Annotated in this window: 188 protein-coding genes, 3 pseudogenes and 1 riboswitch (1 of these 192 cut by a window edge); of the genes and pseudogenes, 151 read left to right on the top strand and 40 right to left on the bottom strand. The window is 48.5% G+C overall.

The window, feature by feature from the left end; genetic code table 11:
* Positions 1-583: 583 nt before the first annotated feature.
* Complete coding sequence (gene gloA2, locus ACFSUF_RS03630; RefSeq protein WP_377600181.1) at positions 584-970, top strand: SMU1112c/YaeR family gloxylase I-like metalloprotein; 387 nt, start codon at positions 584-586, stop codon at positions 968-970.
* Between the two features lie 9 nt (positions 971-979).
* Here gloA2 and ACFSUF_RS03625 read toward each other — a convergent pair whose 3' ends face one another.
* Positions 980-1870, bottom strand: coding sequence for a TIGR01777 family oxidoreductase (locus ACFSUF_RS03625; protein ID WP_377600179.1), 891 nt, complete (start codon positions 1868-1870; stop codon positions 980-982).
* Between the two features lie 266 nt (positions 1871-2136).
* Positions 2137-2238, top strand: a riboswitch (purine riboswitch).
* Between the two features lie 104 nt (positions 2239-2342).
* Between ACFSUF_RS03625 and purE the strand changes: the two genes are divergently transcribed.
* The 12 genes from purE (at position 2343) to purD (ending at position 16318) form a co-directional block, all read left to right on the top strand.
* On the top strand, positions 2343-2843 hold the full coding sequence (purE, locus tag ACFSUF_RS03620) for a 5-(carboxyamino)imidazole ribonucleotide mutase (RefSeq protein ID WP_377600177.1): 501 nt from the start codon (positions 2343-2345) through the stop codon (positions 2841-2843).
* Complete coding sequence (purK, locus tag ACFSUF_RS03615) at positions 2840-4060, top strand: 5-(carboxyamino)imidazole ribonucleotide synthase (protein ID WP_377600176.1); 1221 nt, start codon at positions 2840-2842, stop codon at positions 4058-4060. The genes purE and purK overlap by 4 nt, the downstream gene beginning before the upstream one ends.
* Positions 4061-4063: 3 nt before the next feature.
* On the top strand, positions 4064-5359 hold the full coding sequence (gene purB / locus ACFSUF_RS03610) for an adenylosuccinate lyase (RefSeq protein ID WP_377600174.1): 1296 nt from the start codon (positions 4064-4066) through the stop codon (positions 5357-5359).
* Positions 5360-5417: 58 nt separating this feature from the next.
* Positions 5418-6305 (top strand): phosphoribosylaminoimidazolesuccinocarboxamide synthase, encoded by an 888-nt coding sequence (locus tag ACFSUF_RS03605; RefSeq protein ID WP_377600173.1) that lies wholly within the window; start codon positions 5418-5420, stop codon positions 6303-6305.
* Between the two features lie 74 nt (positions 6306-6379).
* Entirely contained in the window at positions 6380-6628 is a 249-nt protein-coding gene (gene purS, locus ACFSUF_RS03600; protein ID WP_377600171.1) for a phosphoribosylformylglycinamidine synthase subunit PurS, read from the top strand.
* A 67-nt stretch (positions 6629-6695) separates the two neighbouring features.
* Positions 6696-7388 carry a phosphoribosylformylglycinamidine synthase subunit PurQ gene (gene purQ, locus ACFSUF_RS03595; RefSeq protein ID WP_377600169.1) on the top strand — a complete coding sequence of 231 codons (693 nt, stop codon included), beginning with the start codon at positions 6696-6698 and terminating at the stop codon, positions 7386-7388.
* Complete coding sequence (purL, locus tag ACFSUF_RS03590) at positions 7366-9612, top strand: phosphoribosylformylglycinamidine synthase subunit PurL (protein ID WP_377600166.1); 2247 nt, start codon at positions 7366-7368, stop codon at positions 9610-9612. The genes purQ and purL overlap by 23 nt, the downstream gene beginning before the upstream one ends.
* Positions 9597-11087 carry an amidophosphoribosyltransferase gene (gene purF, locus ACFSUF_RS03585; RefSeq protein ID WP_377600165.1) on the top strand — a complete coding sequence of 497 codons (1491 nt, stop codon included), beginning with the start codon at positions 9597-9599 and terminating at the stop codon, positions 11085-11087. Before purL ends, purF begins: the two co-directional genes overlap by 16 nt.
* Before the next feature lie 234 nt (positions 11088-11321).
* A complete protein-coding gene (gene purM / locus ACFSUF_RS03580; RefSeq protein ID WP_377600163.1) occupies positions 11322-12365 on the top strand; it encodes a phosphoribosylformylglycinamidine cyclo-ligase in 1044 nt (347 codons plus the stop codon).
* The gene (purN, locus tag ACFSUF_RS03575) at positions 12365-13000 is read left to right on the top strand and encodes a phosphoribosylglycinamide formyltransferase (protein ID WP_377600252.1); all 636 of its coding nucleotides are present in this window, start codon (positions 12365-12367) and stop codon (positions 12998-13000) included. The genes purM and purN overlap by 1 nt, the downstream gene beginning before the upstream one ends.
* A 427-nt stretch (positions 13001-13427) precedes the next feature.
* Positions 13428-14978: a bifunctional phosphoribosylaminoimidazolecarboxamide formyltransferase/IMP cyclohydrolase gene (purH, locus tag ACFSUF_RS03570; protein ID WP_377600161.1), complete on the top strand. Its 1551-nt coding sequence runs from the start codon at positions 13428-13430 to the stop codon at positions 14976-14978.
* 68 nt (positions 14979-15046) lie between these two features.
* The gene (gene purD, locus ACFSUF_RS03565; protein WP_377600159.1) at positions 15047-16318 is read left to right on the top strand and encodes a phosphoribosylamine--glycine ligase; all 1272 of its coding nucleotides are present in this window, start codon (positions 15047-15049) and stop codon (positions 16316-16318) included.
* Between the two features lie 54 nt (positions 16319-16372).
* On the opposite strand, the gene ACFSUF_RS03560 is transcribed toward purD, so the two are convergent.
* Positions 16373-16495, bottom strand: coding sequence for a hypothetical protein (locus tag ACFSUF_RS03560; RefSeq protein ID WP_377600157.1), 123 nt, complete (start codon positions 16493-16495; stop codon positions 16373-16375).
* Between the two features lie 149 nt (positions 16496-16644).
* On the opposite strand from ACFSUF_RS03560, the gene ACFSUF_RS03555 reads away from it, so the two are divergent.
* The 4 genes from ACFSUF_RS03555 (at position 16645) to ACFSUF_RS03540 (ending at position 22392) form a co-directional block, all read left to right on the top strand.
* Entirely contained in the window at positions 16645-17319 is a 675-nt protein-coding gene (locus ACFSUF_RS03555) for a Bax inhibitor-1/YccA family protein (RefSeq protein ID WP_377600155.1), read from the top strand.
* Between the two features lie 102 nt (positions 17320-17421).
* Positions 17422-18852, top strand: coding sequence for a patatin-like phospholipase family protein (locus tag ACFSUF_RS03550; RefSeq protein WP_377600154.1), 1431 nt, complete (start codon positions 17422-17424; stop codon positions 18850-18852).
* A 79-nt stretch (positions 18853-18931) separates the two neighbouring features.
* Positions 18932-20593 carry a hypothetical protein gene (locus ACFSUF_RS03545; protein ID WP_377600152.1) on the top strand — a complete coding sequence of 554 codons (1662 nt, stop codon included), beginning with the start codon at positions 18932-18934 and terminating at the stop codon, positions 20591-20593.
* A gap of 320 nt (positions 20594-20913) precedes the next feature.
* Positions 20914-22392: an Lsa family ABC-F type ribosomal protection protein gene (locus ACFSUF_RS03540; protein WP_377600150.1), complete on the top strand. Its 1479-nt coding sequence runs from the start codon at positions 20914-20916 to the stop codon at positions 22390-22392.
* Positions 22393-22801: 409 nt separating this feature from the next.
* On the opposite strand, the gene ACFSUF_RS03535 is transcribed toward ACFSUF_RS03540, so the two are convergent.
* Complete coding sequence (locus ACFSUF_RS03535; RefSeq protein ID WP_377600149.1) at positions 22802-23971, bottom strand: S8 family peptidase; 1170 nt, start codon at positions 23969-23971, stop codon at positions 22802-22804.
* 369 nt (positions 23972-24340) lie between these two features.
* Between ACFSUF_RS03535 and ACFSUF_RS03530 the strand changes: the two genes are divergently transcribed.
* The 6 genes from ACFSUF_RS03530 (at position 24341) to ACFSUF_RS03505 (ending at position 29752) form a co-directional block, all read left to right on the top strand.
* Positions 24341-25843, top strand: coding sequence for a malate:quinone oxidoreductase (locus ACFSUF_RS03530; RefSeq protein WP_377600146.1), 1503 nt, complete (start codon positions 24341-24343; stop codon positions 25841-25843).
* Positions 25844-26019: 176 nt separating this feature from the next.
* A complete protein-coding gene (locus tag ACFSUF_RS03525; RefSeq protein ID WP_377600145.1) occupies positions 26020-26793 on the top strand; it encodes a TerC family protein in 774 nt (257 codons plus the stop codon).
* A gap of 144 nt (positions 26794-26937) precedes the next feature.
* Complete coding sequence (locus ACFSUF_RS03520) at positions 26938-27141, top strand: hypothetical protein (protein WP_377600143.1); 204 nt, start codon at positions 26938-26940, stop codon at positions 27139-27141.
* A gap of 73 nt (positions 27142-27214) precedes the next feature.
* Positions 27215-27721, top strand: a complete 507-nt coding sequence (locus tag ACFSUF_RS03515) for an HAD family hydrolase (RefSeq protein WP_377600141.1) — start codon at positions 27215-27217, stop codon at positions 27719-27721.
* Positions 27722-27821: 100 nt separating this feature from the next.
* Positions 27822-28268: a MarR family winged helix-turn-helix transcriptional regulator gene (locus tag ACFSUF_RS03510; protein ID WP_377600139.1), complete on the top strand. Its 447-nt coding sequence runs from the start codon at positions 27822-27824 to the stop codon at positions 28266-28268.
* A 65-nt stretch (positions 28269-28333) separates the two neighbouring features.
* The gene (locus tag ACFSUF_RS03505; RefSeq protein ID WP_377600137.1) at positions 28334-29752 is read left to right on the top strand and encodes an NAD(P)-binding domain-containing protein; all 1419 of its coding nucleotides are present in this window, start codon (positions 28334-28336) and stop codon (positions 29750-29752) included.
* 97 nt (positions 29753-29849) lie between these two features.
* On the opposite strand, the gene ACFSUF_RS03500 is transcribed toward ACFSUF_RS03505, so the two are convergent.
* Positions 29850-30977, bottom strand: a complete 1128-nt coding sequence (locus ACFSUF_RS03500; protein WP_377600135.1) for an ArsR family transcriptional regulator — start codon at positions 30975-30977, stop codon at positions 29850-29852.
* A gap of 267 nt (positions 30978-31244) precedes the next feature.
* Between ACFSUF_RS03500 and ACFSUF_RS03495 the strand changes: the two genes are divergently transcribed.
* The 3 genes from ACFSUF_RS03495 (at position 31245) to ACFSUF_RS03485 (ending at position 32934) form a co-directional block, all read left to right on the top strand.
* Positions 31245-31736, top strand: a complete 492-nt coding sequence (locus ACFSUF_RS03495; protein WP_377600133.1) for a cysteine hydrolase family protein — start codon at positions 31245-31247, stop codon at positions 31734-31736.
* Between the two features lie 30 nt (positions 31737-31766).
* Positions 31767-32282: a DinB family protein gene (locus ACFSUF_RS03490; RefSeq protein ID WP_377600130.1), complete on the top strand. Its 516-nt coding sequence runs from the start codon at positions 31767-31769 to the stop codon at positions 32280-32282.
* Positions 32283-32595: 313 nt separating this feature from the next.
* A complete protein-coding gene (locus ACFSUF_RS03485) occupies positions 32596-32934 on the top strand; it encodes a hypothetical protein (protein ID WP_377600128.1) in 339 nt (112 codons plus the stop codon).
* A 100-nt stretch (positions 32935-33034) separates the two neighbouring features.
* On the opposite strand, the gene ACFSUF_RS03480 is transcribed toward ACFSUF_RS03485, so the two are convergent.
* Entirely contained in the window at positions 33035-33883 is an 849-nt protein-coding gene (locus ACFSUF_RS03480; RefSeq protein ID WP_377600249.1) for a DUF421 domain-containing protein, read from the bottom strand.
* A 170-nt stretch (positions 33884-34053) separates the two neighbouring features.
* Between ACFSUF_RS03480 and ACFSUF_RS03475 the strand changes: the two genes are divergently transcribed.
* From ACFSUF_RS03475 to ACFSUF_RS03455, 5 genes are all read left to right on the top strand, one after another.
* Positions 34054-34704, top strand: a complete 651-nt coding sequence (locus tag ACFSUF_RS03475) for a hypothetical protein (RefSeq protein ID WP_377600126.1) — start codon at positions 34054-34056, stop codon at positions 34702-34704.
* 304 nt (positions 34705-35008) lie between these two features.
* Positions 35009-35380, top strand: a complete 372-nt coding sequence (locus ACFSUF_RS03470; RefSeq protein ID WP_377600123.1) for a hypothetical protein — start codon at positions 35009-35011, stop codon at positions 35378-35380.
* A 265-nt stretch (positions 35381-35645) separates the two neighbouring features.
* A complete protein-coding gene (locus ACFSUF_RS03465; protein ID WP_377600121.1) occupies positions 35646-36116 on the top strand; it encodes a DinB family protein in 471 nt (156 codons plus the stop codon).
* A gap of 80 nt (positions 36117-36196) precedes the next feature.
* On the top strand, positions 36197-36622 hold the full coding sequence (locus tag ACFSUF_RS03460; RefSeq protein ID WP_377600119.1) for a hypothetical protein: 426 nt from the start codon (positions 36197-36199) through the stop codon (positions 36620-36622).
* Between the two features lie 107 nt (positions 36623-36729).
* Positions 36730-36879: a hypothetical protein gene (locus ACFSUF_RS03455; protein ID WP_377600117.1), complete on the top strand. Its 150-nt coding sequence runs from the start codon at positions 36730-36732 to the stop codon at positions 36877-36879.
* Positions 36880-37036: 157 nt separating this feature from the next.
* Here the strand turns inward: ACFSUF_RS03455 and dapA are convergent.
* Positions 37037-37924 (bottom strand): annotated as a pseudogene (dapA, locus tag ACFSUF_RS03450) (4-hydroxy-tetrahydrodipicolinate synthase).
* 112 nt (positions 37925-38036) lie between these two features.
* Here dapA and ACFSUF_RS03445 point away from each other — a divergent pair.
* Positions 38037-38915 (top strand): LysR family transcriptional regulator, encoded by an 879-nt coding sequence (locus tag ACFSUF_RS03445; protein ID WP_377600115.1) that lies wholly within the window; start codon positions 38037-38039, stop codon positions 38913-38915.
* Positions 38916-39001: 86 nt separating this feature from the next.
* Entirely contained in the window at positions 39002-39571 is a 570-nt protein-coding gene (locus ACFSUF_RS03440) for a dihydrofolate reductase family protein (protein WP_377600113.1), read from the top strand.
* A 26-nt stretch (positions 39572-39597) separates the two neighbouring features.
* Here ACFSUF_RS03440 and ACFSUF_RS03435 read toward each other — a convergent pair whose 3' ends face one another.
* Positions 39598-40710, bottom strand: coding sequence for an NADH:flavin oxidoreductase (locus ACFSUF_RS03435; RefSeq protein ID WP_377600111.1), 1113 nt, complete (start codon positions 40708-40710; stop codon positions 39598-39600).
* Positions 40711-40925: 215 nt separating this feature from the next.
* The gene (locus tag ACFSUF_RS03430) at positions 40926-42071 is read right to left on the bottom strand and encodes a Gfo/Idh/MocA family protein (RefSeq protein WP_377600109.1); all 1146 of its coding nucleotides are present in this window, start codon (positions 42069-42071) and stop codon (positions 40926-40928) included.
* Between the two features lie 259 nt (positions 42072-42330).
* Between ACFSUF_RS03430 and ACFSUF_RS03425 the strand changes: the two genes are divergently transcribed.
* From ACFSUF_RS03425 to ACFSUF_RS03410, 4 genes are all read left to right on the top strand, one after another.
* Complete coding sequence (locus tag ACFSUF_RS03425; RefSeq protein ID WP_377600107.1) at positions 42331-43218, top strand: carbohydrate ABC transporter permease; 888 nt, start codon at positions 42331-42333, stop codon at positions 43216-43218.
* The gene (locus ACFSUF_RS03420; protein ID WP_377600105.1) at positions 43211-44056 is read left to right on the top strand and encodes a carbohydrate ABC transporter permease; all 846 of its coding nucleotides are present in this window, start codon (positions 43211-43213) and stop codon (positions 44054-44056) included. The genes ACFSUF_RS03425 and ACFSUF_RS03420 overlap by 8 nt, the downstream gene beginning before the upstream one ends.
* 24 nt (positions 44057-44080) lie before the next feature.
* Positions 44081-45403, top strand: coding sequence for an ABC transporter substrate-binding protein (locus ACFSUF_RS03415; RefSeq protein WP_377600103.1), 1323 nt, complete (start codon positions 44081-44083; stop codon positions 45401-45403).
* Between the two features lie 72 nt (positions 45404-45475).
* Positions 45476-46363 (top strand): helix-turn-helix domain-containing protein, encoded by an 888-nt coding sequence (locus ACFSUF_RS03410; RefSeq protein WP_377600102.1) that lies wholly within the window; start codon positions 45476-45478, stop codon positions 46361-46363.
* On the opposite strand, the gene ACFSUF_RS03405 is transcribed toward ACFSUF_RS03410, so the two are convergent.
* Positions 46348-47187 carry a helix-turn-helix domain-containing protein gene (locus tag ACFSUF_RS03405; RefSeq protein WP_377600101.1) on the bottom strand — a complete coding sequence of 280 codons (840 nt, stop codon included), beginning with the start codon at positions 47185-47187 and terminating at the stop codon, positions 46348-46350. The genes ACFSUF_RS03410 and ACFSUF_RS03405 overlap by 16 nt on opposite strands.
* Before the next feature lie 148 nt (positions 47188-47335).
* Between ACFSUF_RS03405 and ACFSUF_RS03400 the strand changes: the two genes are divergently transcribed.
* Positions 47336-48166: a phytanoyl-CoA dioxygenase family protein gene (locus tag ACFSUF_RS03400; protein WP_377600100.1), complete on the top strand. Its 831-nt coding sequence runs from the start codon at positions 47336-47338 to the stop codon at positions 48164-48166.
* Positions 48167-48292: 126 nt separating this feature from the next.
* Here the strand turns inward: ACFSUF_RS03400 and ACFSUF_RS03395 are convergent, their stop codons facing one another.
* Positions 48293-48625 carry an ArsR/SmtB family transcription factor gene (locus ACFSUF_RS03395; RefSeq protein WP_377600098.1) on the bottom strand — a complete coding sequence of 111 codons (333 nt, stop codon included), beginning with the start codon at positions 48623-48625 and terminating at the stop codon, positions 48293-48295.
* A 197-nt stretch (positions 48626-48822) separates the two neighbouring features.
* Between ACFSUF_RS03395 and ACFSUF_RS03390 the strand changes: the two genes are divergently transcribed.
* The 5 genes from ACFSUF_RS03390 (at position 48823) to rocF (ending at position 54920) form a co-directional block, all read left to right on the top strand.
* Positions 48823-49392, top strand: a complete 570-nt coding sequence (locus ACFSUF_RS03390) for a nucleotidyltransferase family protein (protein ID WP_377600096.1) — start codon at positions 48823-48825, stop codon at positions 49390-49392.
* Positions 49393-49680: 288 nt separating this feature from the next.
* Positions 49681-50745: a DUF3048 domain-containing protein gene (locus ACFSUF_RS03385; protein ID WP_377600094.1), complete on the top strand. Its 1065-nt coding sequence runs from the start codon at positions 49681-49683 to the stop codon at positions 50743-50745.
* 105 nt (positions 50746-50850) lie between these two features.
* A complete protein-coding gene (locus tag ACFSUF_RS03380) occupies positions 50851-52296 on the top strand; it encodes an NAD-dependent malic enzyme (RefSeq protein WP_377600092.1) in 1446 nt (481 codons plus the stop codon).
* 217 nt (positions 52297-52513) lie between these two features.
* A complete protein-coding gene (gene rpoN / locus ACFSUF_RS03375; protein ID WP_377600090.1) occupies positions 52514-53977 on the top strand; it encodes an RNA polymerase factor sigma-54 in 1464 nt (487 codons plus the stop codon).
* A 43-nt stretch (positions 53978-54020) separates the two neighbouring features.
* Positions 54021-54920, top strand: a complete 900-nt coding sequence (rocF, locus tag ACFSUF_RS03370; RefSeq protein ID WP_377600248.1) for an arginase — start codon at positions 54021-54023, stop codon at positions 54918-54920.
* A 59-nt stretch (positions 54921-54979) separates the two neighbouring features.
* Here rocF and ACFSUF_RS03365 read toward each other — a convergent pair whose 3' ends face one another.
* Positions 54980-55375, bottom strand: a complete 396-nt coding sequence (locus ACFSUF_RS03365) for a DUF1801 domain-containing protein (RefSeq protein WP_377600088.1) — start codon at positions 55373-55375, stop codon at positions 54980-54982.
* Position 55376: 1 nt separating this feature from the next.
* The gene (locus ACFSUF_RS03360; protein ID WP_377600087.1) at positions 55377-55613 is read right to left on the bottom strand and encodes a DNA-binding protein; all 237 of its coding nucleotides are present in this window, start codon (positions 55611-55613) and stop codon (positions 55377-55379) included.
* A 112-nt stretch (positions 55614-55725) separates the two neighbouring features.
* Between ACFSUF_RS03360 and ACFSUF_RS03355 the strand changes: the two genes are divergently transcribed.
* The 10 genes from ACFSUF_RS03355 (at position 55726) to ACFSUF_RS03310 (ending at position 65350) form a co-directional block, all read left to right on the top strand.
* Positions 55726-56556 (top strand): nucleotidyltransferase domain-containing protein, encoded by an 831-nt coding sequence (locus ACFSUF_RS03355; RefSeq protein WP_377600085.1) that lies wholly within the window; start codon positions 55726-55728, stop codon positions 56554-56556.
* 225 nt (positions 56557-56781) lie between these two features.
* The gene (locus ACFSUF_RS03350; protein ID WP_377600082.1) at positions 56782-57579 is read left to right on the top strand and encodes an IclR family transcriptional regulator; all 798 of its coding nucleotides are present in this window, start codon (positions 56782-56784) and stop codon (positions 57577-57579) included.
* Positions 57580-57795: 216 nt separating this feature from the next.
* The gene (locus ACFSUF_RS03345; RefSeq protein WP_377600080.1) at positions 57796-58893 is read left to right on the top strand and encodes a mandelate racemase/muconate lactonizing enzyme family protein; all 1098 of its coding nucleotides are present in this window, start codon (positions 57796-57798) and stop codon (positions 58891-58893) included.
* Positions 58894-58917: 24 nt separating this feature from the next.
* Entirely contained in the window at positions 58918-59934 is a 1017-nt protein-coding gene (locus tag ACFSUF_RS03340; RefSeq protein ID WP_377600079.1) for a zinc-dependent alcohol dehydrogenase, read from the top strand.
* Positions 59935-59986: 52 nt separating this feature from the next.
* The gene (locus ACFSUF_RS03335; RefSeq protein WP_377600077.1) at positions 59987-60757 is read left to right on the top strand and encodes an SDR family oxidoreductase; all 771 of its coding nucleotides are present in this window, start codon (positions 59987-59989) and stop codon (positions 60755-60757) included.
* Between the two features lie 72 nt (positions 60758-60829).
* Positions 60830-62110, top strand: a complete 1281-nt coding sequence (locus ACFSUF_RS03330) for an MFS transporter (protein WP_377600075.1) — start codon at positions 60830-60832, stop codon at positions 62108-62110.
* A gap of 192 nt (positions 62111-62302) precedes the next feature.
* Positions 62303-62986, top strand: a complete 684-nt coding sequence (locus ACFSUF_RS03325; protein WP_377600073.1) for a Type 1 glutamine amidotransferase-like domain-containing protein — start codon at positions 62303-62305, stop codon at positions 62984-62986.
* 202 nt (positions 62987-63188) lie between these two features.
* Positions 63189-63683, top strand: a complete 495-nt coding sequence (locus tag ACFSUF_RS03320) for a GNAT family N-acetyltransferase (RefSeq protein WP_377600071.1) — start codon at positions 63189-63191, stop codon at positions 63681-63683.
* A gap of 259 nt (positions 63684-63942) precedes the next feature.
* Entirely contained in the window at positions 63943-64311 is a 369-nt protein-coding gene (locus ACFSUF_RS03315) for a nuclear transport factor 2 family protein (RefSeq protein WP_377600069.1), read from the top strand.
* Between the two features lie 337 nt (positions 64312-64648).
* Complete coding sequence (locus ACFSUF_RS03310) at positions 64649-65350, top strand: pirin family protein (RefSeq protein WP_377600067.1); 702 nt, start codon at positions 64649-64651, stop codon at positions 65348-65350.
* 81 nt (positions 65351-65431) lie between these two features.
* Here the strand turns inward: ACFSUF_RS03310 and ACFSUF_RS03305 are convergent, their stop codons facing one another.
* From ACFSUF_RS03305 to ACFSUF_RS03295, 3 genes are read right to left on the bottom strand one after another with little or no spacing between them, the layout of a single operon-like run.
* Entirely contained in the window at positions 65432-66163 is a 732-nt protein-coding gene (locus tag ACFSUF_RS03305; protein WP_377600066.1) for a DUF4386 domain-containing protein, read from the bottom strand.
* 52 nt (positions 66164-66215) lie between these two features.
* Positions 66216-66440, bottom strand: coding sequence for a helix-turn-helix transcriptional regulator (locus tag ACFSUF_RS03300; RefSeq protein WP_377600064.1), 225 nt, complete (start codon positions 66438-66440; stop codon positions 66216-66218).
* A gap of 1 nt (position 66441) precedes the next feature.
* Positions 66442-66888 (bottom strand): hypothetical protein, encoded by a 447-nt coding sequence (locus ACFSUF_RS03295; protein WP_377600062.1) that lies wholly within the window; start codon positions 66886-66888, stop codon positions 66442-66444.
* A 342-nt stretch (positions 66889-67230) separates the two neighbouring features.
* Here ACFSUF_RS03295 and ACFSUF_RS03290 point away from each other — a divergent pair, with 342 nt between their 5' ends.
* Positions 67231-67752 carry a Crp/Fnr family transcriptional regulator gene (locus ACFSUF_RS03290; protein ID WP_377600060.1) on the top strand — a complete coding sequence of 174 codons (522 nt, stop codon included), beginning with the start codon at positions 67231-67233 and terminating at the stop codon, positions 67750-67752.
* Here ACFSUF_RS03290 and hmpA read toward each other — a convergent pair.
* From hmpA to ACFSUF_RS03275, 3 genes and pseudogenes are all read right to left on the bottom strand, one after another.
* Positions 67749-69007 (bottom strand): annotated as a pseudogene (hmpA, locus tag ACFSUF_RS03285) (NO-inducible flavohemoprotein). The gene ACFSUF_RS03290 and the pseudogene hmpA sit on opposite strands and share 4 nt — an antisense overlap.
* 267 nt (positions 69008-69274) lie before the next feature.
* The gene (locus tag ACFSUF_RS03280; RefSeq protein WP_377600058.1) at positions 69275-70216 is read right to left on the bottom strand and encodes a hypothetical protein; all 942 of its coding nucleotides are present in this window, start codon (positions 70214-70216) and stop codon (positions 69275-69277) included.
* 129 nt (positions 70217-70345) lie between these two features.
* Positions 70346-71134, bottom strand: a complete 789-nt coding sequence (locus tag ACFSUF_RS03275) for a class I SAM-dependent methyltransferase (protein ID WP_377600056.1) — start codon at positions 71132-71134, stop codon at positions 70346-70348.
* Between the two features lie 249 nt (positions 71135-71383).
* Here ACFSUF_RS03275 and ACFSUF_RS03270 point away from each other — a divergent pair, with 249 nt between their 5' ends.
* From ACFSUF_RS03270 to ACFSUF_RS03240, 7 genes are all read left to right on the top strand, one after another.
* Positions 71384-71887: a TetR/AcrR family transcriptional regulator gene (locus tag ACFSUF_RS03270; RefSeq protein ID WP_377600054.1), complete on the top strand. Its 504-nt coding sequence runs from the start codon at positions 71384-71386 to the stop codon at positions 71885-71887.
* Positions 71888-71967: 80 nt separating this feature from the next.
* The gene (locus ACFSUF_RS03265; RefSeq protein ID WP_377600052.1) at positions 71968-72474 is read left to right on the top strand and encodes a DUF4188 domain-containing protein; all 507 of its coding nucleotides are present in this window, start codon (positions 71968-71970) and stop codon (positions 72472-72474) included.
* A 255-nt stretch (positions 72475-72729) separates the two neighbouring features.
* Positions 72730-73770, top strand: coding sequence for a FecCD family ABC transporter permease (locus ACFSUF_RS03260; RefSeq protein WP_377600050.1), 1041 nt, complete (start codon positions 72730-72732; stop codon positions 73768-73770).
* Positions 73771-73784: 14 nt separating this feature from the next.
* Complete coding sequence (locus tag ACFSUF_RS03255) at positions 73785-74789, top strand: FecCD family ABC transporter permease (protein WP_377600246.1); 1005 nt, start codon at positions 73785-73787, stop codon at positions 74787-74789.
* Between the two features lie 15 nt (positions 74790-74804).
* Positions 74805-75650, top strand: coding sequence for an ABC transporter ATP-binding protein (locus tag ACFSUF_RS03250; RefSeq protein WP_377600048.1), 846 nt, complete (start codon positions 74805-74807; stop codon positions 75648-75650).
* A gap of 33 nt (positions 75651-75683) precedes the next feature.
* Positions 75684-76649, top strand: coding sequence for an ABC transporter substrate-binding protein (locus ACFSUF_RS03245; RefSeq protein WP_377600045.1), 966 nt, complete (start codon positions 75684-75686; stop codon positions 76647-76649).
* Positions 76650-76728: 79 nt separating this feature from the next.
* Entirely contained in the window at positions 76729-77544 is an 816-nt protein-coding gene (locus ACFSUF_RS03240; protein ID WP_377600042.1) for an MBL fold metallo-hydrolase, read from the top strand.
* A gap of 405 nt (positions 77545-77949) precedes the next feature.
* Here the strand turns inward: ACFSUF_RS03240 and ACFSUF_RS03235 are convergent, their stop codons facing one another.
* Positions 77950-79347 carry an amino acid permease gene (locus tag ACFSUF_RS03235; RefSeq protein ID WP_377600244.1) on the bottom strand — a complete coding sequence of 466 codons (1398 nt, stop codon included), beginning with the start codon at positions 79345-79347 and terminating at the stop codon, positions 77950-77952.
* A gap of 398 nt (positions 79348-79745) precedes the next feature.
* Here ACFSUF_RS03235 and ACFSUF_RS03230 point away from each other — a divergent pair, with 398 nt between their 5' ends.
* A complete protein-coding gene (locus ACFSUF_RS03230) occupies positions 79746-80591 on the top strand; it encodes a nucleotidyltransferase domain-containing protein (protein WP_377600040.1) in 846 nt (281 codons plus the stop codon).
* 1 nt (position 80592) lies between these two features.
* Positions 80593-80811 (top strand): hypothetical protein, encoded by a 219-nt coding sequence (locus ACFSUF_RS03225; RefSeq protein ID WP_377600038.1) that lies wholly within the window; start codon positions 80593-80595, stop codon positions 80809-80811.
* 261 nt (positions 80812-81072) lie between these two features.
* Here the strand turns inward: ACFSUF_RS03225 and ACFSUF_RS03220 are convergent, their stop codons facing one another.
* Entirely contained in the window at positions 81073-82581 is a 1509-nt protein-coding gene (locus ACFSUF_RS03220) for a sigma-54 interaction domain-containing protein (protein ID WP_377600036.1), read from the bottom strand.
* Between the two features lie 371 nt (positions 82582-82952).
* On the opposite strand from ACFSUF_RS03220, the gene ACFSUF_RS03215 reads away from it, so the two are divergent.
* Genes ACFSUF_RS03215 through pruA form a run of 3 tightly spaced genes read left to right on the top strand, consistent with a single transcriptional unit; the run spans position 82953 to position 87184 of the window.
* Positions 82953-84173: an ornithine--oxo-acid transaminase gene (locus tag ACFSUF_RS03215; RefSeq protein ID WP_377600034.1), complete on the top strand. Its 1221-nt coding sequence runs from the start codon at positions 82953-82955 to the stop codon at positions 84171-84173.
* A 36-nt stretch (positions 84174-84209) separates the two neighbouring features.
* On the top strand, positions 84210-85553 hold the full coding sequence (locus ACFSUF_RS03210) for a Glu/Leu/Phe/Val family dehydrogenase (RefSeq protein ID WP_377600032.1): 1344 nt from the start codon (positions 84210-84212) through the stop codon (positions 85551-85553).
* A gap of 59 nt (positions 85554-85612) precedes the next feature.
* Entirely contained in the window at positions 85613-87184 is a 1572-nt protein-coding gene (gene pruA, locus ACFSUF_RS03205) for an L-glutamate gamma-semialdehyde dehydrogenase (RefSeq protein ID WP_377600030.1), read from the top strand.
* 77 nt (positions 87185-87261) lie between these two features.
* Here the strand turns inward: pruA and ACFSUF_RS03200 are convergent, their stop codons facing one another.
* Positions 87262-87570, bottom strand: coding sequence for a winged helix-turn-helix transcriptional regulator (locus tag ACFSUF_RS03200; protein ID WP_377600028.1), 309 nt, complete (start codon positions 87568-87570; stop codon positions 87262-87264).
* Between the two features lie 133 nt (positions 87571-87703).
* Between ACFSUF_RS03200 and ACFSUF_RS03195 the strand changes: the two genes are divergently transcribed.
* A complete protein-coding gene (locus ACFSUF_RS03195; RefSeq protein ID WP_377600025.1) occupies positions 87704-88882 on the top strand; it encodes an MFS transporter in 1179 nt (392 codons plus the stop codon).
* Positions 88883-88894: 12 nt separating this feature from the next.
* Here the strand turns inward: ACFSUF_RS03195 and ACFSUF_RS03190 are convergent, their stop codons facing one another.
* Complete coding sequence (locus ACFSUF_RS03190) at positions 88895-89494, bottom strand: TetR/AcrR family transcriptional regulator (RefSeq protein WP_377600023.1); 600 nt, start codon at positions 89492-89494, stop codon at positions 88895-88897.
* A 17-nt stretch (positions 89495-89511) separates the two neighbouring features.
* A complete protein-coding gene (locus tag ACFSUF_RS03185; RefSeq protein ID WP_377600020.1) occupies positions 89512-90573 on the bottom strand; it encodes an alpha/beta fold hydrolase in 1062 nt (353 codons plus the stop codon).
* Between the two features lie 191 nt (positions 90574-90764).
* On the opposite strand from ACFSUF_RS03185, the gene ACFSUF_RS03180 reads away from it, so the two are divergent.
* Together ACFSUF_RS03180 and sigJ are read left to right on the top strand one after the other, a co-directional pair.
* Entirely contained in the window at positions 90765-92057 is a 1293-nt protein-coding gene (locus tag ACFSUF_RS03180) for a phytoene desaturase family protein (RefSeq protein WP_377600017.1), read from the top strand.
* Between the two features lie 13 nt (positions 92058-92070).
* On the top strand, positions 92071-92958 hold the full coding sequence (sigJ, locus tag ACFSUF_RS03175; protein ID WP_377600014.1) for an RNA polymerase sigma factor SigJ: 888 nt from the start codon (positions 92071-92073) through the stop codon (positions 92956-92958).
* Between the two features lie 78 nt (positions 92959-93036).
* Here sigJ and ACFSUF_RS03170 read toward each other — a convergent pair whose 3' ends face one another.
* Positions 93037-93669 carry an aminotransferase gene (locus ACFSUF_RS03170; protein WP_377600011.1) on the bottom strand — a complete coding sequence of 211 codons (633 nt, stop codon included), beginning with the start codon at positions 93667-93669 and terminating at the stop codon, positions 93037-93039.
* Between the two features lie 240 nt (positions 93670-93909).
* On the opposite strand from ACFSUF_RS03170, the gene ACFSUF_RS03165 reads away from it, so the two are divergent.
* The 11 genes from ACFSUF_RS03165 to rlmD all read left to right on the top strand — a co-directional run bounded on the left by ACFSUF_RS03165 (position 93910) and on the right by rlmD (position 107179).
* Positions 93910-94203, top strand: a complete 294-nt coding sequence (locus ACFSUF_RS03165) for a YerC/YecD family TrpR-related protein (protein WP_377600009.1) — start codon at positions 93910-93912, stop codon at positions 94201-94203.
* Positions 94204-94925: 722 nt separating this feature from the next.
* Positions 94926-95273 carry a DoxX family protein gene (locus tag ACFSUF_RS03160; RefSeq protein WP_377600007.1) on the top strand — a complete coding sequence of 116 codons (348 nt, stop codon included), beginning with the start codon at positions 94926-94928 and terminating at the stop codon, positions 95271-95273.
* 170 nt (positions 95274-95443) lie between these two features.
* Complete coding sequence (locus ACFSUF_RS03155; protein WP_377600005.1) at positions 95444-96400, top strand: sensor domain-containing diguanylate cyclase; 957 nt, start codon at positions 95444-95446, stop codon at positions 96398-96400.
* 277 nt (positions 96401-96677) lie between these two features.
* The gene (locus ACFSUF_RS03150) at positions 96678-97607 is read left to right on the top strand and encodes a carbohydrate ABC transporter permease (RefSeq protein ID WP_377600242.1); all 930 of its coding nucleotides are present in this window, start codon (positions 96678-96680) and stop codon (positions 97605-97607) included.
* Positions 97604-98443 carry a carbohydrate ABC transporter permease gene (locus ACFSUF_RS03145; RefSeq protein ID WP_377600003.1) on the top strand — a complete coding sequence of 280 codons (840 nt, stop codon included), beginning with the start codon at positions 97604-97606 and terminating at the stop codon, positions 98441-98443. Before ACFSUF_RS03150 ends, ACFSUF_RS03145 begins: the two co-directional genes overlap by 4 nt.
* A 59-nt stretch (positions 98444-98502) precedes the next feature.
* Positions 98503-100293 (top strand): cache domain-containing sensor histidine kinase, encoded by a 1791-nt coding sequence (locus ACFSUF_RS03140; protein ID WP_377600002.1) that lies wholly within the window; start codon positions 98503-98505, stop codon positions 100291-100293.
* Positions 100268-101869: a response regulator transcription factor gene (locus tag ACFSUF_RS03135; RefSeq protein ID WP_377600000.1), complete on the top strand. Its 1602-nt coding sequence runs from the start codon at positions 100268-100270 to the stop codon at positions 101867-101869. Before ACFSUF_RS03140 ends, ACFSUF_RS03135 begins: the two co-directional genes overlap by 26 nt.
* A 112-nt stretch (positions 101870-101981) precedes the next feature.
* Positions 101982-103304: an ABC transporter substrate-binding protein gene (locus tag ACFSUF_RS03130; RefSeq protein ID WP_377599999.1), complete on the top strand. Its 1323-nt coding sequence runs from the start codon at positions 101982-101984 to the stop codon at positions 103302-103304.
* Between the two features lie 263 nt (positions 103305-103567).
* Positions 103568-104479 carry a sirohydrochlorin chelatase gene (locus tag ACFSUF_RS03125; protein ID WP_377599998.1) on the top strand — a complete coding sequence of 304 codons (912 nt, stop codon included), beginning with the start codon at positions 103568-103570 and terminating at the stop codon, positions 104477-104479.
* Positions 104480-104515: 36 nt separating this feature from the next.
* A complete protein-coding gene (locus ACFSUF_RS03120; protein ID WP_377599996.1) occupies positions 104516-105430 on the top strand; it encodes a diacylglycerol kinase in 915 nt (304 codons plus the stop codon).
* A 195-nt stretch (positions 105431-105625) separates the two neighbouring features.
* Positions 105626-107179 (top strand): 23S rRNA (uracil(1939)-C(5))-methyltransferase RlmD, encoded by a 1554-nt coding sequence (gene rlmD / locus ACFSUF_RS03115; protein ID WP_377599994.1) that lies wholly within the window; start codon positions 105626-105628, stop codon positions 107177-107179.
* A gap of 184 nt (positions 107180-107363) precedes the next feature.
* On the opposite strand, the gene ACFSUF_RS03110 is transcribed toward rlmD, so the two are convergent.
* On the bottom strand, positions 107364-108134 hold the full coding sequence (locus ACFSUF_RS03110; protein WP_377599992.1) for a hypothetical protein: 771 nt from the start codon (positions 108132-108134) through the stop codon (positions 107364-107366).
* A gap of 11 nt (positions 108135-108145) precedes the next feature.
* Complete coding sequence (locus ACFSUF_RS03105; RefSeq protein ID WP_377599990.1) at positions 108146-109009, bottom strand: CBASS oligonucleotide cyclase; 864 nt, start codon at positions 109007-109009, stop codon at positions 108146-108148.
* 1122 nt (positions 109010-110131) lie between these two features.
* Between ACFSUF_RS03105 and ACFSUF_RS03100 the strand changes: the two genes are divergently transcribed.
* The 15 genes from ACFSUF_RS03100 to ACFSUF_RS03030 all read left to right on the top strand — a co-directional run bounded on the left by ACFSUF_RS03100 (position 110132) and on the right by ACFSUF_RS03030 (position 127536).
* Positions 110132-110275, top strand: a complete 144-nt coding sequence (locus ACFSUF_RS03100; RefSeq protein WP_377600240.1) for a DUF4368 domain-containing protein — start codon at positions 110132-110134, stop codon at positions 110273-110275.
* 490 nt (positions 110276-110765) lie between these two features.
* A complete protein-coding gene (locus ACFSUF_RS03095) occupies positions 110766-112412 on the top strand; it encodes a hypothetical protein (RefSeq protein ID WP_377599988.1) in 1647 nt (548 codons plus the stop codon).
* 46 nt (positions 112413-112458) lie between these two features.
* Entirely contained in the window at positions 112459-113700 is a 1242-nt protein-coding gene (locus ACFSUF_RS03090) for a hypothetical protein (RefSeq protein WP_377599987.1), read from the top strand.
* 265 nt (positions 113701-113965) lie between these two features.
* Positions 113966-115435, top strand: a complete 1470-nt coding sequence (locus ACFSUF_RS03085) for a type I restriction-modification system subunit M (RefSeq protein ID WP_377599985.1) — start codon at positions 113966-113968, stop codon at positions 115433-115435.
* A complete protein-coding gene (locus ACFSUF_RS03080; protein ID WP_377599984.1) occupies positions 115428-116615 on the top strand; it encodes a restriction endonuclease subunit S in 1188 nt (395 codons plus the stop codon). The genes ACFSUF_RS03085 and ACFSUF_RS03080 overlap by 8 nt, the downstream gene beginning before the upstream one ends.
* 32 nt (positions 116616-116647) lie before the next feature.
* Positions 116648-119995, top strand: a complete 3348-nt coding sequence (locus ACFSUF_RS03075) for a DEAD/DEAH box helicase family protein (protein WP_377599982.1) — start codon at positions 116648-116650, stop codon at positions 119993-119995.
* A 463-nt stretch (positions 119996-120458) separates the two neighbouring features.
* On the top strand, positions 120459-121016 hold the full coding sequence (locus ACFSUF_RS03070) for a hypothetical protein (protein ID WP_377599980.1): 558 nt from the start codon (positions 120459-120461) through the stop codon (positions 121014-121016).
* Complete coding sequence (locus ACFSUF_RS03065; RefSeq protein ID WP_377599977.1) at positions 120997-122985, top strand: hypothetical protein; 1989 nt, start codon at positions 120997-120999, stop codon at positions 122983-122985. The genes ACFSUF_RS03070 and ACFSUF_RS03065 overlap by 20 nt, the downstream gene beginning before the upstream one ends.
* A 65-nt stretch (positions 122986-123050) precedes the next feature.
* On the top strand, positions 123051-123404 hold the full coding sequence (locus tag ACFSUF_RS03060) for a hypothetical protein (RefSeq protein WP_377599975.1): 354 nt from the start codon (positions 123051-123053) through the stop codon (positions 123402-123404).
* A gap of 40 nt (positions 123405-123444) precedes the next feature.
* Positions 123445-123690, top strand: a complete 246-nt coding sequence (locus tag ACFSUF_RS03055) for a TIR domain-containing protein (RefSeq protein ID WP_377599973.1) — start codon at positions 123445-123447, stop codon at positions 123688-123690.
* 517 nt (positions 123691-124207) lie between these two features.
* Positions 124208-124390 carry a hypothetical protein gene (locus ACFSUF_RS03050; RefSeq protein ID WP_377599971.1) on the top strand — a complete coding sequence of 61 codons (183 nt, stop codon included), beginning with the start codon at positions 124208-124210 and terminating at the stop codon, positions 124388-124390.
* 19 nt (positions 124391-124409) lie between these two features.
* Positions 124410-125534 carry a slipin family protein gene (locus ACFSUF_RS03045; RefSeq protein WP_377599969.1) on the top strand — a complete coding sequence of 375 codons (1125 nt, stop codon included), beginning with the start codon at positions 124410-124412 and terminating at the stop codon, positions 125532-125534.
* Positions 125535-125697: 163 nt separating this feature from the next.
* Positions 125698-126366, top strand: coding sequence for a hypothetical protein (locus ACFSUF_RS03040; protein ID WP_377599967.1), 669 nt, complete (start codon positions 125698-125700; stop codon positions 126364-126366).
* 182 nt (positions 126367-126548) lie between these two features.
* Complete coding sequence (locus tag ACFSUF_RS03035) at positions 126549-127082, top strand: hypothetical protein (RefSeq protein WP_377599965.1); 534 nt, start codon at positions 126549-126551, stop codon at positions 127080-127082.
* Complete coding sequence (locus ACFSUF_RS03030; RefSeq protein WP_377599963.1) at positions 126973-127536, top strand: slipin family protein; 564 nt, start codon at positions 126973-126975, stop codon at positions 127534-127536. The genes ACFSUF_RS03035 and ACFSUF_RS03030 overlap by 110 nt, the downstream gene beginning before the upstream one ends.
* Here the strand turns inward: ACFSUF_RS03030 and ACFSUF_RS03025 are convergent.
* Positions 127435-127653 (bottom strand): annotated as a pseudogene (locus ACFSUF_RS03025) (ATP-binding cassette domain-containing protein); the annotation flags it as partial. The gene ACFSUF_RS03030 and the pseudogene ACFSUF_RS03025 overlap by 102 nt on opposite strands.
* A gap of 190 nt (positions 127654-127843) precedes the next feature.
* On the opposite strand from ACFSUF_RS03025, the gene iolD reads away from it, so the two are divergent.
* From iolD to ACFSUF_RS02990, 7 genes are all read left to right on the top strand, one after another.
* Positions 127844-129709 (top strand): 3D-(3,5/4)-trihydroxycyclohexane-1,2-dione acylhydrolase (decyclizing), encoded by a 1866-nt coding sequence (gene iolD, locus ACFSUF_RS03020; protein WP_377599961.1) that lies wholly within the window; start codon positions 127844-127846, stop codon positions 129707-129709.
* A gap of 18 nt (positions 129710-129727) precedes the next feature.
* Positions 129728-130645 carry a myo-inosose-2 dehydratase gene (gene iolE / locus ACFSUF_RS03015; protein WP_377600239.1) on the top strand — a complete coding sequence of 306 codons (918 nt, stop codon included), beginning with the start codon at positions 129728-129730 and terminating at the stop codon, positions 130643-130645.
* 2 nt (positions 130646-130647) lie between these two features.
* Positions 130648-131658, top strand: a complete 1011-nt coding sequence (gene iolC, locus ACFSUF_RS03010) for a 5-dehydro-2-deoxygluconokinase (protein WP_377599959.1) — start codon at positions 130648-130650, stop codon at positions 131656-131658.
* 27 nt (positions 131659-131685) lie between these two features.
* Positions 131686-133143, top strand: coding sequence for a CoA-acylating methylmalonate-semialdehyde dehydrogenase (locus tag ACFSUF_RS03005; protein WP_377599957.1), 1458 nt, complete (start codon positions 131686-131688; stop codon positions 133141-133143).
* Positions 133144-133185: 42 nt separating this feature from the next.
* Positions 133186-134211, top strand: a complete 1026-nt coding sequence (iolG, locus tag ACFSUF_RS03000) for an inositol 2-dehydrogenase (protein WP_377599954.1) — start codon at positions 133186-133188, stop codon at positions 134209-134211.
* A gap of 16 nt (positions 134212-134227) precedes the next feature.
* Positions 134228-135043 carry a 5-deoxy-glucuronate isomerase gene (iolB, locus tag ACFSUF_RS02995; RefSeq protein WP_377599950.1) on the top strand — a complete coding sequence of 272 codons (816 nt, stop codon included), beginning with the start codon at positions 134228-134230 and terminating at the stop codon, positions 135041-135043.
* 76 nt (positions 135044-135119) lie between these two features.
* Positions 135120-136124 (top strand): LacI family DNA-binding transcriptional regulator, encoded by a 1005-nt coding sequence (locus ACFSUF_RS02990; protein ID WP_377599948.1) that lies wholly within the window; start codon positions 135120-135122, stop codon positions 136122-136124.
* Positions 136125-136409: 285 nt separating this feature from the next.
* Here ACFSUF_RS02990 and ACFSUF_RS02985 read toward each other — a convergent pair whose 3' ends face one another.
* From ACFSUF_RS02985 to ACFSUF_RS02965, 5 genes are all read right to left on the bottom strand, one after another.
* Entirely contained in the window at positions 136410-137234 is an 825-nt protein-coding gene (locus ACFSUF_RS02985) for a carbohydrate ABC transporter permease (protein ID WP_377599946.1), read from the bottom strand.
* Positions 137231-138115, bottom strand: a complete 885-nt coding sequence (locus ACFSUF_RS02980) for a carbohydrate ABC transporter permease (RefSeq protein WP_377599944.1) — start codon at positions 138113-138115, stop codon at positions 137231-137233. The genes ACFSUF_RS02985 and ACFSUF_RS02980 overlap by 4 nt, the downstream gene beginning before the upstream one ends.
* An 89-nt stretch (positions 138116-138204) precedes the next feature.
* On the bottom strand, positions 138205-139521 hold the full coding sequence (locus tag ACFSUF_RS02975) for an ABC transporter substrate-binding protein (protein WP_377599942.1): 1317 nt from the start codon (positions 139519-139521) through the stop codon (positions 138205-138207).
* A gap of 123 nt (positions 139522-139644) precedes the next feature.
* Positions 139645-140709, bottom strand: coding sequence for a response regulator transcription factor (locus ACFSUF_RS02970; protein ID WP_377599940.1), 1065 nt, complete (start codon positions 140707-140709; stop codon positions 139645-139647).
* On the bottom strand, positions 140706-142427 hold the full coding sequence (locus tag ACFSUF_RS02965; protein WP_377599938.1) for a sensor histidine kinase: 1722 nt from the start codon (positions 142425-142427) through the stop codon (positions 140706-140708). The genes ACFSUF_RS02970 and ACFSUF_RS02965 overlap by 4 nt, the downstream gene beginning before the upstream one ends.
* 2132 nt (positions 142428-144559) lie before the next feature.
* Between ACFSUF_RS02965 and ACFSUF_RS02960 the strand changes: the two genes are divergently transcribed.
* From ACFSUF_RS02960 to ACFSUF_RS02900, 13 genes are all read left to right on the top strand, one after another.
* The gene (locus tag ACFSUF_RS02960; protein WP_377599935.1) at positions 144560-145756 is read left to right on the top strand and encodes a putative bifunctional diguanylate cyclase/phosphodiesterase; all 1197 of its coding nucleotides are present in this window, start codon (positions 144560-144562) and stop codon (positions 145754-145756) included.
* Positions 145757-145852: 96 nt separating this feature from the next.
* Positions 145853-148081 (top strand): ATP-binding protein, encoded by a 2229-nt coding sequence (locus ACFSUF_RS02955; RefSeq protein ID WP_377599933.1) that lies wholly within the window; start codon positions 145853-145855, stop codon positions 148079-148081.
* A gap of 5 nt (positions 148082-148086) precedes the next feature.
* Positions 148087-148752, top strand: coding sequence for a response regulator (locus ACFSUF_RS02950; protein ID WP_377599931.1), 666 nt, complete (start codon positions 148087-148089; stop codon positions 148750-148752).
* 324 nt (positions 148753-149076) lie between these two features.
* Positions 149077-151065 (top strand): chemotaxis protein CheW, encoded by a 1989-nt coding sequence (locus tag ACFSUF_RS02945; RefSeq protein WP_377599929.1) that lies wholly within the window; start codon positions 149077-149079, stop codon positions 151063-151065.
* Between the two features lie 15 nt (positions 151066-151080).
* Complete coding sequence (locus tag ACFSUF_RS02940) at positions 151081-151569, top strand: chemotaxis protein CheW (protein WP_377599927.1); 489 nt, start codon at positions 151081-151083, stop codon at positions 151567-151569.
* Positions 151570-151606: 37 nt separating this feature from the next.
* Positions 151607-153340 (top strand): methyl-accepting chemotaxis protein, encoded by a 1734-nt coding sequence (locus ACFSUF_RS02935; RefSeq protein ID WP_377599925.1) that lies wholly within the window; start codon positions 151607-151609, stop codon positions 153338-153340.
* A 23-nt stretch (positions 153341-153363) separates the two neighbouring features.
* Positions 153364-154173, top strand: a complete 810-nt coding sequence (locus tag ACFSUF_RS02930; protein ID WP_377599923.1) for a CheR family methyltransferase — start codon at positions 153364-153366, stop codon at positions 154171-154173.
* Between the two features lie 95 nt (positions 154174-154268).
* Complete coding sequence (gene cheB, locus ACFSUF_RS02925) at positions 154269-155408, top strand: chemotaxis-specific protein-glutamate methyltransferase CheB (protein ID WP_377599921.1); 1140 nt, start codon at positions 154269-154271, stop codon at positions 155406-155408.
* Positions 155409-156795: 1387 nt separating this feature from the next.
* Entirely contained in the window at positions 156796-157194 is a 399-nt protein-coding gene (locus ACFSUF_RS02920; protein WP_377599919.1) for a hypothetical protein, read from the top strand.
* Between the two features lie 57 nt (positions 157195-157251).
* The gene (locus ACFSUF_RS02915) at positions 157252-158265 is read left to right on the top strand and encodes a phosphotransferase enzyme family protein (protein WP_377599917.1); all 1014 of its coding nucleotides are present in this window, start codon (positions 157252-157254) and stop codon (positions 158263-158265) included.
* Positions 158266-158669: 404 nt separating this feature from the next.
* The gene (locus ACFSUF_RS02910; protein ID WP_377599915.1) at positions 158670-159197 is read left to right on the top strand and encodes a hypothetical protein; all 528 of its coding nucleotides are present in this window, start codon (positions 158670-158672) and stop codon (positions 159195-159197) included.
* A 382-nt stretch (positions 159198-159579) separates the two neighbouring features.
* Positions 159580-160791 carry a winged helix-turn-helix domain-containing protein gene (locus ACFSUF_RS02905; protein ID WP_377599913.1) on the top strand — a complete coding sequence of 404 codons (1212 nt, stop codon included), beginning with the start codon at positions 159580-159582 and terminating at the stop codon, positions 160789-160791.
* A 335-nt stretch (positions 160792-161126) separates the two neighbouring features.
* Complete coding sequence (locus ACFSUF_RS02900) at positions 161127-161687, top strand: SF0329 family protein (protein WP_377599912.1); 561 nt, start codon at positions 161127-161129, stop codon at positions 161685-161687.
* A 13-nt stretch (positions 161688-161700) separates the two neighbouring features.
* Here ACFSUF_RS02900 and ACFSUF_RS02895 read toward each other — a convergent pair whose 3' ends face one another.
* Positions 161701-162081 (bottom strand): endo-1,4-beta-xylanase, encoded by a 381-nt coding sequence (locus ACFSUF_RS02895; RefSeq protein ID WP_377600236.1) that lies wholly within the window; start codon positions 162079-162081, stop codon positions 161701-161703.
* Positions 162082-162313: 232 nt separating this feature from the next.
* On the opposite strand from ACFSUF_RS02895, the gene ACFSUF_RS02890 reads away from it, so the two are divergent.
* From ACFSUF_RS02890 to ACFSUF_RS02850, 9 genes are all read left to right on the top strand, one after another.
* The gene (locus ACFSUF_RS02890; protein ID WP_377599910.1) at positions 162314-163480 is read left to right on the top strand and encodes an epoxide hydrolase family protein; all 1167 of its coding nucleotides are present in this window, start codon (positions 162314-162316) and stop codon (positions 163478-163480) included.
* Positions 163481-163518: 38 nt separating this feature from the next.
* A complete protein-coding gene (locus ACFSUF_RS02885) occupies positions 163519-164703 on the top strand; it encodes a winged helix DNA-binding domain-containing protein (RefSeq protein ID WP_377599908.1) in 1185 nt (394 codons plus the stop codon).
* Between the two features lie 149 nt (positions 164704-164852).
* Positions 164853-165299, top strand: a complete 447-nt coding sequence (locus tag ACFSUF_RS02880) for an NUDIX domain-containing protein (RefSeq protein ID WP_377599906.1) — start codon at positions 164853-164855, stop codon at positions 165297-165299.
* A 243-nt stretch (positions 165300-165542) separates the two neighbouring features.
* Positions 165543-166064, top strand: a complete 522-nt coding sequence (locus tag ACFSUF_RS02875) for a GNAT family N-acetyltransferase (RefSeq protein ID WP_377599903.1) — start codon at positions 165543-165545, stop codon at positions 166062-166064.
* Positions 166065-166220: 156 nt separating this feature from the next.
* A complete protein-coding gene (locus tag ACFSUF_RS02870) occupies positions 166221-167036 on the top strand; it encodes a VanW family protein (protein ID WP_377599901.1) in 816 nt (271 codons plus the stop codon).
* Between the two features lie 192 nt (positions 167037-167228).
* Entirely contained in the window at positions 167229-168104 is an 876-nt protein-coding gene (locus ACFSUF_RS02865) for an AraC family transcriptional regulator (protein ID WP_377599899.1), read from the top strand.
* Positions 168105-168212: 108 nt separating this feature from the next.
* Positions 168213-170534, top strand: a complete 2322-nt coding sequence (locus ACFSUF_RS02860; protein ID WP_377599897.1) for a glycoside hydrolase family 2 protein — start codon at positions 168213-168215, stop codon at positions 170532-170534.
* Positions 170535-170869: 335 nt separating this feature from the next.
* Complete coding sequence (locus ACFSUF_RS02855) at positions 170870-171475, top strand: DUF2087 domain-containing protein (protein ID WP_377599895.1); 606 nt, start codon at positions 170870-170872, stop codon at positions 171473-171475.
* Positions 171476-171548: 73 nt separating this feature from the next.
* The gene (locus ACFSUF_RS02850) at positions 171549-172124 is read left to right on the top strand and encodes a DUF4256 domain-containing protein (RefSeq protein WP_377599893.1); all 576 of its coding nucleotides are present in this window, start codon (positions 171549-171551) and stop codon (positions 172122-172124) included.
* 228 nt (positions 172125-172352) lie between these two features.
* On the opposite strand, the gene ACFSUF_RS02845 is transcribed toward ACFSUF_RS02850, so the two are convergent.
* The 3 genes from ACFSUF_RS02845 to ACFSUF_RS02835 all read right to left on the bottom strand — a co-directional run bounded on the left by ACFSUF_RS02845 (position 172353) and on the right by ACFSUF_RS02835 (position 175546).
* Positions 172353-173762: an ABC transporter substrate-binding protein gene (locus ACFSUF_RS02845; protein WP_377599891.1), complete on the bottom strand. Its 1410-nt coding sequence runs from the start codon at positions 173760-173762 to the stop codon at positions 172353-172355.
* A 63-nt stretch (positions 173763-173825) separates the two neighbouring features.
* The gene (locus tag ACFSUF_RS02840) at positions 173826-174656 is read right to left on the bottom strand and encodes a carbohydrate ABC transporter permease (RefSeq protein WP_377599889.1); all 831 of its coding nucleotides are present in this window, start codon (positions 174654-174656) and stop codon (positions 173826-173828) included.
* Positions 174653-175546, bottom strand: a complete 894-nt coding sequence (locus tag ACFSUF_RS02835) for a carbohydrate ABC transporter permease (RefSeq protein ID WP_377600234.1) — start codon at positions 175544-175546, stop codon at positions 174653-174655. Before ACFSUF_RS02835 ends, ACFSUF_RS02840 begins: the two co-directional genes overlap by 4 nt.
* 296 nt (positions 175547-175842) lie before the next feature.
* Here ACFSUF_RS02835 and ACFSUF_RS02830 point away from each other — a divergent pair, with 296 nt between their 5' ends.
* The 4 genes from ACFSUF_RS02830 to ACFSUF_RS02815 all read left to right on the top strand — a co-directional run bounded on the left by ACFSUF_RS02830 (position 175843) and on the right by ACFSUF_RS02815 (position 181374).
* Entirely contained in the window at positions 175843-176634 is a 792-nt protein-coding gene (locus ACFSUF_RS02830) for a pirin family protein (protein ID WP_377599886.1), read from the top strand.
* 2 nt (positions 176635-176636) lie between these two features.
* Complete coding sequence (locus tag ACFSUF_RS02825) at positions 176637-177110, top strand: MarR family winged helix-turn-helix transcriptional regulator (protein WP_377599884.1); 474 nt, start codon at positions 176637-176639, stop codon at positions 177108-177110.
* A 13-nt stretch (positions 177111-177123) separates the two neighbouring features.
* Complete coding sequence (locus ACFSUF_RS02820) at positions 177124-178182, top strand: Atu2307/SP_0267 family LLM class monooxygenase (RefSeq protein ID WP_377599881.1); 1059 nt, start codon at positions 177124-177126, stop codon at positions 178180-178182.
* A gap of 192 nt (positions 178183-178374) precedes the next feature.
* On the top strand, positions 178375-181374 hold the full coding sequence (locus tag ACFSUF_RS02815) for a carbohydrate-binding protein (protein ID WP_377599879.1): 3000 nt from the start codon (positions 178375-178377) through the stop codon (positions 181372-181374).
* Between the two features lie 108 nt (positions 181375-181482).
* Here the strand turns inward: ACFSUF_RS02815 and ACFSUF_RS02810 are convergent, their stop codons facing one another.
* On the bottom strand, positions 181483-182376 hold the full coding sequence (locus tag ACFSUF_RS02810; protein ID WP_377599877.1) for a carbohydrate ABC transporter permease: 894 nt from the start codon (positions 182374-182376) through the stop codon (positions 181483-181485).
* A 15-nt stretch (positions 182377-182391) separates the two neighbouring features.
* Positions 182392-183360 carry an ABC transporter permease gene (locus ACFSUF_RS02805; protein WP_377599875.1) on the bottom strand — a complete coding sequence of 323 codons (969 nt, stop codon included), beginning with the start codon at positions 183358-183360 and terminating at the stop codon, positions 182392-182394.
* Between the two features lie 180 nt (positions 183361-183540).
* On the opposite strand from ACFSUF_RS02805, the gene ACFSUF_RS02800 reads away from it, so the two are divergent.
* From ACFSUF_RS02800 to srtB, 17 genes are all read left to right on the top strand, one after another.
* Positions 183541-185097 (top strand): response regulator, encoded by a 1557-nt coding sequence (locus tag ACFSUF_RS02800; RefSeq protein WP_377599873.1) that lies wholly within the window; start codon positions 183541-183543, stop codon positions 185095-185097.
* A complete protein-coding gene (locus ACFSUF_RS02795) occupies positions 185072-186793 on the top strand; it encodes a cache domain-containing sensor histidine kinase (RefSeq protein ID WP_377599871.1) in 1722 nt (573 codons plus the stop codon). Before ACFSUF_RS02800 ends, ACFSUF_RS02795 begins: the two co-directional genes overlap by 26 nt.
* 124 nt (positions 186794-186917) lie before the next feature.
* Entirely contained in the window at positions 186918-188588 is a 1671-nt protein-coding gene (locus ACFSUF_RS02790; RefSeq protein ID WP_377599868.1) for an ABC transporter substrate-binding protein, read from the top strand.
* Positions 188589-188700: 112 nt separating this feature from the next.
* Positions 188701-189075, top strand: coding sequence for a DUF4180 domain-containing protein (locus ACFSUF_RS02785; RefSeq protein ID WP_377599866.1), 375 nt, complete (start codon positions 188701-188703; stop codon positions 189073-189075).
* 267 nt (positions 189076-189342) lie between these two features.
* A complete protein-coding gene (locus ACFSUF_RS02780) occupies positions 189343-190176 on the top strand; it encodes a diaminopimelate epimerase (RefSeq protein WP_377599864.1) in 834 nt (277 codons plus the stop codon).
* A gap of 29 nt (positions 190177-190205) precedes the next feature.
* Entirely contained in the window at positions 190206-191006 is an 801-nt protein-coding gene (locus tag ACFSUF_RS02775) for a nicotianamine synthase family protein (RefSeq protein WP_377599862.1), read from the top strand.
* A 36-nt stretch (positions 191007-191042) separates the two neighbouring features.
* Positions 191043-192356 (top strand): opine metallophore biosynthesis dehydrogenase, encoded by a 1314-nt coding sequence (locus ACFSUF_RS02770; protein ID WP_377600232.1) that lies wholly within the window; start codon positions 191043-191045, stop codon positions 192354-192356.
* A gap of 1 nt (position 192357) precedes the next feature.
* Positions 192358-193965 carry a staphylopine-dependent metal ABC transporter substrate-binding lipoprotein gene (gene cntA, locus ACFSUF_RS02765; RefSeq protein WP_377599860.1) on the top strand — a complete coding sequence of 536 codons (1608 nt, stop codon included), beginning with the start codon at positions 192358-192360 and terminating at the stop codon, positions 193963-193965.
* A 2-nt stretch (positions 193966-193967) separates the two neighbouring features.
* Positions 193968-194900 carry a nickel/cobalt ABC transporter permease gene (opp1B, locus tag ACFSUF_RS02760; RefSeq protein WP_377599858.1) on the top strand — a complete coding sequence of 311 codons (933 nt, stop codon included), beginning with the start codon at positions 193968-193970 and terminating at the stop codon, positions 194898-194900.
* A complete protein-coding gene (gene cntC, locus ACFSUF_RS02755; protein WP_377600230.1) occupies positions 194900-195736 on the top strand; it encodes a staphylopine uptake ABC transporter permease subunit CntC in 837 nt (278 codons plus the stop codon). The genes opp1B and cntC overlap by 1 nt, the downstream gene beginning before the upstream one ends.
* Positions 195737-195742: 6 nt before the next feature.
* Positions 195743-196585, top strand: a complete 843-nt coding sequence (cntD, locus tag ACFSUF_RS02750; RefSeq protein WP_377599856.1) for a staphylopine uptake ABC transporter ATP-binding protein CntD — start codon at positions 195743-195745, stop codon at positions 196583-196585.
* A complete protein-coding gene (locus ACFSUF_RS02745) occupies positions 196551-197294 on the top strand; it encodes an ABC transporter ATP-binding protein (RefSeq protein WP_377599854.1) in 744 nt (247 codons plus the stop codon). Before cntD ends, ACFSUF_RS02745 begins: the two co-directional genes overlap by 35 nt.
* A gap of 17 nt (positions 197295-197311) precedes the next feature.
* A complete protein-coding gene (gene cntE, locus ACFSUF_RS02740) occupies positions 197312-198502 on the top strand; it encodes a staphylopine family metallophore export MFS transporter CntE (protein WP_377599853.1) in 1191 nt (396 codons plus the stop codon).
* A gap of 93 nt (positions 198503-198595) precedes the next feature.
* Positions 198596-199990 (top strand): beta-N-acetylhexosaminidase, encoded by a 1395-nt coding sequence (gene nagZ / locus ACFSUF_RS02735; RefSeq protein WP_377599851.1) that lies wholly within the window; start codon positions 198596-198598, stop codon positions 199988-199990.
* Between the two features lie 119 nt (positions 199991-200109).
* Entirely contained in the window at positions 200110-201360 is a 1251-nt protein-coding gene (locus ACFSUF_RS02730) for an ATP-binding protein (RefSeq protein ID WP_377599849.1), read from the top strand.
* 156 nt (positions 201361-201516) lie between these two features.
* Complete coding sequence (locus ACFSUF_RS02725) at positions 201517-202137, top strand: fasciclin domain-containing protein (RefSeq protein WP_377599847.1); 621 nt, start codon at positions 201517-201519, stop codon at positions 202135-202137.
* Positions 202138-202224: 87 nt separating this feature from the next.
* Positions 202225-203058: a class B sortase gene (srtB, locus tag ACFSUF_RS02720; RefSeq protein WP_377599845.1), complete on the top strand. Its 834-nt coding sequence runs from the start codon at positions 202225-202227 to the stop codon at positions 203056-203058.
* Between the two features lie 89 nt (positions 203059-203147).
* Here srtB and ACFSUF_RS02715 read toward each other — a convergent pair whose 3' ends face one another.
* Together ACFSUF_RS02715 and ACFSUF_RS02710 are read right to left on the bottom strand one after the other, a co-directional pair.
* Positions 203148-204806: a response regulator gene (locus ACFSUF_RS02715; protein ID WP_377599844.1), complete on the bottom strand. Its 1659-nt coding sequence runs from the start codon at positions 204804-204806 to the stop codon at positions 203148-203150.
* Between the two features lie 4 nt (positions 204807-204810).
* On the bottom strand, positions 204811-206559 hold the full coding sequence (locus tag ACFSUF_RS02710) for a sensor histidine kinase (RefSeq protein WP_377599841.1): 1749 nt from the start codon (positions 206557-206559) through the stop codon (positions 204811-204813).
* A 197-nt stretch (positions 206560-206756) separates the two neighbouring features.
* Between ACFSUF_RS02710 and ACFSUF_RS02705 the strand changes: the two genes are divergently transcribed.
* From ACFSUF_RS02705 to ACFSUF_RS02680, 6 genes are all read left to right on the top strand, one after another.
* Entirely contained in the window at positions 206757-207650 is an 894-nt protein-coding gene (locus ACFSUF_RS02705; protein ID WP_377599840.1) for an ABC transporter permease, read from the top strand.
* Positions 207651-207661: 11 nt separating this feature from the next.
* Positions 207662-208534, top strand: coding sequence for a carbohydrate ABC transporter permease (locus ACFSUF_RS02700; RefSeq protein ID WP_377599838.1), 873 nt, complete (start codon positions 207662-207664; stop codon positions 208532-208534).
* A gap of 104 nt (positions 208535-208638) precedes the next feature.
* A complete protein-coding gene (locus tag ACFSUF_RS02695; protein WP_377599836.1) occupies positions 208639-210333 on the top strand; it encodes an ABC transporter substrate-binding protein in 1695 nt (564 codons plus the stop codon).
* Between the two features lie 334 nt (positions 210334-210667).
* The gene (locus ACFSUF_RS02690; RefSeq protein ID WP_377600228.1) at positions 210668-211678 is read left to right on the top strand and encodes an ABC transporter substrate-binding protein; all 1011 of its coding nucleotides are present in this window, start codon (positions 210668-210670) and stop codon (positions 211676-211678) included.
* An 18-nt stretch (positions 211679-211696) separates the two neighbouring features.
* The gene (locus ACFSUF_RS02685) at positions 211697-212539 is read left to right on the top strand and encodes an ABC transporter ATP-binding protein (RefSeq protein ID WP_377599834.1); all 843 of its coding nucleotides are present in this window, start codon (positions 211697-211699) and stop codon (positions 212537-212539) included.
* Positions 212540-212566: 27 nt separating this feature from the next.
* Positions 212567-212758 carry the 5' end (the start) of an ABC transporter permease gene (locus ACFSUF_RS02680; RefSeq protein WP_377599832.1) on the top strand. Its footprint extends 663 nt past the window's final position, so only the first 192 of its 855 coding nucleotides appear in the window; the start codon lies at positions 212567-212569; the stop codon falls past the right edge of the window.

Raw genomic sequence — 212758 nt, 5'->3', positions numbered from 1 at the left:
TGGACCGCAGGGTCCTGGGAGAGTAGGACGTTGCCAAGCACAGCGAAGAGACCTTAGATTCTAGGGTCTCTTTTTTGTTATGCATAGGGATAAGATAAGGTTCGTGAAAGAGAGCAAAGTGTGATTAGCGCTAGTTATTGATATGTCATATCACAAAGCATGTAAGGAGTAACAATTAGTGATACCACATATTATTAAGTGGCCTGAATCGGTGGAAAGGTACCAACGTGAGGTGGATTTGGGAGGGTTAGTGATACGATGTATCACTAATCATGTCAACAAAAGCGGTTAGTGATATCAAATATCATTAAGTGACCTAAATTGGCGAGAATGCAACCAAAGTTCGTTAGGGGATGATTCGCTTAGCAGGGAAATAGTCACCTAAGGGCACAGTGAAGTCGAGGCTGTTCACGGTAGAACATTTTTATGGGCACGGAAGACACACTTAGTACGAAATGAACTGGTTACACGTTACGCATATCATCTATAATAGTTGCTGATTGTGTTCAAATGTGGAATGTTGAATACAAAGCTGAGATAGTTTGGATACATAGTATATCTTCTGAAAGGAGAGGACATCCGAGTGAAATTAAATAAAATTCATCATGTGGCGATTATTTGTTCGGATTATGAGGTGTCGAAGGCGTTTTATACAAAGGTTCTGGGGATGGAGGTTATTGAAGAGACCTATAGAGCGGATAGGAATTCCTATAAGTTGGATTTGGCCGTGGGGGGACAATATCAGATTGAGCTGTTTTCGTTTGATGGGGCGCCTGAGCGCGTGAATAATCCCGAAGCGAGAGGGCTTAGGCATCTTGCTTTTGAGGTGGAGGATGTAGCGCTGGCGGCGGAGGAGTTGAAGGAAAAGGGAGTCGAAGTGGAACCCGTCCGGATCGATCCGGTCACAGGGAAGAAGTATACGTTCTTTAAAGACCCGGACGGGCTGCCTTTAGAATTGTATGAGGCGTAAAAGCAAAACTTAACCAAGCAGATTCGTCAGTGCGGCCTTCAGTTTAGGATACTTGAAGTGAAAACCGCTTTGCTGTGCTTTGGCCGGGAGTACGCGCTGTCCTTCGAGAACGAGCATGGACATTTCTCCAAGCATCAGCTTTAAAGCGAAGGAAGGGACGGGAAGCCAATGCGGCTTACGCAAGATTTGGGCAACGGTGCGTCCAAATTCATCATTTGTAACAGGGGAAGGAGCTGTGGCATTAACAGGTCCCCGAAGATTATCATGGGTGATACAATAATCTAAGAGTGCAACCAGGTCGTCGATATGAATCCAGGAGTACCACTGCTTGCCGGATCCGATGCGACCGCCGGCGGCAAGGCGGTAAGGGAGCACTATTTTGCCTAGAGCACCGCCGTCTTTGCCTAGAACGAGTCCAAGCCGAAGCTTCACAAGCCGTTCACATGGAATCTGATCCGCAGCCTGCTCCCACTGTTGAACCACATCTGCAAGAAAATCAGTTACTCTTGTCGGACTGCTTTCTATATAAGTATCGCTCACCGATGTGCCGTAGGTAGCGATGGCAGAAGCGTTGATAACGACTTTAGGTACCTGTTCAAGCTCGGATAGTAAAGCGGCTAGCTGCGAGGTGGACTTTAGCCTAGATTGGAGGATTCGCTCTTTGCCTTGTTTGGACCAGCGCTGATTGATAGTTGCTCCTGCAAGGTTGATGACGGCATCAGTCCGTTCCATTAGGGGTTTCTGCTTACTTATTTTGTCCCATTCTACATATGTAATTCCTTTTTTCGCGTTATCCGGTGCCTTTCTGGTTATGATGATCACTTCATCTCCCCGGTTTACAAAAAACTCCGATACATGCCTGCCTATAAATCCCGTTCCGCCTGTCAGGACAATCTTCATCTTACATCACACCTCCGAAGGCCTTTCTGCATGACTTTATTGTAACATACCGGCTACCAATTTCCTTCATGTGGAAAATCGACAAGCACAGACGTTTAACGGTTAGAATTTTTCCGAACTATAATATTTCAAATGGTTGCCATTGTTCGCCTTTTGGTTGACATTATGACGGCAGGACTGGTAAACTAAACATGCTCGTTTTATTTTACCTGTTGAGGTATAATGGGAATGCAGAAGATCAGTATGATCGTTAAACACGAAATTTGTCACAAACAATCGAATAGACTCGTATATATTCGGGAATATGGCCCGGACGTTTCTACCCAAAGACCTTAAATTTTTGGACTACGAGATATGAAAAGATGCAGGAGATCCGCCTGTCATTTTTTTGTCTCTGGTCCAGTTAGCTTTTTATAGCGCTGGATTTTTTGTTTTATATAAGAGCATTTTAAGAGAGTGAGGATGGTTGCAAATGTCTGCACGAGTGGGAGTCATTATGGGAAGCCAGTCGGACTGGGAAACGATGAAGCATGCTTGCGAGATGCTGGAGGAGCTGGAGATTCCGTACGAGAAGAAGGTAGTCTCGGCGCATCGTACGCCGGACCTGATGTTCCAGTACGCGGAGACGGCTGTCGAGCGCGGACTTAAGGTCATTATCGCGGGCGCGGGCGGCGCAGCGCATCTGCCGGGCATGGTGGCGGCGAAGACGGAGCTGCCGGTCATCGGGGTACCCGTGAAATCGGCGAGTCTGAACGGGCTCGACTCGCTGCTCTCGATCGTGCAGATGCCGGGCGGAATCCCGGTAGCGACTGTGGCTATAGGCAAGGCGGGAGCTACGAACGCCGGCCTGCTGGCTGCGCAGATCCTTGGAGCTTTCGACAAGGATCTGCAGGAGCGCGTACGCGAACGCCGTGAGCGCACGCGGGATGCGGTGCTGGCGACAAGCGACCAATTGGGAGCGGATGGCGAATGAGCGGCGGAGCAGAGAAGCTGACGACGCAGGCACAAGCCAACAGGGGCGAAGCCGCTGCAGGTGATGCGAAAGGAAGGGTCATCCTTCCGGGCAGCACCATCGGTGTACTGGGCGGGGGCCAGCTGGGACGCATGCTGGCTTTAGCCGGAAGCGCGATGGGGTACCGCTTCATCGCGATGGACCCGACGCCGGATGCCCCGGCAGGGCAGGTGGCGGAGCAGATCGTCGCGGGCTACGGCGACGCAGAGGCGGCGAGGCAGCTCGCACGCCGGTCCGACGTCATCACGTACGAGTTCGAGAACGTGGACGCCGACGTGGCGGGGATGCTGACAGCCGAATCGTATGTTCCCCAGGGCAGCTCGCTTTTATACACGACGCAGCATCGGCTGCGGGAGAAAAGAGCAATTGAAGCTGCTGGGGTAAAGGTTGCACCGTACGCTGAAATCCGCAGTGTGGATGAACTCCACGAAGCAGTTGCCAAGTTCGGAACACCATGTGTGCTGAAAACGGCCATGGGCGGCTATGACGGCAAAGGGCAATGGGTCATCCGCAGCACAGAAGAGATTGCGAAAGCATTCGAAACGTTGAGCAAAGCTAAGACGGAGCTGGTGCTGGAGCAATTCATCGACTTTACGATGGAACTGTCCGTCATTGCGTCACGCAGCCCGCGGGGCGAAGTGAAGACGTTCCCGCCTGCGGAGAATGTCCATCTGGACAATATCCTGCACCTGTCCATCGTACCTGCCAGAGTACCTGCAGACATTGCAGCGAAAGCGGAAGAACTGGCCGTGCGCATTGCTTCCTCCATGGAAGCGGTCGGACTGCTGGCAGTAGAGATGTTCCTGACCCGAGACGGCGAGCTTTACGTCAACGAACTGGCGCCAAGGCCGCATAATTCAGGACATTATACGATGGAGGCCTGCACTACCTCGCAATTTGAGCAGCATGTACGTGCGGTATGCAATCTCCCTCTGGGATCGGCGGAACTGCTGACGCCGGTGGTCATGGTGAACGTGCTTGGAGAGCATGTGGCACCGTTATTGGATTACCTGGCTCAGAACGATACAATAGATACGGAACAGGTATCGGCCAAAATTCATCTGTACGGCAAAGCGGAAGCCAAAGAGAAACGCAAAATGGGCCATGTGAACGTACTGGCGAAAAGCACGGAAGATGCGCTGCATTGGATAGATCAAACGAATATTTGGAGGGCTTAACCCATGTTGGAAAGATACAGCCGGCCGGAAATGACGGCCATTTGGACGGAAGAGAACAAATTCAATGCTTGGCTTGAAGTTGAGCTTTGCGCTTGCGAAGCATGGTCGGAGCTGGGTGTTATCCCTAAGGAAGATGTAGAGGCTCTGCGCAGAAATGCCGGATTTAACATCGACCGCATTTATGAGATCGAACAGGAAACCCGCCATGACGTCATCGCTTTCACCCGTGCCGTATCCGAGACGCTGGGACCTGAGCGCAAATGGGTTCATTATGGACTGACTTCCACTGATGTAGTGGACACGGCTCTTGGTTACCTTTTGAAACAAGCAAACGGCATTTTGGAAAAGGACATTCTGAATTTCATCGAAATTCTTAAAAATAAAGCAATCGAACACAAAGATACAGCGATGATGGGACGTACGCACGGCGTGCACGCGGAACCTACAACATTCGGCCTCAAGCTGGCTCTATGGTACGAAGAAATGAAACGCAACCTGGAGCGCTTCCGCCATGCGGCGAACGGCGTCCAGTTCGGCAAAATGTCCGGCGCCGTAGGAACGTACGCCAACATTGAACCGGAAATCGAATCGATCGTCTGCCGCAAGCTGGGCACTACGCCAGCTCCAATCTCCACCCAAACGCTGCAGCGCGACCGTCATGCAGAATACATGGCAACACTCGCTCTAGTAGCGACATCACTAGACAAGTTTGCCACAGAAATCCGCGCACTCCAGAAGAGTGAGTTCCGCGAGGTGGAAGAAGCTTTTGCTAAAGGTCAAAAAGGCTCCTCCGCCATGCCGCACAAACGCAACCCGATCGGCTGCGAGAACATTTCCGGTCTTGCCCGCGTGATCCGCGGCCACATGATCTCCGCGTACGAGAACGTGACGCTGTGGCATGAGAGGGATATTTCACATTCCTCCGTGGAACGCGTCATTTTGCCGGATGCTACGATTCTGCTGAACTACATGCTGAACCGCCTGGGCAACATCATCAAGAACCTGACCGTGTTCCCTGAGAACATGAAGCGTAACATGCAGAGCACGTACGGCGTACCGTTCTCCGGACGCGTTATGACGAAGCTGATCGACAAAGGCCTGAGCCGCGAGCAAGCTTACGACACCGTACAACCGCAGGCGATGAAAGCTTGGGAAGAACAGCGTTCGTTCCGCGAGATCATCGAGCAAAATGAAACGATCCGCGAGCACTTGTCGCCGGATGAGATTGCAGATGCTTTTAACCCGGCTTGGCACTTGAAGCATGTGGATACCATTTTTAAACGGCTGGAACTGATCTAAACAGGCAACGGAGCGCGGGAGAGGCGAACCGGACTTTAACCTAAGGGGATATCTGAACATGAACGCAACTGCGATCGATACAGCACAACCGTACGTCAAAGCACCTTTGCTATACAAAGGGAAGGTACGCGAGCTTTATGACCTGGGAGAGCATTTTCTGATCGTCGTAACGGACCGCATTTCGGCTTTTGACTACGTGTTGAAGCCTGCTGTGCCGGATAAAGGCAATGTCCTGAATCTGTTGAGCAAATTTTGGTTCGAACAGACAGCTGACCTCATTCCTAATCACGTCGTTCATACGGATGTGGACAAGCTTGGGGACCAGGTGACTGCGGAAGGCAGAGAGATACTGAAGGACCGGATCATGGTAACCCGTAAAGCAGAGCGGATCGACATCGAGTGCGTGGTGCGCGGCTACATTACAGGCGGGGGCTGGAGACAGTACCAGGAAACCGGCGAGATCAACGGCATTCCGCTTGCAGCCGGCATGAGAAAGAACCAGCGGTTCGAGCGTCCGATTTTCACACCTGCGGCCAAAAATGATGTGGGGCATGACGAGGATATTTCGGTGGACCGGATGAAAGAACTCGTTGGCGTGGCGCTGACCGAGCAGCTAGAAGAAAAGAGTTTGGCGCTGTACGAGTTTGCTAGAGATTATTGCGAGAAACGCGGTATCATTTTGGCGGACTGCAAGTTCGAATTCGGCCTCGTTGACGGGGAACTGATCCTGATCGACGAAATATTCACACCTGATGCTTCGCGCTTTTGGGCCAAAGAGAATTACGTTCTTGATATCGAGATCGACTCCATGGACAAAGAACCGGTACGCACGTATCTCGCAGGTTCCGGATGGGACAAGAACAGCGAGCCCGCGCCGCTTCCGGCTTTGGTGGTAGAGGAAACTTCCCGTCGCTATAAGGATATTTTGGCACGGTTAACGGTATAAACGATTTACTGGGTGAAGGAACTGGAAAGCAGCAAAAAGCGCTGTAGCGCATAACTATGGGGAGGTCTTCTACTATGTTAAAAGCAACGGTTTACGTAACAATCAAGCAAAATGTTCTGGACGTACAAGGCAGTGCAGTGCAGGGCGCGCTTCACTCGATGGGTTTTGACGAAGTAGGCAGCGTGCGTATTGGGAAATACCTGGAGCTTCAATTGAATACGGCAGACCGCTCCGAAGCGGAAGCTCGTGTAAAAGCAATGTGCGAGAAGCTGCTGGCTAACACGGTCATTGAAGATTACAAGTACGAACTGCAAGCGGTATAGTATCCAAAACTTACGGACGGCCACTTGAACGATGTTTCAGCCAAAATTTTGTTAGGAGGGCTATATCATGCATTTTGCAGTAATTGTGTTCCCAGGCTCGAACTGTGATATCGACTGCTACAAAGCGGTCAAGGAAACGCTGGGTGAGAACGTAGACTACGTATGGCATACAGAAACGGACCTTTCCAAGTATGACGCGATTATTATTCCGGGAGGATTCTCCTACGGCGATTACCTGCGCTGCGGGGCTATTGCGAGATTTGCTCCAGTCATGAATGAAGTGGTAAAAGCGGCTGAGGCCGGCAAACCGGTTCTGGGCATCTGCAACGGATTTCAAATTCTGCTCGAATCCGGCTTACTGCCAGGCGCAATGCGCCGCAACACCTCTCTGAAGTTCCTCTGCCATGCGGTCGACTTGAGAGTGGAGAACACTTCGACGCCATTTACTTCCCAATATGCTGCCGGCGACATCATCAACATTCCGATCGCACACGGCGAAGGCAACTACTATTGTGACGAAGAGACGCTTGCTAGTCTTCAGGCTAACGGCCAAATCGTGTTCCGTTATGCGGGCGTAAATCCGAACGGCTCCGTGGATGACATTGCGGGCATTTGCAACGAGCGCGGAAACGTCCTTGGCATGATGCCGCATCCGGAGCGTGCAATGAACCAACTGCTCGGATCCGAAGACGGTGTAAAATTATTTAAATCGATTCTGAACACATGGAGGGAACAACATGGCGCAGCAGTTAACAGCTAAGGAACCAACGGCGGAACAGATCGCCGATCAGCAGATTTACAAGCAAATGGGTGTAACTGACGATGAGTATGCAAAAATCTGCGGTTTCCTGGGACGCAAGCCGAATTATACCGAAATCGGTGTATTCAGCGTAATGTGGTCCGAGCACTGCTCCTATAAGAACTCCAAGCCGGTTCTGCGCAAATTCCCGGTAACAGGTCCGCGTGTCCTGATGGGACCGGGCGAAGGCGCGGGGATCGTCGATATCGGCGACAACCAGGCGGTTGTGTTTAAGATCGAAAGCCATAACCACCCATCGGCCATCGAGCCTTACCAAGGCGCGGCAACGGGTGTAGGCGGGATCATCCGGGATATTTTCTCGATGGGCGCGCGTCCTGTGGCGCTGCTGAACTCCCTGCGTTTCGGGAAGCCGGAAAGCGAGCGTGTGAAGTATCTGTTCGAACACGTAGTGTCCGGCATCGCTGGTTACGGAAACTGTATCGGGATTCCAACCGTCGGCGGCGAGATTACGTTTGATGAAAGCTATGAAGGAAATCCTCTAGTCAACGCGATGTGCGTAGGCTTGATCGATCATAAAGATATTCAGCGCGGCGTAGCTAAAGGCGTCGGCAACCCAGTGTTTTACGTGGGTCCGGCTACAGGCCGGGACGGCATCCATGGAGCCACGTTCGCTTCCGAAGAGCTTACGGCGGAATCCGAAGCGAAGCGTCCTGCGGTGCAAGTAGGCGATCCGTTCATGGAGAAGCTCGTTATGGAAGCGTGCCTGGAGCTGATCGCGTCCGGCATCGTACTGGGCATACAGGACATGGGCGCAGCAGGATTGACTTGTTCCTCCGCGGAGATGGCTTCCAAAGCGGGTAACGGCATGGAGCTGTACCTGGATGAAGTGCCTCAGCGCGAAACAGGCATGACTGCTTACGAAATGATGCTGTCCGAGTCCCAGGAGCGCATGCTGTTCGTTGTAGAGCCGAAGGATGAGGCGCAGGCTAGAGAAATTTTTGAACGTTGGGGCCTGATCTGTGCGAAAGTCGGTAAAGTAACGGATGACGGCAGATTGAAAATTTTCCACAAAGGTGAAGTGGCGGCTGACATGCCGGTGTACGCGCTGGTGGATGAATGCCCAGTCTATAACAAACCTTCAGCGGTGCCTGCTTATTATGAGGCGAATGCTTCTGTCGACACAAACCGCTATGAGGAAGTTACGGATCTGACAGGCGCGTTGAAGCGCGTACTGGCTTCTCCGACAGTGGCTTCGAAAGAGTGGGTTTACAACCAATACGATTACATGGTCCGTACTTCTACGGCGGTTCAGCCGGGTTCGGACGCTGCGGTCGTGCTGGTACCGGGAACGCGCAAGGCGCTTGCGATGACAACGGACTGCAACAGCAAGTTCGTGTACCTGGATCCTGAGGTAGGCGGAGCGATTGCTTTGGCCGAGGCTGCACGTAACGTGGTATGTTCCGGTGCGGAGCCGCTGGCGATTACGGATAACCTGAACTTCGGATCTCCGGAGAAGCCGGAAATCTTCTGGCAGCTGGAAAAAGCGGTTGACGGCATGGCCGAAGCTTGCCGCAAGCTGGATACGCCGGTTATCGGCGGAAATGTATCGCTGTACAACGAAAATGCTAAGGGTGCCATTTACCCGACGCCGGTTGTCGGTATGGTCGGCCTGATTCACGATACGGATCACATTACGACACAGGGCTTCAAGCGCGAAGGCGACATCATCGTGCTGTTGGGTGAAACTCGCGCAGAGCTTGGCGGTTCGGAATTCCAATATGCCGTTCACGGCGTAACGGAAGGCCGTCCTCCAGCGATCGATCTGGATGTGGAGAAGAAGCTGTTGGACGCGGTATTGTCGGCGATTCAAGGCGGTCTGGTCGCTTCGGCACATGACTTGTCCGAGGGCGGACTTGCTGCAGCCTTGGCTGAGTCTTGTATCAGCGGACGCTTGGGCGCGGCAGTTGAATTCGCTGCAGAAGGCCTGCGCAGCGATATCGCATTATTCAGCGAGAGCCAATCGCGTATTCTGCTGTCGGCTTCCACGGAGAAGGCGGAAGCGCTGCAGGCATTGTTGGCGGATGCCGGCGTTCCTTACCAGGTAATCGGTACAGTGGGCGGAACGGATTTGAACATTAGCGTTAACGGTACAGCTGCTGTTTCCTCTCCGGTAGAGCAGCTACAACAAGTCTGGAAGGACGCGATCCCATGTCTGATGAACTAAAGCAGACGGCGACGGACAAACATCCGGGCTGGACGGGGGCCTACTACAACGAGGGCTCCGGTCCGGACGGGATTTTCGATAAGTTAAAAGAAGAATGCGGCGTTTTCGGAGTGTACGGCCACTCCGAGGCGGCCGCTTTATCCTATTACGGGCTGCATGCGCTGCAGCACCGCGGAGAAGAGAGCGCCGGGATCTGCGCTTCGGACGGCGGCTCGGCCTTTAATTATCACCGCGGGATGGGCCTGGTGAAAGAGGTCTTCACGAACGACATTATGGAGACGCTGAAGGGCTCGATCACGATCGGCCATGTGCGGTATTCAACAGCGGGCGAAAGCAAGCTGGCGAATGCGCAGCCGCTGGTGTTCAAGTACCGCGGCGGAGACTTGGCAATCGCCACGAACGGGAACATTACCAACGCGCCGGAAATTCGGGCGGAGTTGGAGGCGCTGGGGTCGATATTCCAGACCACCAGCGATACGGAAGTCATAGCGCATCTGATTGCGCGCTCGGACGAGACCGATGTGGTTCAGGCGTTGAAAAACGCCCTGAACCGGCTGGTCGGCGGGTTCGTCTTCCTGATCATGACGAACGACCGCATGTTTGTAGCAGCCGATCCGCACGGGCTGCGTCCGTTGGTGATAGGCAAGCTGGGCGATGCCTATGTGTTCGCCAGCGAGACGTGCGCGTTCGAGACGGTCGGTGCGCAGTACGTCCGCGACATCGAGCCGGGCGAGCTGCTGGTGCTGGATGCGAACGGTCTCCGTGAGGACCGGTACATCGAGAAGAAACGCCGGGCGATCTGCTCGATGGAGTATATCTACTTCGCTCGTCCGGACAGCGACATTAACAGCGTGAACCTGCACTCCTCGCGTAAGCGGATGGGGCAGCAGCTGGCGCTGGAGTCGTTCGTTGATGCGGATATCGTGACGGGCGTGCCGGATTCGTCGATCTCCGCGGCCATCGGCTTTGCTGAGCAGACGGGCATCCCTTATGAGCTTGGGCTGATCAAGAACAAGTACACGGGACGCACGTTCATCCAGCCTTCCCAGGAACTTCGGGAAAAAGGCGTGAAGATGAAGCTGAGCGCAGTCCGCAAAGTCGTGGAAGGCAAGCGCGTCGTGATGATTGACGACTCGATCGTGCGGGGAACTACTTCGCTGCGTATCGTGAATCTGCTGCGCGAAGCGGGAGCTACGGAAGTGCATGTGCGCATTTCGTCACCTCCGTTTAAGAACCCTTGTTTCTACGGTATCGATACGCCGGACCGCAAAGAGCTGATCGCTTCAGCCAAAACGGTGGAAGAAATCCGGCAGGCGATTAATGCGGATTCGCTGTACTTTTTGACCCAGGAAGGCTTGATGGAAGCAGTAGGCGGAAATGAGGACGAGAAGAACCGGGGCATGTGTTTTGCCTGCTTCGATAACGATTACCCGACCGTGCTGCCTGAGGATGCGAAGCTGGGCTGCGGTTGTTAAGGTGATACCAGGTACGTGATCTCATTTATGTGACCGCCGGGAAGTTGGGGGATTTCGCCGGCGGAGCATAACTTGGGCAATTGTGCTTTATTGCATGAATTTGTCATTATAGTGATTATTGCGCGGGAAATTTTTGTCTTTTTGCTGGAAAATGATGATTTCTGTGAGAAACTCGGCAGGATGGACGAATGGCCGGCTACAGATTTTTCTAGAAAACCTAAGGGAGTGGAATTTGTGTCTGACGCATACAAACAAGCGGGAGTCGACATCGCCGCGGGCAATGAAGCCGTAGAACGCATGAAGAAGCATGTAAAGCGCACGATGCGTCCGGAAGTAATGACGGACCTGGGCGGTTTTGGCGGATTGTTTGGACTGAACAAGGATAAGTATGAAGAGCCGGTGCTCGTTTCCGGAACGGACGGAGTGGGAACGAAGCTGAAAATTGCTTTTGCCATGGATAAGCATGACACGATCGGGATCGACGCTGTCGCCATGTGTGTGAACGACATTGTCGTGCAAGGCGCGGAACCGCTGTTTTTCCTTGATTATCTGGCTTGCGATAAAGTTGTGCCAGAGAAAATCGAGGCCATCGTAAAGGGAATTTCCGACGGCTGCGTTCAGTCGGGCTGTGCTTTGATCGGCGGGGAAACCGCTGAAATGCCGGGTATGTATGCCGAGGGTGAATATGACATTGCCGGGTTTACCGTGGGTGTGGTAGACCGCAAAAAGATGATCGACGGCTCCACCATTGCAGCGGGAGATGCTGTCATTGGGCTGGCGTCGAGCGGCGTGCACAGCAATGGATTCTCGCTTGTTCGTAAATTGCTGCTGGAGCAGCACGGGTACTCGCTGCAAGACGAAGTAGAAGAGCTTGGCGGCGCTAAGCTGGGCCACGTGCTGCTGGAGCCGACTAAGTTATATGTGAAGTCCGTGTTGGAGTGGATTTCGAAGGTGGAAGTGAAGGGCCTTGCGCACATTACGGGGGGCGGCTTCATTGAGAACATCCCGCGGGTGCTTCCTGCCGGAGTGAATGTGGATATTGAATACGGCAGCTGGCCGATTCTTCCTATATTTGAGTTGATGCAGCGTAAGGGCGAAATCAGCAACCGCGATATGTTCCGCACGTTTAACATGGGCATCGGCATGGTGGCCGTAGTGCCGGCCGAGCAGGCGGAAGAGGCGCTTCGTATCGCGCGTGGATTGGGCGAGGATGCGTACCTGATCGGACGCGTCACGCCGGGCGACGGGATCGTCACCTTTACCGGAGCGGAAGTATGATGACGAAAGGAAAGCTGCGCCTTGCCGTGTTCGCCTCCGGCAGCGGCAGCAACTTTCAGGCGATCGCGGATGCGATTGCCGCTGAGAAGCTCGATGCGACCATCGAGCTTCTCGTCTGCGACAAGCCGAAGGCGCCTGTCGTGGAGCGCGCGCACCGCGCGGGGGTGGCCGTCTTCGCTTTTGAGGCGAAGACGTATCCCTCTCGCGAGGCGTACGAGCGCGAGATCCTGGACGCGCTTGCGGAGTCGCGCGTCGACGTGATCGTGCTGGCCGGCTATATGCGCATTCTCACGAGCACGCTCGTGGAACCGTATTACGGCCGCATGATCAACGTGCACCCATCGCTGTTACCGGCGTTTCCCGGCATTCGGGCGATGGAGCAAGCGCTGGACGCCGGCGTGAAGGTCACCGGCGTCACCGTCCACTTCGTGGACGGGGGGATGGACACCGGGCCGATTATTGCGCAGCGGCCGGTGCCCATCCTGGAGGGAGACACGGCGGCGTCGCTCGCCGGTCGGGTGCAGCTCGTCGAGCATGAGCTTTACCCTCAGGTGATCCAGTGGATCGCTGAGGGGCGGGTGCGGCTCGACGGCCGAAAGGTGTGCGTGCTTAGCGCACGCCCGGAGCTGCAGTAGCTTAGATGCTGCAGGCAGCTCGCCGTCTGCGGGAGCTGCCCGGGGGCTTCGATGGACAATGTAACGGCTTAGGGGAGAACACATCGGTCATTTCCGAGCACAACAGTAGTAAAAGTAACCAATTTAGCGCACTTAGTGATATCACATATCACTAACGCCGCCGCGGAGTAAAAGTTAGTAATACCACGTATCATTAACCAGCCGCAACCGAGCACAACAGTAGTCAAAGTAACCAATTCAGCGCACTTAGTGATAACACATATCACTAACACCGCCGCGGAGTAAAGTTAGTAATACCACATATCACTAACCAGCCGCATCAGGAGCACAACAATCGTCAAATTAACCAGTTCGCGTAGTTAGTGATCTCACATATCGCTAATGCGCCGAGGAGTATCTATAAATTTAAACTCAAGGAGATGTTGAAGTGGCCATTCGCAGAGCTTTGATCAGCGTGTCGGACAAGACCGGCATTGTGGAGTTTTCGGAACAGTTAGCCAAGTTGGGTGTGGAGCTTGTTTCCACGGGGGGGACGAAAAGCCTTCTGGAGCAGCATGGCGTGCCGGTGATCGGCATTTCTGAAGTTACAGGCTTCCCGGAAATTATGGACGGCCGCGTCAAAACGCTTCATCCCGCCGTTCACAGCGGACTTTTAGCCGTTCGCGACAATGAAGAGCATACAGCGCAAATGAAGGAACTGGGCCTGGACTACATTGACCTGGTGATCGTGAACCTGTACCCGTTTGCAGCTACGATTGCGAAACCGGACGTTTCCTACGAAGACGCTATCGAGAATATCGACATCGGCGGACCGACCATGCTTCGCTCAGCTGCCAAAAACCACGCATTCGTTACCGTAGTGGTGGACGCATCCGACTACAATACCGTTATCGAGGAGATCCGTGCAGGCGAAGACACAACACTGGAAACACGCAAACGCCTGGCAGCGAAAGTCTTCCGCCATACTGCGGCATACGATGCTCTCATCTCCGATTACCTGTCCAAGCAAACGGGCGAGCCGCTTCCAGAGCGTTACACCGTCACCTACGAAAAGGTACAGGACCTTCGCTATGGCGAAAACCCGCACCAGCAGGCGGCATTCTACCGTGAGCCTCTTGCGGCGCAAGGCAACATTACAACCGCAGAGCAGCTGCACGGCAAAGAGCTGTCCTACAACAATATCAACGATGCTAACGCAGCGCTGCAAATCCTTAAAGAATTCAACGAGCCTGCTGTAGTAGCAGTAAAGCATATGAACCCTTGCGGCGTAGGTATCGGCGAAACGATCCACGAAGCCTACCAAAAAGCCTACGCAGCGGATCCTACTTCGATCTTCGGCGGCATTGTTGCGGCCAACCGGGTAATCGGCCAGGAGACAGCGATGCTGCTAAACGAAATCTTTCTGGAAATCGTTATTGCGCCGGATTTCACACCGGAAGCGCTCCAGATTCTCACCCAGAAGAAGAACATTCGTCTCATGAAGCATGGCGAAAACTTCGCAGCCGCAGGCACAGCTTCCACAGCTCCTGTTATCACAACAGTAGAAGGCGGCATGCTGATTCAAGACCGTGATGTGAAGCAGTTAAGCGAAGCTGATTTGACGGTTGTTACCGACAGGAAGCCTACCGATGCTGAACTGAAGCAGCTGTTGTTCGGCTGGAAAGTAGTAAAACATGTGAAATCCAATGCCATCGTACTCGCTAAAGACGACATGACTATCGGCGTAGGCGCTGGGCAAATGAATCGCGTAGGGGCAGCCAAGATTGCCATCGAGCAAGCGGCAGAGAAGGCACAAGGCTCCATCCTGGCTTCCGATGCGTTCTTCCCGATGGGCGACACGCTGGAACTGGCGGCCAAAGCGGGAATTACAGCCGTCATTCAACCGGGCGGATCCATTAAAGACGAAGAGTCGATCAAAGTTGCAAACCAGTACGGCATCGCTATGGTATTTACGGGAGTGCGCCATTTCAAGCACTAAGCCTAAAACGCCCTAAACGAAGGCTGGTCAGGTTTCATTTATTTATTATGAATTCAAGGAGTGATCTCGTGCGAGTTCTAGTCATCGGCCGCGGAGGCCGGGAGCATACGTTGGTTTGGGCTCTGCAAAAGAGCGAGAAGGTCGGGCAGATTTACTGCGCACCGGGAAATGCGGGGATTGCCGAACTGGCGGAATGCGTGCCGATTCAGGAAAATCAGTTCGAGCAGCTGAGCCAGTTTGCGCTGGATTATGCGATTGACCTCGTGGTGGTAGGTCCCGACGATCCGTTATCGGAGGGAATTGTTGATCATTTTGAGGAGAGAAACATTCCGGTCTTCGGCCCTCGCGCGAATGCGGCTATCATTGAAGGCAGCAAAGTGTTCACCAAGAATCTGTTGAAAAAGTACAACATCCCGACGGCTGCCTACGAGACCTTTACAGAGTACGAACCGGCTGTATCGTACCTGAAAACGCAGCAGGCGCCTTATGTCATCAAGGCAGACGGGCTTGCAGCGGGGAAAGGCGTAATCGTTGCCCAAACCCTGGAGGAAGCGGAAAGTGCCCTGCAGGAAATTATGGTACACAAAGTGTTCGGCGAAGCCGGCAACCAAGTCGTCATTGAGGAATTCCTTACCGGCCAGGAAATGTCGATTCTCGCATTTGTCGACGGGAATACGGTTCGTCCGATGGTTCCCGCTCAAGATCACAAGCCGGTGTATGACGGCGATAAGGGGCCGAATACCGGCGGTATGGGAACGTACTCCCCGGTGCCTCATATCCCGCAGGCTGTGGTCGATGAAGCGATCCGCACGATTCTGATCCCGGCTGCAGAAGCCATGGTCAAGGAAGGCCGCCCGTTCAGAGGAGTTCTGTATGCCGGCCTCATGCTGACTCCGCAAGGACCGAAGACGATTGAATTTAACGCGCGTTTCGGCGATCCGGAGACCCAAGTGGTTCTGTCGAGGCTGGAAACCGATCTTCTGGATATTTTTCTGGCGACAGTCAACGGGCAGCTCGGGCAAATCGATATTCAGTGGAGTGAAGAGGCGGCGGTATGCGTCATTCTTGCTTCTGAAGGATACCCGGGTCCTTATCCGAAAGGGGTACCGATCACAGGTCTCGACGAAGTCCAGGATAGCGTAGTATTTCATGCGGGTACGGCGAAGAAGGACGGACAATATGTAACGAACGGCGGAAGGGTGCTAGGGGTCGTGGGCCGCGGACAAGATATTGCAGCAGCCCGTACCAAGGCGTATGCCGATGCGGACCGCATCCGTTTCGAAGGGAAACATTATCGTACCGATATCGCTCACAAAGCTCTGGTTCCATACCAAGCGTAACATAGGAAATAGATGGGGACGGGAAACCGTCCTCTTTTTGCTGCGTATATAGTACTACTCCAGGAAAAAAAGCTGGATTCTATTGCGATAAATGAACAGAAGGGCGGCGATCACACCGGTAATGAGAGCGATGGGCAGCCAATGATCTTTCATAAAGTGAAGAACCGTGTAAACCATATAAGTGCCTCCTTAAGACCGATTGCTGAATAGACCGTATGGGGAAAACGGACTTTGTACAAAATGTATGACAATAGGCATGTTTCCCCCGGTTTCCATGATACAATAGTAGTAAAATAATTCAAGTATAGCAAAGGTGGTCGACAAAAATGAATTACGAATACGGAAGTAAGGTTACGGAAGCAGAGAACAGATATAACTCATCGTTTCATAAGCTGCTCCGGATGTTTACAATTTCGATTCTGGTGTCTTTTGTTGGGACATGGGTAGGAATCGAGTACGTTCCTCCTGCATTAGTGCTTCCGCTGGTGGTTGTTGAGCTGATTATGCTGGTGTCTGCTTTCTTCCTGCGCCGCAGCCGCAACCGCTCGATCGGATATGGATTTGTGTATGCGTTTTGTTTTATCAGCGGGATCACAATTTTCCCTTCCATTCAATATTACGCTAACGTCGGCGGTTCATCCCTGATTACCTCGGCTTTTTTGCTGACAGGCGGAATTTTTGCCGCATTGACGCTCTATGCTTATAATTCCAAGCGTGATTTCTCCTGGCTTGGCGGTATGTTGATGGTCGGGCTGCTTACTCTAATCGGATTCAGCATCATCGGATTGTTCACAGGAGGATTTGGCGGCGTACTTGGGCTGGCGATTGCCGGGTTAGGCGTACTGGTTTTCAGCGGGTTCATTCTATATGATATTTCGCAATATAAGCATGGGCTTGCAGAAGAGGACATTCCTCTTGCCGTGCTGAGTTTGTACCTCAATTTCATTAACCTGTTCCTGTATGTGCTCCGTCTTCTGGGTATATTGTCCAGCGATGATTAAGATATACGGAAACAAAGTCCGGCGGATCCGCCGGGGAGGCGCCTGTAAGGCGCCTTTTTTTGTAACCACATAAGAAAGTTTAAGTGAAGGAGAGTGACGAAATTGATAGGTTTGGCTTTATCCGGCGGAGGGTACCGGGCCTCTTTGTTCCACCTTGGTGTCATGGCCCGCTTAGCCGATGAAGGGGAATTGAAAAATGTACAGGCCCTGTCCACCGTTTCCGGCGGTTCCATTGTAGGGGCTTTCTACTATAAGCTGCTGTGCGAGGAGCTTCAAAAAGACAGGATCTTATCGGAAGAGGATTACCGGTGGCTGATGAAGCGGGTTATTTCAGAGTTTGTTGCCGTTGTCCAGGAAGATTTGCGGGATCGGATATTAATTACCGGAGGGATTTCCAGGCTGGTTCCCGAGGCAATCCTGAAACGGTTGGCAGGGGCTGTAAGTAAGGTTGTACCTGCCCTGAACCCGGCGGTGTTGTTCGATTCCAAGCTGGAGCAAGGGATGCGGGCACTGATGTTTCAGCATACCGTTCTGAGCGACCTTATGGTCCCTCCTGTCCACCCTGGCAATGTGAAGCCGGAACTGATTATGAACACATCGATCTTGGAAAATGGGCAGCCTTTGTTCCTCTCCACTAACACTTCCAGCGTATTATGGCGGTACAATGAAACGAATCACGGGCTCAGCGCGGAAGAGGCGAGACATCTACCCTTGTCGAAAGCGGCAGCGGCCTCAGCTTGTGTGCCTGGACTTTTTGACCCTATAGCTATCCCGTTTGGGGACCGTATGGTGCATGGCGTGGATGGAGGCGTACTGGACAATCTCGGCGGGCACGCAATACAGCTCATTAAGCAGGAGGGGATGTCTGTTCTGGTAAGTGATGCGTCCAAACCTCTTCGTTTGGAAAATTACTCGGATGTAGATTCGGTGGAATCCTTTTTGCGCATACAGGATCTGTTCATGAATGCCATACGGGACCTTAGAGTAGAGGGTGCGAATGAGACCTTGGTGGATATGCAGAAAGACATCGAAGGAATCAATTCCCAAGTCCGTACGCTGGCGATGAATATGCGAACTGACCTGAACTCCTTCACTGAGGTAGAGGCGTACTCGCTGATGTATATCGGGTACTGTGCTTGCGGTCAGGAAATGAGCAAATGGAAAGGGGCTTCCACCTTAGAAGCGAAGACAGAGCAGGTAGCCGGGGGAAACTGGCCCTTTATGTCCGTGCGATCTTTTGCAGAAGCTCCCGTTCCTGAGTATTTGGCTTTACTTGGCGAGAAATCAAAGAAGCGGCACCTCCTCTCGAACATGACTATATCCCGTTTTATCAGCCTAGGCTATCTTTTGTTGTATGCAGCAGTCTTTAGTTACATAGGGATTCATCACGGATTCTATGAAGCATTATGGTACGTGGGCCTTATTCCTGTAGTCATCATCTCAGTTGGAGGAGCGTTGTTTATTCGCCGGCGTGTTGCTTCAGGTAAGCGAAAAGGGACCGTTGCTTCTTTATTTAGCGAGTATCCGCAATAAACAAAATAAGGAACTTCTTACCGGGTATACTACTTTTAAATCATTTAGCTCCAACTCACAAACAAAGGAGGGTATCCGTTTGCAAAAATACGTTTTGTTTCTTCTTATCTTCATACTGACGTTGAGCGGCTGCTCAGGAAACTCAGAAAAAGACAAGCAGCTTTCAAAAGAGAAGCAGCCGGATACAGCCATAAAGGAAACTTCCAAAGAAACTAAAAAGCCAAAGGAAACGTTCGGGGAACCGCAGGTAATCGACTATAATCTTGGCGCCCGCGAGATCGTTCAGGCTTCCGGCTGGAAGGTTCCTTACACGGTGAAAGGTACGATGGGCGTACCGACGGGAAGCGGCAAGCGGCCGATCGTGATCCTGCTGCATGGCAATCACCCAATCAAGAAATACGATACCGACCGTTATGATCAAGGCTTTACTTACTTAGTGAAGGATCTGGCTCGGCAGGGGTATCTCGCTGTCAGCATGGACATTAATGCACAATATGTATGGGAGCATGGCGAGCCGATCGAGCATGAGCGTCTTTTATCAATTTTCGATACTCAATTCGCGTTACTTACGAAGGCCATAAAAGGCGAGGACGCCGGTTTCAAAATACCGTTACAAGGCCGGGGCGATCTGCAGCATATTTCGTTTATAGGACATTCCCGCGGTGCCCAAGGCACGCATGCGCTGGCGAACCGGTTAAAGGAGAAGGGCATCGGCACCGACGGCCTGCTGATGGCGGCCCCCATGGAATTGTTTGTCATGGGATCTTTGCCGGATGTGCCTTTAGGGATTCTCCTTCCACAATATGACGGCGATGTGACCGGGCTGTTGGGACATCGGATTTTTGACCGGGAAGCGCTCTTGCCAGAGCGAAAGAATCCGATCTCCGTTGCCTATATGTACGGGGCGAATCATAATTTTTTCAATAGCAAGATGCACGAGAAAGACGACGGGATCGGGCCCAGCAAGATCAATGACAATCTGCAAAAACGGCTGACCGTAGAAGAGCAGCAAACGTTTTTAAGCCGGTACGCCGTCGACTTTCTGAATGCGATTTATGATCCTGACGCCAAAAAGAATTTCTACGCCGTAAAAGGGTCGGCAGAAACGACAGGCCAAATGTATGGACACCCTGTCATGAGCTCCCTTTATATGCCTGGAACGCAATATATCCTGCATCCGATAAAGGAAGGAAAAGTGCCGTTAGAAGGGAAAGTTACATCCAGTGAAGGTGTGGAGTTCAAGCAAGTCACGGAAAGTTATATTCAGAAGAATGACGAAGCGGGTCCCTTCCTGCATCCGGGAGACCAGGAGAAGATGAACCTGTTGTCGGTCCGCTGGACTCAGCGCGGCGGGGAACTGACCATTGAAGTTCCGGAAAACCTCGCACCGAAGAACGAAGGCAATTTTACTGTCTACATGGCCGCTGATCCAAGCGATAAATTAAACGAGCCGGATACCCCTCCCGCGTTCTCGATCGTGTTACAGGATCAGAACGACCGCAGTGCGGTTTACAAGATGAATGCCGATACTCCCGCAGTCAGGCTGCAGCCGGGAAAGTTGATTAAAGACGACTATGCTGCCTACTGGTCCACTTATACACCGCTTAGTACGCTACGGATCCCTTTGGATGCTTTTGACCGGGAGAAGAAGTTCGGGGAGATCCGGCGTGTTACCCTCAAGTTCGATCAAACCGATTCGGGTGCATTGATGATAGGGAATTTGGGATTTACGAAGGAGTAAGGTCAGGAAAGTTTGATTTAACAAAAAGTATCTAGTGACTCTAATACAGGAAGCATTATAGAATGTAAAGAACATTTCATGACGGGAGTGGAACTGGATGTAGAATACCTTCTTGCACAGATATAAGCCAATAAAACAAGAGCAATGGTGATTTTGCCTGTTTATTTGGGTTATGCAAGAAAGGTACTGCATCTGCACACTCAAACTGCGAATTCGAATCTGACCCTCTATGGGTTTGATTCAGTGTATCCCTTTGAGCTGCGGGAAAGATGCCCTTTCTTGCGGCTTTTTATTTTTTACTTCAGAGGGAGGATTTCTTTATGTCATTAATTAATGTAACGAATGTAACGTTTGCCTATGAGGGCAGCTACGATAACATTTTTGAGAATGTGAGTTTTCAAATCGATACGGATTGGAAGTTAGGTTTCACGGGCAGGAACGGCAGGGGCAAAACGACGTTTCTCAACCTGCTGCTCGGAAAGTATGAATACAACGGACAGATTTCAGCCAGTGTGGAGTTCGATTATTTCCCGTTTCACGTTGAGCATATGGACTATCATACGATAGATGTCGTGGGTGAGATTTATCCGGACTATGTGCATTGGGAGCTGATGCGCGAACTGTCGCTGCTGAAGGTGGAGGAAGATGTGCTGTACCGGCCTTTTGGCTCCTTGTCCAACGGGGAACAGACGAAGGTGATGCTGGCGGCTCTGTTTCTGAAGGAGAACCGGTTTCTTCTGATCGATGAACCGACCAACCATCTGGACATGGAGGGACGGAAGTTAGTCAGTACTTATCTCCGGGGTAAAAGCGGGTTCATTCTGGTGTCGCATGACAGGGCGTTTCTCGACAACTGCGTGGATCATATTTTATCTATCAACAGAGCCAACATTGAAATTCAAAAAGGGAATTTCACCGATTGGCGGATCAACAAAGAGCAGCAGGATCAGTATGAGCTGGCCGAGAATGACAGATTAAAAAAAGACATGAAACGCCTGGCGGAGGCAGCGAAAAGAACGAGCAGCTGGTCGGATGCGGTGGAGAAAACGAAGAACGGCACACTCAACTCCGGCTCGAAAGTGGATAAAGGATATGTCGGACATAAAGCCGCCAAGATGATGAAACGCTCGAAATCTCTGGAGCAGCGGCAGCAGTCGGCGATGGAGGAAAAATCGAAGCTCCTGAAAAATGTGGAAAGCTCCGACAGTTTGAAAATATCTCAGCTTCCATATCATAAAAGCCTTTTGGCCGAGTTGGACGGTGTATCTATTTTTTATGGGGACAAAACGGTCTGCTCCGGCATAAGCTTTACGATCGAACAGGGGGACCGGATTGCGCTGTCGGGGAAGAACGGGTCTGGCAAGTCAAGTGTGATCAAGCTGATCTGCGGGGAGGACATGTCTTATACAGGGACGTTCCGGAGGGGAAGCCAGCTGCGTATTTCGTACGTGTCGCAGGACACCTCCCATCTGCAAGGGAATCTCACGGACTATGCGAGGGAGCACGGGATCGACGAGAGCCTGTTTAAAGCGATTTTGCGGAAGCTGGATTTTTCGCGGCTCCAATTTGAGAAAGACATGTCCTCTTTCAGCGGGGGCCAGAAGAAGAAGGTGCTGATCGCCAAGAGCCTATGCGAACCGGCGCACCTCCATATCTGGGACGAACCGCTGAACTTCATCGACGTTATCTCGCGTATGCAGATCGAGGAGCTGCTGCTGGAGCATGAGCCGACCATACTTTTTGTGGAGCATGACCGGGAGTTTTGGGCGAAGATGGCTACGAAGGTTGTGGAGTTGTGACAAGTAGGGGCACCATGAAGCTGGAAATGGCCTGGTTAGTGATACGATATATTACTAACGGCACAAATTCTGAAAGTTAGTGATATCACGTATTACTAACAGAGGTGAATTGGCGGACTGGGAGTAAATGGACCGGCAATTGGCCTGGTTAGTGATACGACATATCACTAGCGGCGCAAATCTGAAAGTTAGTAATATCACAAATGACTAACTGAGGTGATTTAGCAAGTTTGGAGGTAAATAGTCGGAAAATGGTATAGAACAAGAAGAGCTGCCCGAAACGGGCAGCTCTTCTTGTCCACATAAGAAAGAATAAGTTTTCGGAAACGAAAACGGGCTTTTTTATTGGAGAATAAACCTACTTTGAACGCGGTCGCTCCTTTTCGATAGACCTTGATAGAGGTTTATTTCATAACTGAGGATTCACAGGCGAAGACACAGCCCGCGCCGCATTCACACGGCCAAAGCGCCAATAGATGCCGGTGCCCGATATCGGATCCGAGGTATTACAGATAACGTTGCGTATCTGTAAGTTGGTCCAGCCTTGGGCTGCCAAAAGGGCGGCCAAGCCGGCAACATGAGGAGATGCCATGGAAGTGCCGTCTAAATAAGCATAATAGCCACCCGTATAGGTCGACAAAATGGCAGAGCCGGGTGCAGCTACTTCCACCCAACTGCCGTAATTGGAGAAGGGGGATTTGTTGTCGGTTTCATCCGTGGATGCAACAGCGATAACATTCGTATAATAGGCCGGAAAGTTGGGGGTCGAGACGCCGTCGTTTCCGGCTGCGGCGACCAGGACGGCACCTTTGTTCCAGGCATAATTAATAGCGTTCTGTAAGGTGAGGGCTCCGGATGTAGACCCTAGGCTAAGATTAATGACTTGAGCGCCTTGATCCGCTGCATAAATAATGCCGTTCGCCACGGTAGCCAGGGATCCGCTGCCGCTGTTATCCAATACGCGAACTGGCAGAATGGAGGCGTTCGGAGCAATGCCGGCGATTCCTCTAGCGTTATTCGTTGCAGCTGCTGCAATCCCTGCCACATGCGTACCGTGGCCGTTACCGTCCTCCGGTAAACCATCCCTGCTGACAAAGTCATAGCCAGGAAGCAGCTTGCCCGATAAATCCGGATGATTTAACTGGACTCCGGAGTCAATAACCGCTATCCGAATGTTGCTGCTGCTTGTCGTTACATCCCAAGCGGAAGGGGCACTAATCCGCTGGGGTCCATACTGATAAGCCTGGAAGTAAGTATCGTTGGGCGTAAGAAAAGCTTGAAACTTGTAATTAGGCTCCGCATAATCAACCTCGTCAAGCTTATTATATTTGCTCATCATCCACCGGGTGGAGCGTTTCGAGCTTAAGACATAGTATCCAAGAGCTTTTTGTTCCTCCATAACTTCACAGCGGTATTTCCTATGAATCGCATTCATTCTTTCTGGAGCGATGCCTTCCTTAAACTTGACGATAAGCTGATTTGATACGGCTGTTTTGGCAAGTTCGTTATCCTCCTGCGCCACAACGTACCATATGAGAACGGCGAGGATGACTGCAGTCAGAACTATCCCAATCCACATTTTTACTCCCCCTTATCTATCAAGATGAGATAGAATATGCCGATAGAGAGAAAGAGGATTAGAGTAATGTCTTCGAATATGGTTAAAAATGGATTAAAAAGGCGGATATACTTTATCCAAATGACTTAAATTTGTAACACTTCCTAGTTTTTTTGGTCGGACTTATCACTTTTATACCATCCTCAAATAGTTTATAATTATCAAGATAATGTAGTTAACTTTACCTCGTAGATGTAATATGATATATGGTTTTGATAGTTTCATCTTTTGTCAGATGGGTGTGTTCCTTGGCGGCGCCTTGGTTTTTGTAACACTTGAGTAGCAGCGCCTGCTCAATTTTCGCAAATATAGGGGATAAGGAAGATTATCATGAGCAAGATACGGAAAACAACGGACGTGATCCTGATTGGTGCCGGTGTCATGAGCGCTACTTTGGGATCGTTACTGAAAGAGTTAGCACCGGAGTGGAAAATCAAAGTTTTTGAGAAACTGGAAACCGCAGGGGAAGAAAGCTCTAATGAATGGAATAACGCGGGTACAGGGCATGCTGCACTGTGCGAGCTTAACTATACTTCCGAGAAAGCTGACGGTACTGTAGATATCAGCAAAGCTGTCAAAATTAACGAGCAGTTCCAACTTTCCAGACAGTTCTGGTCTTATCTTGTAAACAGCAATCTGATTCGTAACCCCCAGGATTTTATTATGCCGCTTCCTCACATGAGCATGGTGCAAGGGGAAGGCAACGTGGCGTTTTTAAAAAGACGTTTTGAAGCGCTGTCAAAGCATCCCTTATTTCAAGGCATGGAGTTCTCCGATCGCCCTGAGAAACTGAAGGAATGGATTCCTTTGATTATTGAGGGCCGCACTTCTAATGAACCTATCGCCGCAACCAAAATCGATTCCGGAACGGATGTTAATTTTGGCGCCTTAACACGCATGTTATTCGAGTACCTTCAAACCCGTAACGTCGAAGTCCACTACAAACACACGGTAAAAGATATGAAACGTACCAGCGACGGCCTATGGGAAGTGAAAGTGCATAATCTGGCAAGCGGGCAGTATGAGTATCATACGGCTAAATTTATTTTTGTCGGGGGCGGGGGCGGAAGTCTTCCTTTACTGCAAAAAACCGGTATTCCGGAGTCCAAGCACATTGGCGGATTCCCGGTCAGCGGACTGTTTATGGTATGCAACAACCCGGAAGTCATCGAGAAGCATCATGCCAAGGTGTACGGAAAAGCCAAGGTGGGCGCTCCTCCTATGTCGGTTCCGCATTTGGATACCAGGTATATCGACAACAAAAAGACACTGCTCTTCGGTCCCTTCGCCGGGTTCTCGCCAAAGTTCCTGAAGACGGGTTCCTATTTCGATCTAATCGGTTCTGTGAAACTCGACAATATATTGACGATGCTTGCAGCTGGTGTGAAAGAAATGGCGTTGACCAAATATTTGATCCAGCAGGTTCTATTGTCTAACGAGAAGCGGATGGAAGAGCTGCGCGAATTTATTCCGAATGCTAAGAGTGAAGATTGGGATATCGTGGTGGCCGGCCAACGCGTGCAAGTCATCAAGGATACGGTAGAAGGCGGCAAGGGCACGCTTCAATTCGGTACGGAAGTCGTTACTTCTGCAGACGGCTCCATAGCCGGACTGCTCGGCGCTTCACCGGGGGCTTCCACCGCCGTTCACGTCATGCTGGAGGTGCTGGAGAAATGCTTCCCGCAGCAAATGACGGAATGGGAACCGAAAATCAAAGAGATGGTGCCTTCGTATGGCGTGTCCCTGGTGGAACACCCGGAGCTATTCCGGGAGCTGCACAATGCAACAGCGCGGGTGCTCGGCTTGAATGGAAAAGAGCTCGTATATCATTAGTTGGAAACCAGGAAGGAGTAGTTTGCGCGATGGCGGCTGCTCCTCCTTTTGTAAGATGATTTTAAGTTTCATGCAGGTATATTAAAGTCTGACAAGGAAATCCTAACCTTAAAATTGATCTAAGGTTGTATACCGATTCCTTGTCGTCACATTCTTACATAGATAGGAGAAATACTGTGGATTCAATTTGGTTAGAGTATGCATGGGCACTTCTGATTCTTATCGGTCTGGAAGGTTTATTGTCGGCGGATAATGCTCTTGTCCTGGCGGTCATTGCGAAGCATTTGCCGGAGGATCAGAAGAAGAAAGCTATTAATTACGGGATTATTATGGCTTTTGTTTTTCGCTTCGCCGCTCTGTTTGCAATTTCTTTTATTGCTAACGTCTGGCAAATACAGGCAATAGGAGCAGCTTATCTTCTATACCTTGGGCTAAAACACATCATCAAAGCACGCTTCGGCAAAGAGAATGAGAACAACCGCGAGGACCTCAAGAAAGATGCTGCCGGCAAAGGCTTCTGGCCAACCGTAGGGAAGATTGCTATAGCGGATTTGGCTTTTGCGATTGACTCCATTCTGGCAGCCGTTGCTCTGGCGCTTGGCCTTCCGGACTCGCCGCTTGGCGATTTTGGGGGGATGGACGGAGGACAATTCATCGTTGTCGTGCTTGGCGGCATCGCCGGACTGATCCTGATCAAGTTCGCGGCTACATGGTTTGTAAAGCTGCTAGCTCAACGGCCGGCACTGGAGACCACAGCTTACGCGATCGTAGCATGGGTCGGCGTGAAGCTCGCCGTAATTACCCTTGCCCACGAAGATATTGGGGTGTTGGATCATGACTTCCCGCACAGCACAGGCTGGACTGTTGTCTTCTACGGCGTGCTGGTTGCGATTGCCCTCATCGGCTGGTTTGCGCCGGCAAAGAAACAATCACAGGCGGGGCAGATTTAGGTAAATAATCTACACAATCAATGAATGGCTATCCCTCGGGATGGCCATTTTGTTTTTTTGGCTATATAAAAACTATTCATTGTAAAGCAGCTGAGTTGTTGCTAATGTGAAATTAAGTTTGGAAATGAAGGGGAGAGATGGAGCATGCTGGAATATGGGTTTGACCGGCTGGCGGAAGCGAAAGAACAATTGTACCGGCTGGAAAAAGCGCAAAGGCGTCAGAAAGAGCTGCGCAGCCGTCTCCACGAGAAGGAAAAGCAAATCATCGAGTTGGAAATGAAATTGGAGGCGTTTTACGCTACCCAGAGGAGAGTTGAACATTTAAGTTGGGAGGCGGCGACCAATTAGTAACAAACCCGAGTTAGTTTTAGACATAGCCGGAGTAATAGCAACCAACTTTTCGCCAATATGGTGGGAGGACATGGCTTTAACATTTAACGTTGCCTATGATGAACTTGCTAAATTCAAACATGAAGTCCGTAAAGAACTATGGACTGGAAAAATGAATGAACAAGAGTTTTGGGCTATGCTTCTCGAAAGGTTTCCCACCGTCAATGCAGAGTATGCTGCTGGCAAACTAATATCAGAGATTAAACCGATGCCTTGTCTTGAAGAAATTCCAAATTGGAGTAAGATCGCTAACATCCATTTATTAAGCAATCATCGCACGGAATGGATCAGTCATATAATTGACCCCGTTAAAAACTACATAACAAGTATAACCATTTCTGATGAAACGGGATTTTGTAAACCGGAAATGGATATATACCTCATTGTTCATTCAAAACTTTTTAACAGAGATCATGTATTGTTCGTTGATGACCAAGAGAAAAATCTTGTGCAGGCCCGGAACTTAGGATGGAATACTTTGCTTGCGGATGAAAAAGGCGAATGGATTAAAGCTGTTAGACATCAGTTATTAGACTAAAAGGCATCTCAAAACATGTTGTTCAAATTTTTCGTACAGCAGATTAATTATTTGCAAATTGCAAATTTATGAGGTATAAATGTAATTAGAGGTGAATTAAATGGAAAACTTTAGAGAAATCTTTCAGATCATGACACGTCGCTTTGGACTTTTGGATAAAAACTGCTGCACCGCAGGAGGCGTGGATATTTCCCTCGTTCAAAGTCATATTATTTATGAAATTGATCGCAAACATAATCCATCCATACAGCAGGTTGCAGACGCGCTTGCAATGGATATTACAACATTCAGTCGCCAGGTACAAAGCCTTGTAAAATTGGGGTTAGTTCAAAAAACGCCGCTTCCGGAAGACCGTAGGATCTATATTTTGAGTTTGACGGCACAAGGTAAATATATTGCCGCGGTCATTGATACGCAAATGAATGATTACCTAAAAGAAGTGTTTTCGCATATGTCTGAGTTTGAACGAGACATGGTCATTAATGCAATCAAATTGCTTAATTCGAGCATGGCAAAATCTTCAGTATGTTGGACACCATTGGGATAATTATTTATCCCTTTTGTTTCATAATAAGTTTGCAAATTGCAAATAATTATAGGGAGGAAGTAATCATGTATAAAAGTATTCCTGTTAACCAAACGAGCTACCTTGAGACAAAAGCTAAGAAAAAAAGCCATCTGCCTGTAGCCATTATTGGAGCGGGTCCGGTAGGGCTAGCGGCAGCATCGCATCTTATTTCAAAAGGCGAGACATTTATCATTTTTGAAGCTGGCGCTGAAGTAGGAGCGAATATTAGAAAATGGAGCCATGTACAACTTTTCTCACCATGGGAATATAACATTGACAAATCGGCTAGGGAATTGTTGCTGGCAACTGACTGGGTGGCCCCAAAGAATGCGGATATTCCAACTGGAAAAGAGCTTGTCGAACAATATATAAAGCCTTTAGCAGAGTTGCCTGAAGTAAAACCGTTTATTTATTTAAATACAAAAGTCACTGCTATTAGTCGCAAAGGATTAAGCAAAGTAAAAACAAAAGGACGAGAGCAGCTGCCATTTGTCATTCACGTCGAACAAAATGGGACTTCGTCGATTTTTGAGGCTAGAGCGGTTATTGACGCGTCTGGTACATGGTCTAACCCCAACCCGCTTCGTTCGGACGGTATCTTAGGCAAAGATGAATTAGCGATCGAAAAACAAATTAACTATGGTATTCCTAATGTGTTAGGCACAGATAAACAGCGTTACAGCGGCAAAAAAGTTCTCGTTGTGGGAAGCGGGCATTCTGCAATTAACACCTTACTAGAACTTGCAGAGCTGCAAAAGGAATCAGAAGCAACAGAAATCGTTTGGGCCATCCGAAAACAAAATCTTGAGGAGGTATATGGCGGAAGGGAATTAGATGGGTTGCCTGCAAGAGGAGCGCTTGGCATCCGCATACAGCAAGTCGTTGATTCCGGTACAATACAAGTAAAAACGCCATTTCATGTTGATAAGCTAATACAAAAGAACGGAAAAATTCAAGTTGTCGGAACAATCAATGGCGAACAAAAAGACATTGATGACATCGATGAAATTGTAGGCAATACCGGATCCCGACCTGATTTATCGATTATCCGTGAACTAAGGGTCTTGATGGATCCAAGTCTAGAAAGCGTTTATGAGCTTGCGCCATTAATTGATCCCAATGCGCACAGCTGCGGTACGGTAAGACCTCACGGGGAACAAGAGCTGCGCCAACCAGAAAAAGACTTCTATATTGTAGGTGCTAAAAGCTACGGCAGAGCGCCGACCTTCTTAATGGCAACCGGCTATGAGCAAGTTAGATCCGTTGTTGCAGCACTGGTTGGTGATATGGAGTCGGCACGCAAAGTGGAGCTTGAACTGCCAGAGACTGGTGTTTGCGGCATTGGTGTTGGTAGTGGCGGTGGGGATAGCTGCTGCGGTCCAGTTCAAGTGGAGGAATCATCTGCTGACAGTTGCTCCGCTTCAAATTTAGAACCTCCAGCATCTAATTCGTGCTGCGGCTGATTATTACTTGCAGAAAGCAAGCGATCTTTAAGAACACCTCTCCATTTAAACTTACAATAAAAAAGACTCCCTGAAAAAGGAGTCTCTTCTCATTACGTTATTCAGTAATTAGATCTATTTTTAGTTTCGGAAATGTTTCAGAGATCTTTTCTATTTCATTGGCAAATATGCATTGATCGAAACGAGAATGAAAAATCTCCTTATCAGGAAGAAACGTCAGGCTTGTTCCTGTTTCATTTGTTAGTCCAACAGTGAGAAGGGATGTCTGTGGAATTCCGTGCTTATATTCTTGACGGAAAACCTTTCCTTCTCTACGTACTTCTACGGTAAGTTTTTGTGACAACGCATTGACGATCGGAATGGTAATACCCTTTACTCCGTTGGGTGCATTGATAGATGCACTGGATTGGCGGTTTATTTCAGTAAGCACAGCTTGAACGAGAGGCTTTTCTGAATTTGGAAAGGCCTGGATAGGAATGCCTCTTCCATTATCGGCCACGGTCACGCTGCCGTCACTATGAAAAGCCACACTAACATTGGAACAAAACCCGGCTTGATGTTCAGCGATTGTATTTTCTAGAACTGATCTCAGCAAAAGATGTGGATCGTATTCTTCTGAGGAAGACCCTAAATATTGTCCAGCATTATTTCTAGCCTCAGATAACTCCATATATTCACTTGTATCAAGTAACTCTGATCCTGCAGCTAATAATAGGAGAAACGGAAGCATTCGATGTCCGGGGATTGTGTAACTGCCGCCACGTTCTTCTTGCCTTAGGAGGTCAGCTCCTTGCAAGGCTTTAATGTGATGATAAAGCTGCCCTGTAGTGCCCATATTTAAATGATCTACGAGTTCCGCCCCGGTCATAGGTTGTTGTAAGACAGCTCTCAGGATTTCGATACGTTGTTTATGACCTAGCGCAGATAGTATCTTGGCAACTTTATCACCATCGAGACTTAATAGTTGATGTACAGCCCTTTCCTGAGGCTCCCATCTGTAATGCCATTTTTCCCCATGATAGTTACCTGAAAAATAAATTCCGCCTGTTTCTCCTTGGCCAGCGTTTCTCTCCACAAGAAATTTGCCGGATGGGCCGCCACCGCTATGAATTGGCGTATCTTTCGGTAAAGAATTTGCGATTTGTGTAACAAAATTTTGAAGTTCAGCTAATTGTGCCTTTACTGCGTCCATTTCTACACCATAGTCACGGGTCAAAAAACTCACCTCACAAAAACTTAATTACGTAATTACGTAATTGAATAATATCATGGATTCAGTACTTTGTAAATGATATCCTAAAAGCAGGTGTTTATATTTTAAATTCGTTTTGAACTAGGAGGACAAGTTTGTTGCACTGACGCAATTGGCGGCATTTTTATATATACATAATTAATACAGTGAATATTTTTTCGAATTATCATATCATTAGGTTAAGCAGTAACTTAACGGGCTTGAGGATTTTCTACATCACTTGAAGGTGGGAACATGGATATGAGTAAACCGAAGAAAATCGCACTTTTGATCGTCGATATGCAAAAATTTTTTTTACAAGAACGTCCTGTAGCAAGCGCGTGCGAGTATATTAATCATGTTGCTCAAACTCTGCGTTCCAGCGGAAACTTAGTTGTCCATATACAAGATGTAGAAGATGCGGAAGCTGTTGGTCCAGAGTTGCTCGAGTTCATTCCGGAAATTCAAGTGGAGAAGGATGACCTTATTGTGAAGAAGACCTTTTCCAATGCTTTCTGGAAAACAGAATTAGAACAAATCCTGCTGGATCGTGAAGTTGGCCTTGTCGTGGTAGCTGGCTTTGACGCCGGGAATTGTGTCCTATTTACATACAATGGAGCGATTGAACGCGGGTTTAAGCCGGCCATGTTGCATCGTGGAATATTGAGTGCCAATGAAGAGCTGATTGCCATTACATACCGCGATCGACATGTAATTTCTTATCAGACTATTGATTTTATGGTTCAGTCTTAGAAATAAATCAAGGTAATGGGAGGAATAGCCATGCTGCAGCGTCCGCTGTCCGGAGATTACCCGCCTTATGCGGAAAACTATGTGAATCAAGTACCCGAAGGATCGGTTATAGACATGCTGGTTCCACAGTTAGAGGAATTGGTAAGTTTGCTCCGAGACGTGACTGAAGAACAGGGGAATTACCGCTATGCCCCGGGGAAATGGACCTTGAAGGAAGTTCTCGGTCATCTGGCCGATACAGAGCGGATTATGAGCTATCGGCTGCTCCGCATAGCCCGCGGTGACACCACGCCTCTGTCTGGGTTTGACCAGGATTTGTTCATGAAAGAGGCGGCTTTCGGGGACAGGACGATGGCCGAACTTTTGAACGAGCTGGACACAGTGCGCAGGGCGACGGTCTCCATGGTCAATACCATTAAAGATGAAGCTTGGGGTAACAGAGGAACCTTTAGTAATCATCCGGGTACGGCAACGGCATTGTTGTACATCATCATCGGGCATATCGCTCATCATGTGAACGTGATTAAGGAACGATATCTGGTTTAATTCGAAAAACGGTTGCTTCCTGGTAACAGGAAACGGCCGTTTTCTTGTTTATCATAAAAAGCAACGGTAAACATGACAAAAATACAGGCGATTCTTAAATTCCCACATATGATATAACATAAAAGTCAAGTTATGTTTACGTAAAGTAGGGATGAATATGAGCCGACCTATTAAAAAAAATATACGAAGCAGGGACATTGCACAGATCAATAGATGGATAAGACTAGTCCGGTCTGGAAGAAATGTTGGCAGTGAGATAGACAGCTTCATTGCGTCCTTTCCGTACAAATATCTGGGAAAGGGGAAGTCGCGAATGGTTTTTGCCGTCAACCGCAAGCTCGTGATCAAGCTGCCGATTAATCTTAGAGGCTTTAAGAGCATAAAACGCGAGATTGATATCTTCTCTTCCTCAAGGGGGCATTTAAAAAGACATCTTGCTAAAATAGTGGACTATAGCGGCGGCTGGATTCTTATGAAAAAAATGGACAGGAAGATGAAAAGATCGAGAGAATACAGGAAGCGTCTTTCCCGCCTTAAAGAGAATTTCAAAGATGCAAAAATCATTCCCAGAGATACAAGATGGGATAACTTACGCAGAAATAGAAATGGAAAAATCATTTTTATAGATTACGGTAATTTTAAAAAAAGGTGAAACAAGGTTTTATCCGTTTTATACTACCACGTCATGCAGACACAGCCCTGAGAAGGCGGTTCCGGGGCTGGGAAGCCTGCCCAGAATCCCTCACTGGGATTTAATGCAAAGCTTTAACTTCCTGAATTATGTTTTCCAGTTGGCGGGCATGGGTTTCGGTCATTTTCGCGGAGTGTTTATCTGTCATGGTGAGTCTCTCGAGTTCGGTTTTGCATGCCTGTAATGAAGATAATAAAGCTTGTTTGTTCGAATGAACCGGCACCTTCCCGCGATCATTATATAAGTCGAAGTACACCTCTCCGCCGGGGCTGACTTGTGCGAGGAAGACATCTTCAATGCGGACTCCGTGCTTGTCCAATTCTTCATGCAGCCATTTTCTGGTTAACCCCACAGAAGATAATGCTTTATCTATAATCTCACCGTCCATGATTACAGCTTGCGATGCCTGCCCGTCAGGAACTTTAATCCCTAATTGTTTAGGTGTGACAGGTTGATTTTCTTTTTTCAGCAGCACGTTGATATCTCCGGTAGTTTCCATGATCGCAAATTCAACTTCGGCCGCGCTAAATACGTTTTTCTTTCGGAGTTGTTCCGTTAGGTCGTCTAACGTCAATTTCTCCTTTTTTAAATTATTTTCCAGTATTTTGTTGTTTTCGATAAGAATAGTTCCCTTTCCGTCAATCCAATCCCTCAGCTTCTTGTTCTTTAATTGAATGTATTCAATCACGAGCGAGAAACTAATCCATACAGCTAAAGAGATCAAACCCAAATACCAATTTGTCTGTAAATCCATAGAAATATAAGCCGCTAAGCTCCCAATAGTGATCCCGGTAATATATTCAAATAAGGAAAGTTGGCTTACTTGCCGCTTGCCCAGTAGTTTTGTCAGAAAAAATAGGACGATTACCGATATTGCAGTTCGCAGGATCACCTCGAGCCATTCCGCCACTTGCCGATTCACCTTCTTTCCTCTTTCCTAACCAGTCATTTCCATTAGTGTGCTATTTTAAAACCTTTTACTCTGGTGTGTCCTTATACCCATGATTAATGCAAGGGCTCTTTGTGATTAGGATTGTCCCTCCGGCATATAATGAACTAGAAATGGATGGTGGGGTGAATATGACCTTATGGCTAATTACGGGGCTATTGCTTGCAATGATTACATTCTACATAGTTGATGGAACTAAGTTCAGTGAGGCTAAACTCAACCTGTTTATTACGATCGTAGGTACGGTAGCAGGTGTTATCCTCGCGTTTATAGCAGAAGATTTGCGCCAGCAGTCCGATGACCGGGAACAGATCATTGGTTTGCTGCATTCTTCTATGCATATCACTCAACAAAGAGTCGAAAAGGTAAAGCTGCGTCTTGTTTATGCCCAATCAGAGATTTATAGTGAAACAGCGATGAAAGTGAAATATCCGGAGATTGCCGCAATTCAAGCTAATGATGAAATTTTTACGGTACTTCTACATAATGGAGAACTGTTTATGAAGCTTTCTCACCAACTGAGAAGACATATTCCCGTGTTTATGGATAATGCTCACTGGTTTGACGCTACCTATCAGCCTAATTCGTTTGAGAACGATAGGTTTATTGAATATATTCTTGCGAAGTATCTTATCTTGTTAGAACAGCAGATCGATTACGTAAACTTGGAAATGAAGCTTTTAAAGGGAACACTGAAAAAGAAAGAATTTGATCAACAATTTCAGTTTTTGGAGGATTATTATTTACTGCGCATAGAAAGGCTTAAGAAGGTCAGGCATTAACACAGTTTAATCCATTGTATTATTCGCTCGAGAATGAGCTGGAGTTCATACTGAATCTGTTCTAGCTGGCGCTGCGCCAGGTCGTATTCTTCGAGCAAGTGCTCTAAGTAATTAATACATTGGATTTGTTGTGATCGACTTCAGACGATGTGACGAATTGAAGGTTAATGGAGCAATCATGGAGAAATAATAATTCTTTTTGCGATGAAACAAACCAATAGAGGGAGTTATGTTCAATGAACGCTAAGCAACTCTTTAATTGATTACCCTCGTAATAATGTGTGAGAAAAGGAAAGGGTGGAAAATGGTGTGGAAGGTCAAGTTAGGATTGCTCCTGTTACTATTCACCTTAATTTTTACAGGTTGCAGCCTAAGCAAAGAGGATGTACTGAAAAAGTTGGTTTCAAAAGAAGAAGGTCAACTCAGAATGCAAATATTTTCGACTTCCCCAGACTGGGACTTCGAGGTAAATAAGGTGCATAACTCTGAACCGGCTCTTCTTAAATACATTCAACAAATGACTATTCATACGGAGAAAGATAAATTGGAATGGTTAAAATTATTAGGACTTGAAGAAAAGAGTCCAATCGTACTTATCTTTGATACCGAAAAGATGGTGTTCCATACAAGTAATCCAGAGGAACTTAGGGAGTTTGCCAAGAGTTTGGAAAAGTAGTTACAAAGCTAACGGAAATGATAGTTATATAACATACATTGTCGAGCAGGACCACGGTCTATCAGGCAATTGAAGACTGGATAAGGATTTTAATAAGCTAAATCGTTAACAAAAATTAAACAAATGGAATTGACGAGGCTGCTATGAATAGATTAGCAGCCTCGTTAGCGGGTTGGGTTATTTTGGAATAAAGGTAAGGTTAATGTTCCATTCCACCTTTTTACATGGTACTATCTCAAATAACTACATAGAAGGAGTGAGGACAATGGAACACTTTTTATTTAAGCAAATGGATTTTGTAAGAAACCAAACCTTAAAAGTGATGGAGGGAATCACCGAGGAATTGGCTGACAAGTTTCCCGCAGGGTTCCGAAATACGATCCGTTGGAATCTGGGTCACATTTATGTCGTCACGGAAAGGTTCGCTTTTCAATACATTGGGCTGCCACAGCAGTTACCCCTAGGGTTTAAGGAACAGTTTGAAAACGGTACTTCCCCATTGAACCCTGTTTCCTACCCCGTTCCGACCTTGAAAGAGCTAGAGACCCTATTAAAAGAACAACAAGGTCGCATTTACGATGCTCTATCACAACGCCTAAAAGAAGAGGTTCAGCCGTATACTACATCTGCTGGTATGACTCTAGAAACCCAAGAACAATGCCTCAGCTTCAACTTATATCATGAAGGCATGCATTTTGGCATTATTAAACTCTATAAAGCGTTGTTACTTAAATGATAGCCACATATATAAAATTGACGAGGCTGCCACGAATATGATTGGCAGCCTCGTTAAGCTAAGGGAGAGAGTGTTAGCCTATGAAAAAAATACCGATACTTATCTGCTTAGCTATCGTTGTTGTTGGGGGTGTACTGTACGGTAATCTCCGTAAGGAGGCTGGAGAAAAACAGACGTTACAACAGAACCTGGTCAAGGTTATTGAAAGTAAGCAGAGCAGCAAAGAAGTGGTTGCAATCGATTTCAACCAAATCACCAGCTTTTCCTGGGATAAGTTGTATATATTTACCCCATACACTTCAGAGGCTGTAATTAATAAGCAGTTAGGATTTCGTTGGTCAAAAGCCGGCATACTTAAATACTCTGATAGCTTTGACCTGATCGTTTTTGTTAAAGGTGAAAAGGTTGTACAGTATGTCAAATTGCCAAGAACTAATGGTCAATTTATAGTTGATAATAAGAATGAATTTGCTCCTGATGAGAAAGTAGAATTCAAACTTGATTAAACCAACACAGGAATTCAAACATAATATTTTGAAATATAATGTCCCTCTCCATACATAATTTTATGATGAATCATCCAGCCTATATAACAAAAGGATGGTGAAACGTAATGGAAACAGAATCAAGGCATGAACCAACCATAGCTCCAGGAATGGCCGATCATCAAGAGTTAGAGGAAAAAGCAACCGAGAACGAGAAAAAGTCTGGTGACACAACTGAGGTAACGCAGCTTTATTTGGACAGAACACCTGATAAGTAATGCCGTATCTGTAACTGCGCTAAGAAGAAATGCAAGTAAATATAATCGCGTTATGTCCCCTTTAAACGGGGATTTTTTGTTATGTCATGGAGGCCGTCTCTTGTTGTTAACAGGCAGGATTGCAAGATAAAATATTGAATAAGAATTACTTAAATCTTTATGGGTTCAGACTTAGCATTGTTTGCTCCAGGTCCAATTGCAATTCTTTAGTAATGGGTACCATTGGTAAACGGAGCGTGTCAGAGGAGATGATATTCTGCCTTGCAAGTAACCATTTTAGAGGTGCAGGGTTGGATTCCTGAAATAGTCTTTGAATTAAGGGAACCAAGGGGTCGAATGCCTTTTTAGCTTTAGTATAGTCACCTTTGCTGGCAAGACGAAAGACATTCATGAAGTCGTTAGTAAATACATTCGCTGATGCAAGTATGCCGCCGGAGGCACCTTGGCTTAACATAGCATGGAAATAGATGTCCTCCCCGCATAGAATAGGCTTTGAACCCAGGCGCGACAATTCAGAGATAAGCTCTATGCCGCCGGAGCTATCTTTTAAGCCAATAACTCCATTCAAATTCATAATCCTTCTCATCATATCAGTGGTTATCCGAACTCCGGTGCGGGAAGGAACCTCGTAAACAATAATGGGTACTCCAACTTGTGCTACCTTTCGAAAGTGTTCAAAAATACCCTCTTGCGATGGACGGCTATAATACGGTGTTACAACAAGGACGGCATCCGCACCTAGTTGCCCTGCAATTTCGGTCCGTTTCACAGTTGAAGCTGTATCGTTAGTTCCAGTACCTATAACAACCGGTATACGACTCTGTTTACTCATAAATTCCTTAGTCTCTTGTACGAGCTCCGTCACCTCTTCCCAAGAAACCGTGGGGGATTCTCCAGTGGTACCGTTTACGACCAACCCTTGAATTTCTTGTGTTAATAACTTACTTACATAGTTCCGATATCAATCCATATCCAACTTTGCATTCGGCAAGAAGGGGGTAACGACCGGCACGAAAACCCCTTTCAAATCTTGTTCATTCAGCATATTTTTCCTCCCCTGTTGGTTGATGACTTCATATTATCATGGTACTTTGAATCAGTGTTATCTATAATAAATGATGAACAGTATCAATAATATTGATGTAATGGGAGAAACCATGGAATTAGTATATTTTCAAACATTCAGGGAGGTCGCCGTTCGCCTGAGTTTTACCCGGGCAGCTGAGGAGCTCGGTTATGCGCAGTCCAGTGTTACGACACAGATTCAGAAATTGGAAAAGGCGTATGGCGTACAACTATTTGAACGGTATGGCCGAAGGCTTCGGTTAACATCGGCTGGAGAAGAGCTGCTGAAAATTGCTGTTCAAATGCTTGAACTGTATCAGCAGTCAAAGGAAATGCTGACCCGGCAGGGCGGGGGAACCCTTTCAATTGGGACGATCGATTCATTAGCTTCTTATTATCTTCCGCCTCTGATCCAACAACTTCGGCAGAAATTTCCCGATCTGTCGATAAGGCTTCAACCAGAGCGCGAAACCATCATTGTTAACAAAGTTAGAGAAGGCGAAATCGACCTAGGACTCCTGCTAGAAAGTAAACCACCCGATCCAACTCTGCAATGGACCAAGATTAAAGAGGAGCCTTTGGTTCTGATAGCTAATCCGGATCACCCGTTATCCATACTTGATAATATCGATCTCGACCATCTCAGCGGCGCCGAATGGATCATGCCGGAGGATAGCTGCAATTACCGAATTATGTTGGAGAAGGTACTTCGTGCTAAAGGGATTACATATCGAATTGGCTTAGAATTAGGTAACCCGGAAGCTATCAAAAGATGTGTTATGGCGGGTTCAGGCATCTCCCTTTTACCAAGAATGGCAGCTGCAGAGGAGATACGTCGTGGAGAGTTAATAGCACTTCCATTTACGCATCCCGAGATCCGGCTGGACTTGCAGATGGTTATTCACCCCAAGAAATGGATTTCGCACTCCTTACAGGAATTGATTGAATTGCTGAAATCGAGTTCGGTATGAAATAAATAAAGGCAAACCTGGACTGCGACATTAATTGACGTAATTAAGGTCTATACTGGAGGTAGATCAACGTAAGGAGTGAAATCATGAAACGAAGAATCATTTTAGATTTAGCAGTGACTTTAGATGGTTTTATTGAAGGGAAGAATGGGGAAATAGACTGGTGCATTATGGACTCCGAGATGGGGTTTATTGATTTCCTTCATCAGATCGATACGATTTTTTATGGAAGAAAAAGCTACGATTTATGGGGACAATATACTCCGGGAATGGAAAGCAGCAATGCTGAACAAGAATTGTGGGATGAAGTTCATAGTAAAGAGAAATACGTGTTCTCCAGAATTCAAAAAAGGACGGACAATCAAGCGTTTTTCATAAATGATCATATTGTCGAAGAGGTAAATGCATTAAAAAATAAACCTGGTAAAGATATTTGGCTGTATGGCGGAGCAAGTCTTATAACAACGTTTATCAATCTAGGGCTGGTTGATGAATTTAGATTATCTGTCCATCCTGTAGTTTTGGGAGAAGGAAAACCGTTATTTACTGGGATGCAACAGAGGTTGAATTTGAAACTGGTGGATACGAGAAAGTTCTCATCTGGCGTTGTTCAGCTGATCTATCATCTGGAAGAGAACGTAAATAGGGGAACCTGATTCGGTTCCCCCACCTTTATACAAACTTAGCTTAGCGTACCTAATGCTTCCCGCGTGAACGGCTGAAGTTCATTGCTGCGCTCATCGCGGATTTTGACGGCCCAGGCAGGGTCCTGCAGCAAGGCGCGGCCCACGGCGACAAGGTCGAACTCTTCACGGTCAAGACGGTCGATCAGATGATCAATGCCGACCGCCTCGCTGCCTTTGCCTTCCGTGAAGAGGCTGGTGAACTCGGAGTCCAAGCCCACGGAGCCGACAGTGATCGTTGGTTTCCCTGTGAGCTTGCGGGTCCAGCCCGCCAGATTCAGGTCAGAACCCTCGAACTCCGGTTCCCAGAAGCGGCGTGTAGAGGCATGGAAGATGTCGACGCCTGCGGCTGACAAAGGTGCGAGGAACCGTCCTAGGTCCTCCGGTGTGGCTGCCAGCTTGGCATTGTAATCGAACGCTTTCCATTGAGAGAAGCGGAATATAATCGGGAAATCGGGACCTACCGCGGCCCGGACCGCCTCAATGACTTCCACGGCGAAACGTGTGCGGCCGACGAGGTCTCCGCCATACTCATCCGTGCGCTTGTTGGTGACTTCCCAGAAGAACTGATCGACGAGATAGCCGTGTGCGCCGTGAATCTCCACCGCGTCAAATCCGATACGCTTGGCATCGGCTGCCGCCTGGGCATACGCCTGAACAAGGCCGGCAATTTCCTCTTTCGTCAATGGCTCGGAAACCTGCTCACCGGTCAGGCTAAGACCCGATGGACCGACAGGATCCACAGGGGAATCCGGGAATTTACTTTTCGCGCGGGCTGTACCTGTGTGCCAGATCTGCGGAGCGATTTTGCCGCCGGCTTCATGTACTTCGCGTACGACACGAGCCCATCCTTCGAGAGCTTCCTTCCCGTAAAAGTGGGGTACATTATGATCCGCAGCCGCAGCCGGGTGATTAATTACTGTACCCTCCGTGATAATGAGACCAACCGCGTTTTCTGCTCTTCGGCGGTAATAGCCTGCAACGTCAGGACCTGGAATGCCTGAAGGTGAAAAGGAGCGGGTCATTGGCGCCATTACAATCCGGTTTTCGAGCTTCAGCTTATCGCTGACAAACGGCGTGAACAGAGATGCTGCTGTTTTGGAATGGGTCATCTTTTTCTCTCCTCCTGAGCGTATGAAATTTCTTTATCTATAAATCTAAATATATAGATGATTATATTCGGATGCAACCCTGCTGAAAGAACTGGTGACTAGTTTGCTGGTTGCCATCGAGTTCCTGTTAAGCGTGGAGATATAATTTGATGCAGTGAAAAAAAAAGCAAGGATACAGTCCGTCTGGATTAGACCGTATCCTTGCTATTTCATTGTCAGTCTTGAAAGGAAGGAATCTCAACCACTTTACCGCCTTGCATCGCGGATTCATGTGCGCAGATGCCCGCTGCCGTCCAATTAGCTGCCGTAACGGCATCAATGCGAGGCTGGCGGTTCTCGACGATGCTGCGTACAAATTCATGAACAAGATGGGGGTGAGAACCATGATGTCCGTTACCTTGAAGTACGGACTGATGAGGGTTGTTCTCGTCCAGCTCATCCTGATGCGTAATGTAGTAAGCAAGTTCTTCCGGGAGCAGGTCGGGTCTGGCGGGAGGCTGAATCCGTTCCGTGTGAATAGTGCGCCCTCTGCTTTCCTCCAGCGGTCCCATCGTAAACAGGAGCGGTTCTTCATCCTCCATGTGCCACTCTATTGAAGCTTTTTCCCCGTAAATGTTGAAGCTCTCCATATAGGGTCTCGCTGTGTGGAACAAGGTTCTTGTGACCTCTGCGTTTGCTGAGCCCTGTTCAAGTTGGAAGATCGCCGTTTCCACAGGATAAGGGTTACCGTAACGCCGGGTTAGTTCCTCCCTCATCGTCCCCGATCCAAAGCAATGGACTTTCGTTGCACGTGTATTTGCAATGGCCAAAAGAGGCGAAATAGCATGCGTCGCATAGTGCATCGGCGGCAAACCCATCCAATAAGAAGGCCAATTCTCCATGTCTTGATAATGGGCTCCTCTCAAAAATTGAATTGGACCGAACTCACCGCGTTCGTGCATTTGCTGTGCATACAGAAACTGATAAGTATAGACTGCGGTTTCCATCATCATATAGTTGCGGTTGTTCTTTTTTTGTGCGGCTACGATGGCATGAAGTTCCTCTATCGTGGTCGCCATGGGCACGGTACATGCGCAATGCTTTCCGGAATTGAGTACCTTTATCGTCTGTTCAGCATGCGACGGGATCGGCGTTACGAGGTGGACCGCATCGTATTCATCGGAGGCCAAAATATCGTTCAAATCCGTATAACGGCGCTCAAAGCCGAACTTGTCTCCATATTGCTGCAGCAAGGTTTCATCGGTGTCGCAAATGGCCACATGCTCGACATCGGGATGCGCATGATAGATCGGTGCAAAAGCGCCGCCAAATCGTAAGCCTACTAAAGCTACTCTTATTTTTCTGTTTGCAGGAATGGTCATAATTTCGGATAACTTCCCTTCATGTTAAGTTTGAACTTACTTCAATTATGCAGAAGAAAAGGACAAACGAAAATGAAGCCTCCCGCAGAAAACATGTATTCTGTTCAGGTTTTTATTATATATCTGTCAACCGATATTCAAACCTGAACATTGTACATCTAATCTAAATATCCGTGCATTTACGGATGAGTCTGCAAAAGGAATAATGAAGCTGTATCCAAAAATAAAGGGCTTACATTTTGACGAGAAGGGGGAAGCCATGTCGGTCAATTTGAGCAAAAAGAGCAGAAATAACCTGTGGGCTTACGTATTTATCAGCCCTCAAATTCTGGGTTTACTGTTGTTTTCATTAGGTCCAGTTGTATTTGCCTTTGTGATCAGCTTTATGGATTGGGATATCAGTACCACACCTTCCTGGATTGGTTTACGGAATTACACGAAACAACTCACCGACCCGATATTTTGGAAGATTTTCAGGAATACCCTGGTCTTTGCACTTTTGTATATACCTTCTACTTTAGTTCTCTCCCTCGTTCTGGCAATGATGCTGAATACACATGTGGCCGGGAAAATGTTCTTCCGTGCAGCCTACTTCATGCCTGTCATTACGTCCACGATTGCCATCTCTCTAGTATGGACGTGGCTGTATAATCCGGACTTCGGGTTGATTAATGCGGGTCTGCAAGCGGTCGGCTTGAAGGGTGTAGGGTGGTTGACCAGCCTGACCTGGGCTCTGCCTTCGATCGTCATTATGGCTGTCTGGCAAAGTGTAGGCTATAACATGGTGTTATTCCTTGCCGGCCTGCAGGGTGTGCCGCGGCATCTTTACGAAGCATCCAAAATTGACGGGGCAGGCCCATTACAGCGTTTTTGGAACATCACACTGCCTATGATTTCACCCACAACTTTTTTCGTGTTAACCATGCTGGTCATTCATTCTTTTCAAGTTTTTAATGAGCCGTACATGATGACCAAAGGGGGCCCGGCAGACGCGACTAACGTGATTGTTCTTCACATTTATAACACGGCGTTCCAATTCTATAAGATGGGAGAAGCTTCCGCTATCTCCTTTATCCTGTTTGCCATTATTTTTGCAGTGACTCTGGTCCAATTTAAATTCTCAAAGTGGGTGAACTACGATGTTTAAGGCAATGACCCTAAAGAGAATGTCGGGAATGGACTGGTTCCTCTTTATTGTATTGCTCTTAGGTTCCATTCTGATGCTCGTACCGTTTCTATGGATGCTGACCACCTCGGTTAAAGTTCAGGAGGACGTGTTTGCCTACCCTCCCAAGTGGCTTCCTGACCCTATTGTCTGGAGTAATTATAAGCGCGCATGGACGATGTTTCCCATGGGTACGGCTTACTTCAACAGTTTCAAGATTGCAGTCCTGGTCACAATCGGAACCTTATGGAGCTGCTCTATGGCCGGTTATGCTTTTGCTAAAATGGAGTTCAAAGGCAAGAAACTATGGTTTCTCCTGTTGTTGGCAACGATGATGATTCCGGCGCAGGTTACGATGATCCCCACGTTCTTATGGTTTAAAGAAATCAGTTGGCTGAATACGCACTGGCCTCTAATCATACCGCCAATATTGACTAATGCATTCGGAGTGTTCCTGCTGCGCCAATTCATTTCGTCCATACCGAATGAGCTTGAAGATGCGGGGAGGATGGACGGCCTGAATCCGTGGCGGATCTACTGGTCGGTCGTGCTTCCCAATTGCCGGCCCGCTTTGGCAGCTTTAGGGGTATTCACCTTTATGTATCATTGGAACAATTTTCTCGGACCGCTCATTTACCTGAACACGGCGGAAAAGTATACGCTTCCGCTCATTATTGCTTCTTTTCAGGGATTATACTCGACAGACTGGACACTGTTAATGTCGGCATCTTGTATTACTTTAGCTCCGGTACTGCTGGTTTATCTGTTTGCGCAACGTTATTTCATCGAGGGAATCACGCTTAGCGGTCTGAAAGGATAAATGAACAGAGGGGACTGGTTTAAGGTGAAAAAGAGAATCGCAGCGTTACTCTTGTCAAGTTTACTGATCATTATGGTTTTTGCAGGGTGTTCTACAGGGGGAAATGAATCCGGGAATGGGGGTTCTTCCAAAGATGTGGTAAAATTGCGCATGTCGCTCATTACTGCAGGTCCCGATGAATTGAAAGCGTGGCAGGCGATGGTGGATGCTTTCAACAAGAAAGATCCGAAAATACAGGTGGAAATTCAACAAGTACCAGGCACATGGGATGATTACACCAAGAAAATGACGGCTGAGCTGGCCGCCGGAAGTCCTCCGGATATAGGCAGGATGGGGGTTGCCTATGTGCCTATGTTCTCTTCCAAAGGACAATTGGAGAACTTGTATGAACGGGCTAACGAGACCTTGCAGCTGGATGAATATTACGATGTAGCGTTTCAACAATATATGAAAAATGATCAGATGTACGGTGTGCCGGTGGGCATTTATACACTAGGCATGTACTACAACAAAGACCTGTTCGACAAAGCCGGCGTTGCCTATCCGCCTTCCGACTGGAATAAGGCGTGGACATGGGAGCAGTTCCGCGATGCGGCAGCCAAGATCACATCCGGAAAAGGCGGAGGCAAAACCTACGGCACTTATATTAATCTGTTTCCCGAGCGCTCCATGCAGTACTTATGGTCCAACGGCGGAGGCATCATTAATGAAGACCGGACGCAGCAAATCGTAAACACACCGGAGACTAAGGAAGCCTTGGCCTTCCTGCAGGGAATGATCAAGGACGGGTACTCGCCTACGCCTGCCGAAACGAAAACCCTACCTCCGAACGATTTGTTTATGACGGGCAGATTAGGTATGCTTGTGGAAGGACCTTGGATGATGCCGTCTTTCAGTACAATCAAAAACTTTAAGTGGGGCGTAGCTCCCATTGCGAGGCCTGACGCTTCCAAGAAAGCGATTACGCCCAATTATATCGACTCCTACGTAGTGTTTAAGGGCTCGAAACATGTGGATGAGGCATGGAAAGCGATTCAGTTCTTTATTGGGGAGGAAGCGGGAAATATCCTGGTCGATCGAAATGCGCTTGGAATTCCAGTGAAAAAATCGGTGGTGGAGGCTAGGAAAAGCACCATGTTCTCCACTCTGACTCCGGAAGAGAAGGAAGTCTGGTTTCAATCCATTGATTTCTCCAAAGAGGTTCCTTTTACAACCAACTGGTCAGAGATGATGAATGCAACCATGAAGAAATTCGACTTGATCGGACTCCAGCAGGAAGATGCGGAGAAAGCAGCAGATGAACTGGCGCCGGAGTTGGAGAAGCTGATTAAGGAGCAAAAGAAATAAATCTTGAATGGAAATACAGCATGGGGATGAATTCTCCCCATGTTGCTTTTTCATTTGTAAGGAGGCCTTAGCATGAACGAAGTTTCGTTACTTGGCAGCCGTTATCCGCTTATTCGGGACATGGGAACAACATTAACCCGAACCGGTTGGATCCATCCTGACCGTGTGACCGACTACCATGTCTTTATTTATTGTATCGAGGGACAGATGCAGGTGATCGAGGACGGAACGGAGTTTTTTTTGCGCGACGGGGATATTCTTTTTCTTAAAAAAGGCATACATCATTGGGGCGAAGAGGGAACTCTCCCTGGTACGTCAACGATATGGATTCATTTCTATGATTCGGTTCCTGCCCTTCCCGATACACAGGACACAGAGCACCCTGCCTTTCAACATTTGCATATGGTTCCAACGTTTAATATGTTTACCCCGGGTACATACGAGTTTTCGCTGCCCCTTCCTAAATACTTCAATATTCAAAAATATCCTTACATAGCCAAAAGAATCAGGGAAGTATATGAGCTGTATACCTCTGCCCGGCCGTTTCGGCATCTGTATCTCTCTATGGAGACAATGTCCGTGTTTCTGGAGCTTTACAATGCATCGCAGCAGAAAGAATCTTTCGGCAAAGCGGATGTTCTAGTGCAGAAGCTGATCTCCTATTTGGAAGACCATAGTGGACAGATGCTGGATACGGAACAGATAAGGGAAGATTTTCAGTTGAATTATAACTATCTCAGCACCTTATTTAAAGCGAAACTGGGTACAAGCATCTTCAAATTCCATGAACGGCAGCGGGTTCAAAAGGCGGCTGAGCTGCTAAAGACAACATCCATGAATATTACGGAGATCAGCTACCACCTTGAATTTAAAAGTCCCTATTATTTCAGCCGTGTATTCAAAAAAGTGATGGGGGAATCCCCTTCTGACTATATTAAGAATATTTACAGGATGAGATGAACTTTACGGGGAAACGTCGGCGGGAAGCCATAATGCCGCTTAAACAGTTTGCTGAACGTATAGATATCTTTATAGCCAAGAGCTATGGAAATCTCCGTAACCGACATGGCTGTTTCCGTGAGCAGCTGCAGCCCGCGCTCCAAGCGCAGCTTCGTAATCGTCTCTTTCAGAGAAAGCCCCGTATTGTCCTTCATTAGCTTGCTGATGTAGCGGGGGGAATAGCCGACGGATGCCGCCAATTGCTGATATTCAATAGTTTCTGACAAGTGCAAACGGATGTAATCCTGAGCCTGCATCATAATTTTTTTATGGTAGCGGGCTTGAAGTGTATGGGTACTCATGGCAAATTCCGCATTCCAACGCGTAATGATCAGTTTCAGCAGCAGGTCTGTTTCAACAGCGGTTTCATCGTTTTGCTGCAAATTTGCAAGCTCTATTAACTGGTGCAATAACGGCTCAATCGAGCTGGTATCCACGAACGAAATATGGCGGGTGGAGGATAGAATTTCTTCTACCGCTGCTTTGTCTTTTTTGCTGCTAATCTCAAAGTGGCAGTACAGAACAGTAAGCGGATGCGCAAGGTTCTGCTCCCCAATAACACGGTCGCCCGGTTGGAATATAAAGAAGCTTCCGGCTTGCACGGGATAATTGGTTCCATTGACGTTCATAGAACCTTGTCCGGATAAGACGTACCATAGGTCAAAATCATGAAAAGGCGTCGGCTGCCAGGACCAGCCTGGTTCACAAACGTATTTCCCGAAGGAAGAGCCGACAAGGCAATAAAGGCCGTCCCATCTGTTCGGCAGTGCGGGTTTCCTATCCACCTAATTCCCTCTCTTTCTGTTATCGGATGACTTAGCGATATCATAGCATGTATAGCATTTGAGTACAAAAATGATAACGCTCTAGACATTCCTTATTCTCCCCTTACATAGTACTCTGAAAGTACAAAAAGGAAAGGGATGATAGAGGATGACGAAGGTAGAATGGACACCGGAAGAAATAAATTCACGATTGTATCGATATGATCGTGTGCATGTTAGTCTAAATGGAATCCAAGAGGTTACAGAAGATCAGATCCAGATATACCGGAAAGAAGGGTTTCTGGCCGTCAATTCTTTTTTTGAACAGGAAATGGTGCAAACTGCCCTTGAGGGTATCATGGATCTTGCTTTCGTGGATCGGAAAGGGGCGAAGCTTCAATTTACGAGGCCGGAAACGGAATTGCATACGCTGGAGGAGCGGGAGTTATCTTTACGCAAAGTTTACGAGTTTGTTGAAGTGGAAGAAAGGCTCAAACAGATTGCTTACCACCCGGATATTCTTTCCGTCATCAGGCGGATTTTTGGCGAAGAGCCTAAACTGATTCAAGATATGGCGCTATTAAAACCTCCCCATGGGGGAGGAGAGAAGCCGTGGCACCAAGATATGGCCTACGGAAATTTGACCTACACCAAGGCGGCAATCGGAGTCTGGATCGCATTGGATGATGCAGGCGTCAATAACGGGTGCATGCATGTTATCCCAAGATCGCAGCAGGAAGGGGCGACGCCCCATTATGCGATCCGGGATTGGCAGCTGTGCGATACGCAGGTGCCGGTAGAACGGGATGTTGCAGTGCCGCTTCATTCCGGCGGGGTATTATTCTTTCACGGCATGCTGTATCATGGGACCCCCTTTAATTTTTCGAGCGAACGGCGCAGGGCGCTGCAGTTTCATTACGCTCCCGCTTCGGCAGAGCGGGTCATGCCGAAAGAATATAAGCGGATGTTCACGAATGAGCTGACAGGCGCAGAGTGTTGAACAAACAGAACGAAAAAGGCGGCTCCCCTTGCCGGAAGGCACGGAGAGCCGCCTGTCCCTATGAGGGCGGAACTTAAGGGTAGGGGAGATCAGTCTCTATAGTAACGGAACCAAATTCGCTGCCTGCTATTGGTCCTTAGCCTGAATACCAGCGGCAAACTTCTCTAAAAAAGCCCCGATGGCTTCTTCATTTCTCCTATAATAGGTCCATTGGCCGTAACGGCGGGACTCAAGAAGTCCGGCTTTTTGCATGGAGGATAGGTAGGAGGAAATGACGGATTGCGACAAGCCATATTTCTCCTGTATACTTCCTACACAGACACCGCCAGGAAACTCCTCTTGAATTATGCTCGGCAGCTCCTTGCTTATCTGATCCGGCTCCCGAAGCCAGCACAGGATATGGAGACGGGTTTCATTAGAGAGAGCCTTCAGTACCGCAAGCATATGTTCATCTTTCATGATTGGACTCCCGTTCTTGATTTTTTTGCTCAAATATCAGAATGTATAAGTTTCTAGTTATACTCAGTTTTGATATTTCACCGGAATGAAATGAACTGTTTCGCCTATAGGACGGCGCCAGACGTTTCACCTTGCCAGTATACCAAATGTGATGAGAATGAGGAAACTGCCAATATCCAATATTGCGGGGGTGCATTGTGATCATACATAGTAAGCATGATATTCTGCAGCTGATTTCCGAAGATGAATGGATGATGGATATTATCAGGGCTGCCAAACGGCTAGAGCTCCCGGATTGGTGGGTATGTGCCGGGTTTGTGCGCACGAAAGTGTGGGATGTCCTGCATGGGTTCGACGAACGAACCCCGCTGGCGGATGTGGATGTGGTTTATTTTGATAAATCCAATACAGATGAAGCGGTGGAAAAAGAGTACGAGCAAAAGCTCCATCTCATGCTGCCCGGCATACCCTGGTCCGTGAAAAATCAGGCAAGAATGCATAAAATCAACGGCATTCCGCCTTATGTCTCTTCAACGGATGCGATCTCCAAATTCCCTGAGACGGTCACCTCGCTGGGGGTTAAGCTGGATGACCAGGACCGATTGATTCTGACGGCCCCTCATGGCATAAAGGATGTATTGGATATGCGGGTGAAGCCGACGCCGTATTTTTGCGAAAGCCAAGATAGGTTAGCGGTTTACAAAAGGAGAATTACGGAGAAGAATTTCAGCGCCAAGTGGGGGAAGATTTCTGTGGATCCTATGTAAAATAGCGGCAGTTCGGTGCTTTCTAAGGCGTCCGCGTCTGCCGCATGATCACGGTGTTTACAAATTCAAATGCAGCTTACGGGTGTTCAGCATGCCTTCGAGACCAGTAGGGTCTTGTCCAACCCGGATGAGGCTCCTGTGATGGCTATAATTTTGTTCATTATGATTTCCTCCCATTTCATTTCGAATGTTTAGTTACTAAACAATGCAATGGGAGGCGGGCAGGAAAACAGGCACCGGAACGAGAAGTAGGGAGGAACGATAACGACAACAGGATGGTGCCAATCGATGACTTTGATCAAAAGATACCGCACAGCCGGCCTGCTAACCCTGGCCGCTGCGATGGCTTTCAGCACGGCAGCTTGCAGCAATCCAGGGAAGCAGGAAACAGTGCAGGAGCAGCCCCCTGGCAATACGGCCCCCGAGAAACCGTCGAATACCGCGGAGACCCCCGTGCCGGAAACGCCGGCTCCCCATACGTTTCCCCTTACAGGTCTAGGAACGGAACAGCCTGTAACGGAACGGCCGCTGATGTTTATGGTTGAGAACTCGCCGAAGGCACGCCCTCAGAGCGGACTGGATCAGGCGGATATCGTGTACGAGGTGTTGGCGGAAGGTGAAATCACGCGGTTTTTGGCCGTTTTTCAAAGCCAAGCGGCCGAAACGGTAGGGCCTGTACGGAGCATTCGGCCCTATTTTGTGCAGCTGGGTGAGGAACTGGATGCAGTTATGGTGCACGCCGGGTGGAGCCAGGACGCGATGAATATTTTGACCGGGCATAGGCTGGACCATTTTGACGAGGTGTATGGAGACGGGGCTTATTATTGGAGGGATAAATCCCGCAAAATGCCGCATAACCTCTACTCCAGCGTGGCCAAAATCCGCGATGCGGTCGAGGACCGCAAAAAGCGCCAGGAATGGATGCCGGTTGATTTGCAGTTTGCCGCCAAGGATGCTCCGGCGCCGGCTGGTACACCAGCGGTGAAGATAGCGATCCCCTACATTGCAGGCTATGATGTCGGATACGAATACGATGCTGCAGCCGGATTGTACAAGCGAGTAATGGAAGGCAAGCCCCATGAAGACCGGATCACAGGCAAGCAGCTGACGGCTTCGAATGTTCTGATCTGTTATACAAAGCATCAGGTACTGGATAAAGCAGGCCGCCGGAATGTGGATATTTACGGTCCGGGCAAAGGCTATCTTGTTCAAAAGGGTGTCGCGCAAGAAATAACATGGGAAAATAAAGGCGGAGCGATTCGGGCTTACAAGGACGGCCAAGAGTTGAGTTTGATTCCGGGCCAGACTTGGGTGCAGATCGTGCCGAACGGATCGAAAGTGACTTTTGAATAGAGCAGAACCAGGGTTGGCCCGCGCGGGCCGGCTCTTTTTTTTGGCATAAAACTTGCTTCATTCAGGAGTAGAAAGACTATCATTTCAATACGGGAGGCCAACGGGATGAACCCTTCAACACTAATTCAATCTCAAAATAATTACAGCGGAAAGAGCGTAATTCTGCGGCTGGAGTTTAATTCGGAATCGATCAAATTCGGCCAGGTAGCATCCCTGATCTCGGAGCGCGGCGGCGATATCGTGGCGATTGACATCATCAGCGGGTCCAAGACGGTTTCCGTCAGGGATTTAACGGTGAATGTTTCGGATTCATCGGATATATCCCGGATTACGGACGCGATTGCCAATATGAAAGACGTGAAGCTCGTTCATGTGTCGGACCGTACGTTCCTGCTGCACCTTGGGGGCAAAATTTCGATCGTACCCAAAACGCCGATTCAGAACCGTGACGACCTGTCCCGCGTATACACCCCCGATGTAGCCCGTGTCTGCCTTGCGATCAAAGACGATCCGCAAAAGTCGCACGCGCTTACCATTAAGCGGAATACGGTGGCTGTCATCTCCGACGGCAGTGCGGTACTCGGCCTTGGAAACATCGGTCCGGAACCGGCGATGCCTGTCATGGAAGGAAAAGCGATGCTGTTCAAGCAGTTTGCTGATGTGGATTCGTTCCCGATCTGTCTGGATACGCAGGATACCGAAGAAATTATCCGGACGATTAAGCACATTGCGCCAGCATTTGGCGGTATCAATTTAGAGGATATTTCGTCTCCGAGATGTTTTGAAATCGAATCGCGCCTGCGTCAGGAGCTGGATATCCCGGTATTCCATGACGACCAGCACGGGACGGCCGTTGTGTTGTATGCGGGGCTGCTCAATGCGGTCAAGCTGGTCGGAAAGCAAGTAAAAGATTTGAAAGTGGTCGTGTGCGGTATCGGTGCGGCCGGTATTGCTTGCAGTAAAATTTTGATGGCAGCGGGCGTAGGCAAGATTGTGGGTGTAGATATCGAGGGGATTCTGAACGCGGACGAAGAATATGCAAATCCGATGAAGCAGTGGTACGCAGCAAACACGAATCCGGACCGGGAAAAGGGCGGGCTTCGCGATGCGGTGCGCGGGGCGGACGTATTTATCGGCTTGTCCAAAGGCGGGCTGCTGAAACGGGAGGATATTCTGACGATGGCCAAAGATCCGATCGTGTTCGCCATGGCCAACCCGACGCCGGAAATTGAACCTGATCTGATCGAGGATATCGCGGCAGTGGTAGCTACCGGACGATCCGATTATCCGAACCAGATTAACAATGTCCTGTGCTTCCCGGGCATGTTCCGCGGCGCTCTGGACTGCAGGGCATCGGACATCAATGAGGAAATGAAGCTGGCTGCAGCCGAAGCGATCGCCTCCATTATCAAGGATGACGAGCTGAATAAACACTATATTATTCCTAGCGTATTTAACCAGGAGATTGTCCGGACCGTGCGGCAGGAAGTGATTGCAGCTGCGATCCGCACTGGTGTGGCGCGCAGGGTTCCGAGAGAATTTAAAGCATAAAAGGGAGATGAAGAAATACAAGTCTCCTTCCGATTTGGGTGCTGATGGTGCTTAAAGGCGAATGTCATAGATTGCCAGTAAGTTTGGGCGGACCTCCCTCTAGCGTTTTCATTTCCGAGAAGATATAATGTGAAATATAGGGAATGAAAGCGGTTACATAATTACAAGTAACCCTGCATAAAAATACATCATCGGCAAGAGACAAGGGGGCTTAACTATGGTAACGGGAGTAGCTCTGCACCTTGAACAAGGCATGAGGCTGGCGCTTACGCCGGAGATGCATCAGTCGATTTATATGCTGCAGCTGTCTCACCAGGAGCTGTCGAGTTATTTATATGAGCAGGCGGAATCCAATCCGCTGCTGGAGATTGGAGAGGTTCCGGCGGCCGGCAGCGGATCGCTGACGGAGAGGCACCGGAGCAGGGCGGGGCAGAACGTCCGGGAGGTGCGGCAACAGGCGGGTGAAGCGGGAGCGGGGAGTTTCCGGCCGAGCGGCGGAAAGCCGGGGCGGGAGCCCCGGGCAGCCGCCCGCGGAGGCGGCGCCTCGAGCGATCCCCTGAGCAGCGTCAGCGGCCGCGGGGAGACGCTCGAGGAAAGCTTGCTGAGCCAGCTGCGCATCGCGGGGATCCCGGATTCGCTGTATGGCGCGGCGGCGTTTCTCGCCGGCAGCCTGAACGAATCCGGCTACCTCGCGGAACCGCTGGACGCGCTCAGCGCGCAGCTTGGCTGCCCGCTGACGGTCACGGAAGCGGCGCTGCGCCGGCTCCAGGAGATGGAGCCGGCCGGGGTGGGGGCGCGCGATCTGCGGGAGTGTCTGCTCCTGCAGATCGCGCGCGATCCGGGAGCGCCGGCGGCCGCATGGACGCTGGCCGACCGGCACTTGCCCGAGCTGGCGCAAGGGCGCTATGAGCGCATTGCGGCAGCGATGGGCGTGACGCCCGAGGCCGTGAGGGCGGCGGCGGGGTACATCCGCGGGCTGGACCCGCGGCCGGGCGCGGCGCTCGGGCAAGTGCGCAGCGAGTATGTGATCCCCGATGCACGGGTGGAGCTGGACCCGGCGGGGGAAGCCGGCGGCAGCGTCTCTTCCGGAGGCACACGCCGCTTTACCGTGAGGCTGCTCCGCGGGCTTGTCCCGCAAATAAAAATCAGCGAAACCTATAACAAACTGCCCGAAAGGATGAGCTGTCAGCCGACAGCTGCATATATTAGGGATATGAGCAGGTCGGCCTCGATGCTTCTGCACAATCTGGAGCACCGGGAACAGACGCTGTACCGGGTGATCGAGGCAGTTTTCTCTCACCAGGAAGGGTTTTTAACGGATGGACCTGCGGGACTGAAGCCGCTCAATCTTAAGCAAATTGCCGAGCAGCTCGGATTCCACGAATCCACCGTCAGCCGGGCCGCTCAACATAAATATGTGGAAACCCCTTGGGGTGTGCATCCTTTGAAATTCTTTTTCTCGACAGGAATTCAGACCGCGGAAGGCAGTGCAGCGTCGAATGTGACGGTGAAAGCCCGGATCCGCAAGCTCATCGACAAGGAAAATAAGGGGAAGCCCTTATCCGACCAAATGCTGTGCGACCTTCTGGACCGGGAAGGCATCCGGCTGTCGCGCAGAACCGTTGCGAAATACCGGGAGGAGATGAAGATCCTTCCGTCCGTATTAAGGAAGTCCGTGTAACACCAAATATAGAGAGCAGGAACAGGAGAGGATGGAAATGGCAATGATGATGACAGAGACAGTTTCCTTGTTGAGTGTACCTTTTGGTTACGGGGCGGGCCGCCATGGTTCCGAGATGGGGCCGCAGGCAATCTTCAACGCAGGGTTAATGCGCCAGTTGAGCGAGCTTCAGATCCCGGTACAGGATGAGGGCCCGTTAACCGTGCCGCAGCATTATAACAGCACGCATCCGAGACTGAAATATTTTCATGAAATCATTGAACTGAATACGAATTTAGCCGCTAAAGTATCCGAAATCGTAGCCAGAAACTCCTTTCCGCTCGTCCTCGGCGGCGACCACAGCATCGCGATCGGCACGTATGCCGGGCTTGCACAGCATTACAAGAACCTTGGTGTGATCTGGTTTGATGCTCATGCGGATTTAAATACGGAAGACAGCAGCCCGTCCGGAAACATTCACGGCATGTCCCTTGGCGTAGGGTTGGGAAGAGGACCGGACCTGCTGACGCAGATCAAAGGCGCGGGACCGAACCTGAAGCCGGAGAACATCGTGCTGATCGGAACTAGACAACTGGATGCAGGGGAAAAAGAATATATCCGTTCCAGCGGCATCAAATGCTTTACGATGCATGACATCGACCGCAAGGGCATGTCAAACGTGATGGATGAAGCGATGTCCATCGTGACCCGCGGTACGGACGGTGTGCATTTAAGTTTTGACATTGACAGCCTTGACCCGTTGGAAGCGCCGGGCACAGGAACCAAAATTCCCGGCGGCGTAAGCTACCGTGAAGCACATTTTGCCTTGGAGTTAATGTACGAATCCCGCAAAATTACCTCCGCAGAATTCGTTGAAGTCAATCCGTCGCTTGATGCCGGCAACAAAACCGCCCGCTTAACCGTGGAATTGATCGCGTCCCTGCTGGGACAGCGGATTTTGTAAAAACGAAACGGCAGCCAAGACCTTTGTCTTGGACTGCCGTTTTTTTGTTGTTTCACAGGTTAGCCCGCAGCCTCGATCCACTTGCGCAGAATCTGTTGGAGCTGCTCCTTTTTGGCGTGAATGTCCTGCATGTCCGTGAATTTCATCGTTGCGCGGTCCGGGGCGGCCCAATTCAATAAACCGGCCGGGTCGCTGATGATGGGCTCTGTCGCGGGAGGGTTCTTTTTCTTGGCTCCGCAGTGTAAGACGATCTGGAAATATCCTTTTCCGTGCAGGTTAAACGTCACCCGGTCATCCTGGTTTGCGCAGTAGCTGAGCGAGTTCCATTTGATATGTTCCGATAAGGGGAGGCCGGAGGCAAGAATGATGCTGCGGACTTCTTCGATCTCATTTTTTAACGGATGCACCAGGCTTTCCAGATAGTCTGCAGCGGAGACTGTTTTTCCTTTACTCATCCTAAGTCCCTCTTGTACCTTCAGCGGCAAAAGACAGCCCTTTTTCCGCAAGCGCACGTCTTAAAGGTTCCAGTGTTTTAGGTCCGACTCCATGCAGTTTGAGCACATCCTTTTCGGTCAGCCGTGTAAACTGCTCCAATTTGATGTAGCCGGCTTGCGTTAAGGCACGGGTTGCGGGTTTACTTAGATTAGCAGGGAGTTCCGATAGGGGACCTGCGTTTGAGTTGTTCGTCGGCATGCTGAGCACTCCTTTTGTAACTAGATAAATGTTTTATTCCACAATCATTGGAGATTTCCTTTGCAGCAACCACTTTACATGGATATTTACTTGAAACTCTGGAGGAGCTTATATGAACATACAATCTGTAATCGATAAAGTCGTGGAACGGTTACGCGATGTGAATGGGGTGGAAGCTGTCGTTCTGGGCGGATCCCGGGCTAAAGGTACGCACCACGCCAAATCAGATATTGATATCGGTCTCTACTATGACGGCAGCAAAGGCCTGGATATGGCCGGGTTGAAAAAGGCGGCTTCAGCGCTGGATGACGAACATAGAGAGGAGGCAGTAACGGATATTGGCGGCTGGGGGCCTTGGATTAACGGGGGCGGCTGGCTGACGGTGGATTCCGCTCCAGTGGATATACTTTACCGGGATTTGAAGCGGGTCGAAGAGACGATGGACCAGTGTCTGTCAGGTACGGTTACGATCGATTACCAGCCGGGACATCCGCACGGTTTTCTGAATGCAGTTTATGTGGCGGAGATGGCATTGTGCAAGGTACTCTGGGACCCGGGGAAACAGGTTGAAAAGCTGAAATCACGACTGCACCCGTACCCGGCTGCTTTGAAGGAAGCGCTGATCAACAAGTTCCTCTGGGAAGCCGGGTTCGCCCTGGAGACGGGGAGAAAAGGCATCGCTAAAGGCGATTTATCCTATGTAGCCGGGTGCTGCTTCCGGTCCGTCTCGTGTTTGAATCAGGTTCTTTTTGCGCTGAATGAGTGTTATTGGATGAATGAAAAAGGGGCCTCAGCCATCGCAGCTTCCTTCCGGCTCGTCCCTCCACGTTACGAGGAACGGGTTAACGCCGTATTCCGGTTCATCTCAGATGACCCAAATACTTTGGAGCAATCGATGGATCTGTTGCAGCAGCTTGTAACCGAAGTAAATCAACTGCTTTGAATTACTTCAAGCCGGACGGGTACTTGGAGGGAACTGGCGGTAACTGAGCACAGCATATACGGTGCCCAAACCGGAGGTCCTGCTGGAGTCAGTATAACATCTGCGGATATGCCGGAATCCGTATATCCGCTGCTTGAACTTTATGGAAATATATGATACAAAAAGGGATGCAGGCATCTTTAGACATGGAAACGATCCTGCTACCCTATGTATAAATGAGGTTGAATGATGCCGAAAGACGAACCTTTAAAATCCAGCTCCACCTTAGAGAGGGCGCTTCTTCTCCTGGATTATCTGGCGAAAGCAGGCGGGAAACTGGGAGTAAGCGAAGTTGCAGATTCCTTACAGCTTCCCAAGAGTACGACGCATCGTATCTTAGAGGTTCTGCAGCAAGCCGGTTATGTGGAACAGGATTCTAATACGGAGAAGTATTCGATCGGACTCAAGGCGATTGAAATCGGCATGGCAGGTTTGATAAATGCGGACTTGGTCGAAGTAAGCATTCCGCATTTGAGGGATCTTGTCGCTTTAACGAAACAAACCTCCTTTCTGGCTGTAAGCAACGAAGGAGAGGTCGTCTACATATATAAGGCGGAAGGGACTTCTTCCGTCATAACGAACGCGAATTTAGGCACGCGGAATCCTATGCATTGTACCGGACTAGGCAAAGCCATGCTGGCCTATTATTCTTTGGAAGATGTAGAGAAGATAATCGATCTGAAAGGATTACCCTCCTACACAAAAACGACGATTACCGACAGGCAGAGACTGCTCGAAGAGTTGAGTCATATCCGCAAAACAGGCGTGGCTATAAACTACGAAGAGCACGATGAAGGGTTAAGCTCCGTCGGGGCGGCGATATTCGATTACACCGGACGGGTTGTCGCTTCCGTCAGCGTCGCTGGACCGACAAACCGGATTATGGAGGAAAAGGACTATATTTCGGAGATCGTCAAGCAAAAAAGCCTACACATTTCCAAAAGGCTGGGCTATGTGCCCTCGATGCGTTCATCGCTGTTTTAGGGATTAATTTAAGAAGATTAGTAAAGTCAACCGTGGATAAGGTTGGCTTTTTTTGTTTCTTAATTGCATCTTGACTCTCGAACGGCATTATTATACGATATTTATGGAACGACGTTCCGAATTATAATAAAAATAGAGATTTAAAGAGACATTGTTCCATAAAGTTGAAAATTGGTTAAAACTGTACAACACTTTTTTTCGAAGGAGAGACTCGCTATGTCCACCGCAATTGTCGACGTCATTACAGAATATTACCGTATTCCGCTTCCCGAGCTAATGGGGGATGCCAAACACGGAATCCACACCCATTTTGAATTGCCGGTAGTTAAAATTATTCTTGAAAACGGTTGCGAAGGTGTGGGATACACATATACCGGTGGGGTTGGCGGCAGAGCTGTCTGCAATATGATTGAACATGATTTGAAGCCGTTCCTGATCGGTAAAGATGCCAGCCGGGTGGAGCATCTATGGGAAGAGATGAACTGGAAGATTCATTACGTCGGCCGCGGCGGAATCGCATCCTTTGCCATATCGGCGATTGACATAGCCCTATGGGACCTTCGGGCGAAAAAAGCGGGTGAACCTCTATGGAAACTGCTTGGGGGCGCGAACAGCAGCACGAAAGCTTATGCGGGCGCCATCGATTTGAACTTTCCTATGGAGAAACTGCTTACAAATATTAAAGGATATATTGAAAACGGATTCAGCGCAGTCAAGATCAAGCTTGGCCAGGAACGGCTGGAAGAAGATATCGAACGGGTGGCGGCGGTCCGCGAGCTGATTGGTCCGGACGTTGTTTTTATGGTGGACGCGAACATGAAATGGTCTATAGAAACGGCCGTTAAAGCGGCTAAACAGCTGAGACAATTTGATATTCTATGGCTAGAAGAGCCGACTATTCCCGAAGATTATCACGGGTACAGCCGGATTTCCAAAGAAGGCGGGCTTGCGATTGCCGCGGGCGAAAATTTGCACACGATCTATGAGTTCCAGAACATGATTTCCCGCGGCAACATCGATTTCCCTCAGCCGGACGCATCTAACATAGGGGGCATTACAGGCTGGCTGAAGGTCGCCCAACTGGCTTATGCGCATAATTTGCCCGTATGTACGCACGGGATGCAGGAACTCCATGTCAGTCTGATGTCCGCTATGCCGCACGCGAGCTATCTTGAAGTGCACAGCTTCCCGATCGACCGCTACACCGCGCGTCCGCTGGTTATCGAGAACGGGAGAGCCGTTGCTCCGGACGAACCGGGCTCCGGCGTGCAGTTCCGTTGGGATCTGCTGGCCTCTTTTAAAGCGTCGTTCTAATCTATCCTACTGGAGGGATTTACTATGAAAGCAGCATTTTATAACGGAAATAAATCGATCACTGTACAAGAGAACGCGCCCGTTCCCCCGAAAGCGGGAGAGATTCAGATTCAGGTAGCTTACGCGGGCCTTTGCGGTACGGATCTTCATATTTATTTGGGCCATATGGATAAGCGGGTAACGTTCCCGCAGATTATGGGGCACGAAATGTCGGGTGTGGTACATGCAGTGGGTGAAGGGGTGACGGGCTTTACAGTCGGGGATCCGGTAACGGTCATGCCGTTACACCCTTGCGGCGAATGTCCGGCGTGTAACGCGGGTCACAGCCACATTTGCCAGAATCTGAAGTTCCTCGGCATTGAGACGCCGGGAGCCTTCCAAAGCTATTGGACAGTGCCCGCGTTTACAGTGCTTCATCTCCCGAAAGGGCTGTCGCTGCAGCACGGCGCTTTAGTCGAACCTTTGGCCGTGGCCTGCCACGATGTGCGGCTGGGCGAGGTGAAGCAGGGGGATTATGCCGTCGTGCTGGGAGGCGGACCCATCGGGACGCTGATTGCGTTAGTTGCGAGAGAGGCTGGAGCCAAGGTGCTCGTTTCCGAAATCAATCCATATAGATTGGAACTGCTGGCAGAGCTTGGACTGGAGACGATTAATCCGAAGGAGGACAGCATCGTCGACCGCGTACAGCAAGCGACGGATGGGGCAGGCGCCGACATTGTGTTTGAAGTGACTTCGTCCGCCGTCGGAGCGGAGTTAATGACGCAATTGCCGCGGACAAGAGGCCGGATCGTAGTCGTGGCCATTTTCAGCGAGCCTGTGAAGGTAGACCTGCACCGTTTCTTCTGGCGCGAGCTGAAGCTTTGCGGGGCGCGAGTGTATGAACGGGAGGACTTCCAGTCGGCCATTGACCTGGCGGCATCCGGTAAGCTGGCATTGGATCGGATCATAACAGGAACGTATCCGCTGGCCGAAGCCGAGAAGGGCTTTCAGCAGATGGAAAACGGAGGAAAGGCTATGAAGATATTGTTAAGCTGCTCCTGATCGTCGGATATCGGTTATATCATTAAATCAGAATAAGAATGAGGTGGAATTCATGAGTGTCCTGGATATGTTTAAACTGGAAGGCAAGACGGCGCTCGTTACCGGGGCGAAGCGGGGCATCGGCAAGGCGATGGCCATAGCATTGGCCGAGGCAGGCGCCGATATCGTCGCCGTGAGTGCGAGTTTAGAGCCGTCAGGCAGCGAAGTGGAACAGGAAGTGAAAAAGTTAGGCCGTAAATTTACGGGGTACGCCTGCGATTTTGGGGACCGGAAAGCGGTTTATGATTTGATCGGAAGTCTGAGGAGGGATTTCCCGGTCATTGATATTCTGGTGAACAACGCGGGCACGATTTTACGCAAGCCGGCCGTTGAGCATACGGATGACTATTGGGATACGGTAATGAACGTAAACCTTAACTCGCAATTCGTTCTTAGCCGTGAGATCGGCAAGGAAATGGTGGCAAGAGGAGCGGGAAAAATTATATTTACAGCTTCGCTGCTTACCTACCAAGGTGGGGTTAACGTTCCTGGATATGCGGCCAGCAAAGGAGCGATCGGCCAGTTGACCAAAGCGCTCTCGAACGAATGGGCAGCCGCCGGCGTCCAAGTAAACGCGATCGCGCCCGGATATATTGCCACAGACAATACGGAAGCGCTGAGAAGCGATCCGAACCGGGCCGATGCGATATTGTCCCGAATTCCGGCGGGACGCTGGGGAACGCCGGACGATTTCAAAGGAACGGTTGTGTTTCTGGCATCGCAGGCTTCCAACTACATGACAGGCGAGATTATTACTGTAGACGGAGGATGGATGGCAAGATAACAATGGCGGGGGAGTGTAGTCTCTCGCTTTTCAGGAAGATGTATGCGCATTCAGAATAATGAGGGGGAATTGTTGTTGAAAAAGCAGAGGTATTCTATACTCGCATTTCTCTTTATTGCCAGTATTATTAACTATTTGGACCGTTCTGCCTTATCCATTGCAGCTCCGTTTATTAAGGAAGACTTGGAAATTAACGCAGCCCAGATGGGATTGATCTTCAGCAGTTTTTCCATCGGATACACGATTTTCAATTTTATCGGCGGTTATTCGTCCGATGTATACGGACCTAAGAAAATTATGAGCACCGCGATGATGGTATGGTCTTTTTTCGTCGGGTTAACGGCCGGTACCTATAATTTCATTTCCTTGTTTATTGTCCGGATTCTGTTCGGTTTCGGCGAAGGACCGATCGCGTCGACCCAAAACAAGATGGTATACAACTGGTTTCCGACGAAAGAACGCGCCGGGGCGGTAGGCATCGCCTATGCGGGAATTCCGCTCGGAAGCGCACTGGCAGGACCTGTTGTCGGATTTATCGCCCTGCAGTGGGGCTGGAGAATCTCTTTCCTCATATTGATGCTGGTCGGGATCGTATGGACCGTGCTTTGGATAAAAAAATCGAAGGATTTCCCGAAAGATCACCCGGCCGTATCCGCAAAGGAACTCGAAGAAATTGAGCAGGGCCAGATTGCTTTGTCCGAAGGCATTTCCGAGGGAACGAAGCTTACCTTCTTCATGAAACAGCCGGCCATTCTCTTCACGGCGGTAGCGTTCTGGTCATACAGTTACATTTTATTCTTCTTCTTAACCTGGTTTCCGTCTTATTTGACGGATGCCAAAAATTTAAGCCTGAAGAGCATGAGCATCGCAACGATGATTCCCTGGATTATGGGGGCTATCGGCCAGGTTCTCGGCGGATTCCTTTCCAACTATATCTATAAAAAGACAGGCAGGCTGATGTTCTCCCGTAAAGTGGTCATCGTTTCCGGCTTGATCGGAACGGCGTTGTGCGTAATCCTGACCGCAGTCGTAAATTCGGCGGCGGGCGCGGTGATTCTGATGTCGTTTGCTATATTGCTGTTATACCTGACCAATTCCTGCTATTGGGCTATCATTCAGGATATCGTTCCGAAACATAGGGTAGGCGGAGTCAGCGGTTTTGTTCACTCCCTGGCGAACACCGCCGGTATCGTGGCTCCTGCGGTAACGGGCTTCATCATTCAACTTACGGGAAGCTTTACTAGCGCTTTTGTCTTGGCGGGCGGATTGTCATTCATCGGAGCCCTCTGCGTAGGGATTTTCGTTAAAGCGATTAAACAGCCTGCTCAGCCAAATCCAAATTTGAATATTTAATTTGAAGCGGCGGCAATATTGGAGTGAGTGAAAACAAACGTTATCATTAGCCATTGGGAAATGATTGTGAAAATAACCAGGGAGCAGATTGCCGCGGCAGCTGCTCCCTGTATTCATTGAAGTAACGGGCAGGATTATTCAATCATTTTATCGAACAACTAACGCACACAACGACAAGGAAGGAGTGAAGTTATGAAATTATTGCTCACATCTGCAGGCATTAATAACAAAAGCATACACGACGCGCTAGTTGACATGCTGGGCAAGCCGATCGCCGAGTCGAACGCCCTGTGCATCCCCACCGCGATGTACGGACACCCCTGGGTCGGCCCCGGCGTCAAAGCCTGGCAGTTCATCAGCGGGAATTCCGAGAATCCCATGGTCAAGAATCCCATGGTCGACCTGGGCTGGAAGTCCGTCGGCGTGCTGGAGCTCACAGCGCTGCCAAGCATTAACAAAGACCGCTGGGTGCCGCTGGTCCGGGAGACGGACGTCCTGCTGGTGGCGGGCGGGGACGCCCTCTACCTGTGCCACTGGATGCGGCAGTCCGGACTGGCAGACCCCTTGCCGTCGCTGCAGGCAGTTTATGTGGGAATGAGCGCCGGGAGTATGGTGATGGCACCTAACATTGGGGAATTCTTCGTTGGCTGGACTCCACCCACCGGTGGTGATGAAACGCTGAGTCTGGTTGATTTTGCAATTTTTCCGCATCTGGACCACGAGATGCTGCCTGGAAACACCATGGCTGCTGCAGAGAGGTGGGCCGCTGGGATGCAAGGGCCGACGTATGCGATTGATGATCAGACCGCCATCAAAGTAACCGACGGAGCAGTCGAAGTTGTTTCCGAAGGGAATTGGAAACATTTTTCACCCTGATATACTCCGCTGTGGAGTTAACTGGGAACGATATTTTGGGGTTGCCGCAAGGACAGCCCCTCTTGTAAGTTCATTGAACTAACTGGCAGGAGAGCGCAAAAACTTTGGTATTGCAGATGAAAGTGTTCCGCGTTCGTTATTTGTTATTGCTCGAAACCAGGACGGACATATTCTTTTATAAATACACATGAAGGAGTTTAAAATGATCACGGTTTATACTGATAGATATAAAGAAGAAGTCATTAAACTAATATTGCATGTACAGAATGTTGAATATGGTGTAGGGATTAGTGTCAAAGAACAACCAGATATACTAGATATTCAATCAAATTATATTAAGGATGGGGGTAACTTTTGGGTAGCGTTAAACGATAACGGTGAGGTTGTAGGCTCTATCGGTTTGCAAAAGAAAACTAACGAAGTTGCCGTACTAAAGAAATTTTTTGTTTACAAAGATTACCGTGGTAAAGAGCTTGGGATAGGAAGAGGACTTTACGAAGCTTTGCTTGATTTTGCGCAAAAGCATGGGTTTTCTAAAGTGATATTAGATACTCCATCCAAGGCCACTAGATCACACAACTTTTACAAAAAGGTTGGATTTAAGGAGATTGCTAAAGAGGATTTGCCAATACAATATGATTACCCTGATAGGGATTCACTTATTTTTAAATTAGACTTATCTGACAAAAAAATTTGAATTGACGGGATACGTTTCAATACAGATGATATTGAGAAAAAGATAAATACTATTTAGTAAGGGCATTCCCAAGTGTAATGACTAATTGAAGTGCAAGCTAAACGCAGTAAAAAAAGAAATCCGCTATTTATATCTGTGCGTCCCGTACAAAAACCTAATTGTAACTTTCAGGTGACTATATCACAAAAAAGTGCGTTCTTCCTTTTGAACAGGTTTCTTACCATAATAGGGTTTGTAGCAAGAAATAGGAGGATGCAGTATGACAAACGTAACAGAGCTTGTGATAAAGCATATGAACATTTGGAGTGAGACCGATCCGTCTAAAAGAAAAAGGATGATCGATGAGGTTTATGCCAAAGATTGCGTTGTATTCGATCCCTTTTTTCCGGAACCTTTTACAGGCCATGAAGGCTTGGTCAGGTTAATTGAGGATGTACAAGGGAAATTCCCCGGCAAGATCTTTACGGCAGTTCCCGGTTCAATGAATGAGCACCATAATCAGGTGAGGATGGCTTGGAATCTTGGTCCAAGTATGCAACCTTCAGCCGTCACTGGCCAAGATTTCTTGCTTTTGGAGAATGGCTATATTAAATCGTGTACCGTTTACCTGGACTTGCCTGAAGAGTGAACTATACCTAGAATGTCAGGTTGCAGTGCACTAACTTCCAACGATGAATGATACAGGCCTCCTTAAATTTATCCCTTTACTGTTTTTAATATAGCTGATAATGCCTAATCAAATAATTGACAGATTACGTTAACGCACCTTACAAACACAACGTAAACGTAGCATGGTTCGGTCAATCCGGGGCTGAACCGTGTTTTTTTTTTACCCTCGTCTGGATTCACTTGGTAATTTTGTCAATGCGAGCGGTCTCTATTTCAACCGAATGAAGGGTGGATCCATGCCGCCGCTAACCTTACATGTCATTGTCTAAAAATACGTTAGTACAGGAGGACTTTTGATGATTAAAATATTTCCAGCATCATCTCGGTATCACGGCAACCTCGGTTGGTTGAATAGTTACATGAGCTTTTCTTTTGCCCATTACCATGATCCGGAGACACCTAGTTTCGGACCATTAAGGGTGTTGAATGACGATTTTGTGGAACCCGGTAAAGGGTTTGGCATGCATCCTCACAAAAATATGGAGATTGTCTCCATCGTTTTGGATGGGCATCTGCAGCATACCGACAGTACAGGGCATTCGGCTATTTCTACATTTGGTGGAGTACAGCGAATGACGGCGGGAACAGGAATTGTTCATTCTGAAATGAATCAAGGCGACAACGTGGTTAATTTCCTGCAATTGTGGTTTGATCCCGAACAACAAAATCTAGAGCCTTCCTACCAAGTCACTCAATATGATCCCGAACAGATGAAGAATGCTCTTCTGCCCGTCGTAGCAAAAGCCTCAACGGACTCGAAAGTTTGCTCCATCCGTCAGGATATAACTATCTACTTATCGGACCTCGAAGCGGACCGATCAATAAGCTATGACTCATTAAATAATCGCCGTACGTTCCTGTTCGTCATTGAAGGAGCATTAGTGATGAATGACCTTCATCATCTCGAGACAAGAGACAGCGCAAGAATAACCGATGTGTCGTCTCTTCAATTTAAGGCATTGAAGGACACTCGATTTATGCTTATTGATTTACCCTGAACACAGTAAAGGCTGCTGACCCCATTGATCAGCAGCCTTTATTCAACGAACGGGCAGATTGTTAAGGATCATCCAGCTTATTTAGGCACGTACTGATATCTCCGACGCTTTCTTATTTGCAGACATGGAAGCTAGTGCAGAGTCATTGAATCCTTTAGAGATGAGCCATACCGCAAGAATCATTTCATTGGCTGCTACTGGCAGCGCCAAAATAGCACCCAAAGCAGAAACTTGTTGAATTACACCGAACATGACTAACAAGGCGTATATAAAAACGAGAGCTGCCCCCGTCATACCTAAAATGGATATAAACCTGGGCACGAGTTTTGATTTAAAAAATATATAACTGTACATCATCGTGTTGATGCCAAGCATGAATAGGGGACCAAGCATAAATGTCCAGTCATGGATTGCTTTTAATACAGTGCCTGAAACTTGAAATGAGGCGGGATCCGCGGCTCCTGCTGCTACAAATTCCCGGCTTAACGTCACCAGGGACAGTACGCTGATGATGCCGACAGTAATGATAATTGCTTCAAGAAACCGGAAGCAAAGATGCCAAAGCGCTATCGTTTCATTGTACTTTCTTAGTAACGGAAACATGGTAGTTGCAGTACCCACCGCTGAAACAACAAGCAGTAACTCCATAAGCGCTCCCAGTATCACCTGGTTGGCATGTTTAGAACCTTGAATCAGGTAATCGGGATCATTCAGGATAGGTTTGTAGAAAATAAAAGCTGCTATCATCGACGTAACCGCTGCAAGTATAAACAGTACTCCCACTATGTTTGCGGATGTTTTGGATGAACTCATTTTGTTATCCCCTTACATTCATATTTAGTAAAAGTTACGATTTTCCTGGTTCTTACTCCTGTGTGTGTTCCCCGTAAAAGAATACCTCTTCCAGTGGTAGGTTGAAGGCGTGAGCAATGCGAAAAGCCAGCTCTAGAGAAGGGGAGTAATTACCCTTTTCCAGGGCCACAATCGTTTGTCTGGTTACACCCACCTTGTCAGCCAACTGCTGCTGTGTCATTTCATCATGGTTGAATCGTAATTTTCTTATGTGATTGCTGACAAGATTTTTGCCCATATTAGACTCCTTTCCGATAGTGATAAAGTTTCGTAACGGAGCCGGTCAAATCGGAGAGAAATCCGGAGGCGATCAGGATCATGAACATCGCCTGCGACGGCCGATCGATGACCAGCGATCCCATGGCAAGAAGAAAGCCGATGATAAACACGAAAAAAGAAATTCGGTTCGCTTTCAATTCAATGAGTTTATCCAGCTCATCTGCAAATTTCGGTTCCTTTTCTTTGGTCGTTATTCGAAAGATGATGTTAAAAATAATGCTGATCACGATATGCGCGACGATTGAAATCAACATCAGTACGAGGACGAAGGAACCCCAAAAGCGAAAGGTTTCCGCCGATTCCAGCCTCCCTTCGGGGAACTGCGGATACATGTACAAACAATAAAATCCGAAAATGAGTATGGTGCTGATCAACGATACGATGCTCTTCTTTTCTTGATAGGTCATGATATGCTCCCCCCTGTAATGTATTCCATACATGAAGTAAAGTATTCTATACATGATGTTACCAAATTTAAACACAATGTCAAGTTTATTTTACATATTAATGGCTGATGTGATTGAATTTCAAATGATAGGTCAGTTCATTACTAAAACAGCAGCAGTCCAGGACTTAGTTTTCACGTCCATGGCTGCTGCTGTTTCGTTTTTTGGGGTCAGTCTACTACTTATTTTTCGTTGCAAGTTTTTAGTTTAAATGCTGAGACTGATATAATCTAATAAGCCATTAAAAAAAGCGAAGGGCTGGAACGTACCGGCCTTCGCCTTTACTAATTTTGGAGGCTGCTCATGATATTACACAAAGGTGAGACCTTGTTTCGGCAGGGAGAATCAGGACCGCTGTATCATCTCAGAAGCGGTTTATTAAAAATCGTTCGGGTCCATGAAGACGGATCGCAGATCTTGGTTAACATTATAGTGCCCGATGAAATTATACCTCATCATTCTTTAATCAGTCCCAATCCGTATTACGGGACGGCCGTTGCTCTTGTTACCTGCGAGATCGATATCCTGCCGCAAGAAGTATGGTATGGCGAGCTGGAGCGATATCCGGACCGTTGCCGGTCTGTTGCTTTACAGCTGCAGGACAAATTACGGATGATGCAGCAGCGGATCGACCAGCTAACCGAGGTTTCGCCTGCCGAGAAGCTGCGAAAGCTTCAAGCCTGGTTCCATTCCTATATCGCACCCGCCACCATGACGGATGTGCTTACCCAGGATGAAATCGGCCAATTCATCGGGCTTCGCCGTGAGACGATTAATCGTCTGCTGCGCAGTCAATCGGGTACAAAGAAGCAACCCGGTTCTTAGCGCTGCGAGGCGGTTTCCTGGGGCTGAGCGCCTTCGGGGTCTTCCAAATTGCCGGATGACCCAAAAAACTCATAATGCAGGTCAGCGTCAGCAACACCCCACTCCTTCAAAAAGCTGTTCACGGTTTTCATAAACGGCACTGGTCCGCAGAAGTAGAAGCTAGCGTCTTTTGACGGAATCACGGCCTGGAGCCAAGGCAAGTCGATATGGCCCTCTTTATGATATTCGTTCCTCTTACTATCCTTTTCTGTCGGCTCCCCATAGCACCAGTAGACTGACGCTTGCGGTGAGCGGTCAGCAATCTCCGTTACTTCTTGTCTTAGGGCATGAACGTTCCCATTCCGAGCAGCATGAATGAAGGTGACAGGGCGGGCGGGATTCGTAGCGGTCAAGGTTTTGAACATGCTGACTAGCGGCGTTAACCCAACCCCTCCGCTGATGAAGACAACCGGTCGAGTGTCCTGTTGGTCCAAAGTAAAGTGGCCGGCAGGCGCAGACAGCCAGAGTACATGCCCTTGCTCAATGTTCTCATGTAAGTAAGTCGAGACTTTACCGGCAGGCTTGCCCTGAACTGCATCCTCTCTTTTGACAGAGATTCTGTAATAAGATTTACCTGCAGCATCGGATAAGCTGTATTGACGTATATGCGTATAAGCTTCTCCCGGTATTTCCATCTTCACACTGACATACTGCCCCGGTTCAAAAGAAGAAATCGCTCCACCGTCCTGGGGCGTCAGATAGAAGGACGTAATAACATCGCTCTCTTTGACTTTACTCTCCACTCGAAATGCTCTAAATCCTGCCCAACCGCCATTTTGTTGCTCGGATTGTTGATACATCTCCGCCTCGACCCCAATAAACACATTGGCTATCACGCCATAGGCCTCCGCCCAAGCTCCCAAGATTTCCTCCGTAGCCGCGTCACCGAGAACATCCTTGATCGCAGCAAGAAGATTTTGTCCGACAATGGGATAATGCTCCGGTCGAACACCCAGGCTCCGGTGTTTGTGCCCGATCTGTTTCACTACCGGTAAAATCGACTCCAACTGATCAATATACTTAGCCGCCGCATATACCGCATTGGCTAGCGCAGTCTGCTGCCTTCCTTGGCTCTGATTCGCATGATTAAAAATATTCAGCAGCTCCGGTGACCGGTAAACAGCAATTGGTAGAACCTTGTGGTTATATCCGTGCCGTACTGTTCTAACACAGGAACTGTGGATTTAATGATTCGTATCGTTTCGTTACTAAGCATGATCATTCTCCTCACTTTTATATCTTTAGGATGACCTAAGTATATTAAGTAGGAGACCTTATCTAGTGTGATTATAATCACACTAGATGGCAACGATCTGTGAACAAGACGCCGCCTTATCCGGCTGTGGCGGATCGGCCAACGAAAATAAAGGCAGGGGCAATGCCGAAGAACATGAATCGTTGTTATTAAATAGGGGTCAGGCTATGTGTCGTTTCACGACACAAAAGCCTGACCCCTTAATTACTCTGCTATTTATCTTATAAATTAGACATTGGCCTTACGGAATTTATCGACCTCTGGTGTAAGCTTGTAACCGTTGTCCTTCGCGACTTCCATGAACTGCTGAAGCAGCTTCAAGTAGCCGCTTGTTTTGCCTTTGTTCGCTTGGAGAATGAGCTCATAGCCCTTGATGGCGTTCGGTTGCATCTTCTTCGTATCGTAGTGGAACAGAGGCGTGTTGTTCAACCCATAGAACGTCATCGCTTTATAGTTTTTAAACAAGCTCTTCACTTGCGAAGCACGGTTCGATCCTGGATACGATGCGATGAAACGCTCCTGTGCCAACGCACGGTTAGCCAGCTCTTGATAGCCGATCGCAATTGCGCCGTCCTTGGCTGCGGCTTTCTCCGTCTCAACCGTCATGATGTCGATGTAAGCTTTAATGTCGGCGGCCACGTATTTACCGTACTTCTGGAACGCGGCGTAACGGATCACCGGGTAATATAACCCCTCAGATGTCTCCAAACGGTAATTCATTTCGGATAGGTTCTTCAGCGCCGAGCGCAGGTTCCAGTCTTTCACCTTGTATAATACGGACATGAACGTATCTCCGGGTTTATAGACACTGTCAATCTCGGCTTGCCATTTAGGATCGCTGAGGACGTTGATTGCGCCGGAGTGCACTTTCACAAGTTCATTTTCCAAGTGAAGCACCATTAATGTTGCCTGCTGCCTGGACACTTTGGCGATATTGGCGTTGAGATATTTGATGGCTTCCACCTGACGGCCTTTTTTCAGCAAGCTTTCGAACTGGTTGTAGACTTGATTGGATGCCGTGGAGCTGCCAACTGCTGAGGGTTGGGCGGAAGACGCTGGTACGGCCGCGTTTGCCGCCGGTCCCGCGTGCAAAGCGAGCGCCAGCGCTGCTAGAGCGGATAAAGTTACTTTTTTCATAGGGAAAGAAGAAAAAGAAGTTTCGTATTTCATAATGGTTTCCTCCGATAATTGTATTGAGTTCCTACTTGTACTTTACCCGCACATCGTTTCGCTAATATGTCGCGTTGTTTCCAAATTGTAAATTTTCGGTGTATCTGCATAAACAAGTGAGTCACAAAGCTAAGGAAATAATGGGGATAATTCAGTATCAGTTCTATCAGCGATAAGTGTATAAAACTCCGGGAAGCGCTGATCTACGGGGCTTGGTATTTCTTCAAATATCCGTATAAATAAACCTGCTGTCCCAACTGAAGTTATAATGTCGCCGACTGTCCAACTTCGCACTAACACTTTCCCCAATTCAGGGCGTTCTTCTTCAGGCAGCAGTTTAGCAAAAGCCACTTCTCCTTCCCTAACGTTATCGTCAAAATAATTCCCGATTGGTTGTTTTAGATTATAGGTGTTCATCCATGCACGTGCGAAAGGATGAAAGTCAGTCAAGATAAGCCGGCCCTGTTTCCCTAGTCTGCGACGAACCACAGAAAAGATAGAGTTGAGGTCCGTAAAATAATGCAAAATGCCAAATTCCATCAACACAATGTCAAATTCACCTAATGTATCTTCATTCGGGATATGCAAAACGTCAGAACAGATATAGTTAAGTTCAACCCCAGCGGCCGCGGCAGTCTGTATTGCATACAACCGATTTTCTTCAGATATGTCCACTACAGTAACATGAGCGCCAAGCAATGCTAGAGAAATTGCCTTTCTACCGTGCGATCCAAGAAGGTTGATCACTCGTTTGCCTTTTGGATCACCGATGTACTTTAACCAATATCGAAGATGTTGCTTATGTTCCAGCTTCAAGTGGCTTGCAAGTTCATCAGGCGTTCCATAATGATGAACCCAAGCATCATACGCTTTGGTTTCCCAAGCCGCCTTATTTGCACTTGCCAGTTCTTCTTGCATACAAATACCTCCCAGGCATAATTTCCCATCAATGGATGTAATATATTACCACCTGCTTTTAAAATGTCAATCTTTTTCAGACCTCGTGATCAGCGCATGTACTAGAACGTGATTTTTTGTAAAAAAGACCTGGCAACGCATGTGAAAATGTACTTCAATATGTAATTTTATTCAAAGGAAATTGTTGACATTTAACTAAATTTAATGTATTTATTAATTAATAAATAAAATTCAGGAGGGCATCAAAAATTGGCTAAAGAAGACCGCAAACAGCAAATCGTCGAAGCGGCCATAACCGTCTTCGCCAAGCAGGGATATTACAAGACGACTACCGCGCATATTGCACAAGCAGTGGGGGTTACGCAACCTTATGTGTTTCATTTTTTCAAAACGAAGGAAGATCTGTTCACCGAAGTGTTGCAGCAGTCCGTCCAGCGAATTGCAGCCATATTCGAGGAAGTTGAGGCGCCGGCGGAGCAGCTGATCATCGAGATGGGGACAGCATTCAATGGTCTTTTGGAAACACACAGGGACCAAACGCTTTTATGGATGCAGGCGTTCACAACAGCTGAGCCGGTCATTCGTCAAAAGGTCAAGGAAGGATTTGCGCATATTCATCAGGTTGTGAAGGGGAAATTCGAGCGAGCTCAGATTCTCCAGCCCGGCTTTCAGGCATCTAGCTTTATTGGCCTTGGGATGGTCGCTGTAATGTCTGAGGTACTGGAGTTACCCGAGCTTTCACCTTACTGTTAGAAGAAACAACAAACAATTCGCCAATTTTTTTTGGAGTTATATTTATTTATTAATAAATAATTATAAAGGGATGATGTTCAATGGCGAAAGTAATACCGGGAAGATACACAGCACGTATAGAGGGGGATTTCGTCGTCTTTTTGATCGGCATGCGCGTTAATCGGCTCTGGGCCGTACACAAGTGGATACCGGTATTTCAGGCAATGGGACCGATGCTGCGGGAACTTTACACCAATCGCAAGCTTGGCTTCCGTGGCACGGAGTTCATGCTGGGCTGGCGCAGTGTCCATCTGCTCCAATATTGGGATTCATATGAGCAGTTGGAGGCGTATGCGCGGGGTGGGCAGCATCTTACCGCCTGGCGGAAATTCAATCGCAGTGTAGGTACGGATGGAACGGTCGGAATTTATCATGAAACCTATAAGGTCCGTGCCGGCGATTATGAGTGCGTATACGGGAATATGCCGGTGTTCGGGCTTTCGAAGGTGTCGGAACATGTACCGGCTGTCGGTAAAATGGAGACGTCGCGCCGCCGCATGGGAGGAGAGAGCGAACCTGCCGTACCAACACCGGTAAATCCTCAATGATCTGCGCAGCTTATTGCGCTAACGGATAAGGATAATTGAATAAAACAGCGGAAGTCCAGGACTGTAATTTCTTGTCCGTGACTGCCGCTGTTTTTTAGTTGAGCCTGCTAAACCTTACTTTTCTAATAACACAGCAGTATTTCGTTAACCAAGGATGTGTTAGGCGTCATTTTTTGTAAAAAAAACACTTGGCAACTCAAGTGAAAATGGTTATCATGTAGTTGATAATGATTCTCAATTTCGTTGGAGGTTTCGGTGAAAGGACTAGATTCAGTTTTACATAGCCATCGGCAGGGTTCAAGGCGGACCCAAGCCATTACGGTGGGTGCAGTTGGCCTGATCGGTTTGGTGATTGCAATAGTCTTCTCCATATCCGCAGGTGCGAAAGAGATTCCGCTCCAGTTGGTATGGGATGCGATCTTCCATTACAATCCCTCGGAGACGGATCAGCAAATCATTCATCAGCTGCGGCTGCCAAGGGCGATTGCTGCCGTGCTGGTCGGGGCGGGTCTGGCCCTGTCCGGAGCGATGATGCAGGGGATGACCCGCAATCCGCTGGCGGATCCTTCGATATTAGGCGTGACTCAAGGGTCTTCCTTGGCCATAGCTGTCGCATTTGCCCTTGTACCGGGAGTCAGCGGTCTCCCGCTGCTATTATGGTCTTTTGGCGGAGCGGGACTCGGCATCGGCCTCGTTCTGTTAATTAGCTCGCTTGCGAAAGCCGGTCTGACGCCGGTAAAGCTTGCTCTTGCCGGAACGGCCATAGGCATGCTGCTTAGCTCCTTGGCAACGGTCTTGTCCATCCGGTTTCAAGTAGCCAAAGATATCGCTTTCTGGTATGCAGGCGGACTTGCAGGTACGACTTGGGAGCAGCTGACCTTCGTCATTCCTGCTGCAATAAGCGGCATTCTCATTTGCCTGTTCATCGCTCGTTCCGTAACGATTCTCAGTTTCGGCGATGAGATGGCGGTCGGGCTTGGTTCGCGCACTTTGTGGATCAAGCTGGCAGGGATGGCTGCAGTTCTGCTGATGACTGGAGGGGCGGTTTCCATTGCGGGAACCATCGGATTTTTGGGTCTGATTGTACCGCATATGACGAGGGCGCTGGTAGGATCGGATTATAAGTATATCCTTCCATGTTCGGCTATCCTGGGTGCATTGCTTCTGGTATTGGCCGATCTTGGAGCCAGAATGATCAATCCGCCGTATGAAACGCCGGTAAGCGTCGTTACAGCCTTGATCGGCATCCCGTTCTTCCTCTATTTGGCGAGGCGGGAAGGGAGGGCTTTTCAATGAATACAGCGAACGTGATGCTCAAAAAGCCCAGTGTGCTCTTTGTTTTATTACTTGCGATTATCGGCGTCATTTTCTTATCTTTAAGCATTGGCACGATCCGTGTAACACCGTTAGAAGTCCTTAAATCGCTCGCGGGCATGGGGTCGGAGCAAAGCCGGCTGATCCTGTTTGACTTCCGGCTTCCGCGCATCGTACTGGCCATGTTGATAGGGGCGGCGCTGGCATTATCCGGTGCCGTATTGCAGGCTGTCTCGGGAAACGACATTGCCGATCCAGGGATTCTGGGCATTAACGCCGGGGCCGGCTTCGGAGTTGTGTTGTTTCTATGGGCAGTACAAGGCAATTCCTATAATGAGCTGGGTTCGTTGTCTGTGCTGTCCATGCCGATCTCGGCGATAGCGGGCGCGATGGCGGCTTCCGTCCTTGTATACAGGCTCGCATGGAAAGGCGGCATTACCTCTACAAGGCTGCTGCTGGTCGGCGTTGCCGTTCACGCCGCTTTCAGTTCGGCGCTCATCATCGTCCAGCTCAAGATGGATGACGGAGATTTCATGCGGGCAACCATCTGGTTATCCGGCAGCATCTGGGGTTCAAACTGGACTTATGTGTGGGCCATCCTCCCATGGATCGTGCTGTTAATCCCTTATGTGGTATATAAAGCGAGGATGTTGGATGTCCTTTCTTTAGGGGACGGACTCGCAACCGGTTTGGGGGTACCCGTCGAACGTCAGCGCAGAAGGCTGCTGCTGGCTTCCGTTGCCCTGGCCGGGGCGGGCGTTGCCGCCGGAGGGGGTATCGCCTTCATCGGCCTCGCGGCTCCGCATCTGGCGAAGCGACTGGTCGGACCCAAGCACGCTTTACTGATCCCTGCCTCCGCGCTAATGGGGGCGCTGCTCCTGCTGCTGGCGGATACAATCGGCAAAAACATTTTGCCGCCTTCTGAAATACCCGTGGGACTCGTCATTTCCATTATTGGAGCCCCGTATTTTATTTACTTATTGCTAAGATCCAAGTCCTAATAAGGAGGCATACAGATGAGTCAGTTAACAGCCGAGAAGCTCAAGGTAGCTTATGGCAGCCGGGAAATTGTAAAAGGTCTCGACCTGTCCATTCCCAAGGGGCAGATCACGGCTATCGTGGGACCGAACGGCTGCGGGAAGTCCACTTTGCTAAAGACCATGGCCCGTATCCTTCAGCCTGCAGGCGGACAGGTTATACTGGACGGGGAACTCATCCAGAAGATGCCTACGGCGGAAGTGGCCCGGAAATTAGCTATCCTGCCGCAGACGCCTGAAGCGCCAAGCGGCCTGACAGTGGAAGAACTGGTAGCCTACGGCCGGTATCCCCATCAAAGAGGCATAAGGCGCATGACGCAGGAGGACAAGAACATTGTCGACTGGGCGCTGAATGTAACGGGAATGGCTGAATTTCGTGAACGTCCGATCGAGGCGCTCTCCGGGGGCCAGAGACAGCGGGTGTGGATTGCCTTGGCGCTGGCACAGGATACGGAACTGCTTTTGCTGGACGAACCGACCACGTATCTGGACTTGACCCATCAGCTTGAGGTGCTGCTGCTGCTCCAGAAATTGAACCGGGAGCAAGGTCGAACGATTGTTATGGTACTGCACGATCTGAACCATGCTGCACGGTTCGCTCATTATATGGTGGCACTGCGCGATGGACGTATGGTTTCCGAAGGGAGACCTGAGGAAGTCATGACAGAAAACACGCTGAAACAAGTGTTCCAAATTGATGCGCACATCCATACCGATCCGCGCACAGGTAAGCCGGTATGTGTAACTTACGATTTGCTGCCCGGCCATCCTATGGCGGAGGCGGTTCCTGAGAACGGGACATTGCAGAAACTGCTTATTGTATAAGCACTATGAAATTAAAGAGAAGAGGTCTAGTACATGTCTACTTTAAAAAAGAATTCGTTTATCGTTTTGATGCTATTACTAAGCTTGGTTGTTACCGCTTGCGGAAGCGGAAGCAAGGAAACGGCGGAGGCCGAGAATACGGCGAACGCTGCAGAGGAAACGGAAACCAAAGCTTCCGGCTATCCCAAAGAAGTAAAACACCTGAAAGGCACCACCCTCATCCCGGCCAAGCCGGAGAAAATCGTTACAAGTTTTGTTGGGGCTGACTTTTTGTTCGAACTCAACAAAGCACCTTACGGGGTATCCGGGTTAGAGGTGTTGGGAGGGTTCAAGGTTTTTGAGGACGAACTAAAAAAATATAAAATAGAAGACATGGGCAACCCGCTGAACTATGAAAAAGTGCTTGCCGCAAAGCCGGATTTGATTATCGCTTTTGACTGGGATCAGGTAGACTACGACAAACTCAGCAAAATTGCCCCTACAGTCATCGTTGACGGCTCCAGCGAGGAGTTGAATCCGGACGGGTTTATCCACACGTTTACGCAAATTGCCGATATGATTGGAGAAAATGAAGCCAAAGACGCCTTCGTGAAGCGGTATGAGGAGCGCAAGGCGGAAGCGAAGAAGAATGTCGAAGCAGCAGGCTTAACAGGCAAAACGGCATTGTTCATGATGGCCGGCGAAAAAATCAATTACGTATACAGCGGCTCTTCCACCAAAATCTATCTGGATGCAGGCCTGAAAGCAGCGCCGGGCACCGATAAAGACGGCCAAATCGACCTTGAAGGATTAAGTAAAGTGAATCCGGATGTGATCTTTTTGGCGGAGGACTACTCCAACCGTACGGGAGCTGTAGAGAAAATCCAGCAAAGCGATATCTGGAAAAACCTCAAGGCTGTGAAAGAGAACCACGTATACATTTGGGACACGGCAGCTTTGGGACCGATGGCTCAAGGGAAGTATTATGGAATTGAGTACCTTGGTAAAGAAGTGAAATAAATGAACAACCCCGTGAAGATTCGCTTCGCGGGGTTTTCCTATGTATAATCGTCTGAAGAAAGTAAGAAGGAGCGCACATATGAAAAAGTTCTCATACGACCAAACCACGGTGTTTCAAAGCGCCATGTTTCAAACGACCTCAACGGTAGTGGAGCTGGAGGATTTGATCCTGGTCGTGGATCCGAACAGTCTGCCGGAGGAAATCTCGGAAATTCGCGCCCATGTGGATGCCGTAAAAGGAGCGAAACCTGTTTATGTTTTGTTCACGCACGGAGATTATGACCATATTATCGGGTATAATGCTTTTTCTGACGCTTTGACGATCGGGAGTGCGGAGATGCGGGATCATCCGAAAAAAGACTTCAAGGTTGGGCTGATCCGTGAATTTGATGCAGCTTACTATATTACCCGCGAGTATGAGGTCGAGTTTCCGCATTTGGATTATGTGATTGAGCAGGATGGTGAACAGCTGACGATCGGTTCTACGGTGTTGACGTTCTATAAGGCTCCGGGGCATACCCGGGACAGCTTGTTCACAATCGTCGGTTCCCTGGGGCTGCTGCTAGCCGGTGATTATTTGTCGGATTTTGAGCTGCCTTTTATGAATGACAGTTCCAAAGCTTATGAGGAAACCATGCGCAAGGCGGAGCGCATCCTGGACGAGCATGGAATCCGGCTGCTGGTTCCCGGACACGGCGTACCGACGGAAGACCGGGGAGAAATGGCGAAACGGATTGCGATGGCGGACAGCTACTTACAGCGTCTGAAGGAAGCGGTTTTACGGGAAGACGACGCGTCCCTGAAGGAAATGGAAAGGGAGTTCCGGTTCTACTCGCCGATGACGGTGGAAAGCCATGAGGAGAATATCAAGATCATGCGCAGGGAGTATCAATGAACAAGAAAGCCCAGGATCCGGGGGATCCTGGGTTTTCTGCGTCGACCGCTCTCCATGTTGTATTTCATACAACAATTAAGGGGCAATTACTATGCAGAAGGACACATTGTTGCACTTTGTACAACATTATACGCTAAAAGTGGCCATGCGAGGGTGAAAATGTTGTGCTCGCTGCAGTATTTTGAGTTTTCAGGCTGTTGTGACGAGGATTATGTTGTAAAAAATGCAGGATTTCCGAATCAAAGCTGGCCTGCCTGCTTGTTGTGAGATGAGGACATATAAGTCCAAATTGTATGCCTGTTTTGTTGTGAGACGGGTCATTTTAGTTTATATAGTGTGCCTTTTTGTTGCGAGTCGGGTCTTTTTAGTCCATATCTGCGCCTGTTGTTCTGAGATGCAGGTTCGTTATGCAAGTTCAGGATTGCTGCTTTTGTCCAGCTTGTGCTCAGGCGTATTACGCTTGTCCTGTCTCGGTTTCACCGCCAAGTAGTAGTAAAGGTAACACAGGATGGCAAAAGGTACCCCGCAGTACAGCGCAATCCGCTGCTCCGAATCGAATGCCAGGCTGACGAGTACTGAAATGTTCAGGATCAGGCCAAGCAGCGGCAGGTACGGATAAAGCGGCGCACGGTAGGCTAAGTCTTCAAGTTTGCCGCCGTTTTTACTGTAATGGCGCCGGAACGCGAGCTGCGAAGCCGTGATAGCGATCCAGCCTACTTGGGCGCCCAGGCCGGCCAGCGAGATGAGCCAGACGAAGACGGTATCGGCTGCGAATACACTGCACAGAAGAGATAAAAAAGCGATTCCCATGGTCAGCAGCAGCGAGTTGATCGGTACGCCTCGGCGGTTGACTTGTCCCATTTTTGGATTCAGGCTGTTTTCCCGGGACAGGGACCACAGCATCCGTGTTGCTGCGTATAGGCCGGAATTCGCTACGGACAGAAGGGCTGTCAGGATAACGAAGTTCATGATGTCGGCCGCATATGGGATTCCGATGGCATCGAATACCATAACGAAGGGACTTTCCACCACGCCTGCCTGCTCCCATGGAATCAAAGCCGCCAGAACGAAGATGGCCAAACAGAAAAAGATGAAAGTACGCCACACGGCCATGCGGATCGTTCTAGGGATCGTTTTTTCCGGATCTTCACTTTCTCCTGCGGCAATCCCGATGAGCTCGGTTCCCTGGAAGGAGAAGTTTACCGTAATCATGGTCAGGATCAAGCCTGTCCAGCCGTTCGGCAGCCAGCTGTGTTCATTGGTGAAAGCCGAGAATAACGGTGCGGATTCGCCCGAATTCATCGGAATGAAACCGAACATGGCGCCTGCACCTAGAATAATGAACAGCAGTATTGCGCTCACCTTGATGCCGGAAAACCAGAATTCGGTTTCCCCGAAGGAGCGGGCGGACAGTGCATTGAGCAGGAAGAGCAGCACCCCGAACACAAGGCACCACACCCAGACGCCGACATCCGGAAACCACCGCTGCATCAGCTGTCCTGAAGCCAGCAGTTCCAGTGCAACGGTAACCGCCCAGCCCAGCCAGTAAATCCAGCCCACCGTAAACCCGGTACCCCGGCCGATGAAACGGCTCGTATACGTTTGGAAGGAACCTGACACTGGCATGTGGACGGATAATTCGCCTAGACAAGCCATGGTCAGGTACATAATAAATCCGCCGACTAGGTAGGAGAGGATCGCTCCGATCGGGCCAGCCTGCTGGATCGTGTACCCGGAACCGAGGAAAAATCCCGTCCCGATGACGCCTCCCAGCGAGATCATGAACATATGCCTGCTTTTCATCGTGCGCTTCAGTTCGCCGTTGGCCGGCAAGGGCTTCGCTGGTGCGGAGCCGGAATGGTTTTGCCGTAATTGTTCGTTCATAGTGTCACTCCCCTGGTGTGATTGCGCACCCATGTGTTGGATGCGTTTTCATGAATTTTGCTGTAAAAGGAGTATTAAGCAATTTTTATGCCAATGTAACGTGTGAGGAGAGATTTATGGTTTTGCAGGAAGGAGAAAGTTGTTTACAGGATGTGGAAAGAGGGATAGAGTATTTTTAACCACACAGGAAAATATAAGTTTTCGGAACCGAAAACAGGCTTTCTTATTGGCAAATAAACCTACATTTGAACGTGGTCGCTCCTCTTCAAAAGACTTCGATCGAGGTTTATCTCACATAGGGACAGGGGGAGTAAGGTATGGCGGAGTTGGCGGATTGGAAGGAACGGGACTTGGGACTGCCGCGGGAGCGGGAAGGGCTTTTGCAAAAGGTGATGGAGGACTTGCTTCAGGACCCGAATGTGCTTGGAGTGTTTCTGGGAGGCTCGCTGGCTAAAGATAATCCGGACTTGTACTCGGATATTGACTTGCGTGTTGTCGTTGCACCTGAACAGCTGGATCGTTATATTCGTGCCAAGAAACAGCGTCCGTCCGCTTGGGGGAACGTGCTATTTTATGAGGATATCTCTCCGGGAGCGCCGTTTACCATTGCCCATTTTGACTGTTTCCTCAAGGTCGATGTGTTCTACTATAAACCTGATGATATCCAACCTTCGCTTTGGCTGCAGCATATGAAGATCATGAAGGACTGGGACGGTGTGCTTGAGCGGGTGTATGAGGCTTCGGGGCGGCTCCAATATGCTCCCTCCTTGGAAGAGGTTGAAGTTTGGCGGGGGAAGGTATTGGCTTATATCGGGGAAGTATACCGCAGAGTGAGGAGAAAAGAGTGGTTTTACGCGCTGACTCAAATCAATTCCTTGTGCTGGTTCATCGTGAACGGTTGGAATATGGAGGCGGACCGGATGTCAGGCGGCGGTTGGGACTGGTCCAAACTTCAGGGCAGCCGTTCACCTTTGGAAAGTTGGCAGCTGGAGCTGCTGGAACAGTGGTTCGCGCCCTCCACGGCGGAGGAGATGATCGGTGTGCTGAACGGAATTACACCGGAGTTTCTGCGTTTGAATCAAGTCTTGAGCGCAAGGGTTGGTCTGGCGGAGGAGCGGGAGATGTGTGAGCAAGTGATTGGGAGTGTATTGGGAGGGAAGTAGATTGAGGATAGTTACATACTTTGTGAAGCTCTGTGTGATGATCGTTGTCTTTGCTGTTCTGTTTGTGTTGGGGAGAGATCTGATATTCGGCTCATGGATACAGTTAACTGATCAATTGCATCAAAATTTGCTGGAAATGGCCTATACTTTCGTGATCCTAATCGTGTCACTTATTACGGGCCATATTACGGTGGATCGGGTGGGAACGATTTCGTCTTAGCACCAAGCAGCAGACGAGCGTAACTACTAGAGTAACGAAAGTTGTATTTCGTGCAACATTTTGATGAGTTTTTAGGGTGTAAAGAGGCGAATGTTGTATAATGTGCAACATTTCTGCTTTGTAAATCGGTTTGGGAGGTCAAAATGTTGCAGCCAATACAACAATTTAGGGAAAAGTGTATGAAATCGGGCAAAAATGTTGTAGAAAGTACAACATCTTTGCCCTTTTGTTGTTTTGTGGCTGTAAGGGGGACGGTTGAGGCTACGAGTTCAGCTTTTTAAGGCGATATTGCAGGCTTTGTCTGCTGATACCGAGGTCTTTGGCTGCCCGGGAGATATTGCCCCCATGGCGGGCGACGGCCTGACGGACGTAAGCTTGTTCGAACTCTTCGAGCTTATCCTTCAAAGGTGCAAAGGTGTCGGTTAGTTCATGCCTATCGCTTACTGCATCCTGGGTATGGAGTTCTGTTGAAACGGTTGCGGACAACTGCCCGCTATTTTCGTTGATTGGCTGCATATGTTCTGGGTGCGTCGCATCCGCGGCTGCTTCAACAGGATTCGCCGCGGCCCGCACCACGCGGCTCGCGTGATACACCGGCATGTGCTCCATGCCGATGAGGGTCTCGTCGTCCATGAGGTTCATAGCCCCCTCGATGACGTGCTGCAGTTCCCGCACGTTGCCGGGCCAGTCATGCCCGGCGAGGAACTGCTCAGCCTCGGCGGTGACGCCGCTCACGTGCATGCCGAATAGAGCGTTATACCGCTCTATGAAATGTCGCACCAGCGGCATCACATCCTCCCGCCGCTCCCGCAGGGGAGGGAGGATCAGGACAACTACGCCGAGGCGGTAGTACAAATCCTTGCGGAGCCGGTTCTCCGTGACCGCATGGATCGGGTCTTCGTTGAGCGCGGCGATGACGCGCACGTCGACCGGGCGGTCCTTGGTGTCGCCGACGCGGCGGACGCTGCGCTCCTGCAGGACGCGCAGCAGCTTCGCCTGCAGCGGCAGCCCGAGCGAGTTGATCTCGTCGAGGAAGAGCGTACCGCCTTCCGCCTGTTCGAACAACCCGGGCCGCTCCACCGCACCGGTGAACGCGCCCTTCGCCGTGCCGAACAGCAGGCTCTCGATTAGCGTGTCCGGCAGCGCCGCACAGTTCTGCGAGATGAACGGCCGCTCCGCCCGGGAGCTCGCATTATGGATGCTCTGCACGAACAGCTCTTTGCCGGTGCCGGTTTCCCCGGCGACCAGCACGGAGGACGGCGTCCGCGCCGCACGTTCCCCGTGTCGGATCACCTCGCGAATCGCATTGCTGCGGCCGATGATGCTGCTGAACGTGTACCGCAGCCCGCCTTCCTGCTGATGCTCCATCAGATTCCCGCGTACCAGGCGCTCCAGCTTCGTTACGTCGTTCGCAATTTCCACCGCGCCGATCAGCTTCCCGTCATCGTAGATGGGGTGGGTGTGGTTGAGGGTGGTGATTTTTTTCCCTTTATCGTTGTAATAAGTCTGCCTTACGTTGTGCACCGGCTTGCCCGTCTTCAGCGCCCGCAGCAGCGTGCTTTCCTGTCCTCCTGAGAACTGAAACACTTCCTCCAGCGGTTTCCACAACACACGCTCCCGGCTCATCGACTCGAGTTCCGTCATTTTCAAATTATATATGAGCGTACGCCCGTGTTCGTCTACGACATGCACGCCCTCGTTAATGTTATCCGTGACCTGCCTGTACAGCGCCAGCATTTTCTCCAGATGCGAAGTGTCCTCCATGCTCATTGAACAAAACCTGCCTTTCCAACCTGTCACTAAACTCGAAAAACTACCCACTATCGCGCTTGGGTGACCATGGAGAGTAAAAACTACCCACCACCGGGCCGGAGTGACCATGGAGAGTAAAAACTACCCACCACGCCGCAGACCGGCACTCCTGACAAACGTGCCTTCCTACTCCCATTGTACCATCGCCGCCGCCTTCCGCCAAAATATTTTGCATACTGCCAAATTACATGGCATCCATGCCAAAATATTTTGCACATAATCCGCTTTCCTCTTATGAACTGTCGCGCGCACATGTTGGCATCCTTTTTGCTTATACATAATACAGTATCGTTTTGCGCTTCAACCCGATTTTTACGAGGAGGTTTCCCATGACACAAACTAACCATATTATCGAACAAACCGAGAAATTCGGCGCACATAATTACCATCCATTGCCAATCGTGATCTCACAGGCCGAGGGCGTGTGGGTGCAGGACCCGGAAGGGAACCGTTACATGGATATGCTCAGCGCCTATTCCGCGTTGAACCAGGGGCATCGGCATCCGCGCATCATTCAGGCTCTGAAAGACCAGGCGGATAAAGTCACCTTGACGTCCCGCGCGTTTCATAACGATCAGTTGGGTGCTTTTTACGAGAAATTGGCGGCCCTTACCGGCAAAAGCATGATCCTTCCGATGAACACTGGTGCCGAAGCGGTCGAAACAGCAGTGAAGGCGGTCAGAAGATGGGCCTATCAAGTCAAAAAAGTACCGGCAAACCAAGCCGAAATCATCGTTTGCGAAGGCAACTTCCACGGACGGACGATCACCGTCACCTCCTTCTCCTCCTCCGAGGAGTACAAAGAAGGGTTCGGTCCGTTCACGCCGGGCTTCCGCATCATTCCTTACGGCGACATCGACGCGCTGAAGGCGGCCATCACGCCTAATACAGCCGGCTTCCTGGTAGAGCCGATTCAAGGGGAAGCGGGCATCATCATTCCGCGCGACGGCTTCCTGAAAGAAGCAAAGGCGCTGTGCGAAGAGAACCATATCCTGTTCGTAGCGGACGAGATCCAAACCGGCTTCGGACGTACAGGCCGCATGTTTGCTACCGATTGGGAAGAGATCGAAGCGGACGTTTACATTATGGGGAAAGCGCTGGGTGGCGGTGTATTCCCGATCTCCGCGGTAGCTGCTAATGAAGAAGTCCTCGGTGTGTTCAACCCGGGCTCGCACGGCTCCACGTTCGGCGGAAACCCGCTCGGCTGCGCCGTGGCAATCGCTGCTCTGGATGTGCTGAATGACGAGCAGCTGGTGCAGCGTTCCCTGGAACTGGGCGAATACTTCATCACCAAGCTGCGCGAGATCGACAATCCGGCTATCACGGACATCCGCGGACGCGGCTTGTTCATCGGCGTAGAGCTGTCTTCGGCGGCTCGCCCGTATTGCGAAAAGCTGAAAGAGCTGGGCTTGCTGTGTAAAGAGACGCATGAAACTACGATTCGTTTTGCGCCGCCGCTGGTCATTAGCCGCGAAGAGCTGGACTGGGCTATTGAGCGCATCAAGCAAGTGCTGAGCGTGTCCGGGCAGCAATCCGCAGCATCCGTTTAACCCTTTTATTCCATCATCCGACCGGAGGAATCCCATATGTCTACACCAATTGTGGCAACCGAATCCGCCGCACAACCTGCATCGGCATCTGCAGCTCCATCCGCGGACCTGCCTCTAGCGCAAGGCGTTGTGCCTGCGGCCGAAAACCTGAGCGTGTTCGAACGTACGCAGGAAGTCATCCGCATAGCGCTGGACGTGATGCATTATGACGAATCCTTTTACGAGCTGCTGAAAGAGCCGATTCGCCTGCTGACTGTCCGCATTCCGGTGCGGATGGACAACGGCAAAGTGAAAGTGTTCGTAGGCTACCGCGCCCAGCACAACGACGCCGTCGGCCCGACCAAAGGCGGCATCCGGTTCCACCCGGACGTCACCGAGGAAGAGGTCAAGGCGCTGTCGATGTGGATGAGCATCAAATGCGGCATCACGAACCTGCCGTACGGCGGCGGCAAAGGCGGGATCCAATGCGATCCGCGCACGATGTCCCTGGGCGAGCTGGAGCGCCTCAGCCGCGGCTACGTCCGCGCGGTGAGCCAAATCGTCGGGCCGACCAAAGACATTCCGGCCCCGGACGTGTTCACCAACGCGCAGATTATGGCTTGGATGATGGACGAATACAGCCGGATCCGCGAGTTCGACGCCCCGGGCTTCATTACCGGGAAGCCGATTGTACTGGGTGGTTCCGTAGGCAGAGAGACGTCGACGGCCAAAGGTGTTACGATAGTGATGAGGGAAGCGGCTGCGGCCATGGGCATGCAAATTCCCGGTTCCCGCGTCATCATCCAAGGCTTCGGCAATGCGGGCAGCTTCCTGGCGAAGTTCCTGTACGATGCAGGCGCCAAAGTAGTAGGCATCTCGGATGCTGTTGGCGCGCTCTACAATCCGGACGGGCTGAACATCGATGAGCTGATGGATAAGCGGGACTCTTTTGGTACCGTGACGAATATTTTTCCGAACCGGATTTCGAATCAGGAGCTTCTCATTAAAGACTGCGATATCCTCGTGCCGGCCGCGATTGAGAACCAGATTACCGAGAAAAATGCCCACGACATCAAAGCGCGCATCCTCGTGGAGGCGGCAAACGGGCCGACGACGACCAAAGCGACCGAGATTCTTTCGGACCGCGGCGTGCTGATCGTACCGGATGTGCTGGCTAGTGCGGGCGGCGTGGTGGTTTCCTATTTTGAATGGGTACAGAATAATCAGGGCTACTATTGGAGCGAGCAGGAAGTGAATGAGCGTCTGGACCGCATTTTGACGGACTCTTTCCACAACGTCTACGACACGGCTCAGTCCAAAAAAGTCCACATGCGCCTGGCCGCCTACATCGTCGGTTTACGCAAAATGGCCGAAGCCTCGCGCTTCCGCGGCTGGGTGTAAGTACAGGCGAAGCCTATCCCACATACAATGGATCAACAGATCATAAAGGAGAGAAGAACATGACTACTCAAACGAAAAACATTGCCCCATACGCGATTGAACCTTTTACAGATTTCAGCCTGCCGGAGAACAAGAAAGCGATGGAGGACGCTCTGGCCAAAGTAAAAACATTGCTGGGACGCGACATTCCCCTTCACATTGGTTCCGATAAAATCACAACCGAAGACCGCATCGTGTCCATCAACCCTGGCAACGTGGACGAAGTCATCGGCAGCGTGAGCAAAGCGAGCCAGGAGCTGGCGGAAAAAGCAATGCAAACCGCATTGACGGCTTTTGAATCGTGGAAAAAGGTATCCCCGGCGGAACGCGCAGAGTATCTGTTCAAAGCTGCGGACCTGATGCGTCAGCGCAAGCATGAATTCTCCGCTATGATGATCTACGAGGCCGGCAAAAACTGGCCGGAAGCCGACGCTGACACCGCGGAAGCGATCGACTTCATGGAATATTATGCGCGCGAAATGATCCGTCTTAGCGAAACGAACGAGCACCGTCCGTTGACCAAAGTGCCGGGCGAAGACAATAAATTAAGCTACATCCCGCTGGGTGTAGGCGTGGTAATACCTCCGTGGAACTTCCCGCTGGCGATCTGTGTGGGGATGACCACCGCTGCGGTAGTATCCGGTAATACCGTACTGCTGAAGCCGGCATCCGTTACGCCGGTCATCGCGCACATGTTCGTGGAATTGATGGAAGAAGTGGGCTTGCCTGCCGGCGTGATCAACTTCATCCCGGGCAGCGGGGCGGAAGTGGGCGACTACCTGACTACACATCCGAAGACTCGTTTCATCTCCTTCACAGGCTCCAAGGAAGTAGGCTTGCGCATCAACCGTTTAGCCGCCGAAACAGCTCCGGGCCAAATTTGGATCAAGCGTCTGGTAGCGGAAATGGGCGGTAAAGACGGTATCGTTGTAGACGAAACCGCTGATCTTGAAGCTGCAGCAACGGCCATCGTAGCTTCCGCGTTCGGGTTCCAAGGGCAGAAGTGTTCCGCCGGTTCCCGCGCGTTCGTGGTAGAGTCGGTGTATGATCAAGTGGTGACGCTTGTGGAAGAGAAGACGAAGAAACTCGTTGTTGGTCCGCAAGAGCAGAACTTCGCGATCGGACCGGTTTCCGACAAAAACGCCTACGCCAAAATTCTTGAATACATCGAGATCGGTAAAGGCGAAGGCCGCCTGATCGCAGGCGGAGGCAAAGCAGAGGGCAACGGCTACTACATCCAACCTACAGTCTTTGCTGACGTAGACGGCAGAGCCCGCATCATGCAGGAAGAAATTTTCGGGCCGGTTCTGGCGATCGGTAAAGCGAAGGATTACAAGCATGCAATCGAGCTGTTCAACGACACCGAGTACGGCCTGACAGGAGCTTTCTTCTCCCGCGACGAAGACCGCATCTCTTACGCGTTGGAAGAAATCCACGTCGGCAACCTGTACATCAACCGTAAATGCACCGGCGCCCTTGTCGGCGCGCACCCATTCGGCGGCTTCAACATGTCCGGCACCGACTCCAAAGCCGGCGGCCACGACTACCTGCTGCTGTTCACGCAAGCGAAAATGACATCTCGTAAGCTGTAAGTAAATCGGAAGTATACAAAACTAACCTCCGCTATCCTTTGGGATAGCGGAGGTTTTTTTCCGCACAATATGATTCGTCACGCCCAACGCTCCGCCCATTGCTCCATTTGTTTCAACGCCTGAAAGAATTCCTCGCCTTTGGGGGTCAAAGAGTATTCCACTGTGATGGGAACTGAAGGGGTGACCTCGCGCAGGACCATGCCGTGCTGCTCCAAATGACGAAGGGCATTCGTCAGCGATTGGGTGCTGATCATAGGCAAATCCTTGTTAAGTTGGTTGAAACGTCTAGGACTGCTTGCTAATTCGGCGATGAGGCGATAGCCCCATTTGGAGTTGAGAATCTGCAATACGGTACAGATCGCTTCCGGTTTATCTTCGTATTCCATGATCGTTCACCTGCTTTACATGAAGGTAGTCAAAACGGTTTGAGCTGCTCCATTCCTTTTGCGTACTTACATAATGTTTGTTGCTTACTTATAATAACCTTAAAGCGGAAACAAGAAAGGGAGGATGACAAGGATGGATAGAAACGGGATGACAGTGTATGTACTGGCTTTAGGTGTATTTTTCACAGCGACCTCTGAGTTAATTATAGGGGGAATTCTTCCGCAAGTCGCGCGCGATTTGAACATTTCCGTCGGCTTGGCAGGGCAGCTGATTACGTTTTACTCTCTGGCTTTTGCTATTGGAACACCGGCCTTGGTGCTTATGACTTCCAGGATGGACCGCAAGCGGGTACTACTCGGATCACTGGGGCTTTATCTAGCTGGCAGTTTCATCGCGTTCAGCAGCAGCGGCTTCGCTATGGCTGTGGTTTCCCGGATTGTACTGGGCGCCAGCTCGGGCCTGTTCCTCGTTACTTCTTTTTCCGTTGCACCGAAGCTGGTTGCTCCCGAAAAATTAGGCGGCGCTATAGCTACGATTATACTAGGTTTTAGCGGGGCGTTGGTGCTAGGTGTTCCTATAGGTGTTGCCATTACAGAGTTGCGGGATTGGCGGAGCAGTTTTCTATTGTTATTTGTGCTAAGCCTCGTACTGCTCTATGTGATCTATAAACTGGTGCCGAAGATGGAAGGGCAGGCGCCTGTGCCTTTGAAAAAACAAGTAAGTGTACTTGGCAGCACGGTTGTCGTCAGCGGGCTGGCGCTCAGCTTTTTTCGGGAAACAGGTACTTCCGCGTTCTATTCGTATTTGTCACCTTATTTAAAAGAGATATTACACATGGACCCGGCGCGGATCGGAGCAGTTATACTTGTGCTTGGCGTGATCGGGGCGCTCGGTTCGCGTGCTGGAGGCTTCATCATAGACCGATGGGGGGCAAAGCGTGCCATCGCGGCAAGTTTGATGCTGCAACTGGCTGCATTGGCGCTGCTGCCGCCAGCTTCGTCTGTACCGCAGCTTGCCTTGGTCCTGTTAGCTCTTATTATACTGGCCATGTTCATTGGGGGGCCGGCGCTTCAGACCTATTTTTTGCAGCAGGAACCGGATTCCGCGAATATGGTCATGAGCTTGAACATGTCTGTCGTACACTTAGGCTTAGCCGCCGGTGCCGGAATCGGCGGTACTGCTCTCGACTCTCTGGACACCGTCTCATATCACCCTTGGGTCGCAGGCATCGGATTATTGCTCGCTTTAGCAGCCGGAGCGGCGGGTCTGGCAGCTGCCAAAATCCGAAGGTCTGTGCAGGAAGTCAGGTAAAAGTGCAACAAATCAGGGTTTCGGACTCCCCAACATCCGCATCAACACATCCACATCAGGCATACCATAAGGCTGATGCTCCTGCTCCTGTACAATCAAGCTGTTTACAACAGAAAAATACCAGGAAAGCAGCTTGCGCGGATCTCCCTCTGTGAATTGGCCGTCACGCTGCCCCTGCTCAACAACGGGGACCATCGGATCGGTAAAAGCAAGGTCGCGGTGGTTTTGAAAAATTGCTTTCACCGCTTCAGGCACCGCCTCGTTCTTGCGGGTTCTTTCCATCAGCATAAATGCGTATTTATGATTCACATCCAGCATGTTCTCGGTTAACGCTTTGATCTGCTCGTAAGGCGTGCCGGGGAGGTGAGGGAGATGTTCCAACTCGCGTCGTGCTTCGTCCATCAGTTCCTGCACAATTTCCGTAAACAGTTCGTCTTTGGAGCTGTAGTGCCGGTAGATCAATCCTTCGCTGATCCCGGCCTCGGCAGCAATCATGCTGGTTTTGGTGCCGGCAAATCCTTTGCGCGCAAACAGCTTCATCGCCGTCTGCTTGATCTGTTCCCTGCGTTCGTCGCGGATGCGTTCCAGTTGTTGTTTGTTTAAAGGGGACAAGGGGTGTCTCTCCGTTCTTATCGTGATGCATCTATTGTATCAAAAGTTTCCTCCAGCGCCCATGGCCGCACCCTCCGCATCAGTTCTTCGTAAAACTGCCCCGGTCTGGCAAAACAGGCAAGGTGGCCCGCCTCCCGAATCAGCACAAATTCCTTATGGGGCGCCTCGACCCGATCAAAAAAATCCTTAGCCGTAACCGTCGGCGTAATTACATCGGAATCTCCTTGGAACAGAAAAAACGGCACTTCAAACTGAGTCCCAATTCGTCCGGCATAGTCGAAATTCATAAACTCATCAAACAGATAGTCTAGTGTAAAATGCATACCTTTCATGATAACGGACAGGTCGCGCAGCGTGTGGTGGGGGGAAGAGAGCATAGAAGGCAGCATAAGGTCCATGATCATATGAGGAACCTGAGGCGAGGCGTTGACAAGGATCCGATTTCTGCGGTCAAAATCTTTTCGGGTCCACTTTCTGGCAGCAGGCCCCATCTTCTTTACGAGCTCGACTCCCTTAGGAAGTCCGGCAGTCTGCAATGCTTTCAGAGCCGATTCGTACCCCAGGTGCATGGGATCAGGCGTATTCTGGTCCGTACCGATATAAGCGTAAAATAAATCCGGACGCTGCCGTGCCATCATCGCCCCGGTTAAACTGCCTGCGGAGCTTCCAATCAGAATCAGTTTCCGCTGGCCCAGTCTCTTCAACACATATTCGGTCACTTCCATGCCATCCTGAACGAGACGGTCAAATGTAATCCGGCCGCTTCCGTCAACGCCATTCTTACGAAACGTATGGCCAGCCCCGCGCTGATCCCATTGCACTACGGTAAAATCTTGTTCCCATTCCCTAAGCAGAGGGGTGAAAACAGTGTAGGGGGAACCCGGGCCTCCATGGAGAAACAGGAGCACCGGGTTGCTGCGGTCTTCCCCCCGGATCGTAATCCACTGCTCGATGCCTCCGATCGTTACATAGGAAGATTCCACGATGCAGCCTTGCTTGGTCATTTCCAGCTTCCGAGCATGGTTACGCCGATTCCAAGTTCTCAGGAAAAGATCGGGTAGGAGCGTTTTTTTACTCACATAAAGCATCTCCTTTAATAATGAGTGAATTACTTACTCATCATTAAACTCCCTTTTCCCCCTCCTGTCAATGGTCAAAAGCACCTCTCCGAAATCAAGTAACAGCCGGCAAAAAAATGAACCAAGCTGAATGTCACATTCTGAACGCCTTCCCCGTTACATGTGTAAACCAAGTGGGAGGCTGATGAAAGATGGATACAACATACGATGTTGCGGTAGTGGGCGGAGGCATAGCAGGGTTAACGGCGGCAATTTATGCGGCGAAAGCGGGGCAGCGCACCATTGTTTTGGAGCAGCAGCAGCGGTTAGGCGGCCGGGCGGTCACGAATGAGAAGGAAGGCGTGTACTTCAACTTAGGTGCGCATGCTTTGTTCAAAGGGGAAGCCTATGAAACGTTTAAAGAACTGGGCGTTCGCCTGGAAGGGAGCCAGCCTGACGTCAACGCATACGGCATATGGAAGAAGGAATTGTGCCTCATGCCCATGAGTTTATCCAGCTTGGTGCAGTCGCCTCTACTGTCATGGAAAGGAAAAATGGAGTTCGGCAAGTGGTTTGCGAAACTAGGGACAGCGGATACGAGCAAGTGGAACCGGATCAGCGTCCGGGATTGGGTGGAACATGAGCTTTCGGATCCGATGCTCCGGAATTTGTTTTACTCCTTGTTGCGCACCGCGAGCTATGCGATGGCACCAGAGCTGCAGACAGCGGGACCTGTTCTGAAGCAGCTGCAGCGTTCGTTGAAAGGCGTGTTCTATGTTGACAGGGGCTGGGGGAGTATAGTGGAACAGCTTCGCGGGATTGCCTTAAGTCACGGCGTCGAATGTGCCGTCGGTTGGAAGGCGTCGTCCGTGGAACAGGAGAACGGGCGGGTCCGTTCGGTGACGAACGCGGAAGGAACAAGGATTCCGGCAGCGAATATCATTATAACCGCACCGCCGGCCGCAGCATGTAAGCTCATCGCCGATTCTGAACAAACGGCACTCCACAGATGGGCAAAGCAAGCGGTCCCTGTGACGGCAGCATGTCTGGATGTCGGGCTGCGCAGCCTGCCTAAACCGGATCATAACTTTATCTACGGGTTGGATCAGCCGGTATTTTTGACGGACCAGTCCCGCAGCGGCAAACCGCGGTCTGCTGTGATGAGCGAGGACGGCACCCATTCCGTAAGCCTGCTGAAATACCAGGGTCCGCAGCCGGATGCGAAACGGGATGAGCTGGATTTAGAGGCCGTGCTGGATCTGGCCCAGCCCGGGTGGCGTGAGCTGACAGCTGCACGGCAGTATCTGCCCAAAATGACAGTCGTACACGACTTCCCCCATATGAACCGGACTGAGCTCCCGGGACCTGCCGTTCCTGAAATTCAGGGGCTGTATGTGGCAGGGGACTGGGTGTCCCATGGCGAACTCCTTGTTGATGCTTCGGCAGCCAGCGCCAAACGTGCCGTTCAGCATCTTGTGCAAGGGAAGCAAGCCGTAATTGCCTAGAGAGGATAAATTTATGAGCACTACTTCACTCTATGAAATGTATCAGCCTTTGCTTTTTTCGTTAGCTTACCGCATGTTAGGCAGTGTGATGGACGCGGAAGATATCGTGCAGGAAACGTTTATCGCTTTTGACCGCCTCCCCGGCCAGGAAGACATTGAACACAAGAAGGCCTATTTGAGCAAAATGGTGACGAACCGCTGCCTGGACCTCATCCGCTCGTCAGCCAGGCAGCGTGAGGTGTACGTTGGGCCTTGGCTTCCGGAGCCTTTGCTGGACGTGAAAGGGGACCCCTCCGATCCGTCCCGGCTGTATTTGCAGGAAGAGACCATATCTACTGCGTATTTGTTATTGCTGCAGCAGTTGAACGCCGTGGAACGCGCAGTGTTCCTGCTTCATGAAGTATTCAGCTACTCTTACGATGAAATTGCAGGCATGGTAGGCAAAAGCACGGCGAACTGCAGGCAAATCTGCCGCCGGGCCAAAAACAGCATCCACTATGACCCGGCCGAACAACCCTCTTACTCGGTTGTTGAAGCCAAAGTAAAAGAGTTCGTCCAATCGATGATGAACGGAAATGTAGACCGGATTTTGGAGCTGGTCAGCGAGGATGTGGCTTTCTACTCCGACGGCGGCGGCAAGGTAATGGCAGCCCGAGTCCCTGTTCACGGCGCGGCCAATGTGATCCAACTGATGCAGAACCTGCTGAAAATGTATGCAGGAAAGTATACCGGTTCCTTTATTACAGTGAACCGGATGCCCGGATTGCTGTTATCCGTCGGCGAGCAGCATTATGTATACTCTTTTGCTGTGAAAGACGATCGGATCCAGGCCATCTATAATGTGGCTAATCCGGATAAACTCAGACATCTCCAAAGAAGCATAGGAAGGCCCCGGCCGTAAGAAGCCGGAGCCTTCTTTTTTGTCCTAGGGAAGCACAGGCTGGGTGATGTGCTCAACTGTCATGTTTAGGAGGCGGCCTTACCTCCGGCTTTTGCCCTTAGTGCGGCGGCCTTTGCCTTTGTAGCTGCTCCGCTTCCGCTTGCGGCGTCTGCGTACGGGGATGTCATCGTCGTCATCGTCGGCTTTTTTCTTCCCGAACGAGGTGGCAAGCAGCTTGAACATCGGCGCAAACTGCTGCACGCTGTTCATAAACTTCTGGGCTTTCGTCATCGTGTTGACGATGCCTTCAATGCCGCCCATCCGCTCTACGAAAGCGGAAATGTCCTTCAGATTCGGCAGCTTGCTGCCGCCTGAGGCTGCGCCGCCACCGCCGCCGAGCAGGCCGCCTAGGCCGCCACCGCCACCTCCGCCACCGCCAGCGGCACCGCCGCCGCCGAACAAACCGCCGCCTCCACTGCCTCCTGGGGCGCCGCCGCCAAACAGCCCGCCGCCACCGCCGCCGTAACCTTGCCCGGGAGCTCCGGCAGGAAACTGGCCGGCTCCCGGCGAATATCCTTGCGTGTAGAAATCGGCGCCGCCGAGACCGCTCTGTCCGCCGCCGGACAGAAGCTGGCTGTCGTATCCTGCCGCCGGATAGGCCGACACTGTAGGCCGGTGCACGACTACGCCTCCGTTGTTGCGGTATGCCGCGTACTTATCTCTTTGAACCATTTTGGTCACACCCTTATTTTGCAGTTATAGTGCCCTGACATCCTGAACGTGTTCTCCGCTCAAGCACAGGGATGTTAGTGTAGTTTATGTTGTGGGCGGGTGCGCGGATTGGACGAATGTCCCGGGTGCGGGATTTTTATCGGGAGAGGGGCCTAGTGTGCGGTTGGTAGCGCGTCAATGCTTGAATCCTTTAAGCAAATAAAGTAAACTAAAACCATGACATAGTAGGGGTTGATAGAGTTGCAGCTGAAGAAGTTGAACGACAAGACGATAGACCAGTTATTCGAATCCATTTTGACGCTGAAGAGTGTTGAGGAATGTTATATATTTTTTGATGATTTGTGCACGGTGAACGAGATCCAATCCCTGTCCCAACGGTTGGAAGTGGCGCGGATGCTGGGCAAAGGCTGCACGTACAACCAGATCGAAGCGGAGACCGGCGCGAGCACGGCGACCATTTCCCGGGTTAAGCGCTGCTTGAACTACGGCAACGACGGGTACAAAATGGCCCTCGACCGCATCGACCGAACCTAGTAAACCCAAGAAACCGATTCCAGATAGGGATCGGTTTTTTTGTGCGCGCGTTAGGTGGTAAGCGGCGAACCAAGCTGATCCTGTAGTCCGCTCGCAGATTATGCGGTTTGTTTCGCGTCCTGTTGGCATGCTGCCGCTGGTCCGTCGTCGTTTAACGAACTCCACACACGCTATTTCGATGAAAATCGGGCATTTTGGAACGTAACGAACCCCACAATCGTTATTCAGCCGATTTCTCGCCTCAAAGTGAGTTTTTGCGCTAAATAGCGTGTCTACAGTTCGTTAGACTCAAAACTGGCTCATTTGTAGGCAAATAGCGTTTGTAGGATTCGTTAGGATGCTGGTCTGCTGTCTGTGGATTAAATTTGCGCTCGCCCGGACCTTTGATGTTGTGTATTCCTCTACTCCACACAGCCATCCCTGTTGTCTTCCCCAGAGCAGCATGAACCCTCGGTCCAGGCCGGATTCAACAGGGATAAAAGCTCCCGCAGCTTCATACGATGTTCTGAAGAAAGGTTTCCAAGTAAGCCCTCGGCAACTTCCGCCTGCAGGGAATTGACTTTGTTGATTTGAGCTGCATGAACATCGGGCGCAGACGGGGACCGGGCAGCTCAAAAGCCATATCGAGCGATCGAATCCGCGCTTCAAACTCGCGCTGCAAAGTATGATAGGTGCGAATCAGTGCGTATATGACATCTACGGCCAGCAAGGGGGACTTATTCATGCACATTGTTTCGATTGTTTTGCAAGTGTTGTTAGGGGCTGCGTTTTTACTGTTTGCATCCGGCAAGCTGACAGGCCAGCAAATGCAGGTAGATAACTTCAACCATCTGAGGCTGCCTCCATGGTTCCGTATCGTAACTGGTCTTGTTCACGTTGTCGGTGCGGCCGGCATGATCGCAGGGATTTGGGTAGAGGGCCTGGCGAGCTGGGCTGGACTGTGGATTGGCGTAACCATGCTGTTCGCCGTCATCTTCCATCTTCGTGTCGGGGATTCGTTCGGCAAAGCGCTGCCGGCGTTGGTGCTGGCGGTACTGGCTTTTGCGGTGACGGTCATTAACGGGTTTTAAGGTTAACTGTATGAATTAAATTTCGGGACAAAAATAGACCGCTAGGAACAGCGGTCTATTTTTTTTGCTACCAGAGCTATATATTGTTAAAAAGGACTTACCAAACTTCCCGCGCCGGATTACAATAAGTAGATAGATTCCATGATATTAATGGCAAGGGGAAATGCAGTATGGCGATATCTTTGAGCGAGCTGGGGATGTACCGGAACTTCGATGAGATGGCCGATGATGTTTTGCAGATGGCAAATGAAGTGATGCAGGACAAGCTGGTTTATATCAGCGCACTGACAGCGGCCCAACAGATTATCCTGAAAGTGTTGGAGAACCACAACGGGAGCATCATTCCGGAAGGACTCGCGATCAACCGGGAACAAACCGTCTGTAACAGGATTGATTTTGAACATAATGCACCATTGATTTTCGAAGATATCAGTAAGGAAAGCTGTCTGGAACCGATGCGGGAGCTGCTGAAAGGGGCCAACATCAATTCGTATATCGGCGTACCGATTATACTTACCAATGGGGATGTGTTCGGTACCTTGTGTGCAGTCCATCCGGCGGCAGCTAAATTCGACAGCAGTGAAATCGCCATGTTCCGCAGAATCGCCAAAATGTTCGCCTACTATTTGGAACTGGAACGGCTGGCTTATAGAGATGCATTAACAGGCTTATATAACAGGCAGTACCTTGTCCAAACCTTCCCGGAAACGTCGGATCGGGGCGGAAGCTTGTTTTTTCTGGATATGGACGGGTTCAAAAATGTAAACGATCAGCTGGGCCACGACGCCGGGGATGAAGTTCTTAAAGATGTCGCAGGCAGGCTTACAAAATACATGGAAACACACAAAGGGTATGCCGTTCGGCTCGGAGGGGACGAGTTTATCGTGAATTTCCCGGAGCTGTTGGACCCTCAGGAGATTGAGCAGCATGCCAAAGCCATTCTTGAGCGTCTATCGGCTTGGGATGAGAAATTCCTTTTGACCGTCAGCATGGGCATCGTCACCTACACTTCGCTGGATGCGAACAAGCTCAACGAGCTGCTCAAACAGGCGGACACCGCGCTGTACCAGGCTAAGGCGAAGGGGAAGAACACGTTTCAATGGTATGTATCTGAGAGGGTGCAGTGAAGTTAGGTAACAGCAGGTAGAGGGAAGAACCCATGCAGAGATGCATGGGTTTTGTTGTTAAGCGCGCCCAGCTAAGTTAGGCATAACTGGCCGGTGTAAGTCCGGCGAGGTAAGAATCGTATCGCCTCGGTGCTTTTTCGTAAAATATTGAAAGAATTTGTACATCTCTCACCTACAGCAATCGGGAAACGGCCCGTATACTTAAGTTTAAGTAAAGGAAAAATCCGTTCATAGGTGGGTGATCTCGATAGATACGCAATCTACAATACCTGTCGCTGTGGCGAAAGCGCAGCCGAGGTCAGGAATTCGGCAATATTTGAAGCGGTGGAATGCGCCGTTCGCAGGTTATTTGTTTATCGCTCCCTGGCTTATCGGCTTTCTGGTTCTTCAGCTGTGGCCAATCATTCAATCGTTCTATTTATCCTTCACAGAATACTCTTTGCTGGAGGCCCCGCAATGGATCGGAACCAAAAATTTCGAAGCCATCGCAAACGACAGACTATTCTACAACTCGCTGAAGGTTACCTTCACATACGTGCTGGCCTCCGTCCCGTTGAAGCTGGCTGCGGCGCTAGGCGTTGCGATGCTTCTGAGCCGGGCGATCCGCGGCATATCGTTGTACCGGACCGTCATTTATTTGCCTTCCCTGATTGGCGGCAGCCTGGCGGTTGCGGTGTTGTGGAAAAATATCTTCGGCATAGACGGCTTTATCAACAAGCTGGGCGTGGTTATCGGAATCACGCCGAAAAACTGGATCGGCAGCCCGGAAACGGCGATTTGGACACTGATTCTCCTCACCTGCTGGCAGTTCGGTTCGGCGATGATCATTTTCCTAGCAGGGCTTAAACAAATTCCTTCCGAGCTTTACGAGGCTTCCTCGGTAGACGGAGCGTCAAAGTTCAGGCAGTTTTTCATGATTACACTGCCTATGTTATCCCCTGTCATCTTGTTCAACTTGATCATGGGGATAATCAATTCTTTTCAGGCGTTCACCTCGGCCTATATCGTAACGAACGGCGGACCGATCAACTCGACGGAAGTGTACGCGCTGTTTCTTTATAACAAGGCGTTCGGCAGCCTGGAGATGGGCTACGCTTCCGCACTCGCCTGGATTCTGCTTGTGATTGTAAGTATCTTCACCCTTGCGAATTTCCTTGCCTCCAAATATTGGGTGTTCTACGAATCGGAAACGGGGTCGGGCAAATGAAGAAGCAGCTGACATGGAAAGGCAAGCTGGTGACGCACGCTATCCTCATCGCGTTCAGCCTTATGATGATATATCCGGTGCTTTGGTGGGTGTTCGCCTCGTTTAAAACGACGGAGGATCTTACCCGGGCCTCCCTGCTGCCGGCCGTATGGGTATGGGAAAATTACCCGAACGGATGGAACGCGCTGCCCACGTATACGTTCACCTATTTTTATCTGAACAGCTTGAAGGTCAATATTGCCGGTACCGTGCTGCACGTGGCTGCGGCGAGCCTGGTTGCCTTTGGCTTTGCCCGGCTGACGTTTCCGTTGAAGAACTTCTGGTTCTCAATCCTACTGCTGACGATCATGCTTCCGCATCAGGTCACACTGATCCCGCAGTACGCCATGTTTCACTCCTTCGGCTGGATCAACACGTATTTGCCTTTGGTCGTACCGGCGGCGATGGGAGGCGCGTTCTTCATTTTCCTGATCGTGCAGTTCATTCGGAGTATACCGAAGGAGCTTGACGAATCGGCCAAAATCGACGGCTGCAGCTGGTTCGGGATCTACTGGCGAATCATTATGCCCCTGACCAAGCCTGCGCTTGTGTCCGCGACCATCTTCTCCTTTATCTGGGGCTGGGAGGACTATTTCGGTCCGCTGATTTACTTGAATTCGGTCGATAAATACACGATACCGCTTGCACTGCGGATGTTTATCGATACCCAATCTGCCGTAGCATGGGGGCAGCTTCTTGCTATGTCCCTGCTGTCTATCGTTCCGCCGGTGCTCATCTTTTTCTTAGCCCAAAAGCATTTTGTAGAGGGCATTGCGACCACTGGGCTCAAAGGGTAATATGGTAAGAAAAATGGCTGCGAATTTCGCAGCTTTTTGGTTTATCCGGGAGGGCTGTCATGCTGAGAGTGAATCCGTTTCGCCGCTATCGGATCGATTATGTGCTGTTCTTAAGCTTTGCTGTGTTCATCGCACTATTAATCGCTGTCATTTCAGGTGTCAGTTACTATTTGTCCGCACGTGATCAGGCCGCCAGTACATCGTTTTATCAGCAGGGAATGCTGAAGGAACTGAATAAACAGCTTGCCATTCAGCTGAGAACTGTGGAGCAAACCTCGCTCGCGCTGTCCCAGAATTCGGCGTTTCTGAACTACATGAATTTAAAAGGCGACTATTACCCGAGGAATAAAGCGAGGATGGATGTAAGCCAGGATTATCTGAATCCGATTGTCAACAGCTCGCCGTTTCTTCACTCCATCGAGGTCTACATGGATGAACCTACCGTAATTGACACCATGAGCGACGTGCAGTTTTTGCCCCGGGAGTATATGAAGGAACAGGCTTGGTATCCATTGGTTGAGAAGGCGGATTTTGTGTGGATCGGAGGAAGGGAGGCCGGTGCTTCCCAAGGCAACCTGCCGGTGCTCAGCTTCGTTCGGCATATTTCATCGAACTCGAATCCGAATTTGGGTTATTTGGTGATGAATGTGAAGTTGAAAGCGCTGCAGCAACTCCTCAGCGGGGATAAGTCGGCGGCACACCGGATGGTGATCGATGGCGGGGATCGGCTGTTGATGAGTACGCGCCCGGTCCCCTACCACAAGGAGCTGGAACAGCTAATGGAGCACATAGAGGGAGAATCGGGGTACAAGCATAATCATTTGGCGAAGGAGAGCCTGCATCCCGAGAAAGATCTCCTTATGGTCTGGACTAAATCGTTCCAGGAAGGCTGGCAGCTTGTGGAGCTGACGCCTTGGCGGGATATTACGCGCGGAAGTATAAAGCTGGCGAAGACGCTCGTCCTGGTGGGGGGCGCGTCGGTCATAGCAGCGCTCTTCTTTACACTATTCCTGGCAAGAAATTTCACGGCACCGATCCGTCAGCTGCTTACTCTAATGAGCGCCTATTCCGTTGGACGTCAGATCAAGGAATTCCCGGAGACGTACCGGAATGAGTTCGGAAGCTTATTCGGCGGCTACCGCAAGCTGATTGAACGTATCGAAGAGCTGTACGCTTCACTTGAACGGCAATATAAAGCGCAGCGCGAAGCGGAAATCAAGGCGCTTCAGGCCATGATCAACCCGCATTTTCTCTACAATACGCTGGATCAGCTGAACTGGATGGCGATTGAGGCCGGTCAGAACCGGATCAGTCACGTGCTGGAATTAATGGGCCGTATGTTCCGCATCGGCCTGTCGAACGGTGAGAGCTTCATCCCGCTGGACGATGAGCTTGCGCATGTGGAGTGCTACCTGCAGATTCAGCAGCTGAAGTGGGAAGAAGGTTTGAGCTATTCCGTTGAAATAGACGATGGTTTGCGGGAGCTGCTCATTCCCAAGCTTACGCTGCAACCGTTCGTGGAGAACGCGATTCTTCACGGCTTCCATGGCCGGCTTACGGGTGCGGTCCATATACGGATAACCGGTCAGGGGGAAGGCGTCCTATGCCGTATCACCGATAACGGCACCGGTATCCCTCCGGATTGGAACAAGATGCGGCGCAGAAAAACTGGCGGCTATGGGATACGCAACGTGATGGAACGGGTCCAGGCGTATTTCGGGCCATCGTACGGTATAACCATTGACAGACGTGCTGAAGGGGGCACCGAGGTCCTCATTTTCATACCGCGAATAGTTCAGCAGCTGGAGCTGGGAGGCGACGAACATGTGGAAAATCGTAATTGTGGATGATGACCGGCAAACGCTTCATGGGATGAAACGACTGATTCCGTGGGAGCAGCTGGATCTCGAGCTTGTCGGTGAGGCCATGGACGGGGAAGCGGGGGCCCGCATCATCACGGAGCAGGAACCGGATATAGTGATATCGGATATATACATGCCTGTGAAAAACGGACTCGACATGATAGATCAGCTCAGGCGGGAGCAGTTTCCGGGAAAAATTGTGATCCTCAGCGGCTACTCGGACTTCGAATACGCGCGCCAGGCGCTTCGTCTCGGGGTGGATGATTATTTATCGAAGCCGATCACAGTGAATACGCTGAAGGATGTTCTTGGAAAGCTCATCGCCGAGCTCGAAGAGAGGAATATGCACAGGGTCGAAGAGAATGAATTGAGACGTAAGCTTGAGCTCTATGAGCCGTTTGTCGAGCAAGAACGGATTCGGGGATGGGTCACCGGTATGATGCCAGTAAACGACATAGTTACAGTAGAGGACGATGGCGCATATCTTGCGATGGTTCTCGAGATTGTTCGAAACGACCGTATGGAGGGGATGAATACCCGCAATTGGAATTTATTCAGGTTTGCCGTTGGCAACATCGTCAAGGAGCTGAAGCAGCTTCATGGTATGGAGGGATATTTTGTAGAGCTGCATGGGCATTATATGGCGCTGCTCTTAAAGCAGCCTCAGGCATTTGCGGAAGAAAGGTTTAGTACCCAAGCGGAGCAGTTGGCGAGAAGCGTCATTGAAGCAGCTGCCCATTATTTGCGTATCCGAATGCAGGTCGGGATAGGCAGGATCAAGCCTATGCTAAGCTGTGCGGCGGAATCTACGGAAGAGGCGTTCCAAGCGCTTCATGACCGACGTACTACCCCGGATACGACGGTGCCGGTATTCCGTTACAATCCCAAGGGTGCCGACAAAGATCCGTCGGTTGAGCTTCAGAGCGTCCGCTTTTATCAAGAAATGGCGGAGGCACTGCGAGGCTTGGAGGCATCCCGGGCGGAAGCTGCGCTTGTGACTTACTGCGGGAAGATTGCGAAATATCCGGCGTTGTCCTCAGCGATGCTTCAGCAGACGGCTTCGGAGTTGTGGGCGATTTTCTCCTACACGATGTATTCTTCCGGTATTCTCCTTGAAGATAGCTTTCCCCAAGAGGAAGTGCACCGCAGGATCCGGTCGATTTCGGTTCTGGAGCAGTTCAAGGAGTGGGCCGGGTCGCAGGTTTCCGAGATTTGCAGAAGATTCAGCCGCAGCGAGAATTTGAAGCACAAGCAGGCTGTTGATTTCATGACCGATTACATCCACGAGCATTACGCGGAGGATATCCGTCTTGCTGAACTGGCGGAGAAGGTGTTCATTTCCCGTAATTATTTAAGTAATATTTTTCGGAGCTCAACGGGAGAGACGTTTAACGATTACGTAACCAGGGTGCGTATGGAGAAGGCGAAGTGCATGATCATGGAAGGGAAGCTGATGATCTACGAAATCGCCGAACGTGTTGGGTACAAGAACGTGCCGTATTTCACCACGTTGTTCAAGAAGCACACGGGGCGGAATCCGAGCGATTATGTAAAAATCCCCTAGCTGAAACATTCGTAAAATAATGAAAGAGATTGTGCATCTCTCACATAGTCAGGTGTTCCCGAAGCAGGTACGATAAGCCTGTGGAATAAAATAAAGAAAGGGGATACGATCAATGAAACGAATAAAAGGAATGAAACTTACGGCCGTTTTACTCTCATCTCTGCTTTTGGGCTTATCTGTAAGCGCTTGCGGTGTGAAGGAGGAAGCCGCCCCCGCCAACGCGCCAGGCGCATCGGAAGTGTCCCCCGGCAAAACTCCGGTAAACCTGCGCATTTTATGGTGGGGTTCGCAGCCTCGCCATGACGCTACTTTGAAGGCGCTGGAGGCATACACCAAGAAGAATCCTCATGTCACGTTCGAACCCGAATATCAGGCGTTCGACGGATATGTAGACAAGCTGACGACGCAAGCGGCGGCACGAAATACGCCGGATGTGTTCCAAATGGATGCGGCATGGTTTAACGATTGGGCGAGCTCAGGCCGGCTGGCCGATCTTTCGACGGTCAATACGAACGAAGTGGACAAGGCGCTGCTCGATACCGGGACATATGAAGGCAAGGTGTTTGCGGTACCCCTGGGCAATAACGCGCTCGGAATGATTTATAACAAGGTCGTATTCGACAAACTCGGAGTGCAGCCGCCGAAAACGTATGACGAACTGTTTCAATTAGCGAAGGATATCAAACCGAAGCTGGCTAAGGACCAATATTTAATAAAGGACTTAACTGTTGACAACACGGCGTTTACCTCTTTCCAGCTTAGCCGGGGAAAAGGCTATCCGCGGACAGCCGAAGGCAAATTTAATTATGACAAAGACAGCTGGATTACCTATATGGCCAAAATGCAGGAGCTTCGCAAAGGCGGATTTATGACACCGCCGGACGTAACAGTATCGGATAAAAATTTTGATGCGAAGATGGACCTGCTCGGACAAGAGAAGATCATGATGAAGCTTTCGCATGCGGCCGAATTGGGCGGCTTCGATTCCTTGAAACCGGGAAGTTTCGCCTTAATACCGCTGCCGAGAGGCACGGAAGCAGGCAGTTGGGTGAAGGCGTCCATGTACTGGAGCGTCAGCCCCGACAGCAAGAAGCAGGAAGAAGCAAAGAAGTTCATCGATTGGTTCATTAACGATAAAGAGGCGGCTGATATTCTTGGCACGAGCCGCGGGATGCCGGTATCCAAGCCAATTGTCGAGTACTTGATGCCGAAGTTCAATGCCAATGACAAGGCGGGCAATGCGCTCATCGCGGAGGTCGTGAAAGACGGCGGCAAGTCATTCGATCCGGGTCCCGGAACGAAGGGCGGTTGGGCAAAGTTTGCTTCAAACAAGGAGTATGACAATATCGTGCAGCAAATCATGTTTGACAAAATGACACCCCAGCAAGGCTGGGAGGAAGTCATGAAGCTGGCAAAGGAAGTGGAACAGAAGTAACATCATCCCCAAAGGGGATAAGCACGGAGGAGCCGTATGCGATGACCCGCACGTACGGATCTGTGAAGGCCCATGCAATTGCGCATGGGCCTACTCTATTTTGTCGCTCCCCGGCAAGCTATTTTTCGGGTGTCATATACTGAACGCTATATTTTATTGCAATCTAGGCCAGGAGAAGCGGGGTTTTGTTGACTTTCTCCCCCCGTTTCGATAGCATGAAATTAGCTGGAAAAGACTCGGAAAATTGAAAGGAGAGGTCTCGCATGGCCTTTCAGGATGAGATGGAGCAAGCCCTTGAGGCGGCTGGGTTTGCGGAGGACGGGCAATCGGAGGCAGGACCTGCGGAGGTTGGGTCAAAAGCTGCAGAAGGTAAGTCTAAGGCGGATTCCCGCCGTTACGGGGTGCTGATTATCAGTCACGGTTCGCGCAGTCCGGAATGGGTGCGGCTGGTGGATGAAGCGGTGAGCCAGGTGAAGGTGCCGGAGGGCGTGCCGGTCGAGTGCTCGTTCCTCGAAATTGTCGAGGGGCGGCTGATCCAGGACGGAATAGACCGGCTGGAAGCGGCAGGCGTGACGGACATCATCGCCGTGCCGCTGTTCGTGTCCTCGGGCAGTACGCACGTGGACGAGATCAGCTGGTCGCTCGGCGTAGTACCGGAGCCGAAGCTGGAAACCGACCTGCCGTATATGAGGCGGTCGGCCCGGGTTCATTGGACGGGTCCGATTGATGCGGACCCGGACATCGCAGCACTGATGTGGGAGAAAGTACGGGAGCTGTCGACCGTACCGTCCCGCGAAGTGCTGCTGGTGGTGGGCCATGGCAGCAAGGAAGCTGGCTTCCACGAAGCGTGGCAGGAAGTGCTGCGCTCGCTGGCGGAGCAGATCGGGCGGCTGGGCGGTTTTGCCGCCGTGGATACGGCTATGCTGCTGCCGGAACAAGCGGGAGAGAAGGTTCGCCGGTGGACCGCGGAACGCCCGGATTGGGGCGTGGTGGTGGCGCCATTTTTCTTGAGTGAGGGGTATTTTACGGAAACGGTGATTCCCGGCAGGCTGGAAGGGTTAGATTACCGATATAACGGGCGGGCGCTGCTCCCCGATCCGCTGCTGGCGCGGTGGATGGAGAAACGGATTGATGCGGTGTTGAACGGCGGGGCCGATATTTTGGCGGGCTCCTGAATATAGATAGTAGAAAAGGCGTTGGGTGATGATCGCATGGTGAGAAGAGCAAGGTTGATCTATAATCCGTCCTCTGGACGGGAGGAAATCAAGCGGCGGCTGCCGGAAATTCTGCAGCGGCTGGAGCAGGGCGGCATCGAAACTTCCTGCCATGCGACCATCGGCGAAGGGGATGCTACGCTGGCGGCAGCCGAGGCGATTGAGCGGGGCTTCGACATCATCATTGCGGCGGGCGGCGACGGAACGCTGTACGAGGTCATCAACGGCATGGCGGACAAGGAGTACCGGCCTCAACTGGGGATTTTGCCGCTCGGGACTACGAATGATTTTGCGCGTGCGCTGGGGATTCCGAAGGCTTTGGAGTATGCCTGCGACCTGATCATCCAGGGCTACACCCAGCCGATCGATGTGGGCAAGGCGAACAACAAGTACTTCATTAATATTGCCGGCGGCGGGTCCCTGACGGAGCTCACGTATGAGGTGCCCAGCAAGCTGAAGACCATGATCGGACAACTGGCATATTATATGAAGGGCCTGGAAAAGCTGCCGCGGTTGCGCCCGATTGAGATTTACCTGACGGCGGAGGAAGTACAGCTGCACGAGGAAGTCATGCTGTTCCTAATCGCCAACAGCAACTCGGTAGGCGGCTTCGAGAAGCTGGCGCCGGATGCGAGCTTGAACGACGGCATGTTCGACGTGCTCATTTTGAAAAAATGTAACTTAGCAGAGTTCATCCGAATCGCCGGCATGGCGCTGCGCGGGGAGCATATGAATGATCCTCATGTTATTTATTTTCAGACGAAGCATGTGCAGATCACGACAACCGACTATGTGCAGCTCAACCTCGACGGAGAGTTCGGCGGCGTGCTGCCTTGCACGTTTGAGATGCTGCCTTCGCATTTGCAGATTTTTGTGGATGAGAACGGGAAGAGTACTTATACGACGCATTGATGTGAAATGGGAAAAGCGTTTGTGGGCTTGAATATCTTATCAACCCCCAAAACCTTTGCAAGTGTGGATGTTGGACTTCGGCGGAATCGGTTATAATGGAAATCATAGAGCGGAACCAGGCGGGGAGCAGAGATGCTCCTTGTTATTGTTTTGGCGGGAAAACAATTCAGATAGCGATGGAGTGGACTTATAGATATGGCTAGCAAGCGAAAATGGCGCGGAGGCGGCGCAGGACGCCAGCAGGGTGCGGCGGGGAACCGGGCACAAACCACGGAGCCCAAAGAACGGGACGATCTGCCTGTCTCCAAAAATGAAGAGGTCATCGCCGACATTATCGGCCTGAGCCACGACGGCGAGGGTGTGGGGCGTGCGAACGGGTTCACGCTGTTTGTGCAGGGTGCGCTGCCTGGGGAGAAGGTCCGGGCTAAGGTGATGAAGGTCAAGAAAAGCTACGGTTACGCCAAATTGCTGGAGATATTGGAGGCGAGCCCGAACCGGGTAGAGGCACCTTGCCCGATCTACAAGCAGTGCGGCGGCTGTCAGCTGCAGCATCTCAGCTACGAGGCCCAGCTGGAGCAAAAGCGCCAGCAAGTGGTGGACAACCTGGAGCGGATCGGGAAACTGACGGTTGCTCCGGCGGGTGCTTCAAGTATAACTTCAAGTGGCCAAACATCGGCTGCCTCCGCTCTTGGCGGCTCTGCATCTAATGAAACAGACGGGATCATCGTTCATCCGACCCTTGGTATGGAGGATCCTTGGCGGTACCGGAACAAGGCGCAGGTTCCTTTTGGTGAGGAAGAGGGCGGCTTGGTGGGCGGCTTTTATGCGCAGGGCAGCCATCGGATCATTGATATGGAAGCTTGTCTGATCCAGCATGAAAAGAACGACGACGTCGTGCGCCGGATCAAAGAGATCGGGAGCCGTTTGGGCGTGCGCGCTTATAACGAAGAGAGCGGGACAGGCCTGCTGCGCCATGTGGTCGTGAAATACGGCTTCAAAACTGGCGAAATCATGGTCGTCCTCGTGACGAACGGGGACAAAATCCCACATGTGGATGAGTGGATTGCAGGTATTCGTGCAGTCATACCAGGTGTGGAGAGCATTTGTCAGAACGTGAATACGGCTCGGACGAATGTGATTTTTGGGGATGTGACTCGTGTCTTATGGGGCCGCGAGGTTATCTATGATGCGATAGGTGATGTAAAGTTCGCAATTTCGGCGCGAAGCTTTTATCAGGTGAACCCGGTACAAACCGAGGTCCTGTACGGGAAAGCTTTGGAGTACGCGGCATTGACAGGTCAGGAGACCGTCATTGACGCGTACTGCGGGATTGGGACGATCACCCTGTTCCTGGCACAGCATGCGAAGCATGTGTACGGCGTTGAGATCGTCCCTGAAGCGATCTCCGACGCGCGCGGCAATGCCCTGCTGAACGGAATCACGAACGCCGACTTTGCCGTGGGCAAAGCGGAGGAAGTGATTCCCGCGTGGAAGCAGCAGGGCATCTCCGCCGACGTCGTCGTCGTGGACCCGCCGCGCAAGGGCTGCGACGCCGTGCTGCTCGACACGTTGGTCACGATGCGCCCCGAGCGCATCGTGTACGTGTCGTGCAACCCGGCTACGCTCGCGCGCGACCTGCGTCACCTCGTAGACGGCGGCTACCGCGTCGCCGAGGTGACGCCAGTGGATATGTTTCCGCATACGGTGCATGTGGAGTGCTGTTTACTGTTAGTGTGGAATGGAAAATAATAAACGAAAAGTAACGGTGGTTAATCCCCTCCTGTAAACGCGGAGGGGATTTTTAATTGGGAGGGGAGAGGAACAACTTACACCTAATTACTAAAAAGGACCATCGCTTGATGATGCTTGCCGCGGGGATCATACGTTAATCCCAAATAAGGTGCTGCTTCAACTGCAAAATATTAGAGCATACCTATTCGATGTTTAGTCTTGCTTTTATTTGTTCCCACTTTTGTGTTGCGGAAGGGTTGATCTCTTTGAAAATATCGGTATCCAAACTTACAGTCATTGAGGACTTTATCGCTTCGTATCTTGTTGCTAAATTTAAGATAACGCCTGTGATGGATTGGTCAATAGAAGGAATCCCATTAAGGAATACGTTCCAACTCTCATTAAAAACTCTTTGGAACTGGAATCGGGAAATTTCTAATCGCAAATAATCACTTAATAACGACGTTGTAAATACTGTTTGTGCCACTACTGAGATTAGGTCTGATGAAGTCTTCCTCGATAGGATGACTATAAACATTACCACAATCCAAATACAAATTTTCACTCGCTCAGAAACAAGCATTCTTGAAGATATTTTTAACGAGAACAGTGAGTTCTCAAATATGTTTAGACCTAATCTAATAAGTGAGGGCTGCTGTTTGTTATTATAATATTTATTGGTTGTCTCATTATCTAATGCTACTCCAAGGGAATCAGCAATCAAATTGGTTGATCGATGGCCTTGTGCAGCTGGAAGGATCCATAATCCTAAAGAAAGCGATACAACGCTGTACGCTATTGTGACAACGATAAATACATAGTTCACCCACTCTTTAACTATAGGGAAGTCCTCTAAAAACAGTAAGCTAAATGATAAAGTTACGAAAACCCAAAAAAGTATTTCACTGACTTTTTCAAGTCTCTTTACTGGGACAAAGTGCCGATCAATAGTGTCTATCCTCTGATTACTCATTAGTTTTCCTTTCAGCCGTATGATGGGAAACGACTACCGAATATTTTACGCCATTCATTTACCGCGTCTTCGATCCTTCCCTCCGCGGCATTAGTTTCCGCTTTAACTGCTCGATTGTATGCTGTTGTCAAATTACTTACAGCCTTGAGAATTTTAGCTTCTGAATTTAAATATGCACCTACATCGGCTGAAAATCCTGATGGGTCAGGATTTTGTTTTCTTACCTCACTTCGTGCTTTATCAAAAAAGTATCGGACACCTGAAGAATAATCATCGATACGAACGTTGTTGAAGATGTGGTAAGCCAAGACTTCAATATGGAAATTGCTAAACTCGAAGCTTATATTTTTATTCCAACATTTCAACATTTTGATAACCGGCTTTAACATAGAGTTGTGTGATTGATTAGCTTGTGAAAAAAGAGTGACGTGTTTTTTAGGGTCAGTTTCTACCCATTGTTTGGTAATCGTGTTTGGGATTAAATAACCTCCCCCTTGTCTATAGAAACTTGGTACTACATCGACCATAAAATCGCTAAACCAAATAGTTACTGCTTGGCCGTTTCGGCTTATATCAGGTGTTTTATATTCCTGCCGAAGAACACCTTTGACTTTGTCTAAGAGGTAAGCAGGACCATCCTTTTTATAGTAGCTGGGATCCAATACAACAAAGATATCAACGTCTGCCTCCTTTAGAGGAGCAATCATTGTGCTTCGTGAATATGACCCTGTTAGAAATGAATCGAGGACAGTCAAACCATTATCAAGGACTCCGCGAACATTCTTCTGTCGGGTGGAGACAGTACCTCCTTGCAAGTCAGTAATCTCCAAATTTTGCTTAAAAGACGAAAATGATTGAGTTATCGATTTTGGCACGATTTTTACCACCTAAATAATATTTATTGACATTATAAACGATTGGAAAAAATAAGAAAATGGATGTTCATAAGTTTCTGTTTGTTTGTATTTACCCCAGTATTTCGTTTGCACCAGTTATTTGATAAAACTATGATTCCATCAAAAAGAAGCACTAACCAACACAGCGGCGGTGGTAAAGTTACACGATGGTCCTGGAGTGGAAGTGCAATTGAGCTTTTCTGAGAATCACCGCAAGATAATACTGTAAACCAAACCCCCAAGCTTATAACATCAGCAGATAGCTGTGATTCGATACCGGCCCGCTTCAACTCTCGATATGATTACATTTAAATGAAAATAACCGCCATTTTGGCGGTTATTTCTCAGCTATTGTTCTACTTTAGCTTTAAGACGCTGAAGAGCATGTATTACAGCGTCCAAGTCTTCCGGCGAAATGTGGGCATTAAATTTCCAGCCCTCCTGGTTGTTATTTCTACGTGGAACGATGTAGTAACATTTACTGTAATCGCCGGTGTCATCCCAATCCACTTCTCCAAAGCAAATATAATAAAGTCTGTCTGTCTCTCCGTTTGCTTTTGACCGTACAACTTCATGAGGTACATGCAATGGTTTGTTTAATCTATACAGTGGATATTTTCTTTTACTTGACGCCACAATTACCACCTCATTCTCATTCGATGAATCAATTATAAAATGGAATGGTATTTGACGCGATACGCAAGTGATACTGAATTTCGAAGAAAAAGCTATGGTCACATATATAACGATATAGCAATAAAAGACGACAATGACTAATTATGAGCTTTTTTCATCAAACGCAATTCCATTTATTAGTTCATGGATGGCTTGGTTTTTGCTTTTCAGTCGCATTACAAACCATAGTCAAAAATTATACAAAACCAAAGCGCAAAAAAAGCCGTCAAAACCATCGTGTCAAAACGTATAATTTATATATTAAAACATGTCAAAACTAATAATATACTTATTGGCATATATAGCACGGAGGAATTGACAAATATGAACGTAGCAACAGAAACGGATTATAGGGAAGTAAGTGAGAGTAGGGATCTTTCAAACATGCAGGAAAAGCTACAAAGCTTGACTGCTTAAAAAAAAGAAATTGAGCAGTTCATGGAACTTAACGAACTAACGACTGATATGCTACACCGGCTAGTGAATAAGATTGTGGTTCAAACGGATGGTAAGGTAAACATTCACTACAAGTTTACCGCCACCGCTCATATTTCAGCTTATTTCCAGTGACCGATACTCAATACATGTGGAGTGTGTGGCGTTCGTGGTAAAGGGTAATACAAATAACTGAGATGCGTTGTTAGACTTAATCTTTTTGATTAGGACAGGGGGATTATTTATTATAGTACAGCACCTCCAAAATGCTGTTGATATAAAAACTGATGTATAAATGCAGGCTGGCATTTCTTTAGAATATGAGGGGTGCAGTGCAGATCACGTTATCATAACTTGAATAAACAACTAGATCTCTACCCTATTTAAGGTTTGTTAAAACAATTAGTTTATTCCTTCCCTTTAAGTACAGTTTGGTTGGTCCTTGATATGGAAGGAAATGGACAGAATTAGTCGAACCATTAAAGTAATCGGTATTGTTTCTAAGACTTTAGTCGGTAAACTAATAAAGTATAAGAATACAAAGAGTTGGAGATTCACATTAACTTTTTCATGTAGTGTAATCTAAATTGCAAAAGCATATCATAGTTAAGAAAGGTCGTATTAAATGTCGATATCAAATCCTCGTCAAGAAGAATATGAATTTCGCCAAAAACTAATAGGGGAGCTTAACGAACGAATTAATTCGTTCGTTAGTTCCTATTTCCAGAAATACAATAATAATCTTGGATACATACTTGTTTATCCTCTACTTAGGCTAGAGGAACGTTGCATTGAGCTTCAAAATGAGGGTAACATCAGCTGGATAGAAGAAGAAAGATATGCGATGAGCTGGTTTGTAAGAGAGATGAATAAGCAGGGAAGTTGCAACGCAACATATATATTTGATAAGGACGAGTATACTAATTTTAAGAATTTGTATCCCCAAATTAAAGCAGTTTGGGACGATTATGAGTATAAATTAAAACTTAATGATATGAATTCTTACGGCCAATACAAGGTTGAAATAATTGATAGCAAAGTAAGAGTAATAAAACCATCAATTATGAATTCGATGCTCGAAGCTTCCATTTACTATAGAGGGATATATGACGAAGAGAGGATGAGAAGAGAGTATGAGGCATCTCAACGTGTTATCAAATATTTAGCTACACGGAACCACAAGCAGTTGCAGAGAATAGAAAGATGTGGAGATAGGGATTATCTTGAGCTATGCATCTCAAGAGTAGATAGAGACTTCGAAAAATTAGGTGGGAACATAATTAGTGAGTCAATAGAACAAATGACTAATTTACGTAAATTTGTAGGGTTCTTTTATGGATTAAGTCAATACAAAATCTTTTGCAAATTAGCAGGCATACCGGGATATACAAATATACAAGATTCACTAGTCTTTTCATATAACAAAGACCTACTATTTGAAATGGTGTATAGAGCATTAAGGATTCCGAGAGAGCAGCTAAGAAATTACTTTCAGTATTTTTCTTTTCCTACCGAGGGTGAGGGTACATTTCAAGAATTCCCTTTAATTTTCCATAGAGAAGAGATATATTTCGTCCCTAGTTCTTTTATACTAAATGATTGGCATTTTAATATCCCAAATGGACATTATTACAAAGACATTGAAATAAAGAATAGGACAAATACAATTGCACATTCAATCGTTAGTTGGGTAGCAGATAAAGCAAGAAAACATTCTAATATTGTAGTTGAAATGGAAAAAGATTATCAAAAACTAGCACATCAGCAAGGAATTAAAGGTAGCGAGATTGATTTGGCGCTTTATGATATAGATAAAAATATACTTTTGATAATAGAGTGTAAATGGCAAGAAAATGTATATAATCCTACGGAAGACCATCTGAATACACAACGTATTTTCAATAAAGTGTACAGAAATCAACTGCCAGTGCATGAACAGTTTTTATCAAATAAAAACAATATCGAATACATTTTTGATAATGATGAACGGATAAAGGAATTGTCCGATAGTGTAAGTATTTATTATCTGATGATGGATAAAAGAGTTCAATTACATTTAGGGGATAAGCACTTAGTAACAGTGTATATGATGCTTCAATTAATTAATTTATTTTCCCACGGCGGAAAGTTACATCTGGACGAACTAATAAGCAAGATTCAATCTTTTAAGACTGAAATAGATTACGAGTTAATGGGTACATGTGCTGAATTTGAATTGGAAGGATATAAAGTACAGGCCGAGTATTTAAATTATTTATACTTAGAACCATAATTGATTTAGGTCGGTTTTAGATTTCTATATTTTTTGGAGGTTATTTATGTTGTGCCAAAAATGCGAAGAGTATGGGTTTTTCTTAGACATTGAAAAAAACATTGTTAATTCAAAGCTTATTGTGCCACTAGACCTTTTTGAAAATTACGCCATAGTAAATAGAAAAGAAGATATGACTTGTGACTCATGTACTTCTTATATTTATAGGGATGATTTATATCTGGAGGATGTAGATACCTTAGAGGAAGTTAAGGACGAGATATATTCAAAAATATCGGAAATCGTGATGGGAAATATTCAGTCATGCCAAGAATGCGGGCACGGCAGTTTTATGCAAGGTTTAAAGTATAGTATTGACTCAATATTTGATGATGATGATGACGACCCTGATGCAATTTTTTCAGAATACAACTCTTCAACTGAATTAAAAGACCTGATTTATGAAGTTTCTAACTTCGATGAGAAGCACTACGAAGATATAGTTGAGCATATTGAGTGTCCAAATTGTGATAACGGCAGTGGGATAGATTATCATGAAAAAGTTGACCATGGAGATTTTGACTTAAATACCGAAGTGTACACAAAATCAGATATTATGTATTTTGAAAATTATTTTTATGGAGACCCGTACGGAGAAATTAAACAAGACATTGAGGAACTGGCAAATATTTGCACATTCGAAGAACTTGAAGCACTTAGAAATGATTATATTAAAAATCAATTTTTTGTTACAAAAAATGAAGTTTTCAATAAGATACTTACTCTAATTAATGGACTTTATAACAAGGGGTTTTATTATACGCCACATAGATCTAAGAGAATTTACAGAGCAAGGGTAAATGAGTCTGAACAACTTTACCCAGTAACGAGAATGTGGGAACCTCCCCTAGAAGATACTCGTCAAAATAGATACAACGTAAGTGGAATGCCAGTGCTATACTGCGCAAATTCCAAGGAGGTACTTCATAAAGAAGTTCAAAATAGTGGGCAATACGGGTACACTTTCGCTACAATGAGAATTTTAAAGCCTTTAAAATTTTTTAAAATTAATCCCATCTTCGGATTCTCATATCAAGGGTTCATAGATGAACCCGTCCCCTCTGATATTGAAAAAAAGGATTTTAAAATGCAATACATAATAACCAATATTATTGCTTTAATTGCAAAAGATGTTGGGTACAATGGTATAGTTTATTATTCTGTAAAAGATAGTGATTATGTAAATTACGCTATATTTTCATACGAGAAAAATATCGACATTGATATTGTTGAGTTGTCCTCAGATTAATTACAAAAAAGTTAATGTGCAATATTTTTATAAACTGCGGTACAGTACGTTATGAAAATGCAATAACTCATTCGCCTCTCAAGCGGGAGGTGATTTTCATGCTAACATATATTTGCTGACATATTGTTGTCGTTAATATTATGTATTCTTATGGAATAAAATCTGATGGATAAAGGAACTACCAGTTTGATTGTTGAATAAGTCTAATGGACTATTAAATACGATGTTAAGATCGAATTATAAGATTTAGATAGGAGCAAGACAGATGCTAACTGGAGAAATTCGCAACAAGGTTGATAAAATATGGTCAGATATATGGGCAGGCGGGATCACCAACCCATTAACCGTTATAGAACAGCTTACATACTTGATGTTTATCCGATCCCTCGATGAAAAGGAACTGGAAAACGAGAGCTTTGAGGCATTAAGCGGGGAAGTGACGACGAAGATTTTTCCGCAGGATGAAGATGGACAGGCCATGCGCTGGAGTAAATTTAAAACAAAAGATTCCCGAATTATCTATGATATTGTCGGTACGAAGGTATTTCCTTTTATAAAAGCCTTGAATGGAGCCAATACGACTGCCTTTTCGCGTTATATGCAGGATGCCATGTTCTTGGTCCCAACACCGCAAGTTTTGCAGAAAATGATTACAGGCCTGGATGAACTGTATGAACACGATATTAAAGACTTGGACATGCAGGGCGACCTGTACGAGTATATGTTGGGTAAGCTGGCTTCCGCCGGTCAAAACGGCCAGTTTAGAACGCCTAAGCATATTCGCGATATGATGGTTCGTCTGCTTGCCCCAACACCAAATGATAAGATTTGTGACCCGGCTTGCGGTACAGCGGGTTTCCTCGTATCTTCTGCTGAATACATCAGAGAAAACTATGAGTCTGAGATGACGAGCGAGCAGTGGGAGCATTTTGCAGGCGATATGTTCTCGGGGTTCGATACGGATCGCACGATGCTGCGCCTTTCCGCCATGAACCTGATGCTTCATTCGATCAACCAGCCTCATATCGACTACGTGGACAGTGTATCAAAGCAGAACAATACTTCTTCGGCATATGATATCGTCCTTGCCAATCCTCCATTTACAGGTACAGTTGATTCCGAGAGTATTCACGATAACCTCAAGACAGTTTGCGATACCAAAAAGACTGAGCTTTTGTTTGTGGCTCTTTTCTTGCGGATTCTCCGTAAGGGTGGACGCTGCGCTTGTATAGTGCCGGACGGTGTCTTGTTTGGCTCAACCAAAGCACATAAATCATTGCGTAAGGAGCTGGTAGAGAATCATCAGCTTCAGGCGGTTATCTCCATGCCAAGCGGGGTTTTTAAGCCGTATGCAGGTGTTAGCACGGCTATACTTTTGTTTACTAAAACGGGTGCAGGTAGTACGGATAAGGTTTGGTTTTACGATATGAAGGCCGATGGGTATTCTTTGGACGATAAACGTTCTGCTGTTGCGGCGAATGACATTCCCGACATCCTTGCTCGGTTCCATAACCTTGAGGGTGAACGGGATCGCAACCCAACTGAGGCTAGCTTCTTTGTGGAGAAGTCTGCGATTGAGGCTAATGAGTATGATTTGTCGATTAACAAGTATAAGGAAGTTGTTTATGAAAAAGTGGAGTATGATAAACATGAAGTGATCATGGCTCGGCTTGATGATTTGAACCTTAATATTGCTGCCAAGATGGAGGAATTGAGGGGGCTTTTGGGTGAGTAAGTGGGAGAAGGTTAAGTTGGGTGAAATATGTGACTTAGACAACGGATATGCGTTTAAATCTTCTGACTATATCAGTAATTCAAATACAATAAATTGTAGAATGAGTAATATCAGACCAAATGCTACCTTTGATGCTTTATACAATGCAAAATATCTTCCTGATAATTATAGCGTGAAATATTCCAACTATCTGCTCCGTGATGGGGATGTAATAATTGCTATGACAGATATGGCAAACGATCCAAAAATATTAGGTGTACCTACTGTTGTCGAAACTCAAGGGTACAATATGCTTTTGAATCAACGAGTCGGCAGATTACGGTTTTTAAAAGAGGTAGACGGAGCATATTTAAAATATGCACTTTGTCAACCACAAGCAAGAAGTCACTTTAAAAGGTTTGCTGGTGGCGGTTTACAAATTAATGTTGGAAAAAAAGAGATTTTGAGTGTAGAAATCCCACTCCCACCTGTCGAAACACAAAAGCAAATCGCCAAAACATTAGACACCGCCGCAGAACTGCTTGCCTTGCGCAAACAGCAGCTTGCGGAGCTGGACAACCTTATTAAGTCGCAGTTTATCGAGATGTTTGGAGATCCAGTGACTAATTCATTAGGTTGGGATACTGATCTATTGGAAAAATACGCAAATGTATTAACGGGCCATCCTTTCGATAGTAGTAAGTATTCTGAAAATGGCATTAAGATTTGTGGGGGCTTAATAATTATGCCGGACAGGATAGCCTGGGAAGATGCAAAATATTGGAGCAGCTCACTGGGGCTTGAAAAATATTTACTTGAGGAAAATGATATTGTTCTTGCAATGGACCGACCGTGGATTTCAAGCGGATTTAAGATAGGTCAAATCTCGCGATATGACTTACCTACATTACTCATCCAGCGAACTGCGAGAATTAGAGCGAAAAATATGAACCAGTCTTTTATGAATTGGATGATTAGCAGCCAAAGATTTCTGATGCATTGTAATATTACTGAAACGACGGTTCCGCATATATCAATTAAAGATATAAAAAGTTTTGAGATATTAGTTCCCCCGCTCGAACTTCAAAACCAATTCGCCGAGATCGTCACCAAGATCAATGAGCAAAAGGCTCTGGTGAAGAAGGCGATTTACGAAACGCAATATTTGTTTGACAGCTTGATGAGCGAGTATTGTGAATAACGAACTATCTTCTAAACTGAGAGGTGAGCCCAATGTCTGCAAACTTTGAATTCTTACAGGGGCAAACTGAATATGCGTTATTTGCTACCGCCAGCATCGAAGCGGAGCGGGTGCTTGCTACCTCTCCTGCCATGGCGGCGGTTGGAAGCCGGAAGGCTTTTGAGCTTGCCGTGAAATGGGTGTACGCTGCGGATAACACCATCACCATGCCCTATAAGGACAATTTGCAGGCGCTAATTCATGAGCCCTCTTTCAAATTCGCCATGGAGAACCAGACATGGGGCAAGCTGCCCTATATCATTAAGCTGGGAAACCTGGCGGTACATACCGATAAAGCCATCAGCCGGAGTGACGCTGTTCTTTCTCTTTCCGCTCTGTTTGAATTTATACAGTGGTTGGATTATTGCTACGGAGTAAACTATGAAGAACGCCATTTCTCAGAAGAACATATCCCTGCTGAAAAGGTAGTCCTTGACGAAGCGAAAATCAAAGAGAAAGACAGCTTAATCGAACAAAAGGACTCCGAAATCGAAGCGCTCCGTGCCAAAATCGCAGCTATGAGTGACCGGCTTACGGCTGATAAAGATCATCATAAGGAAGAGCGTCATTTTAAACCTGAAGATATCTCCGAGTTTCGTACCCGCAAAAAATATATCGATGTGGACTTGAAGCTGCTTGGCTGGGCTTTCGGGGATGATGTACGGGAAGAAGTGGAGCTTTACGGTATGCCTAATCATGAGGAGAAGGGCTATGCCGACTACGTGATGTACGGCAAGGACGGACTGCCTCTTGCCATCATAGAAGCGAAGCGCACCTCCAAAGATGCGAAGATCGGAACCCATCAGGCCAAGCTGTATGCAGATTGTTTAGAGAAAATGACGGGCAGACGTCCCATGATGTTTACTACCAACGGATTTGAAACCTATCTATGGGATGACACAACTTCTCCCCAGCGTAAGGTAAGCGGCATATTTTCCAAGGCCGATCTGGAAAAACTGATGAACCGCCGCAGCGAACGTAAAGTGTTGGACGAAGTGCTCATTGACGATAAAATCACAGACCGTTATTACCAGAAGGAAGCCATCCGTGCGGTTTGCGAAAATATTACGACTGGTCATAGACGGTCATTGCTCGTCATGGCGACAGGTACAGGGAAGACGAGAACAGCATCTAGTTTGACGGATGTCTTATCGCGGGGCGGATATGTAACGAACATTTTATTTTTGGCGGACAGAACGGCATTGGTTAAACAGGCAAAGGATGATTTCAAGAATTACCTGCCGGATATGTCCCTCTGTAATCTGCTGAGCAACAAGGATGATAAGACGGCTCGTATTGTATTTTCCACTTATCCGACTATGCTTAACGCGATTGACAATGCCAAGGGAGATGACGGCAAACGTCTGTTTACTCCCGCCCATTTCGATCTGATTGTGGTGGATGAAGCGCACAGAAGTATTTTCAAAAAGTATCGTGCGATATTTGAATACTTTGACGGTATTATTGTTGGTTTGACAGCAACTCCGAAGACGGAAGTGGACCGCAATACGTACGATTTTTTCGAGATGGAGAGCGGTGTGCCCACCTACGCTTATGCCTATGAGACCGCAGTTGAGGTTGACCACGTGCTGGTGCCTTACCATAACATAGAAACTACGACGAGGTTTCTGGAGCAGGGGATTGCCTATGATAATCTATCTGCGGAAGATAAGGCGCGGTATGAAGAAGATTTTACGGACGAGGATGGCGAAATGCCTGATTTTATCCCCTCGCCTGCGGTGAATGAATTTATTTTTAACCAATCTACCGTGGATCGAGTGCTGGAAGATTTAATGACCAAGGGCATTAAGGTGGCCGGCGGTGACAGGCTGGGGAAGACGATCATCTTCGCGCAAAATAAAAAACACGCCCAATATATTATCGAGCGTTTTAATAAGCTGTATCCGCAGTATCATGGTTCTTTTGCCAAGCGGATTGTCTCGGACGACAGTTATGCCCAGAGCCTTATCGATGATTTTAAGGTTGCGAATAAAGAGCCTCATATCGCCGTCTCCGTGGATATGCTGGATACGGGTATTGATGTGCCGGAGATTGTAAATTTGGTGTTTTTCAAGCGGATTCGCTCTAAAACGAAGTTCTGGCAAATGATCGGGCGCGGGACAAGGCTGGGCAAGAATTTGTTCGGCGAAGGAGAAGACAAGATCCGCTTTGTTATCTTCGATTATCTCGGGAATTTTGAGTTCTTCCGCCAACACAAAGAGGGCCTGCAGGGCAATGAAACCCAGAGCCTGTCCGAAGCCATATTCGCAAAACGGATTCGTTTGATCCACCACATGCAGCAGGCCGCCTTCATCGATGAGTCTTACCAAACGATTCGTACAGACCTGATTGAAACGGTCACCAAGCAAATAAAAGCGCTGAACACGGAACTGGTATCGGTGAAGCTGCAGCTGCAGTATGTTGAGAAGTATAAGGCTGCGGATGCTTTTGTTTGTCTGACGGATTTGGATAAACACGACCTGATTACGTATCTTGCCCCTATTGTTTATATGGAGGATACGGACGAGCACGCCAAGCGCTTTGACAATTTCATGTATGGGTTAATGATCGCCCAAATTGAAAGATTGCCCCAATTCAAAAAGGGCAGGAAGCAATTGATCGATGTATCAGCAAGCCTATTGAAGCGTGCTACCATTCCGCAAGTCAAAGAAAAGCTAGCACTTATCCAAACGATCGGAACAGACGAGTTCTGGGAAAGCTCGGATTTATTGAATTTTGAGAAGGTGCGTGTGGAGCTGCGCAGCTTGGTCAAGTTTATAGTAGACGGGGTGGAAAGGCCCCCCATTTACACGAACCTCGCCGATGAAGTACTCACGGTCAGTGAAGGGAAAGCCATGTACCAGGCCTATGATTTTGAGGATTATAAGCGGAAGGTGAACCGTTATATTGAGCAGAACCGTGACACTCTGGCGATATATAAGCTTCGGAATAACATTCCTCTTACTGCGCTCGATTATGAGAGCCTGGAGAAGATCTTTACCGGAGAGCTTGGCACTGCAGAGGATTATCAACGCGAATTTCAGGATACTCCGTTCGGCTTGCTGGTGCGCAAAATTGCCAAGCTTGAATATGAAGCCGCGATTGTCGCGTTCTCTGAATTTATTAACGATGAGTCGCTCAGCCAGGCACAAATTGTTTTTGTGAAAAAGGTAGTCGATTATATTGTGCAGAACGGCTACATCGACAGTGTGGCTGAACTCATAAAGCCGCCTTTTGATAAACCCCAAAGTTTTATTAAGCTGTTTGATGGCACGAAGCAAAAAAGGCTTGTCGAGATGGTTACGAAGATAAAAGAGAATGCGGTCAAGATCATGGGATGAGGTAACCAATTCAGCTCAAAAAAGAGCCAAACTGGTGTAAAAGTTTGGCGGTTTGCTCTTATTATTAGGGGCACATCGTATTAGGGTTTGTACATACTGAACACTCAACACAAGTAGAATCGGTAGCTTTGCTAGTGAAGAATGGTACAGAGGGCTGAGATTATAGTGGTGGAGCGGGTTTGGGGAGCAATACAGATGAGATGGAAGTGTGAAACAGAGGTTAGAAAATAGTAGGGTTGACTGATTGTTGACGAAAAATAGATTCGATAGACAAGGACACCTGAAGCATGCAGGTGTTTTTGTAATGTAGAAATAAAAGGGTGTATCCAAAGTTACTTTCGTTTTATTCTCAATTACTTGAAGGTTTCCGATTTTTTATAAAGAAATATATTAACAACATGGTTGATTCTGGTATTTGGGGAAAACTCTTGATCTCTGATGATAAAGTTGAAAGGTGTTACGAATGAAAATCTACTCAATTTTTAAAATAGCCGCGACTTTGTTTTTTATTATTTTGGTAGGATATTTACTAACTCTATATTTTGAATCAGATGTTAAGAACTGGTTGAGGGGAATTTTAACAGTCAGTCAGAAGGACAGTAGCGCATTAATAAATACTATTTGGCAAGTTCACGCAGGGGTTACTACATTGAGTATCGCTATTTTAGCATTAATAATTGGATTTAATCAGCAGAAAAAGTATGGTGTTAAGGTCTTGGATTATCTACTAATACATAATAGAAAGTTTTATAAGTTTCACGACGAATTAATATTAGTTATTCTACTTATAATATTGCAGTATTTCTTTGTAGCTTATTTAGCGCTGGCTGCCGTAGTACTAATCTTTACTATTAGTGTGATAATAATTATTCACATGCTGCATTGTAGTCTTAAAATAATATTGTTTGAGGAAATGGTTTCATTCGAGATCAAGAAGTTCTTGTTAGAGAAATGCAAGGATAGCATAAAAATCGAAAATAAATCATTTGAGGATAATGCAAATGGAAAAAATACTAAATAATCTTTATACCCATACTTTATCTTGTATTGAAAAGAAAGATATGAACGAAGTAAAAGGAAATAATGAATTTTTCTTAGAGATTTTTGCTGAAATCTTAGGTGAAAGTAAGAAACCTACTGAATCAATCTTATTGAAGGCCTTAGTTAGTTATATTGATAGTATTGCAGAGAAATTAGTTGAAGCTGGCTATCAGGAGTATGCAGTTGAATTGGTAAGAAAGTTTTATAAAACCGAGGGGCAGTACTCTGTAACAAGTCTATATTTCGAAAAGTTATTGGATAGTCTTTTTTCTGTTCATTCCGAATTAAAAAGTTTCAATTCGGTTAAAGATATATCTTTTATTGGCTTGTTATTGGACTTATTTCTGAACACAGGTGAATATCAAGGACGTTACTATGATAATAACATTGTTTATTTATTTAGTAGGTACTATGTAGTGATATCAAAGAATAGACATCTGAGTGATGATGAGAAAGTTAATATTATCTCATATTTCATTAGTAGTTGCTTTCATTTAAGTCTTGTCGATGGTTTTGATCAAGATAAGGAAAAAATAAAGCTGCTTGAGAACATCTTAGCAAACATATTAAAAGCGACGGTCGATAGATTAGACATACTAATTTTTAGGGAAGTTATTAAACAGCTACCAGAGAGTAATTACTTACTTTCCGATAAAGTAGATCATAAAATAATTATTTTAAAGATAACTATTTATTTATATTACTTAATATATAAGGAATCTATACCAGCTGAAGAAAAATCCCACCTAAAAGAGTTCGGCGTACTAGTGAAAGATTATTGGCAATATACATATCTTTCACTTGCTCCTATGTGGACGCGCTATGTTGAAATCAAAAGTGAACTCTCAAGATGGGAAAGAATGAACAATGGGCAGGCCAAATGGTTGATGATGGATAGTGTCGTTAGGGAATTTTTCTTGTTCTTTAACTGCTGCAAGGGAATTTTTGATATAGACGATATTCCAGAAGATATTCTTAATGAAAGTGAGCTATTTTCATTTCTTAATAGTAATCTTAAAGGGTCCACTTTCACCGAACAACTAATTAGCGATTATATGAACTTTAAAGAATTTATTAGTTACAACCACGGTGATAATGTTACACCAATACTTGAGTTGAACCAACTAAGAGAACAGCTCTTACTTAGATATAAACAAATAAAATTTAAGGAGCTAAGCAATTACATTAATTCTACTGAAATTATTGATATTAATAAGATGATTATTTATAACAAAATAGAACAAATGATTAATGAGGATCCGTACCTTCAATTGACAGGTGGTAATTTGAATAATATAAATTACCAATATGAAACCAAAAATTACACTTTTAGGATTAACGTGCCAATACAATTTGTTGCCAAAAAGGAAGGGTCTGACTTCAAAAGTATTGCGAATAATTTTAAAAGGGCATTTGAGTCTTATCTTTTAAATTTCTTATTTCATAAGGGGATTTTAGTTGAAAATATTACATTTAAAGAAAATAATAAAATCATTAGAATGCTCGATATAATAAAGAATTTGACAAATGAAGGTGTAACCATAAATAGTTTAGTCTATGGGATTAAGCCTGATTCAGTATTTTTGTATCAAGAGGATGAAGTTAGTAAGGAAAAATTAGCAGCTTTAATAGAAACATTAAATTCAGCTGAGACAGAAAGGCATTTGTGGGTTGGTTTTGATAATAACCTTTTGCAAATTGAATCGGGCAAGTTATCTGTTGATATTGTGAATCTATCTGATGAAGTAATAGAGGATATACTTACTAAGTCCAAAAGAGAAGATGGCATGTACTATTTAAAAATAACCAATGAAATACATGCTCCTTTTTATAAAGAGGAAGCAAGGGGTTACTTATTGACTGAGAGGAAAACTATCGTTATTACCAAGAGCATAAACGTGTCGATACAGGGCTCTCCAGGATTCATCTTGGAAATTGGAAACAGTTAAATATCAAAAAAGGTTACAAGAGGGGATAGTGTTAAAAGTGGGACTTTATACCAACAGGAAGGTACTTGACGGAGCAGCGAATATCACACTCTGTATATCGGAATTTTTTATCAATTAAAAATTTCAGGAACGGTTTAATTCACAGTGATTTTAATGCTGAAAGGTTAAACATCCTAGAAAGTGGTGGAATTACTAGTGACCTAACATATTTAGGTGAGGATATGTGGGAGAAATTTATATACGTTCAAAAGAACATGTTAGCATATGTTAATGAATATGCTCTAAGAAAACTTGGAGTAAAAGAAGAGTTTATAAAACCTTTAATTTCAATGAGAACACCTCAGATGAAATTAGGAATTACGTTACTGTCCTTAATCACATTAGAAAAAAGAAGGAAGCGAATGATAAAGACTTATTAAAACAAGCTATTATACTAGGTACTAAAGTAGAACTTTCATTGTGAGTCTATTAGCTGAGGATGAAACAGCGGAAGGTAAAATAAGGGCACGTCAAAATGTAATTCATGAAGCAGGATTATTCCAAGGGAAACTGGGGTTCAAAAAAGCGATACTACTTAGACAAGAAGGTTTGGACGATTTCTCCAATGTTGATGGATTGCAGTATATTGGTTTTTCTGGTGACAACATTGAACAGACTTTTTATGAGCTTGGACGAGTTCTTAAAAGGGAAGGTATTATTAAATAATCATATAGTTGGTATATGGGGAAGTTGATTTCTATTCGACTTCTCCCTTTTTTATATAGCGATATTACGAGTTATTGTTATGTACCTTTCATCACGTCAGGAAACGTCACAGCTTCGTCGCTGTGACGTTTTTCTTGCCAGTCGGTAATATTTGGAGCCACTGCGACATCGCGAAACCCCCATTTTATCTCAGTGCAAAAAGTTCGCCATACTTCCACCCTGTTCCTTCCCCTCCAAATAAGCGATCATAATACTCGTAAGACATCTTACACCGGTTCTTTTCCACCAATCGTAACGAGGCGAGGATGTTCATTTATCCCGCAGTGCCGGGCTGGTAGGTCGCGGTATCCTGTACGGTTGGGTCGGGAAGAAGCCGCTTATTGGGGTTCGATTCCCCGATCGCCTGAAGAGCGATTCTGGTAGAACACTCGACTGCCAATCGAGCAATAAACATGTACAAAGACCATAGGGTAGGGTCCCGGGCGGCTGGTTTGAGCGCACTGCGGGGGGGGGGGCTTTGCGATCCGTGGATACCGATGGGGCGATAAGCGGGAGATTTTCCGGGATGGAAGCGGAAGAGGGATGGCTGTTAGTTGGGTCATTTTTCACTGATGGGGATGTCCTTGAAACTGCCTGGCGGCTCGCTCATCTGAAACGGATTCCGTCTGTCCGGCAGCGGGATTCTACAGCCGATGGTTGAACCATGAGTGGGAACAAGGATGTTGAAAAAAGTTACGATTCAAGCGGACCAGCGCGTTTTGCTTTTTGACAAGGGAAGTTATGTGAAGGTGTTGGGTCCGGGGACGTATCGCTATTTTTGGTGGTCGGAAGCTACGGTTGTGGTGATGAATATCGGGAAGCCGTTCGTTGTGGAGGGCAGGGATTTGCAGTTGTTTTTGCATGATCAGGAGCTTGTACAGGAGCTTGATGTGGTGCGGGTGGAGGATCATGAATATGTGTTGCACTATGAGGATGGGCAATTTGCGCAGCTGCTGAAGCCGGGTGTGTATGCGTTTTGGAATGTGCTGAGGAAGCATGCTTTTGTACATATGGATGTTCGAAAGCCGGAGGTGCCTGCGGAGGTGGATCGTTCGATACTCTCTAAGCTGGGGGCCGTTGTGCAGACGTATGATATCGCGAGTTATGAGACTGGGTTTTTGTATTATGATCATCTTTTGCAGAGGGAGCTTTCGCCTGGGAAGTACTACTTTTGGAAGGGGCCGGTCTCGGTGATGGTTAGAACGCTGGATGTCCGGCAGCAACAGATGGAGCTCCTCGGCCAGGAAATCATGACGGAAGATAAGGTTACGCTGCGGTTGAACTTTTTTGCCCAGTATCGGATTGCGGGTCCCGTGCGTGTGTTGGAGATGAGGGCTTTCGAGGAGCAACTGTATGTCCAGCTTCAGCTCACGGTGCGGGAGTATGTGGGGACGTTGAAGTTGGATGAGTTGTTGCGGCGGAAGGAGGAGGTGGCGTCGTTCATTCTGTCCAGGCTGCGTGAAAAAGGCGAAGAGTTCGGCGTGCAGTTCGTCGGTGCGGGGGTGAAGGATGTCATTTTGCCGGGGGAGATGAAGGAGATCTTGAACACGGTCCTGCTCGCGGAGAAAAAGGCCCAGGCGAACCTGATCACCCGTCGGGAAGAAACGGCGTCGACCCGGAGTTTGCTGAACACGGCGAAGCTGATGGATGAGAACCAGACGTTGTTCCGGTTAAAAGAGCTGGAGTTTCTGGAGAAGATCTGCGAGAAGATTGGGTCGATCTCGGTGACCGGGGGCGGGGATTTGTTGGAGCGGTTGGGTTCGTTAATTGGAGACAGGGGGAGTCAGAGGGAGCGGGAGAGTTAGGCGTTTTAACTGACCAAGAATGCTTTCACATTTTCTTAGTATAACCCGTGTGTTGTGTGTTTTTAGGGAATAGTTCTTAGGGACTGGTATTAGTAGTTTAAGTGAACTATTATTGATATAAAGACGGGCCCCCATGGTATGTGCCGAATTTAGGAGGAGACCGATGAAATTGTATGTAAGATTGGTAGTACTTTCTTTACTAAGCATTCTTATATATATTCCGGTGGTGACGTCCGATCATGGTATGCTTTCTGCGCTAATGGACGGATTTCAATTCTATTTTAGTATAGGGGCGTGTTTACTTCTCATCGTATTGACGATTCGTGACACGCGTAAGATTGGAAGAAGTATTCTCATTATTAGTTTGGGGGTATTCTTTATTCTGTCCCCGCGACTAATTGATGAGGCGAATCAATGGCGGATAGAATACAAGCGGATTCATCAGGACTTTACCTCCGAAACATTGAGGCAAAATAGTTACGACAATCCGGGAAGTTTTACGCCTCCTATGAAAAATGTAAAGATTGAGTTAAAAGAGGGGCATATCTATTTAGAAATGGAATTTGATTCGGAGCAGCCCGGAAGGAAAGTGAAGACGGAGTATGGCTCCGATGAACAATTTTCAAAAGATATGATAGATTTATTGGATTATTTAGTTCGTAGAAAAACTGAATATACACACTTAAAGCAAATGACCATGAAGGTCAAATATAAAAACAATATATATATTTTTGAGAATATTCCCTTAAAGGACGCGAAAGGCAGGCCCTTTGATCAGTCGTTTATCCCGCTATTAAAGGAAAAAATGAAAGTAATTCCTTCTGCTGAATAAGCTAAACAGACACCTTCTGAAATTGACTTCAGAGGTGTCTGTTTTGCATTTGCCCGAAATATATGATGGCTTGGTGAGTGTCCCGATAAAATAAAGTCGTATTAAAACTGCCTGGCGGCTAACTCAGCTGAAAAGGGATTCCGTCTGTCGGGCAGCGGGATTCTACAGCCGATGGTTGAACCATGAGGGGGAACAAGAATGTTGAAAAAAGTTACGATTCAAGCGGACCAGCGCGGTTTGCTTTTTACAAGGGAAGTTATGTAAAGGTGTTGGCTCCGGGGACGTATCGGTACTTTTGGTGGTCGGTAGCTACGGTTGTGGTGCTGCCTATCGGGAACCCGTTCGTTGTGGAGGGCAAGGATTTGCAGTTGTTTTTGCATGATCAGGAGCTTGTACGCGAGCTTGATGTTGTGCGGGTGGAGGATCATGAGTATGTTTTGCACTATGAGGATGGGCAATTTGCGGAGCTGCTGAAGCCGGGCGTGTATGCGTTTTGGAATGTGCTGAGGAAGCATGCTTTTGTACATATGGATGTGAGAAAGCCGGAGGTGCCTGCGGAGGTGGATCGTTCGATACTCTCTAAGCTGGGGGCCGTTGTGCAGACGTATGATATCGCGAGTTTTGAGACTGGGTTTTTGTATTATGATCACCTTGCAGCGGGAGCTTTCGCCTGGGAAGTACTATTTTTGGAAGGGGCCGGTTTCGGTGATGGTTAGAACGCTGGATGTCCGGCAACAACAGATGGAGCTCCTCGGCCAGGAGATCATGACGGAAGATAAGGTTACGCTGCGGTTGAACTTTTTTGCCCAGTATCGGATTGCGGGTCCCGTGCGTGTGTTGGAGATGAGGGCTTTCGAGGAGCAACTGTATGTCCAGCTTCAGCTCACGGTGCGGGAGTATGTGGGGACGTTGAAGTTGGATGAGTTGTTGCGGCGGAAGGAGGAGGTGGCGTCGTTCATTCTGTCCAGGCTGCGTGAAAAAGGCGAAGAGTTCGGCGTGCAGTTCGTCGGTGCGGGGGTGAAGGATGTCATTTTGCCGGGGGAGATGAAGGAGATCTTGAACACGGTCCTGCTCGCGGAGAAAAAGGCCCAGGCGAACCTCTTGCGCTCTAAGATCATTGTAGAGTGCATCGGACTGGGACATATAACCGATCCGGTTCTTCTTGGATAACAACGGCATATGTTGTCCAAGAACGGATACCGTGCCTTCGATAGTCGTATCAATCCCTGCAATCACTTTAATTAGCGTCGTCTTTCCTGAACCTGAGGGCCCTAATAATCCGAATATCTCAGATTTCCTAACTCATTTTTTAAATATTGTTGTTGAAAAAGAAGGCGTTTTCAAGTAAATTAAGGTTAAGCGCTTACCTTAAAAAAGCCTGCATATTTTGCTGTTTATTTTTATTATTGTTCATATTTACTCTTATTTTTTGAATATATTGAATTAAGCGCTTAACTTATTGGGGAAGGTGATGTCAGTGAACACGGTAAAGTTAACCATGGCACAAGCTTTGCTCCGTTTCTTGGATGCCCAGTATGTTTCGATGGACGGGGAAGAAACGAAGTTTGTAAAAGGGGTCATGGGCATTTTCGGGCATGGGAACGTGACGGGACTTGGTGAAGCATTAGAACGCAGCAGCAGTGACCTTGTATATATTCAAGGCAAGAATGAGCAGGGAATGGTACATGCCGCCACGGCATACGCCAAACAGAAGAATCGGCTGCAAATTTATGCATGCACATCCTCGATCGGACCTGGCGCGTTAAATATGATCACTGCAGCGGCGACCGCTACTGTGAATCGGATTCCTGTATTGCTCCTTCCCGGTGATAATTTTGCCTGCAGACAGCCGGATCCGGTGCTTCAACAGATAGAAATTCAAGCGGATTATACTATCTCTGCAACCGATCCCTTCAAGCAGGTGAGCAAATATTGGGACCGAATCGTGCGTCCGGAGCAATTGATGACAGCGGCCGTACAAGCGATCCGTGTGCTGACGGACCCGGCGGAGACCGGGGCGGTAACGTTAGCCTTACCGCAGGATGTTCAAGCGGAAACTTACGATTATCCGGTATCCTTCTTTCATAAGAAGGTCCACTATATTGAGCGGCGCCCTCCGGTTCAAGACGCGATTGAACGTGCTGCGGCGCTGATTGCGTCGAAGAAGAAGCCTCTGCTGATCGCGGGCGGCGGCGTGATTTATTCGAATGCCATGAAAGAGTTGATCGAATTTGCTTCCGCATTCCAAATTCCGGTCGCCGAAACGCAGGCCGGTAAAGGATCAATGCATTGGAACCATCCGCTGAGCAGCGGGGCGATCGGCGTAACAGGTTCACTGTCCGCGAATGTGCTGGCACGTGATGCGGATGTGGTGATTGGAATTGGGACGCGTTATTCGGACTTTACGACCTCATCCAAATCTGCATTCCAAAGTGAAGACGTACAGTTTGTAAATATCAACATTAACTCCTTTGACTCGGGCAAGATGAACGCCGTTGCCGTGACCGCCGATGCCAAAGAGGCGTTAAAGGCGCTGCAGCGCAGCCTGGAGCATCTGGATTATCGCAGCGGTTACAAGGAAGAAGTAATCGCGAATTTGAAACAAACATGGGATGCCGAAGTGGATCGGTTATACGCTGTTGAATTGAACGAAGGGTTATCACAAACGCGAGCACTCGGCGTCATCAATGAAACATTAAAGCCCTCCGATGTAGTCGTTTGCGCCGCCGGAAGCCTGCCGGGCGACCTGCATCGTCTATGGCGTACTGCGGAACCGAAAACATACCACATGGAATACGGTTTCTCCTGCATGGGTTATGAAATCAGTGGAGCGTTCGGTGCCGCGCTTGCAGAGCCTTCTCGTGACGTTTATGCGTTAGTCGGCGACGGCAGTTATCTTATGCTTCATTCTGAACTGGTCACGAGCTTGCAAGAAGGAACGAAAATCACGGTGCTGCTTTTTAATAATCATGGTTTTCAATGCATACATAACCTGCAAAGGGGCCACGGCAGCGACGGCTTCGGCAATGAATTCCGTTACCGTTCCGGGGATACCGGGCGGCTTACCGGAAGCTACATGCCGATTGACTTTGCGGCCAATGCGAGAAGTTTAGGCGCGAAGGCTTATACTGCGCAAACGGCTGAAGAACTTCGAGTATGCCTTGAACTGGCGAGGAAAGAAACCGTCACAACGCTGGTGGAAATTGTTGTTGAGCCGGGTACGAACACATCGGGTTATGAATCTTGGTGGCGGGTCGGTGTTCCGGCGGTATCCGTAAGTGATAAAGTCAATCAAGCTTATCAAGAAATGCAGACGCAAATTACGAAAGTAAAACCTATATAAGGGGATGTTTCGATGAGTCTGGAACAGTTCAAATTTCGTTTAGGCGTACATCCGATCAATTGGGTCGGGGAGGATGTCAAAGAGCATGGGGAGCATACGGCTTTCGAAACGATTGTGGATGAGATACAAGCTTTAGGATTGACAGGAACCGAGATGGGAAGAAAGTACCCGAACGATAGGGATGTGCTCAAAAAAGAGCTTGCTGCACGGAACATTCAACTTGTGTCTCAGTGGAAATCGGTATTGTTCTCGGATCGAAGCTGGCATGGGCAGGAATTGGAGGCTTATCGGAAGCATGTTCAATTTTTGAATGATATGGGCAGCAAAGTGATCAGTACAGCTGAAGTGGGCGGTTCCTTGCACTTCGATCCTCGCCGCACGCCCAATGAGAAAGAAGTTCTGCGTTTGGACGAAGATGGCTGGAGCGCGTTGGCCGACGGCTTAAATGCTGCAGGTCGAATTGCTCAGGAATACGACATGAAGCTGACCTACCATCATCATGGAGGAACCGTTGTAGAGCAGCCGGAAGAAATAGACCGCTTGATGGAGTTGACAGATCCGTCCTTGGTTTACTTGCTGTTCGATACAGGGCACGCGTATTACGGCGGGACCGATCCGCTTGCACTGCTCAGGAAGCATTATGATCGCATCGCATATATTCATCTCAAGGACGTCCGGCAGGATGTGTTGAATCTGGCACGGGCAGAAGCGTGGGATTTCGTAACCTGTATCAGAGGCGGAGTATTTACGCTGCCGGGTGACGGCTGCATCGATTTCGGGCCGATCATTTCCGAACTTGTCCAAAGAGGGTATGACGGTTGGGCATTACTTGAAGGCGAACAGGATCCAGGGAAGCATAATCCATTCTTGTATGCACAGAATGCCTTGAAATACATTGGTTCCTTACAATTTTCCGATCTGAGAAAGGGGCAGTAGCCATGTCGCTCGTGACTTTTCGTCAGGACAAAACGATGGATTTCGTCGCCGTTGGACGTCTGTGCATTGATCTGAACGCTAACGAAATTCATCGTCCAATGGAAGAAACGATGACTTTCACTAAATATGTGGGGGGTTCTCCCGCCAACATTTGTATCGGCATGTCCCGTTTGGGTCTCCAATGCGGATTTATCGGGAAAGTGTCCGATGACCAAATGGGACGATTCATCGTCCAGTATCTGGACAAAGAAGGCATCGACACGGGCAATGTGGTCATCGACTCTACAGGCGCTGTGACCGGATTAGCCTTTACGGAGATTAAGAGCCCTTCGGACTGCAGTATTTTGATGTACCGGGACAATGTCGCCGACTTGAAATTGACTGCACACGAAGTACAAGAGGAGCTAATCGCTAAGACGAAAATTGTCCTGATCTCCGGCACGGCTTTAGCGCAAAGCCCATCCAGAGAGGCTGTTATTCAAGCGGTTCACTATGCTAAAAAGCATGGAGCGGTTGTAGCATTTGATTTGGATTATAGGCCTTATTCGTGGGCGTCTGCAGAAGAAACAGCTATTTATTACAATTTGGCGGCTGAGAAGAGCGATATTATCATCGGAACCCGAGAAGAGTTTAATGCAATGGAAATGTTCGAAAATAACCCCGATCACAGCGACAAGGTGACTGCGTCAAAGTGGTTCGATTATTCTGCGCGAATCGTCATCATCAAGCATGGAAAAGAAGGGTCGATTGCCTATGGCAAAGACGGATCGAGCAACCGTGCCAAAAGCTTTCCTTCGAAAGTGTTGAAAACGTTCGGCGCAGGCGATTCTTACGCTTCAGCCTTTCTGTATGGGCTGCTTCAAGGCTGGACGGTGGAAAAAAGCATGGAGTTTGGCAGCGCTTCGGCAAGCATCGTGATTTCCAGACATAGCTGTTCGGATGCGATGCCTACGGCTGCGGAAGTTGCGGAATATATTGAACAATGCAACCAAAATGAGATCAAAGCCAACTAAGGTTTAGATACAAAGGGAGGAACTAGCATGACTAACCGTACCGAGTATAAATTAAGCAATTTTATTGGTGGACAATGGGTCGCTTCCGCTACAGACCGTTTCGAACCGGTGTACAATCCGGCGACGGAAGAGGTGCTTAGTTATGTGCCTTTGTCCACTAAAGAAGATGTAGATCGTGCAGTGCAAAGTGCCAAGGATGCATTCAAAACTTGGAGCACTACACCTGTTCCAAGGCGGGCCCGCGTATTGTTCAAATACCAGCAGCTGTTAGTGGATCACTGGGAAGAGCTTGCTAGGCTAATTACCGCAGAGAACGGAAAAAGCTATTCCGAAGCTTACGGGGAAGTGCAGCGGGGGATCGAATGCGTGGAATTTGCAGCCGGTGCGCCGACGCTAATGATGGGTAAACAACTGCCGGACATTGCCACCAATGTGGAATCCGGTATGTACCGGTATCCTGTAGGCGTAGTCGGCGGCATTACTCCGTTTAACTTTCCGATGATGGTGCCTTGTTGGATGTTCCCTCTAGCGATTGCGTGCGGGAATACATTTATTCTGAAACCATCGGAAAGAACGCCGCTGCTGGCCAACCGCCTTACCGGGTTGTTCAAGGAAGCCGGATTACCCGATGGTGTATTAAATCTCGTTCATGGCGCACATGACGTAGTAAACGGGTTGCTTACGCATCCAGGCATCCAGGCGATTTCCTTCGTTGGTTCCCAGCCGGTAGCGGAATATATTTATACGACGGCTTCCGCGAACGGAAAGAGAGTTCAAGCTTTGGCAGGCGCCAAAAACCATTCCATTGTTATGCCGGATGCAGATTTGGACGGGGCGGTTCAGCAAATTATTAATGCGGCTTTCGGCTCTGCCGGTGAGCGTTGTATGGCTTGTTCGGTAGTCGTGGCTGTCGGAGAGATCGGCGATAGTTTGGTTCAGAAGCTAGTAGATGCGGCAAATCAAATCACGATCGGTAACGGAATGGAACAGAATGTGTTCCTGGGGCCGGTGATCCGCGGTCCGCACAAGGAGAGAACGCTCGGTTACATTGAAAGCGGCGAGAAAGAAGGCGCGGTGCTGGTTCGCGACGGCCGTAAAGATGCAGCGGCTGGGCAACAAGGATACTTTGTAGGACCTACGATTTTTGATGAAGTCCAATCCGAGATGAAAATCTGGAAAGATGAGATTTTTGCGCCCGTATTATCCATTGTACGCGTCTCCTCCTTGGAGGAAGCGATCGAGCTGTCAAACCGTTCGGAGTTTGCTAACGGGGCCTGCCTATTCACGAAGGACGGCAGTAATGTGCGCCAATTCCGAGAGACGATAGATGCTGGGATGCTCGGCGTTAATTTAGGGGTTCCGGCACCTATGGCGTTCTTCCCGTTTTCCGGATGGAAAAAGTCCTTCTATGGCGATTTGCATGCGAACGGTAACGATGGCGTGGAATTTTATACCCGCAAGAAAATGGTTACAGCGCGCTGGTAACAAATAGATTTGCAAATACCGCAGGAATAAGGGGGAAATCGCGTGAAGGCAGGCGTGATCGGGGCCGGTAGAATCGGAAAAATTCATATCGATAATTTATTGAGGATGCCTCAGGTAGAGGTACATGCGGTAAGCGACTTATATGCAGACGAGGCATTGGAGCAGTGGGCGAATGAACGGGGGATTCCCGTCGTTACGCGCAACAGTTCGGATGTCATGAATGACACTGAGATAGATGTTGTTTTCATCTGCTCTTCCACAGATACGCATGTTCCGCTGATTCTGGAAGCGGCGAAAGCGGGAAAACATATTTTTTGCGAGAAACCGGTCAGCATGGATATAACCCAAACGATAAAAGCCATTGAGGCGGTGAAGGAAGCCGGCATTAAGCTGCAAATTGGTTTTAACCGCAGGTTCGACCATAATTTTAAATATGTCCGTGACACCGTTCAGGCGGGCAAGATCGGCGATCCGCATATCATTAAGATCACGTCCAGGGATCCGAATCCACCGCATGAGGATTACATCCAAGTTTCCGGCGGTATTTTTATGGATATGATGATTCACGACTTTGATATGGCGCGTTTCTTGGCCGGATGCAATATTGAGGAAGTATATGCCCAAGGTAATGTACTGATTGACCCGGTTTTTGCAGCCTATGGCGATATCGATACGGCTATTTCTACACTGCGCTTCGAGAACGGCGCTATCGGTGTGATCGACAACAGCCGTAAAGCCGTGTACGGCTACGATCAACGGGTCGAAGTTTTTGGTTCAGGCGGCAGTGTTACCGTAGCGAACGATTTCCCGAATACGGCGGAAATCAGCAATGCTGAAGGGATATACCGCGAAAAACCGCTTAATTTCTTCCTCGAACGTTATCAAGAAGCATATCTGGTAGAGACGAAGCAGTTTATCGAATGCATTGATAAAGGCCTTGACATCCCTGTAAGCGGAAGCGACGCACTCCAGGCAGAACTGGCCGCATTAGCCGCCAAATGGTCCTACACTCAGAAAAGGCCGGTCAAAATCAGCGAAGTGCTTGAACAATTATCCATTACAAAGTAAGAGAGGATGAATCGCCATGAGCGAACTGATCGTTCCTGCCAAACAACAGCCGGATGCGGACGGCAATGTGATCGAGGTTACTCCGGAGTCAGCGGGATGGCAGTATGTCGGCTTTCAAGTCTATCGTCTTGGGCCTGGTCAGACACTCTTTAGACAGACGGAGCAGCTTGAGGTGTGTCTTGTGCTGCTCAGCGGAAGAGGGAATGTATCTACTTCTAAATCACAATGGCTAAATATCGGTGAGCGAATGAATGTATTTGAGCAAAAACCGCCCTTTTCGATCTATGTGCCTAACAGCGATTTCTTTGAGTTTCAAGCGATCACCGAAGTGGAATTGGCCTTATGTTCTGCCCCGGGTCACGGGACGTACGAGGCGAGGCTCATTGCGCCGGAGCATGTCGGCATAGAAACACGCGGGTCAGGCAATACGGAGCGCCGAATTCATAATATTTTGCCGGAACAGGAGCAAGCGGACAGCCTTCTCGTAGTGGAAGTTTTTACACCGAATGGGCACTGGTCGAGCTATCCTCCTCATAAGCATGATCGGGACAGTCTGCCCGACGAGTCGCTGCTTGAGGAGACTTACTATTATCATGTTCAACCCGAACAAGGATTTGCCATCCAAAGAGTATACACGGATGACGAGTCTCTTGATGAGATTTTGGCGGTCAAAGACGGACAAACTGTGTTGGTGCCTAAAGGGTATCATCCGGTGTCCGCTCCGCCCGGTTATGACGTGTATTACCTTAACGTAATGGCAGGACCGACCCGGACTTGGAGGTTCTATAACGATCCGAACCATGAATGGCTTATGCCTAAGACAACGAACTGACTTCTCTTATTGCAACGGTCTCCAAGAACAAGCATAATAGAACAAATGCAAATTTCGAAGAGTTGAGGAATCAGGGATGAAAGCAACCATTTATGATGTGGCGAAGGAAGCGGGAGTTTCCATTGCGACGGTGTCGAAAGTGATTAACGGCAAGGGGAAAATCAGCGAGAAGAGGCGGAAGGAAGTACTTAAGATTATGGAACGGCTGCAGTATCAGCCAAGCATGATCGCCTCCGCATTAACCGGCAAGAAGACGTATTCTATCGGACTCCTGGTGCCGGACATTTCGAATCCCTTCTTCTCTGAGATTGCCCGTTCGGTGGAAGACCAAGGACATCAATTAGGGTATAGCTTAATTATTTGCAGTACAGACAATAAAGACGAACGAATCGAGAAGTATATTGCGCTTTTGAAACAAAAGAAAGTCGACGGCATTATCATCGGTACAGGTTCTGATCAGTTGGATGTGCTCAACTCGTTGTCCGGAACAATGCCGATCGCGGCGATCGGCAGGGAAGTGCCTGACGTGGATATGCACACCGTTGTTGTGGATGATTATGAAGGGGGTCGGATGGCCGCACGGCATCTGCTTGAATTAGGACACACACAATTTGCGGTATTGTCCGAAAGTCTGAAGCTGATCAGCTCACGTGAAAGGCTTCGCGGTTTTTCCCAAATGTTGATGGAAGCAGGCATCGAATGGTCCGAATCTATGTTGAAAATTTGCGATTATAGGGTCGAGGACGGCAAGCGGCAAGCGTTGGAATTGTTCAGGCAGGATTCGGTACCGACGGCATTGTTCTGCTGTAACGATATGTTAGCTGTCGGTGCCTATCAGGCGGCCAAACAAGAAGGGATTCGAATCCCTTCCGACCTGTCCGTCGTTAGCTTCGATAATACGATTCTGGCCACGGTAACCGATCCTCCGCTTACTTCGATTGCGCAGCCGATGGAACATATGGGCAAACTTTGCGTTGATTTGTTGGTCGACCAATTAAAAATCGGGAATGTAGCCGTGATGAAACAGAGAGTCGTACTCCGTCCTGAGCTTGTCGAGCGGCATTCGACGGCTCCTTTATAGTACACGCAGGCTTTGTTGCTGCTATTGGCCTATGTGTAGGCGCCGGATTTATGACGGGTGCGGTCTTGTGTACTTTCTTCGTGCTGATTAGCTTGTTCCTGCTAAATAAGTGGGAGAAACACCTGCTTAGACATCGAAGAGTTAACGAAGTGATGATTGAACCAGTTTCAAAGCGTACATACACGGAATAAATCGAACTATGTCATAAGGGCCGGAATGCACCTAATAATTGGTGCCTCAGGCCCTTTTACATTTTCTGTATCATCATATGGAAAGTGATATATCTTAGCCTTTTACCGCTCCATCCGTTATTCCCTGAATAATCCAACGCTGGAAAATAGCGAAGATCACGACGATCGGTATGGATGACAAGATCAGGGATGCCAGTATCAACGACCAATCCCGGCTGTACTTACCGAAGAACATATTAATTGTCAAGACGAGAGTATACGATCGAAAATCGTTGAGCAGCAGCACAGGCAGCAAAAAGTCATTCCAAAGCCACAGCATATTGAGCACGATAATCGTAAAGGTGATGGGGAGAAGCAGCGGAAATATGATCGCAAAAAAAACTTTCCACTCGCCGCTGCCATCAATTAGGGCGGATTCGTCCAGTTCACGAGGAATGCCTTTTACGAATCCGTGGTATAGGAATATAGCCATATTGACGCCAAGACCAATACAGACGATGCCTAGTCCGAACGGAGATCCCTGTAATCCCAAATCTCTAGCCATCTTAGTTAAGGAAACCATGATCGTCTGAAAAGGAATGAGCATCGATGCGACAAAAAGAATGAAGAGAACGTTGCTCAGCCTGCCCCGCGTGCGGGAGAGCTTATATCCCGCCAAGGAGCTGAAAAATACGATGCCAACAATGCCTGTTACCGTAACGATGATCGTATTAAAACCGCTTCTCAGCATGTTCGCCTTTTTGAAAGCCTGGACGTAGTTGTCGAAATGCAAGGATAAAGGGAACTGCAGCACGGAACGGTACATCTCGCTTTGAGATTTGAAAGAATTGATAATAGCCATATAGATCGGAAACAAGAAATAGACTGCCAGCACCGCAAGCACTAGCCACGACAACACCGAATACAGCCGTCTGCTCACGCTTCCACCTCGCGCTTCTTCATAATCGATAACTGGATAATCGTAATGACAAATATAATGATAAAGAGGATGTTAGCCTTCGCGCTTGCGTAACCGTAACGATTGTTACCCAGGTAGGCTTCCTCCAAAATATTCATCGTGATCACTTGCGTCCCCCGCCCGGGCCCTCCGCCGGTCAAAGCGTACACGAGATCGTACACTTTGAACGAGCTGTTCAATGTTAGAAATATGCAAATGGTAAGCGCGTGAGCGATTAAAGGAAGAGTAATATACCGTAACATATGCATAGGCTGTGCGCCGTCGATAATAGCCGCTTCCTTCAAGTGCTGAGGGATTCCTTGAATGGCCGCCATGTAAATAAGCATGAGAGTCCCTACGCTTCCCCATAAAGATACAATCATGATCGACCAGAACGATACGGCAGGGCTGCCGAGCCAGGAGAGATTCAGGAACTTCAGCGCGCTGTATTCGGATAATGCAGGAATGACTTTGGAAAATACGAAGACCCACATGAATGTACTGATGATGACGCTAAGCATATTGGGCATGAAGAAGATCGTCCGGAACAATCCTTTCGCTCTCTTCTGAGATTCGATGAGCATCGCAAGCAACAAGGCAAGTACATTTTGAAAAACGACGGCAAAAAAGACGTATTTGGTCGTAAACCAAACGGATGACCGGAAATGGTCATCGTCGCGAATCGCTTCGATAAAATTGCTGAGCCCTACGAAGCTGTAAGACTTACTTAAGCCATCCCAGTCCGTGAAGCTGAAGTAAGTGCCTTGGAGCATCGGAATGACAAGGAACAGCAGGTAAAGAATAAAGGCCGGCAGAACGAATAAGATCAGGGAGATTGTAGATCTGACACGTCGATTCAGCATGATTTCACTCCTCGGGAAGAAGAGCCCTGCTATAGTCATCTTACGGGCGACGACGCTAACAGGGCTCGGTTTAGTCTAAAGTCCGGTTGTTACTTATTTCCTGCCGCGTTGGCATCCTTCCATGTTTTATCCAGATCATTGATAACCTCTTCTTGGGACATCTTCTTATCGAAATAAGATTGAAGAGCCTTACCCGATTCGTCTTTCACAGCGGATGGAATCGATGGGTCTAGGTAGAATTGGCTGTTATTCACGAAGACGGACGCGTCATCAACCCAAGGATACGACTTGAAAGTATGGGTTTTGGATACTGGATTAAACTTTAAGCTTTGGTACAGATCGTTAGAGGCTTGATCATCCAGGATAAAATTAAGCAGATCAAGTGCCACTTCCTTGTTCTTGCTTTCGGCAGACATGGCTAGGGCAGTGGATACTGAGACGTTAATCAGCGTAGACTTCGGATCGTCATTGATCGGCAGAGGAGCAACCCCGAACTCAGCTTTGTCGTTCGCTTTCAGAATGGCGTCTGCATCCCAGGGACCTTGTACCCACATAGCGGCCTTACCCATTGCAAATTCTGCAGCTCCGTCATCGTTGCCGCTCTCGAAGGCGCGATCCGTGCCATTAGCGTTAACCAAATCGATGATACCGAACATCTCCTTGATTTCAGCGAAGCTTCCTTGATCCTTGTTCATCTTGTCCAGGAAATCCGGATGGCTGCTGTTTACAAGCCCGCCGACCGTTAGAGGGAGGAACAACTGCGGAATCCAGCTTTCCTTGTAGCTCAGCTGGAAAGGCGTGACCTTGTTCTCGTTCAATTTCTGTACGACGGCTTTCATTTCCGTCAAAGTCATCGGCGGGGTCAGCCCTAAGTCTTTAAAAATTTGCTTGTTATACAAATAACCCCACGCCAGGCTCTCCATCGGCACGGCAAGAACTTTGTCGTCCATCGATACTATGGGCTTAATGCCGTCGATGATCTTACCGGCTAGCGGTTGATCGGATAAATCTGTCAAATATCCGGCTTTATAGTAAGACGGCAAATCGTTTATGGCATGAAGGCTGAAAATGTCCGGTACGTCACCGGTAGCTAAGCGGGTCTTCAGAATCTGCGGCGCATTTTCTGCTCCCGGATACTCGGAGTTAAACGTGACCTCGATATTTTTCTCTTTTTTCTCCTTCTCTGCGAACTGTTCGAAGTAACTATCGAATTGCTCGCGGAAACGGTCCAATCCACCCAAAAATATTTTTAATTCTACTTTCTGCGGAGCGGCTGTCGTTTCCGTCGTTTCCTTGCTCGTATTGTCAGCGTTAGATGCGTTTCCGTTGTTGCCTCCCCCTGCACCGCAGGCGGCAGTTGTCCCCAGCATCACAAGCATAGCCAAGGTAAGCAGTGCTTTCTTCATGAATGGACCTCCCTTTATAATGATAACGCTTACCAAACGAGTATAACGTGAAGATTTCTTTTGCGCATTGGACTGCATTTGCGCTTTTATATGGACGATATTGATATGTTATTAAGGCTAAGTCTAAGGCTCTTGTCTCACTTGGGCGGGGGTCATTCCCGTGATTTTCTTGAAAATGCGGTGGAAATAAGTAAGGTCGGAATATCCTACCGCCTCTGCTGCGCTCTTGATCGATACGGAAGAATGTTGAAGAAGTTGTCTGGCTGCGTCGACCCGCTTGGTGATGATATATTCCATAACCGTCGAACCCGTTGCTTGCTTGAAGGTGCGCGATAAGTGCTCTTTACTGACAAAGAAGCGGCCCGCAATCAACTCTAAAGTAATAGGCTCGGCGTAGTAGTGGTCGATGAACTGCCTGATGCCATCCATATCGATCCTGTTCCTGTTCCTTTTCTGACGAATCGCTTCCTCGATTACGGCTGTGTACGAAGTGGAAAGCACCTCGATCCACTCTTTGAACGGCGTATGGTCTGTGACGTAGAAGGTCGCGGCATGGGCCGAAATAACGGGCGATAAGTCAATTCCCGCTTTCGACGCCTGTTCATCGAGCAGCATCATAAATTGTGTGTAAAGTAAGTGATTTAACCCCGGCTTTAACGAAGAATGGGTCTCTAAGGCTTGTTCTAACGCTTTGAACTGATCCTGGACGACCTCTGCCTGCAGCTCCTGAAAGTGACGGGAAAAATAATTTTTGTGCATCGTAATGATTTTCATGATTTCTTTGTCCAGCGGCTGTGCGGCATGAAGACCTCGCGAGATGCGCAATTCCCGGACCGCTCTCTCTATCGCCCGGTTCAACTCATCGGGAAGGATTGGCTTCAAGAGATATTCGTCTACCTTGGATAAAATCGCTTGTTTGGTATAAGCAAAATCGTCAAAACCGCTGATGACGATCTTGCGGATGAACGGGTAGTCATCAGTCAGCTTCTGCAGCAGCTCCACGCCGTCCATGCCGCGCATCTTCATGTCCGTTATGACGATTTCCGGATGAATCTCATTGATGATTCTAAGTCCGCTTAGCCCATCTTCCGCTTCTTCGATCCTTACGATTCCGAACTGTTCCCAATTCGCAAGCCGCATTATGCTATCCCGGGTCCAGAATTCATCGTCGATAATGACTGCCTTCATTCCAAATCCCCCTCTCTTGGATTCAATAACGCGGGAATCAGCAATTTAACTGTCGTCCCCTGGCTCTTCTTGCTAGTAACGAATAATCCGTATTCTTCTCCGAGGAGGAGCTTGATTCTAGCATTCACGTTGCTCATTCCCATGCTGTCTCCCTGCCCCCTCTCTTCCGTCTCTAGCTCTTTGCGTATTTGGTTCAGTCGCTCTTCTTCGATACCGACACCGTTATCCTCGATGCTGATCTCGATATCATCCAACAGCTTCTCAATCCGAATGATGATCGTCCACGTCTCCATCTTCCCCTCGAGCCCGTGTATAAAGCAATTCTCCACAATCGGCTGCAAAGAGAATTTAGGAATTAGGACATTACGGCATTCATCGTCAATGTTCATTTGAATGTGAATCATGTCCTGGAAGCGCAATTTCTGAATATGCAGATAGTTGCCTACATGCTCCATTTCATCGGACACCGTGACTAAGTCCGACTTCATTCGGATGGAATATCGAAACAAATCGCTAATCGCTCTAACATGCTCATTGATCTCGGGTACATTCCGGGATAGCGCGATGCCTCCAATGGATTGCAGTGCGTTATGGAGGAAATGAGGATTGATTTGGGCTTGCAAGGCTTTCACCTGCGCCGTTCTCTTCTCAATCTTAGTCTTGTATTCGATTTGGATCAGTTCCTTGATCCTGCTTAGCATCGAGTTGAACCGTCTCTCCAAGGTGCCGATCTCATCACTTCGGAGCTCAAAAGGGCCGACATCGAAATTCTGGGTCTCCACCGCTTTCATCGATCTTGTCAGTCTTATAATTGGCTTCGTCATAAAATAGGCTGTCAGGATGGAGACAACAATCGCCACGATAATGAACGCAACCGCCGTGAAGAAACTGAAATTCAGTGTGGAAGAAGACCCTTGCGTAACGTATTCGATCGGAATAAATTTAATGATCCACAGTTGTCCGGATACGGCAGGTTGATAGAAAAGGAAACCCTGCTTCAATTGGATGTTCCCGGGTTCGGCAGGCTTAGAAACTAATTTCTTCAATATGGATTGGTCGAAAGTCACTTGATGCGAATAAGGTTCATACATCACGGTTCCTTGGGCATCCACTATGAACACTTGACTGTTCGTTTCCGAATGGACCATGTCGAGCACACTGTTCATCATTTTCCAACGAACGTCAATCGCTACGCCACCGAGTACCTCCCGGTCCTCGAACCGGTTCATACTTCGCACCAAAGTAAATGTTTTTTGCTTGTTGTTCAGAATCTGGCTTACACTTCGATTCGATTGAGCTAACTTGCTCCAATCGGCTTCGGGCGAACGCAACTGTTCTGTCGAACGGCTCGCATCCTTATCGACGATAAACAATCGCTGTTTCGACTTTAAGTAAAGCGTGATCTGCGAGATGTTCTTGTTGTTCGCATTATACAGCGATCTCAATTTCTCGATTGTGTAATTTTCAAGTTCAGCAGATATGCTCTCGTTTTTGTTCATGCTCCCGTTTACGTTGGGAAACAGGTTCTTATCCAATAGAAGAGAATAAGACACGGCTTGCATTTGATCAAACTTTTCGTCGAAATATTCGGCAGCCCATTCCATCCTGGATTCGTTAGAGCGTATCACTTCCAAACTCAGCGAATGCTTCGTTGTTTTCGTGGCGAACAAGGTCACCATGGATAACGGCAATACCGCGATCACTACCATCAGCAGCATGAGCTTATATCTCAGGCTCGTCTGAAAGGGGTATAGCAATCGTCGTGTTAATTTTCTCAAGACCCTTAGTCCCATTGGGTGATCTCCGCTTCGCATAGATTTACTCTCTCTTAGATAGTTTGGTATAAATAAATACTAAATGTCAACGCTTTCACGTTCATCCGATTTCTTGGAAAGGGAGTTTGCAGCAATACACAGGGAGGTTACACCTATCACATGCAAAGGAGGTCGGGAAATAGCCTTGATGTAAAATTGATGTAAAAATTAATCTGATCTTAGCCTAAAACATAAGACGCCAGTAAAATCGGAACTATTGTGCATTTTCTCTAGTTTTTGTGCAGCTTTAGAGGCAAAGAGTGATTCGAACCTATCAGCAGTGCGGGGAGTGTGTTCATAAATTTTAATTGTTGTAGTCACGGCGAATACGCACCACGATATAGCCGATAAGTTTCTTAGGATAATCAACCCACATGATTCTTAATATTTCTTCAATATATTATCTCGAACATTGCGCCGGCTTGATCGCGAATAGCATACCCGACAAAATGGAGATTATTTCCGGCGTGAAAAGTAAATGTCTCGAGACTTCCTCTGATGACTACGAATGGCAGCTTCCACATAGAAATGAAGTTTTTGATGTAATTATTTTTAATTGGTTCCTAAATCGCGATGACGTAAACTTATAAAGGAATTGCTAGTTGTAATGAGCTAGGTAATTCTACTGTTGATGTAAAACTGATGTAAACCATCAACATTAATCATCGGATAGTAGCCAAACAAATCGGAAGCCGATGGGTGAAAATCGCGTCAAATCAAGGTTCCCACTGATTGTAACAGATCACATCCCACGGTTGTATGTTCCCGCATACGGTGCACGTGGCTTTAATGGTGAGGCATGGTACAGAGGGCTGAGATTGCTGTGGTGGAGCGGGTTTGAGGAGTAGTACAGATGAGCTGAAAGTGTGAAACAGAGGCTTGAAAATATTAGAGTTGACTCATTGTAGACGAGATAAGTCGGTCAATAGGGAAATATCTGATTCCTGAATCAAGAGTTTTAATTATTAGGACAGGGGTTCGATCCCCTTCGCCTCCAAATGATAAATCCTCAACCTTTTGTAAAGTGCACCCCACTTGTTAGACAACATATAACAAGTGGGGTGTACTTATATGCCTCCCAAGCTTCATCAGCAATACACGCCAATGAATGTGGATTTAAAAAGCGATAGCTTGAAAAAATGAACCTTTATCCAAATTAAACCATCTTCGGGTAAGTATAAAGAACATGGGCTCTATCAATGCACATTATTTTCTAACCATTAATTATTTGCGTAGAACAAGCAGAATTTCTTTAGCTTTAGAGTCAGTGCTCGTCAAAGGTTCATTCCACCGTCCCGCTTGTACAAATGATTTCTTTAAAATATTGAATCCACAACTTTCACACAGGGACGATATTTCAGCCATTGTATACCGTTTATCGCGAATAATATATTCTGCCGACAAACGTCCATCATTATTAAACTGTTCCTTTCTAAAGACTAGGCCAGTTGTTTTTTCAATTAGATAATAATCTGGATTAAAGACATTCCCTGTTGATTGCATAATCTGACTTGGTGGTAGATTAAACAGTCTGCGTTGCTCTTTACGAATATCCTCGACTTGATGTTTGGCTATAGATTGTGTTATCAATTCATTTCAAAATTGGAAGGTGAGGGGATGCGTCTTACACTTTTAGATATGGCTGAACCGGTATATGAGGAGCATTTTAAAATTTGATTGATGCTTAGAGAGGCAGAGTGCCTCTCTTGTTGCAGTCTTGTTGTCTAGACTTTGTGCGCGATCTACTCATAATAATTCTTTCTAATAACTAGATGGCCTGCAAGTTTAGATCTTTCGATGAGTAAATTAAGGATGCCTTCCGGATATAATGGTTTTTGTTTCAGCATCAAAACGCACCTATTTACAACAGGCCATGGACAAATGTTCATTATAATACGACTTTTAGTTCTTTTGAACCCTTCAACTGACAGAAACTTGGTAAAATTGCGCTACCCCGCAAAAGATTTTCGTGTGAAAGGTAGAGCTAAAGACTTAGTCTTAGGGATAGTAATTAAAATATCCCCTCGGGTGATGAAATGAGAACCAAAGAAGAACAAGCGTGGTTTACCCATGCATGTACGTATGCGGCAGTCGGAATGGCGATTATAGCACCGGACGACCGTTGGCTTCAAGTGAATCCTTATATATGCGGAATGCTAGGATATAGGGAAGAGGAACTGTTGGGTACGATGTTCAAAGCGCTGATTCATAGGGAGGACATCGAGCATGAGAGGGTTCTCTATGCTCAGCTTGAATCAGGCGGAAGAACTTCCTATCAATTGGAGATACGATACATGCATAAGTCCGGTATCCCGCTGTGGACGCTCTTGAGCGTCTCGTTGATTTGTGATGGGGAAGGCCATCTTCTGCATGTAATTTCACCCTTGTCGCATACCCCGGCATTGAGTGGGAATTATCCGGTCCTACGGAAGCTGGCCCTCGAACTAAGAACGGCTATTGCGGAACATCAATTGGAGCTCTATTATCAGCCGAAAATCAGCTTGCAGAGCCGCCAAATTACCGGCTTCGAAGCGTTAATTCGCTGGAATCATCCGATCCGCGGGCTGGTGGGACCGATGGACTTCATTCCGGCTGCGGAGGCGAGCGGAGTGATCATCCAACTGGGCGAATGGGTGATCCGCGAAGCCTGCAGGCAAGCGGCCCGATGGCAGCAGGCGGAGTTTCCTTTCAAGCGGCTGGCCATCAATATTTCTTTAATTCAGTTCGAACAATCTAACTTGATGGATATTCTGGAGTCATCGATTTCGGAAACCGGGGTGCACCCTGAACGGATCGAGCTCGAAATAACGGAAAGTGTGATGCAAAGCAGCGAGCGCACTATTGAAGTTCTTCACCGCCTGCGCGCAATGGGCTTTTATGTAACCATCGACGATTTTGGGACCGGTTATTCCTCCTTAAGTTACCTGAAACGCATGCCGATCGATGCCATCAAAATGGACAAAATCTTCATCAGTGACCTTGGCTCCCAAAAGGATGCGGATATAGCGGTAAGTATTATCTCCCTGGCTAAATCACTCCAAATCCGGCTTATTGCCGAGGGGGTGGAAACGCCGGAGCAGATTACATTTCTGCACAAATATTTGTGCGAAGAGGTCCAGGGCTACCTGATCAGCAGACCGCTCAGAGCAGATGAGATGGAGCGGGCGTATGACTCTATATGCCAATGGGCGTACAGCCTTATCGGTTCGTCCAGTCTAACGGTGATCGTATAAATCTGTGCAAGACGATGCCCCAAAAAGGGGTGCGAATTTGTCGAACAATAACCGATATAAACTATACGACGGTCGTGTATAAGGAGAATCATAAAGGTGGATAACCTCATAGCAATGATGCCGCAGCTGCTCTTAACTTTAAGTGTAGTCTTCCTTACCTGTTACGCCACAATGGAGATTGCAGACCGAATCTTACCGGACAGCCCGAGAAGAATGAAGATCGTTTACATGACGTGTACCTCCATAGTTTTCGGTTTTGGCATGTGGTGCATGCATTTCATAAGTTTAGTGCATCTGCCTATCGCCCTTACATATAACTTGAAAGCTGCGGTAATCGCATTGGCGGTAGCAGCACTAAGCTCCACGATCCCGGTGTACTTAATATATCAAGCCAGTCGTATACCTTATTCCTCATTTTTGGCAGCAGCTTCCTTGTGCATGACGACGGTGCTTATACACATAAGCGGGATGTCTGCAGTAAGCGATCACATGCGTTATGATTTGCCCCGAATGTTGATGTATTGTTCGGGTGGTATGATATTAATTTATGCGGCTTTGCGTTTTATACAGCAAAGAGGCTTTAACAGCAACAGGCTGCGCATAGCTCTATCCTCCTTCGTTACGGCCGTTGCTTTGACGGGAATTCATTATGCAGGGCTCCCACCGCATAGGGAATTTTTTCATCTCTATCACAAGACTCCTGTTCCCTTAATGGGGCAGGATGAGTTTTCCATCCTACTCTCCGCGGTTTACTTTCTGCTTATTGGAATCGTGATAGCTGCGCTGTCCGGCAAACAAAGTTTAATGCCGGATAAGGCTCCATTAGCTTCAGCGGGAAACTGTTACAAGGCTCTGTATTACAATAATCCCGATTTGGTGCTGGAAATCGATTTGCACGGCCGGCTTGTAGATTCGAATAACAGGCTGACGGAAGTCACCGATTATACGAAAGAAGAAGTTATGGGTCGTTCTATTTCGGATTTTCTGCTCCCCGGAGCTGGAGGATGGCTGGAGCAGCTGCTGTTGAGAAGGCTTGATACAACGCAACATAAGGAAGTAACCATCTTGCTCAATAATGGCAGCAAAGTCCATTGGGATGTTAGCGCGATACCTATGAAGTCTGAGGAAGGGATGGTTTGCGGATTCCTCCTCACCTGCCGGACTAACCGGGAGATCGGGCGCGGGAAGCAACGTTATCTCGAGCTGCAATCCAGCCTGGACACTTTTTCAGGGGACCTATTCGGCGTTACCCACATAGCGGACATCCAATCCAGATTAATTCGGGAAGTGCGCCAGGTACTGGGTGCGGATAAAGTATACGTGCTGATACGAAAAGAATACGGGTATGAGGTTCTTGCGGCATGCGGGAAGAAGTCACTCGTGAATCAAGAGGAGCTGAAACAGCTCGGGGAACAGCCCGTTATGGAGCAACTGGTGGATATGAATCACGGGCATCTTCTGCAATTAGGCAAGATCAAGGGAGACGATGCCTATTTATGGATTCATGAGCGGTTGGAACTGCTTGCGCTGGAACCCTACCGGGTCTGGCTGCGGACGCTTGCCCGGTATGTCATGGTCTTGTTCGATAATTTCCGGGTCATCGAAGATTTGAGCTCTGAGCTTTCGATGAACGCAGCAAATACTGCCGTGTCGCCGTGGTTTCTGCGCCTGCTGTTCAATTTGTCAGAGAATGAACGGGTGCGACTTGCGGCTGATCTTCACGATACTGCGCTTCAAGAGCAGATTGTCTGGTACCGAAAGCTGGAAGCCATCGCTTCGAGAAATGAAATTCAGCATTTAGAGCCGGAGTTGAATGAAGTTACGGAGGGGCTGCTTGATGTCATTTACCAAATCCGTTTGGTATGCTACGAACTTCGTCCGCCCTTCCTTAAAGAAATGGGTATCGTAGCTGCACTCTCCAAGCTTTATGAAGATTTCCAGCTTCGAACTGATTTATATATTCAATTCACCGCCGATTCGTTCGAGAGCGTACTGCTTACGGATGACCTGGTTACAGGGCTCTATCGGATTAATCAGGAGCTGCTGAACAATGCCGCGAAGCATTCGAAAGCGAGCTTGATCAAAATTCGGCTGTTCCGAGATGAGGACAGAGTATCTCTGAAGTACGAGGACAACGGCATCGGGTTTGATATGGCGGCCGTGATGCATCTGAATGCAAAGGGAATGGGCATATACGGCATTAAAGAGAGGGTTAGGAGTCTGGAAGGGGAGCTTCAAATGGAATCCCTGCCTGGGAACGGAATGAATGTGGACATTCGTTTTCCGATGACCGCCGCACACACTTATATTACAACTGGGGGCTGACTGCGATGACCCGAATTTTGCTGGTAGACGATCATCCTTCCGTTATGGAAGGGACAAAAGTCATGTTGGAGAAGGACAGCTCCAACATTGTAACGTTATGCTATTCGGGCAGAGAGGCTGTGGAGAAAGTATCGGAGGCTCTGTTTGATATCATGCTTATCGATTTGAATATGCCGGAGATGAGCGGAGTGGAGCTGACACAGAAGGTGCTCTCGATCCTCCCGGAGGCAACAGTTCTCATCTATACGGGCTATGATATAGCACCGCATTTTAATATGCTGATAGAAGCCGGGGTTACGGGCTTCATCCCCAAGACTTTAACAGAGGAGCGGCTTCTGACGGCCATTCGATGCGCAGTGCGCAAGGAAGCGATCATTCCGCTGCATCTGCTTAAAGAACTGCGGCGCGCAGGACCGGGCAGCGGGTTGGAAATGTCCTCGTCTTCGGCTCAGAAGGAGACGCCGGCGTATACAGACAAGGAAGAAATGATCTTATCCGCATTGGCAGAGGGCAAGAGCAACCGCCAGATTGCCGATCAGCTGTTTGTAAGCCAGCGTTCTTTGGAATACAGCCTTACGCAGATTTTTCAGAAACTGGGCGTCAAATCTAGAATCGAAGCTGTCATGAAGTCTAGACAGCTTGGGATATTAAAGGACAGTGCAAGCTCCTGAAAGCGGAAGCAAAGGAGCCTAATCTAACATGATATTCGTTGAAAGAAAGCCGGGTCCGGAAGGATCCGGCTTCTTTACGTTTCTGTGATCCGTCTACCTGCCGCCCTGAGAGCTTTATAATGTTATTTTGTTTTGCTTTATATAATTCTTAAGTACTAGTCCCTAGGTCATACATTAACAGATTAGGCTTGCTGATGCAGAAGCGCGCAAATAATTTTGCGTGCTTCTGCACTGCTTTTGCGTTCAAACTACAACTAAAGACCTATATAATAAAGTCGAAGATTCGACATGGTTCTATATTTCTCGCAAAAGATGGTGAATGACATGGGTACAAGAGAACGGGAACCGATGCTGGATATGTTCTTGCATGAGGCTTTCCAGTTAGTGACGCAGCTTGAGCTGACGCTGCTTGAAACGGAGCAGTCAGGAACGCTTTCAAATGAGCAGGTGAATTTGATTTTCCGGATTATGCATACGATGAAGGGATCCTCCTCTATGATGCAATATACGGGAATTATGGAGCTTACACATCATGCAGAGGACTTATTTCATCATTTGCGTCAAACGCAGCCTCCTGAAGATATGGCAAAGCTGACAGATCTGGTGCTCCATGTTGCCGATGCCATCAGGGGGGAACTTGAGATCATTGACCGGGGAGAAGCTCCATACGGTGCGTTTCCGGAATTAATACATGAAGTAGAGAACTATCTTAAGCTGCTGAAAGGCGGACCTCAGGCCGATAGCCCCGATGCAGTTCCAGAGTCTTGCACCTACGAAGTCAAGCTGAAATTCTCAGAGGACTGCGGGATGGAGAATGTCCGCTGTTTCACGATTTTACAACAGTTGAAAGAGTTTTCGGAGGTCCATTATCACGAACCTTCCCGACTGACAGAAGATCATGAGCGATGCTCGGAACTGATTCGAAACGGATCGTTTATCGTCCGTTTCACAACAGCCCAACCCTATGAGCATCTAATGGAATTCTTCTCGGGTTCAAGTTATATCCGGCTGGTTGATTTGTATGAGTGTAAACCTGAAGACGGCAAAGAACGGCAGGATGGCTCTGAGATGCAACTGCCGGAGGAACAGCCTGCCGCTCCTATAGTGGAGATGGCAGCTAAACAGAGAAAAGCTGAAGCCCAGACCAAACAGAATTTTATCAGTGTGAATGTAGAGAAGATGGACAAGCTTATGGACATGGTTGGCGAACTGGTAATCTCTGAAGCCATGGTAACTGAACATCCCGAACTCAGCGGCCTTCATCTGGAACAATTCCATAAAGCAGCCAGACAGCTTCGTAAAATCACCGGGGAGTTGCAGGATATTGTAATGTCGATCCGGATGGTTCCGCTGTCGGCTACATTTCAGAAGATGAACCGGATAGTAAGGGATATGTCACGAAAGCTTGACAAGGAAATCCATTTGTCAATTACCGGTGAAGAAACGGAAGTAGACAAGGGAATCATTGAGCAGCTTTCGGACCCGTTAATGCATATGATCCGAAACTCTATAGATCATGGCATTGAAAGCAGGGAGGAGAGGCTTGGCTCCGGGAAGCCTGCGGAAGGGAATGTGTCGCTGGAAGCGAAGAATGCCGGGAATGAGGTTTGGATTACGATCCGTGATGACGGCCGGGGATTGAACCGGCAGAGGATCCTGGAGAAGGCCCGGGCGGCAGGGCTGCTTCATAAAGAGGAAAGCGAGTACACGGACAGGGAAGTCTACTCTATGATTTTCCTTCCCGGCCTTTCGACTAAAGAAGCCGTGACGGAATTCTCAGGCAGAGGGGTGGGGATGGATGCAGCTATCCAGAACATTCAGACTCTGGGCGGTTCGATACATGTAGAAAGCTTCCCCGGCAAAGAATCCGCCTTTATTATTAAGATCCCTTTGACACTGGCAATCATTGACGGCATGACAATCAAAGTGGGAGAGTCCCGCTTTACCATCCCCACCGGAGCTATCCGCGAATCGTTCCGTGTATCTGATCCGGAGGTCATCCGCGATCCGGAGGGTCATGAAATGATACTAATCCGGGGAGAGTGCTACAGAATCGTAAAGCTGCACGAATGTTACCGCCTTTCAACACGGGTAACGGAGTTTCATCAAGGTATTATGCTGATGATAGAGCATGATGCCGAGGCATTGTGCCTTTTTGCGGACGAACTGGTGGGGAAACAGCAGGTGGTTGTTAAATCACTGCCTGCCATTTTGAAAAAAATCAGAGGGGTATCGGGATGTACCTTGCTGGGTGATGGAAGCATCAGTCTGATTATGGACATTCCGGGTGTCATGGAGCACATCGCCGGATGAGGAGGCATTAGGAAAATGACAGAAAGTTCATCGGAAATCATGGACTGGGAAGAAGACACGCAGAAAGGCAAGTTTCTTACCTTCACGTTAGATCAAGAGGATTACGGAATTGAAATCAAATATGTGACTGAGATTATCAATATGCAGCCCATTACGGTCGTGCCCGAAGTGCCTGCATATATGAAAGGAATCATCAACCTGCGGGGGGCGATCATTCCGGTCATGGACGTCAGGCTCCGGTTTATGAAAACGCCTCGGGAGTATAATGACCGCACCTGCATTATTGTTGTCCAGTTTGAAGGGACATCGATCGGACTTATTGTAGACAGCGTGGCAGAAGTATTGAATATTCCTGAAGAACAGATCGTGGAGCCGCCGCAGTTGGGACAGATAAATCGGCGATATATTCGGGGAATCGGCAAAGTGAATCATGCGGTTAAGCTGCTGTTGGATTGTACAAGGTTGCTTCATGACGACGATTTGCTGTCGTTTGAAGCTATATAACATAAGGGCGTAATTAAACAAAAAGGTGGCTAAACATATGAGAGGCTTCTCTAACTGGAAAATCGGAACCAAATTATTATCCGCGTTCGTTTTGATCGCTCTGATAGCAGGATTAATCGGGGGGGTAGGGCTAGTGAATTTAACCAAAATCAATCATCGTGCGAACGAGTTATATAACTTTAATACGCTGCAAATTGCGGAGCTGGGTTCCTGGCTTGAGAGGTACAACAGCAGCAGGGTGGCTATAAGGGACATTCTTCTTTCCACCGACCCGGCCTATCAGGAAAAAAGGCGCGCCCGCTTGCAAGAGCTGAATGAAGAAATGAGCAGTTTGGCTGAAAAGTTCAGTTTGCATATCACCGGCAATGAGGTCCGGGAGGAATTTAACCAAATGATGGCCGCCGAAGCGGCTTATGCTAAGGAAGCGGGCATCATTACGGAGCTCGTGTTCTCCGGCAAGAAGAAAGAAGCTCAAGAACATGTATACGGCATAGGATTAGAACTGGCTACGGTAGTTAACGATTCTTCCGGGAAGCTTATGGATTTGATCATAAAACAGGCTCAAGAGAAAAATGATGCTAATAACGTGCTGGCGAAACAGTCGATTATGATCGTGCTATGCATGATGTTAGCAGGGGTTGGTGCTGCAGTCGGACTCGGCTTTTATTTAACGCGTATCATCAGCAGTCCAATAAGTACATTGGTGGAAGCTACGAAGCGCATGTCCGAAGGGGACATGGACGTACAGATTGAAGTTCGTTCCCGGGATGAAGTCGGCGTTCTGGCACAATCGTTCACTGTCATGGCATCCAGTATGAATGATGTATTGCAAAGTATCCATAATGCCGCCGAAGAGGTTGCTTCAGGGTCGCGCCAAGTATCCGAAGCAAGCCAGTCGTTGTCCCAGGGTTCAACGGAACAGGCTTCTTCTATTCAACAGCTGACGGCTTCAATGGAGGAGATTGCTGCACAAACGAAGCAGAATGCGTTGAGCGCTGAGGAAGCGAATCAACTGGCTCAAACGGCGAGCCTGGATGCCCAGCAGGGGAACGGCCGGATGAAAGAGATGTTAAGCGCAATGGAGCAGATTAATGAGGCTTCCGGCAATATTTCCAAGATCATTAAAGTTATTGACGAAATTGCATTCCAGACCAATATTCTTGCGCTTAACGCAGCGGTAGAGGCCGCGCGCGCGGGCCAGCACGGCAAAGGCTTCGCGGTGGTAGCAGAGGAAGTCCGCAATTTGGCAGCACGCAGTGCCAATGCGGCGAAAGAAACAACGATGCTGATCGAAGGGTCAATCAAACGCGTCGAAGCGGGTACCAAAATCGCCAATGAGACGGCTGTAGCCTTGGACAATATTGTTAATGGTGTCGGGCGGGCTGCAGGACTGGTCGGAACGATCGCTGGTGCCTCCAACGAACAGGCGCTCGGGATCACACAGGTGAATCTCGGCATTTCCCAGGTATCGGATGTGATTCAGGCCAATTCAGCGACGTCCGAGCAGTGCGCTGCAGCCAGCGAGGAGCTATCCGGACAATCCGAGCAGCTGAAAATAATGCTGACACGATTCAAGTTAAAGCATAGACAAGGCGGGGCTGCTGCATTTCGCAGCCCGGAAGCTTTCATCGGCGGGAATCGGCCTCTGCCGGGAAGTTATTCCTATGCGATGGAAGGACACCGCGAGGCGGCAGCAGGCTCGGCTGTGAAGGCTGGCGGTAGAAGGCTGAGTATTGATTTAGGTGAGAATGATTTCGGCAAATATGAATAATTCGGTATGAGGAGCGTGCGGAGATGCTTTCGATAACGGAACGGGAGTATGTAGTGTTAGCCGATTATATCCGTAAGCATCTCGGTATCGACCTGGGCGCTAGCAAGAAGCTTCTTGTGCAGAGCCGGCTCCAGCAGACGCTGGAGAAATTAAGGATAAGTACTTTTGAGCAGTATTATCGCTTTCTTCTTCAAGATTCCACAGGCGCTGCACGGAAGGAATTGGCCGCAAGATTAACTACGAATCATACGTATTTCATGAGGGAGACCGATCATTTCGAATTTCTGCAGAGGCAGGTGCTGCCCGAGATGGAAGAGAGGGTAACGGACCGCGACCTGCGAATTTGGAGTGCCGGATGTTCTTCCGGACAAGAGCCGTATACGCTTGCCATGCTGCTTTCAGATTATTTCGGGCAGGGATATGACCTGTGGGACACGAAAATCCTTGCTACCGATTTGTCCCCGAAAGTGCTGGAACAGGCTAAGCAAGGAATCTACAAAAGTGAGGATGTGAGCCAGCTTCCGGGGAACTGGATCCGCAAATATATGCAGCCAGAGGCTGGAGGCGGATACCGTATAAAGCAGAAGCTGAGGCAGGAGGTCTTGTTCAGACCTTTGAATCTGATACATCCGTTTCCGTTCCGCCGGCATTTTCACGTGATCTTTTGCCGGAATGTGATGATTTACTTCAATGCGCAGCTGCGGGAAGATCTGCTAAGACGATTTTATGACCGGCTAGCACCCGGAGGCTATCTGTTTATCGGACATTCAGAATCACTTCAGGGTATGGATACCCCATTCAAATATGTAAGACCGGCTGTTTACCGCAAGTAACCGATAAAACAAGTCGTCTATCGAACAACTTCGGATGTTGGACCTAAGGGTTCCTAATAAAAATATTCCATGTTGGAGCATAGGAGGAAAAGTCGGTGAAGTCCTGCAGGGTATTGGTTGTAGATGACTCTCTAGTATACCGTACTGCGGTCGCAAGGGCGCTGGAGGGAATGCCTTCCGTGGAAAAGGTGTACTTGGCCTCCGATCCTTTTGAAGCAAGGGATCAGATCGAACAATGGGAGCCGGATGTAATGGTATTGGATGTCGAGATGCCTAAGATGAACGGTATCGTATTTCTACAAAAACTGCTGCCCCAATATCCCATTCCTGTCATTGTGATGAGTACTGCACCTGACTATGTGTTTGAGGCGCTCGAGTGCGGAGCGGTGGACTTTATTGCGAAACCGTCCATCGGTAACGGGCAAAATATGTCGTCATTTTTACGGGAGCTTTCGTTGAAGATCCCGTCTGCTTTCTCCGCAGGAGTAGGACGCACCAGTGTTGCCTCCCGGAACAATGGGGGAAACGACGGGGGCGACAGCAGGAAATCCGGCTTGGGGGAGAAGGGGATTTACGCTGATGGTGCGCCTGTGCTGAGAGCTTCCGCGGCGGCAGGGAAAGCGGAATCGGCAGGATCCGCTTCATCCTCAAATTATAAAGTTATCGCCATAGGCGCTTCTACGGGAGGGACCGAGGCTGTCTTGGCCTTGTTAAAGGATATCCCGGCACAGGGCAGTCCTGGCATCGTCATTGTGATTCATATGCCTCCGGGTTTTACGAAATCCTACGCAGAGAGATTGAACAACAAGACCGGCCTTACGGTCAAAGAGGCGGTCAGCGGGGATGTTGTCAAGCCTGGTCAAGTTCTGGTTAGTCCAGGCGGCAAGCATATGATGCTGTCGAGGCAGGGGAACGATCTTGTTGTCGATTGCAGGGTGGGACGTAAAGTCAGCGGTCATTGCCCTTCCGTTGATGTGCTGTTCGATAGCGTGGCGCGAAGCGCAGGGAACTCAGGAATCGGGGTGTTACTCACGGGAATGGGAAATGACGGAGCACTGGGGCTGCTTCACATGCGTAATGCCGGAGCCCGCACCTTAGGTCAGGACGAGGCGTCCAGTGTCGTCTATGGGATGCCTCGCGTTGCTTTGGAAATCGGTGCGGTAGAGAGGCAGGCAGGTATTATGCGTATGGGCGCTGTCATTCGAACCCTTGTGCGGGGGGATATCAAAAGCTAAGGGCCAATGGAACCTGCGCGTCATAGTTATCAATTTCTGTGAGGGAAATTGAGTCGATGTCCGTATCGGGCGGCGGCAAGGAAAGAGTAGTTGAGCTGAAGGAAGGCAGGTTGTGCTTACCTGACGATTTTAATAGAACGGCCATGGACTAAATCCATGGTCATTTTTTTATGCTGTAATCATACCTAGATCGAAAATGAAGAATTTGAAAAGAGCTTATTGAATAAGTAGCATGATGGTTATCTTATTTCAATTTTTACCAGTATAGCGACGGAGAGCAGAAGAAGTCTTCTCATTATATTGCCTCAGCAAGGTTTGCAAATGACAGAGAATGTATTTTTTCCAATCCCAGACCAAATACGTAGATCATATGTAGATATGGTTACAAAAGTGCCTAATTTTACAAAAGTATTTTATGATAAAGATAAACCTATTATAGAACCTCAAATTTATAAACGAGAAAGAAAATAAGGACAATAATATGGCAAATTCATTCACTAACAAAAAGAAAATCCGTGGTTGGAAGCGTAGAATTAAGCAGATTGAACAGTGGAAACAACGTCATTATCTTTTGAACATTGAACAATTATTTCGCAATAATAGAGACTATGTAAAGTTATGGATTGACCCATTTTACAGGTTAACTAGACGTAATCCTCCGATATGGTATTCTCGATTAATACTTGAGGCTATGATAGAAGTTTATCAATCTTGGTCTCAACAGTTGGTAAGTCTAAATGAACCCTTCTATCTTAAAATTTGGCTCTATAATCCGAACTTTATTAATTCACAAATTGTTGTCGCTTTTCGTGATTGCTTACATTATTACGATAATACATTCGATAAAAGTAACGATAATAAGGCATTCCAGGTGAGCAAGGTACCGATATTGTTTTTTGTGTGAGGCATTCCTTCCTCAGAGAACATTTGAATTTGACTAATAAAAATTATTTGATAGATGCAACGGATTATCCATTCAGGTTCCCAATATCATCATTCAGACAAGAGGACCTCTTTACGGTAACGTATACCTCAATAAATTACCTTAAACCACATAATAATATCCCGTACGAATCCATTATTATGGGGACACAGAAGTTGAGGATTCAATAGAACTTGCTGAACATCTCAACAACATTGCAGACAATGTTATTAAGTTCGGCCCACTTATCATGAATATTTTAACCCCGAAGAAATCATTTGATTGTATATCACGAATAATAAAAATGCATGGATAGAGAAAATTTGGTTAGAAGATTACAGTAAAAGATTAGACTAACGGAGAACGTTTGCACAATAACACACTTGAAGTTAATTCCAGATTAAGAGTATAAGTAAATCATTCTTAGGAGGAGATCTTATTAAGTCCTATGATAAAGCGGTTTCCGTGCTTGTTATGGTGTTATCTTTGATTCCTATTGGTATTGGATTATTATTTGCTAAATTTATGGGGTGGGGTGGAATTGATTTTTCCTATGCCGTGTTCCATGAATCAGAAAGTTATATCCCCATATTAATTGGTCTCACTATCTTCATAATTGGCTTGGTAGGGTTATGTACACCAAAGATTCATAACTTAATTAAAATAAATTTTGACAAGTATAAAGAAAAAAAGGAAAGAATTAATTATATAATTAACTCAATGCCTGATCATGTGTACAACCTTGACTCTTGGGGTGAAAACAGTGCAATAGTCAATCCAAATACCCCCACAAAATGCGGGTTTAGTGGAACGATTTTGTCAGAGATCATTCAGCTTGACCGTATAAAGGATCGGCTATGTTAAATCATATTGTTGTTTCACGATCAAAATAATACCGCCCCAGTAAGAGGAGGCAATTTATTGGATGAGTTCCAACTTCTCAAATCAGCTTTAAAGCCATATCATTTAAACCCAAGCACTCTCATGATCGAAAAAAAGCTTCAATCTAATTCATGGCATGGAGATTTACATTTTAAAGTTTGTGTAGATAACAAATCTTATTCAGCGAGATTTATTGGAAATAAGCGTTACGAGACAGATGTCTTTATATCAGTATCTGATGCAGTTTTGGCCGAACAGATAAGATTTTGCAATTTCCTTTTTGATGCGGGTATTCCCTTTATGAAGCATGTGCCTACTGTTAACGGCGAATTGTTTACAACGATTATGTTCGGTAATGAAGAGTGGAGATTCGTGCTTTTTGAGTGGATTCAAGGTAATCACCTGACTTATGGTACAGAATCTATTGCTCGAAATTTTGGTGCTTTTGCTAGAAGATTGCACGATGTATCGTCCAGATTCCAATCAAATGTATTTCCGCAAGTGCCACATAGTAAAGGTCATCAGACATTTTATACAATGCTGTGTGCTCATGCTGCCTCATCTACATTTTCGCCCTCCACAACACACTTCCTACAAAGTTACCTCAGCGAAATAGAGCTTCATATAGACCGTGTAAAGACGGGATCACATGAATTTATCGTTCAATCTGACTTAAACCCACTCAATATCCTTTGGAATCAAAAAGAGGAGATCACCGGTGTTGTAGATTTCGAATCCATCACGTATACGGATAGAGTGGAGGGACTGGCATGGCTGGTAAAATGGTACTCCAGAACTCAAGGGGTTGCCTCTCATGAGATGTCGCCGGTTCTAGCTAAAACTGTATGGGATGGATATCGTGCAGATGAATTGCTTAGTCCAAGAGAGTATGAAAGACTTCGTTCCCTGTTATGGTTAACGGGTTGTTTGAATTGGAATTTTACTTCCAAGACGATTGAACTTATTAAGAATAATGAAGATGCGCTTTTAAATGAACATATAACGAAGTATGTCCGGCGAGGAAAAATATTGTCTTCACTGCTATGTTTGTAGAAAATGATGTTGTAGGGATCACATACGGGGAAAAAAGTTGTAGACTGCGGTGGGCGTTAAGCTAACCGGTAGATTTGTTTAATTGAACTTTGTGTTACTGTCAATTATTCAAGCCCGTATTTAAAAATGCTGTATGGCTGACCGATACAATAAGGAAAGAAGTTACTACAATGGATGCGGGGGAATAGTTTTGGAGCAAAACCTTGATATTTCGTTCAGAGTAAAACTTTATGAAAAAGATTTGATTATATTTAGTTTTTCTAATTTTAATAGTCGTTTGATTTTCTCTACCCTTACAGTCTGGATGGTTTTATTAGGCTGTTTTGTAGTTGTCAGAGGTGTTGACGGGCAGCATTACAATATGTGGTATCAATTATATCTAGAGATAAAGTATGGAGGGTTAAATGGGGACGGATATTCATTGTTTTGTAGAACGAAAAATGTATCGGAGCAGCATTTATGAAACAGACCGTTCAGGCAAATGGATATCGATTGATAAGTGGACAAAGAGTGAATGGGCAATTCTTTATCCAGAACGTGACGAAGCTCCAGCGTGGGTTGTTGAGTCAAACGATATGGTCTTCAAGGATCGAAATTACGACCTATTTGCAATCTTAGCCAATATACGAAATTCTGAGAACATGCCGTATATTAGTGAACCACGTGGGTTACCTGAAGATGTAAGTGAAGAAATTCGGCTTCAGATCAAGTATGGTGAATACCATAGTACAACGTGGTTTACCGCTAATGAGCTGCTTGAGTTTAACTGGAATCAAACATTTGAGTACGAAGACGAGACCATGGACGGCGAAAAACTTATAGATTCAGTAAACTATATGGAATGTGGCAGTGCATTTTTGGATGTTGTTGGGCGCTTGGTGGGAAGAGAAGAACCGTCCGATCTAAGAATTATCATCACGTTCGATTGCTAAGAAATCATTCCGCTAACGAGGAAACGATGAAGTAACTGGCAGGATTGCGTGGTAAAAGTCATGAATATAATGGGTATCAATTAAGGGTGGGCGATACCAAGATGTTTAAATTTTTAACTTATTCAAAATTATAACAAAAGGGTTGTGAAACAACCGAGCGTGTTAGAAGGTATTTTGGGGATAAATTGGTGATAAATTGTGTCCCCAAATACCGCAAAGAACGGCCATGGACTGCTGCCCATGGTCTTCTATAATTTTATGGTTTTGAGTTTTCAATAGCTCTTGTTTATATTTAGTAAACAATGGTAAAATTAGAATAGGAACATGCGTTCTAGTTACTCATTCTGCTCAGAAGCTAAATCGGGCTGGAGGCGATGCATACATGATCCAACTGACGAACCGCCAGGCACGGCAATTTTTGTTATTGAAGCACGGGCTGTTAGGCGATTATCGATTTACCGGAAAGCAGGGCGTATTGGATTTTGTGCGGCAAGCAGGCTGTATTCAATTCGATCCCATTGATGTTTGCGGAAAAAACGCCGAACTGGTGCTGCAGTCGCGTGTCAAAGGATTTACAAAGAGCATGCTTAATGAGTTGTTGTATAAAGATAGGCTACTGATGGATTATCCCGACAAGAACCTGGCTATTATTCCTGTGGAAGACTGGCCTTATTTTGAGCGATATAGACAAGCTGCCCGACTCCATGCCAAACGCTATCCCGAGATGGAGGCGTTGACAGAGCAAGTGCGTACACTCATCCAAAGTCAGGGAACACTTAGTTCGGATGATTTTACATTGGATGGAAATTTCGATTGGCACTCAGCCATTCACTGGAGCGGTGGGAACAACACAGCTCGTTCGGTTCTGGAGCAGATGTACTCTACAGGTGAGTTAATCATTCATCACAAAAAAGGAACACGTAAATATTATGATTTCTCCGAGAAGTACATACATCCAGATTTGATAAATGCTCCTGAGCCGCTCGAGAGCGATTTGGAGCATCACAAATGGCGGGTATTGCGCAGGATAGGCGCTATTGGGCTTTTATGGAATCGTGGATCTGATGCCTTGCTAAACATATGGGGATTGAAAGCGGAGCAGCGAAACGAGGTTTTTCGACAGTTGTTGCATCAGGCTAGCATTGTTGCTGTTGCCGTGGAGCAAATGAAGGATGTCCTATACTGCCGGGTGGAAGATTTGCCGCTTATTGAAACCGTCCTGCAAAATCCGGAGCCGGCATTGCGCTGTGAGCTGATAGCCCCACTGGATAACTTGATATGGGACAGAAAGCTGATTAACCAATTGTTTGGTTTTGATTACACTTGGGAGATTTACACGCCTGCAGCGAAACGGAAATTCGGCTATTATGTGTTGCCTATTTTATACGGAGAGAGCCTCGTCGGTCGAGCTGAGGTAATCGTGGAGCGAAAAACCAGCACGCTCAGTGTTAAAAACATCTGGTACGAGAGCGACATAAAGCCAACAAAGCAATTGCGGTTAGCCTTGAACAAATCTCTTAAGAAGTTTGCATTATTCAACGGGTGCGAGACGATATTGGCTGAGTCAGCAGTAAGTGCTGGGCTTACCGTCTAAAAAAGGCCATGGTTGATATCCATGGCCGTTTTATTCTGTGTAAGTAACGATCGCTCTGATTTCAGCGTTTCGGCATTTTACTCTCATCCATATACAGCAGGTTTCAGCGGTGGCCGTCCAGATCGGCGAATCCTGCGCCGTACATCCAGCCGTCCGTTTCGCGCGGCCTGGCAACGAGACAAAGCGCGGCGCGGACACTTCTACCAAAAACATCCGCAATTAGCGAATATGACTGTGAGCGGCTCCATTATTATTTATGCATTTCTTTTTAGTCACCGTTTCTTCATAATAGAAGGACTGCCTCTACAGCTTATTATAGAACACAGGAGGATCACATGGCTTGGAGCAAAATAAAGCAACAACTGGAAAGTTTTCTATGTCCGGCGTTAATTGGAAGGGTTGAATACAGCGCGACCGGATATCGTTATTTACCCGATAAGCCAGGGATTTGCTATATTATGGTTGATAAAAAGAAGGTACTCAATATTAATGATATAACGACCCCAATTAAATGGTATCAGTCGGACTTGGAAATTAAGAACGACCCGGCTATCCAACTTCCTATAAACAATGAGGAAATTGAATTGATTAGGGAAGATACCAAAGGGCTCGTGCCGGAGGATCGTCTAAAAGTCATTGCACGAAGCCGAAAAATATCAGAGCATGCCAAGGAGCTTTTGTCAGCACAATCATCTTTATGTAAATCCAATTTTATCGTTGCAGCTAATACGTTTTTATCCAGTCCTATAGATGAAAGCATAGAAAGTAATGACATCGTACTCAATATTCTAGCTTTGGTGGACAGACGAGTGGGCAAAAAGCGAATCTTAAACATGTCCGAGAAAATGAAGCTAAAGCATCCCATTGTGCAGTATTTTTATGAACTGAGGCTTTGAACAGTGTGAGTTCTTACCCTGGGCATGTCATAGAGTAGAGGGGCTGGCGGGCAAGGAAGCCCGAATGTCCTTGGAGGCCGATGCCGTGAATGGGCACGCCTTTTTGTTGAAGCGATAGGATGAGGTCATGGATGCTTTGTCGTTTTTGTTTATTTTCTGTGTCATAGCCATTATAGAACAGCAAGGCATCAGGATCCGCTTCATGGGCCCATTGAAACGCTTTAGCAATATACTCCTCACCGAGAATATCCAGCCAAGGCGTCTCCCGCAAGCCGGATCCGTTCTCCGAGACAGCCTCATTGACCACATCCCATGCATAAATTTTCCCCTTGTAGCGGCCTACCAATGTTTTGATATGCGTCTCCAGCCGTTCAAGCAGAACTTTCTTGCTTATCGCATGGACACGGCTCCCTTATGGTTCGTTACCAACATTATAAAGAAGCCGTCTTCTTTTATCGCCGTTTTAAATTACAAGGTTCCAGAACCGATCGGAAAATGAGACACGTTATAGGAGTTGAAAATTTTTTTGAACCCACGCACCCTGACATAATGTTGTCAGGGTGCGTGGCTTACTATGGACATATAAGCAAAAACTAAAACAAACCCATTTCAAGGAGGATGTTCACATGACCAATGCAAGAGCTGTTATTTCCCAGGAAAGCACAGACATTCAGCCGTTCCGTATCTCCGTACCGCAAGAAGATCTTGAGGAACTTCGGTATCGTTTATCCCGGACCCGTTGGCCGGAAACGTTAGGTGGAGCTGGCTGGAAATATGGAGTTTCGCTGGATTATGTGAAAGAATTAGCAGTCTATTGGGAGAAGGAATACGATTGGCGTCCATTCGAAGATCGCCTGAATGAGTACCCTCAATTCACTACGAATATCGATGGAGCCAACATTCATTTTTTACATGTTCGTTCGCCTGAACCGAATGCATTTCCACTGCTGCTTACCCATGCATGGCCTAGCTCGATTGTCGAGTTTATGGAACTCATCGGTCCGCTCACCGATCCGCGCAAACACGGAGGCGATCCGGCTCAGGCGTTTCACCTTGTCATTCCTTCCGTACCTGGATTCGGGTTCTCGGGACCAGTTCTTGACGCGGGATGGGATATTGCCCGAATTGCAAAAGCGTGGGATGTCTTAATGAAGCGCCTCGGCTACACGGAATACGGATCGCACGGTAGTGATTGCGGCGCACTGGTGTCCAGAGAACTCGGCATTCAAAAGCCGGAGGGCCTTCGCGGCATTCATGTGCTGCAGCTGTTTTCGTTCCCTTCCGGAGATCCGGCGGAGATGGCTGACTTAAAGGAAGAAGATCAGCAAAAGCTTCAGTTCCTTGCCAATTTCCAGGAACGGGCGGGCTTTCATGCCATTCAATCCACACGCCCACAAACCCTCTCCTATGGGCTGGCAGACTCGCCGTCAGGTCAGCTTGCTTGGATTGCCGAGATGTTCTGCGGTTTTGGCGACCATGTGGATTTTATCGACCGGGATGCTTTCCTGACTAACGTTACCTTGTACTGGTTGACCAATACGGCGGAATCCTCGTCTCGTTTGTATTATGAGAATGCGCACAATCACGGGCAGGAGACGCAGGGACCCAATACGACTCCAACGGGAGTGGCTGTTTTCGGAGATGATTTTAAATTGATAAAACGCTTTGCTGAACGTGACAACAGGAACATTGTGCAATGGTCGGAATTCGAGCGTGGAACTCACTTTGCTGCGATGGATGCCCCGGATCTTCTAATCCCTGACATCCATTCTTTCTTCCTGAGATTCCGGTAACACTATAATAAAAATCCTTGCAAGAAGGGAGCCATCACATGAGTGAAGTGAAAAAAACGCAAGCTCAAGCGGCAGCAAAAGGCAAAGCACCTGGCGAATTACCTGGTAAAGTAGCATCTGGCAAAGCAACCGATAAACTACTCACTAACCGCGAGCTGAATCGCGCGCTGCTGGCAAGGCAAATGTTGCTTACCCGTGTGAAGCTCCCTGTCTTGGAGGCCATCGAGAAGTTATTTGGGATGCAGGCGCAGTCCCAGAATGCCCCATATTATGGTTTGTGGTCACGAGTAGAAGGTTTCCGGCATGAAGAACTATCCGGACTTTTGAAGGACAAACAAGTTGTCCGCATGGCACTTATGCGTTCGACCCTACACCTGGTCTCTTCCCCAGATGCCTTGCAGCTGCGTCCTCTACTGCAGCCAGTGATGGACCGCGGCCTGAAGGGGGCCTTCGGCAAGCAGCTTATAGGAATAGACCAAGAAGCACTTGCTGCAGCTGGAAGGGAGTTCGTCGAAAAGAAGCCCATGACGTTCCAAGAAATGGGGATGCGTTTATGCGAACATTCACCGGGGCTCACCCCGGAGGCTGCAGCAGCAGTGGTTCGGAACAGGGTACCGTTAGTGCAGATCCCGCCGCGGGGCATATGGGGAGAAAGCGGCCAGGCTGTGCATACTTCAATTGAAGCATGGCTTGGCCAGTCTTTATCCTTATCGCCCGAGCCGGAATGGCTCATTCGGCGTTATTTGGAAGCATTCGGACCCGCTACAGTCAAAGATATTCAGGTTTGGTCAGGACTTACACGGATGAGTGAAGTAATAAAATCTCTTCGTCCGGAACTGGTCACGTTCCAAAACGAACAAGGCGAGGAGCTATTCGATCTGCCGGATGCTCCCCGGCCTGATGCGGATACACCATCTGAACCGAGATTTCTTGGCGAGTTCGACAATATGCTGTTATCTTATGCGGACCGCAGCCGAGTTATGGATGAGGCGTGCCGTAAACGTGTTTTTACAGTGAATGGAATCATCCGTGCAACCTTTTTAGTCGACGGTTATGTCAGCGGAACCTGGAAGTTGACGAGTGGGCGTCATGGCACTGAACTGCATATAGAACCTTTTTGCAAACTTACTGAGCAAGAACGGGATGCCCTGTCTGAGGAGGGGACTCGTATGCTGCAATTCGCCGTTTCGAAAGAGGCTGCTTCTATTATTATTTTTCACTAGCTCGTTAGGTTATAGAAGGCATGGGTATTCAAATGTAGAATAAGGGTGTGGATGAATTTTCCTATTGAAAAGTTCTCGGTTTCTCTATCGTGACATGGGAGCCATTAGAAGAAATAGGTGTTATTAAGCACCATGATTAGGGGGACCACATGCTAACTCCTTTAAACGGGAAATTTCCAACTGATAAAAGAATAGCTGGTATACACAGCATACCGATTACAGAAGATGGCTCCATAGTAATGGTATGGGATAAGAATGAAAAGGCGCTCACAACAGTCGGTGGGAGAATTGAAGTTAATGAGGATATTGATACTGCGTTAAATCGTGAAACAATGGAAGAAGCGGGCCTTATACTGGAGTCCAAAAGAGTACCGATTGCTGCTTGGTATTGGGAGAGTACGGATACATACACTGTTTTTGTTATGGCCAGAGTAAAGAGTTATGGAATCATGCCAGAAGGGTTTGAAACAACTGGAAGAGTGACAATGAATTTTGAAACTGCGCGGCAAATCATTTCTAAACTGGAAGGTGAGGGGCTGCGACTTAACCTCTTAAACATTGCTGAACCGGTATATGAGCAGCAATTCAACAGTTAATTCGTTATGCTGAGAGAGGCTAGTTGGCCCTCTTGTTGAGATAACCATGATTTCACATCGTTGTTTTTCAAAAAATTTAAGTGCAGCCAGCATTACCTTCTCGGTCAATGGATTTATTCCAGTGTTACCTCCGTAATGAAGGGGAACATTCTTATTGAAAATGACGCGATGAATAACAAGTTCTGCGTGAAAAAAGCATAGAATTTAATGCGCATCGAAGTATCCCGAATAGGGGGAATCCTTATGAAAAAGGTATTTTTGGCACGACCGAGTATAGACTATCAAGATGAGTATCTTGATTTTTACGAGGAATGGAAGTCTAGTGGAGAATCTTTTGTACCATGGGTAGTAAGCAAGGACCCATCTGATTTTGAAGGTATGATTCGATTCCTGTACGAGAATGAAATTGGGGAGCATATTCCTGGAAGTTGGGTTCCAAGTTCTACATATTGGTTAGTTTCTGATGATATGAGAGTGATAGGAGCAGTAAATATTAGACATGGCTTAACTGAACAGTTATTTAATAGTGGCGGTCATATTGGCTATGGGATTCGATCTTCCGAGAGACAAAAAGGTTATGCTACAAAATTACTTGCTATGGCACTGGAAAAAACAAAAGAACTTGGCATCAAGAAAGTACTTATTGTATGTGATGAAAGCAATATAGCTTCTGAGAAAACGATACTAAATAACGGCGGCATCCCGGACACAAGCTTTACAGAGGAAGATGGTAATGTTGTGAAGAGATATTGGATTGAAACCTAATTGCCGATCGAATAAGGGGTCTTCCTATTAAAACAATATTCGAAGCCTATACAGCTGGATTTAATCGTACAACCGATAAGCCTATGAATGTCGAAACTTAACTTGTAGGCATTACTCTCTAATCCTCATCAATTTACCCAATTGGAGGTCAGCCCCATGAAACCTATCAAACGGTCTAAAGCCCGACTGTTCTTGGGCACTGCCTATTACAGGATGAAGCGTTATGCTGAGTGGTATTTTGGCGGGGTGAAATTTGCGAAGCAGAAGCAGCCGGCGCAGATGCAAAATAGGGTGTTTCGTCATCAGACCCCGTTGCTGAGGCAGTTGAAGGATGTAGAGATGTGGCTGCAGCACAATAAGGTGAAGAATCTGAGGATCGCGGCGGAAAAGCTGAACGGCATTGTTATCCAACCGGGGGAGACGTTGTCGTACTGGAAGTTAATCGGAAACCCTACCAGAAGAAAAGGTTACGTGGATGGCATGGTCCTATTCTATGGCAGCTTTAAGCCAGGTGTAGGCGGAGGGTTGTGTCAGTTGTCCAATTTGATCTACTGGATTACATTGCATACCCCGCTGGAGGTGACGGAGCGGCACCGGCATAGCTATGATGTGTTTCCTGACGCGAAGCGGACGCAGCCGTTTGGCAGCGGGGCCACATGCGCATACAACTACCTTGATTTGAGGATTTACAATCCGACGGATCATCCTTACCAGCTTTGGATCGAGATGGACTTCGAACACTTGATAGGCGAATGGCGCAGTACAGCGCGGCCTGTTCACACTTACGAAATTTATGAAAAGGACCATCGAATGAGCCAGGAATCCTGGGGCGGCTATACGCGGCACAATACGATCTATCGGAGAACAATGAATCTGGACGGAGACCTGGTAGCGGATGAGTTCATAACTGAAAATCATGCCTTAATGATGTATCAGCCGTTCTTGGAATCGGGGGAGCGGCAGGTGAAATAACAGACACATGGTGCTTACTGCAGTAACCATTACAACTTCTTCGTTTCCCCATCTTATCCTCTGTTTTTACGTAATCTCTCTAACAGCAAAGTTATGGTCTAACTAACAGTAGAGGACAGGGAAACCCTGCTTTACGAACCCAAATACGCTATAGTAAAGCTAATTATTGTCTTAGAAGCGGGGGCGGAACTTATGAAACGGCAGCGCTTTCTGAATCGTTTCTCAAAAGAAGAATTCATGAAGGAATCCGATACGTTCGCGGTTTCGGAATATGTAGTGGATAGAGACTGGCCGCTGCATTGGCACGACTTCTTTGAGATGGAATTTATTGTGTCCGGTGAAGGGCGCCAACTGTTGAACGGTGAGGAACTCGCGCTTACCCCTGGTACACTTTATCTGCTTACTCCCGCAGACATTCATGAAGTATATGGCAATTCAGAACATCCTCTCAGTCTGGTTAACATCAAATTCTCACGCGAATGGCTTGGAACTGAATTGCTGGAATGGGTGTATGAAAGCAAGGGGAATCTTTACTCCACTAGACAGGATAGCGATGCCGAGGCGCTCTACCGCGAATGCCAACTAATTCTGCGGGAGACCGCTTGCCCTGATCCTGATCGGGGAAGCATTCCAATCGTTCAAGGTGCCCTGCACCGGATTATAGTGAGCTTGTTGCGCGCCATCAGGAAGAAGGGGCAGGACGTCCGTTCCGGCTCGGATGTACTTCGCAGCCAAGCGGATATGAAACGTGCTCTTCTGTATATCGATCATCATTATCGCGATCCGATCACCCTCAAAGGGGCTGCCGACGCTGCCGGACTCTCTGCAAATTATTTCAGCGAGAAGTTTCGCCAGACGTTTGGCCAATCCTTTCAAGCCTACTTGCTGCAGCTGCGTCTTGAGTTCGCCCACCGTCTTGTAAAAGACTCGTCGCTGCCCATTACTGAAATTGCGCTGGCTTCCGGATTTAACACGTTATCTTATTTTATACGTATGTTTAAAAACATGTACGGAGCCGCTCCTGCTCAATACCGGCAGCAGTCAATCAGCTTTAAATACAGAGCATGATCTGAAGATAATGCTACTTTTCCGAATACAGAAGAAGACCGGAATACGACCAGCCTCTTACAATTATGTTGATCCCCGTATCGAACATACCTGTAGGAGGCTGGAATTTTGATTACGTACACAATGAATTCAACATGGCAACTCTATTATCTCCCCCAGACGGAGAGCACCCTTACTCATCCGGTACAATTGGGCTCATCGGGGCTAACCGGCATTCCAGCTGTTGTACCGGGCAATGTTGAGTTGGACATGATGAGAGAAGGGATACTGCCCGACTTGTTCATTGGCTCCAACATAAAGTTGCTGCGAGAATACGAGTCATATGAATGGTGGTATGAGACCCATTTTGAGGCACCGGAGGATCGCAGCGGGCAAGTCGAGTTGGTGTTCCACGGAGTAGACTGCTTAGCAACATATTGGCTGAACGGTGAAAACATCGGCACATCGGATAATATGCTGATTGCCCATCAATTCGATGTTACCGATACGATTCGCCGCGAGAATCATCTTGTCATTCGTCTGCAATCGCCATTGCTTGAGGCCATGAAGAAACGGTATGAGCCTTCTATGCACGCCCAGCATACCAATTGGGAGCATCTGTGGGTGCGAAAAGCGGGGCACAGTTACGGGTGGGATATCATGCCTCGCGCCTTGTCGGCCGGCATTTGGCGTCCGGTGGAGCTCGTGCTTCATGAACCGAACGAGTTTACTGCGATCGCAATCTCCACGATTGATGTCAGCCCGGACTTGGACAGAGCCCAGCTGAATCTATTTTACCAGTTCCGAACAGATCCTGTACGGTTCTTTGACGGTCTTGAAATCAGGGTAACAGGGCGCTGTCAAGAATTCTCCTTCCATGCAAGTAAACCGGCGGTGTTTGGCGCAGGAAGCATGATGATCGAAGTGGAGGACCCTAAGCTCTGGTGGCCGAGAGGCTATGGAGAGGCGGATTTGTATGAAGTAACCGTCGAACTCGTACACCAAGGCAAGATCGTGACCGTGTCAAAAGAGTATATTGGAATTAGGCTTGCGGAGCTGATTCGGACGGAAACCACGACCCTGCTTGAGGGCGGGGAATTTCTTTTCAAAATGAATCATACGCCCATACTATGCAAAGGATCGAACTGGGTACCGCTTGACGTGTTTCACGGCAGGGACAGTGAACGGCTCGATCAAGCGTTAACCTTATTCGTGGAGGCGGACTGTAACATCGTCCGGTGCTGGGGAGGCAATGTATACGAAGATCACGCCTTCTATGAGAAATGCGACCGGCTCGGTTTGATGGTATGGCAGGACTTTGCACTGGCATGCGCCCATCACCCGCAATCGACAGAATTTACGGAACAGATTCGTGCCGAAGCCAGATCTATTGTCCGGGCGCTGCGCAATCACCCTTCTCTGGTGCTCTGGTGCGGGGACAATGAGTGCGATGAGTTTTATATGTATCGGAAGCTGGATCCGTCCTATAACAAGCTGACCCGAGAGGTCTTGCCGGAAGTCGTAAGAGATTGTGATCCATACCGGGCCTATCTGCCGAGCTCGCCGTTCATGGCGCCGACGGTGGCAGGCAAGTATGACTGGCAGCTCGCGCCTGAACGGCATCTTTGGGGACCGCGCGATTACTTCAAGAGCCAATATTACAAGGCGAGTACGTATCATTTTGTCAGTGAAATCGGCTACCACGGATGCCCGAATCTATCGTCGCTGCAGCGGTTCCTGGACACTGACCGCCTTTGGCCGTGGCAGGATAACGAGCAATGGATCGCGCATGCGACAGAGACCATCGGCAAGAATGGCCCGTACGCTTCGCGCATACAGTTGATGGCCGATCAGATTCGGGAAATGTTCGGCGAAGTGCCGGATAACCTCGAGTCGTTCATCGTAGCTTCTCAAATATCGCAAGCCGAAGCCAAAAAGTTTTTTATTGAAATGACCCGCATCAAGAAATGGCGCCGAACCGGCATTATCTGGTGGAATATGCTGGACGGATGGCCGCAGTTCTCAGATGCGGTTGTGGATTATTACTTTGGTAAAAAACTGGCCTACCACTACATCCGCCGTGTGCAGCAGCCGGTCTGCATCATGATTGACGAGCCTGACAACTGGCACGTTTCCGTCGTGGTTGGGAATGATTCACGACAAGCGGCGAAAGGCACCTATAGGGTCTGGGATGCAGACAGCGGCGACACGCTTCTGGAAGGGGCGTTCACCGTTTCTTTGAATGAGAACCGGACGCTTGGCAGCATCCGCATATCACACGCCGACCATCGGCTGTTCCTGATAGAATGGACGCTCGATGGGACCGGCCGAACGTTGGGCAATCACTATTTGCTGGGCTTCCCAGGGTTCTCGCTGGAGCGTTATTGCAAATGGCTGCCGAATATCGCGGGTTTAATTCATGATTTTGACGCGGCAGAGGTTGGACAGTAGTGAAGGGGGCGCCAGTCCATATGCGATTGAGATGGAGCTGTTTTCGTTATGACGATTGAGGGCAATATTGACATAGACGGGTCGCAATGTGCGGTAAGTAAAGGTCGGTAGTCCGAGGATGGGTACAAAATCGATATTATGGATCAAATTTCGTGTGCCAGCTTGGCTGGGTGAACAGGTGGGGGATCTGTGAAGAAGATGAAGAGAGAAGGACCACTCCCTCACTCTTCTTGGCAACAAAAAACTTTACATTTCATTCCTATCATAATAAAATCTAATTTAACAAATAATAAATTAGATATATATTAAATTAGATGAGGGGGTGAATGCACCCAATGCAATTAGATAAGGTGGTCAGCTATCATAAGGCGCTTGCGGACCCTACGAGAATAAGGATTTTAATTTTGCTTGCTGACGGAGAACGGAATGGCCAAGTACTGGCGGAAAAGCTAGGTGTTACACCCGCAACCATAACGCACCATGCTGCGAAACTGCGGGAAGCTAGTTTGATTAACGAGCGAAGAGATAAAAATACGATTTATTTTTCATTAAATCATTACTTCATCAAGAATAGCGCAGCAGCCACAGAACATCTGATTTACCAAAATGCTAATTCTAAAGGAGGTACGGACATTTTGCATGATGATCATAAGCGAATCAGGGACTCCGTTATTAAGAACTTCTTCACATCGGAAGGGAAACTGAAAACGATACCGGCTCAAACCAAGAAGAAACTGATTGTGTTGGAACATCTGGTGTCCCGGTTGGAGAAGGGGCGGAAGTATAGCGAGAAGGAAATGAATGATTTTATAAAGAATGTTCATGAAGATTTTGCAACGATCCGAAGGGAATTTATTATGCACCAGTTCATGTTCAGGGAAAGCGAAGTTTATGAATTAAATCCGCAGGAAATGTGGGCCAGGTGGGAGGATTTGTCTTAACTTCTTGTCGAAGTAAGTGGCGTTAGAGTTTGTATGCCAGCCGGAATGTACACATATATTGGGAGGAACTTTCATGACAAATGAAACCAGCATTAACAAGGAACTCGCAGCGGAACAACGTGAAGAATTACTTAAGACATTGAAAACCCGTTTTGAGAAAAACAGGGACCGCCACCAAGGGATCGAATGGGCTGAAGTACAAGCAAGACTAGATGCTGATGCAGAAAAGTTATGGTCGCTCCATGAAATGGAGAGAACCGGCGGCGAACCGGACGTAGTTGGTCATGACAGGGAGTCGGGCGAATATATGTTCATGGACTGTTCGGCGGAAAGTCCGAAAGGCCGCAGAAGCCTTTGCTACGACCGTGAAGCGTTGGAGTCGAGGAAGGAACATAAACCCCAAAGCAGTGCAGTGGATACGGCTGCTGCCATGGGGATTGAGCTGTTAACGGAAGAACAATACCGGGAACTGCAGCAACTTGGTAAATTCGATCTGAAAACATCAAGCTGGGTTCAAACACCCGCCAATATTAGAAAACTCGGAGGGGCTATCTTTTGTGATCGCCGCTACGAAACGGTCTTTATGTACCATAATGGGGCAGAATCCTACTATGCTGCAAGAGGGTTCCGCGGCTCGTTACGGGTTTAGAAATATCGCAATGAGTTTGCAGACCCATGAAATGGCCGTTGTATCATAAATCGGTACACACCGGCCTTCATCCAAAACAAAACCCTATGGAAAACATGAACTCAGTTCATAGTCAGCCATAGGGTTTTTTAGGTTCTATTCTAATATTAATGCAGCTCTACATCAGAAGCCTTAACAAAGGCGAAACGATGGTTAAAGTAAATGCGGAAAAACTCTTATGATGTTCCGCTATTGTACCGTCTTGTTATAAGTCTGAATTTTTTCCGTAATTGCTTTTGCCGCGTCGTCCAAAGCTTTCTGCGTATCCTTGGTGCCGGTAAATGCTTGTTCCATGGCATCCTCGACCGTTTGGCGGGCTTCCGGGAAGACGCCCATGACAGCGCCTTGGGTAGCAGGCGTCAGCTTTGTAGAGTGCAGCTGGTCGATAGCGGTTTGGAATTGCGGGTATTTGGCCAAATTGTCTTTTACATTCTGCTCGTCATAAGCTTTCTTATTGATCGGGAAATAACCGGAGTTGATGTGCCATACTGCTTGTGTTTTCGGCTCGGCCAGGTATTTGATGAATTCCCACGCGGCTTTTTGCTCTTCTTCTGGCTTATTGTTCAGGATCCATAAGCTGGCGCCGCCTACTACTACGCCGCCGTCCGTTAAACCGACAGGCTTAGGCAGGAAAGCTGTGCCTACTTCGAACTTGCCTTTGGCCCCGTCGACAATGCCGCGAAGGCTTCCTGTGGAATCCAGGGTCATGCCGATTTGTCCGGCGAGGAACGCTTTTTTGGTATCGTCGGTTTTGCGGCCCAGGTTTAGAGCGGTCTTGCTGTCCAGCATTTCTTTCAGCCAGTTTACTGTGTTTATGCCTGCGTCGGTGTTCAGCAGGGACTCGGTGGCAGGAGCCGTGCGGCCGTTTCCGTTGTTCACATATTCCTTGCCTTGATTCGCGAACAGCTGCTCCATGAACCAGCCGTAGATTGCGAAGGAGGCGCCGGTTTTGCCGTCTTTGGTCAGTGCTTTTGCCGCTTTGGCTACATCCTCGAATGTTTTCGGAGGCTGGTCCGGGTTCAGGCCCGCAGCTTTAAACATATCTTTGTTGAAGTAAAGAACAGGGTTGGAAGTGTTGAACGGCATGGAGTACAGCTGGTTATCGAATTTATAATAGCCCAAAATATTTTCTTCCAAACTGGAAATATCGTAGTTGTCCGCATCAATGAAGTTTTGGACCGGAGTTACCGCTTTGGAATCGATCATGAAACGGGAGCCGATTTCGTACACCTGAATCAGGGAGGGGCCGGAGTCGGCATCCATAGATGCTTTCATTTTGTTCAAGCTTTCATCGTAGGTTCCTTGGAACACTTCTTCCACTTGGATATCCGGATGCGATGCGTTGAATTCGTCTACCAACTGCTTGACAGCCGTGCCGAGTTCGCCGCCCATGGAGTGCCACCAGACGACTTTCACCGGCTTTTTGTCACCTGCTTCTGCAGAAGCGGTTGCTTCGGTGCTGTTTCCGGCTGTGCTGCTGTTATCCCCGTTCTTGCTGTTGTTTTCGCTGTTGGACGCACTGTTTCCGCAGGCTGCCAGGACGAATGTCAGCAGCATGGTTACTGCGAGCATGAGCATGTTAAATCGATTTGCTTTCATTGGTTTCTCTCCCTCACATCTCTTTTATATAGGAATGTCCTTTGGGGACAGGTTCCACGTTCCTTATCCTTTTACGGCCCCGGCTGTAAGGCCCCCCACAAGCTGTTTTAAGCCAAATACCAACAGGAGCAGGGATGGCAGCAGCACAAGAGCAACCCCCGCCAGCACCAGATTCCAGGATGTCACCTCTTCGAACTGCAGCATGCTGATGCCGATTTGGACGGTCCGCATTTTGTCACTGCTGGTGACCAAGAGCGGCCACAGGTACATATTCCATGCCTCCAGAAAAGCATAGACTGCCAAGGAAGCAAGCACCGGCCGGGAAAGCGGAAGTACGATAGCCGTAAAATGCCGGATATGCCCGCACCCGTCGATCTTGGTAGCCTCGAACAGCTCCCTCGGAAGCTGAAGGAAAAACTGCCTGAGCATGAAGATACCGAAGGCGGAAGCGAGAAACGGCACGGTCAGTCCCTGATAGGTGTCCAGCCAGCCCCACGCCTTAATCGTAAGGTAGTTGGGAATCATAGTGACCTCCCAAGGGATCATCATCGTAGACAAAAACAAAGCGAACCAGAACGACTTGCCTTGAAATCCGACGTACACGAACGCGTAAGCCGCCATACTGGCCGTAATGACTTGTCCGATCGTAACGATGGCCGATACGAGGAAGCTGTTCCCGATGAAATACGGGAGCGGGACGAGATCCAACACCGACTTGAACGTACCGAGATACAAATGGGATGGGAACAGGCGCGGGGGATACACCGACGATTCCTCCGGCGTCATAAATGACGACAGGAAAGTGTAGGCAAGCGGATAGATCACCAGCAGGGCAGCCGCAGTCAAAAGCAGATAATGCGCCGCCGGACGGATCATGCGGATCTTGCGGGTCATTGATAATGCACCTTCTTTTCGACAAAACGGAATTGAACCCAGGTTAACAGCAGAATCAGAACGAACAGCACTAAAGCGAGCGCGCTTCCGGTTCCGAACTGGAAGTTGACGAAAGCTTCTTTGTAGATGGAGTACACGAACACTTCGGTGGAGCCCGCCGGACCGCCTTTGGTCAAAATATGGATTTGCCCGAAGGACTGGAACGCATTCATGACGGAAACTACCGTAAGGAAAAACAGCGTCGGCGACAGAAGCGGCATCAGAATTTGAAAAAAGGTGCGGAGCGGGCTGGAGCCGTCGATGCGGGCGCTGTCGCGAATTTCCTCTCTGATGCCCTGAAGGCTGCTGAGCAGCAGGATGTAGTTGAAGCCGGAATTCATCCATGCCGTCATAAGGGAAATGGAAATCAACGCCCAGGCCGGATCGGTCAGCCATTGTACGGGAGCCAGCCCAAGCCGGGACAAGCCGTAGTTGAGCATCCCGGTTGTCGGATGATACAGCATCATCCAGATGACGGAAGACGTGCTGACGGACATCGCGACAGGGACAGAGAAAATAAACCGGAACACCCGCATCCCCTTCAGCTTCGTATGCGTCAGTGCCGCAAGCAGCAACCCGGCCGCAATGCCGGCGGGAACGGTCAGCAGCGTGAATTTCACGGTGACCAAGAGGCTGTTCCAGAAACCTTCCGACCGCAGCAAGGAACTATAATTTTCAAGGCCGGCAAAGGCAGCTACATGTCCCCTTAAGTCTGTTAAATGGAAGCTGAGGTAGACGGATTTCAACAGCGGATAGAAGAGAAACATACAGAACAGCAGCAGCGACGGCGCCAAAAAGAGATAGCCAATCGTATTTTCCTTCCAAGCCAGCCTCTGTTTCCTGCTGTCCAGGCGTACGCCGGCTTTGGCCGGCAGGCCAAGAGGAAGATCTTGCTCGGTTGTGCTCAAGGGTTCACCATTCCTTTATGAAAAACTTCTCTTTAAAAATAAAGGCAAAGTGTTAGCTCAATGTCAGAAAGGCAATAAGTAATAGTAAAGGTGGACCATCGCTTTACGAAACGCACATAAAAAGCTTTGTACATTTGACAACAATCTATCTAAGGTATATGATCTAATTACACTATAACTAGGATATATATTATTAGAGTATATTTTTAACAAATTATTATAGAAAGAAGGCGATTCCTATGACGATCAAAGTTTACTCCCCAAACCAGCAAGTTCTGGAAGCCTATGACCGAGGGAAAATTGATGTGCAGAAGCCGATTGGCTTCCCTCACCAGGATTCTGTTGTCCGGCGCGTTGGGCCCCTGTTTTACTGGTCCTGGGCCTATACGAAAACAGAGGGAGGGATCGGTCTGCACCCTCATCAGGGCTTTGAGATTATGACTTATGTCATTAACGGGCAGCTTACGCATGGAGATACGCTTGGCACGAAAAGCACGGTCGGTACCGGCGGTGTTCAAGTGATGCAGACCGGTTCCGGCGTCTCCCATGAAGAGAGTGTGAAAGGTCCCGATGCCGAAATGTTTCAAATCTGGCTTGAGCCGCATCTAAGCCAAGCGTTGAAGCGAGTGCCCACCTATGCGGAATATCAGAATGAGCATTTCCCGGTATCGTCTCCGGCACAAGGTGTTCATGTGAAAACGCTTATCGGGGAAGGGGCTCCAATCCATTTGGTGACCGATGCGAAAATGTGGGATATGACTGTGGAACCGGGCCGGGCACACGAACAAGTCGTTCCCGCAGGTTTTTCCTGGGCTGCGCTGGCGATCAGAGGCAATGGTTCCTGGATGGATGTAAGCGCCGGTTCCGAAAGCAGTTCGGTCCCGTTTGTTCACAGGGACTTTAACGTCATCGATGCTGGAGGAACGGATAAGCGGATCAAGCTTCGCAACGACGCGGACGCCCCACTGAGAGTGTTTATGATCGAAGTGCCTACGACTGTGGATTATCCGCTATATAATAAGGGGCGATAACAATGGCTGAACGCGGCACGGAAGGCAAGGATCTTGATTTACGGCTGATACGCGTAATACACAGGGCAATGAAAGTGCTGTATACAAGCTTGGAAAAAGATATTGTCAGCTATGGGCTAAGTATGGAAACTTTCCAGATTCTCGAGTTTTTGTACAATAAAGGCCCTCATTCCATCCAGATCATCAGCGAAACGTTCTCCATTCCAAGCGGGAGTATTACGTACGTGGTTGATAAGCTGGAGACGAAGGGGTATGTGGAACGGCTCCCCATCCCGGGTGACCGCCGCAGAACGAATGTGGCATTGACCGAGGAAGGCCGGCGTTATTTCGATACTATTTTTCCAAAGCATGTGCAAGCGATCTCCGATCATTTGTCCTTTGCGACGGATGAGGAGAAGCTAGAACTGATCCGCGTGCTGAAGAACATCGGGTATGGCATCAAGAATCGGGAAGACAATGGCTCAACAACAAATTAAAGGGGATATAAAAATGGAAATAGGTATAGATTCATTTGTTGAAACAATGCCTGATGTGGAAACGGGTGAGACGATCAGCCATGCGGAGCGTTTGCGGCAGGTGGTTGAGGAAATCGTCCTTGCCGATAAAGTCGGGCTGGATATATTCGGGGTCGGTGAGCATCACCGGAAGGAATTTGGAGATTCCGCTACTGCCGTAATTCTTGCGGCAGCGGCGCCTATGACAAAAAAGATCCGTTTAACGAGTTCGGTGACCGTGCTCTCTGCCGCTGACCCGGTTAGGTTGTTTCAGCAGTTTGCCACACTCGACGGTATTTCCAACGGACGTGCCGAGATCATCGCGGGCCGCGGCTCTATGGTCGATGCGTTCCCGTTGTTTGGTTACGATCTAAAAGACTATGATGAGCTATACGAGGAAAAATTGGAGTTATTATTGAAATTGAGGGACTCGGAGAAGGTAACCTGGAGAGGCGGTCACCGGCCAGCCTTTACGAATCTCGGCGTGTATCCGCGCCCGGTGCAGAATCGTATGCCTATATGGCTTGGCAGCGGAGGAAATACGGGTTCGGTGATTCGCGCAGGGGAACTGGGGCTGCCTCTGGTGTTGGCGATTATTGGCGGGAATCCGCTGCAATTTGCTCCGCTCATTCCGCTTTATAAGAGCGCTGCCGCACGTGCGGGACACGATCCGTCGAAGTTGCAGGTCGCCGTACATTCCCTTGGGTTCGTTGGGGAAACCAACTCGATTGCGGCTGAGAAATATTTCCCGCCTACTCAGGCCTCGTTTAATCTTTTCGCTAAAGAGCGGGGTTGGGGACATTACAGCCGTGCAGCTTTCGATGCGGCATGCAGCCCGGAAGGCGCATTCTATGTAGGGGATCCCGAAACGGTAGCCAACAAGATCCTTTATATGCGCCAATATTTAGGCTTCTCCCGCTTTTTCCTGCATTTGCCCACCGGCACTATGCGGCATGAGGATGTAATGAAATCCATTGAGCTTCTGGGAACGGAAGTCGCGCCGCGGGTCCGGGAAGAGGTTGCAAAATCGGAAGCGAAGGAAAGAGTTTTTTAAAGGAATCACCACAGGGTATTGTGAAGAACCAATTTCGGCTGGTCCGGAATTGGTTTTTTTCTTTTTCGGTTACCGCCTTCCAAAAATCATCACTTTCGCACATAAATCTTTAGTAATTGGCATAGTTACAGGACCCCGGTTCTTTTACACTTATTTAGAAAGCGCTTTATTTACTCTAAAAGGAGGTTGTTTATGTATCAGAAACGTTCATTTTCAAGGGCTTGTACACTTGCACTCAGCTTGATTCTGCTCATCCAGCTTTTCAGCATTCCAGCGACAGCGCAAGACCAGACGGCTGCGGGAGGAGCGGCGGAAACAGCTGCCGGCGTGCTGAGTTACGAAGCGGAGTCCCCGCTCAACACGCTTTCCGGAAAAGCCGGGGTAAGCGCATGCGGGGCGTGCTCCGGCGGCCAGTTTGTAAATAACTTCTGGGGCGGATCATCCGTGCAATTCAATGAAGTTACGGCAGAAGCTGCCGGCGTTTATGTGATGGCGATTCATTACATTTCAGGGGATTCCCGTACGTTCAAAATCAGTGTGAACGGCTCGCCTGGCGACAGGTACGATCTGCCAAAAACGGCGGATTGGTCCACGCTGGGTGTCTATGAAATTGAAATTGAGCTGCAGCAGGGCAAAAATACGATTTTGTTTAGCGATGATAACTGGTATTCACCGGATTTGGACAAAATCGAGATTAAGCCGAGCGCACCTCCGGGCGGGGACGGGGCTTCCTATGAAGCGGAAGCATTGGGCAACCGCTTGACGGGCAATGCCTCGATTAATGCCTGCAGCGCTTGTTCCGGCGGCAAAAAGGTCGGAAATCTATGGGGAGGATCTTCGTTAACCTTCCCGAATGTTACCGTTCCTAAGGCAGGCGTTTATACGCTGAAAATGAGTTATGTATCCGGCGATCCGCGGCCGATCTCCATTACTGTAAATTCCGGAGAGAAGGAGACGCTTACCCCTCCGAAAACGGCGGACTGGGACACGGTGGGCTCATATTCCTTGGAAGTGATGCTCCAGGAAGGCCTGAATACGATCCTCTTCACAGATGATGGGGGATGGTCTCCGGATATCGACAAGATCGTATTGACCGCGTCCGATAACGGGAACGGAGAGACTGGGGACGGGTCCATCGGTGACTTGGGGGCCCAACTGGAATCCAGCGAAATCAATTCCGTGACCGCTGTAAAGTATGAGCATGGGATGACGTTCTCCAACGGCATTTACACGGTTTCTTACAACACGGACAGCGGACTTGCCGCATACGATTGGAACGGCAAACGGATTGCAACTGGCATCTACAGCAGCGCAGACCTCGGCGGAACCTTGCTGCACAGCAAAGATTACACGGAACACCGGATACGGCCTGAGAACATTACGCCTATCCAAGATCAGCAAGGCAAAGGGCTGCAGGTTGTTGTAGAACATACGAAAGCCGATGCGCCTGCCATGAAACAGATTTATAAGCTGTATGCGGATCAAACCTACTTTTTGACGAGTCAGGAATTACAAAGCAGCACAAGCATCAGCGCCAAGTCCATGGCGCCTGTCGTCATCTCCGCCAAAGGCGCGGTGGATGTAGGCAGCCAAACCGACAACAGGGTGCTGGTTGTACCTTTTGACAATGATGCATGGTCCAGATACCAATCCCGCACGATCAATACGAGCTTGAATACGGACAATTACATCAGCTCCGAAGTAACGGCCGTCTATGACAATGGAAGCAGAAACGGGCTGGTGATCGGATCGGTTACTCATGATACCTGGAAAACGGGTATCGCCTGGAGCGGTTCCGACGGCAAGCTCAACAAACTGAAAGTGTACGGCGGTTTCACATCCCAAGTATCGACTCACGATACGCTGCCTCATGCAGCACTTACCGGAACGGTTCTTACTTCACCTGAAATCTATGTCGGGTATCATACGGACTATAGAGACGGAATGGAGAGCTACGGAAACGCCAATGCCAAGGAAGCTCCGCCATTAGCGTTCAAGCGCGGTGTACCGAAAGGCGTACCGGTTGGCTGGAACAGCTGGGGCGCTTACGACAGCAGGCTAAGCTATGACAAAGTGGTAAGCGTATCGAACTTCTTCAAAGATTTCCTTCAAGACGAGTCTTTCAGCAATAAAGGGAACGTATACATCAACCTAGATTCCTACTGGGACAATATGACCGAAGACCAGCTGCAGCAGCTTGTCGGCATCATTCATAACAACAAGCAGAAAGCCGGCATTTACTACGGCCCATTTGTATTCTGGGGGAACAACATGAGCCAGGTTGTGGAAGGAACTGACGGAAAATATACTTACGGCGATTTGGTCCTGAGGGACGGCGAAGGGCGAATCCTGCCTACATTGGATGGCGCCTTTGCGCTTGACCCGACTCATCCGGGAACGAAACAGCGGATCGACTACTATTTTAATAAATTCATCAAATTAGGCTTCGAGTATATCAAGTTAGACTTCCTGACCCATGGTTCACTGGAAGGCGAGCATTACGATCCTGCGGTACAGACAGGAATTCAAGCTTACAATCAAGGTATGGCTTATATCAACCAGGTGCTGGACGGAAGAATGTTCATCAGTGCTTCCATCGCTCCCTTATTCCCGAGCCAGTATGCCCATGCCAGAAGAATTTCCTGTGATGTGAACGGAACTCTAGAAATGACGGAATACCAGTTGAACAACTTGACTTACGGCTGGTGGCAAAATGGTACCATCTATCATTTTACGGACCCTGATTATATGCACCTGACCAAAGGCGGTTCCATCGCGGCCGCTCAATCTAGAGTGTCTGCAGCAGCTATTTCCGGAACGGTCTATCTGAATTCCGACGATCCGGAGCAGCCGGAGGCACAGCAGTATATGAAAACGCTCCTGACCAACCCGAGAATCAACGAACTGGCGCTTACAGGGAAAGCATTCAGACCTGTGGAAGGAAATACGGGAACTACTTCGGCAGACACCTTCGTTCTAAACAACGGCAAGGAACAGTATGTGGCGGTATTTAACTTAACCCGCTCGGCTGCAGTTAAGACGATTGACCTGGCAAGAGCAGGGATTGCTTTAGATGACAAGGATGAAATCACGGAGTTGTGGTCGAACAGCCCGGCAGCCGTTACTGACGGCAAGCTGACAGTGAATTTGGAACCTGCTCAATCTGTAATCTACAAAATTGCTAAGAAGTAAAGGATAGGTTCACAATTAAAGAAGAATGCCCCAGCGGTCCGGAGACCGTCTGGGGCATTTCCTTTGAATCTTCTTGTCCGTGCTTACCGTCTATTCAGCTTCCGTACCTTAACTTTTAATTGCGCCCATCATCATGCCTTTGACGAAGTAACGTTGAATGAAAGGATAAACCAGGACGATCGGTATCGTAGCCACCATTGTGACCGCCATCCGGATGCTTTCCCCGGAAACCGGTATCCGTTTCGTACTGTTTGCGAGCTGCTCCGCCTCCGACACCATAGCCCCGGTCTGAAACTGGTTTAGAATTTTGACCAATATCGCCTGGAGTGTCTTCAATTCGGGTTTGTACGTGTAGATGTACGAATCATACCAGGCATTCCAGTGTCCGATTCCGATAAACAAACCGATCGTCGCAAGTACGGGAACACAGAGCGGGAGGATGATTTTTGCGTAAATCTGCAGGTCATTCGCTCCGTCCATTTTGGCTGATTCTTCTAGCTCGGGGGGAAGCTGCTCAATGTAGGTCCTGACCAGAATCATCAGAAACACTCCTATTAATCCGGGGAAAATGAATACCCAGAAAGAGTCGATCAGCCCCAGAGATTTAATGACCATGTAAGTCGGAATCAATCCACCGCCAAAGTACATCGTAAAAATAAAAAACAACGTGAACCCCCGCCATGCAATCAACTCGCGTTTGCTTAGGGAATACGCCATCATGCTGATCGCCAGAACCGACAATGGAGTTCCAATGAGGGTACGGAGTACGGTAACCTTTACAGAACCAAGCAGCTCGTCGTTACGGAAAATCGAATAGTAGCTCTCGAAGGACAGGACTCTGGGCCATAGGTATAATCCGCCCCGGACGGAGTCGGTTGCATCGTTCAGGGATACGACAAGGATGTTCCAGAAAGGATAAAAGGTCAGGAGGAAGACAGCGATTAGAAAGCTATAAATCAGCATGTTGAAGGCGGCATCCGCCCATGAATATTTGCGCAGCATATGCGATTCTCCCCCTTAGAATAAAGACTGGTTGTTCAGCTTTTTGGAAGCGCTGTTCACTAGAACGACTAACAGGAAGGCGACAACCGAATTGAAAAGCCCTACAGCGGAAGCGTAAGAAAACATGGAGTTCTGCAGGCCGTACCGGAACGAATAAGTCGACAATACGTCGGAGTACTCTTGGTTTAACCCGTTGCCTAACAGGAAGTGCTGATCGAAGCCTGCATTCAATACGCCGCCGAGCTGTAAGATTAGAAGAATGACAATCGTCGGCTTCAGATGCGGCAGCGTGATATAGATCATTTGCTTAAAGCGTCCGGCCCCGTCCACTTTCGCCGCTTCATACAAATCCAGGTTGATGGAGGAGATGGCTGCAAGATAGATAATCGAGTTATAGCCCATCTCTTTCCACGTATTCCCGAAGGCTACAATCCACCAGAAATAGCGGCCTTCCTGAAGAAACAAAATGCTCTTGTCCGTAACATTGAAAAACTTCAGCAGGTTGTTTACAATTCCGTCGGAAGATAACAGAGTTACGATAATGTTCGCCGCAATAACCCAGGAGATAAAGTGAGGCAGATAGGATACGGTTTGAACCGTCTTTTTGAAGGCAGCCGCCCGAACCTCGTTTAATGCGATAGCGATAATAATCGGAACCGGAAACGAAATGATCAGGGTAAGCATCGTTGAAGCAACGGTATTGCGCATGATTCTGTAGAAATCGCCGTTTTGGAAGAAATAGTTGAACCAGTCAAATCCGACAAAATCGCTTTGAAACAGATGTTTCCAAAAGCCGCCTAACGCCGGCTGATAGTTCACGAAGGCCATGTACAGCCCGGCCATAGGAAGGTAGCAGAAGAGAACGGCCCAAACTATGGCAGGAAGGAGCATGAGAAGCAGGTATCGCTGCTCCCTTATTTTCTGTGTCCAGTTTTTCTTTGTCTGCTTCGGGACATTTTGTGATAGAGTTACGATGTTTTCCATGGGTACACCCCGTTCTTCAGTAATGAAAAAAGTATAAGGTTCCGCCGAACGTTCACTCAATAAGACAATGTAATGATCCATGCCGGAAAACGACTTTCCTGCAAAAGCAGGATGTACGGCAGGATGCCTCTTGCCGCTTCTGGATGTATAATAATGAAAAGCCAAGTAAGGAGGCAGGACATGAACACCATCTTTCTGGTGGAAGACGAAATGTTGGAGCTTACCTTGTTGAAGGAACACATGGATTGGACGGGAATGGATGTATGTGTCATCGGTACGGCGCGTAACGGGAGGCGGGCTTGGGAACAGATCCAGACGCTGCAGCCGGACATTATTCTGACTGACGTCAGGATGCCGATCATGGACGGCATTCAGTTAGGGGCATTGGTTCAGGAACGGTACCCCTGGATACAGGTGGTGTATTTGAGCGGACATGATGAGTTCAGCTATGTAAAATCGGCTTTGGAATCCGGTGCGGTAGGGTATCTCCTGAAGCCCGTTGATCCCAACGAGCTGGCAGCCGTTATGAATAGGGCGAAGACGGAAGCTGCTAAAGTGAACCTTGTCCGAAAATCCAAACAACTTTGGATCGATAGGCACATGGAGCTGTTGTTAAAAACTACGGAAGATAGCGATGTAGAGCAAAGCTGGCAGGAATTAACGGCATCGGATTCTTCGGTTAGCAGGCAGCTTTATGTAACCGCTTTAATCTGCCCGGATCCCGATAGGGTAAGGGGCCAAGATCCGGATTCTTTAGAAATGGTAAGGATCCTGCACAAAGAGCTGGAAGCCGGCGGATTGGAAGGGGCTGTTGCGTCGCCCGGTCCCGGCGAATGGGCCTTCGCTGTCGCTTCGGGCTCCCCTGCTGAAACGATGCAATTCTGGGAACGGGTTGCCGGAGCCATACACGATGGATTGGGAGTAACGGTTACGATTGGCATTTGCGAAAGGGAAGGAATTCTGCGCGAACTGCCAAGGATGGCCGCGGAAGCCAGGAAAGCAGCGGGGGAACGTTTCTATTTGGGTGCGTCCCGGATCATTCAGGCATCCGGCGTTGTGGATCCCAGTCCAGATCCCGGTCCCGATTCTGAAATACTGGAGATGCATAGGGAAGTGCTGCGGCTGATGACTTTACAGCAGCTGCCGGAAGCTGGAATTCCGTTGGATGAGTATTATCGCCGGATGGCGGATACGCGTGTGCCTAGAGAAATCGTATTGAGCCATTCCAGGGAATTGCTGCAGGAACTATCCGGTGAGCTGACGAAATACGCGGAATGGAAAGAACGGGGACACGGGCACCTTCCCGAGTGGACAGCAGTATTGGAAGAGTGCGGCACCATGGAGGAAATCCGCTTATTTCTAACCGGACTTGTCGAACGTATTACGGCATTCATGGCAGAAAAACAGCAGGACCGGCAGTCCCAACTGGTGCGTCAGGTTACGGCTATTCTGGAATCCGAGTACGGGGAAGTGCTGACGATTGACGAGCTGGCGGGACGGGTGTATCTGTCGCCTAACTACCTTCGGGCGCTGTTTAAGGAGAAGATGGGCTGCACCATTCATGATTATTTAACTAAGGTGCGTCTCGAGAGGGCATTAGAGATGCTCCGCGACCGGGGCCTGAAAATACAGGATGTTTCGAAGCGCGTCGGATATGACAATACGTCCTATTTCTGTTCGATTTTTTATAAAACACAAGGGGTCACTCCGAATGAATATCGCAAGAAATACTTATAGTTTTGCGGCAGCCCTTGTTGAGAAATTCCGGAACCAGCGGTTGAGGAGCAAGCTGTTTATCGTCTATCTGCTGGTAACGATTCTGCCGGTGACCTATTTGGTGTCCTATTCCTACCATACTGTCCGCGAACAGCTCATTCACCAGGCGGTAGAGAATGTCAACAGTACGATCGATCAGATTAACACCAACATCTCAAGCAAGCTGAACATGTATACCCAAATCACCACACTGCTCTATCTGGACAATCAATTGCGAAATTATTTGCTGAACCAATACAGCAAAAGAGATCTATCCTTTCTGGACGCGTACGATTATATCAACAAAACGCTGTACAAAATTTTGGCCATGAACCCTAACTTGAAGTCCATCTCCATTTATACGGATAACCACACCTTATTTACGGACGGATTGTTCATCAAATATCTGGACAAGATGCCTGCCGACATGCGCGAGAAGACATACAAGGCCCAAGGGAATCTGATTCACTTTTATTCCGAACCCGCGGAAGGCGCGGAGAGGACGATTACCCTTGCCCGTTCGCTGAACTATTTGAGCCTGAATTATCCTTACGGAATTATTTCCATGGAAATTACGGAGAGGGAAATTTATTCGTTTTTTGAGAAAGAGAACAAGAACAAGATGATTTTCATTGCAGATGAGCAGGGGAATATCATTACGGCGGGATCCAAAGCTGCCGGTATCCGCAATATCAGCGAACTGGACAGTACCGGGTATATGGTGATCCGCAAAACGATAACGAACGGCTGGCAGACGGTTGTGCTCCTGCCTTACAGCGAAGTGTTGGGGCAAGCCCGGAAGGCATCGGCAAACATGCTGGTCATCTCTATTGCATGCATGGCCGCTGCCGCTCTGTTCATCTACTTGACAAGCACCTTTATGACCAAGAGGTTTGAGACGCTGCTGCAGCAGATCCGAAAAGTAGAGCGAGGCTCGTTTCAGCTTCCTGCGGCGCCGCTCGGCAATGACGAGGTGGGGCAGCTGTCCCTGGCCCTTCATAGGATGGCGGCTACGATAGAGGAACTGTTTCATGATGTCTACAAAAAAGAATTGGCTGCGAATGAAGCGGAAATGACCAGCCTGCAGGCGCAGATCAATCCCCATTTTCTCTATAACACACTGGCCTCTATTTCTGCATTGGCGACTATCCATAATAACCCTCAAGTGCACCGCATGGCTGATGATTTGGCAAGGTTCTACCGGATTTCGTTAAACAAAGGCAAGAAGTCCATTACGATTGAGAAGGAATTAAAACTTACGGAGCATTATGTGTCGATCCAAAAGAACCGTTTCGAAGGATTATTCGAAGTTCATTACGATTTGGATGAATCTCTGTTTCCTTATACAACCCTAAAGCTGATTATCCAGCCTTTTATCGAGAACTGCATTAATCATGCCATATGGGACGACGAGTCCCGCATGAATATTATCGTAAGGCTGAAAGCGGATGGCGATGATGTGATCATCCAAGTGATCGATGACGGGATGGGGATGGCGGCGGAGACGGCGGAATCTTTACTCTCTAAAGAAGAGGGAAAGGGAGGGTACGGGATCTTTAATGTGGATAAGCGGATCAAGCTTGCTTATGGCGAGGGATACGGAGTAAAGCTGTTCAGCAGATTGGGCATCGGGACGTCGGTTGTGATTCGCATCCCCAAATCGGCCATTTATCTATAATCGTTGTTTTCCGGTACAGATCATTAGAAAGTTTTATAGATTAGCCCTCGTCCTGATCGTTACAATGGGTTCCATAGCGGGAGTGTAATCGCTAACATCTACACGAGGAGGATTGAATTGCAATATGATCAAAAAGGGGCAGCTTCGTTTTACAGTAATTGCAACCCTGCTGGTAACATTATTGGCAGGCTGCGCAGGCAACGGCGGGTCTAATTCCAACCAGGCTGCGGGTAACAGCACGGTGAACAGCGGAACCAATGCAGCAAACAGCTCCGGCGGAGAAACAGACACGGCAACAGGGAAGGAACCGGTTACGCTTACCTTCTTTGACAAAAATATCGGCGATCCGTTTACAAACACCGTTGCGAAGAAAATTACCGAAATGACGGGAGTTTCTCTGGAAATGCAGCAGCCGACAGGGAACCCCTCCGAGAAGCTCAATTTGATGCTGGCAAGCAACGATCTTCCTGACCTGCTTTCTATTGGGCGCGGCGATATTCTCGATAAGTATATCGCGGCAGGTGCCTTGCTGCCGTTGAACGATCTGATCGATCAATACGGCCCCAATATCAAAAAAATGTATGGCGATATGCTCAACAAAACAAGATCTGAGGACGGCAAAAACTACTACCTGGCTAACTGGTACGGACTGGAGCAATATCCTGTGTTTGGCTTCCTGATGAGGATGAATGTCCTGAAAGAGCTGGGAGCGGGCGAGAAAGCAACCAACGGCCAACCTTTTACAGCGGAAGAGTTTGTCGGGCTGCTGAAAGCTTATAAAGAGAAGTACCCGACCGTTGACGGTAAACCGGCGATTCCGATGACTTTTAACGGAGAAAACACGGGAGCGATAACCTGGACCTTCAAGGGAATGTACGGCATGATGCCTTACTACGAGGTGGACGGCCAGCTGAAGAGCGACGTTCGCGATCCCCGCTACATTGAAATGATTAAGTTTATGAATTCACTCTATACACAAGGGTTTATCGATCCGGAGTGGGCTACCAACAAGACACAGCAGTATGAGCAAAAGTTGGCAAGCGGAACGATCTTTGCTACGGCCGATGCTTTTTGGAATCCGGGGAAACCGAATCAAATCCTGAAGGACACGGCGAAAGATCCTGCGAAGAAGGATGAGGCTCAATTCTACCCTTATAAAGTAATCGCGCCGGGTGTAGACCCATCAAAAACTACTTTCGGCCCAAAAAGCTCTCTGGGTTGGGACGGGATCGCAATCTCCAAAAACAGCAAAAACGCGGTTCGTGCGATTCAACTCCTGGACTACCTTGCATCCGAAGAAGGCCAATATTTGATGATGTGGGGAGTCGAGGGTGTCCATTGGGATATGAAAGACGGTAAACACGTGCCTAGACAGGAAGTGTTGGATGGATTTAAGAAAGACTGGGCTAAATACTCGAAAGAATCGGGCATCCGCCAATGGGTATGGGCTGTGAAGAACGGGCCTGGTTCCGATGGAACCCCTTATGACCTGATCGGCCGTTATCAATCGGATCCTGTGTCCGATCTGGCGATCAAAAATTTGGCGGATTCCGCATTCGATACGGCCATCTACGATAATTTAGGTCCTGCGGGCGGCACGCCTGAGGCGATCATGCAGCAAAAAGTCAACGAAACTACAGCGAAATATTTCCCGAGAATGGTGATGGCTCCTTCTGAACAAGAAGCTGTGAGTCTTTATGAGAAGATGATCAAGGAACTGGATGAAGCGGGACTGCCTAAGCTGGAAAAGATTTATACCGACAATTACACAAAACGTAAGGAACTATGGAAATAAACCGGAAAGAGCCGATCCTCAGGATCGGCTTTTTTACTTGGAACCCGGTGCGGGGCAGGTGAAGGCATTGTCTGCTATAATACAGTAAAAAAACGATACCAGGAGGTACATCATGCAAATCACCAAAACAGAGTTAAACGGACATGACATTGCCATTATCAGCGGCAGCGAAATCATAATCCATGACGTTCAATCGGCATTAGACTTCATGGCGACGGTCCGTTATGAAGCGGGCTGCGACCGGATTGTGATCGGTGCTGATCTCATCAGCCCGGACTTTTTCGATCTGAAAACACGTCTTGCGGGTGAGATTCTGCAGAAGTTTATAAATTATCAAGTGAAGCTGGCCATCATCGGAGATTTTTCCGGATATGACAGCCAAAGCTTGAGGGATTTCATCTATGAAAGCAACAACGGGCAGAATTTCTTCTTCGTGCCGGATGAGCAGCAGGCGTTGGAAAAGCTAGGCGCGGCGGGGCGAATTTAAGGGATTGATAGACGATTTGGGCTTTCGGCTTGCACGGTCATACTAAAGCACGGCACCCATGAATAATGAGTTGAGAAAAGCACTCTTTCGTAACGGAAAGGAGTGCTTTTTTTGTATGCATCTACTCTTATGCACAGGATTTTTTTAACAAAACATATTGACGATGTTTTCATTTACGGATATCATGTACCTAGTCTTAATCGTAAGTATTACGATTAATTCAATGAAGTGAATTCGATATCAATATAGGAGCCAGAGGTAGCCGCGATGAAACAGGAAGTCGATTTTGTTAAGCTGAACCCCACGCAAAACATGACTATTCTTGTGAAAACGAAACATCCCGCCGAAGAGTATCAACGAATCGCATCTAGGATGATGTCTTATGACAGTGTGTATGCAGAGCAAGTAGGATTTATTGAAACACCGTCCCGTCAGGAAGCCGAAGCACATTTGCAAATGGCAGGCGGCGAGTTTTGCGGGAATGCGTGCATGGCGCTGGCCGTGTACGTTGCATCCGGGAAAGGTCTCTGTCCTGAGGATTCAATGAACATCGTTTTGCAGACGTCAGGTACAGATCAGCTCATCTCATGCCGGGTAAGGGTCGTCGCAGATCAGTATCTCTGCAAGATTGCCATGCCGGTCCCGAGGAAACTGGAACAAAGGCAAATAACGTATGAGGGCGCCGAATTGGATGTAGCCATTGTAAGGTATCCGGATTTTTATCATCTGGTGATAGAAGTGGAGAGCTTTAGTGAAGAAGTCAGGGAAAAGGCGCAGGCATTGGCGAAGCTGCTGGGAGTGACGCAAGGATCCAGTTTAGTGGGAGTTTTATTGTATAAGACTGAATCCGGGGAAATGGCGCCGCTCATATATGTTCCCCCGGTAGACAGCATGATCTGGGAACGAGGCTGCGGATCGGGCACAGCATCGCTGGGAGCCTACCTTTCCTGGAAACGAAAGGGTGGCGTCGAAGAACCGGTCCGGCAGCCTGGCGGCACGATCCATGTCACGGCGGACTGGTCCGGCGGGGAAGTGACAAGCGTCTGGATCGAAGGGACCGTCGGCATTGCAGCACAAGGCCAAGCTTATATCGAACTATAAAAATACATAGCGGGATGGAGCGGATCGGAATGATGGGAGTAAACACGGTCAGACTGCAGCATAAATTAACGGAATATTCTAATAAATTTACTGCATTAGCGCAGAGCTATGACGGTACCAAGGAACACGGTTTGGAGCTGGAAAACGTTCTGGACCACTATGCTGCCTTTGTCACCGATTCAGAGAACCTGCAAGCCTGGGCCGAAATTGAGGAGAAACATGCTGCCGGGCTGGACGGGTTAGCGGATGCAGTCAGAGCTGCCTCGGCACAATGTGTCGCCAACATGGAGAAATACCGAGCATGGAGACTGCTCAGTGGAACCGACGACCGGACCGGATATTTCTCCAATATTGAGTCCTGCATTGAGACGGAGTTTGGAAGCTTTCAAATCACTCCGAATTCCAAGGTGCTGATGATCGGCTCGGGTTCTTTTCCGATGACACCCTTACTGATTGCAAAACGGACAGGAGCGGAAGTGGTCGGCATTGATATCGATGAGGAAGCCATTGAGCTGGGGCGGAAGGTTGTCGCGGTCCTTGGGAGCGGCTTGAACATCCGGCTGGAGGGCGCTTCTGTAGAGCAGCTTGAGATTACGCGGGAGGCGACGCATATCGTGTTCAGTTCTACCGTTGCGGGCAAGTACGACTTGCTGGACCGGCTGCACGCTGTCACGAACAGCGGAGTCGTTGTGGCGATGCGGTACGGTAACCGGCTGAAGTCGCTGTTCAACTACCCTATGCAAGAGGTGAACAGGGGCAAATGGAGACTGGCTGATCATATTCAGCATGCCGGGCATGTGTTCGATATTGCTTTGTATGTCAAAGCCTAGCCGCAGTTGATGGGAAAGGAGAAGGGTACATTGACCATGCATGATTTCACTAGAGTGCTTATTATGGGAACAGGTCCTGCTTCCATTCAGCTCTCCGTCCTGCTGAAACGGCATATGGAAGGCACCACCGTAGGCATCGCCGGCAGGGAATCGGTCCGGTCCGGGCCCTGTTTCAGGGCGCTGGAGCAGCACGATCGCCTTGCCGTGGCGGGAGTCCAGAACAGGAAGCATGCGCAGATGGAAGGCCGGTGCCGGATCGACCATGTATTTCAAGGATACGGAAGCATTACAGGAGAATGGGATACGCTGATTCTGGCGGTCACCACCAATGCTTATCTCGAAGTGCTGCAGCAGGCGGGCAGTGAGCTTTTGCAGCTGGTAAAATGCGTGGTGCTGGTTTCTCCGACGCTGGGGTCCAACAGCCTGGTACGCCATTATATGGACTCGATCCCGGGCGGCGGCGGTACGGAAGTCATCAGCTTTTCCACGTATCTCGGTGATACCCGTTGGGCGGACGGCGAGCCGTCGAACCATGTCATCACGGCGGCAGTGAAGAGAAAAGTGTTCCTGGGCTCTACCCGCGGCAGTTCCAGCAATGTAGACATCCTTAACAAACTCTATGAGAAACTGGGGATCGCGCTCGAGGTCATGAACAGCCCGCTGGAAGCCGAGACGCGAAATATATCTTTGTATGTTCACCCGGCGCTGTTCATGAACGAGTTTTCACTCGATGTCATTTTCCGGAAGTCCGCCAACAAAGCCTACGTATACAAAATGTTTCCCGAAGGGCCGATCACGCAGCGCCTGATCCGCGACATGCTTGCCGGATGGAAAGAGATGACGTCTGTCATGGAAAAACTGCGCATTCCAGGCTTGAACCTGCTGAAGTTTATGACAGACGACAATTATCCGGTCAGGCCGGAAAGTTTGTCCCGCGAGGACATTGACGGCTTCGTGCAGCGCGAGCCGATTCATCAGGAATACCTGCTGTATGTGAGATATACGTCCCTGTTGATCGATCCTTTCTCGGAGCCGGACAAAGACGGAAGGTACTTTGATTTCTCTGCGGTGCCCCTTCGGCACATCTTTGTGAACAAGCAAGGGGACTGGGATGTTCCGCGGATGCCGAAAGAAGACTACTATCGAATCAAAATCATTCAGGGGATAGCAACCCATGTGCAGTCCTCCTGCCCGACCGTCGACAAGTGGATTGCGGCATACGAGCGGTACATACTTGAGGCAGCACGGGCCCTTGAGGGGGAGCGGTTGTCGGAGGCTTTTGCCATCCAAAGCTGGAAAGAAGATTTGCAAAGAATTTGCAGTCAAATCAATATGCAGGGGGATACATAAGATGAAGTTGAGACAAAAAGGGTTTACAGCGTTACTATTGGCCGCCATGATCGGACTGGCCGGCTGCAGCAGCAATGACGACGGAGAAACGGAGACGAAGAAGCAAGATCAGGAGCTGGTGTACGCCGCGGCGAAAGATATCAACGATATGAATCCTCACCTGTATCAGGGGTCGATGCCGGCGCAAGGAATGGTGTACGAATCGCTGGTGGAGAACACGGAGGAAGGCATTAAGCCGCTGTTGGCGGAGTCATGGGAAATTTCCGAAGACGGGAAAGTATACAAGTTTCATCTGAGAAAACATGTTATGTTCCATGACGGGAAGCCCTTTAACGCGGAAGCAGTGAAAAAGAACATCGAAGCTGTGCTGCAAGAAGGTAAGAAGCATTCCTGGATCAAGCTGTCGACCAAGATCAAAAGCGTTAACGTCATCGATGAGCACACGGTCGAGCTTGTTTTGTCCGAGGCATACTATCCAGCCTTGCTGGAGCTGTCGATGACCCGGCCGTTCGTGTTTCTTTCTCCAGACAATTTCAAGAACGGATCGACCAAAGACGGCGTAAACGGATACAACGGAACAGGCCCTTATAAGCTTGTGGAACATAAAACAGACCAATATGCTGTTTTCGAAGCGAACGAGACGTACTGGGGCGGTGCTCCCAAAGTGAAGAAAATTACGTCCAAAGTGCTCCCTGCAGGGGAAACTACGCTGTTAGCGCTGCAAAAAGGGGAAGTAAACTTCCTGTTCACGGACGACCGCGGCACGGACAGCATCGACGTGGAGGCTATGAACCAGCTGGCGGAATCGGGTGACTTCCAGATCATCCGAAGCAAGGCGATGAATACGAAAATGATCGTTGCCAACAGCAGTAAGAAGGACCATCCTGTGCACGAAACCGCGGTCCGTGAAGCGATCTGGTACTCGATTGACCGTGAGACGATCAGTAAGCAAATCTTTAATGGAACGGAAACCGCAGCCAACACCCTGTTTTCCTCTAACGTCAATTATGCCGATGTGGAGCTGAAGGAACGCGCCTTCGACCTGGAGAAAGCGAAGAAGATTTTGGAGGAAGCAGGCTGGAAACTGGAACAGGGCGGCAAGGTGCGGTCCAAAGCGGGCGCTTCATTAGCAATGAAAATGTACTATGACGTCAATTCTACTTCCCAGAAAACGCAGGCGGAATTTATCCAAAGTACGTTGGCAAGCATCGGGGTTGAGGTACAGCTGATCGGAGAAGAATGGTCCTCTCTTGTAAACCGGAGAACAACAGGAGATTATGACTTGATGTTTAATCAGACATGGGGGCTTGCGTACGATCCGCAAAGCACGATCGCTGCGTTTACGCCGGATTCGCCTTATCACCATACCACCCGGGGTATGGCCAAGTCTGCGGATCTGTACCGGAACATTGATGAGGTAATGGTATCTAAAGATGAAGAGACCCGGAAGTCGTTGTATAAGGATATTTTAACGATGGTTCATGACCAGGCAGTCTTTATTCCGATTACGAACGGCAGCGTGACTGTAGTTGCGCCGAAAAGCCTGAAGGGCATCTCGTTCAAGCAAACGCAATTCGAGCTGCCGTTTGAGCAGATGCATTTTGAATAAAGATGGGTAGTTATATTGTCCGAAGATTGCTGCTGTCTATTCCTCTTCTGGCGGTCATTTCTTTTTTAACGTTTGGCCTGAACCATCTGTCTCCTATGGAGCCGGCAGAAGTGATCCTGCATGCGCAAGGCGTGCCGCAAATCACGGATGAATTGGTGGCTGAAACGAAAGCGGTGCTGGGGATGGACCGGCCGTTTCTGGTCCGATATGTAGATTGGCTGATGGCAAGTGTACAGCTTGATTTCGGGAACTCCTATATAACGGGAAAACCGGTATGGTCCCTGCTGGCCCCGGCGCTGCTGAGTACGCTGTACCTGACGATGATCTCGGCCTTTGCCATTATTATGCTCTCTGTGATCCTAGGTGTCCTTTGTGCTCTGTGGGAAGGGAGGCTGCTGGATCAGTCCGTAAGAGGCATCTTCTTTGTCCTTACGTCCATGCCGCCTTATTGGCTTGCTTCGCTAATGGTATGGTACATCTCTGTGCATTTGGACCTGCTGCCTACGAGCGGGATGGACTCTGTTCAAAGTTTTATCTTGCCTGTTACCGTAATTACAATCACCTATGCCGGCAATTACTTCCGGATCGTCAGAAGCTCGATGATCAGCAATTTGAATGAAGACTATGTGCTGTATGGAAGAGCTTGCGGCTTGCCCGAGCGGATTGTCACCCTCCATATGCTGAGAAACTCGCTGCAGACTGCGGTGTCTGTTTTTTGCATGGCCATTCCTATCCTGTTGGGAAGTACGGTCGTTGTAGAGAACCTGTTTGCCTGGCCGGGGGTAGGGGCGCTGAGCGTGACCTCTATATTGGGCAGGGATGTTCCGGTGATTCAGGCGTATGTGCTGATTTTGGCTGCGGCTTTTGTCCTGTTCAACACATTGTCGGACATGGTTACCGCGGTCATCAATCCGAAGATAAGAAAGGATCTATGATGAAACGACTTCCATACTTAGGGAAAAACAAGGTGACCGCTATTTCCTTAGCTATTGTTGCGGGGACCCTTGCAGCTGGAATATTCGCACCTTGGGTAGCGCCGCACGATCCGTTGGAGGTACATATGCTGCTACGGTTTGCGGGCCCTTCATCGGAATACTGGCTGGGCAACGATCACTTGGGGCGGTGTATGCTGTCCCGTCTGATCTATGGCATCCGGCCAAGTATTCTATGGGTGCTGGCTGCTTTAGCGATGTCGGTGGGGATTGGGGCTATGTTGGGTTTGGCAGCGGGTTATTTTAAAGGGATTGCGGATGCAGTCATTATGAGAGCGTGCGATGTCATGCTCTCTTTTCCGGGATATGTCATGACGCTGGCGGTAATCGGGATATTGGGGGTCGGCCTCGAAAATATTCTGATCGCCTTTGTCATCACCAAATGGGCTTGGTTCGCCCGTGTCATCCGAACTTCAGTGATACATTATGCAGAGTCCGAATATGTGAAGTTTGCAAAAATGCTGGGCGTAGGCAGCTTCCTTATCATAAAGAGACATATCGTGCCTGTGTCGCTGAAGGACATTGCCGTCCTCTCGAGCAGCTCGTTCAGCTCTATGATTTTACAGTTATCGGGGTTTTCCTTCCTTGGTTTAGGGATTCAAGCGCCGCAGGCGGAATGGGGAATGATGCTGAATGAAGCGAGAGAAGTCATGTTTTCCCGGCCGGAAATGATGCTTGCCCCGGGACTGGCGATGATTGCGGTCGTATCGGCGCTCAACTTTCTGTCGGATTCCCTCCAGATCCTGCTTGACCCGAAACTGCGAAAGGAGGCGGCTTAATCGCTTATGGCTATGCTGGAAGTATCCAATCTCCGAATATGGGACAGCCGCACCGGAAGTGTGATGGTTCCCGGGAGTTCCTTTCAGGTCGGGAAAGGAAGCTGTCTGGGGATTGTCGGCGAAAGCGGTAGCGGGAAATCGCTCACTTGCCGGGCAATCATGAGGTTGAACAAGCCCGGAATCCGCCAATCCGGTGACATTCTGTTCAATGGAGTCAACCTGGCTCAGCTTTCCGAAAAGAACATGAGACCAAGGAGAGGAAAGCAGCTGTACATGATTATGCAGAACGGCATGCGCGCCTTCGATCCGTCCTGCCTGATTGGCGTTCATTTAAGAGAAGTGCTGAGCGGGCATTTCGGGTGGGGCCGTGAGGAAATCACAATCCGAATGAAATGTGCCATGTCCAGCGTGCTGCTGAAAGATCCGATCGCGGTGATGAATTCCTATCCGCACCAGCTGTCGGGCGGCATGCTGCAGCGGGTGATGATCGCATTGGCGCTCGTATTGGAGCCGGACCTGATCATTGCGGATGAATTTACCTCCGCGTTGGATACCCTATCCCGTTTCGAGGTGATGGAACAGTTTATGCAGCTCCGGCAAAGAATGGGCTGTTCGGTGATGTTCGTTTCCCATGATTTGGGCGTTGTCCAAAAGCTGGCGGATGAGATTTTGGTCATGAAAGACGGGATGATTGTGGAGCGGGGAACGACAGAGGCTATCTTTTCCGGGGCCATGCACGAGTACACCCGGCAATTGGTGTCCTCCAGCCTTGCACTGCATCATCGTTTTCAGGCCGTGACGGGAGGAATGCAGCATGTTGAGCGTGAACGGCGTCGTGAAGTCTTATAGAACTGGTGGGGTGTTTTCGCGGGAAAGACATACGGTGCTGCACTCTATCAGCTTTGAATGGAAGCCGGGGGAGCGCCTAGGGATCATCGGTGAAAGCGGAAGCGGTAAATCTACGTTAGGACGCTTGCTGATTGGCATCGAGAAGCCGGATCGGGGATCAGTGTTGTTTCATGGGCAGAACATTGGGGACCCCCAAGTAAGAAGAGGCAGGATCAGCGCTGTTTTTCAGGACTATACTTCCTCTATCAATCCTTTTTACACCGTGGAACAAGCTTTGTTGGAGCCTTTGAAACAGCAGAACACCGGACGGCGAGAGTCATTGGAGAAGATCGATTTGCTGTTGCAGCAGGTGGGGTTGGAACCCTCGTATCGGTCTAAATATCCGCATGAACTGTCAGGCGGGCAGGCGCAAAGAGTTTGCATTGCCAGGGCCGTCGTTACAGAGCCGGAATGCATAGTGTTGGATGAAGCGGTCAGCTCTTTGGACGGGTCCGTTCAGTTTCAGGTGCTGGAGCTGCTGCAGAAGATCGGGGACCTGTACGGCGTGGGTTATATTTTTATCACACATGATATCCAGGCTGCAGCTTATGTTTGCGACAGAGTCATGTTTATCCGGAACGGGCACATCGTGGAGACGGCCGAAACCGATCAACTGAAGAACGTGCAGTCTCCGTATGCCAGAGCATTACTGCAGGCGGTCACCCCGTAAGGAAGGAGCGGCAGAAGGTGAAGGGAGCTTTGTCTTGGCCTTTTTTAAGATTATATCTATTGACTCTGCTATATTTCAGCGCTAACTCTATACTCAATGTCATCATTCCCCTAAAGGGCGATTCCCTGGGGGCGACCAATACGACGATCGGCCTTGTGATGGGGGCGTATTTGTTCACTACGATGATACTCAGGCCTTGGGCCGGCATGTTGATACAAACTTACGGGCCGATTCGAATGCTGCGTATCCTTCTTGTGGTGAACGGTGCGGCGTTGTTGTTATATACTACTACCGGCATGGAAGGTTATTTTGCCGCGCGTATGCTGCAGGGGGCTTGTACCGCTTTTTTCTCGATGTCCCTGCAGCTTGGCATTATCGATGCGCTGCCTGACAAGCATCGCTCCCAGGGCATTTCCATGTATTCCTTATGCGCGACTATGCCCGGCATCATCGGTCCCTTTTTGGCGGTAGGCATATGGCAAGCGGGGGATGCAGGCTATCTGGCCTTCACTATGATCTCGATTGCAGTCCTTACAGGGATCGTGGGGTTCAGCACCGACATAGACGGGAAAAAGGAACAGCCCGCTCCGGGCCAAGCGCAGCAGGGAGTGACCATGGTTGAGTCTATGGGCCAATTAGTGCGGAATCCGCATTTGTTCAAAAGCAGCGTTCTGATGCTGACCGCTTCGCTTGTCTTTGGTGCGGTGACCACCTTTATACCGCTGTATGCGCTGGAAACAGGGAGCGGACATGCCGCACTGTTTCTCATGCTGCAAGCGGGAACGGTAGTGGCGGCCCGGTTTGTGCTGCGGAAGAAGATCCCGTCCGACGGACGGTGGCATTCCTGGTTCATGGTAACGATTATGGGGTTCATCGCGGCAGCTTCACTGCTGGTGAGCTTCTTGGCCATGGGGGGGACCATTTGGTTTTATGCCGGCGCGGTTCTGATGGGGCTCGCGCAAGCGCTGCTGTATCCTGCATTAACGACCTATTTGTCGTTTGTGCTTCCTTCATCGCAGCGCAATGTTCTGATGGGCCTGTTTATCGCCATGGCGGATTTGGGCGTTTCGCTTGGCAGTATCGTCATGGGACCGATTGCGGATGTATCCTCCTACTCCCTGATGTACACCCTTTGTGCTGTACTGGGAGCGGTGATGATTCTGTTCGCTTACGAGCGGAGGCCGGGGTTGGAGCGGCTAAAACGGTAAACAATTATTTCCATTCCGCCAAATCCAAAGTATGGAACGAATAATTTGATTAAATACTAGTGAAGTGATTGAAATCACCAAGGAGGAATCAGCATGACTATACTTCACAAATATATCTTTGTTCTCTTATTGAGCATAGCAGCCTTGACCGGTTGCGGCACGAACTCGGATAACCGGGCGAACGAAACGCCGCCTCAGACACCGGCGGCTCCTTCGGCCCCCGCTGCCCCTCAGCCAGCGGATGGCGGGAATGAGGGGAATGGCGGTCAGGCTGGGAATGGAGCTGATAGCGGGAATGGCGGTCAGGCCGGAAATGATCCGGCTAACGGGACTGATCAATCCCCGCCGCCGCAGACGCCGGCACCAACTTCGCCGCCCTCAAAGCCGCCGGCTGCAGATCCGGTCAGCAAGCTCATGTCCCAAATGACCCTCAGAGACAAAATCGGCCAAATGGTAATGGTAGGCATCGAGGGCACAGAAGTGGGGAAGATCACGCAGCAGATGCTTCAACAGTATAAAGTCGGCGGGATTATTGTATACGCGAACAATCTCACTTCGGTTTCGCAGACGAGGGCCCTGCTGAATTCGTTGAAGCAATCGAGCAAGGAAGCGGGGATTCTGCCGCCGCTTCTGCTTGGAACCGACCAGGAAGGCGGAAGGGTTTCCCGGTTCCCGGCCGGTATCGATAAATTCCCTGCCAGCCGGGTAATCGGGAATACGAATAATGCCGACTATGCCAACAAGGTTGGACAGGTTATGGGATCCACGATGAAGGCGTTCGGTCTGAACATGGACTTCGCTCCGGATCTCGACGTCAACACGAACCCGAATAACCCGGTGATCGGAGACCGTGCGTTCGGTACAACCCCGCAGCGTGTCATCAAGATGGGGATCAGTGAAATGAAGGGAATCGGCAAAGCGGGCGTTATCCCCGTGGTTAAGCATTTTCCGGGACACGGCGACACATCGGTAGACTCGCATAAGGGACTTCCTGTTGTCACACACGGTTTGGACCGGTTGAGAAAAGTAGAGTTCGCCCCATTCCAGGAAGCGGTTCAGCAGGGTGCCGATGCAGTGATGGTCGCACACCTGCTGATGAGTCAACTAGATCCGAACGTACCGTCTTCCATGTCCAAAGTTATTATTCAAAAGTACCTGCGCAAAGAACTCGGTTTCGAGGGCGTAGTTATCACGGATGATATGACGATGGGAGCGATCGGCAAAAACTATACGTTAGACGGGGCGGTGATCCGATCCGTTCTGGCAGGTTCGGACATCATTCTGGTCGGCCATGAGCCTGAGAAGCAGCGGCTTGTGCTGCAATCGCTCTATAAAGCAGCCCAAAACGGCAAGATTCCGGCCGATCATATCAATGCAAGTGTCCGGAGAATTCTGGAATTGAAGCAGAAATACAAACTAACTAACAACCCGGTACCGAAGGTAAATTCGGCAAAGCTCAACACATCAATCCGGCAGACATTACAATAAGGCGTTAGACTAAGGAAAAGGACACCGGCGGTGTCCTTTTTTTTTAACTTTTCATAGGAGCCTCCCTTGAATTCAAGTTATAATGAGAATTACTACTACAACAACTAAGAAGGTATCGAATGGAACAACTCAAAGATTATTTGTTTCAGCTGATGATGGTGGCCGTCCCTATTTTTGTGTATGAGATGGTATTTTATCAAAAGGTTTCCGGAAGAAAGCCTTCCAAATGGATCGCTTCTCTGTTGTGGAGTAGCTCTATCCTGCTGTGCATGTCGTTTCCGGCGGATTTTGGTTCAGGGTACCGCTTGGATATCCGGGTCATTCCGTTATTATTAGGCACACTATACTTCGGTCTTCCGGCCGGTATAGTGCTAACGGTTACGGTTGCGGCATATCGGCTGTATATGGGAACCGGCGAGGGTCTATATACGACAATTCTTACTCTGTTGTGCACCGTTCCGTTGTTTGTGCTGCTGGGCCAGAGGTTTGCCGCGTCAGGGAGGATAAAGAAAATCAGCATCGGCGTAGTATTATGTGTCTACTATTCCGTCACCGGGATGGCGTGGTCCACGTGGATACTCGGTTTCTCGCTGGAAAGGCTCCAGGCGCAAGTGACTCATCTGTTGTTTAGTTCCCTCGTAGTCTGGGGGGTTATCGTGCTGAAAGAGAAGTTTAGCGAATTTCACCGGCTCCGGCAGGATCTGCAGGATAAGGAAAAACTGAGGGTGTTGGGGGAACTGACCAGTGTATTCGCCCATGAGATCCGAAATCCGATGCAGGTGGTCCGCGGCTTTTTGCAGCTGCTCGATGATTCGGAACTTCCCGGCAAAAAGAAGCAGTACATCCAGCTTTCCATCGAAGAACTGGACCGTGCCAACGGGATCATTAACGACCTCTTAGCCTTTAGCAAGCCGACGGATGAAAGCAGGCAGCGTACGGATGCAGGGGCCCGGATACTTCGTGTGATCGAGATGATGCACTCCTATTCAGACAGATATCAAATTGCAGTGAAGAGGGATGTCCGCAGCGAGATGTGGATTCATGCGAATCCGCAGAAATTCGACCAATGTGTGATGAATATACTCAAGAATGCGATAGAGTCTATGCCGGATGGAGGGCAAGTGACGGTCTGCTGCGGGCCATCTAAGAGCGGTATGGTTGAAATCCTGATCAAGGACGAAGGCGTCGGCATGACCAAAGAGCAGGTGGACCGGCTGGGCTCGCCTTATTATTCTTTGAAAGAGAGCGGCACCGGGCTTGGCCTGATGGTCAGTTACCAAATCATCAGGGACATGAAAGGCAAAGTCCAGGTGAAAAGCGAGATCGGCAAGGGGACGACGGTTTCTATTCAATTGCCGGGAGTTATCTAAAATAGTATGTTTCCGAAAAGGCGGCCAATGATGGATGGGCAGTCTTTTTCGTTATTATACAAACATAGTACAAACGCTTTACAAAATTAGGCGGCATGTTATACAATCATTATACGAACCATATACAAAATACATTTTTCTGGAGGTTATGTGAAGATGGCGAAGGTAAAGTGGTTTGCAATGGTGTTGGCTTTGGTGATGCTGGTCGTACCAATGTCGAGTGTAATGGCTGCTGAAGGCGACAAGGATATTGTCGATACGGCTGTGGGCGCGGGTACGTTCAATACCCTCGTGGCAGCAGTGACGAAAGCAGGATTGGCGGAGACGCTGAAAGGCGAAGGTCCGTATACTGTATTTGCACCGACGGATGAAGCTTTTGCCGCATTATTGAAACAGCTGAACGTAACTGCTGATGAACTGCTGGCCAGAAAAGACCTGAAGGATATCCTTCTGTATCATGTTGTCCAAGGTAAAGTGCTGTCCACCGACCTGAAAGACGGCATGGAAGCAACAACCGTGAACGGCAAAAAGGTGAAGATCTCCCTTGATCCGGTTATGGCAAATGATTCCAAAGTGGTTACAGCGGACATCCAGGCGTCGAATGGCGTAATCCACGTAATCGATGCTGTGCTGCTGCCTCCAGCTGACGAAGCTGCACCTGTCAACCCGGAAACCGGTGACAGCTCCACAATCCTATACGCTTACCTTGCAGGTTTCTCTGCTCTAGTGTTGGGTATTTACGCCGTCGCCCGCAGAAAACGCGGATTTCAGCAATAAGACCGGAAATGCCGATATACCGGAAACATAGAGGGGGCTCAGCTCCCTCTTTTGCCTATTTATCACGGTCATCTGGAGGTGGTCCTCATGCATTGGTGGAAAAGGCTGATTGTGCCGGTGTGTACTGCGGTGTTTTTGTTTTCGTCCTATAAAGTGGCCGCTACCTATGAGGGGAAAGTTCAAAATGATAAACTTTACGAACAAGTTCGGCAGGAATTTGCGTCTCCGGCGCCGCAAACGAATCAATCGGAGCGCGGTGAACCGCGTCAACAGCCGCCGCTGCCGAAGGCACCTTTACCGGCAGGCACTGAGGACGCTCCTGAGACTGCAGTAAAACCTGCTGCAGAACCTGCTGCTAAACCGGAGGTGCTTCCGGTTTATAAGAAGCTTTTGGCTCAAAACAAAGATACCGTCGGCTGGATCCGGGTCCCGGGCACGCCCATCGATTATCCGGTTGTTCAGACCAAGGACAATTCGTACTATATTCATCATAATTTCAAGCGCAAGCGGTCGGCATGGGGCGCGATCTTTATGGACTACCGCAATGCGCCGGACGGGGATAACCGCAATACGATTTTGTACGGGCACCATATGAAGGACGGGTCCATGTTCAAGGGGCTGACGCAGTATAGAAAGGAATCTTTTTTCAACAAAAACATGATGATCTCCTTCAGCACAAAATATGAGGAAATCGAATATGAAGTCTTTTCCGTTTACGTGGCTGAAGCGGACGAACCCTACCTTCAAACCAGCTTCCGCTCCGGGCGGGACTACACGGATTTTCTCGTGCAGCTGCAGCAAAAGTCGCTGTTCTCGAGGGGACTCGCTTTTTCCAAAAACGATAAGATCTTAACGCTGTCTACGTGCAGTTATGAGTATGAAAATGCCCGTTTGGTCGTTCATGCCAGACGAATCCCATAAATAAAGTTAGGGGTATGCTTAGTAGGCTGCTCCTTTTTTCTAGGTCCGCAGCGTCTGCCCCGAACATTTGCAGGATTAGCTAGCTTGGTTTATTGTTTTCCAGTACCGGAAAATCCGTCCCTGTATTCCTGGGGGGTGACGCCGTAATATTTTTTAAACAGTTTGATCAAATAAGGCGGGTTCTGGTAGCCCAACTTGGTGCAGATCTGGTAGATCCTGTCGTCAGTCTGCTTCAGGAGCATCGCGGCTTTTTCCATTTTCAACCGGATAATATAATCACTTAAATTTTCGCCCGTACGGGTTTTGAACAGTTTGGATAAGTAGGCGGGGTGCATTTTAACGTGGTCCGCGATTGCTTGTAACGTTACATCCTCAGAGAGTCTGTCGTTAATAAAGTGCTGAATCTGAACAATCGTATTGCTCTTGGAATCCACCTGTTCCTTGTTCAGGTCCTCGAAAAGCTTGTCGGCCACACGGACAGCCCAGTCCTTCAGCTGGCGAACGCTCAGGAACGGCTTTCGGGTATAAAATAGCTCATAATCCGTCCCGATGATGCCTTCCAGCTGTTTCCCGTTTTGATGCGCCGCGTAAGTAAAAGCCGCCCCCAAATGAAGAAACACTTCCTGCATATGTTCATGGGAGCCGCTCCATTGTTCTTCCAGTTCCGCCACGACCGCCCCGATTTTGCGTACCGTCTGCTCCCGTTGGCCCATATCCAGCAATTGATTTAGCGTCGGCGTCTCGTACAGGTTGCGCAGCGATTTCATAGGCTTTGGAGCGTCATCATCCGATATTTTAAGAAATATATCCCTGTCATTCCCTATGTTGCGCCTGATCGTGGATATGGATTCCTCATATAACCCCGGCAGTCGTCCGGGAAAGCTGCCCCAGGTGCTCATTACAATGGAAATATGCCGTTTCAAGTAGGTTGTGACATTCTCTTGAAGGGTAAGCGCCGTCTTTTCCAGCAGGGTGGTGCTGGCTGACGAACTCATGCCCAGCTCGGCAAATTCGGCTAACTTCGAGTCGGACAGCTTGACCACCAGAACCAGATAATCGTACTGATCCCTTCCCGCAAGCAGTTCAAAGTGCTCCCCGAACGTCTCTTCCGCAATGTTAATGACAGCATACTCGAATAAGTACATACTTTTGAGATCGCTGCTGGAGAAGCTTTCCTCCAACCGGATAACCAGAACGGCTGCGGGATCCGCCGGCCGGAAGGAAAGCTGTGTAAGCTCTAACCGGCTGGCCAGTTCCTCGTTTGACCATGACTTTCCCATGAGTACATCTTGCAGCAGCTGAGCCCGCATGACAGGGATCTGTTCCCGTATCGCAGCGGTCAAGCTCGTTACGGAATAAAGGGCGGCAGCTTCCTGGCAAAGGAGCTCGATCATCCGGCCGACGGCCTCCATAATCTCTTCATCGGACGCAGGCTTCAGAAGGTATTCCGTTACCTGATAGGCCATCGCCTGCTTGGCGTATTCGAAATCGGAGTAACCGGAGTGGAGAATGCATTTAGTCTTCTTGTTGATCTCCCTGATTTTCTCAATCAGCTCCAATCCGCTGATGCCCGGCATGCGGATGTCCGTTAGCACAATCTCAATGGAGTGGGCCGCGATCAGCTGAAATGCTTCCTGACCGGAATAGGCGCGGTATACCTGCGAGATATTCAATTCTTCCCAAGGAAGCAGCTCCGCTAAGGAGTCCGCTACTTTTCTTTCATCATCGACGATTAACAGCTGGTACATTGCCTCATTCCTCCTTATGTACTGCATCAGGCCAGTAAAGACAAACCTTCAATCCCCCATACACAGAACTTTCGATTCCAATCCCGGCGGTATCTCCGTACTGCAGCACCAGCCGCTGGGCTACGTTCCATAGCCCGCACAGGTCGTGTTCGTTCTGGGCATGCGTGACTTTGTACATGAGTTCCTCCTGCTCGCTTCTGCTCAGCCCCGGACCGCTGTCCTCTACCGTAATTGTAAAGAAACCGCCGTCCGATTCAGCCGAGATGCGGATAAATCCGTCCTGTTCCAAATGGGAGATCCCATGAACGATCGCATTCTCCACAACAGGCTGTACAATGAGACGGGGTACTTCGGTCAGTCTGAGCTCTTCCGGCAGATGGATTTCATAGTTCATTTCATGCATGCGGAGCTTGTGGATTTCCAGATAGTTACGGATTAGCTTCAGTTCTTCTTCTAACGTAGTCCGGGCATCACCCGAACGGGTCGCGGTGCGGTAATAGGCGCCAAGGTTGACAGCCATCGAGACGACCGCCTCTTCATCCCCCGACTTTGCGCAATACTTGATGAAGTTCAGGCTGTTATATAGAAAGTGCGGGTCGATCTGTGCCTGGAGCTGCTTTAGCGTGGCCTGCTGAAGGCGGATTTTGGATTCGTAGATGGTTTCGATGAGCTCCTTGATTTTCCCGGCCATGCTGTTGAACTGATACACGAGCACTTGAAATTCATTCTTCGGATGATAGTCGATTTTGGCGGAAAAATCGCCGCGGGCGATGGCCCTCGCACTGTTTGTCAGCTTGATGATTGGGATTTGAACGTTCCGGTAAATAAAATACGATAAAATCAGGCTAAGCGTAATCAGAACGGCGGCGGATATGTAGTACATTTGGTTCGTCCGGTACATCGGAGCCAGCGCATGTTCCAGCGGCACATAATCGACCAGGTACCACTGCAGCGTATTCGTTATTTGATAAGTGACCAGATAGGGCTTGCCGTGGAGTTCAACTGTCTCATGGCCGGTATCGGCCAGCTTTTGGCCGGATAAATGCGACTGCAGCTTGTGGATGTAATCGGGCTTGGAAGTTCTGCTCACAATCGGCTCATGGCCCGGGCTGTATAGGAAAGGGTCGTGCACGTTCTCTTTATTCTTGAATTGATCGAGCATTTTGACCAGGTTGAAGACACTGAAGCTGGCCTCCGTGATGACACGGTAATCGCCCGGAGGCTTGTCCGGAGAGTACTGCGGTTCTACCGTATGCCGGACAAAATAAGGCTGCGCATACCGGTTGTCAGCAGGCAGATAGGTCCATTGCGGAGATAAGTGCTCACTGAGAAATTGCTCATCGTAAGCAATTACACCGCCGTTGGACAAGGCTTCCTGCGCAACAGGGGAGTAGATTGTGAACTGATTCGTCCAGGGCAGGGAAAGACTGTTCAGATTCAGTTTTTCGTTAATATTTTTGAGGATTCCATGTTTATCGTAAGGGTGACTGCTTTCCTCGTAATTCGTATAGGCGGCAACGTAGCTGTCCCGGTTCATCGTCAAGGAGAACACCGACAGCTGATCGGCCGTCGTATCGATTTGGCTCGTCAGCAAAGACATATAGGTTTCGCTGGCGCGGTGAATTCCGTCCCTGACCACGCCTGTGCCGATATGATTTGAGTAATAATTCATGCCCAGCAAAGGAACGAGCATGATCAGCAATATAAGATTGATTTTAGCGAACGTACTTAGGGTGTGAAATTTATTCAGCACGTGAATTCCTCCCTGCTACAAACCTTGTTTCTCTATGCTAAACCATATGGGCGGCAAAAGGAATATGTAACGTCCAAAGCTTAAAATAACATAGCGGACCTCAAAAACGTGTTCTGTATTTACTTAAAAGGCTTGTGTTAGTGTCAAAGTAAGGATTAGCAACCAATACAGCCAGTTTAGGGGATGAGACAAAAACGATGAGTATGCTGAGAAGAAACGGGATCCTGTACGTCATGCTGCTTCCGGGCATTTTTCTGACACTGTTATTTCATTATCTGCCGATGGGAGGACTTGTGATCGCTTTCCAGGATTTCAAGCCGTGGCTTGGCTTTACCAAGTCGCCTTGGGTAGGGTTAGATCATTTCCGCACAGCCTTTGAAAGGCCTGACAGTGTGCAGGTCATCTGGAATACGTTCCTCATTGCGTCACTGAAAATTACAGCCAATCTGATCGTGCCGATTATATTCGCCCTGCTCCTGAATGAAGTAAGGCATATGGCTTTCAAGAAGATTGTTCAAACACTGGTCTATTTACCGCATTTCCTGTCCTGGGTTATTCTCGGGGGGATTCTGGGCGATATGCTCTCGTCTACAGGGATTATCAACACGATGATTCTTCCGTACTTTGGCATCGACCCTATCATTTTTCTGGCGGACGGAATGTGGTTCCGAATTGTCGCTGTCGTCTCTGAAGTGTGGAAGGAATGCGGATTTGCCACGATCGTGTTTCTGGCCGCATTGTCCAACGTAGATCCTTCCCTGTATGAAGCGGCGGAAGTGGATGGAGCGAACCGCTGGCAACAGACCTGGACCGTAACGTTTCCGGCCATCATTCCCATTATCGTCGTTGTAGGTACACTGGCGCTCGGGAACGTGCTGAACGCGGGCTTCGACCAGATTTTTAACTTGTACAATCCACTGGTTTATGAATACGCGGATATTATCGACACGTTCGTTTACCGCATTGGTTTACAGGGAGCGCAGTTCGGCCTGGCCACAGCGATCGGGATGTTCAAATCGATTGTAGGCTTCGTCATGATCGTTTCGGCCTATTATCTTGCCCACCGCTTCGCCAACTATCGCATTTTCTAGGAGGAACGCCCATGTATTACAAAACGAGATCCTATCAGGTCTTTTATTGGACCAACATCGTACTGCTTAGCATCATGGCATTATGCTGTATCCTTCCGCTGATTCATATTTTTGCCGTTTCCTTCAGCGGGGGCATGGCCTTGGCAGCCAATGCGGTCAGCTTTTGGCCTGTTGATTTCCATCTGGATTCCTACAAGACTACGCTGTCTGATCAGGGCTTCCTTCGTTCCTTCAGCAACTCTCTAGTCCGGGTTCTGCTCGGGGTTTCCGTAGGCATGGTGGTCACCATTCTGACCGCTTACCCTCTGTCCAAGATGGATGCCCTGAAAGGCGGAAGATGGATTGCCTGGTTCTTCGTGTTTACGATGCTGTTTCACGGAGGGCTGATCCCCACCTATATTGTCATTCAGAAACTGGGACTGATGAATTCGGTCTGGTCGCTGATTCTTCCCGGCGCGTTAAACATTTATAATATGATTTTGATGCTGAACTTTTTCCGTGCCATCCCGAAAGAGCTGGAGGAGGCGAGCCTGATTGACGGCGCCGGTCATTTTACTACGCTGGTCCGGATTTATCTGCCCGTGTCCCTGCCGTCGATCGCCACGATTATTCTGTTTGTTGCGGTAGGACATTGGAACGCCTGGTTTGACGCCTTGATTTACCTCAGACAGGAGAGCTGGCCAATGAGTACGCTGCTGCAGACGTTAGTGAAGGCGCCGGATCCGTCTACCATGTCCATCACGAGCGAGGAAGCGCTCAATCTGTCGGATCGTACACTGAAAGCGGCCAAAATCTTTGTCGGTACGCTGCCGATCCTGCTGATTTATCCTTTCCTGCAGCGGTTTTTTGTAAAAGGAATGGTTATGGGCGCAGTGAAAGGATAAGTTAAAATAACATAATCAAGTTTAAGAATATGCTCTGTGAAACCGCTCACACGGACTTTATAGTTAGGGATGTAACAACCTATATTTCGAAAAGGGGTCAGAACATGAGGAAATGGATGAAACTCAACACCTTGGTGCTTGCCTGTACATTGGCGCTCACGGCATGCTCGTCCGGGGGAAACAGCAACACGCCGGCGGATACGGGGAATGCACAAGATCCGGCGTCGGACAACGGCTTCTCGAAGGGCAAATTTGAAACGCCGGTAACCATGACGACGGTTAGTTCTGTCAATTCTACTTTTAAATTCAAGAATGGCGAGACGATCGAGAACAACATCCATTCCCGGTGGGTGAAGGAAAGATTAGGGATCGATCTGAAGTACAATTGGGTCACTTCGGATGATCAATTCAAGACCAAGGTTCGTTTGGATATGTCCTCCGGGCAAAAGATGCCGGATATTATCTTCGTTACGGATCCGCAGCTTCTGACCGACCTTGTTGATTCGGGGATGTATAAAGAGGTATCGGAAGATTTCGAGAAGTATGCCTCTCCGGAAGTAAAGAAAATTTACGAGGATCCGCAATTGTGGGCTCAAGTTACTAAGGACGGCAGACGATACGGGATCCCTCAACTGACGGTTGCTTATAACAACGACCCTGTATTGTGGGTACGTGAAGATTTCCTGAAAGAGAAGAATTTGCCGGAACCTAAGACGCTGGACGAATTGGAAAAGGTGATGGAGGCGATGAAGGGGACCCAAGTCGGCAATCCTCCGCTAGCCTTGAGCTTTAAAGATGCCGGCATGCCGTTTGTTCAATGGCGCGGAGATACAAGCTGGGTATTCGGAGCTTATGGCGTCATCCCGCATTACTGGAACAAGTGGAACGGGGAGCAGCTGGAGTATGGCTCCATTCAGCCGCAAGTTAAGGATGGACTGGCAAGGCTGGCAGATTGGTATAAGAAAGGGTATATTTCGGCCGATGTAGGCATGGTCGAAGTGAGCAAGAGCGATGATACCTACAAAACGAATAAGTCAGGCTTGATGGCAGGTCCTTATTTCCAGGCGAACAGCGCGAGGAACTTCCTGCAAAGAAATTTCCCTGAAACGAAAACCAAACCGCTGCCGGTACCTGCAGGTCCGGACGGTAAAATAGGCAGACGTTACAGCCCTGTTCAAACCGGCGCCTTCCTGATCAGCAAAGATTTCAAGAACCCGGAAGCATTCTTCCTGTACCTGAATACGATGTACGTTGTCGGCAATCCGCCTAAAGGCCATGAGTTCGAAAAAGGCTGGAAAGAAGGCTACGACTATGTAACTAAAGCAGATGGAACCGTATCTTATGTTGAAGCGGATTTCCCTGATAAGCTGAAAGTGAATGCGACCAAGTATTTTATCGGCCATCAGCCTTTTGTTGATCCGCAGATGCTGTTCAATACGTTATTAAAGTTCTATAACGGCGAAAAGCCGTCTACTCCTTATGAAGACATGATGTATAACAATATTCCGGTGGAAGAGCGCGCGAACCCGAAATCGGTCATGGAGTGGCAAGCTGCGAAGATTGTGATGGATCAGAAGGATAAAGCCATCCAGAACCTGTTCCTCGGCGGCCAGACCGAAACCATGAAATCGAAGTGGGAAGCACTGTTGAAACTGGAGACGGAAACCTTCCTGAAAATTGTATACGGCAAGGCTCCGATCGACGAGTTCGACAACTTTGTAAAGAGCTGGAAGTCCTTGGGCGGAGATAAAATCACGGAAGAAGTCAATGAGTGGTACAAAGCATCCGGCGGTAAGTAAATAAAATATGGATGGAGCTTAGGCTGTCCCTGAAAGTAGACTCATTCTACTAACGGCGACAGCCTTTTTCCATACAACGTGCTGGACGGCCGCGGGGAAATTAGATTCCTAAGTAAAGGGTTGACAGACGAGAGTTTCCGATATAGAATCAATTTAATTCATACTAAGTCTATAGGAAATAAATGAATTACGACCGGACCACCGGAGGCCAGCATCGTGGATGCATGGGCCTTTTTTTTATCCCAAAAAGCGCTGATTAGGGGATCACCACTTAAATTCGGGAGGGGTTTCGTTGAAATTATCTGAATTTTCAATTAAGTTTTTTAACTTTTCGATGGCAACGTTGTTATCGTCTGCGGTGCTCCTCAGCGGCTGCGGCGATGCAAGTTCAGTCGACACAGCCAAGGCCGACGGCGTCAAGGCCGAAGTGCAGGAGCTTCGTTATCAGGGAGGGATAGGAGCGGTTACCTACCCGGAGCTGGCGGAAAACCTGGGGTACCTGGCCCCGGTCAAGCTTAAGTATATCGGCAATACGATCAGCGGGCCTCAGGATATTCAGGCGACAGTGACAGGGGATACGGATTTCGGGGGTGCGTTTAACGGGGCGATCGTCAAACTGATTGCGGCCGGTGCACCGATAACGCCGGTCATCTCCTACTACGGAGTGGATGAGAATACCTGGTCGGGGTATTACGTTCTGGAGGACAGCCCCATTCGAACTGCAAAGGATCTCGTCGGCAAAAAAATTGCAGTCAACACGCTCGGAGCGCACCATGAGTTTATTATCAAGGAGTTTTTGCGCAGGGAGGGGTTGACGGAGGAAGAGATTAAGCAAGTGACGCTGGTCGTGGTGCCCCCGGTTACCGGTGAACAGACGCTGCGGGCAGGGCAGGTCGATGCGGCTACGTTAGGCGGCCTGCTTCGGGACAAGGCGCTGGAACGCGGCGAAATCAGGCCGTTATTTAAGGACCGTGATCTATTCGGCGATTTCAGCGCGGGGACGTATGTACTGCGCAAGGAGTTCATCAAGGACAATCCGAACACGTCCCGCAAGTTTGTAGAAGCCGTCGCCAAAGCGATCGAGTGGGCAAGAACAACGCCTCCGGAGGAAGTGCAGGCGAAGTTTAAAGAGATTATCGCCCAGCGGGGACGAAAGGAAGACGACAGCACGGTCAAGTATTGGAAAAGCACAGGCGTGGCGGGAAAGGGAGGGCTCATTCATGAAAGTGAGTTCGGTACCTGGGTGGAATGGCTGGAGAAGGACGGCCTGCTGAAGAAAGGCGAGTTGGACGGTAAAACGCTGTATACGAACGAGTTTAACCCTTATCGAGACGAGAGCAACTAAGGAAGGAGCTGAGAAGCAATGTCTGCCAAAATCAGTATTCAGCACGTTCACAAATCGTTTCAGGCGAAGCGGAAAATCGTTGATATGCAAAAGGGGCAGCAGCGGGTTTCGGCGCTGGAAGACATTCACTTGGAGGTGAAGGACGGCGAATTTATGGTCATTGTCGGGCCGAGCGGCTGCGGGAAGTCCACTTTGCTGGACCTGCTCGCGGGGTTGACGAAGCCGTCCGGGGGACAGATCGTCCTGGACGGCAAGCCGATTGACGGGCCTAATTTGGAGAGGGGCATTGTGTTCCAGCAGTATGCGTTATTTCCGTGGAGAACCGCACTCGCCAATGTAGAATTCGGGCTCGAGGCGAAAGGTGTCGGCCGCAAGGAGCGGCGGACGGTTGCCCGGGAGTATATCGACCTTGTCGGCTTAACCGGTTTCGAGCATCGCTATCCTCATGAGCTTTCCGGCGGGATGAAGCAGCGAATTGCCATTGCTAGAAGCCTGGCTTACAACCCGGAGGTGCTGCTCATGGATGAGCCGTTCGCTGCGCTCGACGCGCAGACAAGAGAGACGCTGCAATCGGAATTGCTGCGCATCTGGGAGGCTACGAAGAAGACGATCATCTTCATAACGCACGGCATTGAAGAGGCGGTGTATTTAGGGCAGCGGGTTGCAGTGATGACCTCCCGGCCGGGGCGTATCAAGCAAGTGGTGGAAATTCCGTTCAGAGCGCGCACGTCCGAGGAGGATTTACGGGCAAATCCCGAGTTTGTCCGGCTGCGGCATGAAATATGGGAACTGTTGAAGGATGAAGTGCACCGCGCGCAGGAGCAGGAGAAGGAGAAAAGCCTCCAGTCCCGGAACGGATGAACTTACTATTGAAAGGAGAGATGCGTTATGGCTGAATCTGCAGTTCATGAAGCGTTACTCGAATATCGTAAGGAAGAAAGGAGCGATGGATGGAAACTCAGCGGCTTGATACGGGCGGCCGGGGCGTTCTTTATCTTCCGAAACGGAATTGCCATTGCGGCTTTCCTGCTGTTGTGGGAGCTGGCGCCAAAGGCAGGTTGGACGGAGAGTACCTTTTTG

This window comes from Paenibacillus gansuensis, assembly GCF_042684925.1.
GTDB classification, from domain to species: domain Bacteria; phylum Bacillota; class Bacilli; order Paenibacillales; family DY6; genus Paenibacillus_N; species Paenibacillus_N gansuensis.
Note: the sequence above shows the minus strand (reverse complement) of the source record. Positions and strands in the feature narration are given on the sequence as shown.

Bases quoted from the DNA above. Each gene is read 5' to 3' on its own strand.
- ACFSUF_RS03625 (WP_377600179.1), bottom strand. From the start codon at position 1,870: ATGAAGATTGTCCTGACAGGCGGAACGGGATTTATAGGCAGGCATGTA.
- purE (WP_377600177.1), top strand. From the start codon at position 2,343: ATGTCTGCACGAGTGGGAGTCATTATGGGAAGCCAGTCGGACTGGGAA.
- purK (WP_377600176.1), top strand. From the start codon at position 2,840: ATGAGCGGCGGAGCAGAGAAGCTGACGACGCAGGCACAAGCCAACAGG.
- purB (WP_377600174.1), top strand. From the start codon at position 4,064: ATGTTGGAAAGATACAGCCGGCCGGAAATGACGGCCATTTGGACGGAA.
- ACFSUF_RS03605 (WP_377600173.1), top strand. From the start codon at position 5,418: ATGAACGCAACTGCGATCGATACAGCACAACCGTACGTCAAAGCACCT.
- purS (WP_377600171.1), top strand. From the start codon at position 6,380: ATGTTAAAAGCAACGGTTTACGTAACAATCAAGCAAAATGTTCTGGAC.
- purQ (WP_377600169.1), top strand. From the start codon at position 6,696: ATGCATTTTGCAGTAATTGTGTTCCCAGGCTCGAACTGTGATATCGAC.
- purL (WP_377600166.1), top strand. From the start codon at position 7,366: ATGGCGCAGCAGTTAACAGCTAAGGAACCAACGGCGGAACAGATCGCC.
- purF (WP_377600165.1), top strand. From the start codon at position 9,597: ATGTCTGATGAACTAAAGCAGACGGCGACGGACAAACATCCGGGCTGG.
- purN (WP_377600252.1), top strand. From the start codon at position 12,365: ATGACGAAAGGAAAGCTGCGCCTTGCCGTGTTCGCCTCCGGCAGCGGC.
- ACFSUF_RS03560 (WP_377600157.1), bottom strand. From the start codon at position 16,495: ATGGTTTACACGGTTCTTCACTTTATGAAAGATCATTGGCTGCCCATC.
- ACFSUF_RS03555 (WP_377600155.1), top strand. From the start codon at position 16,645: ATGAATTACGAATACGGAAGTAAGGTTACGGAAGCAGAGAACAGATAT.
- ACFSUF_RS03540 (WP_377600150.1), top strand. From the start codon at position 20,914: ATGTCATTAATTAATGTAACGAATGTAACGTTTGCCTATGAGGGCAGC.
- ACFSUF_RS03535 (WP_377600149.1), bottom strand. From the start codon at position 23,971: ATGTGGATTGGGATAGTTCTGACTGCAGTCATCCTCGCCGTTCTCATA.
- ACFSUF_RS03530 (WP_377600146.1), top strand. From the start codon at position 24,341: ATGAGCAAGATACGGAAAACAACGGACGTGATCCTGATTGGTGCCGGT.
- ACFSUF_RS03520 (WP_377600143.1), top strand. From the start codon at position 26,938: ATGCTGGAATATGGGTTTGACCGGCTGGCGGAAGCGAAAGAACAATTG.
- ACFSUF_RS03515 (WP_377600141.1), top strand. From the start codon at position 27,215: ATGGCTTTAACATTTAACGTTGCCTATGATGAACTTGCTAAATTCAAA.
- ACFSUF_RS03510 (WP_377600139.1), top strand. From the start codon at position 27,822: ATGGAAAACTTTAGAGAAATCTTTCAGATCATGACACGTCGCTTTGGA.
- ACFSUF_RS03505 (WP_377600137.1), top strand. From the start codon at position 28,334: ATGTATAAAAGTATTCCTGTTAACCAAACGAGCTACCTTGAGACAAAA.
- ACFSUF_RS03495 (WP_377600133.1), top strand. From the start codon at position 31,245: ATGAGTAAACCGAAGAAAATCGCACTTTTGATCGTCGATATGCAAAAA.
- ACFSUF_RS03490 (WP_377600130.1), top strand. From the start codon at position 31,767: ATGCTGCAGCGTCCGCTGTCCGGAGATTACCCGCCTTATGCGGAAAAC.
- ACFSUF_RS03485 (WP_377600128.1), top strand. From the start codon at position 32,596: ATGGTTTTTGCCGTCAACCGCAAGCTCGTGATCAAGCTGCCGATTAAT.
- ACFSUF_RS03475 (WP_377600126.1), top strand. From the start codon at position 34,054: ATGACCTTATGGCTAATTACGGGGCTATTGCTTGCAATGATTACATTC.
- ACFSUF_RS03470 (WP_377600123.1), top strand. From the start codon at position 35,009: ATGGTGTGGAAGGTCAAGTTAGGATTGCTCCTGTTACTATTCACCTTA.
- ACFSUF_RS03465 (WP_377600121.1), top strand. From the start codon at position 35,646: ATGGAACACTTTTTATTTAAGCAAATGGATTTTGTAAGAAACCAAACC.
- ACFSUF_RS03460 (WP_377600119.1), top strand. From the start codon at position 36,197: ATGAAAAAAATACCGATACTTATCTGCTTAGCTATCGTTGTTGTTGGG.
- ACFSUF_RS03455 (WP_377600117.1), top strand. From the start codon at position 36,730: ATGGAAACAGAATCAAGGCATGAACCAACCATAGCTCCAGGAATGGCC.
- ACFSUF_RS03445 (WP_377600115.1), top strand. From the start codon at position 38,037: ATGGAATTAGTATATTTTCAAACATTCAGGGAGGTCGCCGTTCGCCTG.
- ACFSUF_RS03440 (WP_377600113.1), top strand. From the start codon at position 39,002: ATGAAACGAAGAATCATTTTAGATTTAGCAGTGACTTTAGATGGTTTT.
- ACFSUF_RS03435 (WP_377600111.1), bottom strand. From the start codon at position 40,710: ATGACCCATTCCAAAACAGCAGCATCTCTGTTCACGCCGTTTGTCAGC.
- ACFSUF_RS03430 (WP_377600109.1), bottom strand. From the start codon at position 42,071: ATGACCATTCCTGCAAACAGAAAAATAAGAGTAGCTTTAGTAGGCTTA.
- ACFSUF_RS03425 (WP_377600107.1), top strand. From the start codon at position 42,331: ATGTCGGTCAATTTGAGCAAAAAGAGCAGAAATAACCTGTGGGCTTAC.
- ACFSUF_RS03420 (WP_377600105.1), top strand. From the start codon at position 43,211: ATGTTTAAGGCAATGACCCTAAAGAGAATGTCGGGAATGGACTGGTTC.
- ACFSUF_RS03410 (WP_377600102.1), top strand. From the start codon at position 45,476: ATGAACGAAGTTTCGTTACTTGGCAGCCGTTATCCGCTTATTCGGGAC.
- ACFSUF_RS03400 (WP_377600100.1), top strand. From the start codon at position 47,336: ATGACGAAGGTAGAATGGACACCGGAAGAAATAAATTCACGATTGTAT.
- ACFSUF_RS03395 (WP_377600098.1), bottom strand. From the start codon at position 48,625: ATGAAAGATGAACATATGCTTGCGGTACTGAAGGCTCTCTCTAATGAA.
- ACFSUF_RS03385 (WP_377600094.1), top strand. From the start codon at position 49,681: ATGACTTTGATCAAAAGATACCGCACAGCCGGCCTGCTAACCCTGGCC.
- ACFSUF_RS03380 (WP_377600092.1), top strand. From the start codon at position 50,851: ATGAACCCTTCAACACTAATTCAATCTCAAAATAATTACAGCGGAAAG.
- rpoN (WP_377600090.1), top strand. From the start codon at position 52,514: ATGGTAACGGGAGTAGCTCTGCACCTTGAACAAGGCATGAGGCTGGCG.
- rocF (WP_377600248.1), top strand. From the start codon at position 54,021: ATGATGATGACAGAGACAGTTTCCTTGTTGAGTGTACCTTTTGGTTAC.
- ACFSUF_RS03365 (WP_377600088.1), bottom strand. From the start codon at position 55,375: ATGAGTAAAGGAAAAACAGTCTCCGCTGCAGACTATCTGGAAAGCCTG.
- ACFSUF_RS03360 (WP_377600087.1), bottom strand. From the start codon at position 55,613: ATGCCGACGAACAACTCAAACGCAGGTCCCCTATCGGAACTCCCTGCT.
- ACFSUF_RS03355 (WP_377600085.1), top strand. From the start codon at position 55,726: ATGAACATACAATCTGTAATCGATAAAGTCGTGGAACGGTTACGCGAT.
- ACFSUF_RS03350 (WP_377600082.1), top strand. From the start codon at position 56,782: ATGATGCCGAAAGACGAACCTTTAAAATCCAGCTCCACCTTAGAGAGG.
- ACFSUF_RS03345 (WP_377600080.1), top strand. From the start codon at position 57,796: ATGTCCACCGCAATTGTCGACGTCATTACAGAATATTACCGTATTCCG.
- ACFSUF_RS03340 (WP_377600079.1), top strand. From the start codon at position 58,918: ATGAAAGCAGCATTTTATAACGGAAATAAATCGATCACTGTACAAGAG.
- ACFSUF_RS03335 (WP_377600077.1), top strand. From the start codon at position 59,987: ATGAGTGTCCTGGATATGTTTAAACTGGAAGGCAAGACGGCGCTCGTT.
- ACFSUF_RS03325 (WP_377600073.1), top strand. From the start codon at position 62,303: ATGAAATTATTGCTCACATCTGCAGGCATTAATAACAAAAGCATACAC.
- ACFSUF_RS03320 (WP_377600071.1), top strand. From the start codon at position 63,189: ATGATCACGGTTTATACTGATAGATATAAAGAAGAAGTCATTAAACTA.
- ACFSUF_RS03315 (WP_377600069.1), top strand. From the start codon at position 63,943: ATGACAAACGTAACAGAGCTTGTGATAAAGCATATGAACATTTGGAGT.
- ACFSUF_RS03310 (WP_377600067.1), top strand. From the start codon at position 64,649: ATGATTAAAATATTTCCAGCATCATCTCGGTATCACGGCAACCTCGGT.
- ACFSUF_RS03305 (WP_377600066.1), bottom strand. From the start codon at position 66,163: ATGAGTTCATCCAAAACATCCGCAAACATAGTGGGAGTACTGTTTATA.
- ACFSUF_RS03300 (WP_377600064.1), bottom strand. From the start codon at position 66,440: ATGGGCAAAAATCTTGTCAGCAATCACATAAGAAAATTACGATTCAAC.
- ACFSUF_RS03295 (WP_377600062.1), bottom strand. From the start codon at position 66,888: ATGACCTATCAAGAAAAGAAGAGCATCGTATCGTTGATCAGCACCATA.
- ACFSUF_RS03290 (WP_377600060.1), top strand. From the start codon at position 67,231: ATGATATTACACAAAGGTGAGACCTTGTTTCGGCAGGGAGAATCAGGA.
- ACFSUF_RS03280 (WP_377600058.1), bottom strand. From the start codon at position 70,216: ATGAAATACGAAACTTCTTTTTCTTCTTTCCCTATGAAAAAAGTAACT.
- ACFSUF_RS03275 (WP_377600056.1), bottom strand. From the start codon at position 71,134: ATGCAAGAAGAACTGGCAAGTGCAAATAAGGCGGCTTGGGAAACCAAA.
- ACFSUF_RS03265 (WP_377600052.1), top strand. From the start codon at position 71,968: ATGGCGAAAGTAATACCGGGAAGATACACAGCACGTATAGAGGGGGAT.
- ACFSUF_RS03255 (WP_377600246.1), top strand. From the start codon at position 73,785: ATGCTCAAAAAGCCCAGTGTGCTCTTTGTTTTATTACTTGCGATTATC.
- ACFSUF_RS03250 (WP_377600048.1), top strand. From the start codon at position 74,805: ATGAGTCAGTTAACAGCCGAGAAGCTCAAGGTAGCTTATGGCAGCCGG.
- ACFSUF_RS03245 (WP_377600045.1), top strand. From the start codon at position 75,684: ATGTCTACTTTAAAAAAGAATTCGTTTATCGTTTTGATGCTATTACTA.
- ACFSUF_RS03240 (WP_377600042.1), top strand. From the start codon at position 76,729: ATGAAAAAGTTCTCATACGACCAAACCACGGTGTTTCAAAGCGCCATG.
- ACFSUF_RS03235 (WP_377600244.1), bottom strand. From the start codon at position 79,347: ATGAAAAGCAGGCATATGTTCATGATCTCGCTGGGAGGCGTCATCGGG.
- ACFSUF_RS03230 (WP_377600040.1), top strand. From the start codon at position 79,746: ATGGCGGAGTTGGCGGATTGGAAGGAACGGGACTTGGGACTGCCGCGG.
- ACFSUF_RS03220 (WP_377600036.1), bottom strand. From the start codon at position 82,581: ATGAGCATGGAGGACACTTCGCATCTGGAGAAAATGCTGGCGCTGTAC.
- ACFSUF_RS03215 (WP_377600034.1), top strand. From the start codon at position 82,953: ATGACACAAACTAACCATATTATCGAACAAACCGAGAAATTCGGCGCA.
- ACFSUF_RS03210 (WP_377600032.1), top strand. From the start codon at position 84,210: ATGTCTACACCAATTGTGGCAACCGAATCCGCCGCACAACCTGCATCG.
- pruA (WP_377600030.1), top strand. From the start codon at position 85,613: ATGACTACTCAAACGAAAAACATTGCCCCATACGCGATTGAACCTTTT.
- ACFSUF_RS03200 (WP_377600028.1), bottom strand. From the start codon at position 87,570: ATGGAATACGAAGATAAACCGGAAGCGATCTGTACCGTATTGCAGATT.
- ACFSUF_RS03195 (WP_377600025.1), top strand. From the start codon at position 87,704: ATGGATAGAAACGGGATGACAGTGTATGTACTGGCTTTAGGTGTATTT.
- ACFSUF_RS03180 (WP_377600017.1), top strand. From the start codon at position 90,765: ATGGATACAACATACGATGTTGCGGTAGTGGGCGGAGGCATAGCAGGG.
- sigJ (WP_377600014.1), top strand. From the start codon at position 92,071: ATGAGCACTACTTCACTCTATGAAATGTATCAGCCTTTGCTTTTTTCG.
- ACFSUF_RS03170 (WP_377600011.1), bottom strand. From the start codon at position 93,669: ATGGTTCAAAGAGATAAGTACGCGGCATACCGCAACAACGGAGGCGTA.
- ACFSUF_RS03160 (WP_377600007.1), top strand. From the start codon at position 94,926: ATGCACATTGTTTCGATTGTTTTGCAAGTGTTGTTAGGGGCTGCGTTT.
- ACFSUF_RS03155 (WP_377600005.1), top strand. From the start codon at position 95,444: ATGGCGATATCTTTGAGCGAGCTGGGGATGTACCGGAACTTCGATGAG.
- ACFSUF_RS03145 (WP_377600003.1), top strand. From the start codon at position 97,604: ATGAAGAAGCAGCTGACATGGAAAGGCAAGCTGGTGACGCACGCTATC.
- ACFSUF_RS03140 (WP_377600002.1), top strand. From the start codon at position 98,503: ATGCTGAGAGTGAATCCGTTTCGCCGCTATCGGATCGATTATGTGCTG.
- ACFSUF_RS03135 (WP_377600000.1), top strand. From the start codon at position 100,268: ATGTGGAAAATCGTAATTGTGGATGATGACCGGCAAACGCTTCATGGG.
- ACFSUF_RS03130 (WP_377599999.1), top strand. From the start codon at position 101,982: ATGAAACGAATAAAAGGAATGAAACTTACGGCCGTTTTACTCTCATCT.
- ACFSUF_RS03125 (WP_377599998.1), top strand. From the start codon at position 103,568: ATGGCCTTTCAGGATGAGATGGAGCAAGCCCTTGAGGCGGCTGGGTTT.
- ACFSUF_RS03120 (WP_377599996.1), top strand. From the start codon at position 104,516: ATGGTGAGAAGAGCAAGGTTGATCTATAATCCGTCCTCTGGACGGGAG.
- rlmD (WP_377599994.1), top strand. From the start codon at position 105,626: ATGGCTAGCAAGCGAAAATGGCGCGGAGGCGGCGCAGGACGCCAGCAG.
- ACFSUF_RS03110 (WP_377599992.1), bottom strand. From the start codon at position 108,134: ATGAGTAATCAGAGGATAGACACTATTGATCGGCACTTTGTCCCAGTA.
- ACFSUF_RS03095 (WP_377599988.1), top strand. From the start codon at position 110,766: ATGTCGATATCAAATCCTCGTCAAGAAGAATATGAATTTCGCCAAAAA.
- ACFSUF_RS03090 (WP_377599987.1), top strand. From the start codon at position 112,459: ATGTTGTGCCAAAAATGCGAAGAGTATGGGTTTTTCTTAGACATTGAA.
- ACFSUF_RS03085 (WP_377599985.1), top strand. From the start codon at position 113,966: ATGCTAACTGGAGAAATTCGCAACAAGGTTGATAAAATATGGTCAGAT.
- ACFSUF_RS03075 (WP_377599982.1), top strand. From the start codon at position 116,648: ATGTCTGCAAACTTTGAATTCTTACAGGGGCAAACTGAATATGCGTTA.
- ACFSUF_RS03070 (WP_377599980.1), top strand. From the start codon at position 120,459: ATGAAAATCTACTCAATTTTTAAAATAGCCGCGACTTTGTTTTTTATT.
- ACFSUF_RS03065 (WP_377599977.1), top strand. From the start codon at position 120,997: ATGGAAAAAATACTAAATAATCTTTATACCCATACTTTATCTTGTATT.
- ACFSUF_RS03045 (WP_377599969.1), top strand. From the start codon at position 124,410: ATGTTGAAAAAAGTTACGATTCAAGCGGACCAGCGCGTTTTGCTTTTT.
- ACFSUF_RS03040 (WP_377599967.1), top strand. From the start codon at position 125,698: ATGAAATTGTATGTAAGATTGGTAGTACTTTCTTTACTAAGCATTCTT.
- ACFSUF_RS03035 (WP_377599965.1), top strand. From the start codon at position 126,549: ATGAGGGGGAACAAGAATGTTGAAAAAAGTTACGATTCAAGCGGACCA.
- ACFSUF_RS03030 (WP_377599963.1), top strand. From the start codon at position 126,973: ATGATATCGCGAGTTTTGAGACTGGGTTTTTGTATTATGATCACCTTG.
- iolC (WP_377599959.1), top strand. From the start codon at position 130,648: ATGTCGCTCGTGACTTTTCGTCAGGACAAAACGATGGATTTCGTCGCC.
- ACFSUF_RS03005 (WP_377599957.1), top strand. From the start codon at position 131,686: ATGACTAACCGTACCGAGTATAAATTAAGCAATTTTATTGGTGGACAA.
- iolB (WP_377599950.1), top strand. From the start codon at position 134,228: ATGAGCGAACTGATCGTTCCTGCCAAACAACAGCCGGATGCGGACGGC.
- ACFSUF_RS02990 (WP_377599948.1), top strand. From the start codon at position 135,120: ATGAAAGCAACCATTTATGATGTGGCGAAGGAAGCGGGAGTTTCCATT.
- ACFSUF_RS02980 (WP_377599944.1), bottom strand. From the start codon at position 138,115: ATGCTGAATCGACGTGTCAGATCTACAATCTCCCTGATCTTATTCGTT.
- ACFSUF_RS02975 (WP_377599942.1), bottom strand. From the start codon at position 139,521: ATGAAGAAAGCACTGCTTACCTTGGCTATGCTTGTGATGCTGGGGACA.
- ACFSUF_RS02970 (WP_377599940.1), bottom strand. From the start codon at position 140,709: ATGAAGGCAGTCATTATCGACGATGAATTCTGGACCCGGGATAGCATA.
- ACFSUF_RS02965 (WP_377599938.1), bottom strand. From the start codon at position 142,427: ATGCTGCTGATGGTAGTGATCGCGGTATTGCCGTTATCCATGGTGACC.
- ACFSUF_RS02960 (WP_377599935.1), top strand. From the start codon at position 144,560: ATGAGAACCAAAGAAGAACAAGCGTGGTTTACCCATGCATGTACGTAT.
- ACFSUF_RS02950 (WP_377599931.1), top strand. From the start codon at position 148,087: ATGACCCGAATTTTGCTGGTAGACGATCATCCTTCCGTTATGGAAGGG.
- ACFSUF_RS02945 (WP_377599929.1), top strand. From the start codon at position 149,077: ATGGGTACAAGAGAACGGGAACCGATGCTGGATATGTTCTTGCATGAG.
- ACFSUF_RS02940 (WP_377599927.1), top strand. From the start codon at position 151,081: ATGACAGAAAGTTCATCGGAAATCATGGACTGGGAAGAAGACACGCAG.
- ACFSUF_RS02935 (WP_377599925.1), top strand. From the start codon at position 151,607: ATGAGAGGCTTCTCTAACTGGAAAATCGGAACCAAATTATTATCCGCG.
- ACFSUF_RS02930 (WP_377599923.1), top strand. From the start codon at position 153,364: ATGCTTTCGATAACGGAACGGGAGTATGTAGTGTTAGCCGATTATATC.
- ACFSUF_RS02910 (WP_377599915.1), top strand. From the start codon at position 158,670: ATGGGGACGGATATTCATTGTTTTGTAGAACGAAAAATGTATCGGAGC.
- ACFSUF_RS02905 (WP_377599913.1), top strand. From the start codon at position 159,580: ATGATCCAACTGACGAACCGCCAGGCACGGCAATTTTTGTTATTGAAG.
- ACFSUF_RS02900 (WP_377599912.1), top strand. From the start codon at position 161,127: ATGGCTTGGAGCAAAATAAAGCAACAACTGGAAAGTTTTCTATGTCCG.
- ACFSUF_RS02890 (WP_377599910.1), top strand. From the start codon at position 162,314: ATGACCAATGCAAGAGCTGTTATTTCCCAGGAAAGCACAGACATTCAG.
- ACFSUF_RS02885 (WP_377599908.1), top strand. From the start codon at position 163,519: ATGAGTGAAGTGAAAAAAACGCAAGCTCAAGCGGCAGCAAAAGGCAAA.
- ACFSUF_RS02880 (WP_377599906.1), top strand. From the start codon at position 164,853: ATGCTAACTCCTTTAAACGGGAAATTTCCAACTGATAAAAGAATAGCT.
- ACFSUF_RS02875 (WP_377599903.1), top strand. From the start codon at position 165,543: ATGAAAAAGGTATTTTTGGCACGACCGAGTATAGACTATCAAGATGAG.
- ACFSUF_RS02870 (WP_377599901.1), top strand. From the start codon at position 166,221: ATGAAACCTATCAAACGGTCTAAAGCCCGACTGTTCTTGGGCACTGCC.
- ACFSUF_RS02865 (WP_377599899.1), top strand. From the start codon at position 167,229: ATGAAACGGCAGCGCTTTCTGAATCGTTTCTCAAAAGAAGAATTCATG.
- ACFSUF_RS02855 (WP_377599895.1), top strand. From the start codon at position 170,870: ATGCAATTAGATAAGGTGGTCAGCTATCATAAGGCGCTTGCGGACCCT.
- ACFSUF_RS02850 (WP_377599893.1), top strand. From the start codon at position 171,549: ATGACAAATGAAACCAGCATTAACAAGGAACTCGCAGCGGAACAACGT.
- ACFSUF_RS02845 (WP_377599891.1), bottom strand. From the start codon at position 173,762: ATGAAAGCAAATCGATTTAACATGCTCATGCTCGCAGTAACCATGCTG.
- ACFSUF_RS02840 (WP_377599889.1), bottom strand. From the start codon at position 174,656: ATGACCCGCAAGATCCGCATGATCCGTCCGGCGGCGCATTATCTGCTT.
- ACFSUF_RS02830 (WP_377599886.1), top strand. From the start codon at position 175,843: ATGACGATCAAAGTTTACTCCCCAAACCAGCAAGTTCTGGAAGCCTAT.
- ACFSUF_RS02825 (WP_377599884.1), top strand. From the start codon at position 176,637: ATGGCTGAACGCGGCACGGAAGGCAAGGATCTTGATTTACGGCTGATA.
- ACFSUF_RS02820 (WP_377599881.1), top strand. From the start codon at position 177,124: ATGGAAATAGGTATAGATTCATTTGTTGAAACAATGCCTGATGTGGAA.
- ACFSUF_RS02815 (WP_377599879.1), top strand. From the start codon at position 178,375: ATGTATCAGAAACGTTCATTTTCAAGGGCTTGTACACTTGCACTCAGC.
- ACFSUF_RS02810 (WP_377599877.1), bottom strand. From the start codon at position 182,376: ATGCTGCGCAAATATTCATGGGCGGATGCCGCCTTCAACATGCTGATT.
- ACFSUF_RS02805 (WP_377599875.1), bottom strand. From the start codon at position 183,360: ATGGAAAACATCGTAACTCTATCACAAAATGTCCCGAAGCAGACAAAG.
- ACFSUF_RS02800 (WP_377599873.1), top strand. From the start codon at position 183,541: ATGAACACCATCTTTCTGGTGGAAGACGAAATGTTGGAGCTTACCTTG.
- ACFSUF_RS02795 (WP_377599871.1), top strand. From the start codon at position 185,072: ATGAATATCGCAAGAAATACTTATAGTTTTGCGGCAGCCCTTGTTGAG.
- ACFSUF_RS02790 (WP_377599868.1), top strand. From the start codon at position 186,918: ATGATCAAAAAGGGGCAGCTTCGTTTTACAGTAATTGCAACCCTGCTG.
- ACFSUF_RS02785 (WP_377599866.1), top strand. From the start codon at position 188,701: ATGCAAATCACCAAAACAGAGTTAAACGGACATGACATTGCCATTATC.
- ACFSUF_RS02780 (WP_377599864.1), top strand. From the start codon at position 189,343: ATGAAACAGGAAGTCGATTTTGTTAAGCTGAACCCCACGCAAAACATG.
- ACFSUF_RS02775 (WP_377599862.1), top strand. From the start codon at position 190,206: ATGATGGGAGTAAACACGGTCAGACTGCAGCATAAATTAACGGAATAT.
- ACFSUF_RS02770 (WP_377600232.1), top strand. From the start codon at position 191,043: ATGCATGATTTCACTAGAGTGCTTATTATGGGAACAGGTCCTGCTTCC.
- cntA (WP_377599860.1), top strand. From the start codon at position 192,358: ATGAAGTTGAGACAAAAAGGGTTTACAGCGTTACTATTGGCCGCCATG.
- opp1B (WP_377599858.1), top strand. From the start codon at position 193,968: ATGGGTAGTTATATTGTCCGAAGATTGCTGCTGTCTATTCCTCTTCTG.
- cntC (WP_377600230.1), top strand. From the start codon at position 194,900: ATGAAACGACTTCCATACTTAGGGAAAAACAAGGTGACCGCTATTTCC.
- cntD (WP_377599856.1), top strand. From the start codon at position 195,743: ATGGCTATGCTGGAAGTATCCAATCTCCGAATATGGGACAGCCGCACC.
- ACFSUF_RS02745 (WP_377599854.1), top strand. From the start codon at position 196,551: ATGTTGAGCGTGAACGGCGTCGTGAAGTCTTATAGAACTGGTGGGGTG.
- nagZ (WP_377599851.1), top strand. From the start codon at position 198,596: ATGACTATACTTCACAAATATATCTTTGTTCTCTTATTGAGCATAGCA.
- ACFSUF_RS02730 (WP_377599849.1), top strand. From the start codon at position 200,110: ATGGAACAACTCAAAGATTATTTGTTTCAGCTGATGATGGTGGCCGTC.
- ACFSUF_RS02725 (WP_377599847.1), top strand. From the start codon at position 201,517: ATGGCGAAGGTAAAGTGGTTTGCAATGGTGTTGGCTTTGGTGATGCTG.
- srtB (WP_377599845.1), top strand. From the start codon at position 202,225: ATGCATTGGTGGAAAAGGCTGATTGTGCCGGTGTGTACTGCGGTGTTT.
- ACFSUF_RS02715 (WP_377599844.1), bottom strand. From the start codon at position 204,806: ATGTACCAGCTGTTAATCGTCGATGATGAAAGAAAAGTAGCGGACTCC.
- ACFSUF_RS02705 (WP_377599840.1), top strand. From the start codon at position 206,757: ATGAGTATGCTGAGAAGAAACGGGATCCTGTACGTCATGCTGCTTCCG.
- ACFSUF_RS02700 (WP_377599838.1), top strand. From the start codon at position 207,662: ATGTATTACAAAACGAGATCCTATCAGGTCTTTTATTGGACCAACATC.
- ACFSUF_RS02695 (WP_377599836.1), top strand. From the start codon at position 208,639: ATGAGGAAATGGATGAAACTCAACACCTTGGTGCTTGCCTGTACATTG.
- ACFSUF_RS02690 (WP_377600228.1), top strand. From the start codon at position 210,668: ATGGCAACGTTGTTATCGTCTGCGGTGCTCCTCAGCGGCTGCGGCGAT.
- ACFSUF_RS02685 (WP_377599834.1), top strand. From the start codon at position 211,697: ATGTCTGCCAAAATCAGTATTCAGCACGTTCACAAATCGTTTCAGGCG.